Annotated in this window: 218 protein-coding genes, 7 tRNA genes, 3 rRNA genes and 1 pseudogene (2 of these 229 only partly in view); 148 read left to right on the plus strand and 81 right to left on the minus strand. The window is 65.0% G+C overall.

Features of this window, described 5'->3' with window-relative positions; all coding sequences use genetic code 11:
- From nirQ to ACM0M4_RS02850, 6 genes are all read left to right on the plus strand, one after another.
- Positions 1-250: the end of a transcriptional regulator NirQ gene (nirQ, locus tag ACM0M4_RS02825; protein WP_003113240.1), read on the plus strand. It extends 533 nt beyond the left edge of the window; 250 of the gene's 783 nt are visible here — the last part of the coding sequence; its start codon lies beyond the left edge, outside the window; its stop codon occupies positions 248-250.
- A gap of 34 nt (positions 251-284) precedes the next feature.
- Complete coding sequence (locus ACM0M4_RS02830) at positions 285-812, plus strand: cytochrome c oxidase subunit 3 (RefSeq protein ID WP_003118864.1); 528 nt, start codon at positions 285-287, stop codon at positions 810-812.
- 7 nt (positions 813-819) lie between these two features.
- Positions 820-1,077 (plus strand): cytochrome C oxidase subunit IV family protein, encoded by a 258-nt coding sequence (locus ACM0M4_RS02835; protein WP_003113239.1) that lies wholly within the window; start codon positions 820-822, stop codon positions 1,075-1,077.
- A gap of 89 nt (positions 1,078-1,166) precedes the next feature.
- Positions 1,167-1,607 (plus strand): nitric oxide reductase subunit NorC, encoded by a 441-nt coding sequence (gene norC / locus ACM0M4_RS02840; RefSeq protein WP_003084881.1) that lies wholly within the window; start codon positions 1,167-1,169, stop codon positions 1,605-1,607.
- Positions 1,607-3,004: a nitric-oxide reductase subunit NorB gene (gene norB, locus ACM0M4_RS02845; protein WP_003084883.1), complete on the plus strand. Its 1,398-nt coding sequence runs from the start codon at positions 1,607-1,609 to the stop codon at positions 3,002-3,004. The genes norC and norB overlap by 1 nt, the downstream gene beginning before the upstream one ends.
- A 1-nt stretch (position 3,005) precedes the next feature.
- Positions 3,006-4,844 carry a nitric oxide reductase activation protein NorD gene (locus ACM0M4_RS02850; RefSeq protein WP_014602419.1) on the plus strand — a complete coding sequence of 613 codons (1,839 nt, stop codon included), beginning with the start codon at positions 3,006-3,008 and terminating at the stop codon, positions 4,842-4,844.
- Positions 4,845-4,850: 6 nt separating this feature from the next.
- Here ACM0M4_RS02850 and ACM0M4_RS02855 read toward each other — a convergent pair whose 3' ends face one another.
- From ACM0M4_RS02855 to ACM0M4_RS02865, 3 genes are all read right to left on the minus strand, one after another.
- The gene (locus ACM0M4_RS02855) at positions 4,851-5,045 is read right to left on the minus strand and encodes a protein DnrP (RefSeq protein WP_115288949.1); all 195 of its coding nucleotides are present in this window, start codon (positions 5,043-5,045) and stop codon (positions 4,851-4,853) included.
- An 83-nt stretch (positions 5,046-5,128) separates the two neighbouring features.
- The gene (gene dnr, locus ACM0M4_RS02860; RefSeq protein ID WP_003084891.1) at positions 5,129-5,812 is read right to left on the minus strand and encodes a transcriptional regulator Dnr; all 684 of its coding nucleotides are present in this window, start codon (positions 5,810-5,812) and stop codon (positions 5,129-5,131) included.
- Between the two features lie 353 nt (positions 5,813-6,165).
- A complete protein-coding gene (locus ACM0M4_RS02865) occupies positions 6,166-7,044 on the minus strand; it encodes a LysR family transcriptional regulator (RefSeq protein WP_003084893.1) in 879 nt (292 codons plus the stop codon).
- Between the two features lie 101 nt (positions 7,045-7,145).
- On the opposite strand from ACM0M4_RS02865, the gene ACM0M4_RS02870 reads away from it, so the two are divergent.
- From ACM0M4_RS02870 to ACM0M4_RS02885, 4 genes are read left to right on the plus strand one after another with little or no spacing between them, the layout of a single operon-like run.
- Complete coding sequence (locus tag ACM0M4_RS02870) at positions 7,146-7,847, plus strand: MOSC domain-containing protein (RefSeq protein ID WP_003084895.1); 702 nt, start codon at positions 7,146-7,148, stop codon at positions 7,845-7,847.
- A complete protein-coding gene (locus ACM0M4_RS02875) occupies positions 7,844-8,080 on the plus strand; it encodes a hypothetical protein (RefSeq protein ID WP_003101561.1) in 237 nt (78 codons plus the stop codon). The genes ACM0M4_RS02870 and ACM0M4_RS02875 overlap by 4 nt, the downstream gene beginning before the upstream one ends.
- Positions 8,073-9,254 carry an aspartate aminotransferase family protein gene (locus tag ACM0M4_RS02880; RefSeq protein WP_115288950.1) on the plus strand — a complete coding sequence of 394 codons (1,182 nt, stop codon included), beginning with the start codon at positions 8,073-8,075 and terminating at the stop codon, positions 9,252-9,254. The genes ACM0M4_RS02875 and ACM0M4_RS02880 overlap by 8 nt, the downstream gene beginning before the upstream one ends.
- Positions 9,254-9,970, plus strand: coding sequence for a type 1 glutamine amidotransferase (locus ACM0M4_RS02885; RefSeq protein WP_003084901.1), 717 nt, complete (start codon positions 9,254-9,256; stop codon positions 9,968-9,970). Before ACM0M4_RS02880 ends, ACM0M4_RS02885 begins: the two co-directional genes overlap by 1 nt.
- A 74-nt stretch (positions 9,971-10,044) precedes the next feature.
- Here the strand turns inward: ACM0M4_RS02885 and ACM0M4_RS02890 are convergent, their stop codons facing one another.
- Complete coding sequence (locus tag ACM0M4_RS02890; RefSeq protein ID WP_003084903.1) at positions 10,045-10,308, minus strand: hypothetical protein; 264 nt, start codon at positions 10,306-10,308, stop codon at positions 10,045-10,047.
- A 285-nt stretch (positions 10,309-10,593) separates the two neighbouring features.
- Between ACM0M4_RS02890 and ACM0M4_RS02895 the strand changes: the two genes are divergently transcribed.
- The 3 genes from ACM0M4_RS02895 to ACM0M4_RS02905 all read left to right on the plus strand — a co-directional run bounded on the left by ACM0M4_RS02895 (position 10,594) and on the right by ACM0M4_RS02905 (position 14,283).
- The gene (locus ACM0M4_RS02895; RefSeq protein ID WP_003084906.1) at positions 10,594-12,084 is read left to right on the plus strand and encodes a helix-turn-helix transcriptional regulator; all 1,491 of its coding nucleotides are present in this window, start codon (positions 10,594-10,596) and stop codon (positions 12,082-12,084) included.
- Between the two features lie 337 nt (positions 12,085-12,421).
- Positions 12,422-13,711: an NAD(P)/FAD-dependent oxidoreductase gene (locus tag ACM0M4_RS02900; RefSeq protein WP_003101571.1), complete on the plus strand. Its 1,290-nt coding sequence runs from the start codon at positions 12,422-12,424 to the stop codon at positions 13,709-13,711.
- A gap of 17 nt (positions 13,712-13,728) precedes the next feature.
- Positions 13,729-14,283, plus strand: coding sequence for a helix-turn-helix domain-containing protein (locus tag ACM0M4_RS02905; RefSeq protein WP_003101576.1), 555 nt, complete (start codon positions 13,729-13,731; stop codon positions 14,281-14,283).
- 110 nt (positions 14,284-14,393) lie between these two features.
- On the opposite strand, the gene ACM0M4_RS02910 is transcribed toward ACM0M4_RS02905, so the two are convergent.
- The 3 genes from ACM0M4_RS02910 to ACM0M4_RS02920 all read right to left on the minus strand — a co-directional run bounded on the left by ACM0M4_RS02910 (position 14,394) and on the right by ACM0M4_RS02920 (position 16,628).
- A complete protein-coding gene (locus tag ACM0M4_RS02910) occupies positions 14,394-15,419 on the minus strand; it encodes a TPM domain-containing protein (protein WP_004352197.1) in 1,026 nt (341 codons plus the stop codon).
- 3 nt (positions 15,420-15,422) lie between these two features.
- Positions 15,423-16,031 carry a LemA family protein gene (locus ACM0M4_RS02915; RefSeq protein WP_003084923.1) on the minus strand — a complete coding sequence of 203 codons (609 nt, stop codon included), beginning with the start codon at positions 16,029-16,031 and terminating at the stop codon, positions 15,423-15,425.
- 87 nt (positions 16,032-16,118) lie between these two features.
- Entirely contained in the window at positions 16,119-16,628 is a 510-nt protein-coding gene (locus ACM0M4_RS02920) for a disulfide bond formation protein B (RefSeq protein ID WP_003113232.1), read from the minus strand.
- 228 nt (positions 16,629-16,856) lie between these two features.
- On the opposite strand from ACM0M4_RS02920, the gene ACM0M4_RS02925 reads away from it, so the two are divergent.
- The 3 genes from ACM0M4_RS02925 (at position 16,857) to ACM0M4_RS02935 (ending at position 18,714) form a co-directional block, all read left to right on the plus strand.
- On the plus strand, positions 16,857-17,687 hold the full coding sequence (locus ACM0M4_RS02925) for a DMT family transporter (RefSeq protein ID WP_003101583.1): 831 nt from the start codon (positions 16,857-16,859) through the stop codon (positions 17,685-17,687).
- A 69-nt stretch (positions 17,688-17,756) separates the two neighbouring features.
- Complete coding sequence (locus ACM0M4_RS02930; RefSeq protein WP_003101585.1) at positions 17,757-18,143, plus strand: MAPEG family protein; 387 nt, start codon at positions 17,757-17,759, stop codon at positions 18,141-18,143.
- 112 nt (positions 18,144-18,255) lie between these two features.
- Entirely contained in the window at positions 18,256-18,714 is a 459-nt protein-coding gene (locus ACM0M4_RS02935; RefSeq protein ID WP_003110213.1) for a c-type cytochrome, read from the plus strand.
- A 106-nt stretch (positions 18,715-18,820) separates the two neighbouring features.
- On the opposite strand, the gene ACM0M4_RS02940 is transcribed toward ACM0M4_RS02935, so the two are convergent.
- Positions 18,821-19,240: a DUF1090 domain-containing protein gene (locus ACM0M4_RS02940; protein ID WP_003101589.1), complete on the minus strand. Its 420-nt coding sequence runs from the start codon at positions 19,238-19,240 to the stop codon at positions 18,821-18,823.
- A 249-nt stretch (positions 19,241-19,489) separates the two neighbouring features.
- Here ACM0M4_RS02940 and ACM0M4_RS02945 point away from each other — a divergent pair, with 249 nt between their 5' ends.
- Positions 19,490-20,458, plus strand: a complete 969-nt coding sequence (locus ACM0M4_RS02945) for an alpha/beta hydrolase family esterase (protein WP_221345480.1) — start codon at positions 19,490-19,492, stop codon at positions 20,456-20,458.
- Positions 20,459-20,461: 3 nt separating this feature from the next.
- On the opposite strand, the gene ACM0M4_RS02950 is transcribed toward ACM0M4_RS02945, so the two are convergent.
- A complete protein-coding gene (locus ACM0M4_RS02950) occupies positions 20,462-21,205 on the minus strand; it encodes a metallophosphoesterase family protein (protein WP_003160861.1) in 744 nt (247 codons plus the stop codon).
- A 204-nt stretch (positions 21,206-21,409) separates the two neighbouring features.
- On the opposite strand from ACM0M4_RS02950, the gene ACM0M4_RS02955 reads away from it, so the two are divergent.
- A complete protein-coding gene (locus ACM0M4_RS02955) occupies positions 21,410-22,714 on the plus strand; it encodes a ferredoxin reductase family protein (protein WP_054375853.1) in 1,305 nt (434 codons plus the stop codon).
- Between the two features lie 55 nt (positions 22,715-22,769).
- On the opposite strand, the gene metK is transcribed toward ACM0M4_RS02955, so the two are convergent.
- Together metK and ACM0M4_RS02965 are read right to left on the minus strand one after the other, a co-directional pair.
- Positions 22,770-23,960 carry a methionine adenosyltransferase gene (gene metK, locus ACM0M4_RS02960; protein ID WP_003084948.1) on the minus strand — a complete coding sequence of 397 codons (1,191 nt, stop codon included), beginning with the start codon at positions 23,958-23,960 and terminating at the stop codon, positions 22,770-22,772.
- Between the two features lie 15 nt (positions 23,961-23,975).
- Positions 23,976-24,977 carry an ArsR/SmtB family transcription factor gene (locus ACM0M4_RS02965; protein WP_003113231.1) on the minus strand — a complete coding sequence of 334 codons (1,002 nt, stop codon included), beginning with the start codon at positions 24,975-24,977 and terminating at the stop codon, positions 23,976-23,978.
- A 246-nt stretch (positions 24,978-25,223) separates the two neighbouring features.
- Between ACM0M4_RS02965 and tkt the strand changes: the two genes are divergently transcribed.
- Both tkt and ACM0M4_RS02975 read left to right on the plus strand, forming a co-directional pair.
- Positions 25,224-27,221 carry a transketolase gene (gene tkt / locus ACM0M4_RS02970; RefSeq protein WP_003101598.1) on the plus strand — a complete coding sequence of 666 codons (1,998 nt, stop codon included), beginning with the start codon at positions 25,224-25,226 and terminating at the stop codon, positions 27,219-27,221.
- The gene (locus ACM0M4_RS02975; RefSeq protein WP_003101600.1) at positions 27,221-28,285 is read left to right on the plus strand and encodes a hypothetical protein; all 1,065 of its coding nucleotides are present in this window, start codon (positions 27,221-27,223) and stop codon (positions 28,283-28,285) included. The genes tkt and ACM0M4_RS02975 overlap by 1 nt, the downstream gene beginning before the upstream one ends.
- Here ACM0M4_RS02975 and otnI read toward each other — a convergent pair.
- On the minus strand, positions 28,266-29,063 hold the full coding sequence (otnI, locus tag ACM0M4_RS02980) for a 2-oxo-tetronate isomerase (RefSeq protein WP_003113230.1): 798 nt from the start codon (positions 29,061-29,063) through the stop codon (positions 28,266-28,268). The genes ACM0M4_RS02975 and otnI overlap by 20 nt on opposite strands.
- A 214-nt stretch (positions 29,064-29,277) precedes the next feature.
- On the opposite strand from otnI, the gene epd reads away from it, so the two are divergent.
- From epd to ACM0M4_RS03010, 6 genes are all read left to right on the plus strand, one after another.
- Positions 29,278-30,339, plus strand: coding sequence for an erythrose-4-phosphate dehydrogenase (epd, locus tag ACM0M4_RS02985; protein ID WP_003084958.1), 1,062 nt, complete (start codon positions 29,278-29,280; stop codon positions 30,337-30,339).
- Between the two features lie 5 nt (positions 30,340-30,344).
- Entirely contained in the window at positions 30,345-31,508 is a 1,164-nt protein-coding gene (locus ACM0M4_RS02990; protein WP_003084960.1) for a phosphoglycerate kinase, read from the plus strand.
- A gap of 72 nt (positions 31,509-31,580) precedes the next feature.
- A complete protein-coding gene (locus ACM0M4_RS02995) occupies positions 31,581-31,781 on the plus strand; it encodes a hypothetical protein (RefSeq protein ID WP_003084961.1) in 201 nt (66 codons plus the stop codon).
- A gap of 159 nt (positions 31,782-31,940) precedes the next feature.
- Positions 31,941-32,282, plus strand: a complete 342-nt coding sequence (locus ACM0M4_RS03000; protein ID WP_033970016.1) for an MliC family protein — start codon at positions 31,941-31,943, stop codon at positions 32,280-32,282.
- A 119-nt stretch (positions 32,283-32,401) separates the two neighbouring features.
- Positions 32,402-33,466, plus strand: coding sequence for a class II fructose-bisphosphate aldolase (gene fba / locus ACM0M4_RS03005; protein ID WP_003084964.1), 1,065 nt, complete (start codon positions 32,402-32,404; stop codon positions 33,464-33,466).
- A 65-nt stretch (positions 33,467-33,531) separates the two neighbouring features.
- Positions 33,532-34,014 carry a hypothetical protein gene (locus tag ACM0M4_RS03010; RefSeq protein ID WP_003101605.1) on the plus strand — a complete coding sequence of 161 codons (483 nt, stop codon included), beginning with the start codon at positions 33,532-33,534 and terminating at the stop codon, positions 34,012-34,014.
- A 1-nt stretch (position 34,015) separates the two neighbouring features.
- Here the strand turns inward: ACM0M4_RS03010 and ACM0M4_RS03015 are convergent, their stop codons facing one another.
- Entirely contained in the window at positions 34,016-34,441 is a 426-nt protein-coding gene (locus ACM0M4_RS03015) for a YybH family protein (RefSeq protein ID WP_003101606.1), read from the minus strand.
- A gap of 229 nt (positions 34,442-34,670) precedes the next feature.
- On the opposite strand from ACM0M4_RS03015, the gene ACM0M4_RS03020 reads away from it, so the two are divergent.
- Positions 34,671-35,438: a class I SAM-dependent methyltransferase gene (locus ACM0M4_RS03020; protein WP_003084969.1), complete on the plus strand. Its 768-nt coding sequence runs from the start codon at positions 34,671-34,673 to the stop codon at positions 35,436-35,438.
- Here the strand turns inward: ACM0M4_RS03020 and ACM0M4_RS03025 are convergent.
- Entirely contained in the window at positions 35,435-36,613 is a 1,179-nt protein-coding gene (locus tag ACM0M4_RS03025; protein ID WP_003101608.1) for an NAD(P)/FAD-dependent oxidoreductase, read from the minus strand. The genes ACM0M4_RS03020 and ACM0M4_RS03025 overlap by 4 nt on opposite strands.
- Positions 36,614-36,725: 112 nt before the next feature.
- Between ACM0M4_RS03025 and ACM0M4_RS03030 the strand changes: the two genes are divergently transcribed.
- Entirely contained in the window at positions 36,726-37,214 is a 489-nt protein-coding gene (locus tag ACM0M4_RS03030) for a M48 metallopeptidase family protein (RefSeq protein ID WP_003084971.1), read from the plus strand.
- Between the two features lie 7 nt (positions 37,215-37,221).
- Here ACM0M4_RS03030 and ACM0M4_RS03035 read toward each other — a convergent pair whose 3' ends face one another.
- From ACM0M4_RS03035 to ACM0M4_RS03045, 3 genes are all read right to left on the minus strand, one after another.
- A complete protein-coding gene (locus ACM0M4_RS03035) occupies positions 37,222-37,917 on the minus strand; it encodes an HAD family hydrolase (protein ID WP_003084972.1) in 696 nt (231 codons plus the stop codon).
- Between the two features lie 128 nt (positions 37,918-38,045).
- Complete coding sequence (locus tag ACM0M4_RS03040) at positions 38,046-38,399, minus strand: DUF805 domain-containing protein (RefSeq protein WP_003084974.1); 354 nt, start codon at positions 38,397-38,399, stop codon at positions 38,046-38,048.
- Between the two features lie 177 nt (positions 38,400-38,576).
- On the minus strand, positions 38,577-39,488 hold the full coding sequence (locus ACM0M4_RS03045) for an AraC family transcriptional regulator (RefSeq protein WP_003117946.1): 912 nt from the start codon (positions 39,486-39,488) through the stop codon (positions 38,577-38,579).
- Between the two features lie 117 nt (positions 39,489-39,605).
- On the opposite strand from ACM0M4_RS03045, the gene ACM0M4_RS03050 reads away from it, so the two are divergent.
- A complete protein-coding gene (locus tag ACM0M4_RS03050) occupies positions 39,606-39,944 on the plus strand; it encodes a carboxymuconolactone decarboxylase family protein (protein ID WP_003084980.1) in 339 nt (112 codons plus the stop codon).
- Here the strand turns inward: ACM0M4_RS03050 and ACM0M4_RS03055 are convergent.
- Positions 39,934-40,449 (minus strand): hypothetical protein, encoded by a 516-nt coding sequence (locus ACM0M4_RS03055; protein ID WP_003117947.1) that lies wholly within the window; start codon positions 40,447-40,449, stop codon positions 39,934-39,936. The two genes, ACM0M4_RS03050 and ACM0M4_RS03055, sit on opposite strands and share 11 nt — an antisense overlap.
- Positions 40,450-40,636: 187 nt before the next feature.
- Here ACM0M4_RS03055 and ACM0M4_RS03060 point away from each other — a divergent pair, with 187 nt between their 5' ends.
- On the plus strand, positions 40,637-40,795 hold the full coding sequence (locus tag ACM0M4_RS03060; RefSeq protein WP_003084988.1) for a YqaE/Pmp3 family membrane protein: 159 nt from the start codon (positions 40,637-40,639) through the stop codon (positions 40,793-40,795).
- Between the two features lie 9 nt (positions 40,796-40,804).
- Here the strand turns inward: ACM0M4_RS03060 and ACM0M4_RS03065 are convergent, their stop codons facing one another.
- From ACM0M4_RS03065 to impA, 5 genes are all read right to left on the minus strand, one after another.
- On the minus strand, positions 40,805-41,263 hold the full coding sequence (locus ACM0M4_RS03065; protein WP_049304444.1) for a DUF6985 domain-containing protein: 459 nt from the start codon (positions 41,261-41,263) through the stop codon (positions 40,805-40,807).
- Between the two features lie 15 nt (positions 41,264-41,278).
- A complete protein-coding gene (locus ACM0M4_RS03070; RefSeq protein WP_003099612.1) occupies positions 41,279-41,749 on the minus strand; it encodes a hypothetical protein in 471 nt (156 codons plus the stop codon).
- A gap of 13 nt (positions 41,750-41,762) precedes the next feature.
- On the minus strand, positions 41,763-42,110 hold the full coding sequence (locus tag ACM0M4_RS03075; RefSeq protein WP_003113222.1) for an SMI1/KNR4 family protein: 348 nt from the start codon (positions 42,108-42,110) through the stop codon (positions 41,763-41,765).
- Positions 42,100-42,714, minus strand: a complete 615-nt coding sequence (locus ACM0M4_RS03080) for a DMP19 family protein (protein ID WP_054375852.1) — start codon at positions 42,712-42,714, stop codon at positions 42,100-42,102. The genes ACM0M4_RS03075 and ACM0M4_RS03080 overlap by 11 nt, the downstream gene beginning before the upstream one ends.
- Before the next feature lie 190 nt (positions 42,715-42,904).
- Positions 42,905-45,676, minus strand: a complete 2,772-nt coding sequence (gene impA / locus ACM0M4_RS03085; protein ID WP_079456257.1) for an ImpA family metalloprotease — start codon at positions 45,674-45,676, stop codon at positions 42,905-42,907.
- 99 nt (positions 45,677-45,775) lie between these two features.
- Between impA and ACM0M4_RS03090 the strand changes: the two genes are divergently transcribed.
- Positions 45,776-45,919 carry a hypothetical protein gene (locus ACM0M4_RS03090; RefSeq protein WP_152959728.1) on the plus strand — a complete coding sequence of 48 codons (144 nt, stop codon included), beginning with the start codon at positions 45,776-45,778 and terminating at the stop codon, positions 45,917-45,919.
- Between the two features lie 452 nt (positions 45,920-46,371).
- Positions 46,372-46,524, plus strand: a pseudogene (locus ACM0M4_RS03095) (helix-turn-helix transcriptional regulator); the annotation flags it as partial.
- 182 nt (positions 46,525-46,706) lie between these two features.
- On the opposite strand, the gene qatD reads toward ACM0M4_RS03095, so the two are convergent.
- The 13 genes from qatD to rpsU all read right to left on the minus strand — a co-directional run bounded on the left by qatD (position 46,707) and on the right by rpsU (position 62,672).
- The gene (gene qatD, locus ACM0M4_RS03100; RefSeq protein WP_071543164.1) at positions 46,707-47,420 is read right to left on the minus strand and encodes a Qat anti-phage system TatD family nuclease QatD; all 714 of its coding nucleotides are present in this window, start codon (positions 47,418-47,420) and stop codon (positions 46,707-46,709) included.
- Positions 47,421-47,428: 8 nt separating this feature from the next.
- Positions 47,429-48,748 (minus strand): Qat anti-phage system QueC-like protein QatC, encoded by a 1,320-nt coding sequence (gene qatC / locus ACM0M4_RS03105; protein WP_170835767.1) that lies wholly within the window; start codon positions 48,746-48,748, stop codon positions 47,429-47,431.
- On the minus strand, positions 48,730-49,482 hold the full coding sequence (locus ACM0M4_RS03110; protein WP_024928364.1) for a hypothetical protein: 753 nt from the start codon (positions 49,480-49,482) through the stop codon (positions 48,730-48,732). Before ACM0M4_RS03110 ends, qatC begins: the two co-directional genes overlap by 19 nt.
- Positions 49,482-51,266, minus strand: coding sequence for a KAP family P-loop NTPase fold protein (locus tag ACM0M4_RS03115; RefSeq protein ID WP_079456258.1), 1,785 nt, complete (start codon positions 51,264-51,266; stop codon positions 49,482-49,484). Before ACM0M4_RS03115 ends, ACM0M4_RS03110 begins: the two co-directional genes overlap by 1 nt.
- Positions 51,267-51,376: 110 nt before the next feature.
- Entirely contained in the window at positions 51,377-52,147 is a 771-nt protein-coding gene (locus ACM0M4_RS03120) for a nuclease-related domain-containing protein (protein WP_024928365.1), read from the minus strand.
- 170 nt (positions 52,148-52,317) lie between these two features.
- On the minus strand, positions 52,318-53,439 hold the full coding sequence (locus tag ACM0M4_RS03125; RefSeq protein ID WP_024928366.1) for a Fic family protein: 1,122 nt from the start codon (positions 53,437-53,439) through the stop codon (positions 52,318-52,320).
- 261 nt (positions 53,440-53,700) lie between these two features.
- Entirely contained in the window at positions 53,701-53,838 is a 138-nt protein-coding gene (locus tag ACM0M4_RS03130; RefSeq protein ID WP_024928367.1) for a hypothetical protein, read from the minus strand.
- A gap of 152 nt (positions 53,839-53,990) precedes the next feature.
- Positions 53,991-54,067: transfer RNA gene (locus tag ACM0M4_RS03135), tRNA-Ile, on the minus strand.
- A 16-nt stretch (positions 54,068-54,083) separates the two neighbouring features.
- On the minus strand, positions 54,084-57,821 hold the full coding sequence (locus ACM0M4_RS03140; RefSeq protein ID WP_054375851.1) for an EAL domain-containing protein: 3,738 nt from the start codon (positions 57,819-57,821) through the stop codon (positions 54,084-54,086).
- Positions 57,822-57,927: 106 nt separating this feature from the next.
- On the minus strand, positions 57,928-59,781 hold the full coding sequence (gene rpoD / locus ACM0M4_RS03145; protein ID WP_003085035.1) for an RNA polymerase sigma factor RpoD: 1,854 nt from the start codon (positions 59,779-59,781) through the stop codon (positions 57,928-57,930).
- Between the two features lie 79 nt (positions 59,782-59,860).
- Positions 59,861-61,855 carry a DNA primase gene (dnaG, locus tag ACM0M4_RS03150; protein WP_003121834.1) on the minus strand — a complete coding sequence of 665 codons (1,995 nt, stop codon included), beginning with the start codon at positions 61,853-61,855 and terminating at the stop codon, positions 59,861-59,863.
- Between the two features lie 82 nt (positions 61,856-61,937).
- A complete protein-coding gene (locus ACM0M4_RS03155; protein ID WP_003085042.1) occupies positions 61,938-62,387 on the minus strand; it encodes a GatB/YqeY domain-containing protein in 450 nt (149 codons plus the stop codon).
- Between the two features lie 69 nt (positions 62,388-62,456).
- On the minus strand, positions 62,457-62,672 hold the full coding sequence (rpsU, locus tag ACM0M4_RS03160) for a 30S ribosomal protein S21 (protein ID WP_003085057.1): 216 nt from the start codon (positions 62,670-62,672) through the stop codon (positions 62,457-62,459).
- Positions 62,673-62,872: 200 nt separating this feature from the next.
- Here rpsU and tsaD point away from each other — a divergent pair, with 200 nt between their 5' ends.
- Entirely contained in the window at positions 62,873-63,898 is a 1,026-nt protein-coding gene (tsaD, locus tag ACM0M4_RS03165; RefSeq protein ID WP_003099590.1) for a tRNA (adenosine(37)-N6)-threonylcarbamoyltransferase complex transferase subunit TsaD, read from the plus strand.
- A 78-nt stretch (positions 63,899-63,976) separates the two neighbouring features.
- Here the strand turns inward: tsaD and plsY are convergent, their stop codons facing one another.
- On the minus strand, positions 63,977-64,546 hold the full coding sequence (plsY, locus tag ACM0M4_RS03170; RefSeq protein ID WP_003085061.1) for a glycerol-3-phosphate 1-O-acyltransferase PlsY: 570 nt from the start codon (positions 64,544-64,546) through the stop codon (positions 63,977-63,979).
- Positions 64,547-64,629: 83 nt separating this feature from the next.
- On the opposite strand from plsY, the gene folB reads away from it, so the two are divergent.
- Together folB and folK are read left to right on the plus strand one after the other, a co-directional pair.
- Positions 64,630-64,983, plus strand: a complete 354-nt coding sequence (folB, locus tag ACM0M4_RS03175; protein ID WP_003099587.1) for a dihydroneopterin aldolase — start codon at positions 64,630-64,632, stop codon at positions 64,981-64,983.
- Complete coding sequence (gene folK, locus ACM0M4_RS03180) at positions 64,974-65,516, plus strand: 2-amino-4-hydroxy-6-hydroxymethyldihydropteridine diphosphokinase (protein ID WP_054375850.1); 543 nt, start codon at positions 64,974-64,976, stop codon at positions 65,514-65,516. The genes folB and folK overlap by 10 nt, the downstream gene beginning before the upstream one ends.
- On the opposite strand, the gene ACM0M4_RS03185 is transcribed toward folK, so the two are convergent.
- From ACM0M4_RS03185 to lptD, 12 genes are all read right to left on the minus strand, one after another.
- Entirely contained in the window at positions 65,489-66,721 is a 1,233-nt protein-coding gene (locus ACM0M4_RS03185) for a multifunctional CCA addition/repair protein (protein WP_003099584.1), read from the minus strand. The genes folK and ACM0M4_RS03185 overlap by 28 nt on opposite strands.
- Positions 66,722-66,764: 43 nt before the next feature.
- Positions 66,765-67,271 carry a hypothetical protein gene (locus tag ACM0M4_RS03190; protein ID WP_221345481.1) on the minus strand — a complete coding sequence of 169 codons (507 nt, stop codon included), beginning with the start codon at positions 67,269-67,271 and terminating at the stop codon, positions 66,765-66,767.
- A 94-nt stretch (positions 67,272-67,365) separates the two neighbouring features.
- A complete protein-coding gene (locus ACM0M4_RS03195; protein WP_003099581.1) occupies positions 67,366-68,919 on the minus strand; it encodes a SpoVR family protein in 1,554 nt (517 codons plus the stop codon).
- A complete protein-coding gene (locus ACM0M4_RS03200) occupies positions 68,916-70,187 on the minus strand; it encodes a YeaH/YhbH family protein (RefSeq protein WP_003099579.1) in 1,272 nt (423 codons plus the stop codon). Before ACM0M4_RS03200 ends, ACM0M4_RS03195 begins: the two co-directional genes overlap by 4 nt.
- Positions 70,188-70,287: 100 nt before the next feature.
- Entirely contained in the window at positions 70,288-72,210 is a 1,923-nt protein-coding gene (locus tag ACM0M4_RS03205; protein ID WP_003085078.1) for a PrkA family serine protein kinase, read from the minus strand.
- A gap of 278 nt (positions 72,211-72,488) precedes the next feature.
- Positions 72,489-72,821: a thiosulfate sulfurtransferase GlpE gene (glpE, locus tag ACM0M4_RS03210; RefSeq protein WP_003099577.1), complete on the minus strand. Its 333-nt coding sequence runs from the start codon at positions 72,819-72,821 to the stop codon at positions 72,489-72,491.
- 43 nt (positions 72,822-72,864) lie between these two features.
- Positions 72,865-73,716 carry a symmetrical bis(5'-nucleosyl)-tetraphosphatase gene (locus ACM0M4_RS03215; protein ID WP_003113213.1) on the minus strand — a complete coding sequence of 284 codons (852 nt, stop codon included), beginning with the start codon at positions 73,714-73,716 and terminating at the stop codon, positions 72,865-72,867.
- A complete protein-coding gene (gene apaG / locus ACM0M4_RS03220; protein ID WP_003085085.1) occupies positions 73,716-74,096 on the minus strand; it encodes a Co2+/Mg2+ efflux protein ApaG in 381 nt (126 codons plus the stop codon). The genes ACM0M4_RS03215 and apaG overlap by 1 nt, the downstream gene beginning before the upstream one ends.
- A 36-nt stretch (positions 74,097-74,132) precedes the next feature.
- Positions 74,133-74,939 carry a 16S rRNA (adenine(1518)-N(6)/adenine(1519)-N(6))-dimethyltransferase RsmA gene (gene rsmA, locus ACM0M4_RS03225; RefSeq protein WP_003161932.1) on the minus strand — a complete coding sequence of 269 codons (807 nt, stop codon included), beginning with the start codon at positions 74,937-74,939 and terminating at the stop codon, positions 74,133-74,135.
- A 115-nt stretch (positions 74,940-75,054) separates the two neighbouring features.
- Positions 75,055-76,041 (minus strand): 4-hydroxythreonine-4-phosphate dehydrogenase PdxA, encoded by a 987-nt coding sequence (gene pdxA / locus ACM0M4_RS03230; protein ID WP_054375849.1) that lies wholly within the window; start codon positions 76,039-76,041, stop codon positions 75,055-75,057.
- Positions 76,038-77,330, minus strand: coding sequence for a peptidylprolyl isomerase (locus ACM0M4_RS03235; RefSeq protein ID WP_003109024.1), 1,293 nt, complete (start codon positions 77,328-77,330; stop codon positions 76,038-76,040). The genes pdxA and ACM0M4_RS03235 overlap by 4 nt, the downstream gene beginning before the upstream one ends.
- Positions 77,311-80,112 carry an LPS-assembly protein LptD gene (gene lptD / locus ACM0M4_RS03240; RefSeq protein ID WP_034007354.1) on the minus strand — a complete coding sequence of 934 codons (2,802 nt, stop codon included), beginning with the start codon at positions 80,110-80,112 and terminating at the stop codon, positions 77,311-77,313. The genes ACM0M4_RS03235 and lptD overlap by 20 nt, the downstream gene beginning before the upstream one ends.
- A gap of 126 nt (positions 80,113-80,238) precedes the next feature.
- On the opposite strand from lptD, the gene ACM0M4_RS03245 reads away from it, so the two are divergent.
- The 3 genes from ACM0M4_RS03245 to ACM0M4_RS03255 are packed head-to-tail and all read left to right on the plus strand — an operon-like array spanning position 80,239 to position 82,686.
- Complete coding sequence (locus ACM0M4_RS03245) at positions 80,239-81,255, plus strand: aminoglycoside phosphotransferase family protein (RefSeq protein ID WP_054375848.1); 1,017 nt, start codon at positions 80,239-80,241, stop codon at positions 81,253-81,255.
- Positions 81,252-81,926 (plus strand): N-acetylmuramate alpha-1-phosphate uridylyltransferase MurU, encoded by a 675-nt coding sequence (gene murU, locus ACM0M4_RS03250; protein ID WP_003099549.1) that lies wholly within the window; start codon positions 81,252-81,254, stop codon positions 81,924-81,926. Before ACM0M4_RS03245 ends, murU begins: the two co-directional genes overlap by 4 nt.
- A gap of 1 nt (position 81,927) precedes the next feature.
- Complete coding sequence (locus tag ACM0M4_RS03255) at positions 81,928-82,686, plus strand: DnaJ domain-containing protein (protein WP_003099547.1); 759 nt, start codon at positions 81,928-81,930, stop codon at positions 82,684-82,686.
- On the opposite strand, the gene ACM0M4_RS03260 is transcribed toward ACM0M4_RS03255, so the two are convergent.
- Positions 82,687-83,748, minus strand: a complete 1,062-nt coding sequence (locus tag ACM0M4_RS03260) for an alpha/beta hydrolase family protein (protein WP_003117961.1) — start codon at positions 83,746-83,748, stop codon at positions 82,687-82,689. It lies immediately after the preceding gene.
- Positions 83,749-83,899: 151 nt separating this feature from the next.
- Here ACM0M4_RS03260 and ACM0M4_RS03265 point away from each other — a divergent pair, with 151 nt between their 5' ends.
- The 10 genes from ACM0M4_RS03265 to trpE all read left to right on the plus strand — a co-directional run bounded on the left by ACM0M4_RS03265 (position 83,900) and on the right by trpE (position 96,044).
- Positions 83,900-86,293 carry a PAS domain-containing sensor histidine kinase gene (locus ACM0M4_RS03265; protein ID WP_221345482.1) on the plus strand — a complete coding sequence of 798 codons (2,394 nt, stop codon included), beginning with the start codon at positions 83,900-83,902 and terminating at the stop codon, positions 86,291-86,293.
- Between the two features lie 45 nt (positions 86,294-86,338).
- Positions 86,339-86,971 carry a response regulator gene (locus ACM0M4_RS03270; RefSeq protein WP_003085103.1) on the plus strand — a complete coding sequence of 211 codons (633 nt, stop codon included), beginning with the start codon at positions 86,339-86,341 and terminating at the stop codon, positions 86,969-86,971.
- A 128-nt stretch (positions 86,972-87,099) separates the two neighbouring features.
- Positions 87,100-88,134: a polyamine ABC transporter substrate-binding protein gene (locus ACM0M4_RS03275; protein WP_003085106.1), complete on the plus strand. Its 1,035-nt coding sequence runs from the start codon at positions 87,100-87,102 to the stop codon at positions 88,132-88,134.
- 233 nt (positions 88,135-88,367) lie between these two features.
- On the plus strand, positions 88,368-89,477 hold the full coding sequence (locus ACM0M4_RS03280; protein ID WP_003085109.1) for an ABC transporter ATP-binding protein: 1,110 nt from the start codon (positions 88,368-88,370) through the stop codon (positions 89,475-89,477).
- 55 nt (positions 89,478-89,532) lie between these two features.
- Complete coding sequence (locus ACM0M4_RS03285) at positions 89,533-90,579, plus strand: ABC transporter substrate-binding protein (protein ID WP_003099539.1); 1,047 nt, start codon at positions 89,533-89,535, stop codon at positions 90,577-90,579.
- Between the two features lie 114 nt (positions 90,580-90,693).
- Positions 90,694-91,941: an ABC transporter permease gene (locus tag ACM0M4_RS03290; protein ID WP_003109044.1), complete on the plus strand. Its 1,248-nt coding sequence runs from the start codon at positions 90,694-90,696 to the stop codon at positions 91,939-91,941.
- 105 nt (positions 91,942-92,046) lie between these two features.
- Positions 92,047-92,877 (plus strand): ABC transporter permease, encoded by an 831-nt coding sequence (locus ACM0M4_RS03295; protein WP_003099535.1) that lies wholly within the window; start codon positions 92,047-92,049, stop codon positions 92,875-92,877.
- 123 nt (positions 92,878-93,000) lie between these two features.
- Positions 93,001-93,675: a ribulose-phosphate 3-epimerase gene (gene rpe / locus ACM0M4_RS03300; RefSeq protein WP_003085122.1), complete on the plus strand. Its 675-nt coding sequence runs from the start codon at positions 93,001-93,003 to the stop codon at positions 93,673-93,675.
- Positions 93,675-94,493, plus strand: a complete 819-nt coding sequence (locus ACM0M4_RS03305; RefSeq protein WP_003099532.1) for a phosphoglycolate phosphatase — start codon at positions 93,675-93,677, stop codon at positions 94,491-94,493. The genes rpe and ACM0M4_RS03305 overlap by 1 nt, the downstream gene beginning before the upstream one ends.
- 72 nt (positions 94,494-94,565) lie before the next feature.
- Positions 94,566-96,044 (plus strand): anthranilate synthase component I, encoded by a 1,479-nt coding sequence (trpE, locus tag ACM0M4_RS03310; RefSeq protein ID WP_003142794.1) that lies wholly within the window; start codon positions 94,566-94,568, stop codon positions 96,042-96,044.
- A gap of 185 nt (positions 96,045-96,229) precedes the next feature.
- Here the strand turns inward: trpE and prtN are convergent, their stop codons facing one another.
- From prtN to ACM0M4_RS03325, 3 genes are all read right to left on the minus strand, one after another.
- The gene (gene prtN, locus ACM0M4_RS03315; protein WP_003085128.1) at positions 96,230-96,544 is read right to left on the minus strand and encodes a pyocin genes transcriptional regulator PrtN; all 315 of its coding nucleotides are present in this window, start codon (positions 96,542-96,544) and stop codon (positions 96,230-96,232) included.
- 99 nt (positions 96,545-96,643) lie between these two features.
- On the minus strand, positions 96,644-97,414 hold the full coding sequence (prtR, locus tag ACM0M4_RS03320) for a transcriptional regulator PrtR (protein ID WP_003085129.1): 771 nt from the start codon (positions 97,412-97,414) through the stop codon (positions 96,644-96,646).
- A gap of 84 nt (positions 97,415-97,498) precedes the next feature.
- Positions 97,499-97,669, minus strand: coding sequence for a hypothetical protein (locus ACM0M4_RS03325; protein ID WP_016252929.1), 171 nt, complete (start codon positions 97,667-97,669; stop codon positions 97,499-97,501).
- A 202-nt stretch (positions 97,670-97,871) separates the two neighbouring features.
- Between ACM0M4_RS03325 and ACM0M4_RS03330 the strand changes: the two genes are divergently transcribed.
- The 23 genes from ACM0M4_RS03330 to trpC all read left to right on the plus strand — a co-directional run bounded on the left by ACM0M4_RS03330 (position 97,872) and on the right by trpC (position 115,537).
- On the plus strand, positions 97,872-98,072 hold the full coding sequence (locus tag ACM0M4_RS03330; protein ID WP_003085132.1) for a TraR/DksA C4-type zinc finger protein: 201 nt from the start codon (positions 97,872-97,874) through the stop codon (positions 98,070-98,072).
- Between the two features lie 47 nt (positions 98,073-98,119).
- The gene (locus tag ACM0M4_RS03335) at positions 98,120-98,479 is read left to right on the plus strand and encodes a hypothetical protein (protein ID WP_003085135.1); all 360 of its coding nucleotides are present in this window, start codon (positions 98,120-98,122) and stop codon (positions 98,477-98,479) included.
- Between the two features lie 458 nt (positions 98,480-98,937).
- Positions 98,938-99,291: a phage holin family protein gene (locus ACM0M4_RS03340; RefSeq protein ID WP_003101619.1), complete on the plus strand. Its 354-nt coding sequence runs from the start codon at positions 98,938-98,940 to the stop codon at positions 99,289-99,291.
- A 21-nt stretch (positions 99,292-99,312) separates the two neighbouring features.
- A complete protein-coding gene (locus ACM0M4_RS03345; protein WP_054375845.1) occupies positions 99,313-99,828 on the plus strand; it encodes a hypothetical protein in 516 nt (171 codons plus the stop codon).
- On the plus strand, positions 99,825-100,382 hold the full coding sequence (locus tag ACM0M4_RS03350; protein ID WP_003121844.1) for a phage baseplate assembly protein V: 558 nt from the start codon (positions 99,825-99,827) through the stop codon (positions 100,380-100,382). The genes ACM0M4_RS03345 and ACM0M4_RS03350 overlap by 4 nt, the downstream gene beginning before the upstream one ends.
- A gap of 152 nt (positions 100,383-100,534) precedes the next feature.
- Positions 100,535-100,861: a GPW/gp25 family protein gene (locus tag ACM0M4_RS03355; RefSeq protein ID WP_003085143.1), complete on the plus strand. Its 327-nt coding sequence runs from the start codon at positions 100,535-100,537 to the stop codon at positions 100,859-100,861.
- On the plus strand, positions 100,858-101,745 hold the full coding sequence (locus ACM0M4_RS03360; RefSeq protein WP_003085151.1) for a baseplate assembly protein: 888 nt from the start codon (positions 100,858-100,860) through the stop codon (positions 101,743-101,745). Before ACM0M4_RS03355 ends, ACM0M4_RS03360 begins: the two co-directional genes overlap by 4 nt.
- A complete protein-coding gene (locus ACM0M4_RS03365) occupies positions 101,738-102,271 on the plus strand; it encodes a phage tail protein I (protein WP_003137385.1) in 534 nt (177 codons plus the stop codon). The genes ACM0M4_RS03360 and ACM0M4_RS03365 overlap by 8 nt, the downstream gene beginning before the upstream one ends.
- Before the next feature lies 1 nt (position 102,272).
- Positions 102,273-104,381, plus strand: a complete 2,109-nt coding sequence (locus tag ACM0M4_RS03370; protein WP_015502281.1) for a phage tail-collar fiber domain-containing protein — start codon at positions 102,273-102,275, stop codon at positions 104,379-104,381.
- An 8-nt stretch (positions 104,382-104,389) separates the two neighbouring features.
- Positions 104,390-104,830: a tail fiber assembly protein gene (locus tag ACM0M4_RS03375; protein ID WP_003085172.1), complete on the plus strand. Its 441-nt coding sequence runs from the start codon at positions 104,390-104,392 to the stop codon at positions 104,828-104,830.
- A 42-nt stretch (positions 104,831-104,872) separates the two neighbouring features.
- Entirely contained in the window at positions 104,873-106,033 is a 1,161-nt protein-coding gene (locus ACM0M4_RS03380; RefSeq protein WP_054375844.1) for a phage tail sheath subtilisin-like domain-containing protein, read from the plus strand.
- A gap of 12 nt (positions 106,034-106,045) precedes the next feature.
- Positions 106,046-106,549, plus strand: coding sequence for a phage major tail tube protein (locus tag ACM0M4_RS03385; protein ID WP_003085175.1), 504 nt, complete (start codon positions 106,046-106,048; stop codon positions 106,547-106,549).
- A 14-nt stretch (positions 106,550-106,563) separates the two neighbouring features.
- Positions 106,564-106,908, plus strand: coding sequence for a phage tail assembly protein (locus ACM0M4_RS03390; protein WP_003085178.1), 345 nt, complete (start codon positions 106,564-106,566; stop codon positions 106,906-106,908).
- 169 nt (positions 106,909-107,077) lie between these two features.
- Positions 107,078-109,315, plus strand: a complete 2,238-nt coding sequence (locus tag ACM0M4_RS03395) for a phage tail tape measure protein (protein WP_054375843.1) — start codon at positions 107,078-107,080, stop codon at positions 109,313-109,315.
- A 9-nt stretch (positions 109,316-109,324) separates the two neighbouring features.
- Positions 109,325-110,197: a phage tail protein gene (locus ACM0M4_RS03400; protein WP_003085182.1), complete on the plus strand. Its 873-nt coding sequence runs from the start codon at positions 109,325-109,327 to the stop codon at positions 110,195-110,197.
- The gene (locus ACM0M4_RS03405; RefSeq protein WP_054375842.1) at positions 110,172-110,378 is read left to right on the plus strand and encodes a tail protein X; all 207 of its coding nucleotides are present in this window, start codon (positions 110,172-110,174) and stop codon (positions 110,376-110,378) included. Before ACM0M4_RS03400 ends, ACM0M4_RS03405 begins: the two co-directional genes overlap by 26 nt.
- Positions 110,379-110,435: 57 nt before the next feature.
- Complete coding sequence (locus tag ACM0M4_RS03410; RefSeq protein WP_021263054.1) at positions 110,436-111,425, plus strand: phage late control D family protein; 990 nt, start codon at positions 110,436-110,438, stop codon at positions 111,423-111,425.
- A gap of 32 nt (positions 111,426-111,457) precedes the next feature.
- Positions 111,458-112,087 (plus strand): glycoside hydrolase family 19 protein, encoded by a 630-nt coding sequence (locus ACM0M4_RS03415; protein ID WP_003113192.1) that lies wholly within the window; start codon positions 111,458-111,460, stop codon positions 112,085-112,087.
- Positions 112,084-112,446 (plus strand): hypothetical protein, encoded by a 363-nt coding sequence (locus ACM0M4_RS03420; protein ID WP_014602438.1) that lies wholly within the window; start codon positions 112,084-112,086, stop codon positions 112,444-112,446. The genes ACM0M4_RS03415 and ACM0M4_RS03420 overlap by 4 nt, the downstream gene beginning before the upstream one ends.
- The gene (locus ACM0M4_RS03425; protein ID WP_023464274.1) at positions 112,443-112,700 is read left to right on the plus strand and encodes a hypothetical protein; all 258 of its coding nucleotides are present in this window, start codon (positions 112,443-112,445) and stop codon (positions 112,698-112,700) included. The genes ACM0M4_RS03420 and ACM0M4_RS03425 overlap by 4 nt, the downstream gene beginning before the upstream one ends.
- 347 nt (positions 112,701-113,047) lie before the next feature.
- Entirely contained in the window at positions 113,048-113,653 is a 606-nt protein-coding gene (locus tag ACM0M4_RS03430; RefSeq protein WP_003113175.1) for an aminodeoxychorismate/anthranilate synthase component II, read from the plus strand.
- Position 113,654: 1 nt separating this feature from the next.
- Positions 113,655-114,704, plus strand: coding sequence for an anthranilate phosphoribosyltransferase (trpD, locus tag ACM0M4_RS03435; RefSeq protein WP_054375841.1), 1,050 nt, complete (start codon positions 113,655-113,657; stop codon positions 114,702-114,704).
- Positions 114,701-115,537, plus strand: coding sequence for an indole-3-glycerol phosphate synthase TrpC (gene trpC, locus ACM0M4_RS03440; RefSeq protein ID WP_003085205.1), 837 nt, complete (start codon positions 114,701-114,703; stop codon positions 115,535-115,537). Before trpD ends, trpC begins: the two co-directional genes overlap by 4 nt.
- A 60-nt stretch (positions 115,538-115,597) precedes the next feature.
- Here trpC and crp read toward each other — a convergent pair whose 3' ends face one another.
- Entirely contained in the window at positions 115,598-116,242 is a 645-nt protein-coding gene (gene crp, locus ACM0M4_RS03445) for a cAMP-activated global transcriptional regulator CRP (RefSeq protein WP_003085214.1), read from the minus strand.
- 271 nt (positions 116,243-116,513) lie between these two features.
- On the opposite strand from crp, the gene ACM0M4_RS03450 reads away from it, so the two are divergent.
- Both ACM0M4_RS03450 and speD read left to right on the plus strand, forming a co-directional pair.
- Complete coding sequence (locus tag ACM0M4_RS03450) at positions 116,514-116,936, plus strand: OsmC family protein (RefSeq protein WP_003085219.1); 423 nt, start codon at positions 116,514-116,516, stop codon at positions 116,934-116,936.
- A 319-nt stretch (positions 116,937-117,255) separates the two neighbouring features.
- On the plus strand, positions 117,256-118,050 hold the full coding sequence (gene speD / locus ACM0M4_RS03455) for an adenosylmethionine decarboxylase (RefSeq protein ID WP_003101641.1): 795 nt from the start codon (positions 117,256-117,258) through the stop codon (positions 118,048-118,050).
- A gap of 54 nt (positions 118,051-118,104) precedes the next feature.
- Here speD and coq7 read toward each other — a convergent pair whose 3' ends face one another.
- Both coq7 and ACM0M4_RS03465 read right to left on the minus strand, forming a co-directional pair.
- Positions 118,105-118,752 carry a 2-polyprenyl-3-methyl-6-methoxy-1,4-benzoquinone monooxygenase gene (gene coq7 / locus ACM0M4_RS03460; RefSeq protein WP_003085224.1) on the minus strand — a complete coding sequence of 216 codons (648 nt, stop codon included), beginning with the start codon at positions 118,750-118,752 and terminating at the stop codon, positions 118,105-118,107.
- Between the two features lie 99 nt (positions 118,753-118,851).
- Entirely contained in the window at positions 118,852-119,190 is a 339-nt protein-coding gene (locus ACM0M4_RS03465; protein ID WP_003085225.1) for a histidine triad nucleotide-binding protein, read from the minus strand.
- A gap of 78 nt (positions 119,191-119,268) precedes the next feature.
- Between ACM0M4_RS03465 and ACM0M4_RS03470 the strand changes: the two genes are divergently transcribed.
- Positions 119,269-120,750, plus strand: coding sequence for an AAA family ATPase (locus ACM0M4_RS03470; protein ID WP_003117981.1), 1,482 nt, complete (start codon positions 119,269-119,271; stop codon positions 120,748-120,750).
- 39 nt (positions 120,751-120,789) lie between these two features.
- On the opposite strand, the gene ACM0M4_RS03475 is transcribed toward ACM0M4_RS03470, so the two are convergent.
- The 4 genes from ACM0M4_RS03475 to hemJ all read right to left on the minus strand — a co-directional run bounded on the left by ACM0M4_RS03475 (position 120,790) and on the right by hemJ (position 124,256).
- Positions 120,790-121,590: an SDR family NAD(P)-dependent oxidoreductase gene (locus ACM0M4_RS03475; RefSeq protein ID WP_003113172.1), complete on the minus strand. Its 801-nt coding sequence runs from the start codon at positions 121,588-121,590 to the stop codon at positions 120,790-120,792.
- Positions 121,591-121,650: 60 nt separating this feature from the next.
- Entirely contained in the window at positions 121,651-122,727 is a 1,077-nt protein-coding gene (locus tag ACM0M4_RS03480; RefSeq protein WP_014602443.1) for a DUF805 domain-containing protein, read from the minus strand.
- A gap of 121 nt (positions 122,728-122,848) precedes the next feature.
- Positions 122,849-123,817: an NAD(P)H-dependent flavin oxidoreductase gene (locus tag ACM0M4_RS03485; protein WP_014602444.1), complete on the minus strand. Its 969-nt coding sequence runs from the start codon at positions 123,815-123,817 to the stop codon at positions 122,849-122,851.
- Between the two features lie 16 nt (positions 123,818-123,833).
- Positions 123,834-124,256, minus strand: a complete 423-nt coding sequence (gene hemJ / locus ACM0M4_RS03490) for a protoporphyrinogen oxidase HemJ (RefSeq protein ID WP_003085245.1) — start codon at positions 124,254-124,256, stop codon at positions 123,834-123,836.
- 290 nt (positions 124,257-124,546) lie between these two features.
- On the opposite strand from hemJ, the gene argC reads away from it, so the two are divergent.
- From argC to erpA, 4 genes are all read left to right on the plus strand, one after another.
- Positions 124,547-125,581, plus strand: a complete 1,035-nt coding sequence (gene argC, locus ACM0M4_RS03495) for an N-acetyl-gamma-glutamyl-phosphate reductase (protein WP_003113169.1) — start codon at positions 124,547-124,549, stop codon at positions 125,579-125,581.
- Positions 125,581-126,300 carry a DUF6776 family protein gene (locus ACM0M4_RS03500; protein ID WP_003085249.1) on the plus strand — a complete coding sequence of 240 codons (720 nt, stop codon included), beginning with the start codon at positions 125,581-125,583 and terminating at the stop codon, positions 126,298-126,300. Before argC ends, ACM0M4_RS03500 begins: the two co-directional genes overlap by 1 nt.
- A complete protein-coding gene (locus ACM0M4_RS03505; RefSeq protein ID WP_003120826.1) occupies positions 126,301-126,723 on the plus strand; it encodes a bactofilin family protein in 423 nt (140 codons plus the stop codon).
- 77 nt (positions 126,724-126,800) lie between these two features.
- Entirely contained in the window at positions 126,801-127,151 is a 351-nt protein-coding gene (erpA, locus tag ACM0M4_RS03510) for an iron-sulfur cluster insertion protein ErpA (protein WP_003085254.1), read from the plus strand.
- A gap of 53 nt (positions 127,152-127,204) precedes the next feature.
- On the opposite strand, the gene ACM0M4_RS03515 is transcribed toward erpA, so the two are convergent.
- On the minus strand, positions 127,205-128,296 hold the full coding sequence (locus ACM0M4_RS03515) for an anhydro-N-acetylmuramic acid kinase (RefSeq protein WP_016852420.1): 1,092 nt from the start codon (positions 128,294-128,296) through the stop codon (positions 127,205-127,207).
- Positions 128,297-128,298: 2 nt separating this feature from the next.
- Positions 128,299-129,738, minus strand: coding sequence for a peptidoglycan DD-metalloendopeptidase family protein (locus tag ACM0M4_RS03520; RefSeq protein WP_003117985.1), 1,440 nt, complete (start codon positions 129,736-129,738; stop codon positions 128,299-128,301).
- Between the two features lie 188 nt (positions 129,739-129,926).
- Here ACM0M4_RS03520 and tyrS point away from each other — a divergent pair, with 188 nt between their 5' ends.
- The 56 genes from tyrS to bfr all read left to right on the plus strand — a co-directional run bounded on the left by tyrS (position 129,927) and on the right by bfr (position 173,734).
- Positions 129,927-131,126 carry a tyrosine--tRNA ligase gene (gene tyrS, locus ACM0M4_RS03525; protein WP_003101660.1) on the plus strand — a complete coding sequence of 400 codons (1,200 nt, stop codon included), beginning with the start codon at positions 129,927-129,929 and terminating at the stop codon, positions 131,124-131,126.
- 540 nt (positions 131,127-131,666) lie between these two features.
- Positions 131,667-133,202, plus strand: a 16S ribosomal RNA gene (locus ACM0M4_RS03530).
- 64 nt (positions 133,203-133,266) lie between these two features.
- Positions 133,267-133,343, plus strand: a tRNA-Ile gene (locus ACM0M4_RS03535).
- Between the two features lie 28 nt (positions 133,344-133,371).
- Positions 133,372-133,447, plus strand: a tRNA-Ala gene (locus ACM0M4_RS03540).
- Between the two features lie 226 nt (positions 133,448-133,673).
- Positions 133,674-136,564, plus strand: a 23S ribosomal RNA gene (locus ACM0M4_RS03545).
- A gap of 143 nt (positions 136,565-136,707) precedes the next feature.
- Positions 136,708-136,823, plus strand: a 5S ribosomal RNA gene (gene rrf, locus ACM0M4_RS03550).
- Together the 16S, 23S and 5S rRNA genes with 2 tRNA genes alongside form the textbook arrangement of a ribosomal RNA operon.
- A gap of 161 nt (positions 136,824-136,984) precedes the next feature.
- Positions 136,985-137,923: a bifunctional biotin--[acetyl-CoA-carboxylase] ligase/biotin operon repressor BirA gene (birA, locus tag ACM0M4_RS03555; RefSeq protein WP_003117986.1), complete on the plus strand. Its 939-nt coding sequence runs from the start codon at positions 136,985-136,987 to the stop codon at positions 137,921-137,923.
- Entirely contained in the window at positions 137,920-138,666 is a 747-nt protein-coding gene (locus ACM0M4_RS03560) for a pantothenate kinase (RefSeq protein ID WP_003093768.1), read from the plus strand. Before birA ends, ACM0M4_RS03560 begins: the two co-directional genes overlap by 4 nt.
- An 8-nt stretch (positions 138,667-138,674) precedes the next feature.
- A complete protein-coding gene (locus ACM0M4_RS03565; protein ID WP_221345483.1) occupies positions 138,675-139,379 on the plus strand; it encodes an SPOR domain-containing protein in 705 nt (234 codons plus the stop codon).
- Between the two features lie 147 nt (positions 139,380-139,526).
- Positions 139,527-139,611: transfer RNA gene (locus ACM0M4_RS03570), tRNA-Tyr, on the plus strand.
- 26 nt (positions 139,612-139,637) lie between these two features.
- A tRNA-Gly gene (locus tag ACM0M4_RS03575) sits at positions 139,638-139,711 on the plus strand.
- A gap of 19 nt (positions 139,712-139,730) precedes the next feature.
- A tRNA-Thr gene (locus ACM0M4_RS03580) sits at positions 139,731-139,806 on the plus strand.
- Between the two features lie 84 nt (positions 139,807-139,890).
- On the plus strand, positions 139,891-141,084 hold the full coding sequence (gene tuf / locus ACM0M4_RS03585; protein ID WP_003115146.1) for an elongation factor Tu: 1,194 nt from the start codon (positions 139,891-139,893) through the stop codon (positions 141,082-141,084).
- 55 nt (positions 141,085-141,139) lie between these two features.
- A tRNA-Trp gene (locus ACM0M4_RS03590) sits at positions 141,140-141,215 on the plus strand.
- Between the two features lie 45 nt (positions 141,216-141,260).
- Positions 141,261-141,629 (plus strand): preprotein translocase subunit SecE, encoded by a 369-nt coding sequence (gene secE, locus ACM0M4_RS03595; protein ID WP_003108030.1) that lies wholly within the window; start codon positions 141,261-141,263, stop codon positions 141,627-141,629.
- A gap of 9 nt (positions 141,630-141,638) precedes the next feature.
- The gene (gene nusG / locus ACM0M4_RS03600) at positions 141,639-142,172 is read left to right on the plus strand and encodes a transcription termination/antitermination protein NusG (RefSeq protein WP_003108028.1); all 534 of its coding nucleotides are present in this window, start codon (positions 141,639-141,641) and stop codon (positions 142,170-142,172) included.
- 116 nt (positions 142,173-142,288) lie between these two features.
- A complete protein-coding gene (gene rplK, locus ACM0M4_RS03605) occupies positions 142,289-142,720 on the plus strand; it encodes a 50S ribosomal protein L11 (RefSeq protein ID WP_003093751.1) in 432 nt (143 codons plus the stop codon).
- The gene (rplA, locus tag ACM0M4_RS03610) at positions 142,720-143,415 is read left to right on the plus strand and encodes a 50S ribosomal protein L1 (protein WP_003093749.1); all 696 of its coding nucleotides are present in this window, start codon (positions 142,720-142,722) and stop codon (positions 143,413-143,415) included. The genes rplK and rplA overlap by 1 nt, the downstream gene beginning before the upstream one ends.
- 198 nt (positions 143,416-143,613) lie before the next feature.
- Positions 143,614-144,114, plus strand: a complete 501-nt coding sequence (gene rplJ, locus ACM0M4_RS03615) for a 50S ribosomal protein L10 (RefSeq protein WP_003093748.1) — start codon at positions 143,614-143,616, stop codon at positions 144,112-144,114.
- 78 nt (positions 144,115-144,192) lie between these two features.
- Positions 144,193-144,561 carry a 50S ribosomal protein L7/L12 gene (rplL, locus tag ACM0M4_RS03620; protein WP_003093747.1) on the plus strand — a complete coding sequence of 123 codons (369 nt, stop codon included), beginning with the start codon at positions 144,193-144,195 and terminating at the stop codon, positions 144,559-144,561.
- Between the two features lie 221 nt (positions 144,562-144,782).
- Positions 144,783-148,856, plus strand: a complete 4,074-nt coding sequence (gene rpoB / locus ACM0M4_RS03625; RefSeq protein ID WP_003093746.1) for a DNA-directed RNA polymerase subunit beta — start codon at positions 144,783-144,785, stop codon at positions 148,854-148,856.
- 65 nt (positions 148,857-148,921) lie between these two features.
- Positions 148,922-153,121, plus strand: coding sequence for a DNA-directed RNA polymerase subunit beta' (gene rpoC / locus ACM0M4_RS03630; protein WP_003093745.1), 4,200 nt, complete (start codon positions 148,922-148,924; stop codon positions 153,119-153,121).
- A 151-nt stretch (positions 153,122-153,272) separates the two neighbouring features.
- A complete protein-coding gene (gene rpsL, locus ACM0M4_RS03635) occupies positions 153,273-153,644 on the plus strand; it encodes a 30S ribosomal protein S12 (RefSeq protein ID WP_003093744.1) in 372 nt (123 codons plus the stop codon).
- A 99-nt stretch (positions 153,645-153,743) separates the two neighbouring features.
- On the plus strand, positions 153,744-154,214 hold the full coding sequence (rpsG, locus tag ACM0M4_RS03640) for a 30S ribosomal protein S7 (protein WP_003093742.1): 471 nt from the start codon (positions 153,744-153,746) through the stop codon (positions 154,212-154,214).
- A gap of 30 nt (positions 154,215-154,244) precedes the next feature.
- Entirely contained in the window at positions 154,245-156,365 is a 2,121-nt protein-coding gene (gene fusA / locus ACM0M4_RS03645; protein ID WP_003093741.1) for an elongation factor G, read from the plus strand.
- Between the two features lie 30 nt (positions 156,366-156,395).
- A complete protein-coding gene (tuf, locus tag ACM0M4_RS03650) occupies positions 156,396-157,589 on the plus strand; it encodes an elongation factor Tu (RefSeq protein WP_003115146.1) in 1,194 nt (397 codons plus the stop codon).
- Positions 157,590-157,745: 156 nt separating this feature from the next.
- Positions 157,746-158,057: a 30S ribosomal protein S10 gene (gene rpsJ / locus ACM0M4_RS03655; protein ID WP_003103876.1), complete on the plus strand. Its 312-nt coding sequence runs from the start codon at positions 157,746-157,748 to the stop codon at positions 158,055-158,057.
- An 82-nt stretch (positions 158,058-158,139) separates the two neighbouring features.
- Positions 158,140-158,775 (plus strand): 50S ribosomal protein L3, encoded by a 636-nt coding sequence (gene rplC / locus ACM0M4_RS03660; RefSeq protein ID WP_003103877.1) that lies wholly within the window; start codon positions 158,140-158,142, stop codon positions 158,773-158,775.
- A gap of 13 nt (positions 158,776-158,788) precedes the next feature.
- Positions 158,789-159,391, plus strand: coding sequence for a 50S ribosomal protein L4 (rplD, locus tag ACM0M4_RS03665; protein WP_003093737.1), 603 nt, complete (start codon positions 158,789-158,791; stop codon positions 159,389-159,391).
- Entirely contained in the window at positions 159,388-159,687 is a 300-nt protein-coding gene (gene rplW, locus ACM0M4_RS03670; RefSeq protein WP_003093736.1) for a 50S ribosomal protein L23, read from the plus strand. The genes rplD and rplW overlap by 4 nt, the downstream gene beginning before the upstream one ends.
- A gap of 11 nt (positions 159,688-159,698) precedes the next feature.
- Positions 159,699-160,520, plus strand: coding sequence for a 50S ribosomal protein L2 (gene rplB / locus ACM0M4_RS03675; RefSeq protein ID WP_003103878.1), 822 nt, complete (start codon positions 159,699-159,701; stop codon positions 160,518-160,520).
- A 16-nt stretch (positions 160,521-160,536) separates the two neighbouring features.
- Positions 160,537-160,812 carry a 30S ribosomal protein S19 gene (rpsS, locus tag ACM0M4_RS03680; RefSeq protein WP_003093734.1) on the plus strand — a complete coding sequence of 92 codons (276 nt, stop codon included), beginning with the start codon at positions 160,537-160,539 and terminating at the stop codon, positions 160,810-160,812.
- A 12-nt stretch (positions 160,813-160,824) separates the two neighbouring features.
- The gene (gene rplV / locus ACM0M4_RS03685; protein WP_003103908.1) at positions 160,825-161,157 is read left to right on the plus strand and encodes a 50S ribosomal protein L22; all 333 of its coding nucleotides are present in this window, start codon (positions 160,825-160,827) and stop codon (positions 161,155-161,157) included.
- Positions 161,158-161,169: 12 nt separating this feature from the next.
- A complete protein-coding gene (gene rpsC / locus ACM0M4_RS03690) occupies positions 161,170-161,856 on the plus strand; it encodes a 30S ribosomal protein S3 (RefSeq protein ID WP_003093727.1) in 687 nt (228 codons plus the stop codon).
- An 11-nt stretch (positions 161,857-161,867) separates the two neighbouring features.
- On the plus strand, positions 161,868-162,281 hold the full coding sequence (rplP, locus tag ACM0M4_RS03695) for a 50S ribosomal protein L16 (protein ID WP_003093723.1): 414 nt from the start codon (positions 161,868-161,870) through the stop codon (positions 162,279-162,281).
- Positions 162,281-162,472 carry a 50S ribosomal protein L29 gene (gene rpmC, locus ACM0M4_RS03700; protein ID WP_003093720.1) on the plus strand — a complete coding sequence of 64 codons (192 nt, stop codon included), beginning with the start codon at positions 162,281-162,283 and terminating at the stop codon, positions 162,470-162,472. The genes rplP and rpmC overlap by 1 nt, the downstream gene beginning before the upstream one ends.
- A gap of 2 nt (positions 162,473-162,474) precedes the next feature.
- Positions 162,475-162,741: a 30S ribosomal protein S17 gene (gene rpsQ, locus ACM0M4_RS03705; protein ID WP_003093717.1), complete on the plus strand. Its 267-nt coding sequence runs from the start codon at positions 162,475-162,477 to the stop codon at positions 162,739-162,741.
- 23 nt (positions 162,742-162,764) lie between these two features.
- Entirely contained in the window at positions 162,765-163,133 is a 369-nt protein-coding gene (gene rplN / locus ACM0M4_RS03710; protein ID WP_003093714.1) for a 50S ribosomal protein L14, read from the plus strand.
- 12 nt (positions 163,134-163,145) lie between these two features.
- A complete protein-coding gene (gene rplX, locus ACM0M4_RS03715; protein WP_003093711.1) occupies positions 163,146-163,460 on the plus strand; it encodes a 50S ribosomal protein L24 in 315 nt (104 codons plus the stop codon).
- 19 nt (positions 163,461-163,479) lie between these two features.
- Complete coding sequence (gene rplE / locus ACM0M4_RS03720) at positions 163,480-164,019, plus strand: 50S ribosomal protein L5 (RefSeq protein WP_003093703.1); 540 nt, start codon at positions 163,480-163,482, stop codon at positions 164,017-164,019.
- A 13-nt stretch (positions 164,020-164,032) separates the two neighbouring features.
- Entirely contained in the window at positions 164,033-164,338 is a 306-nt protein-coding gene (gene rpsN, locus ACM0M4_RS03725) for a 30S ribosomal protein S14 (protein ID WP_003093701.1), read from the plus strand.
- Positions 164,339-164,527: 189 nt separating this feature from the next.
- Positions 164,528-164,920: a 30S ribosomal protein S8 gene (gene rpsH / locus ACM0M4_RS03730; protein WP_003093700.1), complete on the plus strand. Its 393-nt coding sequence runs from the start codon at positions 164,528-164,530 to the stop codon at positions 164,918-164,920.
- A gap of 11 nt (positions 164,921-164,931) precedes the next feature.
- Positions 164,932-165,465, plus strand: coding sequence for a 50S ribosomal protein L6 (rplF, locus tag ACM0M4_RS03735; protein WP_003093699.1), 534 nt, complete (start codon positions 164,932-164,934; stop codon positions 165,463-165,465).
- Positions 165,466-165,475: 10 nt separating this feature from the next.
- Positions 165,476-165,826 carry a 50S ribosomal protein L18 gene (gene rplR / locus ACM0M4_RS03740; protein ID WP_003093698.1) on the plus strand — a complete coding sequence of 117 codons (351 nt, stop codon included), beginning with the start codon at positions 165,476-165,478 and terminating at the stop codon, positions 165,824-165,826.
- A 3-nt stretch (positions 165,827-165,829) separates the two neighbouring features.
- Positions 165,830-166,330 (plus strand): 30S ribosomal protein S5, encoded by a 501-nt coding sequence (rpsE, locus tag ACM0M4_RS03745; protein WP_003093697.1) that lies wholly within the window; start codon positions 165,830-165,832, stop codon positions 166,328-166,330.
- Between the two features lie 2 nt (positions 166,331-166,332).
- A complete protein-coding gene (gene rpmD, locus ACM0M4_RS03750) occupies positions 166,333-166,509 on the plus strand; it encodes a 50S ribosomal protein L30 (protein WP_003093696.1) in 177 nt (58 codons plus the stop codon).
- Positions 166,510-166,512: 3 nt separating this feature from the next.
- Positions 166,513-166,947, plus strand: coding sequence for a 50S ribosomal protein L15 (rplO, locus tag ACM0M4_RS03755; RefSeq protein WP_015502295.1), 435 nt, complete (start codon positions 166,513-166,515; stop codon positions 166,945-166,947).
- Positions 166,948-168,276 carry a preprotein translocase subunit SecY gene (secY, locus tag ACM0M4_RS03760; RefSeq protein WP_003093694.1) on the plus strand — a complete coding sequence of 443 codons (1,329 nt, stop codon included), beginning with the start codon at positions 166,948-166,950 and terminating at the stop codon, positions 168,274-168,276.
- A 28-nt stretch (positions 168,277-168,304) separates the two neighbouring features.
- Positions 168,305-168,421: a 50S ribosomal protein L36 gene (gene rpmJ / locus ACM0M4_RS03765; RefSeq protein ID WP_003093693.1), complete on the plus strand. Its 117-nt coding sequence runs from the start codon at positions 168,305-168,307 to the stop codon at positions 168,419-168,421.
- 130 nt (positions 168,422-168,551) lie between these two features.
- The gene (rpsM, locus tag ACM0M4_RS03770) at positions 168,552-168,908 is read left to right on the plus strand and encodes a 30S ribosomal protein S13 (RefSeq protein WP_003093692.1); all 357 of its coding nucleotides are present in this window, start codon (positions 168,552-168,554) and stop codon (positions 168,906-168,908) included.
- An 18-nt stretch (positions 168,909-168,926) separates the two neighbouring features.
- On the plus strand, positions 168,927-169,316 hold the full coding sequence (gene rpsK / locus ACM0M4_RS03775) for a 30S ribosomal protein S11 (RefSeq protein WP_003093689.1): 390 nt from the start codon (positions 168,927-168,929) through the stop codon (positions 169,314-169,316).
- A gap of 16 nt (positions 169,317-169,332) precedes the next feature.
- Positions 169,333-169,953, plus strand: a complete 621-nt coding sequence (gene rpsD, locus ACM0M4_RS03780; protein ID WP_003093678.1) for a 30S ribosomal protein S4 — start codon at positions 169,333-169,335, stop codon at positions 169,951-169,953.
- 22 nt (positions 169,954-169,975) lie between these two features.
- A complete protein-coding gene (locus ACM0M4_RS03785; protein WP_003093675.1) occupies positions 169,976-170,977 on the plus strand; it encodes a DNA-directed RNA polymerase subunit alpha in 1,002 nt (333 codons plus the stop codon).
- 43 nt (positions 170,978-171,020) lie between these two features.
- On the plus strand, positions 171,021-171,410 hold the full coding sequence (gene rplQ / locus ACM0M4_RS03790) for a 50S ribosomal protein L17 (protein WP_003093672.1): 390 nt from the start codon (positions 171,021-171,023) through the stop codon (positions 171,408-171,410).
- Between the two features lie 280 nt (positions 171,411-171,690).
- The gene (katA, locus tag ACM0M4_RS03795) at positions 171,691-173,139 is read left to right on the plus strand and encodes a catalase KatA (RefSeq protein ID WP_003103909.1); all 1,449 of its coding nucleotides are present in this window, start codon (positions 171,691-171,693) and stop codon (positions 173,137-173,139) included.
- 130 nt (positions 173,140-173,269) lie between these two features.
- Positions 173,270-173,734 (plus strand): bacterioferritin, encoded by a 465-nt coding sequence (gene bfr / locus ACM0M4_RS03800; protein ID WP_003093668.1) that lies wholly within the window; start codon positions 173,270-173,272, stop codon positions 173,732-173,734.
- 70 nt (positions 173,735-173,804) lie between these two features.
- Here the strand turns inward: bfr and uvrA are convergent, their stop codons facing one another.
- Positions 173,805-176,642 (minus strand): excinuclease ABC subunit UvrA, encoded by a 2,838-nt coding sequence (gene uvrA / locus ACM0M4_RS03805; RefSeq protein ID WP_003093663.1) that lies wholly within the window; start codon positions 176,640-176,642, stop codon positions 173,805-173,807.
- A gap of 213 nt (positions 176,643-176,855) precedes the next feature.
- On the opposite strand from uvrA, the gene ACM0M4_RS03810 reads away from it, so the two are divergent.
- Together ACM0M4_RS03810 and ssb are read left to right on the plus strand one after the other, a co-directional pair.
- A complete protein-coding gene (locus tag ACM0M4_RS03810; protein ID WP_003103910.1) occupies positions 176,856-178,244 on the plus strand; it encodes an MFS transporter in 1,389 nt (462 codons plus the stop codon).
- A gap of 16 nt (positions 178,245-178,260) precedes the next feature.
- Complete coding sequence (gene ssb, locus ACM0M4_RS03815) at positions 178,261-178,758, plus strand: single-stranded DNA-binding protein (RefSeq protein WP_003114685.1); 498 nt, start codon at positions 178,261-178,263, stop codon at positions 178,756-178,758.
- Positions 178,759-178,846: 88 nt separating this feature from the next.
- Here the strand turns inward: ssb and pchA are convergent, their stop codons facing one another.
- Genes pchA through pchD form a run of 4 tightly spaced genes read right to left on the minus strand, consistent with a single transcriptional unit; the run spans position 178,847 to position 182,974 of the window.
- Positions 178,847-180,277, minus strand: coding sequence for an isochorismate synthase PchA (gene pchA / locus ACM0M4_RS03820; RefSeq protein ID WP_221345484.1), 1,431 nt, complete (start codon positions 180,275-180,277; stop codon positions 178,847-178,849).
- A complete protein-coding gene (gene pchB / locus ACM0M4_RS03825; RefSeq protein ID WP_003106950.1) occupies positions 180,274-180,579 on the minus strand; it encodes an isochorismate lyase PchB in 306 nt (101 codons plus the stop codon). The genes pchA and pchB overlap by 4 nt, the downstream gene beginning before the upstream one ends.
- Entirely contained in the window at positions 180,579-181,334 is a 756-nt protein-coding gene (gene pchC / locus ACM0M4_RS03830; RefSeq protein WP_019395825.1) for a pyochelin biosynthesis editing thioesterase PchC, read from the minus strand. Before pchC ends, pchB begins: the two co-directional genes overlap by 1 nt.
- Positions 181,331-182,974 (minus strand): pyochelin biosynthesis salicyl-AMP ligase PchD, encoded by a 1,644-nt coding sequence (gene pchD / locus ACM0M4_RS03835; RefSeq protein WP_019371421.1) that lies wholly within the window; start codon positions 182,972-182,974, stop codon positions 181,331-181,333. Before pchD ends, pchC begins: the two co-directional genes overlap by 4 nt.
- A gap of 228 nt (positions 182,975-183,202) precedes the next feature.
- Here pchD and pchR point away from each other — a divergent pair, with 228 nt between their 5' ends.
- The 10 genes from pchR (at position 183,203) to ACM0M4_RS03885 (ending at position 203,784) form a co-directional block, all read left to right on the plus strand.
- The gene (pchR, locus tag ACM0M4_RS03840) at positions 183,203-184,093 is read left to right on the plus strand and encodes a pyochelin biosynthesis transcriptional regulator PchR (RefSeq protein ID WP_003106955.1); all 891 of its coding nucleotides are present in this window, start codon (positions 183,203-183,205) and stop codon (positions 184,091-184,093) included.
- Between the two features lie 193 nt (positions 184,094-184,286).
- Complete coding sequence (gene pchE, locus ACM0M4_RS03845) at positions 184,287-188,603, plus strand: pyochelin non-ribosomal peptide synthetase PchE (RefSeq protein ID WP_003123946.1); 4,317 nt, start codon at positions 184,287-184,289, stop codon at positions 188,601-188,603.
- On the plus strand, positions 188,600-194,029 hold the full coding sequence (pchF, locus tag ACM0M4_RS03850) for a pyochelin non-ribosomal peptide synthetase PchF (protein ID WP_221345485.1): 5,430 nt from the start codon (positions 188,600-188,602) through the stop codon (positions 194,027-194,029). The genes pchE and pchF overlap by 4 nt, the downstream gene beginning before the upstream one ends.
- Positions 194,026-195,075 (plus strand): pyochelin biosynthesis thiazoline reductase PchG, encoded by a 1,050-nt coding sequence (gene pchG / locus ACM0M4_RS03855; protein WP_054375756.1) that lies wholly within the window; start codon positions 194,026-194,028, stop codon positions 195,073-195,075. The genes pchF and pchG overlap by 4 nt, the downstream gene beginning before the upstream one ends.
- Positions 195,072-196,784: an ABC transporter ATP-binding protein PchH gene (gene pchH, locus ACM0M4_RS03860; RefSeq protein ID WP_054375757.1), complete on the plus strand. Its 1,713-nt coding sequence runs from the start codon at positions 195,072-195,074 to the stop codon at positions 196,782-196,784. The genes pchG and pchH overlap by 4 nt, the downstream gene beginning before the upstream one ends.
- Positions 196,781-198,505, plus strand: coding sequence for an ABC transporter ATP-binding protein PchI (pchI, locus tag ACM0M4_RS03865; protein ID WP_023120192.1), 1,725 nt, complete (start codon positions 196,781-196,783; stop codon positions 198,503-198,505). Before pchH ends, pchI begins: the two co-directional genes overlap by 4 nt.
- Positions 198,506-198,596: 91 nt before the next feature.
- Entirely contained in the window at positions 198,597-200,759 is a 2,163-nt protein-coding gene (gene fptA, locus ACM0M4_RS03870; RefSeq protein WP_003111969.1) for a Fe(3+)-pyochelin receptor FptA, read from the plus strand.
- Positions 200,759-201,040, plus strand: coding sequence for a protein FptB (locus ACM0M4_RS03875; protein ID WP_003107348.1), 282 nt, complete (start codon positions 200,759-200,761; stop codon positions 201,038-201,040). Before fptA ends, ACM0M4_RS03875 begins: the two co-directional genes overlap by 1 nt.
- 1 nt (position 201,041) lies before the next feature.
- Positions 201,042-202,547 carry a PepSY-associated TM helix domain-containing protein gene (locus ACM0M4_RS03880; RefSeq protein ID WP_003115084.1) on the plus strand — a complete coding sequence of 502 codons (1,506 nt, stop codon included), beginning with the start codon at positions 201,042-201,044 and terminating at the stop codon, positions 202,545-202,547.
- Positions 202,540-203,784: an MFS transporter gene (locus tag ACM0M4_RS03885; protein WP_115288956.1), complete on the plus strand. Its 1,245-nt coding sequence runs from the start codon at positions 202,540-202,542 to the stop codon at positions 203,782-203,784. Before ACM0M4_RS03880 ends, ACM0M4_RS03885 begins: the two co-directional genes overlap by 8 nt.
- A 104-nt stretch (positions 203,785-203,888) precedes the next feature.
- On the opposite strand, the gene phzM (ACM0M4_RS03890) is transcribed toward ACM0M4_RS03885, so the two are convergent.
- The 8 genes from phzM (ACM0M4_RS03890) to phzA form a co-directional block, all read right to left on the minus strand.
- Complete coding sequence (gene phzM, locus ACM0M4_RS03890; protein ID WP_003115086.1) at positions 203,889-205,097, minus strand: pyocyanin biosynthetic protein PhzM; 1,209 nt, start codon at positions 205,095-205,097, stop codon at positions 203,889-203,891.
- Positions 205,098-205,334: 237 nt separating this feature from the next.
- Complete coding sequence (gene phzG, locus ACM0M4_RS03895; RefSeq protein ID WP_003112073.1) at positions 205,335-205,979, minus strand: phenazine biosynthesis FMN-dependent oxidase PhzG; 645 nt, start codon at positions 205,977-205,979, stop codon at positions 205,335-205,337.
- A gap of 25 nt (positions 205,980-206,004) precedes the next feature.
- The gene (gene phzF / locus ACM0M4_RS03900) at positions 206,005-206,841 is read right to left on the minus strand and encodes a phenazine biosynthesis protein PhzF (protein WP_003093628.1); all 837 of its coding nucleotides are present in this window, start codon (positions 206,839-206,841) and stop codon (positions 206,005-206,007) included.
- A 13-nt stretch (positions 206,842-206,854) separates the two neighbouring features.
- Complete coding sequence (gene phzE / locus ACM0M4_RS03905) at positions 206,855-208,738, minus strand: phenazine biosynthesis protein PhzE (protein ID WP_003118954.1); 1,884 nt, start codon at positions 208,736-208,738, stop codon at positions 206,855-206,857.
- Positions 208,735-209,358 (minus strand): phenazine biosynthesis protein PhzD, encoded by a 624-nt coding sequence (gene phzD, locus ACM0M4_RS03910; protein WP_031670797.1) that lies wholly within the window; start codon positions 209,356-209,358, stop codon positions 208,735-208,737. The genes phzE and phzD overlap by 4 nt, the downstream gene beginning before the upstream one ends.
- Positions 209,355-210,572 (minus strand): phenazine biosynthesis protein PhzC, encoded by a 1,218-nt coding sequence (phzC, locus tag ACM0M4_RS03915; RefSeq protein WP_003093621.1) that lies wholly within the window; start codon positions 210,570-210,572, stop codon positions 209,355-209,357. The genes phzD and phzC overlap by 4 nt, the downstream gene beginning before the upstream one ends.
- Before the next feature lie 35 nt (positions 210,573-210,607).
- Complete coding sequence (phzB, locus tag ACM0M4_RS03920; RefSeq protein WP_003123955.1) at positions 210,608-211,096, minus strand: phenazine biosynthesis protein PhzB; 489 nt, start codon at positions 211,094-211,096, stop codon at positions 210,608-210,610.
- Between the two features lie 29 nt (positions 211,097-211,125).
- Positions 211,126-211,614, minus strand: coding sequence for a phenazine biosynthesis protein PhzA (gene phzA / locus ACM0M4_RS03925; protein ID WP_003114729.1), 489 nt, complete (start codon positions 211,612-211,614; stop codon positions 211,126-211,128).
- A 696-nt stretch (positions 211,615-212,310) separates the two neighbouring features.
- Between phzA and phzM (ACM0M4_RS03930) the strand changes: the two genes are divergently transcribed.
- Positions 212,311-213,315 (plus strand): phenazine-1-carboxylate N-methyltransferase PhzM, encoded by a 1,005-nt coding sequence (gene phzM, locus ACM0M4_RS03930; protein ID WP_034081757.1) that lies wholly within the window; start codon positions 212,311-212,313, stop codon positions 213,313-213,315.
- Between the two features lie 10 nt (positions 213,316-213,325).
- Here phzM (ACM0M4_RS03930) and opmD read toward each other — a convergent pair whose 3' ends face one another.
- The 6 genes from opmD to nmoR all read right to left on the minus strand — a co-directional run bounded on the left by opmD (position 213,326) and on the right by nmoR (position 222,205).
- The gene (gene opmD / locus ACM0M4_RS03935; RefSeq protein ID WP_003104727.1) at positions 213,326-214,789 is read right to left on the minus strand and encodes a multidrug efflux transporter outer membrane subunit OpmD; all 1,464 of its coding nucleotides are present in this window, start codon (positions 214,787-214,789) and stop codon (positions 213,326-213,328) included.
- Positions 214,786-217,875, minus strand: a complete 3,090-nt coding sequence (gene mexI, locus ACM0M4_RS03940) for a multidrug efflux RND transporter permease MexI (protein ID WP_003114727.1) — start codon at positions 217,873-217,875, stop codon at positions 214,786-214,788. Before mexI ends, opmD begins: the two co-directional genes overlap by 4 nt.
- A gap of 12 nt (positions 217,876-217,887) precedes the next feature.
- Positions 217,888-219,000 carry a multidrug efflux RND transporter periplasmic adaptor MexH gene (mexH, locus tag ACM0M4_RS03945; RefSeq protein ID WP_003104731.1) on the minus strand — a complete coding sequence of 371 codons (1,113 nt, stop codon included), beginning with the start codon at positions 218,998-219,000 and terminating at the stop codon, positions 217,888-217,890.
- A 7-nt stretch (positions 219,001-219,007) separates the two neighbouring features.
- Positions 219,008-219,454, minus strand: a complete 447-nt coding sequence (mexG, locus tag ACM0M4_RS03950; RefSeq protein WP_003093607.1) for a multidrug efflux RND transporter inhibitory subunit MexG — start codon at positions 219,452-219,454, stop codon at positions 219,008-219,010.
- A gap of 650 nt (positions 219,455-220,104) precedes the next feature.
- Positions 220,105-221,271 (minus strand): gluconolactonase PpgL, encoded by a 1,167-nt coding sequence (gene ppgL, locus ACM0M4_RS03955; RefSeq protein ID WP_003114725.1) that lies wholly within the window; start codon positions 221,269-221,271, stop codon positions 220,105-220,107.
- 79 nt (positions 221,272-221,350) lie between these two features.
- Positions 221,351-222,205 (minus strand): LysR family transcriptional regulator NmoR, encoded by an 855-nt coding sequence (gene nmoR, locus ACM0M4_RS03960; protein WP_003104733.1) that lies wholly within the window; start codon positions 222,203-222,205, stop codon positions 221,351-221,353.
- A gap of 107 nt (positions 222,206-222,312) precedes the next feature.
- Here nmoR and nmoA point away from each other — a divergent pair, with 107 nt between their 5' ends.
- Positions 222,313-223,218 carry the 5' portion of a nitronate monooxygenase gene (gene nmoA / locus ACM0M4_RS03965; RefSeq protein WP_003104734.1) on the plus strand. It continues 150 nt past the right edge of the window, so only the first 906 of its 1,056 coding nucleotides appear in the window; its start codon is at positions 222,313-222,315; its stop codon lies beyond the right edge, outside the window.

A 223,218-nucleotide genomic window follows, 5' to 3' on the forward strand; every position in this document is an offset into this window, starting at 1 on the left:
GGTCGGCGAGAGCGGTTGTGCCGAGACCCTGGCGCAGCGCCTGGTGCAGTTGGGCCAGGCGCTGCGGCGGCTGGAGCAGCACGACCTGGAGGAAGTCGCCTCGACCCGCCTGCTGATCTTCGCCGCGCGCCTCATCGGCGACGGCATGGACCCGCGCGAGGCGTGCCGGGTGGCGCTGGCCGAACCGCTCTCGGACGACCCGGCGACGGTGGCGGCGCTGATGGACATCGTCGATCTCCATGTCGCCTGATACCGTCGAGCGGCGCCTGCCCGGCGACCTGGCGATGTGGTTCTTCATCCTCGCCGAACTCAGCGTGTTCAGCCTGCTGCTGCTGGCGTTCGCCGGCGCCCAGGCCTGGCAGCCGGAGCTGTTCCGTGCCGGCCGGGAGCAACTGGATAGCCGCTGGGGCCTGTTGCTGACCGTGGCCCTGCTCAGCTCCGGCTGGCTCGCCGCGCTGGCGGTGCATGCGGTGCGCCGCGGACGGCCGCGCCAGGCGAGCGGCTGGTTGCTGGCGGCGCTGCTGCTGGCGCTGGTCTACGTCGGCCTGAAGCTGCACGAGTACGGGCGGCTCGCCGATCTCGGCCTGGACATCGAGCACGACACTTTCTTCACCCTCTACTGGTGCCTGACCGGCTTCCATTTCCTCCACGTCCTGCTCGGCCTGCTGATCCTCGGCTGGCTGGCGCAGGCCTGCTGGCGCCGGTGTTATACGCCGCAGGCTTGCTCGGGACTGGAGTCGGGAGTGCTCTACTGGCACATGGTCGACCTGGTCTGGGTGCTGCTGTTCCCGCTGGTCTACGTCCTGCAATGAGGTGCCGATGCGAACCCTGACCCTCTGCTGGCTGGCGTTGCTGGCGCTGGCCGTGACCGGTGTGCTGCTGGGCGGCGCCGGCGACTCTCCCTGGCTGCTGGCGGCGGTGCTGGCCTGCGCGGTGGCCAAGGGTTGGCTGATCGGCGAGCGCTTCATGGAGCTGGCCCATGCCCCGGCGCTATGGCGCCGCCTGCTGCTGGCCTGGCCGCTGCTGATGGCCCTGGCGGTGGGCGCTGCGCTGTACCTGGCGCGGATGAATAACTGAGTAAATCGTTCGGGAATCTTGATTGCCATCAAGCGGGTTCGCCGCCGCCGCTTCCTAGAATCGCCGCACCACCCATTCCAGGAGGCCGCATGTCCGAGACCTTTACCAAAGGCATGGCCAGGAACATCTATTTCGGCGGGAGTGTGTTCTTCATCCTGCTGTTCCTGGCCCTGACCTACCACACCGAGAAGACCCTGCCCGAGCGCACCAACGAGGCCGCGATGAGCGCCGCGGTGGTGCGCGGCAAGCTGGTCTGGGAGCAGAACAACTGCGTCGGCTGCCACACCCTGCTCGGCGAGGGCGCCTACTTCGCGCCGGAGCTGGGCAACGTGGTCGGACGCCGTGGCGGCGAGGAGGGCTTCAACACCTTCCTCCAGGCCTGGATGAAGATCCAGCCGCTGAACGTGCCGGGCCGCCGCGCCATGCCGCAGTTCCATCTCAGCGAGGGCCAGGTCGACGACCTGGCCGAGTTCCTCAAGTGGAGCTCGAAGATCGATACCAACCAATGGCCGCCGAACAAGGAGGGTTGATGATGTCGCCCAATGGCTCCCTGAAATTCGCCTCGCAGGCGGTCGCCAAACCCTACTTCGTGTTCGCCCTGATCCTCTTCGTCGGGCAGATCCTGTTCGGCCTGATCATGGGCCTGCAGTACGTGGTCGGCGACTTCCTGTTCCCGGCGATCCCCTTCAACGTCGCGCGCATGGTGCACACCAACCTGCTGATCGTCTGGCTGCTGTTCGGCTTCATGGGCGCTGCCTACTACCTGGTGCCGGAGGAGAGCGACTGCGAGCTGTACAGCCCGAAGCTGGCCTGGATCCTGTTCTGGGTATTCGCCGCCGCCGGCGTGCTGACCATCCTCGGCTACCTGCTGGTGCCCTACGCCGGCCTGGCCAGGCTCACCGGCAACGAACTGTGGCCGACCATGGGCCGCGAGTTCCTCGAACAGCCGACCATCAGCAAGGCGGGCATCGTGATCGTCGCCCTGGGCTTCCTGTTCAACGTCGGCATGACCGTGCTGCGCGGGCGCAAGACCGCCATCAGCATGGTCCTGATGACCGGCCTGATCGGCCTCGCCCTGCTGTTCCTGTTCTCCTTCTACAACCCGGAAAACCTCACCCGCGACAAGTTCTACTGGTGGTGGGTGGTGCACCTGTGGGTGGAAGGCGTGTGGGAACTGATCATGGGTGCGATCCTCGCCTTCGTGCTGGTGAAGATCACCGGGGTCGACCGCGAGGTGATCGAGAAGTGGCTCTACGTGATCATCGCCATGGCGCTGATCAGCGGCATCATCGGCACCGGCCACCACTACTTCTGGATCGGCGTGCCCGGCTACTGGCTGTGGCTCGGCTCGGTATTCTCGGCGCTGGAGCCGCTGCCGTTCTTCGCCATGGTGCTGTTCGCCTTCAACACCATCAACCGCCGCCGCCGCGACTATCCGAACCGCGCGGTCGCGCTGTGGGCCATGGGCACCACGGTGATGGCCTTCCTCGGCGCGGGAGTGTGGGGCTTCATGCATACCCTGGCGCCGGTCAACTACTACACCCACGGCACCCAGCTCACCGCCGCCCACGGCCACATGGCCTTCTATGGCGCCTACGCGATGATCGTAATGACCATCATCTCCTACGCCATGCCGCGCCTGCGCGGGATCGGCGAGGCGATGGACAACCGCTCGCAGGTCCTGGAGATGTGGGGCTTCTGGCTGATGACCGTGGCGATGGTGTTCATCACCCTGTTCCTCTCCGCGGCCGGGGTGCTGCAGGTCTGGCTGCAACGGATGCCGGCGGACGGCGCGGCGATGACCTTCATGGCCACCCAGGACCAGCTGGCGATCTTCTACTGGCTGCGCGAAGGCGCCGGGGTGGTGTTCCTCATCGGCCTGGTCGCCTACCTGCTGAGCTTCCGGCGCGGCAAGGCGGCCGCCTGAGATGGCCTTCGCCGTCGAGCTGGAGGAATGGGTCGGCGCCCACTGGCACCGCTTCATCACCCGCCATGCCAGCGGCGAGTTCGAGGCGGCGCGGGTGACCCTGGAGAGCATGCGGCGTCCGCTCGGCATGCTCTTCCGGGCGCTCGGCGGCGCACCGGGGGTAGCCCTCGAGGCGACCCCGGCGCGCCGCCTGCTGCTACGCCGCACCTGGTTGCAGCGGGTCGCCGGGACCTGCGAGCAGGCCCCGGTGTCCTGGTTCAACGGCGACAGCCTGCGCCTGCCGGAATCCCTCGCGGTCTATCCGCAGGCCGAGCTGAACCGCGAACTGTATCGCTGGCTGGCGCTGCTGGCGGCCAGCGCCGGGCCGCTGCGGCACTGGGCCCAGGACAACCAGCGCTGGGCGCGGCAGTTGCTCGATGCCTATCCGGCGCTGCGCCCGCGCTACGCCCGGCTGGTCGCCGCGCATCTGCGCCAGCGCCCGTCGCTGGACGATTGCCCGGCGGCAGACGCCGAACTGGAAATCGCCCTGCGCCGCGCGCTTGCCGAGCCGGGCAGCGTCGAGCGCTTCCCGCGAGTCGAGCGGGCGCCCTGGCCGGTGCCGCTGTGGCTGTATCCCGGCGAGCGCTGGACGCCTTCCGCCAGCCCGGAGGACGGCGAGGAAGCGGCCGCCGGCGCCGGCAAGCGCCAGGTCGCCCGCAGCGGAGCGCGCAAGCGCGCCGAGCGCGTCGAGGAGCGCGACAGCGAGCGCAACCTGCTGCTGTTCCGCCTGGAAAGCCTGCTCAGTTGGTCGGAGCACCTGGCCCTGGACCGCTGTAGCGACGACGAGGACGACCCGGACGGCGCGCGCGTCGCCGAAGACCTCGACTACCTGTCGCTGTCGCGCCAGCGCACGCAGAAGGGCGGCGGCCTGCGCCTGGATCTCGACCTGCCGGCCGCCGACTACGATGACCTGCCGCTCGGCCCCGGGCTGAAGCTGCCCGAGTGGGACTATCGGCAGCAGCGCCTGCTGAGCGACCACGTGCTGCTGCAACCGATGCGGCCGCGCGGCGCGACCAGCGCCAGCCTGCCGGCGCACCTGGAGAAGACCGCGCTGCATCTGCGCCGCCAGTTCGCCTGCCTGCGCGACGGCCGCCAACGCCTGCGCCAGCAGCCGCAAGGCGACGAGATCGACCTCGATGCCTGGCTCGACTTCCAGGTCGAGCGGCGCCGCGGCGGTTCCACCCAGCCAGGCCTGTTCCTCGAACAGCGGCCGCGCCGGCGCGACCTCGCCTGCCTGTTGCTGGCGGACCTGTCGATGTCCACCGAAGCCTACCTCGACGACCAGCGGCGAGTGATCGACAGCATCGTCGACAGCCTGCTGCTGTTCGGCGAGGCGTTGCAGGCGCTGGGCGACCCCTTCGCGCTGTACGGGTTTTCCTCGGTGCGCCGGCAGCAGGTGCGCTGGCAGGTGCTGAAGGACTTCGACGAAGGCTACGGCGGCGAGGTCCGCGGTCGCGTGCTGGCGCTCTCGCCGGGCTACTACACGCGGATGGGCGCGGCGATCCGCCGGGCCAGCCAGGTGCTCGGCGGGCAGCCGCAGAAGCGTCGCCTGCTGTTGCTGTTGAGCGACGGCAAGCCCAACGACCTGGACCGCTACGAGGGCCGCTACGGCATCGAGGACACCCGCCAGGCGGTGATCGAGGCGCGCAGCCAGGGACTGGTGCCCTTCTGCATCACCATCGACAAGGAGGCGGCGGACTACCTGCCCTACCTGTTCGGCGCCGACGGCTTCGCGCTGGTCGAGCGCGCCGGGCAGTTGCCCGAGCGCCTGCTCCAGCTCTATCGGCGCCTGCGCCGCTGAGATGCCTCAGGGAGCATCGCGCGGCAACCAGAGCAGCATGCCCAGGCAGAACAGCGCCAGCCCGACGCAGAACCAGGCGAAGCGCCGCTGCCGGCGACCCTGGAGCTGGCGCTGGGAAGCGCTGGGCAGCGGCATGCCGCACTGTTCGCAGGCGCTTTCCGCGCCTTCGGTTTCATGGAGGCAATACAGGCATTGGCGCATGGGCGTTCTCGCGGGCTCGACTCCGCCAGCTTGCCGGTGGACGGGCCGTGGCGCGCTTGACCGCGATCAAGCGGCGGCGCTGCTCACTCGAAGCACTCCAGGCGTTCGCGGTCGAGGATGCTGATTTCGCGGCCGTCGAGGCGGATGATGCCCTCGTCGCCGAGGCGGTGCATGATTCGCGAGAAGGTTTCCGGCTGGATCGACAGGTGACCGGCCACCAGTTGCTTGGCCACCGGGATTTCCACCCGGCAGTTCTCCCCCGGCGCGTGGGCGGCGAGGGTCAGCAGGTAGCGCACCACGCGGTGGGTGGCGTTCTTCAGGGAAAGCGTCTCGATCTCGTCGATGCGCTGGTGCAGGCGGGTGCTGAGCTTGGCCAGCAGGGCCAGGGCCAACGGGGTGTTGTCCTGCAACTGGCGCAGGTAGGCCTTGTTGGAGAAACGGAACAGCTGGCTGGGCACCACGGCCTGGGCGGTGGCCACGTAGTTCGGGGTGTCCATGAACATCATCGCCTCGGCGAAGGTGTTGCGTTCGTTGGTCACTTCGAGAATCTTCTCCTGGCCTTCCGGGGTCAGCCGGTAGATCTTCACGCAGCCGGAAATCAGGTAGTAGAAGGCGTGCGCCGGCTCGCCCTGGCGGAACACGTAGGCGCCCTTGTCGAGGTTGACCAGGTCGCTGCTGGCGAGCAGTTCCTGGAGCTGGACGGGAGAAAGCGGTTCGAACAGGTGGTGGCTTTGCAGCAACTGCTGGTGGACGCGCTGGAATTCCATGCTGGGAAGGCTCGCGATGATGAGGGGACTGGCCACTGTAGCGGGCCCGGCGCAGATCATCTTGACGCACGGCAAGCTCCCGGCGGCTGGGTGTTGCCGTCGGTCCGGCGAGCGGAACTATTACAGCGTGTAAGCCAAGGCTTACAAACGGCGGTGGTTTTGGCTGCTTTCTCCCCCTCGCGGAGATGCGTAATCTTCAAACCGTCAGGACATTGCGCAGGAAGCGCCAAAGACAATACGGAAACTCAGGGAATCCACCATGGATGGTGGCGTAGCACGGATGTCAGGATAGAGGTCTGCAAAACCCCGCCCAAAAGGCGGGGTTTTTTATTGCCCGAGGAAAACCGCGTCGCTCAGACCACGCCTTCCAGCAGCGAGCGCAGCAGCTCGACGCTGGCGTGCTGGCGTTGCGCGTCGCGGTAGACCAGGCCGACCTTCAGCGGGATGCGCGGTTCGCTGAGCGGTTTCCACAGCAGCCGCTGGTTCGAGTGCATCTGCCGTGCCTTGCCCGGTAGAACGGTGGCGAAGCGGGTCTGCGGCAGGCTGTCGAGAATCCCGCTCATGTGGTTCAGTTCCGCCTGCACCCGCGGCCGCCGGCCGATCGCGGCGAGTTGCTCCTGCCAGATCTGGCGCGCACGGAACTCCTCGCCGAGCAGCAGCATCGGCAACTCCGCGGCCTGGGCCAGGGACACCTTCCTGAATTCCTTCAACGGGTGTTCCTCGGGGATCACCAGCTGCAATTCGTCCTCGTACAGCTCGACGCTGTGCAGGCCCGGCTGGCGCGGCGGCAGGAAACCGATGCCGATGTCCAGGTTGCCGGTGAGCAGGCGCCGCTCGATGTCGATTCCCGACAGTTCGTAGATCTGCACCCGCAGGTGCGGCTGCGCGGCATGCAGGCGTTCGACCATGTACGGCACCAGGCTGGCGTTGACCGTCTGCAGCACGCCGATCGCCAGGCTGCGCGGGGTCTGCCCGCGGAATACGCGCATCGCCTCGCGGGCCCTTTCCAATCCCTCCAGCAGCGGTACCGCATGGTTGTACAGGGTGTGGGCGGCGACGGTCGGCAGCAGGCGCTTGCCGCTGCGCTGGAACAGCGAGACGTCGAGGTTCTGCTCCAACTGGCGGATCTGCTGCGAGAGGGCCGGTTGCGACAGGGCCAGGCGTTCGGCGGCGCGGCCGACGTGGCCTTCCTCGTAGAGCGCGACGAAATAGCGGAGTTGGCGAAAATCCATAAGCTGTTCTTATCGATGAAACTGGAAAATCGAAATGGAGTGGGTCCCGCGTGAGGCAATAGTCTAGCTGCATTGGCGGTACATCGGGTGGTCGCGGAGCAATGGAGCAGATAGTCGTAAACGGTGTTTTCATAGGTAAAGTCGAAGAAACCTGGGGCGGATTGGTCAGCGCGATCGACAAGCTGCCGGTCGAGCAGGAGTTCTGGCTGGGCCACGATGGCCTGCCCGGCGACGAACAGGCCGACATCCGCCACCACGGCGGCCTCGAGCGCGCTCTTCATCACTATCCCGCCGAGCACTACCGCTACTGGCGCAAGCGCCACCCGCTGAACCGCTGGCAACTGCCGGCGTTCGGCGAGAACATCTCGACCTACGGCATCACCGAAGCCGAGGTCTGCATCGGCGACCAGTTCCATTGGGGCGATGCCCTGCTGGAAGTCAGCCAGCCGCGTTCGCCCTGCTATCGCCAGGGCCAGCGCTGGAATCTTCCCGAGCTGCCCGACGAATTGCAGAGCGGCGGCCGCTGCGGCTGGTTCTATCGGGTCCTGCGCAGCGGCATGGTGACTCCCGGGGACGAGCTGAAGCTGGTCCAGCGGCATTACCCTGAACTGACCGTCGCCCGCCTGTTGCAGTGGTATTTCGGCGATCCCCTGGAGCCTCTCGGGTTGCGCCAGATGATGGCCTGCGACGCGCTATCCCAGCGTTGGCGCAAGACAGCGGCGAAACGCCTGTCCAGCGGCGTGGTGGAAGACTGGGGGCCGCGCCTGCGCGGACCGTCGGATTACCGGGAGCATGCCTCTTGAGCGACTACCTGATCACCCTGAGCCAGTCCGGCCGGCTGTTGGCCAGCATGACGGTGAGCGCCGCGCGCTTTGCCGAGGTGCGCGAGCTGATGCGCCAGCGCTTCCCCGCCGGCGACGGCTTCGAACTGCGCATCGAAACGCGCCGGGAAAGCCGCCGGCTGCTGGAACAGGGGCCGCAGGGCGTGCGCTTGCTGGCGGTGGAGTACATGACCGAGGAACTGAAAGATGGCTGATGCGCTGGATAGCCTGCGCCTGATGCGCACCCAGGAACGGCCCGAACAGGTGTTCGTCCGTGGCCAGGGCTCGTGGCTGTGGGACAGCGACGGACGCGCCTTCCTCGACTTTACCCAGGGCCTGGCGGTGAACTGCCTTGGCCACAGTCCCAGCGTGCTGGTCCAGGCCCTGGCCCGGCAGGCGCGGGAGCTGGTCAGCGCAGGCCCCGGCCTGCTCAACCGGCCGGTGCTGGCATTGGCGCAGCGCCTGTGCCTGGCGACCGGCAGCGACCAGGCCTACTTCCTCACCAGCGGCGCCGAGGCCAACGAAGCGGCCATCGCCCTGGCGCGCAAGTGGGGCCGCCTGCATCGCGGCGGCGCGCAACGGATCGTCAGAACTGTCAACAGCATCCATGGACGCACCCCGGGCACCCTGACGGCTTGTGGCAAGCCGGCGCAGCATGGCCTGGAGGGATTCGCCAGGGTGCCGTTCAACGACCTCGACGCGATGGCTGCGGCCATCGACGAAGAGACGGTGGCGGTGATGCTGGAGCCGGTGCAGGGCGATGCCGGGGTGATCCCGGCGACCCTCGACTACCTGCGTGGCATCGAGCGGCTGTGCCGACAGCGTGGCGTCCTGTTGATACTCGACGAGGTGCAGACCGGCATCGGCCGCTGCGGCGCGCTGCTGGCGGAGGAACTGTACGGGGTACGCGCCGACATCGTTACCCTCGGCAAGGGCCTCGGCGCCGGGGTGCCGCTGTCGGCGCTGCTGGCGCGTGGCAACGCCTGCTGCTTCGAACCGGGCGACCAGCTTGGCACCCACCACGGCAACGCGTTGATGACCGCTGCCGGGCTGGCGGTACTGAATACCGTGCTGGAGCCGGGTTTCCTGGAGCAGGTGCGCGAGCAGGGCACCCACCTGCGCGATGGCCTGGCCCGTGTCGCGCGTCGCTATGGGCATGGTCCGCTGCGCGGCCAGGGACTGTTCTGGGGGCTGCCGCTGATCGGCCAGCGCGCGCCGGCGGTGGTTCGCGCGGCGTTCGGCGAAGGCCTGCTGATCAACGCGCCGCAGCCGCACTGCCTGCGTTTTTCCCCGGCGCTGACGGTGAGCCGGGCCAACGTCGACGAAATGCTGCGGCGACTGGAACGGGCCCTGGCCCGTGTCGCCAACCGACACGAGGAGGTGGCCTGATGCGCGCCCTGGTATTGCAACACGTTCCCTTCGAAGGCAGCGCGCGGATCGGCGACTGGATCGGCCGCCACTGTGAGCACGAGCACGTCTGCTACCTCTACGCCGACGCCCACCTGCCTGCGCTGGACAGCTTCGACCTGCTGGTGGTGATGGGCGGGCCGATGAGCGTCCACGACGAAGCGCAATATCCCTGGCTGGTGGCGGAGAAGCGTTTGATCCGCGCGGCGCTGGATGCCGGCAAGAAGGTCCTCGGCATCTGCCTCGGCGCGCAGCTGCTGGCCCAGGCGCTGGGGGCTGCGGTACGCCCGGGACGCCAGGCGGAGATCGGCTGGTGGCCGCTGCACAGGTACAGCCAGGCGCTGGGCTCGCCGCTGGGCGAGCGCCTGCCGGAACGGCTGATGGCGTTCCACTGGCACGGCGAGACCTTCGACCTGCCAGCCGGCAGCGTGCCGCTCTATGGTTCGGCTGCCTGCGCCAACCAGGGCTTCATCTGGAACGAGCAGGCTATCGGCCTGCAATGTCACCTGGAAAGCACCGCGGAGAGCATCGAGGCGCTGCTCGATGCCTGCCCGCAGGACCTGCAACGGGAAGGGGCGGTGCAGAGCGCCGGGAGGATCCGCCAGGGTGTCGCGCATTGCCGCGAGGTGGCGCCGGTGCTGTTCCTGTTGCTCGATTACCTGGCGCATCGGCCGGCGGAGATCGCACGCCGGGCCTGATCGCCAGAAAGATTCCTCTGTCCTCGCATGCGCCTCCGGACGTCGTTTTGGTCCTGTGGGGCGCTTTTTTTATTCTAGGCTGCGTGCTTTCCCAACCAGGGCTCCAGTAGTGCCAGGTCGCGACGCAGGCTTTCGGCGAACAGGTGCAGGCGGGTGGGGTTGTCCAGCTCGCCGGGCTGGATGCCGACGAAGGTGAAGGTTTCGTCGTGCTCTCGGGCGGCGACATTGATACTGACGGTGCCGTCGTAGTGCATCCGGCACTGGCAGTCGTAGCCTTCCAGCGCCTGGTTCAGGCTGCGCTGGATCTCGCCGAGATCGGGGTGCTTGTTCTTGCTCATCGCGTCGCTCATGCAAGGGGATGGGGCTTTCTTCTCGTGCAGGGCGAGTCGGGTGGATGCGTCGACGACCTCGGGACCGAGGGGCGGCGTAGCCTCCCGGCCGGCGCGGCGTCTGGGCTTCCCGCCCGGACATTGCTTCCTGTATCGCCAGGGTAGGGGTGCCTCCGCTATCGTTTCGCGATGCAAATGCACTAGCACCGCTAGTGCAATCGTCACGCGTGCGCGGTCAGGGCGGGCGGGCATCCTTGCTGCCCCCGGAAAATCGCTCCATCCAAGAGGAACAGCATGAACGACCAGGTACTGCGTACCCAGACCGACCGCCGCCAGTTGCAGCAGATCATCGCCGGTCTTACCGAAGGGGTGATCCTGATCGAGCCGGACCAGCGCATCCTCTGGGCCAACGAGGCGGCCCTGGCGATGCACGGCGTCGATTCGCTGGAAGGCCTGGGCGCCGATACCGGCGAGTATCGCGAGCGCTTTCGCCTGCGCTACCGCAACAATCATCCGCTGCAGGAGGGGCAGTACCCGGCCGAGCGCCTGGTGGCTGGCGAGTGCTTCAGCGACGTGGTGGTGGAAGTGTTTCCCGCCGCCGACGAGGACACCCGCTGGGTGCACCGCGTGCGCGGGCTGGTGCTGACCACCCCCGAGGACAAGCCCGACTGCCTGGTGCTGATCCTCCACGACGCCACCGAGTGGGCCAGCGCCGAGCAGCGCTTCGAGAAGACCTTCAATGCCAACCCGGCGCCGGCGGTGATCTGCCGGCTCAGCGACTACCGCTACGTGAAGGTCAATGTCGGTTTCCTGGAAATGACCGGCTATGCCCGCGACCAGGTGATCGGCCGTTCGGTGTACGAGCTGGACGTACTCGACCAGGCCGAGCGCCGCGAACTGGCGGTGGAGCGTCTGGGCGCCGGCGAGACCATCCCGCAGATGGAGGCGAGCCTGCGGGTGGCGGAGGGCGGGCGCAAGTGCGTGGTGGTCGCCGGGCAGCCGATAGAGGTCGGCGAGGAGGCCTGCATGCTCTTCACTTTCACCGATCTCGAACCGCGGAAGAAGGCCGAGGAGGCCCTGCGCAAGAGCGAGGAGCGCTTCGCCAAGGCCTTCCGCATGGCACCGGTGCCGAGCCTGGTGCTGTACGGCGACGACCTGCAGGCGCTGGACATCAACCAGGCCTTCAGCGAAACCTTCGGCTACCAGGCCGAGGAACTGCTCGGCGAGTCCACCGTCGCCTGCGGGCTGTGGCAGGACGGCGGCGCCGAGCGCCTGGGCGAGCTGCTGGCGCAGAGCGGCAGCGTGCGCAACGTCCAGCTGCGCCTGCAGCACAAGGATCGCAACGGCCTGGACTGCCTGGTCTCGGCCGAGGCGGTGAGCCTCAACGAGCAGGACTGCGTGCTGGTGGCCTTGCTGGACATCAGCGACCGGCGGCGCACCGAAATGGAGCTGGTGCACGCCATCGAGACGGTGATGCAGGACGCTTCCTGGTTCAGCCGCACCCTGATCGAAAAGCTCGCCAACGTGCGCCGCGCCAACGCGCCGGGCACCGGCGCCGAACTGGCCGACCTGACTGCGCGCGAGCGCGAGGTGTTCGACCTCATCTGCCAGGGCCTGGCGGACAAGGAGATCGCCAAGGAACTGGGCCTGGCGCCGAACACCGTGCGCAACCACGTGGCGACCATCTACGCCAAGCTCGATGTCCACAGCCGTGGCGAGGCCATCGTCTGGGCACGCGAACGCGGATTCGCGCCGGAGCCGCGCAACGGCAACGGGCGCAAATAAACGAAGAGGGTACGAATGCACCAGGGTGGCTGGTGTATTCGTACCTGTCGCCCGCTCCCGTCGGCGCCGACACTGGCGCAGCACGCCCGGCATGCCCCCGCCCGTGGTCGTGCACCTTTTCTCCGCGGCGCGAGCCGCGCCGTCCGCACGTCTGTTCCCTTCGCCAGTTTCGCTCTGGCGGGGGGCTTCCCGCCTCCTTTCGAATATTTGCCCCTCTGCCTCTGCTGGTGCGCGACGGCATCCTGCCGGCCGTTTGCGAATGCTCGGGACTGGTGTCGTGAAATTTTAAGTGTTATTTTTCATGAAAAATAACCAATATAATTTCACGGAGGTCGCGATGTTCCTGCAATCCAACGAGCATGTCGGCACTTACTACGCCGCCGTCAATCCCGAACTGATCCAGCCGCGCCAGGCCCTGGAGGGTGACCTCGACTGCGAGGTGCTGGTGGTCGGCGCCGGTTTCAGCGGCTTGCACACGGCGCTGCGGCTGGTCGAAGGCGGACGCCAGGTATGCGTCATCGAAGCCAGCCGGATCGCCTGGGCGGCCTCCGGGCGCAACGGTGGGCAGGCGCTGCCCGGCTGGTCCAGCGACCTGCCGCCGCTGGAGGCCGACCTCGGCTACGAAGGCGCACGCCGTCTCTGGGACGGCATGCTCTGGGCGGCCGGCGAGATGCGCGAGTTGCCGCAGCGACATGGCTTCGACTGCGACTACCGGGTCGGCCACCTATGGACGGCGATCCTGCCGCGCCGGGTCGGCCTGCTCTACGACTGGCAGGCCGAGGCCAACCGTCGCTGGGGCTACGAGGGGCTACGCTTCGTGGCGAAGGACGAGTTGCCCGAATGGATCGCCAGCGAGCGCTACCTTGCCGGTCTCTACGATCCCCACGCCGCACACCTGAATCCGCTCAAGCTGGCGTTCGGCCTGGCCGCCGCCATCGAGCGCGCCGGCGGGCGTATCCACGAGCGGACCCGGGCCCTGAACTATCGCGAGGAGGGCGACGGCTACCGGGTCCGTACCGAGCACGGCGAGATCCGCTGCGCGGCGCTGGTGCTGGCCTGCAACGCCTACATCGACGGGCTGGACAGCGAGCTGTCGCAACGGATGCTGCCGGTGGGCACCTATCAGGTCGCCACTGAGCCGCTCGGCGAGGAACGGGCGAAGTCGTTGCTGCCGCGCAACTGCTGCGTGACCGACAACCAGTTCGTCCTCGACTACTTCCGCCTGACCCCGGACCACCGCCTGCTGTTCGGCGGCGGCTGCACCTACCTGGGCGGCATGCCCAGCGACATCCGCGCCGCCACCCGGCCCTATCTCGAAAGGGTGTTCCCGCAGTTGCGCGGGGTGGCGCTGGAGTACGCCTGGGGCGGGCATATCGACTGCAGCATGCGGCGTACCCCGGACATCGGCCGGCAGGGCAACCGCTACTGGCTGCAAGGCTACTCCGGCCACGGCGTGCTGCCGAGTCTGGCGGCGGCCAGGGCGGTCAGCGACGCGCTGCTCGGCGACGACGAGACCCTGGCGCTATACCAGCGCCTGCGCAATCCGAAGTTTCCCGGCGGCCAGCGCTTCGCCGCGCCGCTGGAAGCCCTGGGCAAAGCGTATTACCGTTTGCGCGACCTGTTCTGAGAGGGCCCGGAGCCGAGATGAGCGAAGTAGCCGACGACCTGGCGGAGATCGCCAGCCTGGTGCGCGAATTGCGCAAGCGCAAGGGCATCACCCTGCAGGCACTGGCCGACGGCATTCGCCGTTCGGTGGGCTTCGTCTCCCAGGTCGAGCGCGGCCTTTCGCGGCCGGCGGTGGACGACCTGGTCGCCATCAGCCAGGTGCTCGGGGTGCCGGCGACCTACTTCTTCTGCTCGCCGAAGATCCAGGCCTCGCCCTGGGTGACCCGCCCGGGCGAGCGTCGGACCCTGGCCTACGCTCGTGGCGCCAGCGACAACCTGGTATCGCCGCGTCTCGGCGGCGCCTTCTTCATGCTCGAAACCTGCCTTGAAGCGGGTGCCGACAGCGGCGAGCGCGACCTGCTGGACAGCTCGGAGCAGGGCGGCTACGTGCTCGAAGGCGAGCTGACCCTGTGGCTGGAGGACGAGGAGCTGCGCCTGCAGGCCGGCGACGGTTTCCAGATTCCCAGCCATATGCGCAGCCGCTACGCCAACCGCAGCCAGGCGCCGGTCAGGGTGCTCTGGGTATACGCCTGACGAAGCGCGTTACCCGGTCGTTTGCCGGATAGCGGCGAAGACTTCCGGCATCGGCGAGAACCGTCGCCGACCGATGAAAAAAGCCCGAGGCACAGGCCTCGGGCTTTTCGTCACCAGCGTCCGGAGGCGCCGCCGCCGCCGCTGGAGCCGCCGCCACCGCGGAAGATGCTGCCACCGCCGCTGCCGCCTCCCCCACCGCCGCCGCGACTATTGAGGATGGCGCTGAGGATGGCCATCAGCACTTCGCCGGGAAGCAGGAACAGGGCGTAGATGAACAGGGTCGGCGCCAGTACGCCGAGACTGTCGTCCGCCGCGCGGTCGACGTTCTGCCACAGGCCCATGCTCAACAGCCAGGCCAGGCCGGCGACCGCCGCGCTGCAAAGCAGGAAGCGGCCGATGCTGCGCCGCCGCATCCACTGCAACGGCAGCAGGCGTCCGAGTAGGGCCACGGCGAGCAGGACCGCCACATAGACACCGAGGTAGACCGGGTTGCCCCAGAGCTGTCCGCTCAGGCCGCTCTTCTTTTTCGGCTCCGGCGGGGCGCTGTCATACACCTCACCCTCGTCGACCGGTGGCGGCAGGGCCCGCGGCGGCGTGGCCTCGGGAACCGCCGGCAAGGCGTCGACGGGAGCGCTGGCGGTAGCGCTTTCCGGGTTCTTCTCGGCATCGATCAGTTGCACCAGGCTGTCCACGCCGGCCTGGATTCCGCCATAGAAATTGCCCTGGCGGAACTGCGGCGTGATCCGCTCGCTGATGATCCGTCCGGCCTGGACGTCGGTGATGGCCCCTTCCAGGCCGTAGCCGACCTCGATGCGCAGGGTGCGGTCGTTCTTCGCCACCAGCAGCAGGACGCCGTCGTCGACCTTCTTCTGGCCCAGCTTCCATTTCTCGAAGGTACGCACCGCGTACTCCTCGATGGAATCGTCGCCGGTGGTCGGGACCAGCAGCACCGCGAGCTGCGCGCCGCTCTTGGCTTCCAGGGCGGCGAGCTGTTGCTCCAGGTGCTGGCGCTGGTCGCCGGAAAGGGTCGCGGTGAGGTCGGTGACCCGCGCCGTCAACGCGGGTATCGGTGGCACATCGGCCCAGGCGACCAGGCTGGCGAGCAGCAGCCCGGCGCCCAGTAGCAGCCGGCGCATGGCTTACTGCGCCGGTTGCGGGTTGCCGAAATCGACTTTCGGCGCGGTGGAGATGGCCGCTTCGTTTTCCACGCTGAAGTTCGCCTTGGGCTTGTAGCCGAACAGCTTGGCGGTGATCACGCCGGGGAACTGGCGCAGCAGCACGTTGTATTCCTGTACCGACTTGACGTAGCGGCCGCGAGCGACGGCGATGCGGTTCTCGGTGCCTTCCAGTTGGGTCAGCAGGTCCTTGAACAAGCCATCGGCCTTCAGTTGCGGGTAGTTCTCGGTGACTACCAGCAGGCGCGAAAGCGCCGAGCTCAGTTCGCCCTGGGCCTTCTGGAAGCGCTGCACGGCCTGCTCGTCGTCCAGTTGGTCGGCGTTCAGTTGCACGCTGCCGACCTTGGCCCGGGCCTCGGTGACCTGGGTCAGGACCGACGCCTCATGGGAGGCATAGCCCTTCACCGTGCTGACCAGGTTGGGCACCAGGTCGGCGCGCCGCTGGTACTGGTTGAGCACTTCCGACCAGGCGGCTTTCACCTGTTCGTCGCCGGCCTGCATGGCGTTGTAGCCGCAGCCGCTGAGCAGCAGGGCGAGGACGGGAAGGAGGGCATTTCTGAGGAATCGAGGCATGGTGGTACTCATCCGGGTTGAGAAAGCTCGATTGTAGACCAGCCAATGGCCAGCACGTTCCTTGTGCCGGCACGGATATCGGCGCTGTCAGGCGGTGCGGCGGCCGAACGCCAGCTTGGCCGCCAGGACCAGCAGGCAGAACACGAACAGCGCCAGCGACCAGACCGCCATGGACTGGCCGAGCAGGGTCCAGACCACTTCGCCGCACAGCCCCTCGGGCTGGAAGACCTGCGGCAGCCAGGTATCCAGCGGTATCCATTCGGGGAAGCCCATGAACATCTTGCAACTGCCCATGCCCTGGGCAGCCAGTTTCTCTTCCGCGACCAGCGACCAGGCGTGGTAGATCCCGCCCAGGCTGGCGGCGAGCATGCCCAGCGCGGCGATGCCGCCGGCGATCCGCGAACGCGGGGCGAGGCTGCCGACGATCCCGGCGAGCACCAGGCCGAGCACGTCCAGGCGGATGAAGATGCATAGCGAGCAGGGCGCGAAGCCGCGCACGTGCTGGAGGTAGAGGACGAAAGCGAGGATCAGCAGGCCGCCGATGGCGACCGCGGGCCAGAACAAGCGATTGTCGAGGGGCTTGAGGAGAGCGCTCAAGGCAGGGATTCCTGTGTCGTTGATAAGGGAGGCCGGGCCGGCACTGTGCGGCGCTGGCCGATGGTAGTCCATCAGGATTGTCCGAAGATTAAGCCGTTTGACGTAACGATGTCTGCTGCATGTTTCTCCGCTTTCGTAGGAGCTTTCAGGGAAAAACGCCGCAACGAGGCGAGCATTTGGAGCCTCCGCCGGGATAGACTATCCTGGTCTATACCAATAAGGCCCGTCATGCTAGCCACCAGCCTGGTGCTATGCGCCGCCGTTCTCCACGCCACCTGGAACACCCTGGTCAAGTTCAGCAGCGACCGCTTGCTGGTGGTCGCCTGCATGGACGTGGTCGGCGTGCTCTGCGCCATCCTGCTGTTGCCCTTCGTCAGCCTGCCGCCGGCCGAAGTCTGGCCCTGGCTGCTCGGCGCCACCGTCCTGCAACTGCTCTACCGGGTACTGTTGATCGAGGCCTACAAGGTCGGCGACCTGGGCCTGGTCTATCCGCTGATGCGCGGGCTGTCGCCGCTGGTGGTGCTGGGCCTGACCCTGGCGTTCGGCGGCGAGCAGCTCAGCGGCCGGCAGATCCTCGGCATCCTGTTGATCCCCTTCGGCATGCTTTGCCTGCTCTGGGGCGGCGGCGGTTCGCGGCTGCCCTGGCGGACCCTGCCGGTGGTGCTGCTGATCGGCCTGTGCATCGGCGGCTACACCTGGAGCGACGGCAACGCCTTGAAGCGCTGGCCGTTGGCGCTTGACTACCTGGTCTGGCTGACGCTGCTTTCCGGCCTGCCGTTCCCGCTGATCGCCGTTGGCGCGCGAACCCGCGCCTTCGCCCGCTTCTGGGCGCTGGAGTGGAAGCTCGGCCTGGCGGTCGGGGTCTGCGTGCTGGCCAGCTACGGCCTGGTGCTGTGGGCCATGCAGCTGGGGTCGATCGCCGAAGCGGCAGCGTTGCGCGAGACCAGCGTGCTGCTGGCGGTGCTGTTCGGCATGCGCTTCCTCAACGAGCCGTTCGGACTGCCACGCCTGCTGGCGTGCGGCCTGGTGCTGGCCGGAATGCTGCTGATGAAGCTCTGAAGGGGCTGTGCCTTTACAGAACGAGCGGCGCCAGCTTGAGTTGCAGTTCCACAACTACAAGGAACTGCCATGACCATCGCTTTCTGGTGCGTGCTGATCGCGATCTTCCTGCCTTACGTCTGTACCTCCATCGCCAAGTTCGGCGGGGAGGGCTACGGCGGTCGGGCCAACGCCGACCCGCGGGCGTTCCTCGGTTCGCTCGAAGGCTTTCGCCGGCGTGCCAACAACGCCCAGTTGAACGCTTTCGAAGTGACCCCGGCGTTCGCCGCGGCGGTGATCATCGCCCATCTGGTCGGCAACGCTTCGCAGGCGACCCTGGATAGCCTGGCCATTGCCTGGATCACCAGTCGCCTGCTCTACGTCATCTGCTACCTCGCCGACTGGGGGCCGTTGCGCTCGCTGGTCTGGTTCGTCGGCATGCTGCTCATCGCCGCGTTCTTCGTGGTTTCCGCCTGAGCAGCCCGCTGCGGCCTATGGCCGCAGTGCGGGCGCGCGGCTCTGGATCAATCGGCGGTGGCGGCGGATAATCCGCGGCTTCCGTGATCGACCCTGAAAAAAGAGCCTTGCCATGAAGCTGAAGTCCCTGCTCGTCGTGCTGCTGGCCGGCGTCGCCCTGAGCGGCTGTCACCGTATGGATCCCAATTCGCCCGAGGCCAAGCGCCAGGCGATCTTCAAGGAAATGCTACGGACCAGCGAGGACATGGGCGGGATGCTCCGCGGACGTCTGCCCTTCGACGCGGAGAAGTTCCGTGCCGGATCGGCGAAGTTGCACCAACTGGCCGACCAGCCCTGGCAGTACTTCCCCAGTCCCAAGGCCGGCGAGGAGGGCGAGGACACCCGCGCCAAGGACGAGGTCTGGCAGCGCCAGCAGGAGTTCAAGGCCGCCACCCAGGTCTTCATCGACGCGATGAACCGTCTCCAGGACAACACCCGCCAGGCCACGCCGACCCCGGATGGCGTGCGCAAGGACTTCGCCGCGGTGGAAGACGCCTGCGAAGCCTGCCACAAGAAATTCCGCGCGCTCTGAGGCCGGACCGGGCGTCATACGCCGTGCCTGGAAGGCGCGAGGGGTAGGGCGAATGAGCGCTGGCGCTCATTCGCCGTTGCGGCAGCGCTGGGCGGCACCTGGTGTCCTACTGCGCCTGGGCCTGTTCCAGGCCTTTCTTGGCCTCTTCCAGTTCGGCGCGGGCCTCGGCCAGCTTGGCCTTGCGTTTCTCGATCTTCTCCGGATCGCCCTTGCCCATGGCCTTGCGCAAATCCTTCTCGCGTTCGCTGACCTCGCGCTCGCTGTCGATCACCTTCTGCTTGTTCTCCCTCAGCAGGCCGGCTTCGGTGCAGTGTTCCTTGACCTCGGAGAGGGCCTTTTCCAAGCCGGCCACCTGGCCTTCGTTGGCGAACGAGCGGGCCGTTTCCAGCTTCGCCTCGATGGCGGCCTGCTTGGCGGCGCAACCGCTGAGTGGGGCGCCTTTGGCGGCGCCCGGCTGGGCGGCAGAGAGCGGCAGGGCGACGGCGAGCAGCAGCCCGGCCAGCGGCAGTGAAGGACGAATGGACATCGGTTGGCTCCTTGATCGAACGGCCGGTGCGGTTGCCGGACGACGGCTCGGCCGAGCGTCCTGGCAGGCGGATGAGGCAGGCGGCAGCCGGCGTGACAAAGGCGCAAGTGTGCCAGCAAACGGCACGGTTGTGGTTGTCCGGGAGCAAAGTACGCCGCCCCGGGGTCTCTGGAGAAGGGCCATGGTTCGGGCATTCCGGCACAACCCGGCCTAACGTTGTCCGAAGACACCGAGAACGGGAGAACCGCGATGCGTACGCTGATCCGCCTGGTTCGCACGCTTATCCTGCTGCTGGTCCTGGCGCTGCTCGCCGGCGCCTGGTGGTGGTTGCAGGACGAGGCCCTGCGCCCCCCCGCGCTGGCCGGCCACAGCGAGGACTCGAGTCTGAAGGTCGCAGGCCTGCGCCGGCATTACCTGCTCTACGTGCCGCCGGGCGTGTCCGAGGGAGCGCCGTTGCTGGTGGTGCTGCACGGCTCATGGGGCGACGGCGCGCAGATGCGCCGCATCAGCGGCTACGGCTTCGACCGGCTGGCGGCGCAAGAAGGTTTCCTGGTGGCCTACCCGGACGGCTTCGAGGGCCACTGGAACGATTGCCGCAAGGTCGCCAGCTATTCGGCGCGGCTGCGTGACGTCGATGACGTGGCTTTCCTCCGCGCGCTGGTGGCGCGGCTGGCCCAGGAATACCGCGTCGATTCGCAGCGGGTATATGTCGCCGGCTACTCCAATGGCGGCCAGATGGCTTTCCGCCTGGCCGCCGAAGCGCCGGGGTTGCCGGCGGCGATCGCAGCGGTGGCGGCGAGCCTGCCGACCACGGGGAACGATGCCTGTCGGCCGGTCGAGCGGCCGACCGCGGCGTTGCTGATCAACGGCACGCGCGATCCGATCAATCCCTATCTCGGCGGCAAGGTCAGCCTGTTCGGCTTCGGCGACCGGGGCGCGGTACGCTCGACCCTGGACTCGGCACGCTGGTGGGCCGGCCTGAACGGCATCGCAGCGCCGCCGGACGTGGCGCCGCTGACCCGTCCCGGCCCGGTCTGGACCGAGCGCCAGCGCTGGCAGGAAGACGGCCATCCGCCGGTGGAGCTGCTCAGCGTGCATGGCGGCGGCCACGTGCTGGCGCAGCCGGACTATCGCTTCCCGCGGATTCTCGGCAAGAGCGACCCGGAACTGGACGCGCCAGTGGAAATCTGGCGCTTCTTCAGCCAGTTGCCGCGCTGAGGCTCAGACCTCGAAGACGAATTCCGGACGGAACCCGCCTCTCTCGTGGGGATAGCCGCCCGGATTGGCCAGCACCCGTGCCCGGCCGATGCGGTAGTCGAGGGCGTCGTGGACGTGACCGTGCAGCCAGTAGTCGGCCTGCGCCACCAGTTCGTCGAGGTTGGAAGCGAAGGCTGGCGACAGTGGGTTGCCGACGAACTGCGGCGGGATCGACAGCGCACTGGGCGCGTGGTGGCTGACCACCAGCGTCGGGCCGTCGTGGGGCCGCGCCAGCTGTCCGGCGAGCCAGTCGCGCGAGGCCTGGTGCAGGGCGATGCTCTGCTCGGGGGTGAAGTCGCCACCGAACCAGTCGATGCAGCTGAAGTCCGGCATCGATTGCAGGGCCAGCTCATGGGCGGGTGCATAGCCGTCCGCGCCATAGAGCTGGAAGTCGGTCCACAGGGTGGCGCCGAGGAAGCGCGCCGGGCCGATCCGCACTTCGTCGTTTTCCAGGAAGTGGATCTCCAGCGCCCGGGCGATATTGCGCATCGCCTGGGTCAGGTCGGTCATTTCCGAGGAGTAGAACTCATGGTTGCCGGCGACGTAGACGATCTCGCTGTCGGCGAAGGTCTCGCGGGCCCAGTGCAGGCCTTCCAGGTGGCTGTGGATATCGCCGGCCAGCACCACCACGTCGGCCTCGACCTCTGGCAGTTGGCGTCGCCCGTCGAAATGTTCGTGGTGGAGGTCGGACAGCAGGCGGATCTTCATGGCACGGCTCGGCGGTAGGCGCGGCGGACCAGCATAGCTCCGCCCACCCCGGGGTTGAAGGCCGACAACGATTGACGCAGGTCATGGCTGTGCGGGAAAACCTCGCTGGCCTCGCTAATTCCCCCATGAAGTTAAGGGACAATTAAGACTGGACGCGCAGGGTTCATTCCAGCGATTCGCGCGTTCTGTCGGGGAGTGGTGCCAATGAAACTGTTATGGGGAGTTCTCGCCGCCGCGCTGGCGGCCTGGGGCCTGACGCTGGCCGTCGATCCGCCGGCGAGCCTGGACATCTGGGTGGTGCGCAAGCAGGCGATCCTGCTTACCGGGGTAGTGTCCTTCGCCCTGATGACGTTGATCATGCTGCTGGCGGTGCGTCCGGTCTGGCTGGAGAAGCCGCTGGACGGGCTCGACCGCATGTACCGCCTGCACAAGTGGGCGGGCATCCTGGCCATCGTCCTCGGCCTGTTGCACTACCTGCTGGAGTTGGCCGGCCCCTGGCTGGCGGGTGTCGTCGGCAAACCGGTGAAAGGCCCGCGGGTGGAAACCTTCCTCGATGTCTTCCGTGGCTCGGCCAAGGAGTTGGGTGAATGGTCGGCGTGGATTCTCGGCGGGATGCTGCTGGTCACTCTCTGGCAGCGCTTCCCGTATCACCTCTGGCGTTATGTGCACAAGGCGTTGGCCCTGGTCTACCTGGTACTGGCCTTCCATTCCGTGGTGCTCGCCCCGGCCAGCTACTGGAGCCAGCCGGCCGGCTGGCTGGTGGCGGCCTGCGCACTGCTCGGTTCGGCCTGCGCACTGTTGTCTCTGAGCGGGCGGATCGGTCGCACGCGTCGCCATGCGGGCGTGGTCACCGCCGTCGAGCGGCACGGCGAAAGCCTGCTCGAGGTGACCTGCCGGCTGCAGGGCGACTGGTCGCACAGGGCCGGGCAGTTCGCCTTTCTCACCTGCGACCGCCTGGAGGGTGCCCATCCGTTCACCATCGCCAGCGCCGACCGCGGCTGCGGCGAGGTGCGCTTCAGCATCAAGGCGTTGGGCGACTACACCCGGCGCCTGCAGGACAACCTGGAGGTCGGCGCCAGGGTCGAGGTGGAGGGGCCATACGGCTGCTTCGACTTCCGCCGTGGCCTGGCCGGGCGGCAGGTCTGGGTCGCCGCCGGGATCGGCGTGACGCCGTTCATCGCCTGGCTGGAGTCGCTGCAGGCCGCGCCGGAAAGCGCGCCATCGGTGGAGCTGCACTATTGCGTGCGCAATTCCCAGGAAGCGCTGTTCGCCGGGCGCTTGCGCGAGCTTTGCGAACACCTGCCCAGCGTGACCCTGCACATCCGCTATAGCGACGAGCAGGGCAAGCCGCAGGCGGCGCAACTGGGCGTGCTGAAGAGCGCCGAAGGACGCTGGCCGAGCGTCTGGTTCTGCGGTCCGCAGGGGCTGGCCGACAGCCTGCGCCGCGATCTGCGCCGGCAGGGCATGCCGCTGCGGCTGTTCCACCAGGAAGCCTTCCGCATGCGCTGAGCCTGCCGGAAACGAAAAAGCCCCGCCGAAGCGGGGCTTTTTATCGCGCGGTCGCTCAGAGGCCGGCGGCGTCGCGCAGGAGAGCGGCCTTGTCGGTCTTCTCCCAGGTGAACGCGGTGAAGGTATCGCCGTCCACGGTCAGCTCGAACGGATGACGACCGAAGTGGCCGTAGGCCGCGGTCGGCTGGTACATCGGGTGGAGCAGGTCGAGCATCTTGGTGATCGCGTACGGGCGCAGGTCGAAGTGCTCGCGGACCAGTTGCACGATCTTCTCGTCGCTGACCTTGCCGGTGCCGAAGGTGTTGATCGAGATCGAGGTCGGCTGGGCCACGCCGATGGCGTAGGAAACCTGGATCTCGCAACGCTCGGCGAGGCCGGCGGCGACGATGTTCTTCGCCACGTAGCGGCCGGCGTAGGCGGCGGAGCGGTCGACCTTGGACGGGTCCTTGCCGGAGAACGCGCCGCCGCCGTGGCGGGCCATGCCGCCGTAGGAGTCGACGATGATCTTGCGTCCGGTCAGGCCGCAGTCGCCGACCGGGCCGCCGATCACGAAGTTGCCGGTCGGGTTGATGTGGAACTGGGTGTCCTTGTGCAGCAGCTCGGCCGGCAGCACCTGCTTGATGATCAGCTCCATCACGCCGTCGCGCAGGTCGTTATAGGAGACTTCCGGGTTGTGCTGGGTGGACAGCACCACCGCATCGATGCCGACCACCTTGCCGCCTTCGTAGCGGCAGGTCACCTGGGACTTGGCGTCCGGGCGCAGCCATGGCAGCAGGCCGGACTTGCGCGCCTCGGCCTGGCGCTCGACCAGGCGGTGGGAGAAGCAGATCGGCGCCGGCATCAGCACGTCGGTCTCGTTGCTGGCGTAGCCGAACATCAGGCCCTGGTCGCCGGCGCCCTGGTCTTCCGGCTTGGCCCGGTCGACGCCCTGGTTGATGTCCACCGACTGCTTGCCGATGATGTTCAGCACGCCGCAGGTGGCACCATCGAAGCCGACGTCGGAGCTGTCGTAGCCGATGTCGATGATGACCTTGCGCACCAGCTCTTCCAGGTCGACCCAGGCGGAGGTGGTGACTTCACCGGCGATGATCGCCACGCCGGTCTTGACCAGGGTTTCGCATGCCACGCGAGCGTACTTGTCCTTGGCGATGATGGCGTCCAGCACCGCGTCGGAGATCTGGTCCGCGATCTTGTCCGGATGGCCTTCGGACACGGACTCGGAGGTGAAAACGGAATATTCGCTCATCAATCGGTTCCTACATTACCGGTGGGTGAGGCGGCTTTCGGATGCATCCCTGGCGAAGTGCCGGACCTGGATCTGGAAGCCATTGCGTAAACCAATGTAAAGACTCTCGCCGGGCGTGAGCCCTGCGGCGTCGGCCCACTGGGCCAGGTCCTCCTGTTCGAAACCCAACCAGAGGTCGCCGCAGGCCTCCCTGGCCCAGCCCTGGTTGTGCCGGCACAAGTCCGTCACCAGCAGGCTGCCGCCCGGATGGACCAGGCGGGCCAACTGTTTCAGCGCCTCCGCCGGCGCGGCGAAGTGGTGCAGGACCATGTTCAGCACCACGCAATCGGCCGGTTCGGCGGCGTCCTGCAGGGCATCGGCCAATTCCAGGCGGACGTTGCCCAATCCTTCTTCCTTGCAGCGCTGGCGCGCCAGTTCCAGCATCGCCGCGCTGTTGTCCAGCGCCGTGACCTGGCGGAAACGCCTGGCGAGTTCCGGCAGGAATCCGCCGTCCCCCGGGCCGACCTCCAGCGCCGTGGCGCCGGGGGCGAAGGCCAGTGCGTCGAGCAAGGCCAACACGCTCTCACGGTATTGCGGCAGTCCTGCGATCAGGTCCTGCTGGGCCTGGAACTTGTCCGCCGCGCGGGCGAAGAAGTCCTGGCTGACCGCCGCGCGCTGGGCGTGCACGGCATCGATCCGCGCCCGCACGTCGTCGGGTAGCGCCCGTTCGTCCACTTCCTCCAGCAGCGCCGCGTGCAGCGCGCCGCCGGTGCGTTCGGCCAGGGGCAGCGAACGTCGGTAGAAGATCGCGTTGCCCTCGCGGCGCGTCGCCACCAGCCCGGCCTGGGCCAGCACCTTGAGGTGGTGGCTCATGCCCGACTGGCCGATGGCGAAGATCTGCGCCAGCTCCAGCACGCCGAACGAATCGTTGGCCAGGGCGCGCAACACATTCAGTCGCAGCGAGTCGCCAGCCGCCTTGCACAGCGCGGCGAGCGGGTCGTAGTCGTCTGGTCGTATCGAAGGCACGCGAAGGCTCATGGAGGCGCAGTCTAGTACCGGGTCCGAACCCCGGCAATGCCTGTATCAAAAATTTTTGATATTGATGACGGGTGGCCGTCGCGCAATTGCAATCCGGCTGCGCCAGGCTTCTGGCAAAACCGGTCGGCAGCGACATACTGTCCCCCTGCCGATCTGTCATTGCCCCTTGGGCCTTCGGTGGGCGAAAATGGCGCCCTTTTTTTCACTCCTGGTCTTCCGACCAGCAACCCCCGTAGGAGAATTGCGATGCCCAGCCGTCGTGAGCGAGCCAATGCCATCCGTGCACTGAGCATGGATGCCGTGCAGAAAGCCAACAGCGGCCACCCGGGCGCCCCGATGGGCATGGCCGATATCGCCGAGGTCCTCTGGCGCGACTACATGCAGCACAACCCGAGCAACCCGCAGTGGGCCAACCGCGACCGCTTCGTGCTGTCCAACGGCCACGGCTCGATGCTGATCTACTCCCTGCTGCACCTCACCGGGTACGACCTCGGCATCGAGGACCTGAAGAACTTCCGCCAGCTCAACTCGCGCACCCCGGGCCACCCGGAGTACGGCTACACCGCCGGCGTCGAGACCACCACCGGTCCGCTCGGCCAGGGCATCGCCAATGCGGTGGGCATGGCGCTGGCGGAGAAGGTCCTGGCCGCCCAGTTCAACCGCGACGGCCACGCGGTGGTCGACCACTACACCTACGCCTTCCTCGGCGACGGCTGCATGATGGAAGGCATTTCCCATGAGGTCGCCTCGCTGGCCGGCACCCTGCGCCTGAACAAGCTGATCGCCTTCTACGACGACAACGGCATTTCCATCGACGGCGAGGTCCACGGCTGGTTCACCGACGACACCCCGAAGCGCTTCGAGGCCTATGGCTGGCAAGTGATCCGCAACGTCGACGGGCATGACGCCGACGAGATCAAGACCGCCATCGATACCGCGCGCAAGAGCGACCAGCCGACCCTGATCTGCTGCAAGACCGTGATCGGTTTCGGCTCGCCGAACAAGCAGGGCAAGGAAGAGTGCCACGGCGCGCCGCTGGGCGCCGACGAGATCGCCGCGACCCGCGCCGCGCTGGGCTGGGAGCACGCTCCGTTCGAGATCCCGGCGCAGATCTACGCCGAGTGGGACGCCAAGGAATCCGGCGCCGCCCAGGAAGCCGAGTGGAACAAGCGTTTCGCCGCCTACCAGGCTGCCCATCCGGAACTGGCCGCCGAATTGCTGCGCCGCCTGAAGGGCGAGCTGCCGGCCGACTTCGCCGAGAAGGCCGCGGCCTACGTCGCCGATGTTGCCAACAAGGGTGAGACCATCGCCAGCCGCAAGGCCAGCCAGAACGCGCTGAACGCCTTCGGCCCGTTGCTGCCGGAGCTGCTCGGCGGTTCCGCCGACCTGGCCGGCTCCAACCTGACCCTGTGGAAGGGCTGCAAGGGCGTCAGCGCCGACGACGCCGCCGGCAACTACGTGTTCTACGGCGTGCGCGAATTCGGCATGAGCGCGATCATGAATGGCGTCGCCCTGCACGGCGGTTTCATTCCCTACGGTGCGACCTTCCTGATCTTCATGGAATACGCGCGCAACGCCGTGCGCATGTCCGCACTGATGAAGCAGCGTGTGCTCTACGTGTTCACCCACGACTCCATCGGCCTCGGCGAGGACGGCCCGACCCACCAGCCGATCGAACAACTGGCCAGCCTGCGCCTGACCCCGAACCTGGACACCTGGCGCCCGGCCGACGCGGTCGAGTCGGCGGTGGCCTGGAAGCATGCCATCGAGCGCGCCGACGGTCCGTCCGCGCTGATCTTCTCCCGCCAGAACCTGCCGCACCAGGCGCGCGACGTCGCCCAGGTGGCCGACATCGCCCGCGGCGGCTACGTGCTGAAGGACTGCGAAGGCGAGCCGGAACTGATCCTGATCGCCACCGGTTCGGAAGTCGGCCTGGCCGTGCAGGCCTACGACAAGCTCAGCGAGCAGGGCCGCAAGGTCCGTGTGGTATCGATGCCATGCACCAGCGTCTACGAGCAGCAGGACGAGTCCTACAAGCAGTCCGTGCTGCCGGTGGAAGTCGGCGCGCGCATCGCCATCGAGGCCGCCCATGCCGACTACTGGTACAAGTACGTCGGTCTCGACGGGCGCATCATCGGCATGACCAGCTTCGGCGAGTCGGCGCCGGCCCCGGCGCTGTTCGAGCACTTCGGCTTCACCCTGGACAACGTCCTGGCGGTGGCCGAGGAGCTGCTGGAAGACTGATGCACACGCTCTACTGGCGGGACCTCGAAAGCCCCGCCAATGGCGAATGGCTGGGCCTCGCGGTCCAGGTGGAGGGCGCCCATCGGGCGCCCTCTTTCCTTCATCTGCAATCCGGCGGCCAGGCCCGCATTCGCCTGATGCGTGGCGATCAGCCGCTGCTCTGGGCCACCCAGTTGCCGTACCACGATGGCATCTGGCTGGTGAAGAGCCTGGTCGCGGCGAGCCCGGCGCAGGCCAGCGTGCCGCCCATCGACTCGCCGACCCTGGAAGCGTTGCGCGGCCTGCGCGGCGAGGCCCGCTACAAGGCCTGGAGCCGCTATTTCGTCGAGACCCTGCGTACCAGCCCGGGCAGTTGCCTGGAGGCCGGGCGCTGGTTGCTGCGCCTGTCGCTCGCCGAGCAGGTGCCCGCCTGGCAGCCACCGCAGAGCCACGATCCGCGCGAACGGGTGCTGGAACGCTGGCGCTACCGCAGCGTCGGGCGCGACGCACTGTTGCCGGACTGGCGCTTCTACAGCCTGGAGAAGGTCCTCGACGACGACTGGGTGCAGTGGCTCGACTGGTGGGGGCGCGACAACGACGCCCTGATCGCCCTGCGCCGGGTCGAGGATGACGAGGGGCGGGTCAAGTGGTGGCGCAAGAAGGCCCGCGAAGGCGAGCTGCCGCCGGTGCTGGCGCTGCGCCTGAACTGCCTGGATGCCTGCGTGATCCTCGATGGCCACTGCCGGCTGCGCGCCGGCCTGCTGGAGAACGTCGCGCCGGAGATCCTGGTGCTCTGTGCCTACGACGAGCAGCCGATGCCGGTGGATACGGCGCAGCGCGAACGGGTGCTGCAATCGCTGGCGCAGCGGGTCGACGCGCCGGTGCGCCGTGGACGCCGGCCGCTGGATAGCGAACAGCTCAACCAGGTGCTGCTGCGCCTGTTCGACGACCGTCCCTGGCCGCGAGTGCTGACCCGTGCCCGCGCGGTGCTGAAGGAAGAACAGTGGTGCGCGGAAGTGCGCGACTGGCTGGCCGCCCGCGAGCGTCTGGACGCGCTGGAGCCGATCATCCGTCGCGTCGAGTAGCGCGCCAGCGCCGCAGCCATTCCAGGCCTGCCGAGGTGTCGCCGCGCGGACGGTACTCGCAGCCGATCCAGCCCTGGTAGCCGAGCCGGTCGAGTAGCTCGAACAGGTAGGGGTAGTTCACTTCGTTGTCGTCATCCGGCTCGTGGCGGTCGGGTACCCCGGCGATCTGGACGTGGCCGATATTGCCGATGTCGCGACGCAGGGTGGTGGCCAGGTCGCCCTCGACGATCTGGCAGTGGTAGCAGTCGAACTGTACCTGCAGGTTGTCCGCGCCGACCTCGCGGCAGATGGCCTGGGCGTCGTCCTGGCGGGTGAGGAAGAAGCCCGGCATGTCGCGGTTGTTGATCGGCTCTATGAGCACCGTCAGCCCGGCGCCGGCGGCCTCGCGGGCGGCATGGGCGAGGTTGTCGAGGTAGGTCTCGCGGTGGCGGATGCGGTCGGCGCCGGCCGGTAGCAGTCCGGCCATGACATGGATGTGGCGGTTGCCGAGGACCTGGGCATAGTCGATGGCCTGGGCGATGGCGCGGCGGAATTCGGCCTCGCGCCCCGGCAGGCTGGCCAGGCCGCGCTCGCCCTTGTCCCAGTCGCCGGGTGCGGCATTGAACAGCACCTGGCGCAGGCCGTGGTCGTCCAGCCGGGCCTTCAGTTCGGCCGCAGGGTAGGCATAGGGGAACAGGTACTCCACGCCCTCGAAGCCGTCCGCGGCGGCGGCGGCGAAGCGTTCGAGGAAGTCGTGGCGGGGGTAGAGCATGCTGAGGTTGGCGGCGAAGCGGGGCATCTGGCGCTCCTGGCGGTCGGTGGATGCGGGCGAGCCTTGCACAACGGAACGCGGTCGCGCCAGCCAGGTGTCGCATGAATCGTTTCAGCGCCTGCACGCGAGCCGTCGCCGCGGCGCACGCCGCGCCGCGCGGGTCGCGGACGGTTCCCAGGCGGGCCCATCCCCCGCATAATTGGCGCCTTTCACTGGCCCCTTGCCGGAGCTATCCCTGCCGATGTCCACCCCGCCTTTTCGCGTCGCGCTCAATGGCTATGGCCGTATCGGCCGCTGCGTCCTGCGCGCGCTGCACGAGCGCCCGGAGCAACTGGGCTTCGAGATCGTCGCGCTGAACGACCTGGCCGACCAGGCCAGCGTCGAGTACCTGACCCGCTTCGACTCCACCCATGGCCGCTTTCCCGGCGAAGTGAAGGTCGACGGCGACTGCCTGCACATCAACGGCGATTGCGTGAAGGTGCTGCGTAGCCCGACTCCGGAGGCCATCGACTGGCAGGCGCTGCGGGTCGACCTGGTGCTGGAGTGCTCCGGCCAGTACACCAACCGCGCCCAGGCCGAGCGTTTCCTCCGCGCCGGCGCGCCGCGGGTGCTGTTCTCGCAGCCGATGGCGAGCGAGGCGGACATCGACGCCACCATCGTCTATGGGGTCAACCAGCAGGACCTCAGCGGCCGCGAAACGCTGGTCTCCAACGCCTCCTGCACGACCAATTGCGGGGTGCCGCTGCTCAAGCTGCTGAACGAGGCGATCGGCCTGGAATACGTGTCGATCACCACCATCCACTCGGCGATGAACGACCAGCCGGTGATCGACGCCTACCACCATGAGGACCTGCGCCGTACCCGTTCGGCGTTCCAGTCGGTGATCCCGGTGTCCACCGGTCTGGCGCGCGGCATCGAACGCCTGTTGCCGGAACTTGCCGGGCGCATCCAGGCCAAAGCCATACGCGTGCCCACGGTGAACGTCTCGGCGCTGGACATCACCCTGCAGACTTCCCGCGACACCTCCGCCGCCGAGATCAACCGGGTGCTTCGCGAGGCTGCCGAAAGCGGCCCGCTGCGCGGACTGCTGGCTTATACCGAGCTGCCGCACGCCAGTTGCGATTTCAACCACGACCCCCATTCGGCCATCGTCGATGGCAGCCAGACCCGCGTTTCCGGGCCTCGCCTGGTCAACTTGCTGGCCTGGTTCGACAACGAATGGGGATTCGCCAACCGTATGCTCGACGTCGCCGGACACTACCTGCGCGCCGCCGTGCCTGATCAACAAGTACCCAAGGACTGATTGTCATGACCGTGTTGAAGATGACTGACCTCGACCTCAAAGGTAAGCGCGTGCTGATCCGCGAGGACCTCAACGTGCCCGTGAAGGACGGCCAGGTGCAGAGCGATGCACGGATCAAGGCCGCCCTGCCGACCCTCAAGCTGGCCCTGGAGAAGGGCGCGGCGGTGATGGTCTGCTCGCACCTGGGCCGTCCGACCGAGGGCGAGTTCTCCGCCGAGAACAGCCTGAAGCCGGTGGCCGAGTACCTGTCCAAGGCCCTGGGCCGCGAAGTGCCGCTGCTGGCCGACTACCTCGACGGCGTCGAGGTCAAGGCGGGCGACCTGGTGCTGTTCGAGAACGTGCGCTTCAACAAGGGCGAGAAGAAGAACGCTGACGAGCTGGCGCAGAAGTACGCCGCACTGTGCGACGTGTTCGTGATGGATGCCTTCGGTACCGCCCACCGCGCCGAGGGGTCGACCCACGGCGTGGCCAGGTTCGCCAAGGTCGCCGCCGCCGGCCCGCTGCTGGCCGCCGAACTGGACGCGCTGGGCAAGGCGCTGGGCAACCCGGCGCGGCCGATGGCGGCGATCGTCGCCGGCTCCAAGGTTTCCACCAAGCTCGACGTGCTGAACAGCCTGGCCGGCATCTGCGACCAACTGATCGTCGGCGGCGGCATCGCCAACACCTTCCTCGCCGCGGCCGGACACAAGGTCGGCAAGTCGCTGTACGAGGCCGACCTGGTCGAGACCGCCAAGGCCATCGCCGCCAAGGTCAAGGTGCCGCTGCCGGTGGACGTGGTGGTGGCCAAGGAATTCGCCGAGAGCGCCGTGGCGACCGTCAAGGCCATCGCCGAGGTCGCCGACGACGACATGATCCTCGACATCGGCCCGCAGACCGCCGCGCAGTTCGCCGAGCTGCTGAAGACCTCGAAGACCATCCTGTGGAACGGTCCGGTCGGGGTGTTCGAGTTCGACCAGTTCGGCGAGGGCACCCGTACCTTGGCCAACGCCATCGCCGATAGCGCGGCGTTCTCCATCGCCGGCGGCGGCGATACCCTGGCGGCGATCGACAAGTACGGCATCGCCGAGCGGATCTCCTATATTTCCACCGGTGGCGGCGCGTTCCTCGAGTTCGTCGAGGGCAAGGTCCTGCCGGCCGTGGAAATCCTGGAGCAGCGCGCCAAGGGCTGACGCAGACGGGGCAAACCATTCGCCGTCCTCGGGGGTCACACCTTTGAGGACGACGAAAAAAGGAGGTGCCCCATGCGTTCCGTAACCTTGCCACTCCTGATGTTCTGCCTGGGCCTGGCCGCCTGTAGCGGCGATGGCGGTCGACGCCCGAGCACCTGCGAGGTGATCAGTCCGCCGGACGTGATGGTGCCGACCGAGCAGAACCGCCAGCGGGTCGAGCAGCAGAGCAGCGGCGATCCGACCGCCGGACAAAAGCCGGTGGAATGCCCGTAGTGCTTTTCTGCCAGTTTCTACGGAAAGGGCTGGGGATTCGCCAGCGTACGCAGTAGCATTGCGCCTTTCCTGTGACAGGCAAGGCCAGCCGGCCGCCGCGCGGGCCGCTTGCGGCCCGGCGAGGTGCGGCGGAGCGTTCCGCACGGATGGAGGATGGACATGAACTACTCGCGTATCGCCCTGTTCGGCGGCTTCGCCGCCGCGGCGCTGCTGGCCGGCTGCTCCGGCTCCTCGGGCAAGCCCGGTGGCAAGGACTGGACCCGCTGGACCTGCGACAGCAAGGCGGTGATCGAATGGCGCTATATCGACGGCAGCAAGAACATCGTCGACCTGCGCCTGAAGGACGAGGACGACGTGGTCCACCATCTGGAGCAGGAACCTGCGGCCGTCGGCGCTTTCTATAGCGACGGACGCCTGGGCTTCCACCTGGAGAACGACGAAGGCCTGGTGTACTGGGTCGAAACCGACGACCTCATCGGTCGCGGTTGCAAGGCGCGCTGAGTCGCGCCGGCAGGGGCGCGGCGCCGCGACCGCTCCTCGCAAGGAACTTGAACCGGGCCTGCCCCTGCGGCAGGCTTCTGAATCACTGAACGACCCCGCGATTGGGAGATACGAGAACCATGGCACTCATCAGCATGCGCCAGATGCTGGATCACGCCGCCGAATTCGGCTACGGCGTGCCGGCCTTCAACGTCAACAACCTCGAGCAGATGCGCGCCATCATGGAAGCGGCCGACAAGACCGATTCGCCCGTGATCGTCCAGGCTTCCGCCGGTGCTCGCAAATACGCCGGCGCGCCCTTCCTGCGCCACCTGATCCTCGCCGCGATCGAAGAATTCCCGCACATCCCGGTGGTCATGCACCAGGATCACGGCACCAGTCCCGACGTCTGCCAGCGTTCCATCCAGCTGGGCTTCAGCTCGGTGATGATGGACGGCTCCCTGCGTGAAGACGGCAAGACCCCTGCCGACTACGACTACAACGTCCGCGTGACCCAGCAGACCGTGGCGTTCGCCCATGCCTGCGGCGTGTCCGTGGAAGGCGAGCTGGGCTGCCTGGGTTCCCTGGAAACCGGCATGGCCGGCGAGGAAGACGGCGTCGGCGCGGAAGGCGTGCTGGACCACAGCCAGTTGCTGACCGATCCGGAAGAAGCCGCCGACTTCGTGAAGAAGACCAAGGTCGACGCCCTGGCCATCGCCATCGGCACCAGCCACGGCGCCTACAAGTTCACCAAGCCGCCGACCGGGGACACCCTGTCGATCCAGCGCATCAAGGAAATCCACGCGCGCATCCCGGACACCCACCTGGTGATGCACGGCTCTTCCTCGGTACCGCAGGACTGGCTGGCGATCATCAACGAGTACGGCGGCGAGATCAAAGAGACCTACGGCGTGCCGGTCGAGGAAATCGTCGAGGGCATCAAGTACGGCGTGCGCAAGGTGAACATCGACACCGACCTGCGCCTGGCCTCCACCGGTGCCATCCGCCGCTTCCTGGCGCAGAACCCGAGCGAGTTCGACCCGCGCAAGTACTTCTCCAAGACCGTCGAGGCCATGCGCGACATCTGCATCGCTCGCTACGAAGCCTTCGGCACCGCCGGCAACGCTTCCAAGATCAAGCCGATCTCCCTGGAAGGCATGTTCCAGCGCTACGCTCGCGGCGAGCTGGATCCGAAGGTCAACTAAGCGCCTTCGTTCGAACGGGAGCCCCGCTGGTCGGGGCTCTTGCACATCCGCCCCGGGGAAATCCGATGCGCCGCTGGCTCCTGACCCTGCCGTTCCTGCTGCTGGCCGGTTGCGCTGGCCTGCACGCGCCGTCCCGCGACGTCGAGGAGGCCGCGTCGCCGAGCGTAGCGCGCGATCCCGCCGACCCGCAGGATTGCCTGGCGCGCAGCGACTGCACGACCAAGACTTCGCGCACCCTGCTGTTCGTCTTCGACTATGCAGAGGCCGGCGGCGAACTGGTGGTGCGCGACGGGCGCCAACTGGAAACCCCGCCGGCGCCGCAACGCTCCACCTGGCCGGCGTTGCGCATCCAGCTGGCCGAGCCGGTCAACGGTCGCTTCGAGTTCGAGAGCCCCTGCCTGCGCAAGAGCGGCAAGGGCTGCCGCTACAGCCAGGCTACGCTGCTGAAGGTCTACCGCAGCTACCTGGTCGGCAAGCCCTGCTCGCTGCTCAGCCCTCGCGCAGTGAAACGCTGCGTCGACCCGGCGGCGACCGCCGCGCGGCGCTGAGTCAGGGCTGCAGGTCGAACAGCGCCTTGCCGTCCATGTCGAACGGCGCCGAGAAATGCTCGTGGATCACCTTCCAGCCGTCGCCGTGCTTGCGGTAGCCGGCGCTGACCCGCATCCACGAGGAGTGCGGCTGGCCGTCCGGGCCGGTGCCGCCGCAGTGGCAGAGGTAGTGGGCGAAGGCGACCTGCGGGTCGGCATGGATCTGCAGTTCGGCGATATCGAAGGTCATCGGTCCTTTGCACATCTCGGTGCAGGCCTGCCAGTGCTTCTGGTAGGCGTCGCGCCCCTTGAATTGCAATTGCAGGATGGCGTCGAAGGCGACGATGTCCTCCGCGTAGTACGAGACGATGCGCGGAACATCGCTGGCGCGGACGGCGGCTCGCCAGTCTTCGATCAATTGGCGGATGGCGCTGACTTCGCTGCTCATGGCTGACTCCTGGTTGTGGCGGGGGACGCCGGCGTGTGCCGGGATGCTTTTACCCTGGTCGTCGGGTGGGCCTTCGGATCGACAATAGCCTCTTCCCCGAGAGGTCCACGAAGCCCCTGACCAATGGCTGCGAGCCACGCTGCGCAAGGCTTTGAACCGTTCGTCTGGAATTCGGAGGAAAACCGCTGTGCTATACCTCGGGCTTTCCCTGCCGCCCAGGAGGTCCCTCATGTCGTCCGTACACAGCGCCGCCCAGCAAGGTTTCAGCGCCGAGGCCCAGCGTTACGCCCAGGGCCGGCCCGAGTACCCGGAAGCGCTCTCCGACTGGCTGCGCGATGCCCTTGGCCTGCGTCCGCAGACCGTCGCGGTGGACCTCGGCGCCGGCACCGGCAAGTTCACCCGCCTGCTGGCCCGTACCGGCGCGCGGGTGGTCGCGGTGGAACCGGTGGATGCGATGCGCGCCCAGCTTGCCGAAGCCTTGCCGCAGGTCCAGGCGCTGGCCGGTAGCGCCCAGTCGATTCCGCTGGCCAACGGCTTCGCCGACGCCCTGGTGTGCGCACAGGCCTTCCATTGGTTCGCCACCGTGGAGGCGCTGGAGGAAATGCGCCGCGTGCTGACGGCGGAAGGCAGGCTGGGGCTGGTGTGGAACGTGCGTGACGAGTCGCTGGATTGGGTCGCCGAGATCACCCGCATCATCACCCCCTACGAAGGCGATGCGCCGCGTTTCTACAAGGGCGACTGGCGTCGGCCGTTCGAGCGCGCGCCCTTCGGACCGCTGCGCTTGTCCACCTTCGCCTACGAGCATGTCGGCCCGCCGGAGCAGGTGATCGTCTCGCGCTTCCTTTCGGTGAGCTTCATCGCCGCCTTGCCGGAGACGGAAAAGAACGCCGTGGCGGCGCAATTGCGCGAGCTGGTCGCCAGCCATCCGGCGCTCAAGGGGAAGGAGCAGGTAGCGCTGCCCTATCGCACTGAGGCCTATCTGGCCGAGGCGCGCTAGGCGTACTGCCCCGCCGCATAACCCGAGGCCCAGGCCCACTGGAAGTTGAAGCCGCCGAGGTGGCCGCTGACGTCCAGTACTTCGCCGACGAAATACAGCCCCGGCGAGCGCTGCGACTCCATGGTCTTCGACGACACTTCGTCGGTGCTCACCCCGCCCAGGGTCACTTCCGCGGTGCGGTAGCCCTCGGTGCCCGAGGGCGTGACCCGCCAGGCCGAAAGCTGCCCGGCGATACCCGCCAGTTCGGTCGGGGTGTACTGCTTCATCGGCTTGGAGACGAACCAGCGGTCGGCCAGCAGTCCGGCGAGCTTCTTGGTGAACAGCTCGGCGAGCAGGGTCTTCAGCTCGCTGTTGGGACGCTCGCGCTGTTGCTGCGCCAGCCATTCGCTGGCGTCGTGGTCCGGCAGCAGGTCGATTTCCAGGGTATCGCCCGGTTGCCAGTAGGAGGAAATCTGCAACATCGCCGGGCCGCTGAGGCCGCGATGGGTGAACAGCAGGTTCTCGCGGAACACTTGGCCGTTGCAGCTCACCCGGCAATCCACGGAGGTGCCGGAAAGCTCGGCGCACAGCTCCTTCAACTGGTCGGTGATGGTGAACGGCACCAGCCCGGCGCGGGTCGGCAGCACCTCGTGGCCGAACTGGCGCGCCACCTGGTAGCCGAAACCGCTGGCGCCGAGGGTCGGGATCGACAGGCCGCCGCTAGCGATCACCAGCGACTCGCAGCGCATCTCGCCGGCGCTGGTACGCAGGTGGTAGCCGGCGTCGTCGCGGGCGATCTCTTCGATCGAGGTGTCCAGCAGGATTTCCGCTCCGGCCTCGGCGCATTCGCGCAGCAGCATCTCGAGGATGTCGCTGGACTTGTTGTCGCAGAACAGCTGGCCGAGTTTCTTCTCGTGGTACGGCACCTGGTGCTTGGCCACCAGGCCGATGAAGTCCCACTGGGTGTAGCGGGCCAGCGCCGACTTGCAGAAGTGCGGATTGCGCGAAAGGAAGTTGGCCGGCTCGGTGTACAGGTTGGTGAAATTGCAGCGCCCGCCGCCGGACATGAGGATCTTCTTGCCGGCCTTGTTGGCGTGGTCGAGCACCCGTACGCGGCGCCCGCGTCCGGCCGCCGTCATCGCACACATCAGCCCGGCCGCCCCGGCGCCAACGATCAGCACATCTGTACTTGCCACTGTCCCACTCCGCTCATCGGAAACGGCGCGCATCTTACCCGAAGCGGCGGTCGGCCGCCGGAGCTCCCGACGCGGTACACTGGGCGTTTTCCGCGAACCGCCGGACCCGTGCATGATCCCCCTCAAGTACCTCCAGGCCTATCCCGCATCGCTGCAGGACCAGGTCCGCCAGCTGATCGCCGAGAACCGCCTGGGCGAGTACCTCGAGCGCCGCTACCCGGGGCGTCACGATGTGCAGAGCGACAAGGCGCTGTACGCCTACACCATGAACCTCAAGCAGGAACACCTGCGCAACGCGCCGGGCCTGGACAAGGTGCTCTACGACAACAAGCTCGACGTGGTCCAGCGCGCCCTCGGCCTGCACACCGCGATCTCGCGGGTGCAGGGCGGCAAGCTCAAGGCGAAGAAGGAAATCCGCGTGGCTTCCCTGTTCAAGGACGCCGCCCCGGAGTTCCTGCGGATGATCGTCGTCCACGAACTCGCCCACCTGAAGGAAAGCGAGCACAACAAGGCGTTCTACCAGCTCTGCCAGTACATGCTGCCGGACTATCACCAGCTGGAGTTCGACCTGCGGGTGTACCTGACCTGGAAGAGTCTCTGACGCCCGGTTACGGCGTTCCCAGCGCCACTCGGCTCTCGCGGCGCAGGCGCGCCACGGTCTCCGGCAGTTCGCGCATGTGCTCGACGATGGCGATGGCGCCCAGCTCGCGCAGTACCTCTGCGTGCCCGGCGGGAATGTGCCCGGCGCCGACGAAGCCGATCACCCGCATCCCCGCGGCGAGGGCGGCGCGGGTGCCGGTGCTGCTGTCTTCCACCACCAGGCAACGCTCGGGGGCGACGCCGAGCAGGCTGGCGGCGTGCAGGTAGACGTCGGGTGCGGGCTTGGGCAGGGCGACCATATCGGCGCTGGCCAGGCGTTCGCCGATCAGTTCGCTGAGCCCGGCGCGCGCCAGCGAGCGCTCCAGGCTGTGGCGGCGGCTGTTGGAGGCCACCGCGACGGGCAGGTCCAGGGCCAGCAGCGCCTCGCGTGCGCCGGGAATGGGTTGGACCTGGGCGACCATCTCCTCGCTGCGCTGGCGCACCTCGCGGTTGAAGCTGTCGGGGATGCGCAGGCCGAAGTGCTTCTCGACGCGATCGAGGATGTCGCGGCTGGTCAGGCCGAAGGTGCCTTCCAGCAGGCGCTGCAGCTCCTCCAGCGGCGCGTAGGCGCTGAGCGCCTCGTACATCACGCGCTCGGCGATGACCTCGCTGTCGACCAGGACGCCGTCGCAGTCGGAAATCAGTGCGTCGATGGGATGGGGCATGGGCTACCTCGCTGCGGGCGTTGGCGCAGGGCGCCGGAGTGGGAGCGAGGCATTCTAACCCCGGTCAGGGGCGGGAAGGGAAACAGGGAGAGGGAGAACGCCGGGCCGTGCGGCCCGGCGGGAAGGAATCAGGCGATGCCTTTCGGGTTCTGGCCGTACTGGTTCTGGCCGGCGTCGCTGTCCTTGGCCAGCAGGTAGATCAGGTACAGGCCGACGATCGGGATCAGCGCGATCAGCATCCACCAGCCGCTCTTGTTGATGTCGTGCAGACGCCGGGCGGTGACGCCCAGGGCCGGCAGCAGCACGGCGAGCGAGTAGAGATTGGCGATCGGCAGGAGCTTTTCACTGATCAGGCCGAGCACGACGCTCAGCGCGACGGAGATGATGATGTTCACCAGGGTGAACATCCAGTATTCCTTGCGACGGGCACGCCCGTTGAAGTCGAAGTAGTGTTCCTTCACGCATTTCAGAAACCATTCCATGTTTGCCTCCTGGGCGTACTGGTAAAGCGGGAAAGTGGGTGCCGCGACAAGTACCCCCGCGCCTCCTTGCCGGGAAAGCACAGTGTAGCCGTACTGTCAGTGAATTCGTACAGGATGTTGCGAAAATCATTCACATTGCATAGCAGCGGATCGCCGAAATGTGCGCCGGTAGCGCTTTCAGCGAGCGGGGTCGGCCTGGCGGCGGAAACGGCCGGGCGATTCGCCGAAGGCCTGGCGGAAATTGCGGGAAAACGCTGCCTCCGACTGGTAGCCGGTCTCGGCGGCGATATCCAGCAGGCTCTTCTGCGTTTGCCGCAGCAGGCCGCGAGCCTTCTCCATGCGGATGCGGGTCAGCAGGTTCCACGGCGAGGTCCCGCCGAGGGCGGAGAAGGCGCGGACGAAACTGGCCCGCGACATCGCCGCCTGCTGGGCAAGCTGTTCCAGGGTCCAGGCATGCTCCGGGCGTTCCAGCATGGCCCGCAGGGCTCGTCCCAGGCGGGCGTCGCCCAGCAGGCCGAACAGGCCGTCGCCCAGCGGTTGGCGGTCCAGGTAGGCGCGCAGGGCCAGGGCGAACAGCGCGGTGGCCAGCGCGTCGATGATCGAGCGGGCGCCGCTGCGGGTGCTCTCGGCTTCCTCGCGCATCAACCCGATCAGCGCGCGCAGGGGCTGCTGGGTCGACTCGTCCATATGCACCAGCAGGCGCTCGGGGAGCGCGCCGAACAGGCTGGCACCGGCGTGATAGCGGTAGCTGCCGCAAAGCATGTCGAGGGCCTCGCCGGGGCCGTTCAACTGGTACAGCGGGATGCTGCCGCGGTGCTCTACGGTGGGTTCGCAGGGTTGCGCCGGGCTGTCGCTGCGCAGGAGGTGCGGGGTGCCACGTGGCAACAGGATCAGGTCGCCGGGATGCAGGTCGAGGCGACCGCCATCGAGGAATTCGCAATAGCAGGTGCCGGCCATGACGATATGGAAGGTCGCCTCGCCGGGCACCGCTTGCGGGTGCTCCAGCGCCCAGCTGCCCTGTAGCTGGCAGCGCTGGTCGAGGCGGCCCTGCAGGTTGGCGAGCTGGATGAGCCGGTCGAGTGGGTCCATGGGATGAGCCGATCAGGTCGAAAGTAGAGACGCATGGGCAGGCGGCGCGGTCCAGACTGGTCGAGACTGGTAACCCGACGCGCCACTCCCGGCGCGAAAGCAACGGAGAATATCACCATGCTGAACAACTGGACCGAGTTCGTCCCCGCCGTGAAAAAAGCCTTCGGTGCCCTGGGCAAGCAACACCCGAAGATGCTCGCCGCCTATGGCGCGCTGGAGGAAGCCAGCGCCGAGGGCGCCCTGGATGCCAAGACCCGCGAACTGATCTCCATCGCCGTGGCCATTACCACCCGTTGCGACGGTTGCATCGGCGTGCACACCGAGGCCGCGCTGAAGGCCGGCGCCAGCGAGGCGGAAATCGCCCAGACCCTGGCTACCGCCATCTCCCTGAATGCCGGCGCCGCCTATGTCTATTCGCTGCGCGCGCTGGAAGCCTACGACCAGTTCAAAAAGTGAGGCCGTACAGGCGCTGCAGGTAGAACAGCAACCCCAGCCAGGCCACCAGGGCCAGCCAGCCCAGCCCCAGCAGGCCCTTGCGCAGCAGCGTCGAGGGCCTGCCGTGGAGCAGGTCGACCAGGCTCAGCACGCCGCCGAGCAGCAGCAGGCCGAGCAGCGCCTGGGTGTACTGGGCGAAACTCGGCGACAACGCCTCGTCGCCGTGGGCGGCATAGTTGTACAGGTTCCAGGCGCAGATCAGCGTCGCCGGCAGCAGCGCCAGCAGCGCGCCGAGCCAGCGCCCGCGGACATGCAGGAGGAAGCCCGCGAGCAGGCCGACCAGCCCGGTACCCAGCGGTAGCAGCGCCAGGCCCTGGCTGAGGTAGACCAGGTCGACGCCGTCGGCGAGCGCCATCGGGGTGACGAAACGGTAGCTGCCGCTGGCGCAGAGCAGCACCGAAAGCAGCAACAGGGCGTAGCCCGGCAGGTACGGCCAGAAGGCGGGACGCGGGGGCAGGTCGGACATGGATGTTCCTTGCGGGTTGTCCGCTCGCATGAGCGTAGGCTCAAGCGTACCGCTGCGCGTGACAGGCGGCGAGTACCGTTGCGGTTGAACCCTCCGCGAATGGCGGGAGTCAGTCATAGGGTGACGCGAAAAAACGCCGGCTCACGCGCCGGACACCGTATCGACCCTGGACCAAGGAGTTCCGTTCATGGACCTGATCCGCATCCTCATCGCCATCCTCCTGCCGCCGCTGGGCGTGTTCCTGCAAGTCGGCTTCGGCGGCGCCTTCTGGCTGAACATCCTGCTCACCCTGCTCGGCTACATCCCGGGCATCGTCCACGCGGTGTACATCATCGCCAAGCGTTGAGGCCCCTGCTCAGGCGTAGTTCCATGGTTCCTTCACGGTGAAGTCCCGCCACGGGTCTTCGCCGTGGAAGGGGCCGACATAGAGCACCTCGCCGTCCCGGACGATCCATTCCATACCGTGTTCGCGGTCCCATTCGCAGTTCAGCGACAGGTGGATCACCGCTTCGTCGCCCTGTTCCGGGTCGGGCACGATCAGCTCGCCCGGCTCGATCCGTTCCAGCACCGCGTGCGCCGGCGCGACTTCCTCCGCAGACTCGCCCAGCCGCTCCAGGCACGCGGCGCGGTAGCGCAGGCTGGCGGCACAAAGCCGCTCGACCACGGCGTCATCCAGTTCGTCGAGGGCTCGGGCGCAGCGCCAGGCGTAGGCGTCGTCGGCCTCGTTCTCGATGAACAGGCTGATGTAGCGCCGGTACAGGCGCCAATACACTTCGCCCATGTTCGCATCGTCCAGGTTGCGGATCAGTTCCATGCGTGGTCTCCCTGTTCAGCAGCGTTCGGTGAGGGCGATGCCACGGCCGTCGCCGAAGCCATCGTGTACGTGCAGCCATAGCGGGATCGGCCAGGCCCAGCCGCCGGCCTTCCACCAGCACTCGGCGAACCAGGCTTGCAGCGTATCGGCGAGCAGGTCGACGCCGCCGAAGCCGTCGGCGAAATAGGCTTCGTCGAAATCCGGGGCATGTCCCAGGCCGAGCGCCAGGTCCAGCGCCTTGCCGGGAAACAGGCGCGGGTCGCTGGCGTCCACCCGGTTGCTGGCGCCATTCAGGTACAACCACGCTTCCGCTGCGTCGCGTCCGTCCTCGCCGAGGAACAGTTGGATCTCGCCGTCGCGCAGTCCTTCCTCCAGGGGTTGCCGGAGCAGCTCGCGCAGGCGCTGGATCACGCCCGGCGCGGCGCGTTGCAGGTCGCGGCGGTAGCGCTCGCGGAATTGTTCGGGGCTGAGGCCGAAAGGAATCATGGGCGTTTCTCCGTCATTCGGGCAGGCAGGGCCCGGCTTCCAGCCAGGCCTCCAGGCTGGGTGCCAGGGGTTCGAAGCAGTCCGGCGTCATCGCGCCATGGTCGACCAGGAACAGCGCCTGCCGGTGATCGTCCAGGGCCATCACCACGGCGCGGCCGCCGCTGTCGTCGCCTATGGCCAGGTAGCCGGGGCAGTAGAGAGAGGTTTCGAAGGCCCGGTTGCGTTCCAGCAACTCGTCGGCGGCGTAGAGCAGCAGGCCCGGCTCGACGAGGCGGCCGCCGTGCTGCTCCAGAGCGGCGACGAAGGCAGCCGGCAGCGGTCGTCCGAGCCAGGCCTCTAGGGCATCCAATTCAGGCTTCATCGGGCTCGTCCAGGGCGAACAATGCATGGTGGCGGGCATGGGCCAGCAGGCGTTCGCCCAGCGCGTCGGCCAGGGCGTAGAAGCGCGTGTCCAGCGCATCCAGGGCCGCTTCGCAGTCGCGGTCGGGTTCATCGGCCCAGGTCGGCATGCGCAATTGGCGTTCGGCCTGGGAGACTGGCACCGGACCGTCGCCGAACAGCAGGGCGGCGGCTCGCTCCAGCAGGGTCAGGGCGTCCTCCGCCTCCAATTCGCGAAGACCCGCGCGCGCCGCCTGGTACTGGTCGCCGGAGGAGTTGCCGAAGTACTGGTCGAAGCCGCCGTTGTGCACTTCGCCGCTGAGCACGCTCACTGCGTAGTAGCTCCGTTCGGCCGGCGACAGCCCGGCGAATCCCTCGCGGCCATCGTAGACGCGATTCACCAGCGCGCTCCAGTACAGCGCCTGCGGACTCGCCAGGTAGCGCCGTCGCTCCGCGTGGAAGCGCTTGCCATCCTCGATGTTCTGCCGGTAGCCGCCCTTGCAGGGCATGCACAGTCCGTCGTTCCTCGCCGCCGTGGTTGGGAGGATGAGATGGCCGCAGGCGCGGCAGGGAAGGCGGTCGGTCATGAGCGGTCCTTGCTGGTGGAAGGGGCTCATTATTGCGCAGGATCGTTCAGCTTGAACGACAGTTTGGCTTGCCAGCCTGGCACGGCATTGCCCGCTGGCATGGCCGACCCTCTCTCCCTTCGGGGAGAGGGGCATGAGGACCGGCGCGGAGCGAGAAGCATCACCCCGCGCCAGCCCCCTCAGCTACGACTCACGGAAACGGCCACGCCGGCGACCCCTGGCTCATGTCCAGAAGCTTCACCGTGCTGTATTCGTTGGTCCGGTTGTTGGCATAGAAGAACGCCGGCTGCTCGGCGAAACCGTAGGCCGCCACCTGCGCCTGCGCGGCTGCCGAGGTACGGATGCCCCATAGCGCGAAGGTTGGTCGCTGGTCGCGCTGGGTCAGCCAGGACAGGCCGAGCAACAGGTTGTCGTTGCCGTCCGTGCTGCTGGCATCGCCGCTGTTTCCCGGGCGCTGGGCGTAGGTGCCGTAGCCGAGAGCGGCCTTGCTGGCGTCCCAGTCGGACTTGTCCACCTGGCGCTGGTGCAGGTAGAGCAGGGTCCAGATGTCCCAACCCTGCAGCGGATCGTTCTTCAGGTCGGCCCAGTAGTGCACCCACTGGGTATAGAAGGCCATCCGCTCGCCATTCAGCGCGTAGGTGCCCGGGTCTTCCCACAGACGCTTGTATACGCCTGCCAGCGGATCGGACTCGGCGCGCCCGGCGACGATCAGATTGTAGGCGTTGCGGTAGTTGACCCGCGTATCGTCGAGGTTCTGCCCGAACTCGCGGAGCACGCGCCAGTCCTTGTGCAACGGGAATATCTGGTTGGAGATTTCGCCCGAGCGCCCGCCGTAGACCTTCAGTCGATTCACTTGCAGGTTGTGGCCCAGCTCATGGCTTTCGCCCCAGCCACGCGGGTTCAGGCCCCAGGTCTGGTCGTAGGGGTTGCCGCTGCAACCGCCGCCGCACTGGGCGTACTGGTCGACGTTGATGTGCTGGGTGCCGGGCAGCTTGTGCAGGGTCTCGCTGTCGCAGTCCCAGCCGCGCACCGCGCATTCCTGCTGGATTGCCGGAGTCTTCGCCTGGTTGGGAATGGCGAAGCCGGCCAGGGTGTAGGCGTCGTCGATGAACACCTCGTTCAACTCACGGATGAAGCGCTGGACGTCGCCGCCATAGTCCTTGTCGATCGAGCCACGGACCTTCTCCACCTTGGCGTGGACCTCCACCGAGCCGCTGCGGATCTCCAGCCAGTCGGCCTTGTCGGCGTCCAGCGCCTGGATGAAGTCGGCAATCGCCTGGCTGCTGTCCTCGCCTGGCTGGATGTCGAGGAACGGCTGGCTGGCCGCGCCGGTTACCTTGACGGTTACCGTCTGACCCGGCGTGGCGCCGCTGTAGACCAGTTGCAACAGGCCGCCGTAGGGCGATACCAGCGCCACCGACTGGTTTGCCTGGAGCTTGATGTCCGGGCTCTTGAGGAAGCGCGGGCGGTCATACTGGCGGGTATTCCACAGCCGCGTCGAGCCGATGCGCTGGGTGTTCAGGCCGACCGCCAGGCTGGCCTGGCCAGCGTCTTCGATGCGAATGCTCAGGCGCTTGCCCGGCGCCGCCATGCGGCCGATGGCGGTGAAGCCCTGGGCCGACGGCAAGGTGAGGGTCAGGGTTTCCTCCGAGCCCGATACCGGCATCGACTGTTGGCGCTGGCCGGCGTAGCTGCCCAGTTCCTTCTGCGCCGCGCCGGCCTCGCGCACGTAGCCGACGATGGCGTCGGCGACGAAGGTTTCCTGGAAGCGCGCCGTGTCGGCGGCCTTGTCCATCGGGTAGCGGATGTTCTGCCGCACCGCGTCGGCCCACAGCAGCCAGAGCCGCAGCGAGGTGGTGCCGGGCAGGGCGAAGAGGTTCTGCGCCTTCTGGTTGTAGGCGTCGAGGGCGCCTTTCAATACATCGACGCGCTTGCTGAAGTCGCTCAGTCCCGGCACGTCGTCGCAGGTGGTGCGTCCGACGTAGGAGGTGCATTTCGACCAGTCGTAGTCCGTGCGCCAGCTACCGTCGACGATCTGCTGCACCAGCGCCGGATCCTGGCCATAGGCGCCGCCCAGCTCGACCGAACGCGCCCGGGTGCGGCTGGATAGCACCCTGTCCTTGTCCCAGTAGTTGCCGCCGTAGGGGCCTTCCTGCAGGCCCAGGCCGGCGAGGATCTGCTGGCCGGTGCTGCTCTGGTTCCAGCCATTGGTGTGCACGAAGAGGATCGGCAGCCCAGCCTGTAGCCGTGCGCGCACCGTGGCGCTCAGGCTAGCGGCGCTGGCGCCGTTGCCCAGTACCAGTAATTTGCTGGCGCTGGCGCAACTGGCGTCGGTCAGCGCGTTGCAGGCGGCGTCCGCCGGTTGCAGGCCGGCGCTCTTCAGGCCGTTGAGGGTGGCGGTCTTGTCCACCCCGACCACGCTGACCTTGAAGTCCTTCGCAGTGGCCGCGCCCGGGTCGCCGTTCACCAGCCACTGCACCGCCCGCTTCAGCAGCGGCGCGTGGGCGGCATTGGTCCCGCTCAGCTGGGTGAGCACGTTGGTGCCGTAGGCCAGGCCGCGGCCGCCGGCCTCCAGGCTCAGGCTGGCGAGCACGCGGCCCTTGTCGCCGATGAGGAAGGGCAGGGTGTTGTCCGGGTTGGCTGGCACTATCCATTGGCTGGAGGCGCCGGGGTCGTAAGCTTGGCTGAGGTTCTGGTAGAGACCGTCGAGCAACTGCGTGCGGGTCTGGCGGATGCGCTCGACCTGCTGCTGCAGGCGCAGGGCGACCAGGTGGCTGTCGGTCAGTTGCGAGGAATCCCCGCTGACCAGTGCCGCATCGAGGATTTCTTCCTGGGTGGCCGCTTGGGCGGACAGCGCGCCCGCCAGGCAGAAACCGGCCAGCAACGCTCGGTGGCGTGGGATGGGTGAGCGACTCATGTTCTCTCCTTGCAGTGAGGGAAATGCAGTGGTGGACAGGCTCACAACTGGCGCTATCGGCCCGTGGAGGGCGGCATATTGTTATGGGGGCGCCGGGTATCGCATCGAACAGGGAATGGGCCTCGGACAATGCCGGAAATACGCATGGGCGATCCGCTGCATCGAACGAGTCAAGGCGAGAGGAGCATGTTGGGAAAGGCGGAAAAACTATCTGTTCTGGTTGTTTTTGAACTGCGTCTGATTATTTTGATTTTATTTTTACCGATTGTTCGAAGCGCTCTGGAGTAGGCGCTCCAGCGTTTCCTGTGACGAAACGATCCAGACTTTGGTTAGGGTCTTGGAAAATACCGAGGATGTATTTCCAGAGCTGTCGATAGTGTTGGAAGTTGCAGTTTCATGAAGGTTTGGGTGCTTCGAAGTTACCGCGTTGGCGATGGAGTCGATATCGTCCGGTAGTGCCTTCGGAAGTGCCTGATAAGTGCCTTCCCACGCTCAGGCGGCGAGCAGAGCGCCACGTCCATCGGATTCCGCTCCGCCAGCGCCAGTTCGCCTTCGCCGAAACTTGCGCTGCTGCCGCCGACCCCCTGCGATTGATCGCGCAGTGGGTGGCGATTGACACCGAAGCCTGTGACCTGCAGCACGGCTCGCCGGTGCAACGGTAGAGACCTATCGGCAGGTTTTGATTTCTCCAGTGGTTCAGCATACGTTACATGAAACATAAATTGTTTCGTATACAGAACATGGACTATTCCCTTATCGCACTGCGACTCGGCGAGCAGCTTCGGCAGCGCCGTCTGAATCGGGGGCTGACGCAGGTCGCGCTCGCTTCCTTGGCGGGCATCACCCGGCAAAAGGTCATCGCCATCGAGAAAGGCGGCCTCTCGGTGGGAATGGGGGGTGAGCAAATTTAGCGAAAACTATAGAAGCTGGGTACTGTACAGCCAGCGTACTGTTCTCTGTGCCGCGAGGAACTCAGGCTTGGCGCTCTACCCCCCCCCGCTCCGGTAGACATCCCCGGCCTATGTGCTAAGCCTGTTGAAGTGAACAATAGGTGCAGTTGATGCTCGGCATAAAATCAATAAGATAAGATGGACTTTAAGTTTTCTCTTAGGATTATGCTTGTGTGTGCACTCGATTGGTTCCACATAGATGAAAGTATGTTTACTGCTATATCGCATTGCCAAGGCATCAAGGGATTACCTTTATACTTGGCGAATGGGCCGTCTGTCTCTGTCAAAATTTTGTTCTGTGGCATCATCGAGACGAGCTCGACTCCTTTCTTAGTGCTTAACATTCCTGGGCCAACTGAGAACCAGCAGCCAATATCTATTGCTTTTTTCAATTGACTCTTTGTTCCTGTAAACCAGTGCAGTATCGGCACTCCATCTATACCTGTAAGCTCATCTAATACAGCTGCCGCACTTGCTCGGCTGTGTATCGTCATGATCCGCCCGCCAGCTTGATTTACAGAGTTGAGTATGTGTCGAAATACTTTCAGCTGAATCTCCCAATGTTCTTTGAAGCCACTCCCCCCATCAAGGCCTATCTCCCCTACATACTTCGTATTCGGGAGCAGTGCATCGAATAACGCTAGCTCTTGGTGTCGTTGGTGCGAAATTTGTGGGTGGAGGCCTAGCGCTGTTTGTATCCGCGGACTTCCCTCTGCAAGACGACAGGTTCCTTCCCACGCTTTGGGTGTGGTTGTAACCGAAAGTACGTATGTTCCTCTCTGCCTGCATTCCTCAGCCACTTTAAATGGGTCTGGATACAGATCAAGGTGGCAATGCATGTCTATGTTCACAGGACTCCCTCGGATTTCAGGAGGGCTTCAACCTCATTAAGTCCATTCAGAAAGACATTCTGGAAGTCTTTGTACGCTGCTACAGGAATGGGGCCGCTATCTGCAATCCATGGTCCGGCCTTTCGGATTGCTTTCTGTGTGACTGCAATGCACAAAGCTAAAAGGTCATCTCTACGGTCAACCTCACTCAGGACGTCAGCTAACGCATCAAAGGCGTATTCAACATTATCGTTGACTCCTCCGGCATGAAGAGCAGCGCGACGAATAATGCAGGGCACGCATACGCCACACTGCTGATTAGACCGCTTCCAATGGCTACATGAGATCGTGCTATTTACGATACCTGCCAGCAACTTTTTGTTTTTGCATTCTGCGACCATCTGACCTTTGGTTTTGAATTGGTAAAGGTTGATTATTCTGCAAGGGATATCCGACGCGTCGAAAATACGTTGAATACTTTCTATAAAGTGTGGGTGGGTGGTTCGAGTGCTCAGCGTTCCGATTCGGCGTGGCGTCAGTGGCGCATTCAATGAAATAAACCCGTTCTCTGGTACGAATAGATCTATCTTCTCTTGCTGGGAAACAGCTTGTACAGCACAGGCGCCGACAGCTGCAAATGCAAGAAAGTTGAGACTACGGGTCCGCATCGTGATGTCCGTTTCCCCCGTATACAAATGAGGATCTGCGTTGACCTCAAAGCGAGAATATCGTCCTTTAAATGCAAGAGCAATCTTATCTTGGTACGTTTTGTCCCCCTTATAAGCATGACTTACCAGTAGCGGAGCGCGGCCTTTCTCCATCAGATCAATTGCGCCAATCGCTGAATCCAATCCGCCTGAAAAAAGACATACAGAGTCAAGTCCTTTGAGATTCACCAGTTGGAATCGGTCTTTCTGTCGATAAGGTATTGGAGGAGGGTAGCCACCTTCTTGGAACTCAAATTCCCACATGTCGCCACTCAGGAAGTGGAGTGCATCCTCTAAATCCTTTTGCAGTGGTAACCATCGAGCCGGTTCCCAGAGAGGGAGCTGTATGTTGAATCGGCGTGTCCAACCATCTTCAGCATCGGTCCGCCGGACAAAGGTGTCCGCAGCCGTCACTGAAAGTGCGATTGTTAGAAAGTCCATAACCTGGCTTGGAACTTGTATCCCTAGGCGTTGCATCCTATCGAGAACTGGATTCCCGATTGTGGATATGTCACCTCTAGTCTTTCCACTGATTCCATAAAGTTGAACGGGTAATAGCGTGTCACTGGCAGAAGGTAGGTGTTTAGTATTGTGATGGAACACTAACTGTGTCACTGGTAGGCCTCCCATTCTGCCCACGCATCAATAATGGCCTGGCGTTCAATTTGGGCCATTTGCTTCCGGCTAATAGCTCTTACATTACTGGTGAGCTTAGGGGCCATTTTTTTGTCGACTACAACTTTTATCAGTTCTCGTAGCTCCGTTTCTGCCCGTATTGCTTGGGCAGTGGTTTCCGCCTTGTTCCAGGCTTTATCTGAATCCATCACCATCTGTAGAAAGATGCTCTCGGACAGGTATCCAATCATGACGTTTACTATTACTTCGTCAGAGATGCATTGGGGGTCGAAAGTTTCCACGCCATCCAGCGCTTCAACTAAAGCATGGTTCATTGCTGCACGGATTTTCTCCGAGTCACCATCTTCGGTTGTCAATGCTTGAGATATGGAGGAAATCGCTAGCTCGCAGGGCAGACCGGCTAGACTCCCAAGATCAATACTTATCTCGCCTGTGCCAGCAGGCAGTCCTGCCAGTGCTCCGAAGAGGCCTGCCCCTGCCTGAGTGACGCTGCCCATTCTTCTGGCTGCAGCTCCGCCGCCGCCGCTAGCCTTTCGAGCATAGTGTCCGATAGCTTTTCTAAAGTCATCTCGATTGCCGCTGGATACAGCACTACCTAAAGATTTTCGAAAAGGCGCGAAGCGTGCCGCTTCTGGAGGTGGTAATGGCTGTTGTGGTTGGTCATCTGCCCAAGCCGGTACCAGTGGTGAACCACCTCCCGGGCCTGTACTCGATTGCGAGGTTCCCATTAAACGTCCCTATGCCATTGTTCTTCTTTCAAAGCTGTGGCCATCCACGGTGGGTATTTGCCACCCAAGTCCAAGTCCTGAATATATCGAACTAGTATCTTGGCAGCATCTTCCGAATGACGAGCCAGTAAGCATGCTCCGGCAAATCCTTTTGGTTGCCGAGTCCAATCAGATATCTGTCTGAGGTGGCTAATAACTCCTTCCATTACCGGTATCTGATCTTCTAGTGGGAGCGTGTCGAATATTTTTTCTGCAGTTGGTGAGCTTGTGTTCTTGGTATTTACCAATGCATCAAGTGCTTCTCTTCCAGCTGGGGAGAGGCCCACCACATAAGCACCGATGGGCATTGTTTCCCGAGATAGATAAATCGCAGCTCTTAAGTCGACTCCGCTAAGACGAGGCTCAAGTTGAGCCCAGTCACTAATAAATGATTTGGTGGTGGGGTTATCTGTCCATGTTTTTGGGGCGTATTCGGGTATCCGGCCACCGTTTTCTTCCAGCTGCTTGAGCAGGGTAGGCGTTCCCTGCTCAGCATCTACTAGGCGGTAAAAATCAGCCGTTGCCTTCACCCCCACGCAGCGTTCAAATATAACTAATTTAGTTATAATTGCTTCGTCTAGAGGCATGGAGCGGCGTTTAGCAATTTGTGATCGCATTTTTACGACGTTTAATAGTCGTTTAACTATTCTGGGATTTCCGTGGATGATAGGGGAGTTGGCGAGTACCGGTGCAATACGATCTGCACGAGAAAATGCCCTGGCTAAGTCGCCGTCTTCTGATTCTCCAGTCAGTATCAGAGCGTCTTGTCGTGTAATGGGATCGTCTTTCCAAGACTGTTGCAGCGCTTCTTCCAAGCCGCTTCGAAGCTTTTCAAGCTTGTCGGTGGGCAGGCGGTGGTCAATGGCGTATAACATAAATAGGTAAGAGCGAATCTCTCGAACGCCAGCTTTGGGCACTCGAATGGGAACTTGAATTAGCTTGTCCAGATAATCGATCTGGTGCCGGTCAGAGGCCCCTTTGAAATAGTCAGCCACTGATGATCGAATCATTTCTTCATCGGCTGCAATTACAAAGGCTGTATTTGTCAGAAATAGGAACAGCCGAATTGCTTCAAGAGTATGGATGGCGTTGGTGGGTAGGCAGCGATCGAGATTATCGATAACAACCACCAGTGGCTTACCGAGTTCATCTAGTATCTGTCCATACTCTGTCCGGAAAGCGTTAATTTGCTGGGGAGGGCTTTTGTTTTTCTTAGGCCTCAGCAGGCCGCCAGCCTGCTCTTTCGCTTCTTTAGCTATATTCCCAAGGCTTTCGTACTCCTCCTGATCTTGAATGCCGTTAGTGGCATTCTCCAGCGCGCCAACTCCTCTGGCGATAAGGCCTCCGGTGGGAACTCCGGCAAACAGGGCAGCTCCCTCTGCTAGTAAGCCCATTACGCGGAATCCATCGACACGTGCGAGAAGCTTTTTGGTTTTTGTGGCCAGGCTTGCATTTCCATCTGCGGCATGGGTCAAGGCAGTAGCTATAACCTCAAGGAGAGCTGCTCGGGCATCGTCGTACCCTTGGTAGAGCCAGGCATCAAACTTAATGACGATCCAGTCTTTATCATCCTGTTCAAGCTTCTCCTCAATTAGCTTCAAAAGAGAGGATTTGCCGGCACCCCAGTTACCGAAAACTCCAACAGAGACCGGTAACATGCCTTCTGTTGTGAGGATGTCGACTGCGATTTGCGAGACCTCCCCAAAATTAAGGTAGTCCTTATCAGATTCGGTATCTGACCACATGTCGATGTTCCCTCCCCTAGCTATCCTGTAAACGAGATTTTTTCTATCTCTTCAACGAGTGGTTGTTGCTAGCCGGCAACATGCCGGGATTATCAATCTTCCCCAGCGTTTCAAATATTCTGCATCGTTCTACACTTGGGAAATGCTGAACATCCCCAAAACTGCTGCCCTGCTTTCGCCCCTGATTTCACGGTACGGATTAGTAGCGCGCTGCCGCATTTCGGACATCGCCGCTCTGCTGCCGGATCACTCCGTCGCTTGAGGTTCTGTACATGCTCGAGATGGGTGGCGAGGGTCGGCGCGCGGCGGCCGGTTTGCAGGGATTGCAGCATGGCGCCGACTTCAGCCTCGCTGAATACCGCCTGCTGGAATGACTGGATATAGCGAATAAAGCCAATGCCCTGGGTGACGTTGGCTGGCACTTCGGTTTTGAAGGTGCTGCCGCCGACGAAAGTGATCACCGAATGCAGGTGCTCGGGGTTAACGCCAAGGGTGGCTTCCAGGGCTTTGAGGTGCTTGTAGTTCTGTCGCAGCGGGTTCTGGAATTTGAACGTGCGCTTGTAGAGCTTCTGCGTCCACTGCGCTTGCTTCTCGCTGCCGAAAATCCAGCCGCTCATGTTCTTCGTTTCCAGCACGAAGATGCCGTAGGGGGAGAGGAATACGTGGTCGATCTGTGTCGTGCCGTCCGGCGTGTTCAGGGTGACGTTGTGCAGGCGGCGGTAGGTTTGCCTGTCCAGTTGCCAATGGGCGAACAGTCGCACCAGCAGTTCACCGACCTGCCCCTTGGCCCAAGGCGATTTGAGCAGGCCGATCAGCAGGGCTGCCGGGATAAACCAGGTCAGCATGCCCCAGACCTGGACGACTATCGGGCTGTAATCCATTTTCTTCCTTGAGCCGAGCTGCTTAATGGAGAGGCGAGCAGGTGTGCCGAAATCCAGATGCCTGGCACTTAGCCGATAATGGCCAATTGCTTTCGAGTACTCAAGGGGATCGCGACCATTGTTCTATGGCGCGATGACGCATCAAGGGCTGATGAGCCCGGTGCAGGAGCTCAGCGTGCTATCTGGTAACGGGTGCTACGCCCTCCGCCGGGCAGTCGCTCGATGCAGCCCTTTTCCAGCAGGTCGCTCAAGTGACGGGTCGCGGTGGCTTTGGATACCTTGGCCACGGCTTGGTATTGAGCGGCACTGATTCCGTCCTCGAAACCCCTTTCGCCGCCATCGAGCAGGCGGTTAAGCACTTTGATCTGCTCCGCCGATAGCGTTTGGCTGCGGTGTGCCTGCCAGAAGCGCGCCTTGACCAGCACGCGGTCTATACGGGCAAGGGCTTGCTCCAGGCTCTTGAGCAAGGTTTCGAGAAACCACTGCAGCCACTTGGTGATATCCAGCCCGCCTTTCTGACTGGCTTCTAGGATGCGGTAATAGCCGGCGCGGTCGTCGAGGATGCTCGCAGACATGGCGTAGAAGCGAATGGCTTGCTGCTCGCCCTGAGCCAATGCCAGATCGGTGATAGCGCGGGTGAGGCGACCGTTGCCGTCGTCGAAGGGGTGCAGGGTCACGAACCAGAAATGGGCGATACCGGCGCGCAGAAACGGGTCGAGGCTGGCATCGCTGCGGCTGCTTTCGAACCAGGCGAGAAAGTCCGCCAGTTGCGCTTCCAACCCTGCGCGGGGAGGGGCTTCGAAATATACGGTAGGGTGGTCTATCCGACCCGAAACTACCTGCATGGGCTCTTCGCCGCGCAGTGCGCCGATGTGTAGTGGTCGAGCCAGAAGTTGGTCATCGGTGGGGAATAACCAACTGTGCCAGGTGAACAGTCGCTGTTCGTCTAGCGGCTCTTGATGTGCGTGGGTGGCATCGAGCAGCAGTTCCGCCAGGCCTTCGGAGCGAGAGGTGGTTCGACCTTCTTCGTGCAATCCCAGTCGCCGTGCCAATGATGAGCGCACCGAACCGACATTCAGTTGCTCTCCCTCAATGGCTGAAGAGGTGACGATGTTCTGCAGCATGGCATCCAGGCTGCTCTGCACTTCGGTGTCACTCCCCACGGCACCGAGCATTCCTAACAAACGACCCTGAGCCTGGCTACAGGAGCGCAGCAGTGGTGCAAGCGCTTCGGCTTGCCAGTTGAACTGCGGCCAGTCGGGCTGCTGCCAGATCCAGAGTGGGTCGTTCATAAGGGATGTTCATCTTGAGCCGATTAGAGAGCCTATTCGGCTCATTTTGTGAGCCGATAATGCCAACTATTCGGCTCACTGTCTAATTCTCAAGCTGGGTTGATAGCTTGATGAGCATGCCTGTTCAGGGTGGCTGAGTCAGCTAAAGCGCCTGTTTCAGCACGTCAAAAACCTTGTGGACAGAGGTCGGCCGTACCCCTTGGGCATCGATAAAATTTGATGCAGGGACATGTAGCTCTCGGGCTACAAAATGGGGGCAGGTCACATGCACTCGGAGCCGCTGTGCTGGATGTACACGCCGCGTACCATCTCGTCTTCGGTGCGGCGTGCCCAGTCTTCGGCGTCGCGCTTGGTGCGGAAGGTTTTTCCGTTGGTCGGCCAGTCCGTTTTGCGGACCACGGGAAGGGGGACGATTGTTGCCATCAGATAAGGACTCCAAAGGCAGACTGGCGAACCAGTACTGTACCGATTTTGTACCTTTTGGCCATGGAGCCGTTTATGAGGCCACTACCCTAGAAAGCGCAAAGCCGCGCAGTGCGCGGCTTTGAAGGTGGTGGGCCCACACGGACTCGAACCGTGGACCAAAGGATTATGAGTCCTCTGCTCTAACCGACTGAGCTATAGGCCCCCAGAAGGTCGGCGGATTATACCGGCGCTTCTCGGGGAGCGCCAATCGGCTGGCGCGGTTTGAGGAATTTGCTGGCGAACAGCTCGGCGGGCAGCGGCGGGCTGAGGACGAAGCCCTGGATCTGCTCGCAGCCTTCGTGGGTGAGGAAGCTCTGCTGGCCTTCGGTTTCCACGCCTTCGGCGATCACCGTGAGCTGCATGCTGCGGCCGAGGGCGATGATGGCGCGGGTGATGGCGGCATCGTGGGGATCGTCGGGGAGGCCGCGGATGAACGACTTGTCGATCTTCAGGATGTCCAGCGGCAGGCGCTTGAGGTAGCTGAGCGAGGAGTAGCCGGTGCCGAAGTCGTCGATCGCCAGCTGTACGCCGAGGCGTTTGAGGCCGTGGAGGACGGCGAGGGCCTCCTCGGTCTGATTCATGATGAAGCTCTCGGTGATTTCCAGTTGCAGCCGCGACGGTTCCAGGCCGGACTGCTCCAGCAGTTGCTCGAGGCGTTCGATCAGTTGCGGCTGGCCGAGCTGGGCGCCGGCGAGGTTGACCGACAGCGGGCCGAACGGCGCGTGCAGCTTTTGCCATTCGCCCATCTGCTGGCAGGCGTGTTCCAGCACCCAGTCGCCGAGGGGCAGGATCAGGCCGCAATCCTCGGCGAGGGGGATGAAGCGCTCCGGGGAAATTTCCCCGAACAGCGGATGGTACCAGCGCACCAGTGCCTCGGCGCCGACCAGCAAGCCGCTCTCCAGGCTCAGCTTGGGTTGGTAGTAGAGCTGCAACTCGTCGCGCTCGAGGGCGCGGCGCAGTTCGGTTTCCAGCGCCATGCGCTCGGTGGCCAGGTAGGTCAGTTCGCGGGTGTAGTACTCGATGCGGCTGCGGCCCCGCGACTTGGCGCGGTACATGGCGGCGTCGGCGTTCTTCACCAGGGTCGGGGCGTCGTCGCCGTCCTTGGGGAACAGGGCGATGCCGACGCTGGCGCTGACGAAGAATTCATGACCGTCGGCCTGGAACGGCGCGGTGAAGGCATTCAGCAGCTTGCGCGCGACGTGCTCGGCGTCGCTTTCCTGGTGCAGGCCTGGGAGCAGGATGATGAATTCGTCGCCCCCCAGGCGGGCCACGGTATCGACGTCGCGCAACTGGTCGCGCAGGCGTTCGGCGATGGCCTTGAGCAGCAGGTCGCCGATGGGATGGCCGAGGCTGTCGTTGATGTGCTTGAAGCGGTCCAGGTCGATGAACAGCACGGCGCCGGGACGACTCTCTTCGCGGGCCTCGTCGAGGGCGTGATTGAGCCGGCTCTCGAACAGCAGGCGATTGGGCAGGCCGGTGAGCGGATCGTGGTGGGCCTGGTAGTCGAGCCGGGCCTGGGCGTACTTGAGGGTGGAGATATCGGCGAAGACGCCGACGAAGTGGGTGATCTCGCCCTGCGGATTGTGTACCGCGCTGATGGTCAGCCATTCGGGGTACAGCTCGCCGGTCTTGCGTCGGTTCCAGATCTCGCCCTGCCAGTGCCCGTCGCGTTCCAGCTGGTTCCACATGGCCAGGTAGAAGCTGGAGTCGTGTTGTCCGGAGGAGAGCAGGCTGGGCGAGCGTCCCAGCGCCTCCTGCTCGCTGTAGCCGGTGATCTCGCTGAAGGCGCGGTTGACCGCGGTGATGCGTTGGCGGGTATCGGTGATCATCACGCCTTCGGCGGTGCTTTCGAAGACGGTGGCGGCCTGCTGCAGCTTCTCCTGCATGAGCTGGCGCTCGGTGATATCGCGGGCGATGGTCAGCACGCAGTCCTCGCCATCGATGCTGATCCGGTGGGCGGACATCTCGCACTGGCGGATGCCACCGTTGCGGTCCCGTACAGGGGCGGTGAAGCCCTGGGTCAGGGTGTGGTGGCGTACCAGCGAGATCAGGCGCTTGCGGTCCTCGGTGTCGACCCACAGGCCGAGTTCGAGCGTGGAGCGGGAGATGACCTCGTCGCGGCGGTAGCCGGTGAGACGGGTGAAGCCTTCGTTCACGTCGATCAGCGTGCCGTCTTCGAGGCGGCTGATCAGCAGACCGTCGGGGTAGGCATGGAAGGCGTTGGCGAACTTCTCCTCGGAGATCCGCAGCAGTTCCTGGGTCTCCACCAGGTGGGTGATGTCGCGGATCACTACCACCAGCGCCGGGGTCTGGTCGAGGGCCACGTGCTGGGCGCTGAGCAGCGCGCTGAAGGTACTGCCATTGCGGCGCCGCAGGGGCACCTCGAGGTTGGTCAGGTTGCCGTGGCCGAGCTTTTCCAGGACCTGCGGGCCCAGGCCGGGGAGTGCCCAGATGCCCAGCTCGGTGGCGGTCTTGCCGATGGCGTCGTCGGCGGCGATGCCGATCTGCTGCTCGAAGGTGCTGTTCACCGCGAGGAAGCGGCCGTCGGCGCCGTTGGCCAGTACCACCATGTCCGGGCAGTGGTGGAACACCGAAGCGAACTTCTGTTCGGACAGGCGCATGGCCTGCTCGGTGAGCTTGGCCTCGGTGATGTCGATCATCAGACCGCGCAGGAGCAGGTCCCGGCCTTGCGTGATCGGGGTGACCAGATCGCGAATCCAGACTACCCGGCCGTCGGCGGCGAGCATCCGGTAGTCGAAGCTGTGGTCGCGTCCGGCCTGGCTTTCGCTCATGCAGTAGTGGATGGCGTACTCGGCGTCCATGGGGTGCAGGGTCCGCTGCCAGAAGCCCGGCTGCAGCCATTCGCCAAGGGGATAGCCGAGCAGGCGTTCGGCGTGGGGCGAGACGTAGGTGAAGCGGTTCTCCTCGAGGCGCATTTCCCAGGCGATGGCATTCAGGCTTTCCACCAGTCCTCGGTAGTGCTGTTCGCTGTCGCGCAGTTCGCGCTCCAATTGCCGCCGGCGATTCACCTCGCGGCGCAGGCGGCGGTTCATGGCCAGCAGTATGGCGACCGAGACCAGGATCAGCAGGACGATGGGAAGACCGTAGGTCGCCATCTCGCGCCAGGCCGGACGTCGGTCGAGCAGGCCGCCGACCCAGGGGGCCTGGAGTCGCTCGATCTCCTCGGCGCTGAGGTCGGCGAGGACCTTGTCGACGATCCCGGCGAGGATCGGTTGTCCGCGCGGCACGGCCATCGCCAGTTGGTAGCGGTATGGCGTCTCGCCGCTGATCTCCAGGCCGTTGAGCTTGAGCTGGCGGAGGTTCCATACGCTGGAGGCGAAGTCGCCGACGAAGGCGTCGGCCTGGCCGGTGGCCAGCGCCTGCAGGGCTGCCGCTACCGAAGGCAGCGGCAGCAGGGTGAGGTCGGGATGCTGGGCGATCAGCAGTTCGTGAGGAGCATAGTGGTCGACCACCGCGACCTTGAGCCCGTAGAGCTCGTCGATGCGCTTCGGCATCGTGCCGTTCTTGCGTGCCAGGATGATGATCGGGAAGTCCAGGTAGGGCCGGGTGAAGCTCAGGTACTCCTGGCGCTCCGGGGTAGCCATGATGCCGGGCAGCAGGTCCAGCCGACCGTCCTTGGCCTGCTCCAGGACCTGCGTCCAGGTCTTCGGTTCGACAGGCGTCAGGCTGACGCCCAGGCGTTCCTGCAGTAGGCTGACGTAGCCGGCGGCGAGTCCCTGGTAGCGGCCCTGTTCGTCGCGGTATTCGAATGGCGGCCAGGAGGTGTCCACGCCCAGGCGGATGCTCGGGTGCTCGGCCAGCCAGGCCCGTTCCTCGGGCGTGAGCGTGAGGGTGCCGGCCAGCCCCGGCCAGCAGCAGGCCAGACACAGGAGAAGCACGGCCTGCAGACGCTGCATGAGGCGGTCTCGCGGTGGACGGGAATATAAGCGGAAGTGTAGACGCCGGGCGGCGGGGCAAGCGGCAAAGAAAAACCCCCGGTTTTTCAGGCCGGGGGTTCGTTCGTCACTCGTCGAGGAAGGAGCGCAGGTGCTCGCTTCGCGACGGATGGCGCAGCTTGCGCAGCGCCTTGGCTTCGATCTGGCGGATCCGCTCGCGGGTCACATCGAACTGCTTGCCGACTTCCTCGAGGGTGTGGTCGGTGTTCATGTCGATGCCGAAGCGCATGCGCAGCACCTTGGCTTCCCGGGCAGTGAGGCCGGCGAGGACTTCGCGGGTGGATTCCTTGAGGCTCTCGCTGGTCGCCATCTCGATCGGCGACTGCATGGTGGAGTCCTCGATGAAATCGCCCAGGTGCGAATCTTCGTCGTCACCGATCGGGGTTTCCATGGAGATCGGCTCTTTGGCGATCTTCAGTACCTTGCGGATCTTGTCCTCAGGCATGTCCATGCGCTCGCCAAGCTCTTCCGGGGTGGGCTCGCGACCCATTTCCTGGAGCATCTGGCGGGAGATGCGGTTGAGCTTGTTGATCGTCTCGATCATGTGCACCGGGATGCGGATGGTGCGTGCCTGGTCGGCGATCGAACGGGTGATCGCCTGGCGAATCCACCAGGTGGCGTAGGTGGAGAACTTGTAGCCACGACGGTATTCGAACTTGTCCACCGCCTTCATCAGGCCGATGTTGCCTTCCTGGATCAGGTCGAGGAATTGCAGGCCGCGGTTGGTGTACTTCTTGGCGATGGAAATCACCAGGCGCAGGTTGGCCTCGACCATTTCCTTCTTCGCCCGGCGAGCCTTGGCTTCGCCGATCGACATCGCGCGGTTGATTTCCTTGATCTCGGCGACGGTCAGCTCGACCTCGCTTTCCAGGGCCGCCAGCTTCTGCTGGTTGCGCAGGATGTCGTCGCGCAGGCGCTCGATGGCCTCGGCGTACTTCGGCTTGCTCTTCAGGACGCTGTCGACCCACTTCTCGTCGGTCTCGTGGTTCGGGAACAGGCGCAGGAAGTCGGCACGCGGCATGCGCGCGTCACGCACGCAGAGTTGCATGATGGCGCGTTCCTGGGCGCGCACGCCTTCCAGGGCGGAGCGCACGCGGGCGACCAGGGCGTCGAACTGCTTGGGCACCAGCTTGATCGGCATGAACAGCTCGGCCAGGCCGGTGAGTTCGGCGGTGGCCTGCTTGCTGCCGCGACCGTGCTTCTTCAGGGCCTTCTTGGCCTTGTCGAGCTGCTCGGAGACCGCGGTGAAACGCAGGCGGGCTTCTTCCGGATCCGGACCGCCGTCGCCTTCGTCGTCGCTGTCGCTGCTGTCGTCGCTTTCTTCTTCCTCGTCGTCCTTCTCTTTCGAGTCGGCGGAATCGTCCTTCAGGTTGACCGGCTCCACCTCTTCGGCGGGCAGGCTGCCGTCATCGGGATCGATATAGCCGCTGAGGACGTCGGAGAGGCGACCGCCTTCGGCGACGATGCGATTGTAGTCGGCCAGGATGCTGTCCACCGTGCCCGGGAACTGGGCGATGGCGCTCATCACTTCGCGGATGCCTTCCTCGATGCGCTTGGCGATTTCGATCTCGCCTTCGCGGGTCAGCAGTTCCACGGTACCCATTTCACGCATGTACATGCGCACCGGGTCGGTGGTGCGACCGATGTCGCTTTCCACCGCGGCGAGGGCCGCTGCGGCTTCTTCCGCTGCGGCTTCGTCGGTATCCGCCTCGGCCAGCAACAGGGCATCCGCATCCGGGGCTGTCTCGAATACGTTGATCCCCATGTCGTTGATCATGCGGATGATGTCTTCCACCTGTTCCGGATCGGAAATATCCTCCGGCAGGTGGTCGTTGACCTCCGCGTAAGTCAGGTATCCCTGCTCACGGCCTCGGGCGATCAACTCTTTCAGACGAGATTGCTGTTGCGCTTTTCCGGACATAACACCCTATCCACTGAAGGTCTTGGCGGGCAAAAAATAAGCAGAGGATTATACCTGATGCCTGGGCTGAGGCGCCAGTTCAGCTCTGGGAAGGCGATGAAGCGGCAACACTGTAGTGCTCTCTGAGCAAGGCTTTCTCTTCATCGGTCAGTTCACTGTAGCTCTTCTGCATGACGCTGCGTAAACGCTCCTCCCGCTCGCCGAAACGCTGGCTCTCGGAGAGTTTAGTAATGGTGTCGAAGAACTGCTTTTCAAGGTTCTCCTGGACGATCAGCCACTCCTTCTCGCCCAGGGCCTGCAGCAGGCGGCCCTGGGGCGTGCCGTGCCAGCGCGCGATGAGTTGCATCGAGCTCTGCCGCGGGTTCTTCTGCAGGGCTTCCAGCAGGGACACCAGCAACTGGGCGTAGGTATCCTGCTCCCTGGCGAGGGTGCCCGCATCGTCGACCTTCAAGGCCAGCTGCGGATGATGCAGCAAGGTGCGCAGGGCGTTGAGGGTGGTGGACTCCACGCTGACCGGCGTTCGTTGCGGAGCCTTGAAGTCGCCGCGGCCGCCTTTGTCCCACTTCTTCTTGCCATCCCACTTCTTGCCGTCCCAGGGCTTCTTGTCCTTGTTCCAGCTCTTGCGCGGTTGCGCCTCGCCATAGCCTGGCGCAGCGTCGAACGGCGCATGGGAGGGCTCGTTCTCGTAGTAGGCGCTGGCGGCGAAATAGTCGTCGCCGTCCAAGACGCCGCTCGCTCCGTGGTCCATGGACGACGGTGGCGGGCTGTGGTGCGCCAGTTGTCCGATGTTTTCGCCGGACAGGCCGGTGATTTCCGACAGACGTTGCCGCATCAGCAGGCGCAGGTTGTTCCCGGGAATCTTCTCCAGCAGCGGCGCGGCGAGGGTCGCCAGGTGGGCCTTGCCTTCCAGGGTGGCGGGGTCGGCCTCCAGCATCAGTTGCTGGAAGAAGTACTCCGCCAGCGGCTGGGCCTGCTGGGTGATGCGTGCGCGGAAGGCATCCTCGCCCTCGGCGCGTACCAGGCTGTCCGGGTCCTCCCCCTCGGGGAGGAACAGGAAGCGCACGCGCTTGCCGTCCTGCAGGTTCGGCAGCACCGACTCCAGGGCGCGCCAGGCCGCCTTGCGGCCGGCCTGGTCGCCGTCGAAACAGAACAGGATGCTCGGTACCAGGCGGAACAGGCGCTTGATGTGTTCCTCGCTGGTCGCCGTGCCGAGGGTCGCCACCGCGTTGCGGATGCCTTGCTGGGCCAGGGCGATGACATCCATGTAGCCCTCGACCACCATGATCTCGTCGAGGTCGCGATTCTTCTGCCGGGCTTCGTAGAGTCCGTAGAGTTCCTGCCCCTTGTGGAAGACCGGAGTCTCCGGGGAGTTCAGGTACTTCGGCTTGTCGTCGCCGAGCACCCGGCCGCCGAAGGCGATGATCCGCCCGCGGCTGTCGCGGATCGGGAACATCACGCGATCGCGGAAGCGGTCGTAGCGCTTGCCGGTGTCGCTGTTCTCCACCAGCAGGCCGGCGTCGAGCATGGCCTTGAGTTGCAGGTTGTCGCCACCCAGGTGCTTGAGCAGGTTGTCCCAGCCGGGCGGGGCGAAACCGAGGCCGAAGTCGCGGGCGATCTCGCCGGTCAGGCCGCGGCCCTTCAGGTAGTTCACCGCGGCCTTGCGCGCCGGGTGGCTTTTCAGCGCCTGCTTGTAGAACTCGGCGGCGGCGCTGAGCAGCGGGTAGAGCGGCGAGTCGGTCGGCTGGCGCGGCGTGTGCCCGCGTCCGCCGCGTTCCTCGCGCGGCACGTCCATGCCGGCGCGCTTGGCCAGTTCCTCGACCGCCTGGGGGAACTCCAGCTGGTCGTGGTCCATGACGAAGCCGAGCGCGTTGCCGCCGGCGCCGCAGCCGAAGCAGTAGTAGAACTGCTTGTCCGGGCTGACGGTGAACGAGGGAGTCTTTTCCTTGTGGAACGGGCAGCAGGCGCTGTAGTTCTTGCCGGTTTTCTTCAGCTGGATGCGCGAACTCACCACCTCGACGATGTCGGTGCGGTTCAGCAGGTCATCGATGAAGCTTTGCGGTATCAGGCCGGCCATGGTGTTCTCGAAAACGACGGCGCGTGGGCGCAGAGCGGCAGCATAGCAATTATCGCCGGGCCGATCAGGCCGGCGCGGTGTTTCAGGAGGAGAGGCGCGCCTTCAGGCGCTGGCTGACCTGTGCCATGTCGACGCGACCCTGGACCTGCGGTCGCAGCAGGTTCATCGCCTTGCCCATGTCCTGCGGACCCTGGGCGCCGCTGTCGACGATGCTGCGCTCGATCAGGGCGTCGATCTCATGGTCGTCCAGGGGCTTGGGCATGAAGTCCTGGAGCACGAGGATCTCGGCGGCCTCGACCTCGGCGAGGTCCTGGCGGCCGGCGTCGCTGAACTGGCGCTGGGCGTCGCGGCGCTGCTTGATCATCCGGTCTAGGATCAGCAGGGCTCGGGCGTCATCCACCTCGATGCGTTCGTCGACTTCGACGCGCTTGATGTCCGCGAGGGCCAGGCGCAACGTGGTCAGCCGCGGCTTGTCCTGGGCGCGCATGGCGACCTTGACGGCGTCGAGGAGGCGGGATTTGATTTCGCTCATGGCGGAAAGCCGAAAGCCCGGCCGAGGCCGGGCTGAGGCACGATCACTGACGCGTGGGCGTCGAGTGGATCAGTACAGGCGCTCGCGACGGCGCTGTTCGCGCTGTACTTTCTTCGCGTGGCGCTTCACTGCGGCAGCGGCCTTGCGCTTGCGCTCGGCAGTGGGCTTCTCGTAGAACTCGCGGCTGCGAACTTCAGCCAGTACACCTGCTTTTTCGCAGGAGCGCTTGAAACGACGCAGGGCTACGTCGAAGGGTTCGTTCTCTTTTACTTTGACGGCTGGCATCCAGGTCGTACCTTCACTGATTACCGGGGGTTGAACGTACTCCGGCAAGGTGGCGCGGATACGTCGGTTTTCAAGGGTTGCGGATATTAACGGTTCGGCCGGAGGAATGCAAAGCCTCCGATCGAAAAACACTGGTCTGGCGCAAAGCCGCCGATTATCATGCGCGGCTTCGTATTTGCCAAGCTCTAAGGCTCAAGCCCATGCGCGTGCTGGGACTGGAAACGTCCTGCGACGAAACCGGCGTCGCCCTTTACGACAGCGAACGCGGCCTGCTGGCCGACGCGCTGTTCAGTCAGATCGACCTCCATCGCGTCTACGGCGGCGTCGTGCCCGAGCTGGCCTCGCGCGACCACGTCAAGCGCATGCTGCCGCTGATCCGCCAGGTGCTCGACGAGTCCGGCTGCACGCCGGCGGATATCGACGCGATCGCCTATACCGCCGGTCCCGGCCTGGTCGGCGCCCTGCTGGTGGGGGCTTCCTGTGCCCAGGCGATGGCCTTCGCCTGGGGCGTGCCGGCGGTCGGCGTGCACCACATGGAAGGGCACCTGCTGGCGCCGATGCTGGAAGAGCAGCCACCGCGGTTCCCGTTCGTCGCCTTGCTGGTTTCCGGCGGTCACACCCAGTTGGTGCGGGTGGACGGCATCGGTCGCTACCAGTTGCTTGGCGAATCGATGGACGACGCCGCCGGCGAAGCCTTCGACAAGACCGCCAAGCTGATCGGCCTGGGCTATCCCGGCGGTCCGGAAATCGCCCGCCTGGCGGAGCTCGGCACTCCTGGCCGCTTCGTGTTCCCGCGGCCGATGACCGATCGCCCCGGCCTGGACTTCAGCTTCAGCGGGCTCAAGACCTTTACCCTGAACACCTGGCAGCGTTGCGTCGAGGCCGGCGACGACAGCGAGCAGACCCGCTGTGACATCGCCCTGGCGTTCCAGACCGCGGTGGTCGAGACCCTGCTGATCAAGTGCCGTCGCGCCTTGAAGCAGACCGGCCTGAAGAACCTGGTGATCGCCGGCGGCGTCAGCGCCAACCAGGCGCTGCGCAGCGGCCTGGAAAAGATGCTCGGCGAAATGAAGGGGCAGGTGTTCTACGCCCGCCCGCGCTTCTGCACCGACAATGGCGCGATGATCGCCTACGCCGGCTGCCAGCGCCTGCTCGCCGGCCAGCATGACGGCCCGGCGATCAGCGTCCAGCCGCGCTGGCCGATGGAGTCGCTGCCGGCGGTCTGAGTGGCCGCCAGGTCGCAGTCAGGCAGGTGTCGATGACGTAGCTGGGCCAGACTGCATGAAGTTTTTTCCTTTTATGGATTAGAAATGCCGTTCGCGGCCGGCGAACAGATCGCGTAAGTTGGCGCGGTGCCGCCAGACGATCAGGCCGGTCAGCACGGTCATCGGCAGCAGCGCTCCGGGCTGCTGCCAGGCCAGCAACGGCAGGGTCAGCGGGGTGGCCACCAGCGAGGCGAGCGAGCTGGTGCGCGACAGCTTGAAGGTCAGCAGCCAGGCCGCCGCGGCCAGCAGTACGGCCGGCGGATAGAGGCCGAGGAGCATGCCCGCGGCGGTGGCGACACCCTTGCCGCCGCGGAAGTTGAAGTACAGCGGGTACAGGTGGCCGATCACGGCGGCGATGCCGACCCAGGCCTCCTCCATCACGCCGAGCCCCAGCCAGCGGGCGACCAGCACCGGCAGCAGGCCTTTGCCGACGTCGCCGAGCAGGGTCAGGATGGCGAGTTTCTTCCCGGCGACGCGCAGCATGTTGGTCGCGCCGGGGTTGCCGGAACCGCTGGCGCGCGGGTCCTGGGTGCCGAACCAGCGGCTGAGCAGGACGGCGAAGGAGAGGGAACCGAGCAGGTAGGCGAGGATCGCCAGTAGCCAGACCATGGATTCCACCGAGGACGAGGATGTCCTCGATTCTAACGGGGCGGCGCACGCTTGTCGTGGCATCCCTTGGAGCGGGTAGCGAAGTGGACAGAGTTTTTATCGAAGGCTTGGAGGTCGATACCGTCATCGGCGTGTACGACTGGGAGCGCGGCATCCGTCAGTGCCTGCGCCTGGACCTGACCCTGGGCTGGGACAACCGTCCGGCCGCTGCGGGCGATGATCTCGCCCTGGCGCTGGACTATGCCGCGTTGTCCGAGCGGGTGCAGGAATTCGCCCGGGAATCGCATTTCCAGTTGGTGGAAACCTTCGCCGAGCGCCTCGCCGAGGTACTGATGGGCGAGCGCGGCATTCCCTGGCTGCGCATCCGCGTGACCAAGCCCGGCGCGGTGCCGGCGGCCCGTGGCGTTGGCGTGGAGATCGAACGCGGATGTCGCTGATCCCGGTCTACCTCGGCCTCGGCAGCAATGTCGAGCGTGAGCGCCATCTGCATGCCGGCCTCGATGCGCTGGCCGCTTTCCTTCATGACCTGCGTTGTTCGCCGGTATTCGAGAGCGAGCCGGTGGGTATCAAGAGCGGGCCGTTCTTCAACCTGGTGGTGTCTGCCCGCACCGATCTGCCGCTGGCCGAACTGAGCCTGCGACTCAAGCACATCGAGGCCGACAATGGCCGCTATGCGCCAGAGCGCAAGGGACTGCCGCTGGATATCGACGTGCTGTTCTACGGCGACCTGCTGGGCGATTTCGATGGCCTGGTGCTGCCGCGCGCCGAAGTGCTGAAGAACGCTTTCGTGCTCTGGCCCTTGTCCGAGCTGGCGCCGAACCTGGAGCATCCGGTCGCCCGCCAGCCGCTGGGCGATCTCTGGCGCGAGGCGAGGATCCAGCAGAAGCTCTGGCCGGCGCCATTCGAATGGCGTGGCCAGGCGTTGACTCCCGAAGCGCTGCTTCAGGCCTTTCCGCGTTCTTCCTTGTAGGCCTTGAGTGCGGCGAGGCGCGCACGCTTCAGCGCCTCGCCCAGTTCCGCGCCCTTCAAGCCCTTTTCCACCAGCGGCTTCACGCTGACTGCCCGCGCTGCCTGCGCCGCGCCGAGCAGGTAGGCGGCCTGCGGATAGTCCCGCTGTTCCAGGCCGAGGCGGCCGCGCGCGTCCATCTCGCTGGCGGCGACGAACTCCTCGAAACGCTGCGGGCGGCGATACACGTCGAAGCTCTGCAACAGCTCCAGCAGTGTATTCGGGCGCAGCTCCAGCGCCCGATGGGCGTGGGTGTGGTACTCGCCCACCAGGCGCGCCAGTTCCTGGCAGTCGCGCGGCACCCTGAAGCGCTGGTTCACCGCATCGATCAACGGCACGCCGCGAGCCTCGTGGGCGATATGGCGGGGCCAGTCCGCTTCGCTGGTGAGTCCCTTGCCCAGGTCGTGCAGCAGGCAGGCCCAGCGTACGCTGAGCGGCTGCCGGTGGCGGGCGCATTGCTGCAATACCGACAGGACATGGACGCCGGTATCGATTTCCGGATGGTGGGCCGCCGGCTGCGGTACGCCGAATAGCGCCTCGACTTCCGGGATCAGTTCGGCCAGGGCGCCGCAGTCGTGCAAGACCTGGATGAAGACCTCGGGGTTGGGTTCCATCAGGGCTCGGGAAATTTCCTTCCAACTGCGCTCCGGGGTCAACGCCTGCAACTCGCCGGATTCCGCCAGTTGGCGCATCAGGGCGAGGGTTTCGGCGGCGACCCGGAAGCCCAGGCCGGCGTAGCGGGCGGCGAAGCGCGCTACGCGCAGGACCCGCAGGGGATCCTCGGCGAACGCCGGGGAAACGTGGCGCAGCAGGCGCGCCTCGAGGTCGGCCTGGCCGCCGTAGGGGTCTATTACCCGGCCCTGTTCGTCCTCGGCCATGGCGTTGATGGTCAGGTCACGGCGAGTCAGGTCTTCCTCCAGGGTCACCTCGGGGCTGGCATGGAAGGTGAAGCCGCCGTAGCCGCGCCCGCTCTTTCGCTCGGTGCGCGCCAGGGCGTATTCCTCGCCGCTCTGCGGATGAAGGAAGACCGGGAAGTCGGCGCCCACCGGGCGGTAGCCGCGGGCGAGCATCTCGTCGCTGCTGGCACCGACCACCACCCAGTCGATATCGGTGACCGGACGGCCGAGAAGGCGATCGCGCACGGCGCCGCCGACCTTGTAAATCTGCATGGGAATCCTCCGCGTGATAGGCGGAAGTCTACCCCAGGGTGTCCTAGCGGGCGCGTGGAAGCTGCCGGAGCAGGGCGCCGACCGCCAGTTCGAGCTGCTCCGGATTGGCCCTGGCGGGGCTGAGGCCGGTGCTTACCATACCTTCCCAGAGAACGCGCTCCTCCAGGTCGACCAGGCGCACGCGCAATGTCCCGGTTTCGTCGCGCAGGCGGTGGATCGCCAGATAAGGCCCCATGCCGGAGGTGGGCGGAAGGTCGGGGCGGAATTCCAGCGGTGCGTCGCGTAGCGCCAGCCAGTAGTAGACGCGGAATTGCGGGGTGGCGCTCTCGTGGTAGCCGTGGGCCGCCAGTCCCTGGCGCAGCTCTGCGTTTATCAGCGGATAGCGGTTGCGGTAGGGAAGGGCGTCGACCGCCTGTTCCGGCGGCATCAACTGGAAACCTTGCAGGCCGGGCAGTCCGGCGCTGCCCGGATGGGTCACCCGGGCGCTGGGGATGTGGCTGGCGCAGGTGGGCAGAACGAGGCAGAGCAGGACGATAGCGAACAGGCGCATGGCGGCTCCCGTGGACGGCCGGCTTCTTGTTCTGCTGTGGGCGGCCCCGACCGTGCCGGCATGCTGGCCGGCGGTCGGGGCGGACGTCAACCGATCAAATGGGCGGGATGATCAGGTCCAGGCGCGGGTAGCCTTCCTCGCCCTCGCTGGCGCCCTTGGGCGGCATGTGGTGGGTCTGCACGAGCTGGTCGCCCTGCAGGGTCTCCAGGTGGATATCGAAGCCCCACAAGCGATGCAGGTGCTTGAGCACGTCGGCGGTGGAGTCGCTCAGCGGCTGGCGGTCGAACTGCTGGTGGCGCAGGGTCAGCGAGCGGTCGCCGCGACGGTCGACGTTCCAGATCTGGATGTTCGGCTCGCGGTTGCCGAGGTTGTACTGCGCCGCCAGGGTCTCGCGGATGGTGCGGTAGCCGGCTTCGTCGTGGATCGCCGCGACCAGCAGGTCGTCCTTCTGGTCGTCGTCGAGAATGCTGAACAGCTTCAGGTCGCGAATCACCTTGGGCGAGAGGAACTGCAGGATGAAGCTTTCGTCCTTGAAGCTCTTCATGGCGAACTTCAGCGTGGCCAGCCAGTCGCTGCCGGCGATATCCGGGAACCAGCGGCGGTCCTCGTCGGTAGGTTCCTCGCAGATGCGGCGGATGTCGCGGTACATGGCGAAGCCCAGGGCGTAGGGGTTGATGCCGCTGTAATAGGGGCTGTCGAAGGACGGCTGGTAGACCACGCTGGTGTGGTATTGCAGGAACTCCATCATGAAGCCGTCGTTGACCAGGCCTTCGTCGTAGAGGTCGTTGAGCAGCGTGTAGTGCCAGAAGGTCGCCCAGCCTTCGTTCATCACCTGGGTCTGGCGTTGCGGGTAGAAATACTGGGCGATCTTGCGCACGATGCGGATCACCTCGCGCTGCCAGGGCTCCAGAAGCGGCGCGTTCTTCTCGATGAAGTAGAGGATGTTCTCCTGCGGCTCGCTCGGATAGCGCGCCATGGATTGTTCCTTGTCCTTGCCGCCGACGCGCGGGATGGTCCGCCAGAGGTCGTTGACCTGGCGCTGGATCAGTTCCTCGCGCTCCTTCTGCCGCTGCCGCTCCTCTTCCGCGGAAATCGGGTAGGGACGCTTGTAGCGGTCGACACCGTAGTTCATCAGGGCGTGGCAGGAGTCGAGCAGGTCTTCCACCGCGTCGATCCCGTAGCGCTCCTCGCACTGCATGATGTACTGCTTGGCGAACACCAGGTAATCGATGATTGAACTGGCATCGGTCCAGGTGCGGAACAGGTAGTTGCCCTTGAAGAAACTGTTGTGCCCGTAGCAGGCGTGGGCGATCACCAGCGCCTGCATGCACTGGGTGTTTTCCTCCATCAGGTAGGCGATGCAGGGATCGGAGTTGATCACGATCTCGTAGGCCAGGCCCATCTGGCCACGCTTGTAGTTCTTTTCCGTACTGAGGAAGTGCTTGCCGTAGGACCAGTGGTTATAGCCGATCGGCATGCCCACCGAGGCGTAGGCGTCCATCATCTGCTCGGCGGTGATCACCTCGATCTGGTTCGGATAGGTATCCAGGGCATAGCGCTCGGCGATCCTGCTGATTTCCCGGTCGTACTGCTGGATCAGCTCGAAGGTCCATTCCGAGCCGGTGGCGATGGGCTGGCGCTTGCTCATGCGACGAGCCTCCTCTGGAACAGCTCGCGGAACACCGGGTAGATGTCCGATGCCGAGACGATCTGCTGCTGGGCGAAGCTGTCTTCGAAGGCTTCGCGCACGCGCTCGTACTCGAACCACAGGGCCTGGTGTTCGCGCGGGGTGATCTCGACGTAGGTGTAGTACTGGACGAACGGCATGATCTGCTTGAGGAGGATGTCCCGGCACACCGGCGAGTCGTCGTTCCAGTTGTCGCCGTCCGAGGCCTGGGCGGCGTAGATGTTCCACTCATGGGTCGGATAACGCTCGGCCATGATCTCCTGCATCATCTTCAGCGCGCTGGAGACGATGGTGCCGCCGGTCTCGCGGGAGTAGAAGAACTCCTCCTCGTCGACCTCGCGGGCGCTGGTGTGGTGGCGGATGAACACCACTTCGATCTTCTCGTAGTTCCGCTTGAGGAACAGGTAGAGCAGGATGAAGAAGCGCTTGGCGATGTCCTTGGTCGCCTGGGTCATCGAGCCGGAGACGTCCATCAGGCAGAACATCACCGCCTTGGAGGTGGGGTTGGGCTGCTTGACCAGCAGGTTGTACTTGAGATCGAAGGTATCGAGGAACGGCACCCGGTCGATGCGCGCGCGGAGCTTGGCGATTTCCAGCTCGAGTTCCTGGATATCGCCGAGGTTGTCCGGCTCTTCGCGCTTGATCCGCTCCAGTTCCTTCAGCGCCGCGCGCAGCTTGGCCCGGCTGCCGCCGGACAGCGCGATGCGCCGCGCATGGGCCGAGCGCAGGGTGCGGACGATGTTGATGCGCGACGGGTTGCCGTCGTTGCTGATGCCGGCGCGGACGGTCTTGAAGGTGTCGGTGCCGGTGATGTGGCGCTTGACCAGGTTGGGCAGCTCCAGGTCCTCGAACATGAAGTCGAGGAATTCCTCCTGGGTGATCTGGAAGACGAAGTCGTCCATGCCTTCGCCGCTGTTGCTGGCCTTGCCGCCGCCGCGGCCGCCCCCGCCGCCGGATGGGCGGGCGATGTGCTCGCCGGCGGTGAATTCCTTGTTGCCGGGGTGGACGACGGTCTGCCGCCCGCCGCGGCCATGGTGCAGCACCGGTTCGTCGATATCGCGCCCGGGAATGCTGATCTGCTCGCCGTGCTCCATGTCGGTAATGGAGCGCCGGCTGACGGCCTCCTCGACGGCCTTCTTGATGTGTTCACGGTAGCGCCTCAGGAAGCGCTGGCGGTTCACCGTGCTCTTGTTCTTGCCGTTCAGACGCCGGTCGATGACGTAGCTCATGAATGCTCCTCAGGGCCTGTGGCGCCCCGCCGGAGCGGAGGCGCCGAGGTCCGAATGCGACGGCGACCGGTACGGTCGCAGCGACCGTACCGATGGCAGACTACTGCGACTTGCGAACCCGCAGGTACCATTCCGACAGCAGGCGGACCTGCTTCTCGGTGTAGCCGCGCTCGACCATGCGTTTGACGAAGTCGTTGTGCTTCTGCTGGTCCTCCTTGCTGGCCTTGGCGTTGAAGCTGATGACCGGAAGCAGGTCCTCGGTGTTGGAGAACATCTTCTTCTCGATCACTACGCGCAGCTTCTCGTAGGACAGCCAGCTCGGGTTCTTGCCGTTGTTGCCGGCGCGGGCGCGCAGCACGAAGTTGACGATCTCGTTGCGGAAGTCCTTCGGGTTGCTGATGCCCGCGGGTTTCTCGATCTTCTCCAGTTCCTCGTTGAGGGCGGCGCGGTTGAGGATCTCGCCGGTTTCCGGGTCGCGGTATTCCTGGTCCTGGATCCAGAAGTCGGCGTACAGCACATAGCGGTCGAAGATGTTCTGACCGTATTCGCTGTAGGACTCCAGGTAGGCGGTCTGGATTTCCTTGCCGATGAACTCGACGTAGCGCGGCGCCAGGTATTCCTTGATGAAGCGCAGGTAGCGCTCGCGGGTTTCCGGCTGGAACTGTTCCTGCTCGATCTGCTGTTCGAGGACGTAGAGCAGGTGCACCGGGTTGGCCGCTACCTCGTGCGGGTCGAAGTTGAATACCTTGGAGAGGATCTTGAAGGCGAAGCGGGTGGAAAGCCCGGCCATGCCTTCGTCGACCCCGGCCGAGTCGCGGTATTCCTGGATCGACTTGGCCTTGGGATCGGTATCTTTCAGGTTTTCGCCGTCATATACCCGCATCTTCGAGTAGATATTCGAGTTTTCCGGCTCTTTCAGCCTCGACAGCACGGAGAACTGCGAGAGCATCTTCAGGGTGTCCGGCGCGCAGTGGGCATGCGCCAGCGAGCTGTTGACCAGCAACTTGTCGTAGATCTTGATCTCGTCCGCCACGCGCAGGCAGTACGGCACCTTGACGATGTAGATGCGGTCGATGAAGGCCTCGTTGTTTTTGTTGTTGCGGAAGCTGTGCCATTCCGACTCGTTGGAGTGAGCCAGGATGATGCCGCTGTAGGGCAGGGCGCCGAGGCCTTCGGTGCTGTTGTAGTTGCCTTCCTGGGTCGCGGTCAGCAGCGGGTGCAGGACCTTGATCGGGGCCTTGAACATCTCGACGAATTCCATCAGGCCCTGGTTGGCCCGGCAGAGGGCGCCCGAATAGCTGTAGGCGTCCGCGTCGTTCTGCGGGTATTCCTCCAGCTTGCGGATGTCGACCTTGCCGACCAGCGCGGATATATCCTGGTTGTTCTCGTCGCCGGGTTCGGTCTTGGCGATGGCGATCTGGTTGAGGATCGAGGGGTACAGCTTGACCACGCGGAACTGGCTGATGTCGCCGCCGAACTCGTTGAGGCGCTTGGTTGCCCAGGGCGACATGATCGAGCGCAGGTAGCGCCTCGGGATGCCGTAGTCCTCCTCGAGGATGGCGCCGTCTTCGTCGGGGTTGAACAAGCCCAGCGGCGACTCGAAGACCGGCGAGCCCTTGATCGCGTAGAAGGGCACCTTCTCCATCAGTTGCTTGAGTTTTTCCGCCAGGGAGGATTTACCGCCGCCGACCGGGCCGAGCAGGTAAAGGATCTGCTTCTTCTCCTCCAGGCCCTGGGCCGCGTGGCGGAAGAACGCGACGATCTGGTCGATGCATTCCTCCATGCCGTGGAAGTCGGCGAACGCCGGGTAGCGGCGAATCACCTTGTTGGAGAAGATCCGCGACAGCCTGGAGTCCACCGAGGTGTCCAGCAACTCCGGCTCGCCGATCGCCATCAGCAGGCGCTCGGCGGCGGAGGCATAGGCTGTCTTGTCTTGCTTGCAGAGGTCGAGATATTCCTGGAGGGAATATTCCTCTTGGCGGGTCGCTTCGAAGCGTTCCTGGAAGTGACTGAAAATGCTCATGACGTCTCCTCGCTCGATGCAGTGAGCCGGCGCGGGATCGGTCGTGCGGGTGCGGGGGGGCCGCCAGCCAGGCCGGCGAGAATCCCCCAGACTCCGTCGCTGCACGGTGCTTCCCTTTCCGCCAGCGCTCCTAACGGTCACAGCCGATGGCCCGGAAGCCGGTGTGCCGGCTCTCCCCTGTTTTGGATGGCCTGAGGAAAAGAATAGTTCGTTCTGGACGGAGTAAAGGAAGAAAGGCGAGAGAAGTTACAGTTTTTTTGGCGGGGTAGCGGCGCGGCCTACTCCGCTTCGCCGCTGCTGGTATCCGCGGGATAGACGCTGCGCCATAGCTCGAAGCCGCCGTCGAGGCTGTAGACGTCGCTGAAGCCCTGCTGGATGAAATAGGCGGCGGCGCTCTGGCTGGAGTTGCCGTGGTAGCAGACCACCACCAGCGGAGCGTCGAGGTCGGCGGCGGCGATGAAGTCCGCCACCGAGTGGTTGTCGATGTGCCGCGAGCCGCTGATATGGCCGACAGCGAAGCTCTGCGGGTCGCGGATGTCGACCACCTGGGCGCCGTTTTCACGGAGCTGGCGGGCCTGTTCGGGGGCGATGCGCTGGAAGGTGTCGCTCATGTCGGGGTACCTGTGTACAGGGCGTCCACCGGACGCCGGGGATTCATGCGGGCGTGGCGGCGGGTCTGGCCGGCGCGCGCTGTTCGGCGCAATCGCAGCTCAGGCGTTCGCCGCTGTCGACGTTCAGCAGGGTCATCCGCGCGCCCCAGACGCAGCCGGTGTCCAGGGCGAACAGGCCGGGCTCGTCGCAGTGGCCTTCGAGGGCCGCCCAGTGGCCGAAGATGATCTTCTCGCCGCGGGTCTTGCGCGAAGGGAAGCTGAACCAGGGGGCGTAGCCGGGCGGCGCGGTGTCGAGGCCTTCCTTGCTCTTCAGGTCGAGCTTGCCATCTTCGGTGCAGAAACGCATGCGGGTGAAGTAGTTGGTGATCACCCTCAGGCGGTCGATGCCATGCAGCTTCTTGTCCCACTTGGCCGGTTCGTTGCCGTACATGCCGTCGAGGAACAGCGGCAGGCGCTGGTCGTCGCGCAATGCTTGCTCCACCTCGGCTGCGCGCAGGCGGGCTTTTTCCAGGCTCCACTGCGGGGGGATGCCGGCATGCACCAGGGCGACCTTGCGTTGTTCGTCGTAGTGCAGCAGCGGCAGGCGACGCAGCCAGTCGAGCAGTGGCTCGCGGTCCGGCGCCTCGAGGATTTCCCGCAGCGTGTCGGACTTCTTCAGGCGCTCGGACTTGTGCGCCACCGCCAGCAGGTGCAGGTCGTGGTTGCCCAGAACGCTGACCACCGACTCGCGCATGGCATAGAGGAAGCGCAGCGTCTCCAGGGACTGCGGGCCGCGGTTGACCAGGTCGCCGACCAGCCACAGGCGGTCCTTGGCCGGGTCGAAGGCGACGCGCTCCAGCAGGCATTTCAGGGGATCCAGGCAACCCTGCAGGTCGCCTACCGCGTAGACCGCCATCAGTGCAGCGCTCCCGGTACGGCCAGGCGAAACACCGGGATCGCGGCGTCGAAGGCGATTCCGTCGCTGCCGAGCATCTGGTAGCTGCCGCGCATGCTGCCGACCCGGGTCGCCAGCACCGTGCCGCTGGTGTAGGTGTGTTGCGCGCCGGGGGCGATCAGCGGTTGCTCGCCGACCACGCCGGCGCCGCGAACTTCCTGGGTACGGCCGTCGCCGTCGGTGATGATCCAGTGGCGCGACAGCAGTTGGGCCGGAACCTCGCCCTGGTTCTCGATGGTCACCGTGTAGGCGAAGGCGAAACGGTTCTGCTCTGGGGCGGACTGTTCCGGAAGGTAGCGGGTGTCGACCCTGACGTTGACCTGGTGCTGGGTATCGCTCATACGGCTTGCCTGATTCCTGACGAGTGTCTCACCAGACTAACGATTGCCTGGCAGCTCGGCCAGCCGGTTGGCCAGGCGGACGAATGCGGCCAGGTCGAGTTGTTCGGGACGGAGGGTCGGATCGACCTCTGCGGCCTCGATGTCCTCGACGCTCAGGAGAGGCTTGAGGGTATTGCGCAGGGTCTTGCGGCGCTGGTTGAAGGCCTCGCGGACCACCCGCTCGAGCAGTTTCGGATCGCGTGCCGGATGGGGCGGCTCGGCGAAGGGGGTGAGACGGACGATGGCCGAGTCGACCTTGGGCGGCGGGTTGAACGCGCCGGGGCCGACGTTGAACAGGTGCTCCACCCGACAGTGATACTGGACCATGATCGAAAGCCGGCCCCAGTCCCCGCCGCCCGGCGTGGCCGCCAGGCGCTCGACCACTTCCTTCTGCAGCATGAAGTGCATGTCCTCGATCACCGGCGCGTACTCCAGCAGATGGAAGATCAGTGGCGTGGAGATGTTGTAGGGCAGGTTGCCGACCACTCGCAGCTTCTCGCCGCTCTCCACCAGCGAGGCGAAATCGAACTTGAGGGCGTCGCCCTGGTGCAGGCTGAAGCGCGACTCGAGGCCGAATTTCAGCTTCAACAGGGGGATCAGGTCCTGGTCGAGCTCGATCACGTCCAGGCGTGCGCCGCTGCCCAGCAGTCCCTCGGTCAGGGCGCCCTGGCCCGGGCCGATCTCCAGCAGGCGCTGACCCTCGCGGGCATGGATGGCACGGAGGATGCGGTGAATCACCCCGGCATCGTGCAGGAAGTTCTGGCCGAAGCGCTTGCGCGCGCGGTGTTGGTAAAGCTCGGACATTGGAAACGGTTCCAGGCTGCGGGCCCCAGGCCAAGGCGGGAGGCGCGGATGCGAAAGGGCGCCATTTTAACAGCGAAGCGTCGGGCCGGCAGGGCTAAACGATGGCCGACCGCCGTCAGCAGCGGCTGGCCGCCATCTGGTAGGCGGTTTCCAGGGCGACCTGCAGGCTGCCGCTATCGATGCGGCCGCTTCCGGCCAGGTCGAGCGCGGTACCGTGGTCGACAGAGGTGCGGATGATCGGCAGGCCGAGGGTCACGTTCACGGCGGCACCGAAGCCCTTGTACTTGAGCACGGGGAGACCCTGGTCGTGGTACATCGCCAGCACCGCGTCGCAATGCTCCAGGTGCTTGGGAGTGAACAGGGTGTCGGCCGGCAGCGGGCCGACCAGGTCGAGGCCTTCGCCACGCAGGCGCTCGAGGCAGGGTTCGATCACCTCGATCTCTTCCCGGCCCAGGTGACCGCCTTCGCCGGCGTGCGGGTTGAGTCCGCAGACCAGGATGCGCGGATGGGCGATGCCGAACTTGTCGCGCAGGTCGGCGTGGAGGATGCGCGCGACCCGGGACAGGCGCTCGTCGCTAATGGCGTCGGCGACCTCGCGCAGCGGCAGGTGGGTGGTCGCCAGGGCAACGCGCAGGCCACGAGTGGCCAGCATCATCACCACCTGGGCGGTGTGGGTGAGGTCGGCGAGGAATTCGGTATGGCCGGAAAAGGGGATGCCGGCTTCGTTGATCACGCCCTTGTGCACCGGTGCGGTGATCATCCCGGCGAAGTGCCCGTCGAGGCAGCCCTGGCCGGCGCGGGTCAGGGTTTCCAGGACGTAGGCGGCGTTGGCTCGGTCCAATTGCCCGGGCCGGACCGGGGCGGCCAGGGGCGTATCCCATACGTACAGTTGGCCGGCTTTGGCCGGTCGCTCTGGCCAGGCGGCCGGGGAAACGTCCTTAAGGTCGATCGCCAGGCCCAGTTGGCCGGCGCGCTCTTGCAGGAGCGTGCGGTTGGCGATGGCGATCAGGGGGTGGGGCTGGGCGGAGCGGGCGAGCAGCAGGCACAGATCGGGTCCGATACCTGCCGGCTCGCCTGGAGTGAGCGCGAAGCGCAGGCTCACTGCTTGATTTCCACGTAGGCCTCGTCGCGGATCTGCCGCAGCCAGGCTTGCAGTTCCTCGTCGTACTTGCGGTTGCGCAGTACGCTTACCGCCTGCTGCTCGCGGAACTTCTCGCTGCTGTCGGTGGCGCGACGGCCGAGGACCTGCAGGATGTGCCAGCCGAACTGCGAGCGGAACGGCTTGGACAGCTCGCCCTGCGGGGTATCGTTCATCACCTGACGGAACTCGGGCACCAGGGCTTCCGGATCGATCCAGTTCAGGTCGCCGCCGTTGAGGGCGGAACCCGGATCTTCGGAGAAGCTCTTCGCCAGTTCGCCGAAGTCTTCCCCGGACTGGATGCGCTCGTACAGCTTCTGCGCCAGCTTCTCGGTCTCCGCTTCGCTGCGGATTTCGCTGGGCTTGAGCAGGATATGGCGGACATGCACCTCGTCACGGACCATCTTGCTGCCGCCGCGCTTCTCTTCCAGCTTGAGGATGATGAAGCCGCCGGGGGTGCGGACAGGCTCGGTGACGTCGCCGACGGCCAGGGAGCCGATCATGCTGTCGAACGGCTGCGGCAACTGGGCAGCCTTGCGCCAGCCGATCTCGCCGCCTTCCAGGGCGTTGTCGCCGGCCGAGCGGGAAATCGCCAGTTGGCCGAAGTCGGCGCCCTGCTTGAGCTGCTGGTAGAGCTCCTGGGCCTGCCTTGCGGCGGCCTGGATCACGTCCGAGGACGCGGCTTCCGGCACCGGGATCAGGATATTGGCCAGGCGGTACTCTTCGGAAAGCTGGATCTTGCCCATGTCCGAGGCAAGGAAGTTCTTCACCTCCTGCTCGCTGACCTGGATGCGCTCGGCGACCCGGCGCTGACGCACACGGCTGATCACCATCTCGCGACGGACTTGCTCGCGGGCGTCGGCGTAGGACAGGCCGTCGCGGGTGAGGGCGGCCTGGAACTGCTCCAGGCTCATGCCGTTGCGCTGGGCGATGGTGCCCATCGCCTGGTTCAGCTCCTCGTCGGAGATACGGATGCCGGAGCGGTCGCCGATCTGCTGCTGGATGTTCTCGATGATCAGGCGTTCCAGCACCTGCTGGGTCAGCACGTGCTCGGGCGGCAGCGGCGCGCCGCGCTTGAGCAGCGTCTGGTGCACTTCACGCAGGCGCTGGTCGAGCTGGCTCTGCATGATCACATCGTTGTCGACGATGGCGACGACCCGGTCCAGTGGTACCACTTCGGCATGCGCGAAGGAGCAAAGGAGTGCTGCGCCCAATGCAAGGGGGCGCAGCCGGTTACATAGCTTGATCTTCACGTTGACGATAACCTTGGATGCCTTTGTCGAGGAACATTTCCGTCTTGTTGCCTACGATGCCGCCGAGGCCCTTCAGGACGATCTGCAGGAAGATGCCGCGGTCGGCCTTCTCGCTCTGCACGAGGAAGGCGTCATCGTCCACATCCAGCCAGTAGCGGTTGATCAGGCGCAGCTTCCAGCAGCAGCTGTCGTATTCGAAGCCGCCGAAGGCCTCGAGTGTGCGGTTCTTGTTGTAGTCGTACTGCCAGCGGGCGAGCACGGACCACTGCGGCACCAGCGGCCAGATGACCGAGAAGTCGTGCTGCTTGATGATGTCGTTTTCGCGACCATATTCGAAGCGCCCGGTGGAGCTGTTGAAGCGACGGGAGTCTTCGCGATAGCGATAGCCCGCATTGACGACCTTGTTCGGATTGTTTTCCGGTTGGTAGTGGAACATTGCACTGCCGGACTCGGTGCGGCTGGTGTTTGGGTTCCAATTGAAATCGGAAGTGACATTCCAGTCACGATTGAAGCGGTACAGACCGGCCAGGGCATAAGGTGACCGCCAACTGTCGGTGTCTGGTCTCTTTACTTCTGGCAGAGCTGGATCTTCCAGCCTCTTTTGTTCCAAGAGATCCAGATCTTTTTCGCTCAGGCCTGGCAACTGGACTCGGCGATCACGGAAGTAGTAGATCTGGCCGGCACTCAGTGTGGCACGTTCAAAACCGTTCGATTCGATGAAGCGAGTCGTCACGCCCAAGGACAGCTGGTTGGCGTCGCCGATGCGGTCGCGGCCTGAGAAGCGGTTCTCACGCCATAGCGAGTCGTAGCTGAATGACGGTTCGCTGGTGTCGAAGACCGGGATATTTTCCTGGTTCTTGTATGGCACGTACAGGTACATGGCGCGAGGTTCCAGGGTCTGGCGGAACTTGGTGCCTGCGAAGCTGGTGTCCCGGTCGAAGTACAGGCCGCTGTCAATCTTGACCAGTGGTAGCGAGCGGTCCTGATTGCTATCGAAGGTTTCCTGATAGACGTTGAGGGAGTTCTTGCCCTTGCTGTCCAGATCCAGATCATATTTGGTGTAGAGATACTTCAGCGTCGGCGTCAGGTACCCCCAACTACGGGTCATCGGCAGGCTGACGCCAGGCTCAAGATGCATGCGGTCGCCGGTGGCACGGGCCAGGCCTTCCAGATAAGCGTCTGGGCGCTGTCCACGGATGCTGCCGTCATCGTTGAAGTAGACATTCTCGTCGAGGTCGCGGTCGAAGCGAACGAACTCGGTGGAGTAATCCAGTTTCAGGCCGCCCGGGTTATAGGGAAGGAAGCCGTTGAAGGTGATCTGCGGCAGGCGATCATAGGGCGTAATATCAGTGGTGGTCGCCAACTGATACGACTGTGCGTTCAGGCGTGCTGTGAAGGTATCGCCACGATAGGTTAGGGCTCCCTGCTGGTTGACGTAAGTAGTACTGCCCACCTGCAGGTCACTGTTCAGGTCCTGAAAGTAGTAGGGATCGCTGATCCGCGTGTAGTCGACCTCGGCCAGCCAGCGCGAATCGAGGCCGGTGGTGTTCTTGAGGCCGTACAGCCAGCGGTCCTTGCTGTAGTCCGGGAAGTTCTCGCGGTGGTCGTCCTTGTCGTTCAGGTAGGCGGCCGTCACCATCCCTTCGCTGCTGTGGGTCAGGTAGCGGAACTCGCCTTCCAGCATCATGCCGCGCTTGGCCATGTAGCGCGGGTACAACGTGGCGTCGTAGTTCGGCGCCAGGTTGAAGTAGTACGGGGTGACCAGGGTGAAGCCGGTGTCGCTGGTGCTGCTGAAGCTCGGCGGCAGGAAGCCGGACTGGCGGCGGTCGTCGATCGGGAAATAGATGTACGGGGTGTAGAACACCGGGAAATCTTTGACCCGCAGGGTCGCGTTGGTCGCGGTGCCGAAGCCGGTGGCCGGGTTCAGCTTGACGTTGTTGCCCTTCAGGGTCCAGGCGTTGCTGCTCGGTTCGCAGCGGGTGTAGGTGCCATCCTTGAGCATGATGATGGCGTTCTCGCTGCGCTTGGCGTAGAGCGCGCTGCCGCGGGCATGGGCCTTGTGGATCACGTACTCGGCGTTGTCGACCTGGGCCTCGCCGTTGTCCAGCTGGACCTGGGCGTGGTCGCCGACCACCAGCATGCCCTTGTCGCGCAGCTTGACGTTGCCGACCAGTTCGCCGCGGTTTTCCAGCTGGTGCAGGTTGGCCTCGTCGCCTTCCACCTGCATGCTGCCCTGGCGCAGGACCACGTCACCGGCGAGGGTGGCGATCTGTTTTTCCTGCTCGTAGCGCGAAGCCTTGGCGGATACGTAGGTCGGGCTCTCGTCGCTGGGCGCGCCGTCATCCATGCCCGGACGGACCGGCTCGATGTAGGAGCCGCCGCAATAGGGGCCGATTTCCGCCAACTGGGCGGCGGTCAGTTTTTCCCGAGGAATCCAGTCGAGGTGCGAGTAGTCCGCGCTGCGGGACTTCAGCGCGCGACCGCCGGACTCGGTGACCAGGCGCTGGGTCGGCTCTGCCTCGACGGTTTCGCCTCCGCTGCCGGATACGCTGCTGCCCGCCGCGGCGGTGCTGACCGAGGTCGCGGTATGCGCCGGGCGCGGTGGCAGGTTGGCATTGGCGTTCTGCAGCGGGGAGCAATCCCAGCCGCCGGTGGCCGACACCTTGCAGTCGAACTGATCGGCGGCCTGTACAGTCAATGCTGCGACCGGCTGCAGAGCCAGCAGGCTGCCGGTGACCAGCAGGGGAAACTTTCTTCGAAACACGAGGGATTTCACTGCCATCTTGTTAATCCGGGCTTCCTGCGCGCCATCGGCCCGGTGGGCCGCACGCCTCTCGATGGGCTGAAAAAGATGCTGGATAATAAAGCATGACCTGCGCAACGGCTAGGGCCGTGGAGAACCCCGTAAATGTCTGATGATGCCCGTTTCCAGCAGCTGAATCGCTGGTTGGACTCTTGTTTGCCCGAGTTGTTCGTTGCCGAAGGTTGGGGGGAAGTGCCCCCCGCCGAACTGATCCCGGCCAGTAGCGACGCCAGCTTCCGTCGTTATTTCCGCTGGCAGGGAGGGGACCGCAGCCTGGTGGTGATGGACGCGCCGCCGCCCCAGGAAGACTGCCGACCGTTCGTCAAGGTCGCCGGACTGCTCGCCGGAGCCGGCGTGCATGTGCCGAGGATTCTCGCCCAGGACCTGGAGAACGGTTTCCTGCTGCTCAGTGACCTGGGCCGGCAGACCTACCTCGACGTGCTTCATCCCGGGAATGCCGACGAGCTGTTCGAACCGGCCCTGGATGCGCTGATCGCCTTCCAGAAGGTCGATGTCGCCGGTGTCCTGCCTGCCTACGACGAAGGGGTGCTGCGCCGCGAGCTGCAGCTGTTCCCCGACTGGTACCTGGCCCGTCACCTGGGCGTGGAGCTGGAGGGCGAGACGCTGGCCCGCTGGCAGCGGATCTGCGACCTGCTGGTACGCAGCGCGCTGGAGCAGCCGCGGGTGTTCGTCCATCGCGACTATATGCCGCGCAACCTGATGCTCAGCGAGCCCAACCCGGGCGTCCTCGACTTCCAGGACGCCCTGCACGGCCCGGTCACCTACGATGTCACCTGCCTGTACAAGGACGCCTTCGTCAGTTGGCCGGAGCCGCGCGTGCATGCCGCGCTGAGTCGTTACTGGAAGAAGGCGACCTGGGCCGGCATCCCGCTGCCACCAAGCTTCGAGGACTTCCTCCGCGCCAGCGACCTGATGGGCGTGCAGCGGCACCTGAAGGTGATTGGCATCTTCGCCCGCATCTGTCACCGCGACGGCAAGCCGCGCTACCTGGGTGACGTGCCGCGCTTCTTCCGTTATCTGGAAACCGCCGTGGCACGCCGTCCCGAGCTGGCCGAACTGGGCGAGCTGCTGGCCTCGCTGCCGCAGGGAGCCGAGGCATGAAGGCGATGATCCTCGCCGCCGGGCGTGGCGAGCGCATGCGGCCGACCACCCTGCACACGCCCAAGCCGCTGATCGAGGCCGCCGGCGTGCCATTGATCGAGCGTCAGTTGCTGGCGCTGCGCCAGGCCGGAGTCGACGACTGGGTGATCAACCATGCCTGGCTTGGCGAGCAGATCGAGGCCTATCTCGGCGACGGTTCGCGCCTGGGCGGGCGGATCGCCTATTCCCCGGAGGGTGAACCGCTGGAAACCGGTGGCGGAATCTTCCGCGCCCTGCCATTGCTCGGCGAGCAGCCGTTCCTGTTGCTCAACGGCGATGTCTGGAGCGACTTCGACTACTCTCGGCTGCATCTTGCCGACGGCGACCTGGCGCATCTGGTGCTGGTCGACAACCCGGCGCACCATCCCGCCGGCGATTTCCACCTGGATGCCGGCGGACGGGTGGGCGAGACCCGCGAAGCGGGCGGCAACCTTACCTACAGCGGGATCGCCGTACTGCATCCCGCGCTGTTCGAGGGCTGCCAGCCGGGCGCCTTCAAGCTGGCGCCGCTATTGCGCAAGGCCATCGCCGCGGGGCGGGTCAGCGGCGAACACCATCGTGGGCAGTGGGTCGACGTCGGTACCCACGAGCGCCTGGCGGAAGTCGAGCGATTGCTGGCGGAGCACGCCTGAGATGCTCTGGCCCGCTACGCTGATCGGAGCCGGAGCCGGCTGGGCCCTGGCCAGCATCCCCGGCGCCCTGCTCGGCGGCCTGCTGGGGCAACTGCTGGACCGCAGGTTGCGCCTGGAGTCCTGGCGCGGCCTGCTGGCGCGCTTGCGCGGGCGGGCGGTGAACGATGAGGACGACCTGCTGTTTCAGTTGCTCGGCTATCTGGCCAAGAGCGGCGGGCGGGTGGAGGAGATGCATATCCGCCAGGCGCGCGAGGAGATGGCGTTGCGCAAGCTCGATAGGCGAGCCCAGCGGCGTGCCATCGCGTCCTTCGGCAAGGGCAAGGCCGGCATCGCCCATCTGCAGGCGGAGGTCGCGCGTCTGAAGGGCGAACGTGCGGAGGCAGTATTGCTCGCCTGCTGGCGGATGGCCTGGGCTGGCGGCGTGCTCAGCCAGTCGGCGCGACAACTGGTGTTGCAATGGGGGCGCTGGCTGGGTTGGTCGGCGGAGCGAACGGAACGCTTGTCGGCGCGGGTCATGCCGAAGCGGACGCGCGCTGTCGCCCGGGATAGCTACCGTGAGGCCCTGCTGCTGCTCGGCGTGGAGGCCGGAAGCGAGCCGGCGCTGATCAAACGCGCCTATCGCAAGCTGATCAGCCAGCACCATCCGGACAAACTGGCGGGAGCCGGCGCCAGCGTCGAGCGCGTGCGTGCGGCTACCGAGAAAACCCGTGAATTGCAGGCGGCCTACGCCCTGGTCCGAGAGCGTGAGGGGTTTCGCTGATCACTCCGCAGGTTTCTGCGCATCGGCCTGCAGGTGAAGGCTGAGCCAGCCGCGGATTCGTCGGTACAGTTGCTCCTGCTCCGCCTTGGGGTCGGCCGGTAGCGCCTGCATCGCGATTTGTACGTAGGCCGGGTGTTTCTGCCGCTTGCCGGCCTGCATGCGCAGCCTGGCCGCCTCGCGGTCGGCGCGGGCGTCGCGGTAATAGAAGTCGCCGGTCGCCAGTTTCAGCTTCGGCACCATATCTTCCAGCGCCGGGCGAAAATCGCGCGGTACCTCCGCGGCAACCAGCAGCAGGTTGTGGATTTCCGCAGGCTCCTTCTCCGCCAGGTAGCGTGCCGCCCAATAGGCGCCCGTGCCATGACCGAGCAGGACGACGCTTTTCGGTTCGTGCTGCAGGGCCAGGTCGATGCTCGCCTGCAGGCGCGCCATGACCCGTTCGGCGTGCGCCTTGCGCTGCTCGACCGGATCGATGGCTGGGGGAGGGGCCTGGTCCTCGCTCTGCGCCGGTTCGCCGCTGCCGGCTTCGGCGGTGCTTTCCGGCGCCGGCGCGTTGCCGCTTTCGCCTTTCACGTCAGGCTTGCTTGCGCTGTCCGCGGCGCTGGCGTCCTTGTCGGCGCTGGCGCTGGCGGCGGATTCCGCAGGGCGGGTAACCGGCGCGGTGCTCTGCGGGTCGGGCAGGGCCAGGCTCAGGGTCTGCCAGCCGGCATCCGGCAGTTTGCGCCTTAGCGGGCCGATGGCTTGCGGCCAGTCCGGACTTTCGCCATCACCGGGAACCAGGATCACTACACCTTCGGCCTCGGCGGTGTTGGCTGGCAACCAGAGGGTGAGGAAGCTTTCGTCGCCGGCCTTGAGGATCTGCTGGCCGTCCTCCGGCAACTGGCGCTCCAGCCCCTTGGCCTCGTCCTGGCTGCGCTCGCTGACCGCCGGGCGTTCCACGGGGGCCGGCGGCTGGTCCTTGGCGGCCTCCTCTTCGGCTTGAACGAAAGCCGGCGGCAGGAAAGCGGCGGCCAATAGCAGCGGCAGCAGGACGGAGGGCTTCGGCAGTAGAGAGAAGGCCGGCATTGGAAATTCCCGATAGACAATTCAGAAGGCAGCCTAAACCCAGAGCACTTCTTTGTCAGGCCGAGCCTTCGCATGGTTCGCCGGTCGCGCTCGCGGTAAGGTATGCCCGCTTTTCCTTCCGTTGCGGTGTATTCCGTGGAGTGTCGCCGGCATGTTGCGTCGTTGCTGTCTGCTCTTCTGCTGTCTGCTGTTGAGCCTGCCCGTGCGAGCGGAGGAGTCGGTCGCCTTGCCGCTGACGGCGGAGCTACGGACCTGGCTGGCGGAGCATCGGGAATTGCGCGTCGGGGTGGTCACCGAAGCGCCCTATGCCCAGTACGACCGCCGCCTGCAACAGTACTCCGGGGCCAACGTGGAGCTGATGGGCTGGCTGGCCACGGCAATGCAGGTGACCTTGCGGTGGCAGGGCTATCCCGACCAGGCGGCGCTCGACGATGCCCTGCGCGCTGGGCGCGTGGATATCGCTCCCGGCCTCAGCCAGACCCCAGCCGGGCTGCGCTTGTGGCTGTTCTCCGATCCCTACCTGCGGGTTTCCCGGCTGGTGGTGGGGAAGCCCGATGGCAGCGGCAGCGTCGAATTGGAGCAACTGGAGCGCGATACCCGGGTTGCCGTGCGGGCCGGCAGTTCGGTAGCTGACTACCTCAGCAGCACCTATAGCGGCCTGCAGTGGGTGTCGGCCGATTCCGAACGCGAGGTGCTGCGCGCCGTGCTCGCCGGACAGGCACGCTACGCGGTGATCGACGAAGCGCAACTCAGCCGCCTGACCCGCGAACCGGAGTTCGCCGAGCTAGCGGTGGTTGGCGATATCGGCTACCCGCAGCTGCTGCGGGTGGCGACCCGTCGCGACTGGCCGGAACTGGCGATGGTGGTCGACCAGGCGTTGCGCTCGCTGCCGCGCAAGTCCCTGGACCAGTTGCACGAGCGCTGGTTGCAACCCAAGTATCCGCGCCTCGGCGAGTCGCCGGGGTTCTGGCAGAACCTGTCGATCCTCCTCGGCCTGCTGCTGGCCGGCGCGCTGGCGGCGGTGTTCCTCCAGCGGCGCCAGCAGCATGCGCTGGAAGCCCGGCTGTACGGCGCCCGCCGCGACCTGGAGCTGCGCCAGGCGGCCGAGGAGGCGCTGCGCCTGACCCAGTTCTCCATCGACAACAGCACCCTGGGCATCCTCTGGGTCAACTGGGACAGCCGCGTACGCTACGCCAACCGCGCCGCCGAACAGATGCTCGGCCATGCCGACGGTCAACTCGTGGACCGTCCGCTGGCCGACTTCGAGCCCGGCCTGGACATGGACCGCTGGTTGAATCTTTGGCGTCGTGCGCGCAATAGCGAGGAGGGCCCGCTCAGCTTCGAGACCCGCTGCCTGCGCGCCGACGGCAGTTGGCTGCCGGCCGACGTCTCGCTTAGCTTCCTGCGCTTCGGCACGTCCGAGTATCTGGTGGTGTTCCTCAGCGACGTCACCGAGCGCCGCCGTGCCCGCGAGGCATTGCAGGAAAGCGAGGCGCGGATGAAGGGCATCGCCTCCAACGTGCCGGGCATGGTCTTCCGCCTGGAGCGCCCGCGGGCCGGCGCGTTTTCCGACTTCGCCTATATCAGCGAGGGCAGCGAGGCGCTGGTCGGCTACAGCGCTCGCGAACTGATCGAAAGCGGCCGCGGCATTCGTGGCCTGGTCCATCCCGACGACCGCGAGCGCTACTGGTCGAGCCAGATGGCTGCCCTCGACGAGAATCGCGACTGGCATTGGCAGGGCCGCATCCTCACCCGCCAGGGCGAATTGCGCTGGGCCGACATCAAGGCTTCGGCGCGCTGTTTCGAGGATGGTCGTGCGGTCTGGGACGGGGTGGTCTGGGACATCACCGCGAACAAGCAGATCGAACTCGAACTCGGCGAGTCGCGCGCCCAGCTCCGCGAGCTGTCGGCGCACCTGGAGTCGGTGCGGGAGGAGGAGAAGGCGCGTATCGCCCGCGAGGTCCATGATGAGCTGGGCCAGGTGCTGACGGTGCTGAAGCTGGAAACCTCGATGTGCGAGCTGGCCTATGCCGATGCCCAGGAGGGCCTGCGCGAACGCCTGGGCAACATGAAAAAGCTGATCGCCCAGTTGTTCCAGCTGGTGCGCGACGTGGCTACCGCACTGCGCCCGCCGATCCTCGACGCCGGAATCGGCTCGGCGGTGGAGTGGCAGGCGCGGCGCTTCGAGGCGCGCACGCAGATTCCCTGCCTGGTGGAGGTGCCGGAGAACTCGCCGCAGTTGGTCGACGCCAAGGCTATCGGCCTGTTCCGCATCCTCCAGGAGGCGTTGACCAATGTCATGCGGCATGCCGAGGCGCATACTGTGCAACTGCGTCTGCTGCGCGAGGGCGACGAGCTGTGCCTGAGCGTCAGCGACGACGGTCGCGGGTTCGATGTTGCCACGGTGGGGCGTGGCAGTTCCTTCGGCCTGGTCGGCATGCGCGAGCGGGTGCTGATGATGGGCGGTACGCTGGACATCGACAGTGCCCCCGGCGAGGGCACCACGCTCAGCGTGAGGATTCCGCTGGGCGTCGCGGGCCCGTGACAAGAACAACCGCCGGCAAGGCGGAACAGCGTGAGGCAGCAAAGAGTGGTGATCCGAGTCCTGGTCGCTGAAGACCACACGATCGTCAGGGAAGGCATCAAGCAACTGATTGGCATGGCCAAGGACCTGCAGGTGGTCGGCGAGGCCACCAATGGCGAGCAGTTGCTGGAAACCCTGCGCGGAACGCCTTGCGAGGTGGTCCTGCTGGATATCTCCATGCCCGGCGTCAATGGCCTCGAGGCGATTCCGCGGATTCGCGCGCTGAACGAGCCGCCGGCGATCCTGGTGTTGTCGATGCACGACGAGGCGCAGATGGCCGCCCGCGCCCTGAAGATAGGTGCTGCCGGCTATGCCACCAAGGACAGCGATCCGGCATTGCTGCTCACCGCGATCCGCAGGGTCGCCGGCGGCGGACGCTACATCGACCCGGACCTTGCCGATCGGATGGTCTTCGAGGTCGGCCTGACCGATTCGCGTCCGCCCCATGCGCTGCTCTCCGAGCGCGAGTTCTCGGTGTTCGAGCGGCTGGTGCAGGGCGCCAACGTCAACGAGATCGCCCAGCAACTGGCGGTCAGCAACAAGACCATCAGTACCCACAAGGCACGCCTGATGCAGAAGCTCAACGCGCATTCGGTAGCCGACCTGGTGCGCTACGCGATGGAGCACCGCCTGCTCTGACAGGGGCGTTCGCCCAGGTTTTGCTCGCGGCTTGTGCGCCAGGTCCGGTTTTCGCGATCTGCTGTCTACCTGGCTTCCGCGCGGCAGGGAATGATGCTTGCCGGCCAACACGATAAGGAGAAGAAACGATGTTGCCAGCCATGAGGACGGGCCTGTTGTGCGCCCTTCTCGGAGTTACCGCGCCCGCCTGGGCGGAATACGTGACCGTGATTTCCTTCGGCGGCGCCAACAAGGAAGCCCAGGAAACCGCGTTCTACAAACCCTTCAAGAGCGCCACCGGCAATCGCGTGGTGCATGGCTCCTACAATGGCGACCTGGCCAAGCTCAAGCGCATGGTGGAGATCAGCCACGTCTCCTGGGACGTGGTGGAAGTCGAGGCGCCGGAGCTGGCGCGCGGTTGCGAGGAAGGTCTGTTCGAGAAGCTGGACATGGCGAAGGTCGGCGATCCCGCGGATTTCGTTCCCGGCGCGGTGCAGCCCTGCGGAGTCGGCATCTTCGTCTGGACCACGCTGCTTGCCTACAACCCCGGCAAGGTTGCGGGCAGCCCGCAGGGCTGGGCGGATTTCTGGGACGTGAAGAAGTTTCCCGGCAAGCGCGGCCTGCGCTGGGGCGCCAAGTACAGCCTGGAGTTCGCCCTGATGGCCGATGGCGTGGCGCCGAAGGACGTCTACCAGACGCTGGCGACGCCCGCCGGCGTCGAGCGGGCATTCCGCAAGCTCGACGAGCTGAAGCCCTATATCCATTGGTGGAAGTCCGGGCAGGACCCTGTGCGCGACCTGGCCGATGGCACGGTGGTGATGAGTTCGGCCTATAACGGGCGGATCGCCGCGGCGCAGGCCGAGAAGCAGCGCCTGGCAATGGTCTGGAGCGGCGGCGTCTACGATTTCGACTTCTGGGCGCTGCCGGTCGGGGTTTGGAAGAAGCAGTTGGCCGAGGAGTTCATCCGTTTCGCCAGCCAGCCGGAGCAGCAGAAGGCTTTCGCCGAGAACATCGCCTACGGCCCGGCCAACCGCAAGGCGGTAGGCCTGCTCGATCCGCAAGTGGCTGCCAACCTGCCGACCGCGCCGCAGAACATGCAGAACGCGGTGGGTATGAACGTGGCCTTCTGGGCGGAGCACGGCGAGGCCCTGGAGCAGCGTTTCCAGAACTGGGCCAAGCGCTGAGGAGGCCGTTGCGCGCCAGCCGGAGAGCGCTGGCGCGCAAACCTTTGCTCTTCTCGAAAGCCCCTTCCCAGAGCGGTTCGGCCCATTCCGGGATGCATCTTTTTTGTAGGGCGATTCCTACAAAGAGCTTTCCTTTCCCCTGATAGAAAACTCTCTTGCCGGCCGATTTGCGTCCTGCGCCGGGTTCTCTAGGCTGTTCGCACAGCATCCATAAAACGAACAAAGGTGCGGTTATGGCCGAGACTCAAGGCGGCGATGTGCTGGTCAGCTTCCGTGGCGTGCAGAAAAGCTACGACGGCGAGACCCTCATCGTGAAGGATCTCAACCTGGACATTCGCAAGGGCGAATTCCTCACCCTGCTCGGCCCCTCCGGGTCCGGCAAGACTACCAGCCTGATGATGCTGGCCGGTTTCGAAACCCCCACCGCCGGCGAAATCCTCCTGGCCGGTCGCTCGATCAACAATGTCCCTCCGCACAAGCGCGACATCGGCATGGTGTTCCAGAACTATGCGCTGTTCCCGCACATGACCGTGGCCGAGAACCTGGCCTTTCCCCTCAGCGTCCGCGGCATGAGCAAGACCGACGTGAAGGAAAGGGTCAAGCGCGCGTTGTCGATGGTCCAGCTCGACGCCTTCGCCGGGCGTTATCCGGCGCAGCTTTCCGGTGGCCAGCAGCAGCGCGTGGCGCTGGCCCGCGCGCTGGTCTTCGAGCCGCAACTGGTGCTGATGGACGAGCCCCTGGGAGCGCTGGACAAGCAACTTCGCGAGCACATGCAGATGGAAATCAAGCATCTGCACCAGCGCCTCGGCGTCACCGTGGTCTACGTCACCCACGACCAGGGCGAGGCGCTGACCATGTCCGACCGGGTGGCGGTGTTCCACCAGGGCGAAATCCAGCAGATCGAGCCGCCGCGCAATCTCTACGAGCAGCCGCGCAACACCTTCGTGGCCAACTTCATCGGCGAGAACAACCGTCTATCCGGGCAGCTTCTCAGTTGCGACGGCGAGCGCTGCGTGGTCGGGCTGCCGCGCGGCGAGAAGGTCGAGGCGCTGGCGGTCAACGTCGGCCAGCCGGGCGAGCCGGTGACCTTGTCGATCCGCCCCGAGCGGGTGCGCCTGAACGGTGCCAGCGAGTCTTGCGTCAACCGTTTCTCCGGCCGCGTGGCCGAATTCGTCTACCTGGGCGACCACGTGCGTGTGCGCCTGGAGGTCTGCGGCCGCGACGACTTCTTCGTCAAGCAGCCGATCGCCGAGCTGGACCCGACGCTGAGCGTCGGTGATGTGGTTCCGCTGGGCTGGCAGGTCGAGCATGTGAGGGCGCTCGACCCTCTGCCGGCGGCGTGAGCGCCGGCAGTCCCGAACCGTACCGAAGCAACCCTGCACTGTGGAGAGAACAATAATGTCGAAATCCCTGAAAGCGGCCAGCCTGAAGTTCGCCACCCTGGCGGCCGGCCTGGCATGCGCGGCCCAGGCCATGGCGGTGGACCTGACCGTGGTGTCCTTCGGCGGGGCCAACAAGAGCGCCCAGATCAAGGCGTTCTACGAGCCCTACCAGAAAGCCACCGGCAACAGGATCGTCGCCGGCGAATACAACGGCGAGATGGCCAAGGTCAAGGCCATGGTCGATACCAACAGCGTGTCCTGGGACCTGGTGGAAGTGGAGTCGCCGGAGCTGTCGCGCGGCTGCGACGAAGGCCTGTTCGAGGAACTCGACCCGGCGCAGTTCGGCAAGACCGAGGACTTCGTGCCCGGCGCCATCCAACCGTGCGGCGTGGGTTTCTTCGTCTGGTCCACGGTGCTCGCCTACAACGCCGACAAGCTGAAAAGCGCGCCGACCAGTTGGGCGGACTTCTGGGACATCAAGAAATTCCCCGGCAAGCGCGGCCTGCGCAAGGGCGCCAAGTACACCCTCGAATTCGCCCTGATGGCCGATGGCGTGGCGCCGAAGGACGTCTACGGCGTGCTCGCCACCAAGGAAGGCCAGGATCGTGCCTTCAAGAAGCTCGACGAGATCAAGTCGAGCATCCAGTGGTGGGAGGCGGGCGCCCAGCCGCCGCAGTACCTGGCTTCCGGCGATGTGGTGATGAGTTCTGCCTACAACGGTCGGATCGCCGCGGTGCAGAAGGAAAGCAACCTGAAGGTGGTATGGAACGGCGGCATTTACGATTTCGACGCCTGGGCCATCCCGAAGGGGGCGAAGAAACGGGAAGAGACCCTGAAGTTCATCGCCTTCTCGGTGCAGCCCCAGCAGCAGAAGACTTACTCGGAAAACATCGCCTACGGTCCGGCCAACAAGCAGGCGGTGCCGCTGCTGGACAAGGCCCTGCTGAAGGACATGCCGACCACTCCGGAAAACATCCAGAACCAGGTGGCAATGGACGTGACCTTCTGGGCCGACTACGGCGAACAACTGGAACAGCGCTTCAACGCCTGGGCGGCCAGGTAATCCTCGCCTGACCCTCCAGAGAGGGCCGGAGGGGCCGCCGCGCGGCGGCTCCTCCTACCGTTCCACACTTTCCAGGGTCGCCCCCGACGGCCCGCTTTTTTTCCGGAGTTCGCTATGGCCACAGCTGTGCCCATGTCCCAGGCCGCCGGCAGCACCCTCAAGCAACGCCTGGCGCGCGCCGAGCGGATGAACCGCCTGAAGTCCCAGGCGCTGATCCTGCCCCTGCTGGCCTTCCTGGTCCTGACCTTCCTGGTGCCGATCGCCGCCCTGCTCTACAAGAGCGTGTCCAACCCGGAAGTGGTTCGCTCGTTGCCGCTGACGGTAGAAGCCATCTCCGCCTGGGACGGCAAGTCGCTGCCGGCCGACGCCGTCTACAAGGCGCTCAGCCAGGATCTCGCCGAGGCTCGTCGCAACCAGACCATCGGCGATCTCTCCAAGCGCCTGAACATGGAACTGGCCGGTTATCGCAGCCTGATGGCGAAGACCGCGCGCAAGCTGCCGTTCAAGGAGGAGCCCGCTTCCTACAAGGACGCCATGGAGCAGCTCGACGAGCGCTGGGGCGACCCCGCCTACTGGCAGGTGATCCGCCGCAACGCCAGCAGCTATACGCCCTATTACCTGCTCGCAGCCCTCGACCACCGGATCGACGATCTCGGCGAAGTGGCGCGCGCCACCCCGGACCAGGCCATCTACCTGGACATCTTCGCCCGCACCTTCTGGATGGGTGCGGTGATCACCGTCATCTGCCTGCTGCTGGCCTACCCGCTGGCCTACCTGCTGGCCAACCTGCCGACGCGCAAGAGCAACCTGCTGATGATCCTGGTCCTGCTGCCGTTCTGGACCTCGATCCTGGTACGTGTCGCTGCTTGGATCGTCCTGCTGCAATCGGGTGGCCTGATCAACGGCGCGCTGCTCAAGCTTGGCCTGATCGACCAGCCGCTGCAACTGGTGTTCAACCGCACCGGCGTATACATCGCGATGGTGCACATCATGCTGCCGTTCATGATCCTGCCGATCTACAGCGTGATGAAAGGCATTTCGCCGAGCTACATGCGCGCCGCGATTTCCCTCGGCTGCCACCCGTTCGCCAGCTTCTGGCGGGTGTATTTCCCACAGACCGTCGCGGGCGTCGGCGCCGGTTGCCTGCTGGTGTTCATCCTGTCCATCGGCTACTACATCACCCCGGCGCTGCTGGGCAGCCCGAACGACCAGATGGTCAGCTACTTCGTCGCCTTCTATACCAACAGCACCATCAACTGGGGCATGGCCACCGCCCTCGGCGGCCTGCTGCTGCTCGCTACCCTGGTGCTCTACGTCGTCTACAGCTGGCTGGTGGGCGCCAGCCGCCTGCGCCTGGGATAGAGGGCCTTCCGAGAAGGCCAACCGATTCCCCTCTGCCTTCGGAAAAAAGGTTGCCCGGAGGGCGGGGAGAGGGGGATCCGCACGAAACACATTGGAGAGCGAGTCATGCTGAGTCCCTACATGTCCCCGGTCGAGCGCCTGTGGTTCTACTCCCTGCGCATCCTCTGCGGCCTGGTACTGCTGTTCCTGGTACTGCCGGTGCTGGTCATCGTGCCGCTGTCGTTCAACTCCGGCACCTTCCTGGTCTACCCGCTGCAAGGGTTCTCCCTGCGCTGGTACGCCGACTTCTTCCAGTCCGCCGAGTGGATGCGCTCGTTGACCAACAGCATGATCGTCGCTCCGGCGGCGACCCTGCTGGCGATGGTCTTCGGCACTCTGGCGGCGATCGGCCTGACCCGCGGCGAGTTCCGCGGCAAGGCACTGGTGATGAGCCTGATGATTTCGCCGATGGTGGTGCCGGTGGTGATCATCGGCGTGGCCAGCTACCTGTTCTTCGCTCCGCTGGGGCTCGGCAACAGCTACCTGTCGCTGATCGTGGTGCATGCGGTGCTCGGCGTGCCGTTCGTGATCATCACCGTCTCCGCGACCCTGCAGGGGTTCAACTACAACCTGGTGCGCGCCGCCGCCAGCCTCGGCGCGCCGCCGCTGACCACCTTCTTCCGGGTGACCCTGCCGCTGATCGCTCCGGGAGTGATTTCCGGCGCGCTGTTCGCCTTCGCCACCTCGTTCGACGAAGTGGTAGTGACCCTCTTCCTCGCCGGTCCCGAGCAGGCCACCCTGCCGCGGCAGATGTTCAGCGGCATTCGCGAGAACCTGAGCCCCACCATTGCCGCCGCGGCGACCCTGCTGATCGGTTTCTCCGTACTGCTGTTGCTGACCCTGGAATGGCTGCGCGGGCGCAGCGAGAAGATGCGTACCGCACAACCCGGCGGCTGAGGCGCAGGGCGCGCCCGGCTTGGTCCGGGCGTCGGCCGCTGCGGCGAAAAGTCGTCATTTTCACCGCCAAAAACCGATAACGGCTACAATGCGCGCCTTCCGTGATCCCCTTTGAGGTGCGCCATGCAACCCTTCGCCATCGCTCCGTCGATCCTTTCCGCCGATTTCGCCCGCCTGGGCGAGGACGTGGACAAGGTGCTCGCCGCCGGTGCCGACATCGTTCACTTCGACGTGATGGACAACCACTACGTGCCGAACCTGACCATCGGCCCGATGGTCTGCTCGGCGCTGCGCAAGTACGGCGTGAGCGCGCCGATCGACGTGCACCTGATGGTATCCCCGGTGGATCGCATCATCGGCGACTTCATCGAAGCTGGCGCCACCTACATCACCTTCCATCCGGAAGCTTCCCAGCACATCGACCGTTCCCTGCAACTGATCCGCGACGGCGGTTGCAAGGCGGGCCTGGTGTTCAACCCGGCCACTCCGCTGGAGGTGCTGAAGTACGTGATGGACAAGGTCGACATGGTCCTGCTGATGAGCGTCAACCCCGGCTTCGGCGGGCAGAAATTCATCCCCGGTACCCTCGACAAGTTGCGCGAGGCACGCGCCCTGATCGATGCCTCCGGTCGCGAGATCCGCCTGGAGATCGATGGCGGCGTCAACGTCAAGAACATCCGTGAGATCGCCGCGGCGGGCGCCGATACCTTCGTCGCCGGCTCGGCCATCTTCAACGCCCCGGACTACGCCGAGGTCATCCGCGCCATGCATGCCGAACTGGCCCAGGCGCACCAGTAATGAGCGCTGCGGAGCCGTTCTTCGCCACGCGCCTGCCGCGTCTGGTGATGTTCGACCTGGATGGCACGCTGGTCGATTCCGTTCCCGACCTCACCGCCGCGGTCGACAGCATGCTCGCCAGCCTCGGGCGGCCGCCGGCGGGCATCGAGAAGGTCCGCCAGTGGATCGGTAACGGCGCACGCGTCCTGGTGCGTCGCGCCCTGGCCGGAAGCATCGAGCACGACGGCATCGGTGAGGAGGAAACCGAAGCCGCGCTGGCGTTGTTCATGGAGGCCTATGCCGACAGTCATGCGCTCACCGAGGTCTACCCCGGCGTCGTCGACACCCTCAAGTGGCTCAAGCGCAACGGCGTGGAAATGGCGCTGATCACCAACAAGCCGGAGCGCTTCGTCGCTCCGCTGCTGGATGAGATGAAGCTGGGTCGCTATTTTCGCTGGATCATCGGCGGTGACACCCTGCCGCAGCAGAAGCCCGACCCGGCGGCGCTGCTGTTCGTGATGAAGATGGCCGGCATCGAGCCCGAAGATGCGTTGTTCGTCGGTGACTCGCGCAACGACGTGCTCGCCGCCAAAGCTGCCGGCGTGCGCTGCGCGGCGCTGACCTATGGCTACAACCACGGCCGGCCGATCGCCGAGGAAGCGCCCACCCTGGTCATCGACAACCTGCGCGACCTGCTGCCTTGCGCCGACCAGGCCGCTGAGATAGTGTTGCCGGACGACTCCCTTTCCCCCTCCGACCAGCGAGATCAAGCCGTGGCGGTCAGCAAACTCTGGATGAAGGTCATCAAGGCCCTGGCGCGTTGGCGCTGGCGCGCCTGACATCATCCTCCGCCGGATAGCCGGCGCGCGTTTGCACCCTGTTGACCGTTCTCTCCTCCGATGAGGCTGATCATGAATCGCGAAGAATTCCTGCGGCTGGCCGCCGATGGCTACAACCGCATCCCGCTGTCCTTCGAGACCCTTGCCGACTTCGACACGCCGCTGTCGATCTACCTGAAGCTGGCCGACGCGCCGAACTCCTACCTGCTGGAGTCGGTGCAGGGCGGCGAGAAATGGGGGCGCTATTCGATCATCGGCCTGCCGTGTCGCACGGTGCTGCGGGTCTACGACCATCAAGTGCGGATCAGCATCGATGGCATGGAAACCGAGCGCTTCGATTGCGCCGACCCGCTGGCTTTCGTCGAGGAGTTCAAGGCGCGCTACCAGGTGCCCACCGTGCCCGGCTTGCCACGTTTCGATGGAGGCCTGGTCGGCTATTTCGGTTACGACTGCGTGCGCTACGTGGAAAAACGCCTGGCCACCTGTCCGAACCCGGACCCGCTGGGCAACCCGGATATCCTGTTGATGGTGTCCGATGCCGTAGTGGTATTCGACAACCTGGCCGGGAAGATCCACGCCATCGTCCTCGCCGATCCCTCCGAGGAAAATGCCTACGAGCGCGGCCAGGCACGTCTGGAGGAGCTGCTGGAGCGTCTGCGCCAGCCGATCACCCCGCGTCGCGGCCTCGACCTCGAGGCGACCCAGGGCCGGGAGCCGGCGTTTCGTGCCAGCTTCACCCGCGAGGACTATGAAAACGCGGTAGGAAGGATCAAGGACTACATCCTGGCCGGCGACTGCATGCAGGTGGTGCCGTCGCAGCGCATGTCCATCGAGTTCAAGGCGGCGCCCATCGACCTGTACCGCGCGCTGCGCTGTTTCAATCCGACGCCCTACATGTACTTCTTCAACTTCGGCGACTTCCATGTCGTGGGCAGCTCGCCGGAGGTGCTGGTACGGGTCGAGGATGGCCTGGTGACGGTGCGCCCGATCGCCGGTACCCGTCCGCGCGGGATCAACGAAGAGGCCGACCTGGCGCTGGAGCAGGATCTGCTGTCGGACGCCAAGGAGATCGCCGAGCACCTGATGCTGATCGACCTGGGGCGCAACGACGTGGGGCGGGTGTCCGACATCGGCGCGGTGAAGGTCACCGAAAAAATGGTGATCGAACGTTACTCCAACGTCATGCACATCGTGTCCAACGTCACCGGGCAATTGCGCGAGGGGCTCAGCGCGATGGACGCGCTGCGGGCGATCCTGCCGGCGGGTACGCTGTCCGGCGCGCCGAAGATCCGCGCCATGGAGATCATCGACGAGCTGGAGCCGGTCAAGCGTGGAGTCTACGGCGGCGCGGTCGGCTACCTGGCATGGAACGGCAACATGGACACCGCCATTGCCATCCGCACCGCGGTGATCAAGAACGGTGAACTCCACGTGCAGGCCGGCGGCGGTATCGTTGCCGACTCGGTGCCGGCGCTGGAGTGGGAAGAAACCATCAACAAGCGCCGGGCGATGTTCCGCGCCGTGGCGCTGGCCGAGCAGAGCGTCGAGTAAGACGGCGCGAGGCGGAAGAAAAGAAGGCGGATGGCGTTTGCGCCATCCGCCTTTTTATGCCCGGCTGGACCCTCGCATTGGCTTCGCCCTACGCGGAACCGCTTTCGTAGGGCGAATATCGCGACGCGATATCCGCCAGGCGGAGCATGGTGTCGCTCCCTACGATGCTGGCAACGGCGGGCCGCTCAGGATGCGATGCTGTCCGCGCCTGGCTGTGCTCGACGGGCGCTTCCGGCTTGGTTCGCGCGCTGGTCGACGTAGGCGGCGAGGTGATCGAGGGCCACGAACTGCATGGCCTTGTGGCTATCGTCGAGGGTCGTCACTGGCAGGGCGATCCGCCCGCATGCCAGGGCCTTGCTGAAGTTTTCCTTGTTCAGGTTGCGAAACCAGCGTTCGCGGACCTGCTCCAGCGGCACCAGGACGTCGCCGAAGATGCGGTAGACCAATTCCACGGTTTCCTGGCGTGGAATCGGAGTGGTAGGGGCGATGGTTGGCTGCACGGTATTCCCTCCTGCGGCTACGCGTCGTTGAAGGAAATATAGCTCAGGTTGTTTTTCTGTGCAATAGCTGGAGTTGTAGTGCGGGCGAGCGCCAGGCGCTCACCGCACCAGGGACGGGGCGCGCCGGTGGCGTACGGTGGACCACCAGAAGACCCAGCCGATCATGCTGATCTGGCGGCTGCGCATGTCCTCCGGCGAGTACTCCTCGTCCGGGTATTCCTCGCGGTTGAAGCTGCGCAGCCGAATGCCGCCGCCGGGCAGGCGATAGACGAACTTCACCCGCAGCATGCCGTCATGTTCGAGGGCGTAGATCTCGCCATCGGTGATATGGGTGGTGGCGGTGTCCACGCCGATGGTGGAGCCATCCATGATCAGCGGTTCCATGCTGTTGCCGGTGAGTTGGGCGCAGATCGCCGCCGACGGATCGACGCCCGAGGCACGCAGCGTGGCATAGGAAAAACGCAGCTTGCGCCCCTCTATCTCGCGTACCGCAGTGCGTCCGGCGCCGGCGGACATCTCCACTTCCTTGTACAGCGGCAGTTCCACTTCGTCTTCGTCCAGCGGTGTGTCGCTGTCCCACGGATGCAGCGGTTCCAGCACCAATGGGCTGCCATCGGCCACGGACACGGCACTGCGCGCGGCTGGAGTGCCTTCGCCGGTCTGCAGCCAGACCGGCGAAACGCCCAGGGCCGCCGCGATCTCGATCAGCTTGCGGGTGCTCTGGGCCTTGCCCGAGGTCAGCTTGTGAATGGTGTTCTGCGAAACCCCTGCCGCTTCGGCGAGGGTTTCCTGCTTCAGGTTGCGCATCGCCATGGCCTGCTTGAGGCGAGCGGCGAAGCTGTCGGGCGGGATCTGGGTGCTCTTGTCCATGCTCGGCAATCTACAGACCGATGAATTTTCTGTAAAGAGCCTAGGTGTTGACGATAAATAGCTTTGGTTGTAATTTCTCTTCCGTCAGAAAGCGGAAGGGGTGAGTTCCACAACTTCCCACCCGCCTTTCAGAGATTTCACATGGGTGCAGGGACGCACCCGGTTGTCGGCGACCGACGATGCAGGTGCCGACTGCTTGGGTGCCGGGGCCATGGGAAAGCGCTCCGGCACCTGGAGGGCCGGAGCGCCGTCCATGCAGACGCTCCGTCCCGCTCATTCATTCTGTCGCCGACCTGCTTCAGGTACGGCGGCGTCGTACAGGGAGTCATTGCCATGTCGCGAGATACGCACTCGCCATTTCCGCGCAGAGGAACGCAGGTCGCCGAACCGGCGCCGCGCATCTGTCATGTTCCATCCATTCGGCCGTCGGGCGTCGGGCACGCCAGGGAGGCTTTCCATGGCTGACCTTGCCGATCACGCCAACGAACTGGTCCTGGCTCGCCTCGACGGCCTCCTGGCGGCGCGCCCGGCGCTGGCCATCCGCGAGTCCGCGGAAGACTGCGAGGACTGCGGCGAGCCCATTCCCCAGGCGCGCCGCCGGGCGGCACCGGGTTGCAGTCGCTGCATCGACTGCCAGGACCGCCACGAGCGCCGTTGAACCGACCTCATGCCGAGCCCTCGCGGGCAGTGAAAGGAGACACGACCGTGATCAAAGCCATCGATGAAATGCTCAAGCTCTGGGCCGAGGAAATGCACGCGCCAGGCAGCAACGGAGGCGGCTACGCCGGCGGCAACCTGATCGCCATGCTGATCGCCAGCAAGGGCGAGGTGGTCCGCGGCCACCGTGGCAGCCGGGTGATCCTCGACCGTGTGGCGGAGGTCGATCGTCTGGTAAATCGCCTACCCGAGGAACTGAAGACCGTGGTGGTGGAGCACTATCTCAATCGCGACAGCTTCCCCGAGCAGAAGTACCGTCACTGCGGTTGCAGCCGCAACACCTTCTATCTGCGCCTGCATGTGGCGCACCAGGGTATCCAGGACGGCCTGCTGCGACGGGCGGCCTGAGTTCCTGGACCGGATCCCGGTCCCCCCTGGAATTTTCCAACCGGCCTTCGGGCCGGTTTTTTTATGCCTGTCGCCCATGGAGGCGGCGAGCCCCATGCACAGCAGCGGACCCTGCACGGTAGAGGCGGGGTCGGGCTGGCGTAGCCATCCTTTTCGTCAGTCGATGCCGGGCTTTTCCATATCGGAAGTGGGTATGCGCTTGCCCGGATGCCTGGCGAAGGTTTCCAGGGCGGTATATCACCCTCATATCGTGGTGCGTCTCCCTCCTATTGCGGTGGATTGTCGAGAAGGCATTGCCGGGCTGGGAATCGGGCGGTAAAAAGTAGTCATTCTTGTAAAGGTGCGTCCCCAGGGAGGCACTCGTGAAGCACCGGAACCCGGCCCTGGCGCCGGGTTTTTTATTGCCCGGGAAAACGTTCGTGCGGACGTTCCCGGCGCTGCCTGCCAAGGAGGGACCCATGGGCAACGAACCGCAGACACTGACGGAAATGCCGCTCTGGGTACTGATCCTGCTCGCCGCGCTGGGCGGCGTCAGCGGCGAGATGTGGCGTGCCGACAAGGCCGGTCTCGGCGGCTGGGCCTTGTTGCGGCGCCTGGCGCTGCGCTCCGGCGCGTCGATCGTCTGCGGCGTGGCGGTGATGCTGCTGGCGTTGGCTTGCGGCGCCGCGCTGCTGTTCGCCGCGGCGCTGGGCAGCCTGACCGCCGCGGCCGGCGCGGAGATCGCCGTCGGTCTCTACGAACGCTGGGCCGCCCGGCGCCTGGGGGTTTGCGAGCTGCCCGAGGAACAGTCGGACGACCGTGGTCCGCATTGAAACTGATCGAAGGAGTCAACCATGCCTGAACAGGCTGTTACGCTCGAGGCTCTGTACGCGGCCATCGAGCAGGTACTGCGTGAGCGTCTGCCGGAGGCGCAGTTGATCGGCTTCTGGCCAGGCGTGCCGGAAAATACCCCGGCGGTTTCCCTGGAAATGGCCGAGCTGCTGCCCGAGCGCGATCCCGGTACCGGCGAGAGCGCCCTGCTGTGCCGCCTGCAGGCGCGGATAATGGTGCCGCCTGATGGCGATCGCCAGGCGGTATCCATTGCTTGCGGAATCGTTCGGACATTGCGCGAGCAGACCTGGAACCTGTCTCTGGAACCGGCGCGCTTCGTACGCTCGGCCGTCGACGGCAGTCGCGAGGAGCTGAAGAGCCTGCGTGTCTGGCTGGTCGAGTGGACGCAGTCGCTGCGTCTCGGAGACCCGGAGTGGGCCTGGGAGGACCAGCCGCCGGGCAGCCTGATGCTGGGCTTCGACCCGCAGACCGGCCCCGGCCATGAGCCGGACTACTTCGCTCCGGAGGCGTTGGCATGAGCTATGTCAGTGCGGAGCATGACCGCATGCTCGCCGCGATGATCCTGCCCTGCGTGGTGGTCGCCGTGGACCTGGCAGCGGCGCGGGTACGGGTGCGCTCCGGCGACTGGACCAGCGGCTGGCTGCGCTGGCACTCCCTGGCAGCCGGCAAGGTTCGCCACTGGCGTGCGCCGAGCATAGGCGAACAGGGGATACTGCTCAGCCCGTCGGGCGGAGTGTCAATGGGTACCTTTATTCCCGGTCTGTACGGCGATGCGGGCACGGCGCCGGACAACAGCGCCAGCAGTGAGACCTGGCGTTTCGACGACGGCGCCTCGTTGAGTTACGACTGGGCTGCGCATCGCTACCGCGTCGAGCTGCCCAGCGGCACCGTGGAAGTGAGGGTCGGCGCCAGCGAGGTGCGGGTCAGCGACGGGGCGGTCAGTCTCAAGGCGCCGAAGATCAGCCTGGAAGGACCGGTGGAGATCGCCGGGACACTGACGGTCAGCGGAGACATCCTCGGCGGCGGCTCGATCATCGACACCGCCGGCAACAGCAACCACCACACCCATTGAACATACGACGGGGCTGCCGAAGGGCGGTCCGTCGAACATTCAACCGGCCCGCGCGAGCGGGCCTTTTCGTTTGCGGAGTTCGCCATGGGCAACACTCACAGCCATTCGGAGCCAGGCGCGGCCTGTCTCTGCCGGAGCGGGAGGGCAGGGCGATGATCGGGATGGATCGCCGTAGCGGGCTGCCCCTGTCCGGCCTGGCTCATCTTAAACAGTCCGTCGAGGACATCCTGACCACCCCGTTGGGCAGCAGGCGCATGCGCCCCGAGTACGGCAGCAAGCTGCGGCGGATGGTCGACATGCCGGTGAGCGAAGGCTGGAAAAGCGCCGTGCAGGCCGAGGTAGCCCGTTCCCTGGGGCGCTGGGAACCGCGCATCGCATTGTCTGCCGTGCGAGTCGTCGCAGTCGTCGATGGCCGCGTGGATCTGCTCCTGAGCGGCGTGTTCGAGGGCGAGAACATCAATATGGAGGTCTCGGCGTGATCATCGATCTTTCCCAGTTGCCGGAGCCAGAGGTTATCGAAAACCTCGATTTCGAGACGATTTACCAGGAGCTGTTGGGTGACTTCCGCGAAGCCATGGCTGGCGAATGGACAGCGGAGGTGGAGTCCGATCCGGTTCTCAAGCTTCTGCAACTGGCGGCCTATCGAGAACTGCTGCTGCGGGCGCGGATCAACGATGCGGCGCGGGCGGTGATGCTGGCATACGCCAGCGGTGCCGATCTCGACCAGATCGGTGCCGGCTTCAATGTGCAGCGTTTGCTGATCAGGCCCGCTCAGCCCGAGGCGGTACCGCCGGTGGAGGCGCAATACGAGAGCGACAAGTCGCTGCGCAATCGCATCCAGCTCGCGTTCGAGCAGCTATCCGTCGCAGGACCGCGGAACGCCTATATAGCCCATGCGCTGGGCGCGGATGGAAGGGTGGCGGATGCCTCTGCGACCAGTCCGGCGCCCTGCGAAGTGCTGATCAGCGTGCTCGGGGTGGAAGGCAACGGGCAGGCACCGGAAGCGGTGTTGCAGGCAGTGCGCCTGGCGCTGAACGCGGAGGACGTGCGTCCTGTCGCGGATCGGGTAACGGTGCGCTCGGCAGGAATCGTTCCCTATCAGGTCAAGGCGCAGCTCTACCTGTTTCCCGGTCCCGAGGCGGAACTGATCCGTGCCGCCGCCGAGGCTTCGCTGCGCGACTACATTTCCGCCCAGCGCCGCCTGGGCCGCGACATCCGGCGTTCGGCCCTGTTCGCCACCCTGCATGTCGAAGGCGTGCAGCGCGTCGAACTGCAGGAGCCTGCGGCCGACGTGGTCCTGGATGAAACCCAGGCGGCCTATTGCACGGGGTACGCGATCACCTTGGGAGGCGTCGATGAGTAGCCGACTGCTGCCGCCAAACAGGAGTTCACTGGAACGCTCTCTGGGTGATGTATTGCCTGCCGAACTGCCGGTGCCGCTTCGTGAGCTTAACGATCCGGCACGCTGTGAGGCGGCCTTGTTGCCCTACCTGGCCTGGACGCGCTCGGTGGACCGCTGGGACCCGGACTGGAGCGACGAGGCCAAGCGCAATGCGGTAGCGACGTCCTTCGTCCTGCACCAGCGCAAAGGCACGCTGACCGCGTTGCGCCAAGTGGTCGAGCCGATCGGTGCGCTGAGCGAGGTCACCGAATGGTGGCAGCGAAGCCCGACCGGCGTGCCGGGGACCTTCGAGATCACCGTGGACGTCAGCGACCGTGGCATCGACGAAGGCACCGTACTGGAGCTGGAGCGCTTGCTCGATGACGTCCGCCCGGTGAGCCGACACCTGACCCGCCTGGACCTGCGCATCACCCCGGTAATCCGGTCCCGTCACGGACTGGCCGTGACCGACGGCGACACCCTGGAAATCTTCCCCTGGAAACAGTGACATGACGACCAATACTCCGAAATACGGTGGCCTGCTCACCGACATAGGTGCCGCTGCGCTGGCTGCGGCCAGCGCAGCAGGCAAGAAATGGCAGCCGACTCATATGCTGATCGGCGATGCTGGCGGCGCACCGGGTGCTACTCCGGATCCGATACCCGCAGCCACGCAGACGAAACTGATCAACCAGCGCTACCGGGCGCAGCTCAATCGCTTGTTCGTGTCGGACAAGAACATCAATACTCTGGTTGCCGAGGTGGTGCTACCAGTTGAGGTAGGTGGCTTCTGGATCCGCGAGATCGGCCTGCAGGATGCCGACGGCAAGTTCGTCGCGGTATCCAACTGCCCGCCCAGCTACAAGGCAGCAATGGAAAGTGGCAGTGCGCGGACCCAGACCATTCGGGTGAACATCGCGCTCTCCGGCCTGGAGAATGTCCAGTTGCTGATCGACAACGGCATCATCTACGCCACTCAGGACTGGGTGAAGGAAAAGGTCGCTGCCGATTTCAAGGGCCGCAAGATCCTGGCTGGCAATGGCCTGGTCGGTGGGGGCGATCTTTCTGCCGACCGCAGCATTGGCCTGGCGCCTTCCGGCGTGACGGCGGGCAGCTATCGCTCGGTCACGGTGAACGCCAACGGGGTGGTCACCCAGGGCAGCAATCCGAGCACCCTGGCCGGCTATGCGATCGGAGATGCCTATACCAAGGCCGATACCGACGGAAAACTGGCGCAGAAAGCGAACAAGGCCACCACCCTGGCCGGCTATGGCATCACCGATGCGCTGCGAGTCGATGGCAACGCCGTGTCATCCAGCAGGCTGGCCGCACCGCGTAGCCTGGCAGCCAGTGGCGATGCCTCCTGGTCGGTGACCTTCGACGGCAGTGCCAATGTTTCTGCGCCGCTGAGTCTTTCCGCTACCGGTGTGGCAGCGGGCAGCTATCCGAAGGTGACCGTGGATACGAAGGGAAGGGTGACTGCTGGAATGGCGCTGGCGGCGACGGACATTCCCGGGCTGGATGCTTCGAAGTTGGTCAGCGGGGTGCTGGCCGAGCAGCGTTTGCCGGTATTCGCGCGCGGGTTGGCTACTGCTGTCTCGACCACTAGCGATCCGAACACCGCGACCGTGCCGTTGATGCTGACCAATCATGCGAACGGACCTGTTGCCGGACGGTACTTCTACATCCAGTCGATGTTCTATCCGGATCAGAACGGCAATGCTTCGCAGATTGCAACGAGCTACAACGCTACATCCGAGATGTATGTACGGGTGTCCTACGCGGCCAACCCTAGCGCCCGGGACTGGCTGCCCTGGAAGCGCTGCGACATAGGTGGTTCGTTCAGCAAGGAGGCGGACGGGGCCTTGGGCGGTGCGGTCAATCTCAACTCGCTGATCACGTCGGGATGGTGGTACCAGACGGCCAATGCACAGGCCGAAAGTGGGGCGAACTACCCGGTCCCCCGGGCCGGCTTGCTTCAAGTGCATAATGCAGGCACCAATTTCATCTACCAGACATACCAGGTTTATGACGGTGAAGGGTTCTATTTTCGTTGCCGCTACACCAACACCTGGTATCCATGGCGGCGTGTATGGCATGGAGCGGACTTCAATCCGAACGACTATCTGCTGAAAAGTGGCTTTACGTGGGCCGCCCTGCCAGGAAAGCCAGCGACCTTTCCGCCTACTGGCCACAACCACGACGCCGCCCAGATCACGTCGGGCATCCTGCCTCTGGCGCGCGGCGGTCTTGGTTCGAATACGGCAGCGGGGGCGCGCAACAATATCGGGGCTGGGGTTCCCGCGACGGCGAACCGATCGCTGAATGGCTGGTGGAAGGATAACGATACAGGACTCATCGTGCAGTGGATGACAGTGAGTGTCGGCGATCATCCGGGTGGAATCGTCAACCGCTCGCTGACCTTTCCGATCGCGTTTCCCACTACCTGCCTGCACGTGGTGCCGAGCGTCAAGGAACTGGGGCGGCCGGCGACGTCGGCATCGACCGTCACCCTCGCAGATGTCAGCGTCAGCACCACGGGGTGTGTGATTGTCGCTACCGAGTATCACGGTGCGGTCCAGAACTATGCGATCAGGCTTGTGGCCATTGGCTGTTGAGGTGACCCATGATTTTTTTCCATGCCGCCACTGGCGGTTTCTATTCGAAGGATGTCCACGGCGACCGCATGCCCATCGACGCGCGGATGTATCCCCTCGAGGAAGCTGAATACCTGGCGCTGTTGGTAGCCCAGAGCGAGGGCAAGCAGATCGTCGCCGACGCCGCCGGCCGTCCGTTCTGTATCGACCCGCCGGCCCCGGCAGAAGAGGTCCTGGCCCACCGTGAGCGCATCTGGCGCGATCGCCAGTTGACGCTTACTGATGGCCCCATCGCCCGTCACCGGGATGAGCTCGACCTGGGCAAGATTACGACCCTGAACCAGGCGCAACTGCTCGAACTCACGCTGTACCGCGCCAGCCTTCGAGACTGGCCGGCATCCGCGGCGTTTCCTGATTTAGGCGCAAGACCCGAGCCGCCGCTGTGGCTCGAACCGCTCATCACCCCCTGAACCCCGCCCCGTGCGGGGTTTTTCATTAATGGAGATCTACCTATGAGTTTCTTCCACGGCGTTACGGTAACCAACGTCGATATCGGTGCGCGCACCATCGCGCTGCCGGCCAGCTCCGTCATCGGCCTCTGCGATGTGTTCACGCCGGGGGCGCAGGCAAGCGCCAAGCCCAACGTTCCGGTGCTGCTCACCAGCAAGAAGGACGCCGCCGCGGCGTTCGGCATCGGCTCGTCTATCTACCTGGCCTGCGACGCCATCTATAACCGTGCCCAGGCCGTGATCGTGGCGGTGGGCGTGGAAGCCGCGGAGACTCCCGAGGCCCAGGCCAGCGCCGTCATAGGTGGTGTCAGCGCCGCCGGCGAGCGCACCGGACTTCAGGCTCTGCTAGACGGCAAGAGCCGCTTCAATGCTCAGCCGCGTCTACTAGTTGCGCCGGGTCATTCGGCCCAGCAAGCGGTGGCCACCGCCATGGACGGGCTGGCCGAGAAACTGCGGGCCATCGCCATTCTCGATGGCCCCAATAGCACCGACGAGGCGGCCGTCGCCTACGCCAAGAACTTCGGCAGCAAGCGCCTGTTCATGGTCGACCCGGGCGTGCAGGTTTGGGACAGCGCCACCAATGCCGCACGCAAGGCCCCGGCTTCGGCCTACGCCGCCGGCCTGTTCGCCTGGACCGACGCCGAGTACGGCTTCTGGTCGTCGCCGTCGAACAAGGAGATCAAGGGCATCACCGGCACCAGCCGTCCGGTGGAGTTCCTCGACGGTGATGAGACCTGTCGCGCCAACCTGCTCAACAACGCCAATATCGCCACGATCATTCGCGACGATGGCTATCGCCTGTGGGGCAATCGCACCTTGTCCAGCGACAGCAAGTGGGCTTTCGTCACCCGCGTTCGGACCATGGACCTGGTGATGGATGCGATCCTCGCCGGGCACAAGTGGGCGGTGGACCGCGGCATCACCAAGACCTACGTGAAGGATGTCACCGAGGGCCTGCGCGCCTTCATGCGCGATCTGAAGAACCAGGGCGCGGTGATCAACTTCGAGGTCTATGCCGACCCAGACCTGAACAGCGCCAGCCAGCTGGCCCAGGGCAAGGTGTACTGGAACATCCGCTTCACCGATGTGCCGCCTGCCGAGAACCCCAATTTCCGTGTCGAGGTGACCGATCAGTGGCTCACCGAAGTTCTGGATGTCGCCTAAGGAGCGCCCGTGATGATTCCGCAAACCCTGACCAATACCAACCTGTTCATCGACGGCGTGAGCTTCGCCGGTGACGTGCCATCCCTGACCCTGCCCAAGCTGGCTGTGAAGACCGAGCAATACCGTGCCGGCGGCATGGATGCGCCGGTATCCATCGACATGGGCCTGGAGGCGATGGAGGCCAAGTTCTCCACCAACGGTGCCCGCCGAGAAGCACTGAATTTCTTCGGCCTGGCCGACCAGAGCGCTTTCAATGGCGTGTTCCGCGGCTCCTTCAAGGGCCAGAAGGGCGCCAGCGTGCCAGTGGTGGCTACCCTGCGCGGCCTGCTCAAGGAGGTCGACCCGGGCGACTGGAAGGCCGGCGAGAAAGCCGAGTTCAAGTACGCCGTTGCGGTCAGCTACTACAAGCTGGAAGTCGATGGCCGCGAGGTCTACGAGATCGATCCGGTCAACGGTGTCCGCGCGATCAACGGTGTCGACCAGTTGGCCGGCATGCGCAACGACCTCGGCCTGTAAGAGGAGCTCCGGACATGACCCAAGAGAATCGACTGCCGGGCTGGCTGACGCTGGATGCTGACGCCGCCCTCGTTCGTCTCTCGCGTCCGGCACAGTGCAACGGGGTCAGCGTCGACACGCTGACCCTGCGTGCACCCACCGTGCGTGATATCCGCCTGGCCGGCAAGGTGGCCGGCGACGATGCCGAGGAGCGCGAACTGCAACTGTTCGCCTCGCTGGCGCAGGTCAGCCGCCAGGACCTGGAGGGGCTGAAGCTGAGCGACTACCAGCGGCTGCAAGGCGCCTACTTTCGCCTGGTGCAAGACGACACGGACGACACCTTCGCGTATGCGTCAACTGGCGAGGCGCCTGGCCATTGAGCTGGGCTTCCAGGCCAGCGAACTGGAGCGCATGACCCTGGGCGACCTGCTCTGGTGGCTCGCCGAGGGCGAGGAGTGAGCGACGGCGCCGTCCGCCAGGCGAGCGGCGCCCGCGCTACTTCAGTAGGTCCGCGGAGGCGGACATCGATAACAGACGAGACGAACCGTCATGAGTAAAGACATGGACCTGGTGGTCTCCATCGGCGGCATCGCCGACCCCTCCTTGGGCAAGGCATTCGAGACCGTCAAGGCACGGCTCGACAGTCTCCAGGAACGTTCCCGCCAGGCGTCCAGCCTGAGAGATGTGCTGGGAGACGCCATACGCCTGGAGCGAGAACTCGCCGATATGCGCAAGGTCGGGGACCGCGGCGTTGCTGAGCATGCCCGGCAGCTTGGCGAACGCCAGGAGCAACTGAAGCGACTCGGCATCGAGGCCAGGGCCGCGGGCGATGCCTACGCTCGACTGGGCGAGATGCAGCGTGGCCTGGATATGCAGGTCCGCGGCCTGCAACGGCTGGAGCAGGCCAGCCAGGCAATGCCATTGGCTAGCGCATTTTCCGGACTGGTCGTGGAAGCCAGCAAGACGGCTGCCGGTTATCAAGCGCGGTTGCGCGACCTGGCGATCCGCAACGGCCTGGACGCCGGCCGGGAGCCAGCCTTGGCATCCCTGATCCAGGACAGTGCAAGCCAGAGCGGCCTGGGACGCACGGCGACGCTGGACATGCTGGAGCACTTGAACGCCACCGGCATGGGGTTCGCCGCCGCGCAAATGAATCTGGGACTGGCGGGCCGCTTCGGCTTTGGCCAAGGGATTGCTTCAGCCGAGGCTGCGGGGCTGGTTCGAGCGTTGCAACTGGCCCAGGGTTCGGACTCGCCAGAGCAATTGTCCGCCTCCCTCGACCGCCTGGTCGTCCTGGGTAAAGGCAGAGTCGGCAGTGAGGCCCTGGCGCGTCGCCTGCCTGCCTTGTTGTCAGCGCTGGGCAATGCGGGAGAGGCCACGGCCGGCGATGTCGGTGCACTGGGTGCCTTGCTGGAGATTCAGGCAAAGAACACCACGCCAGACAAAGCGGACGTGCGGATGAAGGCCTGGCTGGAGTTCGTCGGCAGCGGCAGCTTGAAACGCGCTTATGGCCAGGACTACGACCGGGACCTGGAAGCGCTGCGCAAGGACGGAGCGAGTCTGCTGGAGGCCAACCTGGAGCTGGCTGCGCGCTATCGGGATAAGGGCGGCAAGCTCAGCGCCGGCGTGGCGTCGCCGGCGCTTGAAGCCTATCGAGCGTCGCGCGGCGAGTTCCAGGGCTTGCTCGAATCCCAGCAGTCTTCCGTAGGCTCTTCGGAGCGCGATGCGCAGCGTCGCAAGGGGATGTCCCAGGAGCTGTGGAAGGCTTCCAGCGACAGTTGGGAGAGGGCGCAGACCGCTTTGGGCAGCGCCCTGAATCCATATCTGGACAACCTGGCCAAGGGGAGCAAGGCACTCGGCGAGTCGACTGCGGAGCTGCTCGAAGCCTATCCGCGGACGACGGCCGGTCTTACCGCCGCCGCAGGTGCGGTGTTATCCGGGTATCTCGCCTACAAGGGAGGGCGCGGCGCTATCGACGTGCTGCGTGGCGGTCGGCTCGGTCGGCGAGGGACCGCTGCCGTCGGCGACCTGATCGAACGGGGTGCAGGCCGGGTATCGGGTGGTAGCGAAATACAGCGCGTGTTCGTTACCAACTGGCCGGTGCCGGGAGGCGACTCTACGCTGGAGTCCGCGAGGAGGCCGGCACAACGAAAGCGCGGTCAAACACCACGCAGGAAGAGAGGCAAGGGCGGTGGGGTGAAGGCCCGCTCCCTTCCATCCCTTGGCTTCTCGGCCGGAGGAGGCTTGGGGGCGATGGCAGGAAAGCTGCCGCGCCTGTCGCGTTTGCCCATACGCAACGCGCCGCTGCAAGTGGCCTCGTCGTTGATCGATGTTGCTGAGGTTTACTCCAGCGACCTGTCGGAGAGCGAAAAGACCATCGCCTATGGCGAGGCCGGTGGCTCCCTGGCTGGTTCCCTGGCTGGCGCCGCTCTGGGAGCGAGCATCGGCTCGGTGGTGCCGGTGGTCGGTACGCTGATCGGTGGATTGGTTGGCGGCGCTATCGGCGCCTGGGGCGGTAGCGAACTGGGGGGGCGTCTGGGACGCAGTCTGGCTGGCGATCCGCCGGCGGACTCGGACAACAAGCCGGCGGTGCCCGCACCACAGGCCGAGCCCGTCGCGGCTGCGCCCAACTGGACCTTCGCGCCGCAGATCAACCTGACGGTGCAAGGCAACGTACACGAGCCGCAGCGCCTGGCCGACGAGTTGCTGCCCTACCTGCAACGCATGCTTGTCGACTTCGCCGACGAGCGGCAGCGGCGCAGCCTCTACGATCCGGCGATGGTCTAAGGAGTCCCCATGGCATATCTGGAACAATTGCAGGCCGGCCTGAGGTACCTGGGTCGCGCCGGCGAGTCCGGACGCAAGAGTCTGGACAAGGTGGTCGCTCCGGTGAACGGCGCGATCAGCGAGATCCGCGGCGCAGCCGCGGAGCTGGAGAACCTGCCCGGCGTATCGCCGGAAATGGCTGCCCGGCTGCAGCGTGCCATGCGCGGCATCGGCCAGGCGCAGGGCAAGGTGAACCGCGTGGTCTCCACCTATGACCGGGCGAGCCGGGCGTTGCTTGGTATCGACGAACGCCTGGATGCGCTGAAGGTGCAGGTGAACAGTGCCGCGCAGGCGGTCGGCAAGGTCGCTGGCGACATCAGTCCGACGCTGGCGGGGGTGCTGCCGTCGTGGCTGCTGGCACCCTCGGCGACGCCCCCGAGCGAGGCCGCAGCGCCCTTGCCGCACCTGCTGGTACTGCAGCCGCTGACCGCCAATGCCCAACCGTTCTACTTCAACCTGAATACTGCCGCCTTCGACGCCCTGCAGCGCAACAGTGCCTACAACTGGAGCGGGCAGGTGCGCCTGGGTCGGCGGCCGGCGCTGCAGAGCGTCGGCATGGGCGAGGAGAGCATCCTGCTCAAGGGTGCGGTATTCCCGCTGCGTCGACAGGTAGGTAACCAGGAAAAGGTCGTCGGTCTGGAGCAGCTCGAAGCGCTGCGCCGGTTGGCGGAGCGGCGTGAGCCGCTGATCCTGAGCAGCGGCTACGGCGAGGTGCAGATGGGCCTCTGGTGTCTGGTGCGGATCAGCGAGAACCAGAGCGCCCTGCTGGGCAACGGCGCTCCCCGCAAACAAACCTTCGACCTGGAGTTCAAGCGCTATGGCGACGACCTGCCGAACCGCTGACGGCGACATGCTGGACAGCCTCTGCTACCACGTCTATGGCCATCTGTTGGGCTGCGTCGAGGCGACCCTCGACGCCAATCCCGGGCTGGCCGATGGGCAGCAGCCATTCCGCGCCGGCTTGCTGATCAGTTTCCCTGACATGCCGGTGGTCAATGTCGAACAGGTGCGCCTGTGGGATTGATCGACCGCTCACCCGCAACCCCGCCTTGGCGGGGTTTTTCTTTTCTGGAGAAACCAGGTGCAACCGAGTTTCCGTATCGTTGCCGACGGCACCGACGTCACCCAGCGGCTGAATGACCGCCTGCTCAAGCTGACCTTGCTGGACAAGCCGGGCATGGAGTCCGACAGCCTGACCTTGAGGCTCGACGATCGCGATGGACAGTTGGCCTTACCCAGGCGCGGTGCGGTGCTGGAGGTTCATCTCGGCTATGCCGGCGAGCCACTGATGCGCATGGGACGCTTTACCGTGGACACCTTGCAGTGGGCTGGTCCGCCGGACTGCCTGACCGTCACTGCCAAGGCCGGCGACATGCGCGGCAGTGGCAAGACGATACGCAGCGGCGGCTGGGAGGGCACTACCCTGGCTCAGGTCTGCCGCGATGTTGGCGCACGCAACGGCTGGCGCGTGGAGTGTCCGTTGCAGGTGGCGATCGCCCGGGTCGACCAGGTCAATGAGTCCGACTACCACTTCGTCACCCGTCTGGCGCGCCAGTACGACTGCACCGCCAAGCTGGCCGAGGGCATGCTCATGGTGCTGCCGCGACAGAGCGGGCAGAGCGCCACGGGGCGTCGGATCGAACCTTTGGTGTTGGGCCGTGCTGACGTCGGTAGCTTCGACGTTACCTTCGACGACCGCAGCCTGATGAGAACGGTGAAGACCCGCTACCAATTGCCCGGCAGCGGCGAGGTCAAGAGCGTCGAGCTGAAGAACCCGAAGGCACCGGCTACGGCTATGGGCGAGCATGTCGACCGGCACCTCTATACCAGCCGTGGAGAGGCCGAGCAGGCGGCGAAGGCTCGCCTGGCGAGCTTCAGCCGCTCCAGCGCCAGTGTGCGCCTGGAACTGCCAGGGCGTGGCGACCTGTTCGCCGAGCGCAGCCTGCTGCTCCAAGGCTTCAAGGCGGGAATCGACGGCGAGTTCCTGATCGACTCGGTGGAGCACACCTACAGCTCCAGCGGATGGACCACTGTCGTGCAATGCAACGGCGGCCGAGGCGGCAAGGGGTGACGCCTGAAACCCATCGGAGTGCAGGAGGATCGATGAAACTGACCGAGCAGCAATTGCTGCGCATTTTTCCCAACGCCCGCCTCGTCGCGGGCGTTTTCGTTGTGGCGTTGCAACGGGCCATGGACGAGAGGGAGATCGACACACCGGCGCGGCGTGCCGCGTTTCTCGCCCAGGTCGGCCACGAAAGCAGCCAGTTGACCCGGCTGGTGGAGAACCTCAACTACAGTGCCCAAGGCTTGGCGGCGACCTGGCCGGGCCGCTATCTCGGCCCCGACGGGCAGCCCAACGCGTTGGCCTTGCGGCTGGCGCGCAATCCGCAGGCGATTGCCGACAACACCTACGCCACGCGCAACGGCAATGGCGACGAAGCGTCCGGCGATGGCTGGCGCTTTCGCGGGCGTGGCTTGCTACAAATCACCGGGCGTGCCAACTACCGGTTGGTCGGCGAGGCCCTCGGCGAGCCGCTGGAAGCCGAGCCCTGGCGCCTGGAGCAGCCCGTGCCGGCGGCCCGCAGCGCCGCCTGGTGGTGGGCCGGTCACGGGCTCAACGAGCTGGCCGACCGCGGCGAGTTCGCTGCCATCACCCGCCGCATCAACGGCGGCCTGAATGGCCAGGCGGAGCGCCTGGCGTTGTGGCAGCGGGCCAGGGCGGTGCTGTCATGAGCCGGCTCGCTCTGCTCCTGCCGGCCGTGTTGCTGGTCCTGCTGGCCGGCGCCTTGCTCGGCGGCGGCCTGGTTGCCCGCCATTATCGTCCGCAACTGGAGGAGGCCCTGGGCCAGCTCACTGCCAGCCGCGTCGCCAGCGGCCAGCTCGAGGCTTTGCTCGATGAGCAGCAGCGCGCGCTGGCGGCGGTGCGGGCGAGCGCCGAGAGGCGCGCGAAGGATGCCGAGCAGGCACTCGGCGAGGCCAGGGCGCAAGCCGCGGAGCAGTATGCCGCGGCCGTGCGTCTGCTCCAGGAACCCGACTTTGGCACGGACTGCCAGGCGGCAGGTGCGGCGATCGACCGGGAGCTGGGACTATGACTCGTCTCCTGCTGGGGCTTTGTCTGCTTTTCGCGGGCTGCGCAGCCTCGCCGACGACACCTCGCCCCGTGCGCGTCGAGGTTCCCCTGATAGTGCCCTGCCGTGTACCTGACGTGCGCCCGCCGAGCTGGGCCGGCGCCACGCTGAAGGCCGGCGATTCGCTGCAGGCCAAGGTTCGCGCATTGCTCGCCGAGCGCCGCCAGCGGCAGGGCTACGAACTCGAATTGCAGGCGGCGTTGCGTGCCTGCCGCTAAACCTTTCGGCCGATCCTCTCGGATCGGCCTTTCTTCCGACATCCCGCTGTTGCACCCATCCTCCCCACTGGGCTATGTTCCCCAACATGGCTCCGTGAGACCGCTATCGTGATCCACCTCAGCAGCATCATCACCTCCCTCATCAAGGCATTCGCCCGTTGGCGCTGGCGCGCCTGACTTCTTCTTCGCCGGCCTGGCCGGTCACGTCTCCCTGCGTACCCCGTTTTCCACAGGCATAATGCCGACGATCCACTCCCCCTTCCTCCGCGAGCGCGCCGGGAAACGGGTGTGGCGAAAGCCGGGTGATGCGATTCGCATAGGAATGAAATCAAGAGGTTACAGCCAGCATGCTGCTGATGATCGATAACTACGACTCCTTCACCTACAACCTGGTGCAGTACTTCGGCGAGCTCAAGGCCGAGGTCAAGGTGGTGCGTAACGACGAACTGAGCGTGGAACAGATCGAGGCCCTGGCGCCCGAGCGCATCGTCCTTTCCCCCGGTCCCTGCACCCCCAACGAGGCCGGCGTCTCGCTGGCCGTTATCGAGCGCTTCGCCGGCAAGCTGCCGCTGCTCGGTGTCTGCCTTGGCCATCAGAGCATCGGCCAGGCCTTCGGCGGCGAAGTGGTGCGGGCGCGGCAGGTGATGCACGGCAAGACCAGCCCGATCCACCACAAGGACCTCGGCGTGTTCGCCGGCCTGGCCAATCCCCTGACGGTGACGCGCTACCACTCGCTGGTGGTGAAGCGAGAGAGCCTGCCGGAGTGCCTGGAGGTCACCGCCTGGACCCAACATGCCGACGGATCGCTCGACGAGATCATGGGCGTACGCCACAAGACCCTGAATGTCGAGGGCGTGCAGTTCCATCCCGAGTCCATCCTCACCGAGCAGGGCCACGAGTTGCTGGCCAACTTCCTCCGCCAGCAGGGCGGCGTGCGTGGGGAGGGTAACTGAGATGGATATCAAGGGAGCCCTCAATCGCATCGTCAACCAGCTCGACCTGACCACCGAGGAAATGCAGGCGGTCATGCGCCAGATCATGACCGGGCAGTGCACCGACGCGCAGATCGGCGCTTTCCTGATGGGCATGCGGATGAAGAGCGAAACCATCGACGAGATCGTCGGCGCGGTGGCGGTGATGCGCGAACTGGCCGACGGCGTGCAGTTGCCTACGCTGAAGCATGTGGTCGACGTGGTCGGCACCGGCGGCGATGGCGCGAACATCTTCAACGTGTCCTCGGCGGCGTCCTTCGTGGTCGCTGCCGCTGGCGGCAAGGTCGCCAAGCACGGTAACCGCGCGATCTCCGGCAAGAGCGGCAGCGCCGACTTGCTGGAAGCCGCCGGCATCTACCTGGAACTGACCTCCGAACAGGTGGCGCGTTGCATCGACACCGTCGGCGTCGGGTTCATGTTCGCCCAGGTCCACCACAAGGCGATGAAGTACGCCGCCGGTCCGCGCCGCGAGCTGGGCTTGCGGACTCTGTTCAACATGCTTGGCCCACTGACCAACCCGGCGGGAGTCAGGCACCAGGTGGTCGGGGTGTTCACCCAGGAACTGTGCAAGCCGCTGGCTGAAGTGCTCAAGCGTCTCGGCAGCGAGCATGTGCTGGTGGTGCATTCGCGCGACGGGCTGGACGAGTTCAGTCTGGCCGCGGCGACCCACATTGCCGAGTTGAAGGACGGCGAGGTACGCGAGTACGAAGTGCGTCCCGAGGACTTCGGGATCAAGAGCCAGACCCTGATGGGGCTGGAGGTCGACAGTCCGCAGGCCTCGCTGGAACTGATCCGCGACGCTTTGGGGCGGCGCAAGACCGAGGCTGGGCAGAAGGCCGCCGAGCTGATCGTGATGAATGCCGGCCCGGCACTGTACGCTGCCGATCTGGCGACCAGCCTGCACGAGGGCATTCAACTCGCCCACGATGCCCTGCACACCGGGCTGGCACGGGAGAAGATGGACGAACTGGTGGCCTTCACCGCCGTTTACAGAGAGGAGAACGCACAGTGAGTGTGCCGACGGTTCTGCAGAAGATCCTCGCCCGCAAGGCCGAGGAGGTCGCCGAGCGCCGTGCGCGCGTCAACCTGGCCGAGGTCGAGCGGCTGGCGCGTAGCGCCGATGCGCCGCGCGGCTTCGCCAATGCCCTGCTGGAGCGGGCCAAGCGCAAGGAGCCGGCAGTGATCGCCGAGATCAAGAAGGCATCGCCGAGCAAGGGCGTGCTGCGCGAACACTTCGTCCCGGCGGAGATAGCCCGCAGCTACGAGGCGGGTGGCGCGGCGTGCCTGTCGGTGCTCACCGACGTGGACTTCTTCCAGGGCGCCGATGCCTATCTGAAGGAAGCGCGGGCAGCCTGTGCGCTGCCGGTGATCCGCAAGGACTTCATGATCGATCCGTACCAGATCGTCGAGGCGCGGGCGATCGGTGCCGACTGCATCCTGCTGATCGTCTCGGCGCTGGACGACGTGCTGATGGCCGAACTGGCGGCGACTGCCAAGTCGGTCGGTCTCGACGTACTGGTCGAAGTGCATGACGGCACCGAGCTGGAACGTGCGCTGAAGACCCTGGACACGCCGTTGGTGGGCATCAACAACCGCAACCTGCACACCTTCGAGGTGAGCCTGGAAACCACCCTCGACCTGTTGCCGGAAATTCCCCGCGACCGCCTGGTGGTCACCGAGAGCGGTATTCTCAACCGGGCCGACGTGGAGCTGATGGAAGTCAGCGAGGTCTACGCCTTCCTGGTTGGCGAGGCGTTCATGCGGGCCGACGATCCTGGCCTGGAGTTGAAGCGCCTGTTCTTCCAGGAGCGTGGCGGCGTGGTGCTGGGCGCCGATCCTGACTGATCGCGCTGTCGAATCCCATGAAAAAGGCCGGTTGCGACCGGCCTTTTTCATGGGTGCTGTTCAGCGGGTGCCGAAGACCACCATGGTCTTTCCTTTCACATGCACCAGGCCCTGCTCCTCCAGGCTCTTCAGCACGCGTCCGACCATTTCCCGCGAGCAGCCGACGATCCGGCCGATCTCCTGGCGGGTGATCTTGATCTGCATGCCGTCCGGGTGGGTCATGGCGTCCGGTTGCTGGCACAGGTCCAGCAAGGTGCGGGCGACGCGTCCGGTGACGTCGAGGAAGGCCAGGTCGCCCACCTTGCGGGTGGTCTTGCGCAGGCGGTCGGCCATCTGGCTGCCGAGGGTGTAGAGGATCTCCGAGTCCTGCTGCGACAGTTCGCGGAACTTCGCATAGCTGATCTCGGCGACTTCGCATTCCACCTTGGCGCGAACCCAGGCGCTGCGTTCCTGTTCGCTGCCTTCCTTTTCGAACAATCCCAGCTCGCCGAAGAAATCACCGCTGTTGAGGTAGCCGATGATCATTTCGCGGCCGTCGTCGTCCTCGATGAGGATGGTGACCGAACCCTTGATGATGAAGAACAGCGTTTCGCAGCGATCGCCGGCATAGATGATGGTGCTCTTTGCGGTGTAGCGGCGGCGGTGACAGTGTGCGAGCAGCTTGTCTAGGTGTTTGAGTTTGGGTGTGTGGGTAATAGCTACCATGCCCGAGTCCCGAAAGAATAAAGAATATGCCTGACGTACAAGGCGATGTTTTTTTGAGTTCTTATGGAGAGACCTGCCAGGGCCCGGGAGCTCAGCGGAGAGCTCCCCCCAACCGGGCAGATCAGGAAGTGTGCCAGTAAACCGCGTCCAGCTTAACAGACGGACCATGAAGGTCGATGTGATTTTGCGACGCAGCTATCAGGACTGTGATCCCGTACTGTCCTTGGGCCCTGTGCTAAGCTGGCGCCCTTTGCCGGCGGGAGTCTGAACGATGAAAGCGCGTATCCAGTGGGCGGGCGAGGCGATGTTCCTCGGCGAGTCCGGTAGCGGCCACGTGGTGGTCATGGACGGTCCGCCGGACCATGGCGGACGCAACCTCGGGGTGCGCCCTATGGAGATGGTCCTGATCGGCCTCGGCGGCTGCACCAACTTCGATGTGGTCAGCATCCTGAAGAAGGCGCGCCAGCCGGTGGAGAGCTGCGAAGCCTTCCTCGAGGCCGAAAGGGCCGACGAGGAGCCCAAGGTGTTCACGAAGATCCACGTGCACTTCGTGGTCAAGGGCCGCGGTCTCAAGGAGGCCCAGGTCAAGCGCGCGGTGGAGCTGTCGGCGGAGAAATACTGCTCGGCGTCGATCATGCTCGGTCGCGGCGGGGTGGAGATCACCCACGACTACGAGATCGTCGAACTCGGCTGAGACGACATCCGGTCATCATAAAAGGGGCGCAAACTCTGGCGGAGGCTTGATTGGCTCTGCATAATGCGCCCCTTTTTTCGTGCCGCGCGATTCCGTCGGGCGGCCGTTCAGTTCGGAAGATTCTTCCGCTCTGATAGACGTTTCCCGAGCCATCCCGGTCGGGTGACCAATGGCGCCAGCCGGCGCCCGTGCAACTCAACAAACCACAATCGCCATCGCGAAGAGGTGTTAACCGTCCTACGCAGGTGCGTCGTTCGCATCTGACGGGCATGCCCCAACCCTGCGGCAGAGCCGCAAGCAACCGAGAGAGTTCCCCACGGTGAAAAGCAAACTCAAGCTCCACGGGTTCAACAACCTGACGAAGACCTTGAGCTTCAACATCTACGACATCTGCTACGCCGAGACGCCCGAAGACCTCCAGGCCTACGTGCAGTACATCGACGAAGAGTATGACGCGGAGCGTCTGACGCAGATTCTTACCGATGTTGTCGACATCATCGGCGCCAATATCCTGAACATCGCGCGTCAGGACTACGACCCCCAGGGCGCCAGCGTGACCATCCTGATCTCCGAGCAGCCGGTCACTCCGACCGACAGCCAGATCGAAGAGTCCCCGGGCCCGCTGCCGGACACCATCCTGGCGCACCTGGACAAGAGCCACATCACCGTGCATACCTACCCGGAAATCCATCCGGTGGACGGCATCGCGACCTTCCGCGTGGACATCGACGTTTCCACCTGCGGAGTGATCTCCCCGCTGAAGGCCCTGAACTACCTGATCCACCAGTTCGACTCGGACATCGTCACGGTCGACTATCGGGTCCGCGGCTTCACCCGCGACATCGAGGGGCGCAAGCATTTCATCGACCACGAGATCAACTCGATCCAGAACTATCTCTCCGACGACACGCGCGAGGCCTACCAGATGACCGACGTGAACGTGTACCAGGAGAACCTGTTCCACACCAAGATGCTGCTCAAGGACTTCGAACTGGAGAACTACCTGTTCGGCGACGCTACCCGGACGCTCTCGGCGGAACAGCGTGAGCAGGTCACGGAACGGCTCAAGCACGAAATGCTGGAGATCTTCTACGCGCGCAACATGCCGCGCTGATCGCACACGAGAAAGAAAAAGCCCGCTTCGAGCGGGCTTTTTCATGCGTGCGATTCAGATGCGGTAGGTGCTCTTGGTCATCACCTTCGCCAGCAGGCTCATGCCCAGCTTCACCGGTGCCGGGAAGCGCAGGCCGCCGGCGGCCAGGGCGTTGCTCGAATGCTGTTCCTCGTCGATACGCATCTGCTCGAGGATGGCACGGGATTTCCGATCCTCCTGGGGAATCTGCGCCAGGTGTTCGTCCAGATGCTTGCACACCTGGTCTTCGGTGGCGGCGACGAAGCCCAGGCTGACCCGGTCGCTGACCAGCCCGGCGGCGGCACCGACGCCGAAGGACAGGCCGTAGAAGATCGGATTGAGGACGCTGGGACGGCTGCCCAACTGGCGGATGCGTTGCTCGCACCAGGCCAGGTGGTCGATCTCCTCCTCGGCGGCTTCCTCCATCGCCTCGCGGACCTCGGGCAGCTTGGCGGTCAGCGACTGGCCCTGGTACAGCGCCTGGGCGCAGACCTCGCCGGTGTGGTTGATGCGCATCAGGCCGGCGATATGGCGGGTGTCTTCCTCGCTCAGTTCGCCATCGGGTTCCACGATGGCCGGCGACGGTCGCGCCGGCTGGCCGCTGAACGGCAGCAGGGTGCGCAGGGCGGAGTCGGCCTGCAGCAGGAAACGGTCGATGGGCGAATAGTGGCGGTCGGCGGACATGGCGCACCTCCGGAAACGAAAGATCGCACCAGTTTACCGGAAGTGCGCTGATAGCAGGATGTTGCGGACGGGCTGCGATGTCGCAGCGCCAGCAGGGACTCAGCCCGGCGGCCAGTGCATCTGGCGTTGACCCAGCACGTGCATGTGGATGTGGTGCACGGTCTGCCCGCCAAGGTCGTTGCAGTTCATCACCACACGGAAGCCTTCCTCGCAGCCCTGCTCCCGGGCCAGGCGCTGGGCGGTGAAGAGGATATGGCCTGCCAGCGGCCGGTCTGCCTCGGTCAGGTGCTCGAGGGTGGGAATGTGCCTTTTCGGGATGACCAGGAAGTGCACCGGCGCCTGCGGGCCGATATCGTGAAACGCGACAACTTCCTCGTCTTCGTAGAACTTGCGCGCGGGAACTTCCCCCGCCACGATCTTGCAGAACAGACAGTCCATGGGCGATTCCTCCGGCCTCGGGTGCTTTCCCGAGTGTAGCGGTGCCCGTCGCGACCGCCCAAGCGTGAAGGAGCCGCAGTGAAGAACGACATACACGACCTCGGCCTGGTCCTGGATTCCCGGGTCAAGCTGATCCTGATCGAGTCCTGGGACGAGCCGAAGGTGATGGAAACCCTCACCGGCCTGGCGGTCAGGCGCGGCCTTGGCCTGTATGCCTGGTCGGTGACCGAGGGCGTGCAGCGCCTGGGCTTCGGCGGCGAGCCGCTGGGCGGGGAGGAGAGCCGCGACCCGGTCGCGGCGTTGCGCTTGATCAAGCACGATCAGCAGGCGAATCTCTACGTGCTCTGCGACCTGCATCCTTTCCTTGGCGACAGCCCGACCCTGGTGCGCCTGCTCAAGGAAATCGCCATGGCCGAAGGCAATCATCGACCGACCGTGGTGCTGGTGTCCCATGCGCTGAAGCTGCCGGCCGAGGTGCAGCGCTTCGCCGCGCGGTTCTCGCTGTCCCTGCCCAGCGAGGACGAACTGCTCGGCATCGTCCGCGAGGAAGCGACGCGCTGGAGCGAGCGCAACCGTGGTGCCCGCGTGCGCACCGACAACCGGACCCTGCAGCAGGTGGTGAAGAACCTGCGCGGGCTCAGCCATGCCGAGGCGCGACTGCTGGCGCGCAACGTGATCTGCAACGATGGAGCGATCACCCAGGAGGACCTGCCCGAGCTGAACCGCACCAAGTTCCAGCTACTCGACCTGGAGGGCGTGCTGAGCTTCGAGTACGACACCGCGCGCTTCGCCGAGGTCGGCGGGCTTGCCGCGCTCAAGCGCTGGCTCGGCGAGCGTCAGTCGGCGTTCCTCGCCGGCACGCCTGGCGACCAGCCGAAGGGCATGATGCTGGTCGGCGTACAGGGCGCCGGCAAGAGCCTGGCGGCCAAGGCGGTGGCCGGCCTCTGGGGCTTGCCGTTGCTGCGTCTGGATTTCGCCTGTCTCTACAACAAGTACTTCGGCGAAACCGAGCGCAACCTGCGCGAGGCGCTGCGCCTGGCCGAACAGATGGCGCCCTGCGTGCTGTGGATGGATGAAGTGGAGAAGGGCATTTCTGGTGGCGACCAGGACAACGGCGTCAGTCAGCGCGTGCTGGGTACCCTGCTGACCTGGATGGCCGAGCGCGAGGCGCCGGTCTTCATGGTCGCCACCGCGAACGCTATCGACCGCCTGCCGCCCGAACTGATCCGCAAGGGACGCTTCGACGAATTGTTCTTCGTCGACCTGCCGACGCCGGAGGTTCGCGCCGAGATCTTCCGCATCCACCTGCAACGCCGCGAGCTGGAGCCGGCACAGTTCGACCTCCATCTGCTGGCGGCTGCCAGCGAGGGTTTCAGCGGGGCGGAGATCGAGCAGGCGGTGGTGGCGGCACTGTACGCCGGGCAGGCGCGACAGCAGGCGGTGGATCAGGATCTGTTGCTCAGGGAACTGGCGCGAACCTCGCCGCTGTCGGTGCTGATGGCGGAAAAGCTCGCCGCGCTGCGGACCTGGGCCAAGGGGCGGGCGGTACCGGCAGACTGAGCCAACGGCGAACCTTGCCGCCCTGCGAGGAGAGGCCGGTCAACCCCGTGGGGCGGAGGGTACCGCCGAGGCGTTGATCCGCGCGGCGAGTCGGCGCACCAGCCAGCGTGGCGCCAGGCGTGGGCTCAGCGCCAGCAGGCGATTGCGCCAACCGGGGACGATCAGGGCGCGGTTCTTGTCCAGCCCGCGCAGGGCCAGCAGCGCGACTTCCTCCGGGGTCATCATCAGCTTGCTCCGGTCGAGCCTGCCGAGCCGCATCCCGGCTTCCCGGAAGAATGCCGTGCGGGTTGGCCCAGGGCACAGCACCGAGACCTTGACGCCGCGCTCTTTCAGTTCTTCCCGCAAGCCTTCCGAGAAGTGCAGGACGTAGGCCTTGCTGGCGTAGTAGTTGCTCATCCAGGCGCCGGGCTGGAAGGCGGCCACCGAGGCGATATTGAGTATCTGGCCCCCGCCCTGTGCCGCCATGCGGGCGCCGAGGGAGTGGCAAAGGCGGGCCAGGGCCAGGATGTTGAGTTCGATCAGCTCCTGTTCCCGCGCCCATTCCTGGTCGATGAAGGGGCCGGAGGTACCGATCCCGGCATTGTTAACCAGCAGGTCGATCTGTCGTTCGCCCTGTTCCAGTTCGTGCAACAACCCTGACAGTTGCAGCGGCTCGGAAAGATCGCAGGTGCGGAACAGCACTTCCACGCCGAAACGCTGCGCCAGCTCATAGGCGATGCTCTCCAGCGCGTCGCGCTGGCGCGCCACCAGGATCAGGGCGCGACCGCGCCGGGCCAGGGCTTCGGCTAGGGCCAGGCCGATACCGCTGGAAGCGCCGGTGATCAGGGCATAACGGGGCATTCGAGACTTCTCCGAAACGGACGGGGAATTGGACCCCGCCCGTCGCGAGGGGTTGCGTGGCTACTGTTGGTCGTCGTCTTCCATGGCCTCTGCCGCCGCCGTGGCGGCTTCATCGGCTTCGGCCGCCGCTGCGGCGGCCTGCTCGTCGGTGGTGTACGGGTCGGCTGGAGCGCTGGCGCCGCCGTCATAGTTCGCTCGCTCCAGGTAACCCTGGTAGGACGGCAGGGCGATGGCGGCGATGATACCGACTATCGGCAGCAGGATGATCAGACTGGCCAGGACTTTCACCCCAGTGCTGTTCGCCGGCGGCGGCGGACCGTAGCGGTTGGCGCCGGTGCTGCCGGGCAGGACCAGCATCAGGATGCCGAACACGCTGCCGACGAAGGGGACGAAGTTGAGCAGCCAGAGCCAGCCCGACCAGCCGAGGTCATGCAGGCGCTGCACGCCGATCATCACGGCGATGACGATGAAGGCGATCGAGGCCAGGGCGGTGACGGCCACGCCGACGGTTTCGCCGAGCAGGAAGCCCAGGCCCATGATGACCAGGAAGCACAGCGTCATCGCCATCGACCAGCCGAGATAGCGCAGGCGTCCGATCCGGCCGTTGGTGGTGAACACGTTCAGCTCGCCGAACTCGGGGAGGGTGTCGCCGACCTGGGCGCTGGGCGGTGTGTAGGGAGACGCGCCCGCGGCCGCGGAGGCCGCAGGCGCGGCGTTTTCGCCGAGCTGCGCCTGGCGTGCCAGGTACTTCTCGATGATGATGCCGCAAGCCGAACATTCCGCTCCGCTGGGCTGTTCATGGCCGCATTTCGGGCAGGTCATGGGAGGCAGGTCTTGCGCCGGGGTTTCCTCCGCGACCTGGGGGTTGTGATCGGGCGTTTCCACCAGGCTCAGGCTGGCCACCAGGTCGACTTCCTTGTAGGCATTGGCGCCGGCCTGGCGCAAGGCGGTCAGGTAACGCTCCGCCTCGGCCTCTGGAAGTTCGCGTTTCAGCACCACCGGGCGACCGCCGAAGAGGGCGTCGATCTTGCCCGGTTCGCTCTTGAACAGGCGGGCGAGATTGTCCTTCACGGTTTCGAGCGATGCGTCGGGCATCAGCTCGCCGGAGAAGACGATCTTGAAGCGTTGGTCGGTCATGCAGGCATCCTTGTCAGCTGGGGTGAGAGAAATGCAGCCGACAGCCTAATCGGCGGCCTTGGCGCCCACAAGCGCGAGATGAGAACTCCCGCACAAGCCGGGGCGCCGTGACCCGGCGGTTTCAGCGCGGCCAGCGGTTGGCCAGGCGATCCATGTTCCGCAGGGCGGCGCGATATTCCTGGTCGAGGCGGGCGACCAACTCGTCGACGCCGGGCAAGTCGTCTATGTTGCCCGCGCCCTGGCCGGCGGACCACACGGTCTTCCAGGCCTTGGCCTCGTCGTTCACCGGCTTGAGTTTCTCGCCGTAGTTCATGTCTGCCTTGTCGGTTAGGCGCTTCAGATCGTAGCCGGCGGCCTCCAGGCTTTGCCGCATGAAGCTGGCCGGTACGCCGGACACCGCCGGGGTGTGCACGATGTCGGCGGCGCGTGCCTCCAGGATCATCTGCTTGTAGGCGTCGGAGGCATTGCTCTCGCGGGTGGCGATGAAGCGAGTGCCGAGATAGGCCAGGTCGGCGCCGAGCATCTGTGCGGCGAGAATCTCGTGGCCGTGGTTGATGCAGCCGGCCAACAGCAGGGTCTTGTCGAAGAACTGGCGGATTTCCGCGACCAGCGCGAAAGGGCTCCAGGTCCCGGCGTGCCCGCCCGCGCCGGCCGCCACCGCGATCAGGCCGTCGACCCCGGCCTCGGCGGCTTTTTCGGCGTGGCGGCGGGTGGTGACGTCGTGGAACACCAGGCCGCCGTAGCTATGCACAGCGTCTACCACTTCGCGCACTGCGCCGAGGCTGGTGATGACGATCGGTACGCGGTGCTCGACGCAGATCCGCAGGTCGGCCTGCAACCGCGGATTGGTGTTGTGGACGATCAGGTTCACCGCATAGGGCGCGGGATTGTCCAGCGCCTGCAGGCCGGCCCCGATTTCCTCCAGCCAACCCTCGAAGCCGCTGCTCTCGCGCTGGTTGAGCGCCGGGAAGCTGCCGACGATGCCGCTGCGGCAGCAGGCCAGCACCAACTGCGGGTTGGATACCAGGAACATTGGCGCGGCCACCATCGGCAGTCGCAGGCGTTGGTCGAGCAGGGCGGGCAAGGACATGGACAGGACTCCTGGGTCAGAAAGGTTTGAGCACCACCAGTAGGACGATCAGCAGCAGGAACAGTACAGGCACTTCGTTGAACCAGCGGTAGAACACATGGCTGCGCCCCGGCTCGCCGCGGGCGAAGCGCTTGAGCATGGCGCCGCAGGCGTGGTGGTAGCCGATCAGCAGGACCACCAGGGTCAGCTTGGCGTGCAGCCAGCCTTGGCTCAGCCAGCCGGGGGTGAGATAGAGCATCCAGAGGCCAAGGACCAGGGTGGCGAGCATCGAGGGCATCATGATCCCTCGGTAGAGCTTGCGCTCCATGACGCAGAAGCGTTCCCGGCTGGTCTGGTCCTCGCTCATGGCGTGGTAGACGAACAGGCGCGGCAGGTAGAACAGGCCGGCGAACCAGCAGACCACGGCGATGATATGGAAGGCTTTGAGCCACAGGTACATCAGGACATCCTCTTGATCACGGTGCCCCGATAGTAGAGGGATGGCTGGAACGCGTCACCCTGGCGGCTTGCCGCTGTCTGATTTGCCGGCAGATATGGCCGCATAACAGGTAGGAACATTCGGATAGGGCCTCGCAGCAATTTCTGCCCGACGACCCCGGGGGCTAGACTGCCGACCGAAGGGCCGAACCGGTCGCAAAGCCGGACGCCCAGCGCTGTTCATGCCGGCGCTCGGCTCTTATCATTGGCCTCTTTTGGCTAGCTTGCCTCAGCGCGCGGAGTGATGGACAGATGATCAAGGTCGGCATCGTTGGCGGTACGGGTTATACGGGCGTGGAACTGCTGCGCCTGCTGGCGCAGCATCCGCAGGCCCGGGTGGAAGTGATCACTTCGCGTTCCGAGGCGGGGGTGAAGGTCGCCGACATGTACCCGAACCTGCGAGGTCATTATGACGACCTGCAGTTCAGCGTGCCGGACGCGCAGCGCCTCGGCGCCTGCGACGTGGTGTTCTTCGCCACGCCGCACGGCGTGGCGCACGCGCTGGCTGGCGAACTGCTGGACGCCGGGACCCGGGTCATCGATCTGTCCGCTGACTTCCGCCTGGCGGACGCCGAGGAGTGGGCGCGCTGGTACGGCCAGCCGCATGGCGCTCCGGCGCTGCTCGACGAGGCTGTCTACGGCCTGCCGGAAGTGAACCGCGAGAAGATCCGCCAGGCCCGCCTGATCGCCGTGCCGGGTTGCTACCCGACCGCGACCCAACTGGGCCTGATCCCGCTGCTGGAGGCCGGCCTGGCCGACGCCTCGCGGCTGATCGCCGATTGCAAGTCCGGGGTCAGCGGCGCCGGTCGGGGCGCCAAGGTTGGCTCGCTGTTCTGCGAGGCGGGCGAAAGCATGATGGCCTACGCGGTCAAGGGGCATCGGCATCTCCCGGAAATCAGCCAGGGCCTGCGTCGGGCCTCCGGCGGCGACGTCGGGCTGACGTTCGTACCGCACCTGACGCCAATGATCCGCGGTATCCATGCAACCCTCTATGCCCATGTCGCGGATCGCTCGGTCGACCTCCAGGCGCTGTTCGAGAAGCGCTACGCCGACGAACCCTTCGTCGACGTGATGCCGGCCGGCAGCCATCCGGAGACCCGCAGCGTGCGTGGCGCCAATGTCTGCCGAATCGCCGTGCATCGCCCCCAGGGCGGCGACCTGGTGGTGGTGCTGTCGGTGATCGACAACCTGGTCAAGGGCGCCTCGGGTCAGGCGCTCCAGAACATGAACATCCTGTTCGGGCTGGACGAGCGCCTGGGCCTCTCGCATGCGGCCCTGCTCCCCTGATGTCCGGCTGGGAACTCCAGTTCCGTGATCCACGGCGGGCCTGGCTGGTCCGCCTCGGGGTGGGTGCGCTGCTGCTGGCGGTTCCGCTGGCGTTTCTCGGCGGTCGCTGGTCGACTGGGGCGGACGCCGCTCGCAGCGAGGCCGATGCGCAACGCCAGGAAACCCTGATCGGCGAGCAGAAGGCCGAGCTGGAGCGCCTGCGTACCGAAATCGAGGTGTTGCGCAGCGGAGAACGTCTCAGCCAGCAGGCCACCGAACAGAGCCGGCAGACCATCAAGCTGCTTGAGGACCAGGTGTTCAAGCAGCAACAGGACATCGCGTTCTACAAGGGGGTCGTCGCGCCGGCCAGCAAGGCGGATGCGCTGGAAATCCGTGCCTTTGAGGTGCAGGGCACGGACGACCCGCAGCGCTTCCGCTATAAGGTGATGCTCAGCCGCCTGGGCAGGGACGACCGCAAGCTGGATGGGCGGCTGAAAGTCCGCATCAGCGGCAAGCTGGCGCGCAAGGACGCTACCTACGACCTCGAACAGCTCTCGCCGGAACTGGGCAAGACAGGGCTGTCGATTTCCCTCCGGCATTTCCAGTCGATCCCAGAAGGGGGGCGTTTCGCCGAGCTGGAGCTGCCGAAGAACTTCATCCCGAAGCTGATCGACGTACGTGCGGAGCTGAATGGCCAGTCCAAACCGCTACAGCGCCGTTTCGATTGGCCGAAGCAGTGAGTGAGCATTATGTGGAGCAAGAACAAAGGCCGGGCCGACGTCCAGCGTTTCACCGGGCAGACCAGCCTGATCGCCAGCGGCGCCGAACTGGTCGGTGACATGAACCTCAAGGGCGCGGTGCAGATCGACGGCACCGTCCGCGGAGCGTTGCAGGCGCACGAAGGGCTGGTGCGGGTCAGCGCCGGCGGTCGTGTCGACGGCGAAATCCGGGCCCCCCATGTGATCATCGACGGTCAGGTGGATGGCGACATCCATGCCATCGAACGCCTGGAGCTGGGGGCCCAGGCCCGGGTGAAGGGCAATCTTCACTATGGGCTGATCGAAACCGCCATGGGGGCCCAGATCGAGGGCCGCCTGTGCCCGATGACCGAGGCCAGTCCGCGCCCGCTGGAACTGCCTGCCAGCGTGGAAACTGTGGATTAGTTGACCATTTTTCTGGGACAAGAGGATAATGGGCGCAATGTTGTAACGCACGGCCTCAAGCCGGGAGATTCGGAAACATGAGCATCGAGACCTTCACCCCTACGCCCCTGCTCTTTACCCCAGGCGCAGCCAACAAGGTGAAGACGTTGATTGACGAAGAGGGCAATCCTCGCCTGAAACTGCGTGTATTCGTCACCGGCGGCGGTTGCTCGGGCTTCCAGTATGGCTTCACCTTCGACGAAGATATCGCCGATGACGATACCGTGATCGAGCGCGATGGCGTGGGCCTGGTGGTGGACCCGATGAGCTTCCAGTACCTGGCGGGCTCGGAAGTCGACTACCAGGAAGGCCTGGAAGGTTCGAGGTTCGTCATCAAGAACCCGAACGCCGCCACGACTTGCGGTTGCGGACAGTCGTTCTCGATCTGACGTCGATGGGGTCGCTACGAAAACGCCGCGCTTATATGCGCGGCGTTTTCGTTTCAGGCGGGATACAGCGCGCCCAGAGTCCTGGGACCGAGCGCACCGGTCACATCAGGGCAGTTGCCGGGCAGGCGCTCGAGAAACCGATGGGCTAGCCAGGCGAATGCCATGCCCTCCATCCAGGCAGGGGGAATGCCGTATTCGTCGGTACTGGCGACCCGAGCTTCGGGCATCAGCATGGCCAGGCGCTTCATCAGCGCCGTATTGAAGGCGCCGCCGCCGCATACCAGCACCTCTTCGCAGTCCGGCTGGGCGTCCAGCAGCGATTCGCTGATGCTGCGCGCGCTCAGCTCCAGCAGGGTTGCCTGGATATCCGCTGCCGGCAAGGCAGGGTGACGAGCCAGGTGCTCCTGCAGCCAGGGCAGGTTGAAGCGCTCGCGCCCGGTACTCTTGGGGCCACGCGCGGCGAAGAATTCATCCGCCAGCAGGCTTGCCAGCAGTGCGTGGTTCACCTGGCCGCTGGCGGCCCACGCACCGTCCCGGTCGAAATGTTCGCCGCGCTGGTGATGAATCCAGGCGTCCATCAGCACGTTGCCCGGGCCGCAGTCGAAGCCGCGTACCGGCTTTCCGGGACTGAGCAGCGAAACGTTGCTGAAGCCACCGATGTTCAGGACCGCCCTGGAGGCGTCACCATCGCCAAACAGCGCCTGATGGAAGGCCGGTACCAGCGGGGCGCCCTGGCCGCCGGCTGCGACGTCGCGGCGGCGGAAGTCGGCGACGACATCGATGCCGGTCAGCTCCGCCAGCAGGGCGGGGTTGCCGATCTGCACCGTGAAGTGGCGAGCGGGTTCATGCCGGATGGTTTGACCGTGACTGCCGATGGCACGGACTCCGTCGGGGCTCATCTGCTGCTGGAGCAGCAGTTCGCGCACGCCCTGTGCTGCAAGGGCGACCCAGCGTTGCTCGACTTCGGCGGCGCGGGCGATTTCATCGGGACCGGGGACGCACAGGGCGAGGATGTCTTCGCGCAGCCCGGCCGGCATGGGTAGGTAATGGGAAGCGAGCAAGGTGGTGCGATCACCTTGCTCGATCAGGACGATGTCCATGCCGTCCAGGCTGGTTCCGGACATCAACCCCAGGTAGCGCGGCACGATCAGCGCTGCTTGTTCAGGGCCAGGAGGGTTTTCTTCTCCTGATCCATGCGCGCGATCATCGGCTGGGTCTGCGCCATGAAGCGCTTGCGATCTGCGCCACCGAGCGGGTCCGCCATGGGCAGCTTGGCACTCAGCGGATCGACGTGACGGCCATTGATCTGGAACTCGTAGTGCAGGTGCGGGCCGGTGGCCAGGCCCGTCATGCCCACGTAACCGATGATCTGGCCCTGCTTCACGCTGGTACCGGCGCGGATACCCTTGGCGAAGCGGCTCATGTGTCCGTAGATGGTCCGATAGCGCTGGCCGTGCTGGATCACCACGGCGTTGCCGTAGCCCCCCTTGCGTCCGGCTTCGAGGATCTTGCCGTCTCCGGTGGCCTTGATCGGTGTGCCGATGGGGGCAGCGTAGTCGACGCCCTTGTGCGCGCGGATCTTGTTCAGGATCGGGTGGCGGCGGCCCAGGGAGAAGCGCGAGCTGATGCGGGCGAAATCCACCGGCGTACGGATGAATGCCTTGCGCATGCTGGAGCCGTCGGCGCGGTAGTAGCTGGTATTGCCCTGCTTGTTGGTGTAACGCACGGCGGTGTAGGTCTTGCCGCGGTTGACGAAGCGGGCGGCGAGGATATTGCCGGTCGCCACTTGCTTGCCGTTGACCTTGTGTTGTTCGTAGATCACGTCGAACTCGTCGCCTTCACGCAGATCGAGGGCGAAGTCGATGTCGTAGCCGAAGATATTCGACAGCGACGTGACCAGGTTATAGGGCAGGCCGGCGTTACGACCGGCAACGAACAGCGAGCTGGTGATACGGCCATGGGCATAGGCGGTATGCAGGTCTATCTGGGCCTTCTCGCGTTTGAAGGAGTAGCCCTTGTCGGTCTTGTCCAGGCCGATGGTCTCGAGTTCGCTCTGCTTGACTCGCAGCGCCTGCAGCTCTCCTTTGGGGTCGAGCTTGAGCTTGACCTCCTGGCCGACCTTCAGATGGGTGAAGCGCTTGGCATCCTTGCTGCTGGTCAGCATGTCGTGCATGGCCGAGGTGGAAAGGCCTGCCTTGGTGAATACGGTCGACAGCGTATCGCCACTGGCGACGGTGATGGTCTTCCACTCGGGATCGACGGGCTTGGTGTCGGCATCGGCTACAGATGTGCCCGGTTTGTCCGAGTCTTGCTCGGCGGTGTTGTCGTCGGAGGCGCCTTCTACCTGAGCGAAAGGCGTGCCTTCGTCGCTGGAATTGGTGACCGATTGCGGCAGGAGGTCGTCTTTCTCCTGAAGGAGGCGATCGGTGTTGCTTTCAAGCTCCAGATTGAGCGTGGTCCTCTTGGCCTCGACTTCGCTCGAGGGGAACACCAGTAGTGCCAAACTGAGGAGCGCTGCAACACCGCTGGCGGCCAACAAGTGGCTTTTCGGGTAATACGGCGGCGCTTTCTGATCGGATTGCGTCATGGCGTGATTGGTGTTTTTGGATTGTGAATAAATAACTGCCTAAAATATAACCAAAATCTCCTTGAATCAAGCCAAAAGTCGCGTCTGGCCTGGCTCCGTCCCCCTGACGGTCGGCAAAATTTGTTTTTAGTCTGCGATCTTGTATGGTTGGTTCCCTTTCGATTTTGGCAATTGGGCAGAACCTGTAAATGAAGTCGGTTGAAGAGCAGCTGGCGCTGATCCAGCGCGGTGCAGACGAGATCCTGGTAGAGGCGGAACTGGTGGCCAAGCTGAAGCGTGGCCAGCCCTTGCGGATCAAGGCCGGCTTCGACCCGACCGCTCCCGATCTGCATCTTGGCCATACCGTGCTTATTAATAAGCTGCGCCAGTTCCAGGACCTGGGGCATCAGGTGATCTTCCTCATCGGCGACTTCACTGGGATGATTGGTGACCCCAGTGGGAAAAGTGTTACCCGTCCTCCCCTGACGCGCGAGCAGGTTCTGGAGAATGCGGAGACGTACAAGTCCCAGGTCTTCAAGATCCTCGACCCGGCCAAGACCGAAGTAGCCTTCAATTCCACCTGGATGGACCAACTGACCCCGGCTGACTTCATTCGTCTTGCCTCTCAGTACACCGTTGCGCGGATGCTGGAGCGTGATGACTTTAGCAAGCGCTATGCCAGCAATCAGCCCATCGCTATCCATGAGTTCCTCTATCCGCTGGTCCAGGGCTATGACTCCGTCGCGCTGAAGGCGGACGTCGAGTTGGGTGGCACCGACCAGAAGTTCAACCTGCTGATGGGGCGCGAGCTGCAGCGTGCCTATGGCCAGGAGGCCCAGGTGATCCTGACCATGCCGTTGCTGGAAGGGCTGGATGGCGTGAAGAAGATGTCCAAGTCGCTGGGCAACTATATTGGTATCCAGGAAGCGCCGGGTGTCATGTACAGCAAGCTGGTCTCCATTCCTGACACGCTGATGTGGCGTTACTTCGAACTGCTCAGCTTCCGTTCCCTGGATGAGATCGATAGCTTCCGCAAGGACGTCGAGGCGGGCGCCAACCCGCGTGACATCAAGATCAAGCTGGCCGAGGAGATCGTCGCCCGCTTCCATGGCGAGGAGGCGGCGGCGAGCGCACACAAGTCGGCCGGCAATCGCCTGAAGGATGGCGAGCTGCCGGAAGACCTGCCGGAGATCGAGCTGTCGTCCCCCGAGGATATGCCCGTTGCCTCTGTCCTTAATAAGGCGGGGTTGGTGAAGAATGCGGCTGCGGCTCGCGATCTCCTGGGTGCCGGCAGCGTCAAGGTGGATGGGCAGGTCGTCGACCGCACCTTCATGCTGGCGCTGGGTGAGACCCGTGTGTTCCAGGCAGGGAAGAAGGCTTTCGCGCGCATCACGCTGAAAGCTGAATAATTCTTTCAAATAAGTGTTGACGCCAGTTTCTATCTCCCTATAATGCGCACCACTCCCGGCGACGACGAAGAGTAAATGCTTGAAAATCAAGGGTTTACGGATTCTCTTCCAGGGGGTGGTGAAGCGCTCCGGCAGGTTGTTCGCCGCAGCGGTTCGGTCCCGAAAGGGGGTCGAAACGAAGCTTCATCGAGGTGCTTGACAGCGAATTTGAACGCTGTAGAATGCGCCTCCCGCTGATTGGAAGATAGTTTGAAGGTCGGCGCAAGCGGTTGAGTAGAAAAGAAAATTTTCGAAAATAACGCTTGACGGAACGAGAGGTTGCTGTAGAATGCGCGGCCTCGGTTGAGACGAAAGCCTTGGCCAACTGCTCTTTAACAAGTCGAATCAAGCAATTCGTGTGGGTGCTTGTGATGTAAGACTGGTGATCGCAAGATTATCAGCAGCGCAAGTAACACTCGTGAATTCGAGAGTTTTATCTCTTTTTAAGAGAATGCGATTGCTGAGCCAAGTTTAGGGTTTTCTCAAAACCCAAGCAGTATTGAACTGAAGAGTTTGATCATGGCTCAGATTGAACGCTGGCGGCAGGCCTAACACATGCAAGTCGAGCGGATGAAGGGAGCTTGCTCCTGGATTCAGCGGCGGACGGGTGAGTAATGCCTAGGAATCTGCCTGGTAGTGGGGGATAACGTCCGGAAACGGGCGCTAATACCGCATACGTCCTGAGGGAGAAAGTGGGGGATCTTCGGACCTCACGCTATCAGATGAGCCTAGGTCGGATTAGCTAGTTGGTGGGGTAAAGGCCTACCAAGGCGACGATCCGTAACTGGTCTGAGAGGATGATCAGTCACACTGGAACTGAGACACGGTCCAGACTCCTACGGGAGGCAGCAGTGGGGAATATTGGACAATGGGCGAAAGCCTGATCCAGCCATGCCGCGTGTGTGAAGAAGGTCTTCGGATTGTAAAGCACTTTAAGTTGGGAGGAAGGGCAGTAAGTTAATACCTTGCTGTTTTGACGTTACCAACAGAATAAGCACCGGCTAACTTCGTGCCAGCAGCCGCGGTAATACGAAGGGTGCAAGCGTTAATCGGAATTACTGGGCGTAAAGCGCGCGTAGGTGGTTCAGCAAGTTGGATGTGAAATCCCCGGGCTCAACCTGGGAACTGCATCCAAAACTACTGAGCTAGAGTACGGTAGAGGGTGGTGGAATTTCCTGTGTAGCGGTGAAATGCGTAGATATAGGAAGGAACACCAGTGGCGAAGGCGACCACCTGGACTGATACTGACACTGAGGTGCGAAAGCGTGGGGAGCAAACAGGATTAGATACCCTGGTAGTCCACGCCGTAAACGATGTCGACTAGCCGTTGGGATCCTTGAGATCTTAGTGGCGCAGCTAACGCGATAAGTCGACCGCCTGGGGAGTACGGCCGCAAGGTTAAAACTCAAATGAATTGACGGGGGCCCGCACAAGCGGTGGAGCATGTGGTTTAATTCGAAGCAACGCGAAGAACCTTACCTGGCCTTGACATGCTGAGAACTTTCCAGAGATGGATTGGTGCCTTCGGGAACTCAGACACAGGTGCTGCATGGCTGTCGTCAGCTCGTGTCGTGAGATGTTGGGTTAAGTCCCGTAACGAGCGCAACCCTTGTCCTTAGTTACCAGCACCTCGGGTGGGCACTCTAAGGAGACTGCCGGTGACAAACCGGAGGAAGGTGGGGATGACGTCAAGTCATCATGGCCCTTACGGCCAGGGCTACACACGTGCTACAATGGTCGGTACAAAGGGTTGCCAAGCCGCGAGGTGGAGCTAATCCCATAAAACCGATCGTAGTCCGGATCGCAGTCTGCAACTCGACTGCGTGAAGTCGGAATCGCTAGTAATCGTGAATCAGAATGTCACGGTGAATACGTTCCCGGGCCTTGTACACACCGCCCGTCACACCATGGGAGTGGGTTGCTCCAGAAGTAGCTAGTCTAACCGCAAGGGGGACGGTTACCACGGAGTGATTCATGACTGGGGTGAAGTCGTAACAAGGTAGCCGTAGGGGAACCTGCGGCTGGATCACCTCCTTAATCGAAGATCTCAGCTTCTTCATAAGCTCCCACACGAATTGCTTGATTCACTGGTTAGACGATTGGGTCTGTAGCTCAGTTGGTTAGAGCGCACCCCTGATAAGGGTGAGGTCGGCAGTTCGAATCTGCCCAGACCCACCAATTGTTGGTGTGCTGCGTGATCCGATACGGGGCCATAGCTCAGCTGGGAGAGCGCCTGCTTTGCACGCAGGAGGTCAGGAGTTCGATCCTCCTTGGCTCCACCATCTAAAACAATCGTCGAAAGCTCAGAAATGAATGTTCGTGGATGAACATTGATTTCTGGTCTTTGCACCAGAACTGTTCTTTAAAAATTCGGGTATGTGATAGAAGTAAGACTGAATGATCTCTTTCACTGGTGATCATTCAAGTCAAGGTAAAATTTGCGAGTTCAAGCGCGAATTTTCGGCGAATGTCGTCTTCACAGTATAACCAGATTGCTTGGGGTTATATGGTCAAGTGAAGAAGCGCATACGGTGGATGCCTTGGCAGTCAGAGGCGATGAAAGACGTGGTAGCCTGCGAAAAGCTTCGGGGAGTCGGCAAACAGACTTTGATCCGGAGATCTCTGAATGGGGGAACCCACCTAGGATAACCTAGGTATCTTGTACTGAATCCATAGGTGCAAGAGGCGAACCAGGGGAACTGAAACATCTAAGTACCCTGAGGAAAAGAAATCAACCGAGATTCCCTTAGTAGTGGCGAGCGAACGGGGATTAGCCCTTAAGCTTCATTGATTTTAGCGGAACGCTCTGGAAAGTGCGGCCATAGTGGGTGATAGCCCCGTACGCGAAAGGATCTTTGAAGTGAAATCGAGTAGGACGGAGCACGAGAAACTTTGTCTGAACATGGGGGGACCATCCTCCAAGGCTAAATACTACTGACTGACCGATAGTGAACCAGTACCGTGAGGGAAAGGCGAAAAGAACCCCGGAGAGGGGAGTGAAATAGAACCTGAAACCGTATGCGTACAAGCAGTGGGAGCCTACTTGTTAGGTGACTGCGTACCTTTTGTATAATGGGTCAGCGACTTATATTCAGTGGCAAGCTTAACCGTATAGGGTAGGCGTAGCGAAAGCGAGTCTTAATAGGGCGTTTAGTCGCTGGGTATAGACCCGAAACCGGGCGATCTATCCATGAGCAGGTTGAAGGTTAGGTAACACTGACTGGAGGACCGAACCCACTCCCGTTGAAAAGGTAGGGGATGACTTGTGGATCGGAGTGAAAGGCTAATCAAGCTCGGAGATAGCTGGTTCTCCTCGAAAGCTATTTAGGTAGCGCCTCATGTATCACTCTGGGGGGTAGAGCACTGTTTCGGCTAGGGGGTCATCCCGACTTACCAAACCGATGCAAACTCCGAATACCCAGAAGTGCCGAGCATGGGAGACACACGGCGGGTGCTAACGTCCGTCGTGAAAAGGGAAACAACCCAGACCGCCAGCTAAGGTCCCAAAGTTGTGGTTAAGTGGTAAACGATGTGGGAAGGCTTAGACAGCTAGGAGGTTGGCTTAGAAGCAGCCATCCTTTAAAGAAAGCGTAATAGCTCACTAGTCGAGTCGGCCTGCGCGGAAGATGTAACGGGGCTCAAACCACACACCGAAGCTGCGGGTGTCACGTAAGTGACGCGGTAGAGGAGCGTTCTGTAAGCCTGTGAAGGTGAGTTGAGAAGCTTGCTGGAGGTATCAGAAGTGCGAATGCTGACATGAGTAACGACAATGGGTGTGAAAAACACCCACGCCGAAAGACCAAGGGTTCCTGCGCAACGTTAATCGACGCAGGGTTAGTCGGTTCCTAAGGCGAGGCTGAAAAGCGTAGTCGATGGGAAACAGGTTAATATTCCTGTACTTCTGGTTACTGCGATGGAGGGACGGAGAAGGCTAGGCCAGCTTGGCGTTGGTTGTCCAAGTTTAAGGTGGTAGGCTGAAATCTTAGGTAAATCCGGGGTTTCAAGGCCGAGAGCTGATGACGAGTCGTCTTTTAGATGACGAAGTGGTTGATGCCATGCTTCCAAGAAAAGCTTCTAAGCTTCAGGTAACCAGGAACCGTACCCCAAACCGACACAGGTGGTCGGGTAGAGAATACCAAGGCGCTTGAGAGAACTCGGGTGAAGGAACTAGGCAAAATGGCACCGTAACTTCGGGAGAAGGTGCGCCGGCTAGGGTGAAGGATTTACTCCGTAAGCTCTGGCTGGTCGAAGATACCAGGCCGCTGCGACTGTTTATTAAAAACACAGCACTCTGCAAACACGAAAGTGGACGTATAGGGTGTGACGCCTGCCCGGTGCCGGAAGGTTAATTGATGGGGTTAGCGCAAGCGAAGCTCTTGATCGAAGCCCCGGTAAACGGCGGCCGTAACTATAACGGTCCTAAGGTAGCGAAATTCCTTGTCGGGTAAGTTCCGACCTGCACGAATGGCGTAACGATGGCGGCGCTGTCTCCACCCGAGACTCAGTGAAATTGAAATCGCTGTGAAGATGCAGTGTATCCGCGGCTAGACGGAAAGACCCCGTGAACCTTTACTGTAGCTTTGCACTGGACTTTGAGCCTGCTTGTGTAGGATAGGTGGGAGGCTTTGAAGCGTGGACGCCAGTTCGCGTGGAGCCATCCTTGAAATACCACCCTGGCATGCTTGAGGTTCTAACTCTGGTCCGTGATCCGGATCGAGGACAGTGTATGGTGGGCAGTTTGACTGGGGCGGTCTCCTCCTAAAGAGTAACGGAGGAGTACGAAGGTGCGCTCAGACCGGTCGGAAATCGGTCGCAGAGTATAAAGGCAAAAGCGCGCTTGACTGCGAGACAGACACGTCGAGCAGGTACGAAAGTAGGTCTTAGTGATCCGGTGGTTCTGTATGGAAGGGCCATCGCTCAACGGATAAAAGGTACTCCGGGGATAACAGGCTGATACCGCCCAAGAGTTCATATCGACGGCGGTGTTTGGCACCTCGATGTCGGCTCATCACATCCTGGGGCTGAAGCCGGTCCCAAGGGTATGGCTGTTCGCCATTTAAAGTGGTACGCGAGCTGGGTTTAGAACGTCGTGAGACAGTTCGGTCCCTATCTGCCGTGGACGTTTGAGATTTGAGAGGGGCTGCTCCTAGTACGAGAGGACCGGAGTGGACGAACCTCTGGTGTTCCGGTTGTCACGCCAGTGGCATTGCCGGGTAGCTATGTTCGGAAAAGATAACCGCTGAAAGCATCTAAGCGGGAAACTTGCCTCAAGATGAGATCTCACTGGGAACTTGATTCCCCTGAAGGGCCGTCGAAGACTACGACGTTGATAGGCTGGGTGTGTAAGCGTTGTGAGGCGTTGAGCTAACCAGTACTAATTGCCCGTGAGGCTTGACCATATAACACCCAAACAATCTGACGATTGTGTGTTGTAAGGTGAAGTCGACGAACCGAAAGTTCGCATGAACCGCAAACACCTTGAAATCACATACCTGAATCCGGATAGACGTAAGCCCAAGCGAACGGATATCCAACCGAATTGCTTGACGATCATAGAGCGTTGGAACCACCTGATCCCTTCCCGAACTCAGAAGTGAAACGACGCATCGCCGATGGTAGTGTGGGGTCTCCCCATGTGAGAGTAGGTCATCGTCAAGCTCCTATCCCAAAACCCCTGGTCAGCGATGACCAGGGGTTTTGCTTTTGCGCGCGGAAAAGTCTGCGAAAATCCGGGGAAAAGGCAGCTATACGGCAGGGCTTTTCGTAGGCAAAGCGCAAGTGCCTCTATATGATGCGTGCCTGGCTAGTGTGGGGCGTCTATGCAGACCTTGCTGAAACTACTTCAAGACGGGCGATTCCACTCCGGTGAGGAGTTGGGGGCAGTACTGGGCATCAGTCGCAGTGCAGTCTGGAAACGCTTGCAGCACCTGGAGGCTGAACATGGCCTGCAGTTCCACAAGGTGCGTGGCCGGGGGTACCGTCTGGCGAGTCCCCTCAGTCTCCTGGATCCGCGGAAGATCGACAGCCTCTGGCCTGTCGAGATCATGCCCACCGTCGATTCGACCAATAGCGAGGCCATGCGTAGGCTCGCGGCTGGAGCCTCGACACCTTTCGTTATCGTCGCCGAGCAGCAGACTGCCGGGCGTGGACGTCGCGGCCGAGCCTGGGTCAGTCCCTATGGAGAGAACCTCTATTATTCTCTGGCCATTACTGTCAGGGGGGGCGCTCGGGAGCTCGAAGGGTTGAGCCTGGTTGTCGGTCTCGCGGTGCTCCGGGCCCTGGAGTCTTTGGGCGTCCGGGACGCCGGGTTGAAGTGGCCGAACGACCTTCTGCAGGGAGGCAAGAAGATCGCCGGAATTCTCCTGGAGCTGAGTGGCGACCCCGCGGATCTGTGTCATGTCGTTATCGGCATAGGGATCAACGTCAACATGAAGACCGCCACTGATATCGGCCAGCCTTGGACCTCCCTGCGCGAAGCGCTGGGGGAGCTGGTGGATCGTTCGCGGCTGCTTTCTGCTCTCAATCGGCAGTTGGCCGATTATCTCGATAGGCATTCGCGCGAAGGCTTTGCTGCAAGTCGCGAGGAGTGGGAGTCCTGCAATCTCTGGCAGGGTGCCCAGGTCATTCTCTCGACTGCTCTGAGTTCCATCGAGGGTCGTGTGCTGGGTGTCGATAGCCGAGGAGCGCTGCGCCTCGAGGTGGATGGCGTGGAGCAGGGGTTCAGTGGAGGGGAGCTTAGTTTGAGGTTGCGTCAATGATTCTTGAGCTCGACTGTGGAAACTCGCTGATCAAGTGGCGGGTCATCGAGGGGGCGGCGCGGTCGGTCGCCGGTGGCCTTGCGGAGTCCGATGATGCCCTGGTCGAACAGTTAACGTCGCAGCAAGCGCTGCCAGTGCGAGCCTGTCGCCTGGTGAGCGTTCGCAGCGAGCAGGAAACCTCGCAACTGGTCGCACGGTTGGAGCAGCTGTTCCCGGTTTCGGCGCTGGTTGCATCATCCGGCAAGCAGTTGGCGGGTGTGCGCAACGGCTATCTCGATTACCAGCGCCTGGGGCTCGACCGCTGGCTGGCCCTCGTCGCGGCTCATCATCTGGCTAAGAAGGCCTGCCTGGTCATCGATCTGGGGACCGCGGTCACCTCTGACCTGGTCGCGGCGGATGGAGTGCATCTGGGGGGCTACATATGCCCGGGCATGACCCTGATGAGAAGCCAGTTGCGCACCCATACCCGACGTATCCGCTACGACGATGCAGAGGCCCGTCGGGCGCTTGCCAGTCTCCAGCCAGGGCAGGCCACGGCCGAGGCGGTTGAGCGGGGTTGTCTGCTCATGCTCAGGGGGTTCGTTCGTGAGCAGTACGCCATGGCGTGCGAGCTGCTCGGTCCGGATTGTGAAATATTCCTGACGGGTGGGGATGCCGAACTGGTTCGCGACGAACTGGCTGGCGCCCGGATCATGCCGGACCTGGTTTTCGTAGGGCTGGCACTGGCTTGCCCGATTGAGTGAGAGGATCTATGCGCTGGTTCTTCCTGTTTCTCCTGGCCCTGAACGTCTTCTACTACGTCTGGCACCAGCAGCAATCCCCGCTACGGGCCAAGGAAATCGCACCGCTGGAACTCTATAAGGATGGGCAGAAGAACATTCTGCTGTTGGCCGAGAGCAACCTTGCTTCCAGGGCGCGCTCGGAATCGCAGGTGCCGGCGCCGAGTGTGCCTCCGGCTGCCGAAGAGTCGATCGCATCCGAGTCGGCCTGTCTCTATCTTGGCGGAGGCGGTGAGGTGGCGGATGCCCGAAGGTTGCAGCAGCGCCTGCTGGGCCTGGATATCGAGGCGGAGGTCGAGGCCCGTGGGGAGATGAGCGTCGATTACTGGGTCTATCTTCCTCCGCTAGCCTCGCGGGAGGCTGCGCTTCGTCAGTTGAAGGAGCTTCAGGCGCGCAATATCGACAGCTACCTGATTGGCGAGGGAGTGCTGGCCAATGGCATTTCTTTGGGGATGTTTTCCGCGCGGGATTCGGCTGAAAGTGCGCAGGTGCGTCTCAAGACGGCAGGTTACGAGGCGGAGCTGAAGGAATTGCCCCGCGGGCAGCGTGATTTCTGGGTAAGGGTGGCCCCCGGCAGCCGGCGCCTGGTGGATGAGCAACTGCTCCAGGAGCTGGCTCGGGACTTCAAGGGATTGCAGCATCAAATAATGTCGTGCAAAGGTGTTGCATCCCCCTGATGGTTTGCATAGAATGGCGCCCGCTTCGCAGGGGGAAGGCTGAAAGACTCCTACCATGAAGTTGCTGTTGAAACCTAAGTTCAGGTTTTTTAAGAGAAAACTCTTGACAGCAAGGTGGCAGACGTAGAGAATGCCGCCCACCAGTTTGGAGGGATTCCCGAGTGGCCAAAGGGATCAGACTGTAAATCTGACGTCATAGACTTCGAAGGTTCGAATCCTTCTCCCTCCACCAGTTTAAAAGCGTGAGCTTCGGGCTCCGCGGGTATAGTTCAGTGGTAGAACCTCAGCCTTCCAAGCTGATGATGCGGGTTCGATTCCCGCTACCCGCTCCAGTCAAGTTGCTTGTGTTTCGCTCATGTAGCTCAGTTGGTAGAGCACACCCTTGGTAAGGGTGAGGTCAGCGGTTCAAATCCGCTCATGAGCTCCATTTATCCAGGGGCAGATATGAAAATATCTGCCCTTGTTCTAATGGTAGCGTGATCCGCTCAATTCCTTGAAGGGGATGGTCTCCATGGCTAAAGAAAAATTTGAACGGAACAAGCCGCACGTCAACGTCGGCACCATCGGTCACGTTGACCATGGCAAGACCACTCTGACCGCTGCACTGACCAAGGTCTGCTCCGACACCTGGGGTGGTTCCGCTCGTGCTTTCGATCAGATCGACAACGCGCCGGAAGAAAAGGCCCGCGGTATCACCATCAACACCTCGCACGTTGAATACGATTCCGCTGTTCGTCACTACGCCCACGTTGACTGCCCCGGTCACGCCGACTACGTGAAGAACATGATCACCGGTGCTGCCCAGATGGACGGCGCGATCCTGGTTTGCTCGGCTGCCGACGGCCCCATGCCGCAGACCCGCGAGCACATCCTGCTGTCCCGCCAGGTAGGCGTTCCCTACATCGTCGTGTTCCTGAACAAGGCCGACATGGTCGACGACGCCGAGCTGCTGGAACTGGTCGAGATGGAAGTTCGCGATCTGCTGAACACCTACGACTTCCCGGGCGACGACACTCCGATCATCATCGGTTCCGCGCTGATGGCGCTGGAAGGCAAGGATGACAATGGCATCGGCGTAAGCGCCGTGCAGAAGCTGGTAGAGACCCTGGACTCCTACATTCCGGAGCCGGTTCGTGCCATCGACCAGCCGTTCCTGATGCCGATCGAAGACGTGTTCTCGATCTCCGGCCGCGGTACCGTGGTAACCGGTCGTGTAGAGCGCGGCATCATCAAGGTCCAGGAAGAAGTGGAAATCGTCGGCATCAAGGCGACCACCAAGACCACCTGCACCGGCGTTGAAATGTTCCGCAAGCTGCTCGACGAAGGTCGTGCTGGTGAGAACGTTGGTATCCTGCTGCGCGGCACCAAGCGTGAAGACGTAGAGCGTGGCCAGGTTCTGGCCAAGCCGGGCACCATCAAGCCGCACACCAAGTTCGAGTGCGAAGTGTACGTGCTGTCCAAGGAAGAAGGTGGTCGTCACACCCCGTTCTTCAAGGGCTACCGTCCGCAGTTCTACTTCCGTACCACTGACGTGACCGGTAACTGCGAGCTGCCGGAAGGCGTAGAGATGGTAATGCCGGGCGACAACATCAAGATGGTTGTCACCCTGATCGCTCCGATCGCCATGGAAGATGGCCTGCGCTTCGCCATCCGCGAAGGCGGCCGTACCGTTGGTGCTGGCGTGGTTGCCAAGATCATCGAATAATATCGGTTGATCTTCCCCTCTCAGGCCGGCATAATGGTCGGCCTGATTTTGCTTCAGGCCAGTAGCTCAATTGGCAGAGCGGCGGTCTCCAAAACCGCAGGTTGGGGGTTCGATTCCCTCCTGGCCTGCCAGATTTCCCAAGTAAATCTGGCTTTTCTTCACGAGATTCCTAGCAGATGAATGCCAAGGCAGAAGCCAAAGAATCACGTTTTGATCTCTTGAAATGGCTCTTGGTTGCCGTTCTGGTTGTGGTTGCCGTTGTGGGCAATCAGTACTTTTCGGCTCAACCAATCCTGTATCGCGTTCTCGGTATTCTCGTTCTGGCGGTGATCGCTGCCTTCCTGGCTCTGCAAACGGCCAAGGGGCAGGCCTTCTTTAGTCTTGCTAAGGAAGCGCGCGTCGAGATTCGCAAGGTCGTATGGCCGAGTCGTCAAGAAACAACTCAGACCACGCTGATCGTGGTCGCGGTAGTGCTGGTAATGGCGCTGCTGCTGTGGGGGCTCGATTCCCTGCTGGGTTGGTTGGTTTCCATGATTGTAGGTTAAGGGTGCGCCGTGGCTAAGCGTTGGTACGTTGTGCATGCATACTCGGGCTACGAGAAGCATGTCATGCGCTCGCTGATCGAGCGTGTCAAGCTTGCTGGCATGGAAGAAGAGTTCGGCGAGATTCTGGTTCCCACCGAAGAAGTGGTGGAGATGCGGAACGGCCAGAAGCGCAAGAGCGAGCGCAAATTCTTCCCTGGCTATGTGCTGGTTCAGATGGAAATGAACGAAGGTACCTGGCACCTGGTGAAGGATACCCCGCGTGTCATGGGCTTCATCGGCGGGACTGCCGACAAGCCGGCTCCGATCACCGATCGTGAGGCTGATGCAATCCTGCGTCGCGTGGCCGATAGCGGCGACAAGCCCAAGCCGAAGACCCTGTTCGAGCCGGGCGAGACCGTTCGTGTCATCGATGGTCCTTTCGCCGACTTCAATGGTGTCGTCGAAGAAGTTAACTACGAGAAGAGCCGGATCCAAGTGGCCGTGCTCATCTTTGGCCGCTCTACCCCGGTGGAGCTGGAGTTCAGTCAGGTCGAAAAGGTCTAGCTGAAAACGCATCCCTCACCCCGCAGCCCAAGGCTGCGGGGTTTTGTCGTCACTGGGATAAACGCGAAAGCAACCGGGGAGCCTTCAGGCGCTTGTACCCGAATTTGGAGTAGCAAATGGCTAAGAAAATCCAGGCTTATATCAAGCTGCAAGTAAAGGCCGGTCAGGCCAACCCGTCGCCGCCGGTCGGCCCTGCCCTGGGTCAGCACGGCGTGAACATCATGGAATTCTGCAAGGCGTTCAACGCCAAGACCCAAGGCCAAGAGCCGGGCCTGCCGACTCCTGTGATCATCACCGTTTACAGCGACCGTAGCTTCACCTTCGAAACCAAGAGCACCCCGGCTGCCGTCCTGCTGAAAAAAGCAGCTGGCATCACCAGCGGCTCCGCTCGTCCGAACTCCCAGAAAGTCGGCACCGTTACCCGTGCCCAGCTGGAAGAGATCGCCAAGACCAAGCAGGCTGACCTGACCGCTGCTGATCTGGACGCTGCTGTACGTACCATCGCTGGCTCCGCGCGCAGCATGGGCCTGAACGTGGAGGGTGTGTAATGGCTAAGCTGACCAAGCGCCAGAAGGCGATTGCCGAGAAAGTAGTTGCCGGCAAGCAGTACAGCTTCGAAGAGGCCGCCAAGCTGCTGGCCGAGCTGTCCACCATCAAGTTCAAGGAGTCCGTGGACGTTGCCGTGAACCTCGGCGTCGATCCGCGTAAATCCGACCAGGTCGTTCGTGGCGCCACCGTCCTGCCGAACGGCACCGGCAAGAGCGTCCGCGTTGCCGTCTTCACCCAGGGTCCGGCTGCCGAAGCCGCTCTGGCTGCCGGCGCCGACAAGGTGGGCATGGACGAACTGGCTGCCGAAATGAAAGGCGGCGACCTGAACTACGACGTCGTCATCGCTTCCCCGGATGCTATGCGTGTCGTCGGCCAGCTGGGCCAGATCCTCGGCCCGCGTGGTCTGATGCCGAACCCGAAAGTCGGCACCGTGACTCCGGACGTCGCTACCGCCGTGAAGAATGCCAAGGCTGGTCAGGTACGTTTCCGTACCGACAAGAACGGCATCATCCACAGCTCCGTCGGTAAGGTCGATTTCGAGCCGGCCAAGCTGCAGCAGAACGTTGAAGCGCTGCTGGCCGACCTGAAGCGCCTGAAGCCGTCCTCGTCGAAAGGCGTGTACGTCAAGCGCGTGACCCTGAGCACCACCATGGGTCCGGGCCTGCAGATCGACCTGGCTTCCCTGGAAGCCTAAGTGAAATCGTGCAGCGGGTTCTGCCCGCTGCACAGGTATTGGGGTCCCTGCCTGGCGGGGGCTATCCAAGACCGTAGGTGGCGCAAGCCTTAAACCACAAGCCTACGCAGATGGTGCTCCCGATTCGGTTACCGAATCAGACACCAAAACGACGTCCGGCCCCGGCTGGACGAAACGGTAACATCCAGGAGTAAACCCGTGGCAATTAAACTCGAAGACAAGAAGGCCATCGTCGCTGAAGTCAACGAGGCTGCCAAAGCTGCCCTGTCCGCTGTCGTGGCCGATGCCCGTGGCGTGACCGTAGGCGCCATGACCGGACTCCGTAAAGAGGCCCGCGAAGCTGGTGTGTACGTGAAAGTCGTACGTAACACCCTGCTCAAGCGCGCCGTTGAAGGCACCCAGTTCGACGTGCTCAACGACGTGTTCAAAGGCCCGACCCTGATCGCTTTCTCCAACGAACATCCGGGCGCTGCCGCTCGTATCTTCCGTGAGTTCGCCAAGGGTCAGGACAAGTTCGAGATCAAGGCGGCTGCCTTCGAGGGTCAGTTCCTCGCAGCCAATCAGATCGACGTACTGGCAAGCCTGCCGACCTACGACGAAGCCGTATCGCAGCTGATGAGCGTGATTCAGGGCGCTACCAGCAAGCTGGCTCGTACTCTGGCGGCCATTCGCGACCAGAAAGAAGCTGCTGCCGCCTAAGTCGGCTCGCAAGCGCTTTCAATCTTATTTGTTTAATACGATGGCCGCAGGCCGTCCCCCAATACAGGAATTAGAGTCATGGCTCTGACCAACGAAGACATCATCAACGCCGTATCCGAAATGTCCGTCATGCAAGTGGTCGAACTGATCAAGGCGATGGAAGAGAAGTTCGGCGTTACCGCTGCTGCCGCTACCGTTGCCGCTGCTGGCCCGGCTGCTGCCGCTGCCGAAGAGCAGACCGAGTTCACCATCGTCCTGGCCGAAGCTGGCGACAAGAAAGTGAACGTGATCAAGGTCGTTCGCGAACTGACCGGTCTGGGTCTGAAAGAAGCCAAGGCTGTCGTAGACGGCGCTCCGGGCGTGGTGAAGGAAGGCGCTTCGAAAGAAGAAGCCGAAGCCGCCAAGAAAGCCCTGGAAGAAGCAGGCGCCAAAGTCGAGCTCAAGTAAGCGACGACCTTGCGTCTACAGCCCGAGCGTCAAGCGAAAGGCTGATGGCTGGTGGCTTTTGCCACCGGCCTTTTTCCGTTCTGGGTGGACTCGCCTCGGGCGTTCCACCCAAGACGTGAAAGTGCCCCGAGTGGGCAATGCAGGCCAAGGGGTCTGCAAGATTTTCCGGCTGCTCCCGTCGGAGACGCCAAACAAGCAGGTGACCAAGCTGGGGAACGCTGATGGCTTACTCATACACTGAGAAAAAACGTATCCGCAAGGACTTTAGCAAGTTGCCGGACGTCATGGATGTGCCGTATTTGCTGGCCATCCAGCTGGATTCCTATCGCGAATTCCTGCAGGCTGGCGCAACCAAGGAGCAGTTCCGCGATATCGGTCTGCACGCGGCCTTCAAGTCCGTTTTCCCGATTATCAGCTATTCCGGCAATGCTGCCCTGGAATACGTCGGCTACCGTCTGGGTGAGCCGGCATTCGATGTCAAGGAGTGCGTGCTGCGCGGCGTGACCTTCGCCGTACCGCTGCGCGTGAAAGTTCGCCTGATCATCTTCGACCGCGAGTCGTCGAACAAGGCGATCAAGGACATCAAGGAACAAGAAGTCTACATGGGGGAAATCCCCCTGATGACCGAGAACGGTACCTTCATCATCAACGGTACCGAGCGTGTCATCGTCTCCCAGCTGCACCGTTCCCCGGGCGTGTTCTTCGACCACGACCGTGGCAAGACCCACAGCTCCGGCAAGCTGCTGTACTCCGCGCGGATCATTCCTTACCGCGGTTCCTGGCTGGACTTCGAGTTCGATCCGAAGGACTGCGTGTTCGTCCGTATCGACCGTCGCCGCAAGCTGCCGGCCTCGGTACTGCTGCGCGCGCTCGGCTACAGCACCGAAGAGATCCTCAACGCCTTCTACGCGACCAACGTCTTCCACATCAAGGGCGAGACCCTGAATCTGGAACTGGTCCCGCAGCGCCTGCGCGGTGAAGTCGCGAGCATCGACATCAAGGATGGCAGCGGCAAGGTGATCGTGGAGCAGGGGCGTCGTATCACTGCCCGCCACATCAACCAGCTGGAAAAGGCTGGCGTGAGCCAGCTGGAAGTGCCGTTCGACTACCTGATCGGCCGTACCATCGCCAAGGCGATCGTGCATCCGGCTACCGGCGAGATCATCGCCGAGTGCAACACCGAGCTGACCCTCGACCTCCTGGCCAAGGTGGCCAAGGCCCAGGTCGTGCGCATCGAGACCCTGTACACCAACGACATCGACTGCGGTCCGTTCATCTCCGACACCCTGAAGATCGACAACACCAGCAACCAGCTGGAAGCCCTGGTCGAGATCTACCGGATGATGCGTCCGGGCGAGCCGCCGACCAAGGAAGCTGCCGAGACCCTGTTCGGCAACCTGTTCTTCAGCGCCGAGCGTTACGACCTGTCGGCCGTAGGCCGGATGAAGTTCAACCGCCGTATCGGTCGTACCGAGATCGAAGGTCCGGGCGTCCTGAGCAAGGAAGACATCATCGATGTGCTCAAGACCCTCGTCGACATCCGTAACGGCAAGGGCATCGTCGATGACATCGACCACCTGGGCAACCGTCGCGTCCGTTGCGTCGGCGAAATGGCCGAAAACCAGTTCCGCGTGGGCCTGGTGCGTGTCGAGCGCGCGGTCAAGGAACGCCTGTCCATGGCCGAAAGCGAAGGCCTGATGCCGCAGGACCTGATCAACGCCAAGCCGGTGGCTGCCGCGATCAAGGAGTTCTTCGGTTCGAGCCAGCTGTCGCAGTTCATGGACCAGAACAACCCGCTTTCCGAGATCACCCACAAGCGCCGCGTCTCCGCGCTCGGCCCGGGCGGTCTGACCCGTGAGCGTGCGGGCTTCGAGGTTCGTGACGTACACCCGACCCACTACGGCCGCGTGTGCCCGATCGAAACCCCTGAAGGTCCGAACATCGGTCTGATCAACTCCCTGGCGACCTACGCCCGCACCAACAAGTACGGCTTCCTCGAGAGCCCGTACCGCGTGGTCAAGGACAGCCTGGTAACCGACGAGATCGTGTTCCTGTCGGCGATCGAAGAAGCCGACCACGTCATCGCCCAGGCTTCGGCGACCCTCAACGAGAAGGGTCAACTGGTGGACGAGCTGGTGGCCGTGCGTCACCTGAACGAATTCACCGTGAAGGCGCCGGAAGACGTGACCCTGATGGATGTTTCGCCGAAGCAGGTCGTTTCCGTCGCTGCCTCGCTGATTCCGTTCCTCGAGCACGACGACGCCAACCGCGCACTCATGGGCTCGAACATGCAGCGTCAGGCCGTGCCGACCCTGCGTGCCGACAAGCCGCTGGTGGGTACCGGCATGGAGCGCAACGTGGCGCGCGACTCCGGCGTCTGCGTCGTGGCTCGCCGTGGCGGTGTGATCGACTCGGTCGATGCCAGCCGTGTCGTGGTTCGAGTGGCGGATGACGAAGTCGAGACCGGCGAAGCGGGTGTCGACATCTACAACCTGACCAAGTACACCCGTTCCAACCAGAACACCTGCATCAACCAGCGTCCGCTGGTGAGCAAGGGTGACGTGGTCGCGCGCGGCGACATCCTGGCCGACGGTCCGTCCACCGACATGGGCGAACTGGCCCTGGGCCAGAACATGCGCGTAGCGTTCATGCCCTGGAACGGCTTCAACTTCGAAGACTCCATCTGCCTGTCCGAGCGCGTGGTCCAGGAAGATCGTTTCACCACGATCCACATCCAGGAACTGACCTGCGTCGCTCGTGACACCAAGCTCGGCCCAGAGGAAATCACCGCGGACATCCCGAACGTGGGCGAGGCCGCGCTGAACAAGCTGGACGAAGCCGGTATCGTCTACGTCGGCGCCGAAGTGCAGGCCGGCGACATCCTGGTCGGCAAGGTCACTCCGAAAGGCGAGACCCAGCTGACTCCGGAAGAGAAGCTGCTGCGCGCGATCTTCGGTGAGAAGGCGTCCGACGTGAAGGACACCTCCCTGCGTGTGCCGACCGGCACCAAGGGTACCGTCATCGACGTTCAGGTCTTCACCCGCGACGGCGTCGAGCGCGATTCCCGCGCGCTGTCCATCGAGAAGATGCAACTCGACCAGATCCGCAAGGACCTGAACGAAGAGTTCCGCATCGTCGAAGGCGCGACCTTCGAGCGTCTGCGTGCCGCCCTGGTCGGTGCCAAGGCTGAAGGTGGCCCGGCGCTGAAGAAGGGCACGGAGATCACCGACGACTACCTCGACGGTCTCGAGCGCGGCCAGTGGTTCAAGCTGCGCATGGCCGACGACGCCCTGAACGAACAGCTGGAGAAGGCCCAGGCCTACATCAGCGATCGTCGCCAGCTCCTGGACGACAAGTTCGAGGACAAGAAGCGCAAGCTGCAGCAGGGCGACGACCTGGCTCCGGGCGTGCTGAAGATCGTCAAGGTCTACCTGGCGATCAAGCGTCGCATCCAGCCGGGCGACAAGATGGCCGGCCGTCACGGTAACAAGGGTGTGGTCTCGGTGATCATGCCGGTGGAAGACATGCCGCACGATGCCAACGGCACCCCGGTCGACATCGTCCTCAACCCGCTGGGCGTACCGTCGCGTATGAACGTCGGTCAGATCCTCGAAACCCACCTGGGCCTCGCGGCCAAGGGGCTGGGCGAGAAGATCAACCGCATGCTCGAAGAGCAGCGCAAGGTCGCCGAACTGCGTAAGTTCCTGCACGAGATCTACAACGAGATCGGCGGTCGCGAGGAAAACCTCGACGAGCTGGGCGACAACGAGATCCTCGCGCTGGCCAAGAACCTGCGCGGTGGCGTACCGATGGCGACCCCGGTGTTCGATGGCGCCAAGGAACGCGAGATCAAGGCCATGCTGAAGCTGGCCGACCTGCCGGAAAGCGGCCAGATGCGTCTGTTCGACGGCCGTACCGGCAACCAGTTCGAGCGTCCGACCACCGTCGGCTACATGTACATGCTCAAGCTGAACCACCTGGTGGACGACAAGATGCACGCCCGTTCCACCGGCTCGTACAGCCTGGTTACCCAGCAGCCGCTGGGTGGTAAGGCACAGTTCGGTGGTCAGCGCTTCGGTGAGATGGAGGTGTGGGCGCTGGAAGCCTATGGCGCGGCGTACACCCTGCAGGAAATGCTGACGGTCAAGTCGGACGACGTGAACGGCCGGACCAAGATGTACAAGAACATCGTGGACGGCGATCACCGCATGGAGGCCGGCATGCCCGAGTCCTTCAACGTTCTGATCAAAGAGATCCGTTCGCTCGGCATCGACATCGAACTGGAAACCGAATAACACGTGACGCTAGACGGTGCGGCTGGTCAAGGCCGGTCGCACCGGGTCCGTGAGGAGGAAAGGCCTTGAAAGACTTGCTTAATCTGTTGAAAAACCAGGGTCAAATCGAAGAGTTCGATGCCATCCGTATTGGCCTGGCTTCGCCCGAGATGATTCGTTCCTGGTCTTTCGGCGAAGTTAAAAAGCCGGAAACCATCAACTACCGTACCTTCAAGCCGGAGCGCGACGGCCTGTTCTGCGCCAAGATCTTCGGCCCGGTGAAGGATTACGAGTGCCTGTGCGGCAAGTACAAGCGCCTCAAGCACCGCGGTGTGATCTGCGAGAAGTGCGGCGTGGAAGTCGCCCTGGCCAAGGTGCGCCGCGAGCGCATGGGCCACATCGAGCTGGCTTCGCCGGTTGCCCACATCTGGTTCCTGAAGTCGCTGCCGTCCCGTATCGGCCTGCTGCTGGACATGACCCTGCGCGATATCGAGCGCGTGCTCTATTTCGAGAGCTACGTGGTGATCGATCCGGGCATGACCACCCTGGAAAAGGGCCAGCTGCTGAACGACGAGCAATACTTCGAGGCCCTCGAAGAGTTCGGTGACGATTTCGATGCTCGCATGGGCGCCGAAGCCGTTCACGAACTGCTCAACGCCATCGACCTGGAGCACGAGATCGGCCGCCTGCGCGAAGAGATTCCGCAGACCAACTCGGAAACCAAGATCAAGAAGCTGTCCAAGCGCCTGAAGCTGATGGAAGCCTTCCAGGGCTCCGGCAACAAGCCTGAGTGGATGGTCCTGACCGTCCTGCCGGTGCTGCCGCCGGACCTGCGTCCGCTGGTTCCGCTGGATGGCGGTCGCTTCGCGACTTCCGACCTGAACGACCTGTATCGTCGGGTGATCAACCGTAACAACCGTCTGAAGCGCCTGCTCGACCTGGCTGCTCCGGACATCATCGTGCGCAACGAAAAGCGCATGCTGCAGGAAGCCGTCGACGCCCTGCTCGACAACGGCCGTCGCGGTCGCGCCATCACCGGCTCGAACAAGCGTCCGCTGAAGTCGCTGGCCGACATGATCAAGGGCAAGCAAGGTCGCTTCCGTCAGAACCTGCTCGGCAAGCGCGTGGACTACTCCGGTCGTTCCGTGATCACCGTGGGCCCGACCCTGCGCCTGCACCAGTGCGGTCTGCCGAAGAAGATGGCCCTGGAGCTGTTCAAGCCGTTCATTTTCGGCAAGCTGGAAGGTCGTGGTATGGCCACCACCATCAAGGCCGCCAAGAAAATGGTCGAGCGCGAGCTGCCCGAGGTCTGGGACGTTCTCGCCGAAGTCATCCGCGAGCATCCGGTTCTCCTGAACCGTGCGCCGACCCTGCACCGTCTGGGCATCCAGGCGTTCGAGCCGGTCCTCATCGAAGGCAAGGCGATCCAGCTGCACCCGCTGGTCTGCGCCGCGTACAACGCCGACTTCGACGGTGACCAGATGGCCGTCCACGTTCCGCTGACCCTCGAGGCCCAGCTGGAAGCGCGCGCGCTGATGATGTCCACCAACAACATCCTGTCGCCCGCCAACGGCGAGCCGATCATCGTTCCGTCGCAGGACGTGGTAATGGGTCTGTACTACATGACCCGTGAAGCGATCAACGCGAAGGGCGAGGGCATGGCCTTCGCCGACCTGCAAGAAGTCGACCGCGCCTACCGCAGCGGCCAGGCGTCCCTGCACGCTCGCGTAAAAGTGCGCATCAACGAAAAGATCAAGGGTGAAGACGGCCAACTGACCGCCAATACCCGTATCGTCGACACCACCGTCGGCCGCGCGCTGCTGTTCCAGGTCGTTCCGGCCGGCCTGCCGTTCGACGTGGTCAACCAGTCGATGAAGAAGAAGGCGATCTCCAAGCTGATCAACCACTGCTATCGCGTGGTGGGTCTGAAGGACACCGTCATCTTCGCCGACCAGCTGATGTACACCGGTTTCGCCTACTCGACCATTTCCGGCGTGTCCATCGGCGTCAACGACTTCGTCATCCCGGACGAGAAGGCGCGGATCATCAACGCCGCCACCGACGAAGTGAAGGAGATCGAGAGCCAGTACGCCTCCGGCCTGGTAACCCAGGGCGAGAAGTACAACAAGGTGATCGACCTGTGGTCGAAGGCCAACGACGAAGTGTCCAAGGCGATGATGGCCAACCTCTCGAAAGAGAAGGTCGTCGATCGCGAGGGCAAGGAAGTCGACCAGGAGTCCTTCAACTCCATGTACATGATGGCTGACTCGGGTGCGCGGGGCTCCGCGGCCCAGATCCGTCAGCTGGCAGGTATGCGCGGCCTGATGGCCAAGCCGGACGGCTCGATCATCGAGACCCCGATCACCGCGAACTTCCGGGAAGGCCTGAACGTACTCCAGTACTTCATCTCCACCCACGGTGCTCGTAAGGGTCTGGCGGATACCGCGCTGAAGACCGCGAACTCCGGTTACCTGACCCGTCGTCTGGTCGACGTGGCCCAGGATCTGGTAGTGACCGAGATCGATTGCGGTACCGAGCACGGCCTGCTGATGTCGCCGCACATCGAAGGCGGCGACGTGGTCGAACCGCTCGGCGAGCGCGTGCTCGGCCGTGTGATCGCGCGCGACGTGTTCAAGCCGGGCAGCGACGAGGTCATCGTGCCGGCCGGCACCCTGATCGACGAGAAGTGGGTCGACTTCCTCGAAGTGATGAGCGTCGACGAAGTGGTGGTGCGTTCCCCGATCACCTGCGAAACCCGTCATGGCATCTGCGCCATGTGCTACGGCCGCGACCTGGCCCGTGGCCATCGCGTCAACATCGGCGAGGCGGTCGGTGTCATCGCTGCCCAGTCCATCGGTGAGCCGGGCACCCAGCTGACCATGCGTACCTTCCACATCGGCGGTGCGGCCAGCCGGACCTCCGCGGCCGACAACGTCCAGGTGAAGAACGGCGGCACCATCCGCCTGCACAACCTGAAGCATGTGGTTCGTGCCGACGGCGCGCTGGTCGCGGTTTCCCGTTCCGGCGAACTGGCGGTTGCCGACGACTTCGGTCGCGAGCGCGAGCGCTACAAGCTGCCGTACGGTGCGGTGATCTCGGTCAAGGAAGGTGACAAGGTCGACCCGGGCGCTATCGTCGCCAAGTGGGACCCGCACACCCACCCGATCGTCACCGAGGTGGACGGTACCGTGGCCTTCGTGGGCATGGAAGAGGGCATCACCGTCAAGCGTCAGACCGACGAACTGACCGGCCTGACCAACATCGAAGTGATGGATCCGAAGGACCGTCCGGCTGCCGGCAAGGACATCCGTCCGGCCGTGAAGCTGATCGATGCCGCGGGCAAGGACCTGCTGCTGCCGGGTACCGACGTACCGGCGCAGTACTTCCTGCCGGCCAACGCCCTGGTCAACCTGACCGACGGCGCCAAGGTGAGCATCGGTGACGTTGTCGCGCGTATCCCGCAGGAAACCTCGAAGACCCGTGACATCACCGGTGGTCTGCCGCGCGTTGCCGACCTGTTCGAGGCTCGTCGTCCGAAAGAGCCTTCGATCCTGGCGGAAATCAGCGGCACCATCTCCTTCGGCAAGGAGACCAAGGGCAAGCGCCGTCTGGTCATCACGCCGAACGATGGCAGCGATCCGTACGAGGAGCTGATTCCGAAGTGGCGTCACCTGAACGTGTTCGAAGGCGAACAGGTGAACCGCGGCGAAGTCATCTCCGACGGTCCGAGCAACCCGCACGACATCCTGCGCCTGCTGGGCGTGAGCTCGCTGGCGAAGTACATCGTCAACGAGATCCAGGACGTCTACCGTCTGCAGGGCGTGAAGATCAACGACAAGCACATCGAGACCATCCTGCGTCAAATGCTGCGCAAGGTCGAAGTCAGCGAGTCCGGCGACTCCAGCTTCATCAAAGGCGACCAGGTGGAACTCACCCAGGTGCTGGAAGAGAACGAACAGCTCGGTACCGAGGACAAGTTCCCGGCCAAGTACGAGCGCGTTCTGCTGGGTATCACCAAGGCTTCCCTGTCGACCGAGTCGTTCATTTCCGCGGCGTCGTTCCAGGAGACCACCCGCGTCCTCACCGAGGCGGCGGTCACCGGCAAGCGCGACTTCCTGCGTGGTCTGAAAGAGAACGTGGTCGTGGGTCGCCTGATCCCGGCCGGTACCGGTCTGGCTTACCACAGCGAGCGCAAGCGTCAGCGCGACCTCGGCAAGCCGCAGCGTGTGAGTGCCAGCGAGGCGGAAGCCGCACTGACCGAAGCGCTGAACTCGAGCGGTAACTAAGCATCAACGACAAGCCCCGGCTATCCCGATAGCCGGGGCTTTGTCTTGACGGTGTACAAGAACCTCTTTACTATTTTGTACCCCGAAAATTGGCAGGGCGCATGCTCTGTCATTTCGTTTGTGTGTCGTAAGACAATCAGTGGAGCTATAGATGGCAACTATCAACCAGCTGGTGCGTAAGCCGCGCAAGCGCATGGTCGACAAGAGCGACGTGCCTGCGCTGCAGAACTGCCCGCAACGTCGTGGCGTATGCACCCGCGTATACACCACCACGCCGAAAAAGCCGAACTCGGCACTGCGTAAGGTATGCCGTGTACGTCTGACCAACGGTTTCGAGGTTTCCTCGTACATCGGTGGTGAAGGTCACAACCTGCAAGAGCACAGCGTAGTGCTGATCCGTGGCGGTCGTGTAAAGGACCTTCCGGGTGTGCGTTACCACACCGTGCGCGGTTCGCTGGACACCTCGGGTGTCAAAGACCGTAAGCAGGGTCGTTCGAAGTACGGCGCCAAGCGTCCGAAGTAATAGCGTTTTTATATTTATCTGAGTCGATAAGAGTAAGGTCGGGCGTAACTTGACTGTTATGGTCCCGGGCTAACCTGAAGACCGTTTGAGGGCTTATCAATGCCAAGACGTCGTGTAGCGGCCAAGCGTGAAGTGCTGGCTGATCCGAAATACGGAAGCCAGATCCTGGCCAAGTTCATGAACCACGTGATGGAAAGCGGCAAGAAAGCCGTTGCCGAGCGTATCGTTTACGGTGCGCTGGACAAGGTGAAGGAACGCGGCAAGGCCGATCCCCTGGAAACCTTCGAAAAAGCTCTCGATGCCATCGCTCCGCTGGTCGAAGTGAAGTCCCGCCGCGTAGGTGGTGCGACTTACCAGGTTCCGGTCGAAGTCCGTCCGTCCCGTCGTAATGCCCTGGCCATGCGTTGGCTGGTGGACTTCGCCCGCAAGCGTGGCGAGAAGTCCATGGCTCTGCGCCTGGCTGGCGAGCTGCTGGATGCCGCTGAAGGCAAGGGCGCAGCAGTCAAGAAGCGTGAAGACGTGCACCGTATGGCAGAGGCCAACAAGGCCTTCTCGCACTACCGGTTCTAATCGCGCTGCCCAACCCCCGAGGACCTTATTGTGGCCCGTACTACACCCATCAACCGCTACCGTAATATCGGTATCTGTGCCCACGTTGACGCGGGCAAGACCACCACCACGGAGCGGGTTCTGTTCTATACCGGCGTCAACCACAAGCTGGGCGAAGTGCATGACGGCGCTGCGACCACCGACTGGATGGTGCAGGAGCAGGAGCGCGGTATCACCATTACCTCCGCTGCCGTTACCACCTTCTGGAAGGGCTCGCGCGGTCAGTACGACAACTATCGCGTAAACGTCATCGACACTCCCGGCCACGTAGACTTCACCATCGAGGTGGAGCGTTCCCTGCGTGTACTGGACGGCGCTGTCGTGGTGTTCTGTGGCACCTCCGGCGTAGAGCCGCAGTCGGAAACCGTATGGCGTCAGGCCAACAAGTACGGCGTACCGCGCATCGTCTACGTCAACAAGATGGACCGCCAGGGCGCGAACTTCCTACGCGTCGTCGAGCAGATCAAGAAGCGCCTGGGTCATACCCCGGTTCCGGTCCAGCTCGCCATCGGCGCTGAAGAGAACTTCGTCGGTCAGGTCGACCTGATCAAGATGAAGGCCATCTACTGGAACGATGACGACAAGGGCATGACCTACCGCGAGGAAGAAATTCCTGCGGAGCTCAAGGACCTGGCCGAAGAGTGGCGTTCCAGCATGGTCGAGGCTGCGGCCGAAGCCAACGAAGAGCTGATGAACAAGTACCTCGAAGAGGGCGAGCTCTCCGAAGCCGAGATCAAGGAAGGCCTGCGTCTGCGCACCCTGGCGTGCGAGATCGTTCCGGCCGTCTGCGGTTCCTCGTTCAAGAACAAGGGCGTTCCGCTGGTTCTCGATGCCGTCATCGACTACCTCCCGGCTCCGACCGAGATCCCTGCGATCAAGGGCGTCAGCCCGGACGACGAGACCGTCGAAGACGAGCGTCATGCCGACGACAACGAACCGTTCTCGTCCCTGGCGTTCAAGATCGCTACCGACCCGTTCGTCGGTACCCTGACCTTCGCCCGCGTTTACTCCGGCGTCCTGAGTTCCGGCGACTCCGTCCTGAACTCGGTGAAAGGCAAGAAAGAGCGCGTCGGTCGGATGGTGCAGATGCACGCCAACCAGCGTGAAGAGATCAAGGAAGTGCGCGCAGGCGACATCGCTGCCCTGATCGGCATGAAGGACGTCACCACCGGTGACACCCTGTGCTCGATCGAGAAGCCGATCATCCTCGAGCGCATGGACTTCCCCGAGCCGGTAATCTCGGTCGCTGTAGAGCCGAAGACCAAGGCTGACCAGGAGAAGATGGGTATCGCCCTCGGCAAGCTGGCCCAGGAAGACCCGTCGTTCCGTGTCAAGACCGACGAAGAGTCCGGTCAGACCATCATCTCCGGCATGGGCGAGCTGCACCTGGACATCATCGTCGACCGCATGAAGCGCGAGTTCGGCGTCGAGGCCAACATCGGCAAGCCGCAGGTTGCCTACCGTGAGACCATCACCAAGGACAACGTGGAGATCGAAGGCAAGTTCGTTCGCCAGTCCGGTGGTCGCGGTCAGTTCGGTCATTGCTGGATCCGTTTCTCGGCCGCGGACGTGGACGAGAAGGGCAACATCACCGAAGGCCTGGTGTTCGAGAACGAAGTCGTGGGCGGTGTGGTTCCGAAGGAATACATCCCGGCGATCCAGAAGGGTATCGAAGAGCAGATGAAGAACGGCGTCGTTGCCGGCTATCCGCTCATCGGCCTGAAGGCTACCGTTTTCGATGGTTCCTACCATGACGTCGACTCCAACGAGATGGCGTTCAAGATCGCTGCTTCCATGGCGACCAAGCAGTTGGCCCAGAAGGGCGGCGGCAAGGTGCTCGAGCCGATCATGAAGGTAGAGGTGGTGACTCCTGAGGACTACATGGGTGACGTGATGGGCGACCTGAACCGTCGTCGTGGTCTGATTCAGGGGATGGAGGACACGGTTTCCGGTAAGGTTATTCGTGCCGAGGTTCCGCTGGGTGAGATGTTCGGTTATGCGACCGACGTGCGTTCCATGTCCCAGGGTCGCGCGAGCTACTCCATGGAATTCTCCAAATACGCCGAAGCTCCGTCGAACATCGTCGAAGCGCTGGTTAAAAAACAAGGTTGATTCAGCCCTTTAAGTAAGAGGTTTACTGTCGTGGCTAAGGAAAAATTCGAACGTAACAAACCGCACGTCAACGTCGGCACCATCGGTCACGTTGACCATGGCAAGACCACTCTGACCGCTGCACTGACCAAGGTCTGCTCCGATACCTGGGGTGGTTCCGCTCGTGCTTTCGATCAGATCGACAACGCGCCGGAAGAAAAGGCCCGCGGTATCACCATCAACACCTCGCACGTTGAATACGATTCCGCTGTTCGTCACTACGCCCACGTTGACTGCCCCGGTCACGCCGACTACGTGAAGAACATGATCACCGGTGCTGCCCAGATGGACGGCGCGATCCTGGTTTGCTCGGCTGCCGACGGCCCCATGCCGCAGACCCGCGAGCACATCCTGCTGTCCCGCCAGGTAGGCGTTCCCTACATCGTCGTGTTCCTGAACAAGGCCGACATGGTCGACGACGCCGAGCTGCTGGAACTGGTCGAGATGGAAGTTCGCGATCTGCTGAACACCTACGACTTCCCGGGCGACGACACTCCGATCATCATCGGTTCCGCGCTGATGGCGCTGGAAGGCAAGGATGACAACGGCATCGGCGTAAGCGCCGTGCAGAAGCTGGTAGAGACCCTGGACTCCTACATTCCGGAGCCGGTTCGTGCCATCGACCAGCCGTTCCTGATGCCGATCGAAGACGTGTTCTCGATCTCCGGCCGCGGTACCGTGGTAACCGGTCGTGTAGAGCGCGGCATCATCAAGGTCCAGGAAGAAGTGGAAATCGTCGGCATCAAGGCGACCACCAAGACCACCTGCACCGGCGTTGAAATGTTCCGCAAGCTGCTCGACGAAGGTCGTGCTGGTGAGAACGTTGGTATCCTGCTGCGTGGCACCAAGCGTGAAGACGTAGAGCGTGGCCAGGTACTGGCCAAGCCGGGCACCATCAAACCGCACACCAAGTTCGAGTGCGAAGTGTACGTGCTGTCCAAGGAAGAAGGTGGTCGTCACACCCCGTTCTTCAAGGGCTACCGTCCGCAGTTCTACTTCCGTACCACCGACGTGACCGGTAACTGCGAACTGCCGGAAGGCGTAGAGATGGTAATGCCGGGCGACAACATCAAGATGGTTGTCACCCTGATCGCTCCGATCGCCATGGAAGATGGCCTGCGCTTCGCGATCCGCGAAGGCGGCCGTACCGTTGGCGCCGGCGTGGTTGCCAAGATCATCGAGTAATCGCTGATCCTGCCATCAGAAAAGGGGCCCTCCGGGGCCCCTTTTTTCGTTCGTTGGTTAAATATTGACACCCTGTGGGGGCATCCGTACAATTGCGCCTCCTTTTAACGGGCGTAGTCCGTCCGTTGGGAATGGTAAATTGGAGTCTGAGGTCAAATGCAAAACCAACAAATCCGGATTCGGTTGAAGGCTTTTGACCATCGCCTGATCGATCAATCAACCCAGGAAATCGTGGAAACCGCGAAACGTACTGGTGCTCAGGTGCGTGGTCCAATCCCTCTGCCGACCCGCAAGGAACGTTTCACCGTGCTGATCTCTCCGCACGTCAACAAAGATGCGCGTGATCAGTACGAAATTCGTACACATAAGCGTGTACTGGACATCGTCCAGCCGACGGATAAAACCGTCGATGCGCTGATGAAGCTCGATCTTGCTGCAGGCGTTGAAGTACAGATCAGCCTCGGCTAATGCCTTCGGCATTGGTCGTGTAACGCTCTGAAATGGGCGGCCATAGCGGGTGAAAGCCCCGTACACTCAAGAGGTTTACAACATGACAATTGGTGTTGTCGGTCGTAAATGCGGCATGACCCGCATTTTCACCGAGGAAGGTGTCTCTATTCCGGTTACGGTCATCGAGGTCGAGCCGAATCGCGTCACCCAGTTCAAGACTGAAGAAACCGATGGCTACCGTGCAGTGCAAGTCACCGCCGGCGAGCGTCGTGCTTCTCGCGTTACCAAAGCGCAAGCTGGTCACTTTGCCAAGGCGAATGTCGCCGCCGGTCGCGGCGTGTGGGAATTCCGTCTGGGCGAAGAGCAGTATGCCGCTGGTGACCAGATCACTGTCGATCTGTTCCAGGCAGGCCAGATGGTAGACGTTACCGGCGAGTCCAAGGGTAAGGGCTTCGCGGGCACCATCAAGCGCTGGAACTTCCGTGGTCAGGATAACACCCACGGTAACTCCGTTTCCCACCGCGTCCCGGGTTCCATCGGCCAGTGCCAGACTCCTGGTCGAGTGTTCAAGGGCAAGAAAATGTCCGGTCATCTGGGTGCGGAGCGGGTAACCGTTCAATCCCTGGAGATCGTGCGCGTCGATGCTGAACGCAATCTGCTGCTGGTCAAGGGTGCCGTTCCCGGCGCTACCGGCGGTGATGTGATCGTGCGTCCGGCAGCCAAGGCTCGCGGTTAAGGGGGAAGCTGAGATGCAATTGAATGTGAACGGCGCTCAGGCTATCGAAGTCTCCGAGCGTACCTTTGGTGGCGAATTCAACGAGACCCTGGTGCACCAGGCAGTCGTGGCCTACATGGCTGGCGGCCGTCAGGGCAGCAAGGCGCAGAAGACTCGCTCCGAAGTCTCTGGTGGTGGCAAGAAGCCGTGGCGTCAGAAGGGCACCGGTCGTGCTCGCGCTGGCACCATCCGTAGCCCCATCTGGCGTGGGGGCGGCACCACTTTCGCCGCTAAACCGCGTAGCCACGAACAGAAGCTGAACAAGAAGATGTACCGCGCAGCACTGCGCTCCATCCTTGCCGAGCTCGTTCGTCTGGACCGTCTGGTCGTCGTTGCCGACTTCGCTGTCGATGCACCGAAAACCAAGGGCCTGGTTGCCAAGCTGGACACCCTGGGTCTGAAAGACGTGCTGATCGTGACCGATGGTGTCGACGAGAACCTGTACCTCGCTGCGCGCAACCTGGCGCACGTCGATGTACGTGATGTCCAAGGTTCCGACCCCGTCAGCCTGATCGCCTACGACAAGGTGCTGGTCACCGTGTCCGCCGTGAAGAAGTTCGAGGAGCTGCTGGGATGAACCAGGAACGCGTATTCAAAGTGCTGCTTGGTCCGCACATCTCCGAGAAAGCCACGGGTCTCGCGGACGGCAAGAGCCAATTCGTTTTCAAGGTTGCCACCGATGCAACCAAGCTGGAAATCAAGAAGGCCGTAGAAAGCCTGTTCAGCGTGAAGGTACAGCGCGTCACTACTCTGAACGTCAAGGGTAAGACCAAGCGCACCGCTCGCGGTCTGGGCAAGCGTAACGACTGGAAAAAAGCGTACATCGCTCTCCAGCCGGGCCAAGATCTCGATTTCGCCACCAGCGCTGAGTAAAGGGGTGCATCATGGCAATCGTTAAGTGCAAACCGACTTCCGCTGGTCGTCGCTTTGTCGTCAAGGTGGTGAATCAGGAGCTGCACAAAGGCGCTCCCTACGCACCGCTGCTGGAAAAGAAATCCAAGTCTGGCGGCCGTAACAACAACGGTCGTATCACCACCCGTCATATCGGTGGTGGTCACAAGCAGCACTACCGTCTGGTCGACTTCCGTCGCAACAAGGATGGCATCCCTGCCATCGTTGAGCGCGTCGAATACGATCCGAACCGCACTGCACACATCGCTCTGCTGAAGTATGCAGACGGCGAGCGTCGCTACATCATCGCCCCCAAGGGCGTTGCTGCAGGTGACCAGCTGATCTCCGGTATCGGTGCGCCGATCAAGGCAGGCAACAGCATGCCTCTGCGCAACATCCCGGTGGGTAGCACTGTTCATGGTATCGAGCTGAAGCCGGGTAAAGGCGCTCAGATCGCTCGCTCCGCTGGCGCTTCCGCCCAGCTGGTCGCGCGTGAAGGTGCGTACGTAACCCTGCGTCTGCGCTCCGGTGAAATGCGTAAAGTCCTGGCTGAGTGCCGTGCGACCCTGGGTGAAGTCTCGAACTCCGAGCACAGCCTGCGTTCGCTGGGTAAAGCCGGTGCTACGCGCTGGCGTGGTGTTCGCCCGACCGTTCGCGGCGTGGCGATGAACCCGGTCGACCACCCGCATGGTGGTGGTGAAGGCCGTACCTCTGCTGGTCGTCATCCGGTATCGCCGTGGGGTCTTCAGACCAAGGGTAAGAAGACTCGCTCGAACAAGCGTACCGATAACATGATCGTCCGCCGCCGCAAGTAAATAGAGGGATACCACAGTGCCACGTTCACTGAAAAAAGGTCCGTTTATCGATCTTCACCTGTTGAAGAAGGTCGAAGTCGCGGTGGAAAAGAACGACCGCAAGCCGATCAAGACCTGGTCGCGTCGTTCGATGATTCTGCCGCATATGGTTGGTCTGACCATCGCCGTGCACAACGGCCGTCAACACGTACCGGTTCTCGTCAACGAGGACATGGTCGGCCACAAACTGGGCGAGTTCGCCGCTACCCGCACCTACCGCGGGCATGCTGCGGACAAGAAAGCCAAGCGTTAAGGGGTAAGGAAGATGGAAGTAGCCGCTAAGCTGTCGGGCGCTCGTATCTCCGCCCAGAAAGCCCGCTTGGTCGCCGACCAGATCCGCGGGAAGAAGGTGGGCGAAGCGCTCAACCTCCTGGCTTTCAGCAGTAAGAAAGCCGCCGAGATCATGAAGAAAGTGCTGGAGTCGGCCGTTGCCAACGCTGAGCACAACGAAGGCGCCGATGTGGATGACCTGAAGGTCTCCACCGTCTTCGTCAACGAAGGTCGTTCGCTCAAGCGCATCATGCCGCGTGCCAAAGGCCGTGCTGATCGCATCGTGAAGCGGTCTTGCCATATCACGGTCAAGGTTGCGGACAAGTAACGGAGTCGACAGATGGGTCAGAAAGTACATCCCAATGGCATTCGCCTGGGTATCGTCAAGGAGCACACCTCCGTTTGGTACGCAGACCGCAAGAACTATGCGGATTACCTGTTTGCCGACCTGAAGGTGCGTGAGTACCTCCAAGACAAACTAAAAAGCGCGTCCGTAAGCCGTATCGATATTCATCGTCCGGCTCAAACCGCACGCATCACCATCCACACCGCTCGTCCCGGCATCGTGATCGGCAAGAAAGGTGAAGATGTTGAGAAACTGCGCCAGGACCTGACCAAGCAAATGGGTGTGCCCGTGCACATCAACATCGAGGAAATCCGCAAGCCGGAACTCGATGCCATGCTGGTTGCGCAGAGCGTAGCCCAGCAGCTGGAGCGTCGCGTAATGTTCCGTCGCGCCATGAAGCGCGCCGTACAGAACGCCATGCGCATTGGTGCCAAGGGCATCAAGATTCAGGTCAGCGGTCGTCTGGGTGGGGCTGAAATCGCCCGTACCGAATGGTATCGCGAAGGTCGTGTGCCCCTGCACACCCTGCGCGCCGATATCGACTATGCCACCTACGAAGCGCACACCACTTACGGTGTGATCGGTGTCAAGGTTTGGATCTTCAAGGGCGAGGTCATCGGTGGCCGCCAGGAAGAGCTGAAGCCGGTAGCACCCGCTCCTCGTAAAAAAGCTGCTAGGTAAGGAGTACGCAAATGCTGCAACCCAAGCGTACGAAGTTCCGCAAACAAATGACCGGCCACAACCGTGGTCTGGCTCATCGTGGTAGTAAGGTCAGCTTCGGTGAGTACGCACTGAAGGCCACTAGCCGTGGCCGCCTTACTGCTCGTCAGATCGAGTCCGCGCGTCGTGCGCTGACCCGTCACGTGAAGCGTGGCGGCAAGATCTGGATCCGCGTATTCCCTGACAAGCCTGTCACCAAGAAGCCCCTCGAAGTTCGTATGGGTAAAGGTAAGGGTGGGGTCGAGTACTGGGTAGCCCAGATCCAGCCGGGCAAGGTCCTGTACGAGATCGAGGGTGTTTCCGAAGAGCTGGCGCGTGAGGCTTTCGCCCTGGCTGCTGCAAAGCTGCCCCTCGCCACCTCCTTTGTTAAGCGGACGGTGATGTGATGAAAGCGAATGAACTTCGTGAAAAATCCGTTGAGCAGCTGAACGAGCAACTGCTCGGCCTGCTGCGCGACCAGTTCAATCTGCGCATGCAGAAAGCAACTGGCCAGTTGGGGCAGTCTCACCTGCTCTCGCAGGTTAAGCGCGACATCGCTCGCGTTAAAACTGTGCTCAATCAGCAAGCAGGTAAGTGATCATGGCTGAAGCTCAGAAAACCGTCCGTACGCTGACCGGCCGCGTCGTCAGCGACAAAATGGACAAGACCGTCACCGTACTGATCGAGCGTCGCGTCAAGCACCCGATCTACGGCAAATACGTCAAGCGTTCGACCAAACTGCACGCACACGACGAATCCAATCAGTGCCGCATTGGTGACCTGGTCACCATTCGCGAAACCCGTCCGCTGGCCAAGACCAAGGCCTGGACCCTGGTTGATATCGTTGAACGCGCGGTGGAAGTCTAAGGACTAGGGGTCGGAGAAATTATATGATTCAGACTCAATCCATGCTCGATGTCGCTGACAACAGCGGCGCGCGTCGTGTGATGTGCATCAAGGTGCTCGGCGGTTCCCACCGCCGTTACGCCGGCATCGGCGACATCATCAAGGTCACCGTCAAGGAAGCGATTCCGCGCGGCAAAGTGAAGAAGGGCCAGGTCATGACTGCCGTGGTCGTTCGCACCAAGCACGGCGTACGTCGTACCGACGGTTCCATCATCCGCTTCGACGGCAACGCCGCCGTCCTGCTGAACAACAAGCAGGAGCCGATCGGCACCCGTATCTTTGGGCCAGTGACTCGTGAACTCCGTACCGAGAAGTTCATGAAGATCGTCTCGCTCGCCCCCGAAGTGCTGTAAGGAGTAGCCGTCATGCAAAAGATTCGTCGTGACGACGAAGTAATCGTCATTGCCGGCAAGGACAAGGGCAAGCGTGGCAAGGTGCTGAAGGTTCTCGCTGACGACCGTCTGGTCGTCGGCGGGGTGAACCTGATCAAGCGCCACACCAAGCCCAATCCGATGCTCGGTCAACAGGGCGGTATCGTCGAGAAGGAGGCGCCTCTGCACGTCTCCAACGTCGCCATCTTCAATACTGAAACCAGCAAGGCTGACCGCGTTGGCTTCAAGGTAGAAGACGGTAAGAAAATTCGTGTCTTCAAGTCGACCCAGAAACCGGTTCAGGCTTGAGGCTGCTAGGTAGATCACCATGGCACGATTGAAAGAAATTTATCGGAAGGAAATCGCGCCCAAGCTGAAAGAAGAGCTTCAGCTGGCGAACGTGATGGAAGTTCCGCGCGTTACCAAAATCACCCTGAACATGGGTCTTGGCGAGGCGGTCGGTGACAAGAAGATCATCGAGAACGCCGTAGCCGATCTGGAAAAGATCACTGGTCAGAAGCCGGTCGTGACTTACGCTCGTAAGTCCATCGCAGGCTTCAAGATCCGTGAAGGCTGGCCGATCGGCGTCAAGGTCACCCTGCGTAGCGACCGGATGTACGAGTTCCTGGATCGTCTGCTGTCCATCTCCCTGCCGCGCGTGCGTGACTTCCGCGGCCTGAATGCCAAGTCCTTCGATGGTCGCGGCAACTACAGCATGGGCGTGAAAGAGCAGATCATCTTCCCGGAAATCGATTACGACAAGATCGATGCGCTGCGTGGCCTGGACATCACCCTGACCACCACCGCTCGTACGGATGACGAAGGTCGCGCCCTGCTGCGTGCTTTCAAATTCCCGTTCCGTAACTGATTGGAGTAGGAACATGGCTAAAGAGAGCATGAAGAACCGCGAGCTGAAGCGTCAGCTGACGGTAGCCAAGTACGCCAAGAAGCGTGCCGAGCTGAAAGCGATCATCGCTAATCCGAACTCCTCTGCGGAAGAGCGTTGGAATGCCCAGGTCGCCCTGCAGAAGCAACCGCGTGACGCCAGCGCCAGCCGCCTGCGTAACCGTTGCCGCCTGACCGGTCGTCCGCACGGCTTCTACCGCAAGTTCGGCCTGAGCCGTAACAAGCTGCGCGAAGCCGCCATGCGCGGCGACGTACCGGGTCTGGTGAAAGCCAGCTGGTAATCGCAGCGAACGGTGTCGCCAGTCGGCACCGTTGATCGCGACATCGAATCAAGCCCCTCATGGGGCTTGATTCGTTTTGGCGTGATCTCTAGAATACCCGGCTCCCCTGAGCCTGGGTTTGTTTCGCCTGGCGTTTATGGGCGAATTGAAGTTGAAGGCTTATTCTTTTGTATCAGGAGCGTTAAGCCCATGAGTATGCAGGACCCGTTAGCAGACATGCTAACTCGCATCCGTAATGCCCAGATGGCTGAAAAGACCGTCGTAAGCATGCCGTCCTCGAAACTGAAAGCGGCGGTAGCCAAAGTCCTGAAGGACGAAGGCTATATTGCGGATTTCCAGATCAGCTCGGAAGTAAAACCCCAGCTGTCCATCGAACTGAAGTACTTCGAAGGCAAGCCTGTCATCGAAGAGGTCAAGCGCATCAGCCGTCCTGGCCTGCGTCAGTACAAATCCGTTGAGCAACTGCCGAAAGTTCGTGGCGGCCTCGGTGTGTCGATCGTCTCCACCAACAAAGGTGTGATGACCGATCGTGCTGCCCGTGCTGCTGGTGTTGGCGGCGAAGTGCTCTGCACTGTGTTCTAAGGGGAATCAGCATGTCTCGCGTTGCTAAGAACCCCGTCAAGCTGCCTGCCGGCGTTGAAATCAAACTGGCTGGTCAGCAACTGTCCATCAAGGGCGCCAAAGGTGCTCTGGAGCTCAAGGTCCATCCTTCGGTCGAAGTGATCCAGGACAGCGGTGAGCTGCGTTTTGCTGCGCGTAACGGCGACCAGCAGACTCGCGCCATGGCTGGTACCACCCGTGCTCTGGTGAACAACATGGTAGTCGGCGTCAGCCAGGGCTTCGAGCGCAAGCTCCAGCTGGTCGGCGTTGGTTACAAAGCGCAGGCCAAGGGCCAAGTGCTGTCCCTGTCCCTCGGCTTCTCCCATCCGGTTGATTACGAACTGCCGGCCGGCATCGTCGCTGAGACCCCCAGCCAGACCGATATCCTGATCAAGGGTATCGACAAGCAGCTGGTCGGTCAGGTTGCTGCCGAAATTCGCGACTTCCGTCCGCCGGAGCCTTACAAAGGCAAGGGCGTGCGTTACGCCGACGAAGTCGTCCGTCGTAAAGAAGCCAAGAAGAAGTAGGGCATAGCAAATGAGCGTCAAGAAAGAAACCCGTCTGCGTCGCGCTCGCAAGGCACGCCTGAAGATGCGCGAGCTGGAAACCGTACGCCTCTGCGTGTACCGCTCTTCCCAGCACATTTACGCCCAGGTCATTGCGGCCGACGGCGGCAAGGTCCTGGCCAGCGCCTCGACCCTGGACAAAGACCTGCGCGAAGGTGCCACCGGCAACATCGATGCAGCCAAGAAAGTTGGTCAACTGGTCGCCGAGCGCGCCAAAGCGGCCGGCGTCACCCAGGTGGCGTTCGATCGTTCTGGCTTCAAGTACCACGGCCGTGTGAAAGCGCTGGCTGATGCCGCTCGTGAAGGCGGACTGGAGTTCTAAGTTATGGCAAACAACGAGCAAAAGCGCGACGAAGGCTACATCGAGAAGCTGGTTCAGGTTAACCGCGTCGCCAAAACCGTAAAAGGTGGCCGTATCTTCGCTTTCACCGCACTGACCGTGGTGGGTGATGGCAAGGGTCGCGTTGGTTTCGGTCGTGGCAAGGCGCGTGAAGTGCCGGCCGCCATCCAGAAAGCAATGGAAGCCGCTCGCCGCAACATGATCCAAGTCGATCTGAACGGCACCACCCTGCAGTATCCGACCAAGTCCGCCCATGGCGCCTCCAAGGTGTACATGCAGCCGGCTTCGGAAGGTACCGGCATCATCGCCGGCGGCGCCATGCGTGCCGTTCTGGAAGTGGCTGGTGTGCAGAACGTCCTGGCCAAGTGCTATGGCTCCACCAATCCGGTGAACGTGGTTTACGCCACCTTCAAGGGCCTGAAGAACATGCAGGCTCCGGAAGCAGTAGCGGCCAAGCGTGGCAAGAGCGTCGAGGAGATTCTCTAACCATGGCAACTGTCAAAGTCACTCTGGTCAAGAGCCTGAACGGCCGTCTGGCCAACCACAAGGCTTGCGTCAAGGGTCTCGGCCTGCGTCGCATCAATCATACCGTCGAAGTTCAGGACACTCCTGAGAACCGCGGCATGATCAACAAGGCCTACTACCTGCTGCGTGTGGAGGGTTAATCCATGCAACTGAACGATCTGCGTTCCGCGCCGGGTGCCCGTCGCGAAAAGCACCGTCCGGGCCGTGGCATCGGTAGCGGTCTGGGCAAGACCGGTGGCCGTGGTCACAAAGGTCTGACCTCCCGCTCCGGTGGCAAGGTCGCTCCGGGCTTCGAGGGTGGTCAACAGCCTCTGCACCGTCGCCTGCCGAAGTTCGGCTTCGTTTCCCTGAAGGCCATGGATCGTGCTGAAGTACGCACCTCCGAACTGGCCAAGGTCGAAGGCGACGTCGTCAGCCTGCAGACCCTGAAGGATGCCAACCTGATCAACCAGCACGTACAGCGCGTCAAAGTCATGCTGTCCGGCGAAGTTGGTCGTGCGGTCACCCTGAAAGGTATCGCCGCCACCAAGGGTGCGCGTGCGGCTATCGAAGCAGTTGGCGGTAAATTCGAGGACTAAATGGCTAAGCAAGGTGCTCTCTCTGCGCTAAGCAACGGCGGTCTGTCCGAGCTCTGGGCACGTCTGCGTTTCCTGTTCCTGGCGATCATCGTCTATCGGATCGGCGCGCACATCCCAGTTCCGGGCATCAACCCCGATCGCTTGGCGGCACTGTTCCGGCAGAACGAGGGGACCATTCTTAGCCTCTTCAACATGTTTTCCGGCGGCGCGCTGGAGCGCATGAGTATCTTTGCACTGGGGATCATGCCGTACATCTCGGCATCGATCATCATGCAGCTCATGACCGCTATCAGCCCGCAGCTGGAGCAGTTGAAGAAAGAGGGTGAGTCTGGGCGTCGCAAGATCAGCCAGTACACCCGCTACGGTACTGTAGTCCTGGCACTGGTCCAGGCCATCGGCATGTCCGTTGGCCTGGGCAGCCAGGGCGTAGCCTTCTCCAACGACTTCGGCTTCTACTTCGTGGCTGTCACCACCTTCGTGGCTGGTGCCATGTTCATGATGTGGCTGGGCGAGCAGATCACCGAGCGCGGTGTCGGCAACGGCATCTCGATGTTGATCTTCGCTGGTATCGTTGCAGGCCTGCCGCGCGCCATCGGTCAGTCTTTCGAGTCTGCCCGTCAAGGTGACATCAACATCTTCGCCCTGATCGGCGTCGGCCTGCTGGCCGTGGCGATCATCGCGTTCGTGGTGTTCATCGAGCGTGGCCAGCGTCGCATCGCGGTGCATTACGCCAAGCGCCAGCAAGGCCGCAAGGTGTTTGCAGCGCAGACCAGCCATCTGCCGTTGAAGGTGAACATGGCGGGTGTGATTCCCGCGATTTTCGCCAGCAGTATCCTGCTGTTCCCGGCGTCCCTGGGCTCCTGGTTCGGTCAGTCGGAAGGCTTGGGTTGGTTGCAGGACGTCGCGCAAGCGATCGCTCCGGGGCAGCCGCTGAACATCTTGCTGTTCACTGCAGGGATCGTTTTCTTCTGCTTCTTCTATACAGCGCTGATGTTCAACCCGAAGGACGTGGCGGAGAACCTCAAGAAGTCCGGTGCATTTATTCCGGGCATCCGTCCGGGCGAACAGTCCGCTCGCTACATCGATGGCGTGCTGACCCGTTTGACCATGTTCGGTGCTCTGTACATGACGGCTGTCTGCCTGCTGCCCCAGTTCCTGGTGGTTGCGGCGCACGTGCCGTTCTATCTTGGCGGGACCTCGCTGTTGATCGTGGTCGTGGTTGTCATGGACTTTATGGCCCAGGTGCAATCTCACCTCGTTTCTCACCAGTATGAATCCCTGATGAAGAAAGCCAACCTGAAGGGCTACGGCAGCGGCATGCTGCGCTGATAGACCCGTAAGGTTCGAGGAGTTGGTGATGAAAGTTCGTGCATCGGTCAAGAAGCTGTGCCGTAACTGCAAAATCATCCGTCGCGATGGCATCGTGCGGGTGATCTGCAGCGCGGAACCGCGTCACAAGCAGCGCCAAGGCTGATTGTGATCCACGCGTGATAACCCGGCAGCTAGTGTGCTGCCGGGTTGATTATTTGCTATTACAGCGCTAATATCCGCGCCCTTTCTTGGCTTCCTGGGCGCAGGGTAGCTGTCAATTGGAGTTTTTCTGAATGGCCCGTATTGCAGGCGTCAACATTCCGGATAACAAGCACACTGTTATCTCGCTGACCTACATCTATGGTGTTGGTCGCACTACTGCTCAGAGCATCTGCGCAGCCACCGGCGTAAACCCGGCTGCCAAGATCAAGGACCTGAGCGACGAGCAGATCGATCAGCTGCGTAACGAAGTCGCGAAGATCACCACCGAAGGTGATCTGCGTCGCGAAATCAACATGAACATCAAGCGTCTGATGGACCTCGGTTGCTACCGCGGTCTGCGTCATCGTCGCGGTCTGCCGGTTCGCGGTCAGCGTACCAAGACCAACGCGCGTACCCGCAAGGGCCCGCGTAAGCCGATCCGCAAGTAATCGCGTAGGAATCTAGTCATGGCAAAACCTGCTGCTCGTCCCCGTAAGAAAGTCAAAAAGACAGTGGTCGATGGGATCGCCCACATCCACGCGTCTTTCAACAACACCATCGTGACCATCACCGACCGTCAGGGCAACGCACTGTCCTGGGCGACCTCCGGTGGTTCCGGTTTCCGCGGCTCGCGTAAGAGCACCCCGTTCGCTGCCCAGGTAGCGGCCGAGCGTGCCGGCCAGGCTGCCCTGGAATACGGTCTGAAGAACCTGGACGTCAACGTCAAGGGCCCGGGCCCGGGCCGCGAGTCCGCCGTTCGCGCTCTGAATGCTTGCGGCTACAAGATCGCCAGCATCACCGACGTAACCCCGATCCCGCATAACGGCTGCCGTCCGCCGAAAAAGCGTCGCGTGTAATAGGAGACAGTGAGAAATGGCTCGTTACATTGGTCCCAAGTGCAAACTGTCTCGCCGTGAAGGCACCGACCTGTTCCTGAAGAGCGGCGCCCGCGCCCTCGACTCGAAGTGCAAGGCTGAAAACGTTCCTGGCCAGCATGGCCAGCGTCGTGGCCGTCTGTCCGACTACGGTCTGCAGCTGCGTGAAAAGCAGAAAGTACGTCGCATCTACGGCGTGCTGGAGCGTCAGTTCCGCGGTTACTACCAGGAAGCTTCCCGTCGCAAGGGTTCTACCGGTGAGAACCTGCTGCAACTGCTCGAGTGCCGCCTGGACAACGTCGTATACCGCATGGGCTTCGGTTCCACTCGTTCGGAATCCCGCCAGCTGGTATCCCACAAGGCCATCACCGTCAACGGTCAGACCGTCAACATCCCTTCCTACCAAGTGAAGGCCGGTGACGTCGTAGCTGTTCGCGAAAAATCGAAGAACCAGCTGCGTATCGCTCAGGCTCTGGAACTCTGTGGCCAGCGCGGTCGCGTCGAGTGGGTCGAAGTCGACCTCGACAAGAAGGCTGGTACCTTCAAGAGTGCTCCGGCTCGCAGCGACCTGTCCGCTGATATCAACGAAAACCTGATTGTCGAGCTCTACTCCAAGTAAGGGCTAGAAAATAGGTGCATCCATGCAGAGTTCGGTAAATGAGTTCCTGACCCCCCGCCACATCGATGTGCAGGTGGTCAGTCAAACCCGCGCCAAGATCACGCTCGAGCCTCTCGAGCGTGGTTTTGGTCACACCCTGGGCAACGCGCTGCGTCGCATCCTGTTGTCCTCCATGCCTGGCTGCGCAGTGGTCGAGGCCGAGATCGACGGCGTACTCCACGAGTACTCGGCGATCGAAGGTGTGCAGGAAGATGTAATCGAGATCCTGCTGAACCTGAAAGGTCTGGCCATCAAGCTGCACGGTCGTGATGAAGTGACGCTGACCCTGGCTAAGAAGGGCTCGGGTGTTGTGACTGCTGCCGATATTCAGCTGGATCACGATGTTGAGATCATCAACGGTGACCACGTTATCGCCAACCTGGCAGACAACGGCGCGCTGAACATGAAGCTGAAGGTAGCTCGTGGCCGTGGCTACGAGCCTGCCGATGCACGTCAGAGCGACGAAGACGAAAGCCGCAGCATCGGCCGTCTGCAGCTCGACGCATCGTTCAGCCCGGTCCGTCGTGTCTCCTACGTGGTGGAAAACGCCCGTGTCGAGCAGCGCACCAACCTGGACAAACTGGTCCTGGACCTGGAAACCAACGGCACCCTGGATCCCGAAGAGGCTATCCGTCGCGCCGCTACCATCCTGCAACAGCAGCTGGCAGCGTTCGTGGACCTCAAGGGCGACAGCGAACCCGTCGTTGAAGAGCAGGAAGACGAGATCGATCCGATCCTCCTGCGCCCGGTCGATGACCTGGAACTGACCGTACGTTCGGCCAACTGCCTGAAGGCGGAAAACATCTACTACATCGGTGACCTGATCCAGCGCACCGAAGTGGAGCTGTTGAAAACGCCGAACCTGGGCAAGAAGTCCCTGACCGAAATCAAGGACGTTCTGGCTTCCCGTGGTCTGTCCCTCGGTATGCGCCTCGATAACTGGCCGCCGGCAAGTCTTAAGAAAGACGACAAGGCCACTGCCTGATCGTCGTAACTACCGAACGTAAAGTTTGGAAAGGAATTGAACCATGCGCCATCGTAAAAGTGGTCGTCACCTGAGCCGCACCAGCGCGCACCGCAAGGCTATGTTCCAGAACATGGCGGTGTCGCTGTTCGAACACGAACTGATCAAAACCACCCTGCCCAAGGCCAAGGAACTGCGTCGCGTTGCCGAGCCGCTGATCACCCTGGCCAAGGAAGACAGCGTCGCCAACCGTCGCCTGGCTTTCGACCGTACCCGTTCGAAAGCTGCCGTTGGCAAGCTGTTCAACGACCTGGGCAAGCGCTACGCCAACCGTCCGGGCGGCTACCTGCGCATCCTGAAGTGCGGTTTCCGCGCTGGCGACAACGCCCCCATGGCGTACGTCGAGCTGGTTGATCGTCCTGTCGGCGGTGAAGTCGTAGAAGCTGCCGAATAAGGCATCTGCTGCACAAGAAACCGGGCCCAGGCCCGGTTTTTTATTACCTGCCTTAAAGTTTTTATCTATCGGCTCGCTGTCTTTAATAAATTGGATTGTGGGAGGGCTGTCATTCATCCTTAACCTGCTTTTACGAAAAGCTACGTTCGGATAAGCGAGATCAATGCAAAGGGCGCTTGGTTCAGCCGACAGGTTGTCCTCCGCCAATCCCTGGTCCACGCTGATGATTTCCGTGTAGCCGCTTCGCTTCATAGCACGTTAGCCGTTGAGGAGAGAGTAAATGGAAGAGAAGACCCGCCTGACCACTGCCGCTGGCGCACCGGTGGTCGATAACCAGAACGTGCAGACCGCCGGTCCGCGTGGCCCGATGTTGCTGCAGGACGTGTGGTTCCTCGAGAAGCTCGCCCACTTCGATCGCGAAGTGATCCCCGAGCGACGCATGCATGCGAAAGGCTCCGCGGCCTACGGCACCTTCACCGTCACCCATGACATCACCCCCTACACCCGGGCGAAGATCTTCTCCCAGGTCGGCAAGAAGACCGATATGTTCCTGCGCTTCTCCACCGTCGCCGGTGAGCGTGGCGCGGCGGATGCCGAGCGAGACATCCGCGGCTTCTCCATGCGTTTCTACACCGAGCAGGGCAACTGGGACCTGGTCGGCAACAACACCCCGGTGTTCTATCTGCGCGACCCGCTCAAGTTCCCCGATCTCAACCACGTGGTGAAGCGTGACCCGCGCACCAACCTGCGCAATGCGACCTTCAAGTGGGACTTTTTCTCTCACCTCCCCGAGTCGCTGCATCAGTTGACCATCGACTTCAGCGACCGCGGCCTGCCGAAGAGCTATCGGCACATCCATGGTTTCGGCAGCCATACCTTCAGCTTCATCAATGCGAACAACGAGCGCTTCTGGGTCAAGTTCCACTTCAAGACCCAACAGGGCATCGAGAACCTGACCAACGCCGAGGCCGCCGAAGTGATCGCCCAGGACCGCGAGAGTTCGCAGCGCGACTTGTACGAGAGCATCGAGAAAGGCGACTTCCCGCGCTGGAAGATGTACGTGCAGATCATGCCCGAGAAGGAAGCGGCCACCTATCGCTACAACCCGTTCGACCTGACCAAGGTCTGGCCCCACGGCGACTACCCGTTGATCGAAGTGGGCTTCTTCGAGCTGAACCGTAACCCGGACAACTACTTCGCCGAGGTCGAGCAGGCCGCTTTCACGCCGGCCAACGTGGTGCCCGGTATCGGTTTCTCGCCGGACAAGATGCTCCAGGGCCGTCTGTTCTCCTACGGCGACGCCCATCGCTATCGCCTGGGCGTCAACCACCACCAGATCCCGGTGAACGCCGCGCGTTGCCCGCACCAGGTCTACCACCGCGACGGCGGCATGCGGGTGGACGGCAACAACGCCCATCAGCGCGTCACCTACGAGCCGAACAGCTTCAACCAGTGGCAGGAGCAGCCTGACTTCTCCGAGCCGCCGCTGAGCCTGGAGGGCGCGGCGGACCACTGGAACCACCGGGTGGACGACGACTACTACAGCCAGCCCGCCGCGCTGTTCCATCTGTTCACTGACGAGCAGAAGCAGCGGCTGTTCGCCAACATCGCCGAAGACATCCGCGATGTACCGGAACAGATCCAGCGTCGCCAGATCGGCCTGTTCCTCAAGGTCGATCCGGCCTACGGCAAAGGCGTCGCCGACGCCCTCGGCCTGAAGCTGGACTGATGGCCTGATGAGGCCCCCGGCCCCCTTCCTAGGAAGGGGGCTTTTTTATCTGCATTGGCTTGACCCGGATCAGGCGGAGCCGGGAGCATATGCGGCTAGATTCCTAGTTTTCTCCAGGGAGAGCCCCCCGATGCAAGGCCATCCGGAAGTCATCGATTACCTCAACACGCTGCTGACCGGCGAGCTGGCCGCGCGCGACCAGTACTTCATCCACTCGCGCATGTACGAGGACTGGGGCTTCAGCAAGCTCTACGAGCGCCTCAACCACGAGATGGAGGAGGAGACCCAGCACGCCGACGCCCTGCTGCGCCGTATCCTCCTGCTCGAAGGTACGCCGCGCATGCGTCCCGACGATATCCACCCGGGCACCACGGTGCCGGAGATGCTCGAGGCCGACCTCAAGCTCGAGCGCCATGTCCGCGCCGCGCTGGCCAAGGGCATCGCCCTCTGCGAGCAGCATAAGGACTTCGTCAGCCGCGACATCCTCAAGGCCCAGTTGGCCGACACCGAGGAAGACCACGCCTACTGGTTGGAGCAACAGCTTGGCCTGATCGCCAGGATGGGCCTGGAGAACTACCTGCAGTCGCAGATCTGACCCTACCCGCGGATACGAAAAAGCCCCTGCGCCTCACGGCCGCAGGGGCTTTTTCATGAGCGCCCGGCAATCAGGCGCGATCGCGTTCCAGCAACGGCTTGAGGAAGTGGCCGGTGTGCGACTGGGGCATCTCGGCCACCTGCTCTGGCGTGCCGTTGGCGATGATCTGGCCACCCTTGGAGCCGCCCTCGGGGCCGAGGTCGACCAGCCAGTCGGCGGTCTTGATCACGTCCAGGTTGTGCTCGATCACCACCACGGTGTTGCCGTGGTCGCGCAGGCGGTGGAGCACGTCGAGCAGTTGCTGGATGTCGGCGAAATGCAGGCCGGTGGTCGGTTCGTCGAGGATGTACAGGGTCTTGCCGGTATCGCGCTTGGACAGCTCGCGGGACAGCTTGACCCGCTGCGCCTCGCCGCCCGAGAGGGTGGTCGCGCTCTGGCCCAGCTTGATGTAGGACAGGCCGACGTCCATCAGCGTCTGCAGCTTGCGCGCCAGGGCGGGGACGGCGTCGAAGAACTCGCGGGCTTCCTCGATGGTCATCTCCAGCACCTCGTGGATGCTCTTGCCCTTGTAGCGGATCTCCAGGGTCTCGCGGTTGTAGCGCTTGCCCTTGCAGACATCGCAGGGAACGTAGATATCCGGCAGGAAGTGCATCTCCACCTTGATCACGCCGTCGCCCTGGCAGGCCTCGCAACGGCCGCCCTTGACGTTGAACGAGAAGCGGCCGGGACCGTAGCCGCGCGAGCGGGCCTCCGGCACGCCGGAAAACAGTTCGCGGATCGGCGTGAACAGGCCGGTATAGGTCGCCGGGTTGGAGCGCGGGGTACGACCGATCGGGCTCTGGTCGATGTCGACCACCTTGTCCAGGTGCTGCAGGCCGTCGAACGAGTCGTACGGCGCCACTTCCAGGGTAGTCGCGCCGTTCAGCGCGGTGGCGGTGATCGGGAACAGGGTGTTGTTGATCAGCGTCGACTTGCCGGAGCCCGAGACCCCGGTGATGCAGGTGAACAGGCCGACCGGGATTTCCAGGTTGACGTTCTGCAGGTTGTTGCCGCGGGCGCCTTTCAGCTTCAGCAGCTTCTTCTTGTCGCGCGGGGTGCGCTTGGCCGGAACCGCGATTTTCTTGCGCCCGGAAAGGTACTTGCCGGTCAGCGAGTCGGGGTGGTTCATCACCTGGTCGGGCGTACCTTCCGCCACTACCTGGCCGCCGTGCACGCCGGCGCCCGGACCGATGTCGACGACGTAGTCGGCGAGTCGGATCGCGTCCTCGTCGTGCTCGACCACGATCACCGTGTTGCCGAGGTTGCGCAGGTGGGTGAGGGTGCCGAGCAGGCGCTCGTTGTCGCGTTGGTGCAGGCCGATCGAGGGTTCGTCGAGGATGTACATCACTCCCACCAGGCCGGCGCCGATCTGGCTGGCCAGGCGGATGCGCTGGGCTTCGCCGCCGGACAGGGTGTCGGCGCTGCGGTCGAGGGTCAGGTAGTCGAGGCCGACGTTGACCAGGAATTGCAGGCGGTCGCGGATTTCCTTGAGGATCTTCGCCGCGATCTCGCCACGGCGGCCGGTCAGGCTGAGTCCGGCGGCATACTCGCAGGCTTCGCCGACCGGCATCGCGGTGATCGCCGGCAGCGTCCGGTCGCCGACCCACACATGCCGCGCCTCGCGGCGCAGGCGGGTACCGTGGCAATCCGGGCAGGGCTGGGTGCTGAGGAACTTGGCCAGCTCCTCGCGGACCGTGGCCGACTCGGTCTCGCGGTAGCGCCGCTCAAGGTTCGGCAGGATGCCTTCGAAGGGGTGCGAACGCTTGACGATGTCGCCGCGGTCGTTGAGATAGCGGAAGTCGACGTTTTCCCGGCCGGAGCCGTAGAGCACCACCTTCTGGTGTTCGGCGCCGAGTTCGTCGAAGGGTTCTTCCAGGCTGAAGCCGTAATGCTGGGCCAGCGAACCGAGCATCTGGAAGTAATAGACGTTGCGCCGGTCCCAGCCGCGGATCGCGCCCTCGGCCAGGGTCAACTCGCCGTTGACCACCCGGCGCGCGTCGAAGAATTGCTTCACGCCGAGGCCGTCGCAGGTCGGACAGGCGCCGGCCGGGTTGTTGAAGGAGAACAGCTTGGGTTCCAGCTCGCTGATAGAGTGGCCGCAGACCGGGCAGGCGAAGCGCGCCGAGAAGATGATCTCCTCGACATCCTCGTCCTCGTCCATCGGTGCTACCAGGGCGATACCGTCGGCCAGGGACAGGGCGGTCTCGAACGACTCGGCCAGGCGTTGCTGGAGGTCCGCGCGAACCTTGAAGCGGTCCACCACCACATCGATGCTGTGCTTCTTCTGCTTATCCAGCTTCGGCACTTCGTCGAGTTCGTAGAGCTTGCCGTCGACCCGGGCGCGGACGAAGCCCTGCGCGCGCATCTCGTCGAACACCGCCAGGTGCTCGCCCTTGCGCTCGCGGATCACCGGCGCCAGCAGCATCAGCTTGCTGCCTTCCGGCAGGGCCAGGACCTGGTCGACCATCTGGCTGACGGTCTGCGCCTCCAGCGGGATGTCGTGGTCCGGGCAGCGCGGGGTACCGACGCGGGCATAAAGCAGGCGCAGGTAGTCGTAGATCTCGGTGATCGTACCCACGGTGGAGCGTGGGTTGTGGGAAGTGGACTTCTGTTCGATGGAAATCGCCGGCGACAGCCCTTCGATGGTGTCCACGTCCGGCTTCTCCATCATCGACAGGAACTGCCGGGCGTAGGCCGAGAGGGATTCCACGTAGCGCCGCTGGCCTTCCGCATAGAGCGTGTCGAAAGCCAGGGAAGACTTGCCGGAACCGGAAAGACCGGTGATCACGATCAGTTTGTCGCGTGGCAGTGTGAGGTCGACGTTCTTCAGGTTGTGGGTACGCGCCCCACGAATCAGGATCTTATCCACAGCGGCCTCGCATGGCGGGCGAAAACCGCTGATTATACGGCTGGCCGCTAGCGCGCGGCAAAGTGGCGCGCCTGTGCCGCGAGGGGGCGGACTGGTAGAATGCGCGGCATTTTTCCGGCGCGGGCATTGCCCCGGCCGCCCAGGAGCGGGCGGCGGCGCCATCGGCAGGGGCATGAGGCCTTGCCCTGCAGCGGTTTCTTCCATGAGGGTGTTATGCACGACTCACATACTGAGCGGATGAGCGGTACCGAAACGCGAGCGGCCGTCGGGCTGTCACTGGTATTCGCCTTCCGCATGCTCGGCATGTTCATGGTCCTGCCGGTGCTGGCCACCTACGGCCAGGACCTGGCCGGCGCGACCCCGGCGCTGATCGGCCTGGCCATCGGCGCCTATGGCCTGACCCAGGCGATCCTGCAGATTCCCTTCGGGACCATTTCCGACCGCATCGGCCGGCGCCCGGTGATCGTCGTCGGGCTGCTGATCTTCGCCGCCGGCGCGGCCCTCGCGGCCAATGCCGACTCCATCTGGGGGGTGATCGCCGGCCGCGTCCTGCAGGGCGCCGGGGCGATCTCGGCGGCGGTGATGGCGCTGCTCTCCGACCTCACCCGCGAGCAGCACCGGACCAAGGCGATGGCGATGATCGGCATGAGCATCGGCGTCTCCTTCGCCGTGGCCATGGTGCTCGGCCCGGTGCTGACCCATCTGTTCGGCCTGCATGGGCTGTTCTGGTTCACCGCCGGGATGGCGCTGGTCGGCCTGCTGCTGATCCTGTTCTTCGTCCCGCAGCCGGACCACATGACCCAGCACCGCGAATCCAGCGTGGCGCGCCAGGCCCTGCTGCCGACCCTGAAGCACGGCGACCTGCTGCGCCTGGACGCCGGCATCCTGATCCTCCACGCCATCCTCATGGCCAGCTTCGTCGCCTTGCCGCTGGCACTGGTGCACGAGGGGGGCCTGCCCAAGGAGCAGCACTGGTGGGTCTACCTGACCGCGCTGCTGGTCGGTTTCTTCGGCATGGTGCCGTTCATCATCTACGCCGAGAAGAAGCGTCGCATGAAGCGCGTGCTGACCGGCGCGGTGGCGACCCTGCTGGCCTGCGAACTGTTCTTCCTGGTCTTCGGTCACAGCCTGGCCATGCTGGTGGTCGGCACGGTGGTGTTCTTCACTGCCTTCAACCTGCTCGAAGCCTCGCTGCCGTCGCTGGTCAGCAAGGTCTCGCCGGCCGGCGGCAAGGGCACGGCGATGGGGGTGTATTCCACCAGCCAGTTCCTCGGCGCGGCGCTGGGCGGCATCCTCGGCGGCTGGATGTTCCAGCACGGCGGGCTGAGCATGGTGTTCATCGGATGCGCGGTGCTCGCTGCCCTCTGGCTGGCGATTGCTGTTACCATGCGCGAACCGCCTTATGTGACCAGCATTCGCCTGCCGCTCGCGCCCGCCGCGCTGCAGGACGCGGTGCTGGTCCAGCGATTCAGGGCGTTGCCCGGTGTGGCAGACGCCGTGGTGGTGGCCGAGGAGGCCGCCGCCTATGTCAAAGTGGATACCCAACAAGTGGATCGCACCGCCCTCGAGCGCCTGGCCCAGGCCGCGCCGGGCGGATGCTGAACCTTAGGAGAACGTCATGGCCCGTGGGGTTAACAAAGTCATTCTGGTTGGTAACGTCGGTGGTGACCCGGAAACCCGCTACATGCCCAACGGCAATGCGGTGACCAACATCACCCTCGCCACCAGCGAGAGCTGGAAGGACAAGCAGACCGGCCAGCAACAGGAGCGCACCGAATGGCACCGCGTGGTGTTCTTCGGCCGCCTGGCGGAGATCGCCGGCGAGTACCTGCGCAAGGGTTCCCAGGTCTACGTCGAAGGCAGCCTGCGCACCCGCAAGTGGCAGGGCCAGGACGGTCAGGATCGCTACACCACCGAGATCGTGGTCGACATCAACGGCAACATGCAGTTGCTCGGCGGCCGCCCCTCCGGCGACGATTCGCAGCGCGCCCCGCGCGAGCCCATGCAGCGCCCGCAGCAGGCCCCGCAGCAGCAGTCGCGTCCGGCCCCGCAGCAGCAACCGGCGCCGCAACCGGCCCAGGACTACGACAGCTTCGACGACGACATTCCGTTCTAAGCGACGCCCTTGCGGCGCGGCCCGTCCGCGCCACGGGCAGACCTTCGAAGCCCCCCTGCCGCCCTCGGGCCGCAGGGGGTCTTCGTTTTCAGGCGACGCCGCGCTGCAAGGGCACTTCGTCCAGGCCGCCTATGGCGGATAGAGCTTCCCGCATGGCACTGAGCTTAAGGCAGGTTTCGCGATACTCGTGGGCCGGTTCCGAATCGCCTACCAGACCGCAGCCGGCGAACAGGTAGCCCCGGCCCGGCGTGAGCAGGGCCGAGCGCAGCGCCACCAGGAAATCGCCGTTGCCTTCGCCGTCGAGCCAGCCCAGCGGCGCGGCGTACCAGCCGCGGTCCATCCCTTCGTGCTGGCGGATGTAGTCCAGCGCCGCGCTGCGTGGGTAGCCGCCCACCGCGGGGGTCGGATGCAGCGCCTGCAGCAGCCGCAGGATGCCGCCTGCGTCAGCGAGGCGGGCGCGGATCGGCGTGTTCAGGTGCTGGACTCGCGCCAGTCGTTTCAGACCGGGCGCATCGGGGATTTCCAGCACCTCGCTGAAGGGTTCCAGGGCCGTACGGATCGCCTCCACCACCAACTGGTGTTCGTGCCTGTCCTTGGCGCTGTCCAGCAGGGCCTGTCCGAGCCGCGCATCTTCCTGGGCATCGCCGCCGCGGGCGATGGTCCCGGCCAGGGCATGGGTGAGTGCCTCGCCGGCGCGAATGCGGACCAGGCGTTCCGGGGAGGCGCCGAGGAAGCAGGCGTTGCCGCGGCGACAGGCGAACAGCTGGGCGTCGGCATGTTGCAGACGCAGGTGTTCGATGACCTGCCACGGCTCGATGTCGCCGAGAGGCCGGGCCTGGGTGCGGGCCAGCACGACCTTGCCGAAGCGTCCCTGGCGGACACTGCTTACCGCGTCGCTCACCTTGGCTTCCCATTGCCTGCGCTCCTGCGCCGAAGCGTCGCCCTGCGCGCCAGCGGTCGGCCCCGAGGGCCGGCGTCTGGCCGGCTGCCTCAGGCGCAGTAGCGCCGAGCAGTGGTAGGCGGCCAGGGCCAGGGCATCTTCGCCGGGCTTGGCCAGGTGTTGGCAGAGTACCCGGTAGCGTTCGCCCTCGCGCAGCACGGTGATGCCGGCGAGCATCAGGCTGGCATCGGCGAAGGCTTGCCAGTGTTCCTCGCGCGGGCCGCGTGGATCGAAGCGGAATCCGCCGCACAGGCGCGGCGCCAGCGGGCCCTCGACCACGGCGTCGGCGCAGAGCAATTGCCAGTTTTCCTCGATCCGGGCGAAGCGCTGTTCGCCGTGGCCTTGCAGCTCCAGGGCGCTGCCCCAGGCGAAGAACGCCAGCTCGGGCTGTTCCCAGTACAGGCAGGGCGTTTGCCGGTCGTCCCAGGCACCGAATACCTGCAGCGGGTCCAATGGGGCGATCTCGAACGATGCCGCCACCAGCACCGGACGATCGAGCGCCTGCGCCTGGCCGATGGCGCGCTCGAAGGTGCCGCGCAAGGCGTGCAGGCACTGGCTCAGGGGCGCCAGCCGGCTCATGCGGCACCCCGTGTCTGGCGCCAGTACTTGATCTGCTCGGCGATGTACCAGTGGATGATCTGCGCGAACAGTCCCTCGACGAAGGGCGCGTCGAGTCCGTTTTCCTCGGCCCAGCGGGCGCGCTCGGGGAGCATCGCGGCGACCCGCTCGGGCGCCGGAATCGCCGCCTCGCTGGCCTTGAAGCGCGACGCCGCCTTGACGTAGTCCATGCGGCGGCCGAGGGCCTGGACGATATCCAGGTCGATCCGGTCGATGGCCTCGCGGATGTCCGCCAGGCCGGTGCAGTCTTCGGGAGTTTTCATCATGCAACCTCTCGGGAAAGGGCGTCGGGATGTGCGAGGCGGTGCAGCAGGTGCTCGATCACCGCGTCGCGCCCCTCGCTCAGGTAGAAGTGGCCGCCAGGAAAGCGCCGCAGCCTGGCGGGAGTCCGGCTGGCGTCGCTCCAGGCCTGCGCCTCGGCGGCGCTGACTTCCTCGTCGTGCTCGCCGAGGAGGACGTCGAGGGCGCAGGCCAGGGCGATGGGCTGCGCCCGTCGGTAGGTCTCGATCGCCTGGTAGTCGGCGCGCAGGATCGGCAGGAACAGCGCGCGCAGGTCGGCGTCCTCGAGTAGCTCGCTGGCGCCACCCTGGCGGCGGACGTCCTCCAGCAGCGCCGCCTCGTCGCCGCGGTGCAACGCGCCGCCGCGTTGCCGGTGCGGTGCCGGATGGGCGGAGACGAACAGGTGGCGCAGCGGCGCGCCGGCGCTTTCCAGGCGCAGGGCGGTTTCGTAGGCCAGCGCCGCGCCGAGACTGTGGCCGAACAGCGCCAGGGGCGCGTCGGCGAAATCGCGCAGGGCGAGGGCGGCGCCGTCGGCGAGGTCCTCCAGGCGGGTGGCCGGCGCCTCGTTGAAGCGGTCCTCGCGACCCGGGTACTGCAGGGCAAGCAGGTCGATGTCTGGTGGCAGGCGTTCGCTCCAGCTACGGAAGAAGCTGGCGCTTCCGCCTGCATGGGGGAAGCAGGCCAGGCGCAGGCGCGGCATCGGCGTCAGGCGGAACGGCCGGACCCAGGCGGCGCTCATGCGCGGGCCTCCAGCTCGCGGCGCAGGCGCTCGCGCAGGTCCTTCTTGCTGATCTTGCCGATGCCGGTCTGGGGGAAGGCCGGGACCAGCTCGATGCGGTCCGGCACCTTGAACGCGGCCAGCCCGCAGGCGTGCAGGTATTGCTTCAGCTTCAGCGCCGAGGGCGCCGGTTGGCGCGGGATGACGAAGGCGCAGGTGCGCTCGCCGAGCAGGCTGTCGGGCATCGCCACGACGGTGGCGTCGTGCACCTGCGGATGGGCTATCAGCAGGTTCTCCACCTCTTCCGCGGCGATCTTCTCGCCGCCGCGGTTGATCTGGTCCTTGTCGCGGCCCTCCACCACCAGGTAGCCGTCCTTGTCGCGGCTGACCCGGTCGCCGGTGCGGTAGAAGCCGTCCGCGCTGAAGGCCTTGGCGTTGTGTTCGGGCAGGCGGTAGTAGCCGCGGATGGTGTAGGGACCGCGCACGGTCAGTTCGCCCACCTCGCCGGGGCCGACCTCGCGGCCCTCGGCGTCGACCACCCGCACTTCGTCGTCCGGCGACAGCGGCCGACCCTGGGTATGCAGCACGCGTTCGGGCGGATCGTCCAGGCGGGTGTAGCAGATCAGCCCCTCGGCCATTCCCAGCACCTGTTGCAACTGGCAGCCGAGCACCGGTTCGACGCGTTGCGCGGCACTGCTGCCGAGCCTGGAGCCGCCGACCTGGAGCAGACGCAGGCTGGATAGATCGGCGCGGCGGCTTTCCTGGGCATCCAGCCAGAGCATCGCCAGCGGCGGTACCAGGGCGGTGTGGGTGACCCGTTCACGGGCGATCAGGGCGAAGCAATGCTCGGGATCGGCGCGCTGGCTGACCACCACGCGGCCGCCGGCCAGCAGCGTGCCGATCACTCCGGGGCAGCAGAGAGTGAAGTTGTGCGCCATCGGCAAGCCGGTGAGGTACACCGTGTGCTCGTCGAAGCCGCAGACCTCGGCGCTGGCGCGGACGTTGTAGAGATACTCGCGATGACGCCGGGGAATCAGCTTCGGCGTGCCGGTGGTGCCGCCGGACAACTGGAAGCAGGCGATATCCTCGGCGCGGGCGGCGCAGTCTTCCAGCGCGTCGGCCTGGTACAGCGGTGCCAGCGCTTGCAGCGGCGCCTCGGCCTCGCCGTGGATCAGCGCCATCCGGCAGGCGCCGCTGGCGAGCAGCTCACGGGCCATCGGCCGTGGGTCGAAGCCGTCGATCCGTTCGGCGCCGATGTAGGCCTTGGCCTCGGCGAAGCGACAGAAACCGCTGATCTCATGCTGGCGATGGGCGGGGAGGGCGAGCACCGGGCGTACGCCGAGCTGGAACAGGGCGAAGCAGGTCTCGACGAAGGCGATGCCGTTGGGCAGGTGCAGCACTACCGTGTCGCCATGTGCGAGGCCGGCCTGGCGCAGTCCGGCTGCCAGGCGGCGGCAGCGCTGGAGCAGGTCGGCATAGCTGAGCCGCTGGTCGTCGTCGCAGAGCGCGATCCGCCGCGGATGGCGCGCGGCGCTGGTGGCCAGGGCTTCGGCGAAGCTCTGGTCCTGCCAGTGGCCGGCGTCGAGATAGCGGCGGACGAAGGCGGCGGGCCAGTCGGGGGCGTCGTCGACGGCCGATGGGGTGACGGGCGAGGAAGTCATGCGATCTCCGTGGATGCGGTCGATTGCCATTGCTGGGAAATGAGATTTATTATCATTGGCGGGCGGCAGGGACCGCGCAAGCCCGCGCCTTTCGATTGCGGGGCTTTTTCATTCGCTGCAGGGGCGGAGTGCAGGGCGCTTTGTCCATCTCCGCTAAAAAGTCCCCTGCCCCCACGTATCCAGGAAGGCGTCGCCGCGTCGGCAGCGCCCGGGCTACAGGAAAACCTGATGACCATCACCATCATTGCTCCGCCACAGGCCGATGCCGCCGCGCCGGCACCGGGCAACCGGCCCGGCGTCGCGCACATCGATCCGAACATGAAGCTGGTGACCGGAACCTTCTGTTCGGCCAGCGAGGACTGGTTCGAGGAACCGCTGGAGCGCGGCCTGCGCCTGATCCTCGTGCAGAGCGGCCAGTTGCGCTGCCGGATTCCCGGCCAGCCCGAGCACCTCATCGAGGGGCCGAGCCTGTGCACCATCGCCAACGATGGCGACTTCACCTCGGCGCAGATCTACGGCACCGACAAGCCGTTGCGCTACACCATCGTCCAGCTCGGCGTCGAAGCCCTGGACAGCCGCCTCGGCTGGCTGCCCGAGCAACTGATACGCCGCCCCGGCGGCGATCCGCGAATCATGAGCTGCCCGGCGCCGCGGGCGATGCAGGCGTTGGCCTCGCAGATCGCCACCTGCCAGATGCTCGGTCCGACCCGCGATCTCTACCTCGGCGGCAAGGCCCTGGAGTTGGCCGCGCTCAGCGCACAGTTCCTTTCCGGCGAGGGGCGCCCCGTCGAGGAGCCGCGCATCACCTGCTCGGAGGTCGAGCGCATCCACGCCGCCCGCGACCTGCTGGTCGGCGCCTTGCAGGAGCCGCCGTCGCTGGACACGCTGGCCAGCCGCGTGGGCATGAACCCGCGCAAGCTGACCGCCGGCTTTCGCAAGGTGTTCGGCGCCAGCGTATTCGGCTACCTGCAGGAATACCGCCTGCGCGAGGCGCACCGGATGCTCTGCGACGAAGAGGCGAACGTCTCCACGGTGGCCTACCGGGTGGGCTACAGCCCGGCGCATTTCTCCATCGCTTTCCGCAAGCGCTACGGCATCTCCCCCAGCGAGATCCGCTGAGTCTCCGCGACGACCCCCGACCCGGCCACGGGAGGGGTGTCGCCGCTGCGGGATGACGCTGCATCTAACGAAACAGTCCGGCTGTCTAAAGCATTGCCGGCCAGGCCTCCCAGGCAAGTGAGATAAGGTCGCATTTGATAATCGTTGCCAGGAACTGGCAACCGACCTCAGATGCTTGCCCTAGGGAGCCCCCATGGATCTGCCCCCCGATTCCCGTACCGCCCTGCGCGACTGGCTGACCGAGCAGCTCGCCGACCTGCTCGGTGAACCGCTTGCCGACGTGCGCGCCCTGGCGGACGACGACGACCTGCTGGGCTGCGGCCTCGACTCGATCCGCCTGATGTACCTGCAGGAACGCCTGCGCGCGCGTGGCTCGACGCTGGACTTCGCCCAGTTGGCGCAGCGCCCCTGCCTGGGGGCCTGGCTCGACCTGCTGGCCTGCGCGGACCGGCTGTCCGCCCCGGCAACGGTCGCGCTGCCGACGGCGCAGGATCGCGATCAGCCGTTCGAGCTGTCTTCCGTGCAGCAGGCCTACTGGCTGGGACGTGGCGCCGGCGAGGTGCTGGGCAACGTCAGCTGCCATGCCTTCCTGGAATTCCGCGCGCGGGATGTCGACCCGCAGCGCCTGGCCGCGGCGGCGGAGTGCGTGCGTCAACGCCACCCGATGTTGCGGGCGCGCTTCCTCGACGGTCGCCAGCAGATCCTTCCGACGCCGCCGCTGTCCTGCTTCGACCTGCAGGACTGGCGCACCTTGCAGGTGGACGAGGCCGAGCGCGACTGGCAGGCGCTGCGCGACTGGCGCGCCCATGAATGCCTGGCGGTGGAGCGCGGCCAGGTGTTCCTGCTCGGGCTGGTGCGCATGCCGGGCGGCGAGGATCGCCTCTGGCTGAGTCTCGACCTGCTTGCCGCCGATGTCGAAAGCCTGCGCCTGCTGCTGGCCGAACTGGGCGTTGCCTACCTGGCGCCGGAGCGCCTGGCGGAGCCGCCGGCGCTGCATTTCGCCGACTACCTGGCGCACCGTGCGGCGCAACGCGCCGAGGCCGCGGCGCGGGCCCGCGACTACTGGCTGGAACGCCTGCCGCGCTTGCCGGACGCGCCGGCCCTGCCGTTGGCCTGCGCGCCGGAAAGCATCCGCCAGCCGCGCACCCGGCGCCTGGCATTCCAGCTTTCCGCCGGCGAGAGCCGGCGCCTGGAGCGTCTTGCCGCGCAGCATGGCGTGACCTTGTCCAGCGTGTTCGGCTGCGCCTTCGCGCTGGTCCTGGCGCGCTGGAGCGAAAGCGCGGAATTTCTCCTCAACGTGCCGTTGTTCGATCGGCATGCCGACGACCCGCGTATCGGCGAGGTGATCGCCGACTTCACCACCCTGTTGCTGCTGGAGTGCCGGATGCAGGCCGGGGTGTCCTTCGCCGAGGCGGTGAAGAGCTTCCAGCGCAACCTCCACGGAGCCATCGACCACGCCGCATTCCCCGCCCTGGAGGTGCTCCGCGAGGCGCGCCGGCAGGGCCAGCCACGCTCGGCGCCGGTGGTGTTCGCCAGCAACCTGGGCGAGGAGGGCTTCGTCCCGGCGGCCTTCCGCGACGCTTTCGGCGATCTCCACGACATGCTCTCGCAGACCCCGCAGGTCTGGCTCGACCACCAGCTCTACCGGGTGGGCGACGGTATCCTGCTGGCCTGGGACAGCGTCGTCGGCCTGTTCCCCGAAGGCCTGCCGGAAACCATGTTCGAAGCCTACGTGGGGCTGCTCCAGCGTCTCTGCGACAGCGCCTGGGAGCAGCCCGCCGATCTGCCGTTGCCCTGGGCGCAGCAGGCGCGCCGGGCCCTGCTCAACGGCCAGCCGGCATGCGCCACGGCGCGCACCCTGCATCGCGACTTCTTCCTTCGCGCCGCCGAGGCGCCGGATGCCGACGCGCTGCTCTATCGCGACCAACGTGTCACCCGCGGCGAACTGGCCGAGCGTGCGCTGCGCATCGCCGGCGGCCTGCGCGAAGCCGGGGTGCGCCCTGGCGACGCGGTCGAGGTCAGCCTGCCGCGCGGACCGCAGCAGGTCGCGGCGGTATTCGGCGTGCTCGCCGCAGGCGCCTGCTACGTGCCGCTGGACATCGACCAGCCGCCCGCACGGCGGCGCCTGATCGAAGAGGCCGCCGGGGTATGCCTGGCGATCACCGAGGAGGACGATCCGCAGGCCTTGCCGCCGCGCCTGGATGTCCAGCGCCTGCTGCGCGGCCCGGCGCTGGCCGCCCCCGTGCCGCTGGCGCCGCAGGCGAGTGCCTATGTGATCTACACCTCGGGCTCCACCGGGGTGCCCAAGGGCGTCGAGGTCAGCCACGCGGCGGCGATCAATACCATCGACGCGCTGCTCGACCTGCTGCGGGTGAACGCATCGGATCGCTTGCTGGCGGTCTCCGCGCTGGACTTCGATCTGTCGGTCTTCGACCTGTTCGGCGGCCTCGGCGCCGGTGCCAGCCTGGTCCTGCCGGCCCAGGAACAGGCGCGCGATGCCGCTGCCTGGGCGGAGGCTATCCAGCGGCATGCGGTGAGCCTGTGGAACTCGGCGCCGGCCTTGCTGGAGATGGCCCTCAGCCTGCCGGCGAGCCAGGCCGACTATCGCAGTCTGCGGGCGGTGCTGCTGTCCGGCGACTGGGTGGCCCTGGACCTGCCCGGCCGCCTGCGCCCACGTTGTGCCGAAGGCTGCCGCCTGCATGTGCTGGGTGGCGCTACCGAAGCGGGCATCTGGTCGAACCTGCAGAGCGTCGATACGGTGCCGCCGCACTGGCGTTCGATTCCCTACGGCCGGCCATTGCCGGGACAGGCCTACCGGGTGGTCGACACCCACGGGCGCGACGTGCCGGACCTGGTGGTCGGCGAGCTGTGGATCGGCGGCGCCAGCCTGGCCCGCGGCTATCGCAACGATCCCGAACTCAGCGCCCGGCGCTTCGTCCACGATGCCCAGGGCCGCTGGTATCGCACCGGCGATCGCGGTCGCTACTGGGGCGACGGTACCCTGGAATTCCTCGGTCGGGTCGACCAGCAGGTGAAAGTGCGCGGCCAGCGCATCGAGTTGGGCGAGGTGGAGGCCGCGCTGTGCGCCCAGGCTGGCGTGGAGAGCGCCTGCGCGGCGGTGCTCGGCGGTGGCGTGGCGAGCCTCGGCGCGGTGCTGGTACCGCGCCTGGCGCCACGGGCCGAAGGCTCCATGGAACTACCGGCCGCACAGCCCTTCGCCGGCCTGGCAGAGGCCGAGGCGGTACTCACCCGGGAAATCCTCGGCGCGCTGCTGGAGGCGCCGCTGGAGCTAGACGACGGTTTGCGCCGGCGCTGGCTGGACTGGCTAGCGGACTCCGCCGCCAGCGCGCTGCCGTCGCTCGACGAGGCGTTGCGCCGGCTCGGCTGGCAGGCCGCGGGGCTGACCGCGATGGGCAACGCTCTGCGCGGCCTGCTCGCCGGCGAACAGGCGCCGGCCGCGCTGCTCCTCGATCCCTGGCTGGCGCCGCAGGCGGTGGCCGCGCGCCTGCCGGACGGCCGCGAGGCCCTGGCGCGCCTGCTCGAAGCGCTGCCGACGCCGGCTGCCGGCGAACGCCTGCGGGTGGCGGTGCTGGATACCCGCGCCGGGCTCTGGCTCGACCAGGGCATGGCCTCGCTGTTGCGCCCGGGGCTGGAACTGACCCTCTTCGAACGCAGCCGCGTCCTCCTCGACGCCGCCGCCACCCGCTTGCCGGAACGGATCGTGGTGCAGGCGCTGGACGACGGCCTGCTACCTGCCGAGCACCTCGGTCGCTACGACCGGGTGATCAGCTTCGCCGCGCTGCACGCCTACGAGGCCAGCCGCGAAGGCCTGGCGCTGGCGGCGGCGCTGCTGCGCCCGCAGGGCCGCCTGTTGCTGGTGGACCTGCTATGCGAGTCGCCACTGGCGCTGCTCGGTGCGGCCTTGCTCGACGACCGGCCGCTGCGCCTGGCGGAGTTGCCGAGCCTGTTGGCCGATCTCGCCGCTGCGGGACTGGCGCCGCGTTGCCTGTGGCGCAGCGAACGGCTCGCCCTGGTCGAGGCGCTGGCGCCGGGACTCGGGCTCGACGCCGCCGCGCTCCAGGCCGGCCTGGAGCAACGCCTGCCCCAGGCGATGCGGCCCGAACGCCTGTGGTGCCTGCCAAGCCTGCCGTTGAACGGCAATGGCAAGGTCGATCGTCGCCGCCTGGCCGAGAGCATGACCCGCGCACTCGGCGAGTGTCGTCACGAGCCCTCGGCGGAGGAGCCGCTGGAAGCCCATGAGCAAGCGCTGGCCGAGTGCTGGGAAGCGGTTCTCAAACGCCCGGTGCGTCGTCGCGAGGCGAGCTTCTTCAGCCTCGGCGGCGACAGCCTGCTGGCGACCCGCCTGCTGGCCGGCATACGTGAGCGTTTCGGCGTACGCCTGGGCATGGCCGACTTCTATCGCCAGCCGACCCTGGCCGGTCTTGCCCGCCACTTGCAGGCGCAGACCGTCGAAATCGAGGAAACCCAACTGGAAGAGGGCGTGCTATGAGCCTCGGCGAACTGCTGGAAACCTGCCGCAGCCGGCGCATCGAACTCTGGAGCGAGGCGGGCCGCCTGCGCTATCGCGCCCCCCAGGGCGCCCTCGACGCCGGCCTCGCCGAGCGCCTGCGGGCCGAGCGCGAGGCCCTGCTGGAACACCTGGAAGGCGGCCCTGGCTGGCGCGCCGAACCCGACCTGGCCCACCAGCGCTTCCCATTGACCCCGGTGCAGGCCGCCTACGTGCTGGGCCGCCAGGCGGCCTTCGACTACGGCGGTAACGCCTGCCAGCTGTACGCCGAGTACGACTGGCCGGTCGACACCGATCCGGCGCGCCTGGAGGCGGCCTGGAACGCCATGGTCGAGCGCCACCCGATGCTGCGCGCGGTGATCGAGGACAACGCCTGGCAGCGCGTGCTGCCCGAGGTGCCCTGGCAGCGGCTGACCGTGCATGCCTGCGCGGGGCTCGACGAGGCCGCTTTCCAGGCGCACCTGGAGCGGGTCCGCGAACGCCTCGGCCACGCCTGCGCGGCGCTCGACCAGTGGCCGGTCCTGCGCCCCGAGCTGAGTATCGGCCGGGATGCCTGCGTACTGCACTGCTCGGTGGATTTCACCCTGGTCGACTACGCCAGCCTGCAATTGCTGCTTGGCGAATGGCGCCGCCGCTATCTCGATCCGCAATGGACGGCGGAACCGCTGGAGGCGACCTTCCGCGACTATGTCGGCGTCGAGCAGCGCCGACGCCAGTCGCCAGCCTGGCAGCGCGACCGCGACTGGTGGCTGGCGCGTCTCGACGCGCTACCGGGGCGTCCCGACCTGCCGCTGCGGGCGCAGCCGGACACCCGGTCCACGCGCTTCCGGCACTTCCACGCGCGCCTCGACGAGGCCGCCTGGCAGGCGCTCGGCGCGCGCGCCGGCGAACACGGCCTGAGCGCTGCCGGCGTGGCCCTGGCGGCCTTCGCCGAGACCATCGGTCGCTGGAGCCAGGCACCGGCGTTCTGTCTCAACCTGACGGTACTCAACCGGCCGCCGCTGCATCCGCAGCTGGCGCAGGTGCTCGGTGACTTCACCGCGCTCAGCCTGCTGGCGGTGGACAGCCGCCACGGCGACAGTTTCGTCGAGCGTGCTCGACGCATCGGCGAGCAGATGTTCGACGACCTCGACCACCCGACCTTCAGCGGCGTCGACCTGCTGCGCGAACTGGCGCGCCGGCGCGGTCGCGGCGCCGACCTGATGCCGGTGGTGTTCACCAGTGGTATCGGCAGCGTGCAGCGCCTGCTCGGCGATGGCGAGGCGCCGCGCGCGCCACGCTACATGATCAGCCAGACCCCGCAGGTCTGGCTGGACTGCCAGGTCACCGACCAGTTCGGCGGCCTGGAGATCGGCTGGGACGTACGCCTCGGGTTGTTCCCCGAGGGCCAGGCGGAAGCCATGTTCGACGACTTCGTCGGGCTGCTCCGGCGCCTGGCGCAGAGCCCGCGCGCCTGGACCGACGGCGATGCCACGGAACCCGTCGAGGCGCCGCCGCAGGCGTTGCCCGGTAGTGCCCGGAGCATCGCCGCCGGTTTCGCCGAGCGTGCCCTGCTGACCCCCGACGCCACGGTGATCCACGATGCCGCCGGCAGCTACAGCTACCGCCAGGTCGCCCAGCACGCCAGCGCCCTGCGCCGCGTCCTGGAAGCGCACGGCGCGGGCCGTGGCCGGCGGGTCGCGGTGATGCTGCCGAAAAGCGCCGCGCAATTGGTCGCGGTGATCGGCATCCTCCAGGCCGGTGCGGCCTATGTGCCGGTGGACATCCGCCAGCCGCCGCTGCGGCGCCAGGCGATCCTCGCCAGCGCCGAAGTGGTCGCGCTGGTCTGCCTGGAAAGCGATGTCCCGGACGTCGGCTGCGCCTGCGTGGCCATCGACCGGCTGGCCGCCGACAGCGCCTGGCCGCCACCGCCCGCGGCGGAGGTGGCGGCGGACGACCTCGCCTACGTGATCTACACCTCCGGCTCCACCGGCACGCCCAAGGGCGTGATGCTCAGCCATGCAGCGGTGAGCAACACGCTGCTCGACATCAACCAGCGCTACGGCGTCGACGCCAACGACCGCGTCCTCGGCCTCGCCGAGCTGAGCTTCGACCTCTCGGTCTACGACTTCTTCGGCGCCACCGCGATGGGGGCCCAGGTGGTCCTGCCGGACCCGGCGCGCGGCAGCGATCCTTCGCATTGGGCGGAACTGCTGGAACGCCACGCCATCACCCTGTGGAACTCGGTGCCGGCCCAGGGCCAGATGCTCATCGATTACCTGGAGAGCGAGCCGCAACGCCACCTGCCGGGACCGCGCTGCGTGCTCTGGTCCGGTGACTGGATTCCGGTCAGCCTGCCGACCCGCTGGTGGCGGCGCTGGCCGGACAGCGCGCTGTTCAGCCTGGGCGGCGCCACCGAGGCGGCGATCTGGTCGATCGAGCAGCCGATCCGCCCGCAGCACACCGAGCTGGCCAGCATCCCTTATGGCCGCGCCCTGCGCGGGCAGAGCGTGGAAGTCCTGGATGCCCGCGGGCGGCGCTGCCCGCCGGGCGTGCGCGGCGAGATCCATATCGGCGGGGTGGGCCTGGCGCTCGGCTACGCCGGCGATCCGCAGCGCACCGCCGAACGCTTCGTCCGTCATCCCGATGGCCGTCGCCTGTATCGCACCGGCGACCTCGGCCGCTACCTGGCCGACGGCAGCATCGAGTTCCTCGGTCGCGAGGACGACCAGGTGAAGATTCGCGGCCACCGCATCGAACTGGCCGAGCTGGACGCCGCGCTGTGCGCCCATCCGCAGGTCAACCTGGCGGCCACCGTGGTGCTCGGCGAGACCCACGAGCGCAGCCTGGCCAGCTTCGTCACCCTGCATGCGCCGGCGGAGGCTGGCGAGGATCCGCGTACGGCGCTCGACGCGGTGCGCCAGCGGGCGGCCCAGGCCTTGCGCCGCGACTGGGGCAGCGAGGAGGGCATCGCCGCGGCGGTGGCCGCACTCGACCGTGCCTGCCTCGCCTCGTTGGCCGCCTGGCTGGCCGGCAGCGGTCTGTTCGCCAGTGCGACGCCGCTGGACTTCGCCACCCTGTGCCAGCGCCTGGGTATCGCCGAGGCGCGCCAGCGCCTGGTGCGCCACTGGTTGCGCCAGCTGGAGGAGGGCGGCTACCTGCGCGCCGAGGGCGAGGGCTGGCTGGGCTGCGCCGAGCGTCCCGCGCAGAGTCCGGAGGACGCCTGGACGGCGTTCGCCGGCTGCGCGCCGGCGGCGCTCTGGCCGGCCGAGCTGGTCGCCTACCTGCGTGACAGCGCGCAATCCCTCGGCGAGCAACTGGCCGGGCGGATCAGCCCGGCGGCGCTGATGTTCCCGCAGGGCTCGGCGCGCATCGCCGAGGCCATGTACAGCCAGGGCCTGCATGCCCAGGCGCTGCACGAGGCGATGGCCGAGGCCATCGCCGCCATCGTCGAGCGCCAGCCGCAACGGCGCTGGCGCCTGCTGGAGCTTGGCGCCGGCACCGCCGCCGCCAGCCGCGCGGTGATCGCCCGGTTGGCGCCGCTGGTGCAGCGAGGGGCGGAGGTGGACTACCTGTTCACCGACGTTTCCAGCTACTTCCTCGCCGCCGCCCGCGAGCGCTTCGCCGACCAGCCGTGGGTACGCTTCGGCCGCTTCGACATGAACGGCGATCTTCTCGACCAGGGCGTGGCGCCGCACTCGGTGGATATCCTGCTCAGCTCCGGGGCCTTGAACAACGCGCTGGACACCCCGGCGCTGCTGGCCGGCCTGCGCGAGTTGCTGAGCGCCGACGCCTGGCTGGTGATCCAGGAACTGACGCGCGAGCACAACGAGATCAGCGTCAGCCAGAGCCTGATGATGGAAAACCCGAGCGACCTCCGCGACGAGCGCCGCCAACTGTTCGTCCACACCGGGCAATGGCTGGAGTGGCTGGCGGCACAGGGTGGCGACCTGGCTTGCGGGGTGGTGCCGCCGGGCAGCGCTCTCGACCTGCTTGGCTACGATGTCCTGCTGGCTCGCTGCAAGACCGACCGCGCCCGCCTGGAGCCGGCCGAGCTGCTGGCCTTCGTCGAAGCGCGGGTGCCGCGCTACATGCTTCCGGCGCAGTTGCGCGTGCTCGAACGCCTGCCGGTCACCGGCAACGGCAAGATCGACCGCAAGGCCCTGACCGGCTTTGCCCGCCAGCCCCAGGCGGACCTTCGGCATGGCGTCGCGCAGGCACCGGCCGACGAACTGGAGAATGCGCTGCTGGCACTCTGGCGGGAGGTGCTGGACAACCCGTCGCTGGGCGTCGAGCAAGACTTCTTCGGGGCTGGCGGCGACTCGCTGTTGATCGCCCAGTTGATCGCCCGTTTGCGCGAACGACTGGAAAGCGCCCGCCGGCATCCGTTCGATCGCCTGCTACGCTGGGCGCTCAGCCAGCCGACGCCGCGCGGCCTGGCCGAACGCCTGCGCAGCGCGCCGGAAGAGGGCCGTGGGCCAGCCCTGGCCGCGGCGCGCGGCGTCGCCCCGGCGCAGGCCGGCATGTCGCGCGCACCGCTCGCCGAGGGCGCGGTGGCGCTCGACCCGCTGGTGCGCCTGGTGCCCGGCGAGGGCGTGCCGCGGGTGCTGGTCCACGAAGGCCTCGGCACGCTGCTGCCGTACCGCCCGCTGCTTCGCGCCCTGGGTGAGGGGCGGCCGTTGCTGGGGCTGGCCGTGCATGACAGCGACGCCTACCTGGCGATCCCCGCCGAGCATCTCAACGCCTGCCTCGGCCGCCGCTACGCCGAGGCGCTCCATGGCGCCGGGCTGCGCGAGGTCGACCTGCTCGGCTACTGCTCCGGCGGGCTGGTCGCCCTGGAGACCGCCAAGTCCCTGATCCAGCGCGGGGTGCGCGTGCGCCAACTGGATATCGTCTCCAGCTACCGGATTCTCTACCGGGTGGACGACGAGCGCCTGCTGTTGTTCAGCTTCGCCGCGACCCTCGGCCTGGATACCGCGGCGCTCGGCTTCCCCGCGCCGGAACGTCTCGGCCAGGCGGTGCAGGCGGCGCTCGCGCAGACACCGAAGCGCCTGGGCGCCGAGGCGCTGGCGGGGCTACCGGGCCTGGCCGATCTCGTCGCCCTGCGCGGCCGCGTGCTACAGGCGGCCAGCGGTAGCGCCGACGCCGCCAGCGTCGAACGCGACACCCTCTACCGGCTGTTCTGTCACTCGGTGCGTGCCAGCCAGGCCGAGGCGCCGGAGCCCTACGTCGGCGCGCTGCGGCTGTTCGTGCCGGACGCCGGCAACCCATTGGTGCCGCGCTACGCCGAGGCCCTGGAGACCCAATGGCGGGCCGCCGCGCTTGGCGCGTGCGGCATCCACGAGGTGCCCGGCGGGCACTTCGACTGCCTGGGCGAAGCCCTGGCGCAATTCTTGTCGAAACCCATGCCAGAGGAGGCGAGCCGATGAGCGACGTCCGTTCCGTGGTGGTCGCCGGTTCCCGGTTCGGCCAGTTCTATGCCGCCGGCGTCGCCGCCGATCCGCGCTTCGTCCTGCGCGGCATCCTTGGCCAGGGCAGCCGGCGTTCGCGGGCGTTGGCCGAGCGCCTCGGGGTGGAGACCTGGTGCGAGGTCGAGGCGTTGCCGGACGATGTCCGCCTGGCCTGCGTCGCGGTCGGCGGCGCGGCACGCGGCGAGCAGGGCCCGGCGCTGGCCGAGGCGCTGATGGCGCGTGGCATCGACGTGCTGATCGAGCATCCGTTGCTGCCGCGCGAATGGCAGGACCTGCTGCGCAGCGCCGAGCGCCTGGGCCGGCGCTGCCTGCTCAACACCTTCTATCCGCAGTTGCCGGCGGTGGCGCGTTTCATCGAGCTGGGCCGCCAGTTGCATCGCCGGCGCGGCATCCGCCACCTGGACGCGGCCTGCGGGGTGCAGGTCGGTTTCGCCACCCTGGACATCCTCGCCGCGTTGCTGGAGGGCGTTGGCCCCTGGTCGCTGGAGTCGCCCTCGAACGACCTGTCGGCGATGCGCGGGCTGTCCCTGGTGTTGGCGGAAGTGCCGTTGAGCCTGCTCGTGCTCAACGAACTGGCGGCCGCCGACGACGGGCGCATGACCTTGTTGCAGCGCGTCAGCCTGACCACCGATCGCGGCACGCTGAGCCTGCTCAGCCCCCATGGCCCGTTGCTGTGGACGCCTGCGGTGGCGGTACCGGCAGGGGATGACGACGGCCTGTTCGCGCTGTTCGACGAGATAGCCGGCGAACCGCTGCCCAGCGCCCAGCTCTGGTATGCCGAACCGTGCAGCTGGGCCCAGGTGCACCAGCGCCTGTGGCCGGCGGCGGCGGCCGAGGCGCTGGCGCTGCTCGCCGACGGCGACGAGGTGCGTCGGCGCAACCAACGCAGCCTGGAGGTCGCCGCCCTGTGGCAGCGGATCGGCGAGTGCCTTGGCTTCCCTGAGGCGCCGCCGGCGTCGCTGGCGCCGGCGAGCCTGGAACAGGTGCTGGAGCAAGCCTCGTGACCCCGGTGCTGTGGCGCCTGCTGCGCACCTATCGCTGGCGGCTGGCGGCGGCCATGGGGTTGCAGGCCCTGGCCGGGCTCTGCTCGCTGTTGCCCTGGATGCTTCTCGCCTGGCTCGCCGAGCCGCTGGCGCGCGGCCAGGCGCAGCCGGCCCTGCTGGCCCTGGTGCTGCTGGCGGTGCTGGCCTGGCTGGGCTGCCAGGCGCTGGCCGCGCACCTGGCCCACCGGGTCGACGCGGACCTCTGCAACGACCTGCGCCTGCGCCTGCTGGCGCACCTGCAACGGCTGCCGCTGGACTGGTTCGGTCGCCAGGGCCCGGACGGCGTGGCGCGCCTCGTGGAGCAGGACGTGCGGGCCCTGCACCAACTGATCGCGCACGCTCCCAACGATCTCAGCAACCTGTTGGTGGTGCCGCTCGTCGCGTTGCTCTGGCTGGCCTGGCTGCACCCCTGGCTGCTGCTGTTCTGCCTGCTGCCGCTGGTGCTGGCCGCCGCCGGCTTCCTGCTGCTGCGCTCGGCGCGCTATCGCGACCTGGTGCTGCGGCGCAACGCCGCGCTGGAAAGGCTCTCGGCGGACTATGGCGAATTCGCCCACAACCTGCTGCTGGCCCGACAGTACCCCGGCGCCGGCATACAACAGGGCGCCGAGGCGTCGGCGGCGGCCTTCGGCGAAGCGTTCGGCGCCTGGGTGAAGCGGGTCGGCCACCTCGCCGCGCTGGTCTACGTGCAGTTGTCGACGCCCTGGCTGCTGGCCTGGGTCCTGCTCGGCGCGCTGGCCCTGGATGCCCTCGGCGTGCCGCTGGCGCTCGGCCAGGCCTGCGCCTTCCTGCTCCTGTTGCGGGCCCTGGCCGCCCCGGTACAGGCGCTCGGCCACGGCGGCGACGCGCTGCTGGGCGCGCGCGCCGCCGCCGAGCGCCTGCAGCAGGTGTTCGACCAGGCGCCGTTGGCCGAGGGCCGCTTGACCCGCGAGCCGGTCGATGGCGCGGTGGCGCTGCACGGCCTGGGCCATGCCTATGAAGGCGTGGAGGTCCTGGCCGATATCGATCTGAAGCTGGAGGATGGCAGCCTGGTGGCCCTGGTCGGTCCCTCGGGCTCCGGCAAGAGCACCCTGCTGCACCTGCTGGCGCGCTACATGGACGCGCAGCGCGGCGAACTGGAGGTTGGCGGCCTGGCACTGAAGGACATGCCCGATGCCGTGCGCCACCGGCATATCGCGCTGGTCGGCCAGCAGGCGGCGGCGCTGGAGATATCCCTGGCCGACAACATCGCCCTGTTCCGCCCCGATGCCGATCTCCAGGAGATTCGCCAGGCGGCCCGTGACGCCTGCCTCGACGAGCGCATCATGGCCCTGCCGCGTGGCTACGACAGCGTGCCGGGACGCGACCTGCAACTGTCCGGCGGCGAACTGCAACGACTGGCCCTGGCCCGTGCGCTGCTATCGCCGGCGCGCCTGTTGCTGCTCGACGAGCCAACCTCGGCGCTGGATCCGCAGACCGCCCGGCAGGTCCTGCGCAACCTGCGCGAGCGTGGCGGCGGCCGGACCCGGGTGATCGTCGCCCATCGTCTGGCCGAAGTCAGCGATGCCGACCTGATCCTGGTGCTGGTCGCTGGCCGTCTGGTCGAACGCGGCGAGCACGCGGCGCTGTTGGCGGCGGACGGCGCCTATGCGCGCTTGTGGCGTGAACAGAACGGCGCGGAGGTGGCGGCATGACCCTGTTCGAACGAATGCGTGCGCTGCCCGAAGACTGCCGTGCCGCGTTGCGCCGGGCGAGCGCCTGGGCGGTCCTGGCGGCGCTGCTGGACGCCGCTTGCGGCGTATTGCTGGTGCCGCTGGTCGAGGCCTGGTTCGCCGAAGGCGCGTTGCCCTGGCGCTGGGTCGCCGCGTTGCTCGGCTTGAGCCTGGCGCAGGCGCTGTTGCAGTACCTGGCCCTGCGTCGCGGTTTCGCCGCCGGCGGCTCGCTGGCGGCTGGACTGGTGCGCAGCCTGGTGGCGCGCTTGCCGCGCCTGGCGCCGCCGGCGCTGCGCCGGGTCGCGCCGGCCGAAGGCCTGCTGCGCGGTCCGGTGATGCAGGCGATGGGCATTCCGGCGCACCTGCTGGGGCCGCTGATCGCCGCATTGGTGACGCCGCTCGGGGTGATCCTCGGGCTGTTCCTGATCGACCCGTCCATCGCCCTCGGCCTGCTCCTTGCCGGTGCCGTCCTCGCTGCGCTGTTGCGCTGGAGCGGGCGGCGCAATCTGGCGGCGGAGGATGCCCGGCTGGCCGCCGAGCGCGACGCTGCACGGCAGTTGCAGGCGTTCGCCGAACGCCAGCCGCTGCTGCGCGCGGCGCAGCGCGAAAGCGTCGCCCGCCAGGGGCTGGAAGAGGCCTTGCGCAGTCTCCACCGCAGCACCCTGGATCTGTTGCGGCGCAGCCTGCCCAGCGGCCTCGGCTTCGCCCTGGCGGTGCAGGCGGCGTTCGCCTTCGCCCTGCTCGGCGGCGCCTGGGCGGTGGAGCGGCAATGGCTGGACGGCGCTCGGCTGGTGGCCGTGCTGGTGCTGCTGGTGCGCTTCATCGAGCCGCTGGCCCAGCTCACCCATCTCGACCAGGCGTTGCGCGGCGCCTGGCAGGCGCTGGATACCCTGCTGCGGGTTTTCGCCCTGGCTCCGCTGCGCAGCCCAGAGCCGGGCGAGCGGCCGCACGACGCCAGCCTGGCGGCCGAGGCCGTGGAATTGCGTCTGGAAGATGGCCGCGCCTTGCTCGAGGACATTTCCCTGAGGCTGGAGCCGGGTTCGCTGAACGTCCTCGTCGGACCCTCCGGGGCCGGCAAGAGCAGCCTGCTGGCGCTGCTCGGGCGGCTCTACGACGCCGACGCCGGGTGTGTCCTGCTGGGTGGCGTGGATATCCGCCGGTTGAGCGAAACGACCCTCGCCGCCAGTCGCAACCTGGTGTTCCAGGACAACGGCCTGTTCCGCGGCAGCGTTGCCTGGAACCTGCGCATGGCGCGAGCGGACGCCGATCTCGAAGCGCTGCGCGAGGCGGCGCGGGCGGTTGGCCTGCTGGAAGAGATCGAGGCCTGGCCGCAGGGCTGGGACAGCGACGTCGGTCCCGGCGGCGCGCTGCTGTCCGGCGGCCAGCGGCAACGCCTGTGCCTGGCTCGCGGGCTGCTCTCGACGGCGCCGTTGCTGCTGCTCGACGAGCCCACCGCCAGCCTCGACGCCGCCAGCGAGGCGCAGGTGCTGCGCAGCCTGCTCGGGTTGCGCGGCCGGCGCACCCTGCTGGTAGTGACCCACCGCCCGGCGCTGGCGCGTCAGGCCGACCAGGTACTGCTGCTGGAGGAGGGGCGCCTGCGCCTCAGCGGACGTCACGCCGATCTGCTCGTCCGGGACGACTGGTATGCCGGTTTCGTCGGGCTGGCGGGCGAGGAAAGTTCCGCGACGGTCGTGGATCGATAGAGAAAGACCGGCAATCGAAAAAGCCCCGGAGACGATTTCTTCATAATGATAAGCATTATCAAATCGTATATCCCCCGAGGCTGTTCGAACGATGAAAACGGAGACGAAGGTGATCAAGGGACGCCAGGGCATCGCCCGCAATCGGCACACCCCGTTGTGCCTGGGGCTGCTGCTGGCGCTGAGTCCGCTGGCCGCGGCCGTGGCCGACGCGCGCAAGGACGGCGAGACGGAACTGCCGGACATGGTGATCAGCGGAGAAAGCACGTCTGCCACCCAGCCGCCGGGGGTGACTACCCTGGGCAAGGTGCCGCTCAAGCCGCGCGAGCTGCCGCAGTCCGCCAGCGTCATCGACCATGAGCGCCTCGAACAGCAGAATCTGTTCAGCCTCGACGAAGCCATGCAGCAGGCCACCGGGGTCACCGTGCAGCCGTTCCAGCTGCTGACCACCGCCTACTACGTGCGCGGCTTCAAGGTCGACTCCTTCGAGCTGGACGGGGTGCCGGCGCTGCTTGGCAATACTGCCAGTTCGCCGCAGGACATGGCGATCTACGAGCGGGTCGAGATCCTTCGCGGCTCCAATGGACTGCTGCATGGCACCGGCAACCCGGCGGCCACCGTCAACCTGGTGCGCAAGCGGCCGCAGCGCGAATTCGCCGCCAGCACTACCCTCAGCGCCGGGCGCTGGGACCGCTACCGCGCCGAGGTCGACGTCGGCGGCCCGCTGAGCGCCAGCGGCAACGTGCGCGGCCGAGCGGTGGCCGCCTACGAGGACCGCGACTACTTCTACGACGTGGCCGACCAGGGCACCCGCCTGCTCTACGGGGTGACCGAGTTCGACCTGAGCCCCGACACCCTGCTCACCGTCGGTGCGCAATACCAGCACATCGACTCGATCACCAACATGGCCGGGGTACCGATGGCCAAGGATGGGTCCAATCTCGGACTGTCCCGCGACACCTACCTCGATGTCGACTGGGACCGCTTCAAGTGGGACACCTACCGCGCCTTCGGCTCCCTCGAACAGCAACTGGGCGGCGGCTGGAAAGGCAAGGTCAGCGCCGAATACCAGGAAGCCGATTCGCGCCTGCGTTACGCCGGCTCCTTCGGCGCCATCGACCCGCAGACCGGCGACGGTGGCCAGCTGATGGGCGCCGCCTACAAGTTCAAGAGCATCCAGCGCAGCCTCGACGCCAACCTCAATGGGCCGGTGCGACTGTTCGGCCTGACCCACGAACTGCTCGGTGGGGTCACCTACGCCCAGGGCGAGACCCGCCAGGACACCGCACGCTTCCTCAACCTGCCGAACACCCCGGTCAATGTCTACCGCTGGGACCCGCACGGCGTGCCGCGCCCGCAGATCGGCCAGTACACTTCGCCGGGCACCACCACCACCACCCAGAAAGGCCTCTATGCCCTGGGCCGGATCAAGCTCGCCGAGCCGCTGACCCTGGTGGTCGGCGGCCGCGAAAGCTGGTGGGACCAGGACACCCCGGCCACCCGCTTCAAGCCCGGTCGCCAGTTCACGCCCTACGGCGGGCTGATCTGGGACTTCGCCAGGGACTGGTCGTGGTATGTCAGCTACGCCGAGGTCTACCAGCCGCAGGCGGATCGCCAGACCTGGAACAGCGAGCCGCTGAGCCCGGTGGAAGGCAAGACCTACGAAACCGGGATCAAGGGCGAACTGGCCGACGGCCGCCTGAACCTGTCGCTGGCGGCGTTCCGCATCGACCTGGAGAACAATCCGCAGGAAGACCCGGACCATCCGGGGCCGCCCAACAATCCGTTCTACATCAGCGGCGGCAAGGTGCGCAGCCAGGGCTTCGAGCTGGAAGGCACTGGCTACCTGACGCCCTACTGGAGTCTCTCGGCCGGCTACACCTACACCAGCACCGAGTACCTCAAGGACAGCCAGAACGACTCGGGGACGCGCTACTCCACCTTCACCCCGAGGCACCTGCTGCGCCTGTGGAGCAACTACGACCTGCCCTGGCAGGATCGGCGCTGGAGCGTCGGCGGCGGACTCCAGGCGCAGAGCGACTACAGCGTCGACTACCGCGGCGTGAGCATGCGCCAGGGCGGCTACGCACTGGTCAACATGCGCCTGGGCTACAAGATCGACGAGCACTGGACGGCGGCGGTCAACGTCAACAACCTGTTCGACCGGACCTACTACCAGAGCCTGTCCAACCCCAACTGGAACAACCGCTACGGCGAACCGCGCAGCTTCAACGTCAGCCTGCGGGGCGCGTTCTGATGCCGCGCCAGTCGGGCTTCGGCTGGGCCTGGCGGGTTCCGCTGGCGCTCGCCGGCAGCCTGGCGGCGGCGACCGCCAGCGGCTATCTGTTGACTCGCGGGCTGCCCCTGGACGACCCGCTCGAGCGTCTCTACGCCGGGCTCTTCGGCGCGCTCGGGGTGGGCTTGTTGCTGCTTGTCGGCGGGTTGCTGGCGCGTGGTCCGGGCAACTTCGCCTGGCGCCTGGGCGGTAGCCTGCTGGTACTGGGCTTGGCGTTGTGGCTGCTGGCGGGGCGCGGTTGAAGTGGCGGCGCGTCCTCTCCTGCTCTCGCTGCACGGTGGCGCCGGCGCGCTGTTCGGCGTGTTGCTGTTCGTGGTGCTGTTCAGTGGCGCCTGGAGTCTTGGCCACGACGACCTGCGCGAGTGGCTGCGGGCCCCGGCGCAGGCGGGAGGAGAAGCCCTTGCGCTGGAGCGCCTGCTCGAACGGGCGGGCGAGGAAGGCGTCGACATCCGCGATGCGACCCTGCTGCTGCCCGCTCCCGGCCATGCCGCCTTCAGCGTCTGCGATGCGCGCCTGGACTGCCGGCTGGACCTCGACCCGGCCAGCGGCCGGGTGCTGCCACCGATGCCGGCGCTGGACCTCCTGCTGAACCTGCACAAGAGCCTGTTCGTCGGCTTCCCCGGGCGGGTGCTGGTCAGCCTGTTCGGCGTATCGCTGTTGCTGCTGTGCCTGGCCGGCGTGCTGCTGCACAGCCGCCGCTGGCGCGACCTGCGGCGTTGGCGGCGGGATCGCGGGCTGCGCCTGGCGCTGTTCGACCTGCATGGCCTGATCGGCATCTGGGGACTGCCCTGGCTGCTGTTGTTCGGTTTCACCGGCGCGCTCAGCGGGCTGGGCGCTCTCGGGACCCTGCTGCTGGCGCCGGTGGCCTACCCGCAGGAACCGAACCGGGTGTTCGTCGAGTTGATGGGACCGCCGCCGCCCGCCGCCGAGGGGCGGCCATTGGCGTCCCGCATCGATCTCGACCGCCTGCTTGCCGGCGATGCCGTGCGGGCGCCCGGCTTCGTCGCCCAGCGTTTGAGCCTCAGTCATGCCGGGGATGTCGCCGGCAGCGTGGAGATCGCCGGTATCCGGCGTGGCCTGCCGAGCACCGCGAACTTCGAGCGGCACCGCTATCGGCTGGCCGACGGCACCCTGCTCGGCGAGCGCAGCTCGGCGCAGCGCGGTTTCTGGCTGCGCGCCTTCATCGCCGTGCAGCCGTTGCATTTCGCCCAGTACCAGTGGCTCGGGCCGGGCTGGTCCGCCGCGTTGCGCGGCCTGCACCTGGCGATGGGCCTCGGCGCCTGCCTGCTCTGCGCCAGCGGCCTGTACCTGTGGCTGCAACGACGCGCCTCGGCGCCGGACGCCCGCGTACGGCTCTTGCAGCGCCTGAGCCAGGGTTTCTGTGCCGGCCTGGTGGCGGCGGCCGCGTTGCTCCTGCTGGGGCTGCAACTCGCCCCCTCGGAGCTACTCGCCGGACCCTGGCCGGGGCGGCTGTTCCTTGTCCTGTGGGCCGCCGCTGGCCTGGCGGCGTTGCTGCTGCCGGGCGACTGGCCGCTGGCGCGCGGATTGCTCGGCGTCGCCGGGCTGGCCTGCCTGGCGGCCGCCGTCGCGCACCTGGCGCCCTGGCTCATGCGCGGCCGGCTGCCGGCCCTGGGCCCCGACCTCACCCTGATCCTCTGCGGCGCGCTGCTCATCCGGCACGCCTGGATGCAGGCGCGCGCCGCCGCGCCACCCGCCCACCCCCGTGTCACCGGAGACCACCATGCTTGAGCTGTACCGCCACCGCCGCCTGGTCATCACCCTGGCGTTGCTCTACCTGTCCCAGGGCATTCCCATCGGCCTGGCCATGGACGCCCTGCCCACCCTCCTGCGCCAGGATGGCGCGCCATTGCAGGCGCTGGCCTTCCTGCCCCTGGTGGGGCTGCCCTGGGTGGTCAAGTTCCTCTGGGCACCCTGGGTCGACAATCACTGGTCGCGCCGTCTCGGCCGGCGGCGTAGCTGGATCCTGCCGATGCAATGCATGGTCCTCGCCTGCCTGCTCGGCCTGGCGACGCTCGGCCTCGGCGTGGCCAGTGCCGGTTGGGCGGTCGGCCTGCTGGCGCTGGCTTCGCTGGCCAGCGCGACCCAGGACATCGCCACCGACGGCATGGCGGCGGAGCACTTCAGCGGCGAGCTGCTGGCCAAGGTCAACGCGGTACAGATCGCCGGGGTGATGATCGGCTTCTTCGGCGGCGGCGCCGGCAGCCTGATCCTCGCCGGGCATTTCGGCCAGCGCACGGCGTTCCTGGTCATGGCCTGCGTGCCGCTGGCAAGCCTGTGCTGCGTGCTCGCCCTGGGGCGCGGCGACCCCCACGAACTCCCCCCGGCACCGGCCGCCAAGGCCAGCCTGCTGCGCTTCCTGCGTCGGCCGCTGGCGCCTTCGCTGCTGGCGCTGGCGCTGCTGTCGGCGATGACCGCGGTATCCGGCTTCGGCCTGTCCAAGCTGTACCTCAGCGATGCCGGCTGGGCCTTGCAGGACATCGGCCGGCTGGGCATGAGCGGTGGCCTGGTCACGGTATTCCTCGGCTGCGGCGGCGGCGCCTGGCTGGTCAGGCGGATCGGCCTGTGGCGCGGTTTCGCCCTTGGCGTGGTGCTCGCCGGTTGTTCGGCGCTGCTCTGGTATCTGCAGGCCGGTCGCTGGTTGGCACTGAGCGAAGGATTGGCGTGGACCTGCGTGCTGATCGGCTCGCTGGCTACCGGCATCACCTCGGTGGCGATCCTCACCGCGGCGATGCGCTTCGCCGGCCAGGGCGACCAGGCCGGCACCGATGTCACCGCGGTGCAGAGCACCCGAGACCTCGGCGAGATGCTGGCGTCTTCGTTCCTGGTCAGCCTCACCGCGCAGATCGGCTATGCCGGCGGTTTCCTCACCGGCAGCGCCCTGGCGGTGCTGGCCCTGCTGCTCGCCCTGCGCCTGCAGGCCGGCGAGGGGCGCGGGGAGTGGAAGGGGCGGGCGGAAGAGGCCTGAGGCGCTGCCGATAGGCGCGCAGCGCCCGGCACCCGCACGGATGCCGCCTCTCCCGCGGACGGGAGAGGCGGGAGAGGGCAGGCGCGGTGGCCTGCCCGGTGTTGCTAGCGTGGCCGTTCCACCTGGTTGCGGTAGCTGCCGGTGATCGCTTCCAGCGCCGCGCTCTTCTCGGTCTTCGGTCGCGAAGCCGCGGCCCATTCCTCTTTTTCCCGTTCTCGGTTGGCCAGGATGATCTTGTTGGCGGTCGGCCGCCGCGCTTCTTCGTATTCGCGCAGGGCTGCGGCCACGTCGGCGTTGCGCGCCAGCGCGGCGGCCAGCTCGATGCCGTCGAGGATTGCTTGCGAAGCGCCGTTGGCGCCCATCGGATACATCAGGTGGGCGGCGTCGCCGAGCAGGGTGATGCGTCCCCGGCCCCAGTGCGGCAGCGGATCGCGGTCTACCATCGGGTACTGCAGGATCAACTGGTTGCGGGTCAGCAGGTCGCGGATGTCGAACCAGCCCAGGTCCCAGTCGGCGAAGAACGGCAGCACGTCCTCCAGGCGCCCGTCGCGGTTCCAGTCGGCCTCGTTGTCGAGCTGGCCGACGGCGGCGCTCGGCACCATGCACACCCAGTTCACCAGCGACTTGCCTTCGGCCGCGTGACGCGCCGAGATCGGATAGGCGACCAGGCGCGACCAGTGCTCGTCGTTGGCGACGATCATGGTCTTGCCGTCGAGGAAGCGGTCGAACTCGGTGACGCCGCGCCACATGGTGATCCCACCGTGGGACAGCGGCCTCTGGTCGGGATGCAGGTGCGCGCGGACCGCCGAATGGATACCGTCGGCGCCGACCAGCACATCGGCACCGAGCGCCTGGGGCTTGCCGTGTCCGTCGCGGGCGCCGATCAGCACGCGGCCGTCGCGCTCCTCGATACGCTCCACGCCGAGACCGGTGCGTACCGCCTGTTGGCCGAGGCGCTCGCGCACCGCGGCGAGCAGGATCATCTGCAGTTCGCCGCGATGGATCGAGTACTGCGGATAGGCGTTGCCGGCTTCCACCCCGCGCGGCTCGGACCATACCGTGGCGCCGCTCTGGTCGATGTAGCGCAGCTCGTGGGTGGGGATGGCGGTGGCCGCCAGCGCCGGGCCGAGGCCCAGTTCGGCAAGGGCCTCGACCGCCGCCGGCTGGATATTGATGCCGACGCCAAGGGGGCGTATCTCGCTGCTGCTTTCCAGCAGCGTGACCTTGCCGATGCCGGCCTGGTGCAGGGCCAGGGCGCAACTGAGGCCGCCGATGCCGGCGCCGGCGATGAGGATATCGATGGGTTCGCTCATGGGTGCTTCCTTTTCTCGAGTGTTCGAATCGATGGGGGTTCGGCTGGGATGGATGACCGTTTACCGCGATGAAACGTCGGCGCAGCGGCGGATAACGCCGGTGGCGTCATTCGCCCTACGAACCGGCTCCGAGGCCGCGGTACGCATGACCGCGTGCGGTTAGATGGGCTCCGAGGCCGCGTAGGGCGAATAACCGCTTGCGGTTATCCGCCATGAAACGCCGGCGCAGCGGTGTCGTCACGGTTGCAGGTAGCGGTGCTTCCAGCCTCCTTCGTCGCGGTCGTAGCGCAGGCGCTCGTGCAGCCGCTCGGTGCCGTTGCCCCAGAACTCCACCGACTCCAGGCACAGTTCGAACAGGCAGTAGCCCGGCGGGCGCGGCAGCGGGCCGTCGGTTTCCGCCAGGCGCCGGGCTTCGGCGCGCAGGGCGTGGATGTCGGCGAGGGTTTCGCTCTGCCGCGAGGCGATCGACATCGGGTGGGTCTGGTACGGGCGGCTCAGCCACTGGGCGTCGGCGCGCTCGTCGGGCAGGCGTTCGGCGCGGCCGTTGAGGATGATCTGCTGGCTGCTCTCGCGCCAGTACAGCACCCCCGAGGCCCAGGGGTTCTGCGCCAGTTCGCGGCCCTTCTGGCTATCGGCGTGGGTGGCGAACACCACCCCGCGCTCGCCCAACTCGGCGATCACCACGATCCGCGTCGACGGCCGGCCCTGCCCGTCGACCGTGGCCAGGGCCAGTGCCCGCGGCTCGCGCACGCCATAGCGGCGGGCGCGTTCCAGCCAGTTGCGCAGCACCTCCATGGGGTTCGCCGGCGGCGCCTCGAACTCCGGGAAAGGGGCTTCGATGGTCCCGGTGAGGGACTCGGAAATGTTCGCGTTGACGCCCATCACGGCGTTCCTCCGTTCTGCCCGTTCACAGGTAGGCGCGGCCTTCGGCGAAGGCCGCGCCGTTGCCCGACACTTCCACCGCCGAGACCCGCTCGCCGGCGCCCTCGGCGCGGGCGTACATGCGCGACGGCCGGCCGATCTCGACGCCCTGGAGGATCTCGATCTGCTGCCCGTAGGGAATCTGCCGGTGGCGCGCCAGGTGGATCGCCAGCGGCCCGGCGGCGGAACCGGTGGCGGCGTCCTCGACCACGCCGTAGGCCGGCGAGAACATGCGGCTGCGCCAGTGCCGCCCGGCGCCGGCGAAGCAGTTCACCGCCAGGTCCGGGAAGTCGCACAGCGCGCGGTGGTCGGGGTGCAGCGCGGACAGCGCGGCGACGCTCTCCAGGCCGACGAACACGTGGCGCGGGCCGTTGCGGTAGACCTCGATGGGAAAGGTCGAGCCCTTCAGGCCGAGGGCGGCGAGAAGCTCGGCCGGGCGGCTGAAGTGCTCCCAGGTGGGGATCGGCTGCTGCATGCTGCAGGCCACCACCTTGCCGTCCTGGCGCTCCAGGGCGAAGGGCACGGTGCCCATCCTGGTCTCCAGGAACAGCCTGTCCTTGTCGGTCTCGGCGCCCAGGGCGATGGCGGTGCCCAGCAGCGGGTGGCCGGCGAACGGCAGTTCGTTGACCGGGGTGAAGATGCGGATGCGCGCGTCGCCGTCCTGTTGCGGGCGGAGCACGAAGGTGCTCTCCGACAGGTTCATCTCCCGCGCCATGCGCTGCATGCGCTCGCCGCTGAGGTCGTCGCAGTCGAAGAACACCGCCACCGGGTTGCCTTGCAGCGGTTCGCTGGCGAAGGCGTCTATCACGACATATCTGTGCATGGGTTCTCCTGGCTCAGGGCCGCCGCTCGACCAGCGCGTGGCGCAGCAGGTCGGCGATGATGCGCGGACCCTCGCGGGTCAGCACCGATTCGGGGTGGAATTGCATGGAGGCGAAGCGCGGCCCGCGCAGGGCATGGACCTCGCCGGTCTCGCGGTCGCGGCTGATCTCGATCGGGCCGACCTCGGGAATCTCGATGCGGTCCTGCAGGGCGCGCGCGGCGAAGGTGTTGTAGAAGCCGACGCGCTCGGCGGCGCCGAACAGGTCGATCTGTTTCTGCACGCCCTGGTTGGGCTCCTGCCGGCGTTGCAGGTCCAGGCCCAGGCACAGGCTCAGCACCTGGTGGCTCAGGCACACGGCGAGGAACGGCCGGCGCTCGCTGAGCAGCGAACGGATGGCCAGGTGCAGGTGGCCGATCTTCGGCTGGCCGATCTCGGTGGGGTTGCCCGGGCCGGGGCCCATGATCACCAGGTCGTAGCCGTCGAACGAGTACGGCTCCTGGAAGCCGCGCACGGTCACCGTCAGGCCCAGCGACTTGAGCTGCTTGGCGATCATCGAGGTGAAGGTGTCCTCGGCATCGACGATCAGCACCTCGCGTCCGGACAGGTCGGCCTGCAACTGCTGGCGCTCGCTGGCGCCGCGCAGCCAGAAGTCGGCGATCGGCGCGTTGCGGCTGGCCAGCGCCGCCACCACGTGCGGGTGCGAGCCCAGGCGCTGCGGCGCCTGGCTCTTCAGCGCGGCGATCAGCCCGGAAGCCTTGGCCCGGCTTTCCGCCGCCTCGCCCAGGGGATCGGAGTGACGCACGATGGTCGAGCCGACGCCGATGCGCAGGCGGCCGTCGCCCTCGATCTCGGCGGTGCGGATCAGGATCGCCGAGTCCAGCGTGCGCCCGCCCTGGCCGTCACCGCCGATCAGCGCCGCCACCCCGCTGTAGTAGCCGCGACCCTGCGGCTCGTAGCGGCGGATCACCCGGCAGGCGCTTTCCAGCGGGCTGCCGGTGACGGTCGGGGCGAACAGCGTCTCGCGCAGCACCTCGCGCACGTCGCGGCTGGTCTGGCCCTCGATGAAGTACTCGGTGTGCGCCAGGTGCGCCATCTCCTTGAGGTAGGGACCGAGCACCCGGCCGCCGTCCTCGCAGATCCGCGCCATCATCTTCAGCTCCTCGTCCACCACCATGTACAGCTCGTCGGCTTCCTTGCGGTTGTCGAGGAATTCCATGACCTCGGCCAGGTTCGGCCCGGCCGGCGGGTAGCGGTAGGTGCCGCTGATCGGGTTCATCACCGCCAGGCCGTCGCGCACGCTGATGTGTCGCTCGGGCGAGGCGCCGACCAGGGTGCGTTCGCCGGTGTGGACGATGAAGGTCCAGTAGGCGCCCTTCTCGCGCAGCAGCAACTGGCGGAAGAAGCTCAGCGCGCTGGCCGTGGCGTAGCCGTCGATGCGCGCCTGGAAGCGCCGCTTGATCACGAAGTTGGCGCCTTCGCCGCGACCGATCTCGTCGGCGATGACCCGCCCGACCACTTCGGCGTAGGCCTCGTCGTCGAGGTCGAAACCTTCCTCGCTCAGTTCCAGCGCCTGGTTCGGCAGCAGCGCCAGGGCCTGCTCCAGCGGCAGCAGCTCCTGCTCCAGGACCTTCAGCGCCAGCAGCGGCGTGCCGTCGTCGAGCGCCTCGAAGCCGCGCTCGGCGATCTGCCGGTAGGGAATCAGCGCCAGCAGGTCATGGCGCGGCAGGCCCGGGCCGGGCTCGTCCAGCGGCAGGTCGGCCAGGCCGTGCAGTTCGAGCGCCTCGCCGCGGATCACGTCGAGCAGGCCCGGGCCATTGCTTTCCGGGCGGTAGAGCAAGGCGAACGGCGCCGGCCGTTCGAGCAGGCGCTGCAACAGCGATGTGGGCAGGGCGTTCATTCCAGCACCTCGTCGGTGGTGACCACCATCGCGCAGCGGCTGGCGGCGTATTCCAGGGCCATGCGGTGGTGCGCCTCGCTGAAGTCGGCGATGGCGTCGGCCACCAGGAACGGCTGGATGTCGTTGGAGTAGGCGTCGACCGTGGAGATCAGCACCCCGACGTGGGCGTATACGCCGCACAGCACCAACTGGTCGCGGCCGGCGGCGCGCATCCGCTGGAGCAGGTCGGAGTGGAAGAAGGCGCTGTAGCGCCACTTGGTCAGCAGCCAGTCGTCCGGCCCCGGCGCCAGCTCCTCGACCACCTCGCGGTCGGCCGGACTGGCGCGCATGCCCGGCCCCCAGAAGTCCTTGAGCAGGCCGCGCTGCTCCTCGGTCATGCTGCCCGGCTGGGCGGTGTAGGCGATCTGCACGCCCTGCTCGAGGCACCAGCGGCGCAGCCGCGCGGCGTTGGCCACCAGTCCGGCGCGCAGGCTCTCGGGCAGCGGGCGCAGGAAGTAGCGCTGCATGTCGTGCACCAGCAGCACCGCGCGCCGCGGCTCCAGGCTCCAGCGCGCCAGGTTGGCCGGCAACTGCTGAGCAGTCGGCAAGGGATAGGCGGTGATTTCGGGAATGCCGCTCATGCCACGGTCTCCAGGGGGAAGGTTGCGCTCGGGATCGCTTCTGCGCCGGACCAGGCCATCACCGCGCTGAGCGCCTGCCAGGGGTTCAGCCGCGGATCGCAGAGGCTGGTGTAGTGCCGGCTGACCTGGTGCAGGCCGCTGGAATCGGCGACGCACTCGGTGACGTCGTCCGGGGTGGTTTCCAGGTGCAGCCCGGCGGCCACGCCGCCGGAGCCGGACACCGCCAGGCGGAACGCCGCCACCTCCTCGGCGATGCTGCGCACCAGGCGGGTCTTGTTGCCGCAGGGCGCGACGATGGTGTTGCCGTGCATCGGGTCGCTCAGCCAGATCACCGGGTGCCCGGCCGCGCGCACCGCCTCCACCAGCGGCGGCAGGCGCTCGCCGACCTTCTGCGCGCCCATCCGCGCGATCAGCGTCAGGCGCCCCGGCTCGCGGCGCGGGTCGAGGCGCTCGCAGAGCGCCAGCAACTGGTCGCGGCCGATCTCCGGGCCGACCTTGCAGGCCACCGGGTTGAGCACCTCGGCCAGCAGCGCCACATGGGCGCCGTCGACCTGGCGGGTGCGCTCGCCGATCCACGGCCAGTGGGTCGAACCGAGGTAGACCCGGCGCTGCTCGTCCTCGCGCAGCATCGACAGCTCGTAGTCGAGCAGCAGCATCTCGTGGCTGGTCCAGACCGGCGAGGCATTCGCCTCCTGCCCGGACGCGGCGTCCCAGCCCAGGTGGCGCATGATGTTGCGCGCCGCCGCATAGCCCTTGAGGATCCGCTGCGGATCGGCCCGGCGCTGCTCGGCATGGGCCTCGCGGCCGTTGACCATGTCGCCGCGATAGACCGGCAGGGTCTGCTCGCCGACCTGCTCGTGCGGCTTGGAACGCGGCTTGGCGTACTGCCCGGCGATGCGCCCGACGCGGATCACCGGCCGCCGGCCGGCCAGGCGCAGGGCGCCGGCCAGCAGTTCCAGCACGGCGGCCTTGCGCGCCACGTTCTCGGCATGGTGGTCGTCCATGTCCTCGGCGCAGTCGCCGCACTGCACCACCAGCGCCTCGCCGCGGGCGACCCGCGCCAGGGTCGCGCGCAGGGCCAGGATGTCGCCGGCGCGGATCAGCGCCGGACTGCCGCGCAGGTACGCCTGCACGTCGCGCAGGCGCGACGGATCGCCCCATTCGGGTTGCTGCAGCGCTTCGCAGCGCCGTACGCGTTGCAATAGATCGTCCATGGTGGGTCCCCCTTCGGCAGGAGATATCGTTTCGATCAAGTGGGAATGCCTTCGCGTTTTATTTCCGGGACCGGAATGCTCAAGGCGCGCAATTGCTGGAAGACGTTCATGAATTCGCGGTTGCGCTTGATCTTGCCGTCTTCAAGTTCGAAGGAATGCAGGAAGTGGTTTTCGTAATAACCTTCGGGATATCCGGGGAAAAGAATCTTGCCGTGACCGTCGCATTCGACCCAGAAATGATTGGGGTCGTCGGTTCCGAATATATTTATGTTGTACCACTCCCAATCGGGAAAGCACTTCAATGACCAGACGGCATGTTCCGCAAGTTTGTCTTTGCCACGAATGACGATGGGCGAGCCGGTATCGGTGGTCCATAAACCGCCACAGCCGTCCTCGACGAAAAGTTCATGGCGGCGCAGGCGATCCTGGCCTTTGGTATTCATGTACTTCTCGACGGTGGCGCGATTCTTTTCGCGAAGTTCGTTGGCATCGGTGAAACCGATTGGATTTGTCGTATCAGGCATCGTCAATGCTCCTTGGCGGTAGATGTCATTCAAGTGGGAATACCGTCACGTTTTATTTGCGGAACGGCTATTCCCAATGCACGCAGTTTCTGTATCGGGTTCATGAACTCGCGATTACGTTTTATCCGGCCGTTCTCGAGTTCGAAGGAATGGATGTAGTGGTTCTCGCAATAGCCCTGCGGATACCCCGGGACCAGCGCCTTGCCGCGCCCGTCGCACTCGACCCAGAAGTGGTTCGGATCCTCGGTCTCGAAGATCCGCACGTTGTGCCACTCCCAGTCGGGGAAGCAGCGCTCGAGCCACTCGGCGAGCCGCCTGAGGCTCTCATGGCCCCGGAAAACCAGGGGTTCGCCGCTTTCCGTGGTCCAGTTGCCGGCGCAGCCGTCCTCGACGAACAGGCTGTGCCGCTGTAACCGTTCGGCCCCCTTCATTGCCATGTAGCGCTCCACCGTGGCGCGATTCAGGCGCCGCAGACGCTCGATGTCGAGGGGTGTTTCCCTGTACCGCTGACCGTTCATGCGCCGCCTCCGAGAGGGCTCTCCAGGTATGCCGGAGAAACTTTTCCCTCGCGGCATCGGTTATTCGCTGGCGCGCAGGAGTTCGTCGCTCGGTAAGGGAGCGATATTCGCTGGGCGCATTGTTTATACGTAGGGTGAAATTTCGCGTTACATATGTTCGCCTGTCGTTTCCAATTTTCGAAAGGCAATAGGAGTTTCATCCCGGGTTTCTTTTGGAAACCTGTCGGTGATGGATTCGCAATGCTTTCGTTAAGGTGCGACAGACGAGGTCGCGAAGACTTTCAGCGTCATTCCGTGAAGTGTTTCAAATAGCCAGCATCCCTGGTCGCTGATGTGGATTGCATAAAACACAGAACGCTCGTACCGGCTCAACTACAAGATCTGGTAGGTGCCAGACAGGGTATGCGGGATTGCTAAGCTGATGCTTCCTGCAATGCCGGAGGTTGTAGCCAAGTTGTAATTTTATTCTTTCGGTACGCAGGAAAAGGCTCTGGAACAGGCAGTTGGAAAGTTCCAGGGTTGTTTCCGCAACGAGATCCAGGGAGCGCTGATCCGGGGGATGAGCGCATTTTTTCTCAAAGTTCCGAATGAACCGGGGTGTTCTGCGGTATTTCTCGCCGAGCGGGCAAGAAGTGCGAAATAGAGCGCTTGGGTACTTCTCGGGTTACGGAAATGTGTAACGAGAGAGAATAAAAGATGAATAATTCGAATCTTGCTGCTGCGCGTAATTTGATACAAGTTGTTACCGGGGAATGGAAGTCCCGTTGCGTCTACGTCGCTACGCGCCTCGGGCTGGCCGATCTGATCGAGAGCGGGATCGACAGCGACGAGACGCTGGCCGCCGCGGTCGGTTCCGATGCCGAGCGCATCCATCGACTGATGCGCCTGCTGGTGGCCTTCGAGATCTTCCAGGGCGATACCCGCGACGGCTACGCCAATACCCCCACCAGCCACCTGCTGAGGGATGTCGAGGGCTCCTTCCGCGACATGGTGCTGTTCTACGGCGAGGAGTTCCACGCCGCCTGGACGCCCGCCTGCGAGGCGCTGCTCAGCGGTACCCCAGGCTTCGAGCTGGCGTTCGGCGAAGACTTCTACAGCTACCTGAAGCGCTGCCCGGATGCCGGCCGGCGCTTCCTGCTGGCGATGAAGGCGAGCAACCTGGCCTTCCACGAGATCCCCAGGCTCCTGGATTTCCGCGGGCGTAGCTTCGTCGACGTCGGTGGCGGTTCCGGCGAATTGACCAAGGCCATCCTGCAGGCCGAGCCCAGCGCCTGGGGCGTGATGCTCGACCGCGAGGGTTCCCTCGGCGTGGCCCGCGACAACCTCTCCAGCCTGTTGGCAGGGGAGCGCGTCAGCCTGGTGGGCGGCGACATGCTGCAAGAGGTGCCGTCCAACGGCGATATCTACCTGCTGTCGCGGATCATCGGCGATCTGGACGAAGCCGCCAGCCTGAGGTTGCTCGGCAATTGCCGCGAGGCGATGGCCGGCGACGGCCGGGTGGTGGTGATCGAGCGGACCATCTCGGCCAGCGAGCCGTCGCCGATGTCGGTGCTCTGGGACGTGCACCTGTTCATGGCCTGCGCTGGCCGTCACCGCACCACCGAGGAGGTGGTCGACCTGCTCGGGCGCGGCGGCTTCGCGGTGGAGCGGATCGTCGACCTGCCGATGGAAACCCGCATGATCGTCGCTGCCAGGGCCTGAATCGGAACTTTCAACGGTTGGCCCCGGCGGTTTCGCCGGCGGCCAGTTGGCCGGCGCCCGGCGCCAGGTCGCCGCTGCCCCAGCCGAGCGCCTTGTAGAGCGCGATGACGTTGACGAACGAGGCGGTCTCCGCCTGCGCCAGTTCCTCGCGGATCTGGTACAGCGCGCGCTGGTTCTCCAGCACCGCCAGGTAGCTGCCGGCGCCGGCGCGGTAGCGTTCGTTGGCGATCTCCAGGGCGTTCGCGCCATGGGTCGCGGACTGGAACAGGGCGACCAGCCGACGCTGGTGTTCGGCCAGTTGGTTGAGCGCGTTGCCGACGTCCTCCTGGGCCAGCAGCAGGGAGCGCTGGTAGCGCGCCAGCGCGGCGTCGGACTGCGCCTCGACGGCGCGCAGGCGGGCCCGCACGTTGCCCAGGCGGAACGCCGGCCAACTGACGCTGGGCGCCAGTTCGAAGGCGCGCGAGGCGCTGCCGAGGTCGCCGCTGCGCAGGGCGAAGAAACCGATGAAGCCGCCCAGGTCGAGGCGCGGATAGAGTTCGGCGGTGGCCGCGCCGACGTCTTCGGTGCTCGCTGCCAGTTGCCGCTCGGCGCTGACTACGTCGGGGCGCTGGAGGATCAGGCGGTCGACGTCGCCCAGCGGCAGGTTCTTCGCCAATGGCGCGGCGGCGCCGCCGTCGAGGATCGGCGCGCCGCTGCCGGGTGCCTCGCCGCGCAGCACGTCGAGGCGATAGCGGGCGCTCTCCAGCGCGGTCGTCAGTGGCGGAATCGCCGCTTCGCTGCGCAGCAGGTTGGCCTGGGCGTTCTCCACGTCCTCCGGCAGGCCGCTGCCCAGTTGCAGGCTGCTGCGGGTCAGCTCCAGGGTGTCGCGCCAACTGCGCACCTGGGCGCGCGCCACGTCCAGCCGGCGCTGGTAGCCCTGGATCTCGAAGTAGGCGCGGGCGGTGTCGGCGGCGATGCTCAGGCGTACCAGCCGGAGGTCGGCGTCGGCCGCTTCGGCGCGGGCCAGGGCGGCGTCGGAAAGTCGGCCGAGGCGGCCGAACAGGTCGATTTCCCACTGCGCGTCGAAGCCGGCGCGGTAGCTCTCCGCCAGGCGCCGGCGCGGCTCGCCGTCGTAGTCCAGCTGTTGTTCGATGCTGCGGCTGTAGCCGGCCTGGCTGGTGACCTGCGGCAACTGGTCGAGCCAGCGGTCGTCGAACAGCGCGCGGGCGCTGCGCAGGTTGGCGCGGGCCTCGCGGATGTCGTGGTTGCGCGCCAGCGCCTGGTCGACCAGGCGCACCAGTTGCGGATCGTCGAAGAAACTCCACCAGGGCGCTTCCCGCCGCTCGCCGGAGAACTCGCCGAGGTGCTCGCTGGCGACGCGTGGCGGCGGCGACTGCGGACGCTGGTAGTCGGGGCCGACGCTGCAGGCGGCCAGGCCGGTGCCGACCGCCAGGGCCAGCGCCAGGCGCGAAAGGTTCGGGTAGGAGCGCTTCATGCCTTGTTCACCAGCAGATCGGCCTCGGCCAGTTGCCGGCTGCGCGGGCTCTTGTCGACTTCCGCGTGGTTGCGCGCCAGCAGGGTATAGACGGTGGGCAGCACGAACAGGGTGAAGAGGGTGCCGACCAGCATCCCGGAGACGATCACCACGCCCAGGCCGAAGCGGCTGGCGGCGCCGGCGCCGCTGGCGAAGAGCAGCGGCACCAGGCCGAAGACCATTGCCGCGGTGGTCATCAGCACCGGCCGCAGGCGGATCTGCGCGGCGCGCAGGATCGCCGCGCGGCGGTCGAGGCGCTCGTGGAGTTGCAGTTCGTTGGCGAACTCGACCATGAGGATGCCGTGCTTGCTGATCAGGCCGATCAGGGTGACCAGGCCGATCTGCGTATAGATGTTCATCGTCGCGTAGCCCAGCGCCAGCGGCAGCAGCGCGCCGCAGATCGACAGCGGCACGGTGATCAGGATGATCAGCGGGTCGGCCAGGCTCTCGTACTGCGCGGCGAGCACCAGGTAGATCACCACCAGGGCGGCGAGGAAGGCGAACACCAGGGTGTTGCCTTCCTGGGTGTATTGCCGCGAGTCGGATTGCCAGTCGTGGCTGAAGCCGGCCGGCAGGCCGCGCGCCACGTCGTCGAGGAAGGCCACCGCCTGGCCCATGGAGACGCCGGGCGCGGGGATCGCCTGGAGGGTCGCGGCGTTCTGCTGGTCGAACTGGATCAGCTTGTTCGGTTCGACCTGAAGCGCCACCCGGACCACCGTCGACAGCGGCACCAGGTTGCCGTCCTGGGTGCGCACGAACTGTCGTGCCAGCGCTTGCGGAGTGAAACGCTGGTCGCGCAGGCTCTGTGGGATCACGTCGTAGGAGCGGCCCTCCATGCCGAAGCGGTTGACGTAATTCTCGCCCACCAGCACCGCCAGCGACTCGCCGATGTCCTGCATGCGGATGCCCAGGCTGTTGGCCTTGGCGCGGTCGATGCGGACCTGGACCACCGGGTTGTTGTAGTCGAGGTCGCTGTCGACCACCACGAACAGCCCGCTCTGCCGGGCCTTCTGCTTGATCTCTTCCATGGTCCGGTAGAGCACCGGATAGTCCTGCGGGCTGCGCAGCACCATCTGCACCGGCAGGCCGCCGGTGGAGCCGGGCAGGGCGGCCAACTGGAAGGCGAAGATGCTGCTGCCCTCGACGTCGCCGACCTTGCCTTGCAGCTCGGACTGGATCGCCGAGGCGTCGCGCTCGCGTTTTTCCCAGGCCGCCAGGTTGATCCCGCCGAAGCTCGCCGCCGGTCCGTCGGTGCCGTTGATGATCCAGGTGCTCACGGTTTCCGGGATGCTGGTGTAGACCTGGTCGAGCTTGCGCGCGAACAGTTCGACATAGTCGAGGTTGGCGTGCTGCGGCGCCTTGATCGCGGTGAGCACCGCGGCCTGGTCCTCGGTCGGCGCCAGTTCGCGCTTGGGCATTGAATACAGCAGCGGCAGGCTGATGCACACCAGCAATGCCAGGCCGCCGGTCAGCCAGCGGTGGCCCAGGGAGAACTCCAGGACCTGCCCGTAGCGCCGCGTCAGGCCGCCGAAGAACCACTCGGCGGCGCGGCCCATGCGCCCCTCGTTCTGGTGTGCCTGGAGCAGCAGCGAACTCATCACCGGCGACAGGGTCAGCGCCACCACCCCGGACACGATCACCGCGCCCGCCAGGGTCAGGGCGAACTCGCGGAACAGCGCGCCGGTGAGGCCGCCCATCAGGCCGATGGGGGTGTACACGGCGGCCAGGGTGATGGTCATGGCGATCACCGGGCCGGCCACTTCGCGGGCGCCGATCAGTGCCGCCGCCACCGGCGACTTGCCTTCCTCGATGTGGCGGTGGACGTTCTCCACCACCACGATGGCGTCGTCCACCACCAGCCCGATGGCCAGCACCATCGCCAGCAGGGTCAGCAGGTTGACGCTGAAGCCGAAGGCCAGCATCAGCGCGGCGGCGCCGAGCATCGACAGGGGAATGGTCGCCACCGGGATCAGCACGCTGCGCAGCGAGCCGAGGCAGAGGTAGATCACCAGCACCACGATCAGCAGCGCTTCCACCAGGGTCCGCACCACCTCGTCGATGGAGGCCTGGATGAAGCGCGAAGTCTCGTAGGCGAGGTCGACGCGGACATCCGGCGGCAGGGTCTTCTGGATCTCCGGCAGCAGCTTGCGGATGCCGTCGACGATCACCAGCGGGTTGCCGGTGGGCGTCGGGAACAACCCCAGGTGCACCGCCGGGTCGCCGTCCATCAGTGCGCTGGTCTCGGTGGCCGCGGCGCCCAGTTCGACGGTACCGACGTCGCGCAGGCGCACCAGGCCGTTGCCATCGTTGCGGATGACCATCTCGCGGAAGTCGTCGACGTTGGTCAGGTCGGTGTTGACCCGCACGTTGGACAGCACGTACTGCCCCTTCACCATCCCCGGCGCCGCCTGGTAGTTGTTGCGGCGGATCGCCTCGGCCACGTCGGAGGCGGTCAGGCCGCGCCCGGCGAGGCGGTCGGCGTCGAGCCAGAGGCGCATGGCCAGGCGCTGGCCGCCAAAGGTCTGGACCTTGGCCACGCCGTCGATGGAAGAGAACATCGGCTCGACCACCCGCGACAGGTAGTCGGTCAACGCCGGGATCGGCAGGGTCTTGCTGGAAAAGCCGACGTAGGCTACCGCGGTGGTCTCGCCGGAAGAGCGTTCGATCACCGAGTCGTAGGCACGCTCGGGCAGCTTGTAGCGCACCGAGTTGACCTTGGCCATGGTCTCGGTCATCGCCTGGGTCGAATCGCGGTTGAGCAGCATGCGGATGGTCACCACGCTACGCCCCTGCACCGAGGTCGAGGAAAGGTAGTCGATGCCCTCCACCGACGACACCGCCTGGGCGATCGGCTGGGTGACGAAGCCTTGCATGAGATCGGCGGAGGCGCCGGGGTACTCGGTGGTGACGGTGATGGTCGAGCTTTCCAGCAGCGGGTACTGGCGGATCGGCAGCTTGCCCAGGGAGAACAGGCCGAGCAGCAGGATCAGCGTGCTGACCACCAGCGCCAGCACCGGCCGGCGGACGAACAGGTCGGTAAAGGTCATCGCGGGGTTCCTTCAGCGGCCTGCGACCGGCACGGGGGGCGCGGCACTGCTCAGGGTGTCTTCCTTGACCGGTTCCACGGCCATCCCGTCGCTCAGGTTGATCTGTCCGGAAGTCACTACCCGGTCGCCCTCGGCGAGGCCCTGGAGGATTTCCACGCGACCGTCCCAGCGCTCGCCGATCCGCACCGAGACGCGCTTGGCGCTGAGCGGCCGGTCGCCGTCCTGGTGGGCGACGAACACGGTGTCGCCGTAGGCGGTGTAGGTGACCGCGGTTTCCGGCACGCTCAGCGACGGCGCGTCGGCTTTGCGCGAGACCCGGATGCTGGCGAACATGCCGGCGGCGAGCAGGCCTTCGGGGTTGTCCAGCAAGGCCTGGACCTGCACCGTGCGCGACTTGCCGATCAGCGGGTCGATGGCGCTGATGCGCGCCGGGAAGCTGCGCCCCGGATAGGCGTCGACCAGGACCTCGAGGGGCTGGCCGAGCTTCAGCTCGGGGCTGGTGCTTTCGTCCAGGGAGAAATTGCTTTTCAGGGTCCGCGCATCCACCAGGCTGGCCACCGGCTCGGCGACGCCGAGGTACTGGCCGAGGTGCACGCGGCGGATGCCGAGCTGGCCGGAGAAGGGCGCGCGGATCGCCTTCTGGTCGATCAGCGCCTGGGTCTGGCGCACCGCGCCGAGCGCCATGTCGCGGGCGGCGACGGCGTTGTCCAGCTGTTCCTGCGAGGCGACGTTGCGCTCTACCAGCTTGCGCGCACGGGCATGGAGGATCTCGGCATTGCGCAACTGCGCCTTGAGACGGATCAGCTCGGCCTGTTCCACCGCGTCGTTGAGTTGCACCAGCAACTGCCCTTGCTGCACCTGCTGGCCCGATTCGAAGGCGATGCGGGTGATCCGTCCTGCCGCTTCGGCGGCCACCTGGACCTGGCGACCGGCCTCCAGCTCGCCGACGCCATCGAAGACGCGCGGCACCACCCGCCGCTCCACCGAGGCGAGGGCGACCTTCACCGGCGGGTAGCCGGCGAAACCGCCGGCGTCTTTCTTCGCCGAGCCGGTGGCGTAGACGGCGATGCCGATAACCGCCGCGCAGATGAGCGCGGCACTGGCGATCAGGACGGGTTTCTGCATGATCGCCTCAGGCCTTCTGGTAGGTGGCGGCCACGGAGACGTCCTGGCGCAGCCGCTGACGTTGCGCGCTGGCGATGGCCGTGGCGATCAGGCCGCCGATCACCGCGATGTGTTCGAGGGCGAAGAACATCGCCAGCTTGGCTTCGACGCCGGTCTTGCTCCAGAAGGTGTGGACGATGAGGATGGTCAGCAGCAGGAACACCGCCAGCGCCCCGGCGCCGAGCCATAGCTTGCGGTCCAGCAGGACCAGCGCGGAGCCGGCCAGCAGGGTCACGGCGGTGGCGATGTTGAACAGCCAGGCCGGCTCCAGGCCGGCGGCGCGCATTTCCTCCAGGCTGGCCTGATAGTCGAACAGCTTCGCCAGTCCCGAGGCGACGAACATCAGGGCCAGGCAGATCCGGGCGGTCAGCCAGAGCCAGTTGCTTTCGAGCGAGTTATCGATGAAGCGCTGCATGGGTCGTTCCTTGTGCTGGTCGCCATCCGGCGCCGCGAAGCGGCCGTGGGGGCGGTTCGTGGTCCTGGGGAAACGGGGCGGTATGACCGCAGCGGGGACTATAAAACCTCAAGTTAAGTTGAGGTCAAGGGCGTCTGTGATTAGCGCTATAGGCCTTGCTGGGCGTGGGTTTAAGGTGGATTCGTTGGTGTCGCGGGACGGTGGGATGAGGGGCTGACGATTGGTCGCGGGGACTATTGGGGGAGGGGCTGGGTGTAGCTTGCGGGCAACCCGTCGCGACGGTTCCCCCTGGAGCGAGACGCCTTCGCGGCATCACTGTCGCTCGACCCGCTGCGCGACGATTCGACCTCCTGCCGGGGCGAGTTAGCTCCCCCATCGTCTGGAGGGCAAGCATGACAAACCTCTACGTGGCGGATCCTGGTTCCGTAGGGCGAATAACCGCTTGCGGTTATCCGCCGGTTCTCCGGGACAGCGGCGGATAACGCCCCTGGCGTTATTCGCCCTACAGGACTTGCCGTATGTGGGCGGAAGCTCCATGCCTGTGGGCCTTGGAGCCAGGGCGGGCTTCGGGTCTGGCTCCGTGGTGCGGATGACCGCTTAGCGCCGATCCGCCGGCCCAGCGGCATATCGGCGGATGGCCGAGCGCAAGGTCACGGCACCGCCACGAAGCGCAGATCGCTCGGCGACCCCACCTCGACGCTTTGCAGCGTCTTGCCCACCTGGCCGCTCTGCGGATCGCGGGCGAACACCCGCAACTGGTCGCTGTTCTGGTTGGCCACGAGGACGAAGCGCCCGCCGGGCGAGAAGGCGAATTCGCGCGGCTCGGTGCCTTCCACCGAGCGCCGTTCGACGAAACGCAACTGGCCGCTGGCCGGGTCGACGGCGAAGGTCACCAGTTGGTTGTCGTCGCCGCGATTGAGCACGCCGAGGAAGCGGCCGTCGGCGGACAGGTGCAGGGCGCCGGCGCCGACTTTGCCCTGGAAGCCGGCAGGCGCCAGGTCGTGGGTCTGCAACTGGCGCAGGCGGCCATTGCCCTCATGGGCGAACACCATCACCTGGCCGCTCAGTTCCAGGGTCAGGTAGGCGAAACGCCCGTCGGCGCTGAAGATCAGATGGCGCGGGCCGCTGCCGGGCGGGGTCGGGACGAATGCCGGATCGGCCGCCTGCAGCGGACGTTCGGCCTGTTCCGGGGCGTAGCGGTAGACGAATACCTTGTCGGCGCCGAGGTCGGGGGCGAACAGGTACTGGCCGTCGGGCGAGGACACCACCGAGTGCACATGACCGGAAACCTGGCGCGGATGCACCTTGCTGGCCTGGTGCGACTCCACCTGCACCACCGGCGCCAGCGAGCCGTCCGCGCGCACCGGCAGTACCGCCACCGAGCCTTCCGGCTGTACCGAGTAGTTGGCGACGAACAGGTAGCGGCCGTCGTGGCTGAGGCTGCTGTAGGTCGGATGATCGGCGAGGGTCTGGACCTGGCTGATCTGTTGCAGGCGGCCGCTGATCGGATCGAAACGGTAGGACGTGGCGCGACCGACGGTATCGCCCTTGCCGCCCCGTCCGTTCTCGTTGACCACGAACAGAGTGCGTTGGTCCGGGGCGAAGGTCAGGTACGAGGGGTTGCTGGTATGGGCCACGCGCAGCGGGCCTTTCACCGAGCCGTCGGCGCCGTCGAAGCGGTAGACCTGGATGCCTTCGCTGGAGCCTTCGGTATAGGTCCCCACCAGCAGGTTGTAGAGGCTGGCGGCCTGGGCCTGGGGCGCCACGCCGGTGAGCGGCGCGAGGGCCAGCAGGCAGAGGGTGGGCAGTCTTCTCATGGGCAACTCCTTGGCTCGCTATTGTTCTGATGGCTCGGGGTTGGACCGGAGCCAGGCCGTTGGGTTCGCCCCTGGCCGCTCAGTCGCCGGCCTGGCCCAGCACGCCGCGCCAGCGTTCGAAGGCGGCGGTCGCGTAGCCTTCGCGCCAGACCAGCCAGGTGTCTACTTCGGCAAGGGGCAGGCTGCGCAGCGGCGGCGTGCCGAGCAGTTGCAGCACCGAGCGCGGCAGCACGCCGACACAGGCGCCGGCGGCGACGCAGGCGAGGATCGCATGGTAGGAGCCGACTTCCTGCACCGTCAGCGGCGTGCCCAGGCTGTCCTCGGCCAGTTGCCGGTAGGTGCAGCCACGGGCGAAGCCGGCCAGGGTGCGCAGGCGCACCTCGGCGACGTCGTGGACCGGCGGGTGTTCGGCCGGCAGGATCATCAGCAGTTCCTCGCGGAACAGCGGCTCGCCGCGCAGGCCGCTGCCATCGAGTTCGCCGGCCCAGCCCGGGCCGGCGGCCACCAGCGCGCAGTCCAGGCGCCGCGCCCGCACCCCATCGAACAACGCGCGACTGGTGCCGGTGGAGACTTCCAGGGCGACCCGCGGACAGGCCTTGTGATAGCTCGCCAGCAGCGCCGGCAGGCGGCTGGCCGCGGTGCTTTCCATGCTGCCCAGGCGCAGGCGCCCGCCGGGCTCGGCGGGATGCATCGACTGACGCGCCTCGTCGGCGAGAGCCAGCAACTGCTCGGCGTAGGCGAGGAATTCGCTGCCGCGTTCGGTCAGGCTCATGCGCTTGCCGTCGCGCAGGAACAGTTCGACGCCCAGGTCCTCCTCGAGCTGGCGGATCCGCGTGGTGACGTTCGACTGCGCTCGCTGCAACTGCTGAGCGGCGCGGGTGACGCTGGCCTCGTGGGCGACCGCGCGGAAGATTTCGAGGGAGGAAAGGTCCATCGATATATCTCTTTATGAGAATGAATTGTTAAAAATATTCTTTTATGAAGATATATTGGTCAAGCGTCGGCCGACGCGGTGTCGTCCGACCGGGAGAGGGAATCGCCATGACTGACCGCTTCACGCGCCTGCTCGGCATCCAGCAGCCGATCATCCAGGCACCCATGCTCGGCGTCTCCACGCCGGCGCTGGCCGCCGCCGTATCCAACGCCGGCGGGCTCGGTTCGATCGCCATCACCGGTAGCGCCGCCGAGAAGGGCCGGGCGCTGATCCGCGAGGTGCGCGGGCTGACCGACAAGCCGTTCAACGTCAACCTGTTCTGCCACCGCCCGGGGCAGGCCGACCCGGCCCGCGAGCGCGCCTGGCTGGACTACCTGAAGCCGCTGTTCGCCGAGTTCGGCGCCGAGCCGCCGGCGCGCCTGAACAACATCTACCTGAGTTTCCTCGAAGACCCGACCCTGCTGCCGATGCTGCTGGAAGAGCGGCCGGCGGCGGTCAGCTTCCATTTCGGCGCGCCGCCCCGCGACCAGGTTCGCGCGTTGCAGGCGGCGGGCATCCGCGTACTGGTCTGTGCCACCACGCCGGAGGAAGCAGCCCTGGTGGAGGCCGCCGGCGCCGATGCGGTGGTCGCCCAGGGCATCGAGGCCGGTGGCCATCGCGGGGTGTTCGAGCCGGAGCGCGGCGACGCCGCCATCGGCACCCTGGCGCTGGTCCGCCTGCTGGCGGCGCGCGGTTCGCTACCGGTGGTGGCTGCCGGCGGGATCATGGACGGACGGGGCATCCGCGCCGCCCTGGAGCTGGGCGCGAGCGCCGTGCAGATGGGCACCGCCTTCGTCCTCTGTCCGGAGTCCTCGGCCAACGCCGCCTACCGCGAGGCGCTGAAGGGGCCGCGCGCGGCGCGCACCGCGCTGACCGTGACCATGTCCGGGCGCAGCGCCCGCGGCCTGCCCAACCGGATGTTCTTCGATGCCGCCGCGCCTGGAGTGCCGCCCTTGCCGGACTATCCGTTCGTC

The organism is Pseudomonas sp. 18-147, from assembly GCF_051048045.1.
Classification (GTDB): domain Bacteria; phylum Pseudomonadota; class Gammaproteobacteria; order Pseudomonadales; family Pseudomonadaceae; genus Pseudomonas; species Pseudomonas aeruginosa.

Bases quoted from the DNA above. Each gene is read 5' to 3' on its own strand.
- ACM0M4_RS02830 (WP_003118864.1), top strand. From the start codon at position 285: ATGTGGTTCTTCATCCTCGCCGAACTCAGCGTGTTCAGCCTGCTGCTG.
- ACM0M4_RS02835 (WP_003113239.1), top strand. From the start codon at position 820: ATGCGAACCCTGACCCTCTGCTGGCTGGCGTTGCTGGCGCTGGCCGTG.
- norC (WP_003084881.1), top strand. From the start codon at position 1,167: ATGTCCGAGACCTTTACCAAAGGCATGGCCAGGAACATCTATTTCGGC.
- norB (WP_003084883.1), top strand. From the start codon at position 1,607: ATGATGTCGCCCAATGGCTCCCTGAAATTCGCCTCGCAGGCGGTCGCC.
- ACM0M4_RS02850 (WP_014602419.1), top strand. From the start codon at position 3,006: ATGGCCTTCGCCGTCGAGCTGGAGGAATGGGTCGGCGCCCACTGGCAC.
- ACM0M4_RS02855 (WP_115288949.1), bottom strand. From the start codon at position 5,045: ATGCGCCAATGCCTGTATTGCCTCCATGAAACCGAAGGCGCGGAAAGC.
- dnr (WP_003084891.1), bottom strand. From the start codon at position 5,812: ATGGAATTCCAGCGCGTCCACCAGCAGTTGCTGCAAAGCCACCACCTG.
- ACM0M4_RS02865 (WP_003084893.1), bottom strand. From the start codon at position 7,044: ATGGATTTTCGCCAACTCCGCTATTTCGTCGCGCTCTACGAGGAAGGC.
- ACM0M4_RS02870 (WP_003084895.1), top strand. From the start codon at position 7,146: ATGGAGCAGATAGTCGTAAACGGTGTTTTCATAGGTAAAGTCGAAGAA.
- ACM0M4_RS02880 (WP_115288950.1), top strand. From the start codon at position 8,073: ATGGCTGATGCGCTGGATAGCCTGCGCCTGATGCGCACCCAGGAACGG.
- ACM0M4_RS02885 (WP_003084901.1), top strand. From the start codon at position 9,254: ATGCGCGCCCTGGTATTGCAACACGTTCCCTTCGAAGGCAGCGCGCGG.
- ACM0M4_RS02890 (WP_003084903.1), bottom strand. From the start codon at position 10,308: ATGAGCAAGAACAAGCACCCCGATCTCGGCGAGATCCAGCGCAGCCTG.
- ACM0M4_RS02895 (WP_003084906.1), top strand. From the start codon at position 10,594: ATGAACGACCAGGTACTGCGTACCCAGACCGACCGCCGCCAGTTGCAG.
- ACM0M4_RS02900 (WP_003101571.1), top strand. From the start codon at position 12,422: ATGTTCCTGCAATCCAACGAGCATGTCGGCACTTACTACGCCGCCGTC.
- ACM0M4_RS02905 (WP_003101576.1), top strand. From the start codon at position 13,729: ATGAGCGAAGTAGCCGACGACCTGGCGGAGATCGCCAGCCTGGTGCGC.
- ACM0M4_RS02910 (WP_004352197.1), bottom strand. From the start codon at position 15,419: ATGCGCCGGCTGCTACTGGGCGCCGGGCTGCTGCTCGCCAGCCTGGTC.
- ACM0M4_RS02915 (WP_003084923.1), bottom strand. From the start codon at position 16,031: ATGCCTCGATTCCTCAGAAATGCCCTCCTTCCCGTCCTCGCCCTGCTG.
- ACM0M4_RS02925 (WP_003101583.1), top strand. From the start codon at position 16,857: ATGCTAGCCACCAGCCTGGTGCTATGCGCCGCCGTTCTCCACGCCACC.
- ACM0M4_RS02930 (WP_003101585.1), top strand. From the start codon at position 17,757: ATGACCATCGCTTTCTGGTGCGTGCTGATCGCGATCTTCCTGCCTTAC.
- ACM0M4_RS02935 (WP_003110213.1), top strand. From the start codon at position 18,256: ATGAAGCTGAAGTCCCTGCTCGTCGTGCTGCTGGCCGGCGTCGCCCTG.
- ACM0M4_RS02940 (WP_003101589.1), bottom strand. From the start codon at position 19,240: ATGTCCATTCGTCCTTCACTGCCGCTGGCCGGGCTGCTGCTCGCCGTC.
- ACM0M4_RS02945 (WP_221345480.1), top strand. From the start codon at position 19,490: ATGCGTACGCTGATCCGCCTGGTTCGCACGCTTATCCTGCTGCTGGTC.
- ACM0M4_RS02950 (WP_003160861.1), bottom strand. From the start codon at position 21,205: ATGAAGATCCGCCTGCTGTCCGACCTCCACCACGAACATTTCGACGGG.
- ACM0M4_RS02955 (WP_054375853.1), top strand. From the start codon at position 21,410: ATGAAACTGTTATGGGGAGTTCTCGCCGCCGCGCTGGCGGCCTGGGGC.
- metK (WP_003084948.1), bottom strand. From the start codon at position 23,960: ATGAGCGAATATTCCGTTTTCACCTCCGAGTCCGTGTCCGAAGGCCAT.
- ACM0M4_RS02965 (WP_003113231.1), bottom strand. From the start codon at position 24,977: ATGAGCCTTCGCGTGCCTTCGATACGACCAGACGACTACGACCCGCTC.
- tkt (WP_003101598.1), top strand. From the start codon at position 25,224: ATGCCCAGCCGTCGTGAGCGAGCCAATGCCATCCGTGCACTGAGCATG.
- ACM0M4_RS02975 (WP_003101600.1), top strand. From the start codon at position 27,221: ATGCACACGCTCTACTGGCGGGACCTCGAAAGCCCCGCCAATGGCGAA.
- otnI (WP_003113230.1), bottom strand. From the start codon at position 29,063: ATGCCCCGCTTCGCCGCCAACCTCAGCATGCTCTACCCCCGCCACGAC.
- epd (WP_003084958.1), top strand. From the start codon at position 29,278: ATGTCCACCCCGCCTTTTCGCGTCGCGCTCAATGGCTATGGCCGTATC.
- ACM0M4_RS02990 (WP_003084960.1), top strand. From the start codon at position 30,345: ATGACCGTGTTGAAGATGACTGACCTCGACCTCAAAGGTAAGCGCGTG.
- ACM0M4_RS02995 (WP_003084961.1), top strand. From the start codon at position 31,581: ATGCGTTCCGTAACCTTGCCACTCCTGATGTTCTGCCTGGGCCTGGCC.
- ACM0M4_RS03000 (WP_033970016.1), top strand. From the start codon at position 31,941: ATGAACTACTCGCGTATCGCCCTGTTCGGCGGCTTCGCCGCCGCGGCG.
- fba (WP_003084964.1), top strand. From the start codon at position 32,402: ATGGCACTCATCAGCATGCGCCAGATGCTGGATCACGCCGCCGAATTC.
- ACM0M4_RS03010 (WP_003101605.1), top strand. From the start codon at position 33,532: ATGCGCCGCTGGCTCCTGACCCTGCCGTTCCTGCTGCTGGCCGGTTGC.
- ACM0M4_RS03015 (WP_003101606.1), bottom strand. From the start codon at position 34,441: ATGAGCAGCGAAGTCAGCGCCATCCGCCAATTGATCGAAGACTGGCGA.
- ACM0M4_RS03020 (WP_003084969.1), top strand. From the start codon at position 34,671: ATGTCGTCCGTACACAGCGCCGCCCAGCAAGGTTTCAGCGCCGAGGCC.
- ACM0M4_RS03030 (WP_003084971.1), top strand. From the start codon at position 36,726: ATGATCCCCCTCAAGTACCTCCAGGCCTATCCCGCATCGCTGCAGGAC.
- ACM0M4_RS03035 (WP_003084972.1), bottom strand. From the start codon at position 37,917: ATGCCCCATCCCATCGACGCACTGATTTCCGACTGCGACGGCGTCCTG.
- ACM0M4_RS03040 (WP_003084974.1), bottom strand. From the start codon at position 38,399: ATGGAATGGTTTCTGAAATGCGTGAAGGAACACTACTTCGACTTCAAC.
- ACM0M4_RS03045 (WP_003117946.1), bottom strand. From the start codon at position 39,488: ATGGACCCACTCGACCGGCTCATCCAGCTCGCCAACCTGCAGGGCCGC.
- ACM0M4_RS03050 (WP_003084980.1), top strand. From the start codon at position 39,606: ATGCTGAACAACTGGACCGAGTTCGTCCCCGCCGTGAAAAAAGCCTTC.
- ACM0M4_RS03055 (WP_003117947.1), bottom strand. From the start codon at position 40,449: ATGTCCGACCTGCCCCCGCGTCCCGCCTTCTGGCCGTACCTGCCGGGC.
- ACM0M4_RS03060 (WP_003084988.1), top strand. From the start codon at position 40,637: ATGGACCTGATCCGCATCCTCATCGCCATCCTCCTGCCGCCGCTGGGC.
- ACM0M4_RS03065 (WP_049304444.1), bottom strand. From the start codon at position 41,263: ATGGAACTGATCCGCAACCTGGACGATGCGAACATGGGCGAAGTGTAT.
- ACM0M4_RS03070 (WP_003099612.1), bottom strand. From the start codon at position 41,749: ATGATTCCTTTCGGCCTCAGCCCCGAACAATTCCGCGAGCGCTACCGC.
- ACM0M4_RS03075 (WP_003113222.1), bottom strand. From the start codon at position 42,110: ATGAAGCCTGAATTGGATGCCCTAGAGGCCTGGCTCGGACGACCGCTG.
- ACM0M4_RS03080 (WP_054375852.1), bottom strand. From the start codon at position 42,714: ATGACCGACCGCCTTCCCTGCCGCGCCTGCGGCCATCTCATCCTCCCA.
- ACM0M4_RS03090 (WP_152959728.1), top strand. From the start codon at position 45,776: ATGGGCGATCCGCTGCATCGAACGAGTCAAGGCGAGAGGAGCATGTTG.
- qatD (WP_071543164.1), bottom strand. From the start codon at position 47,420: ATGCATTGCCACCTTGATCTGTATCCAGACCCATTTAAAGTGGCTGAG.
- qatC (WP_170835767.1), bottom strand. From the start codon at position 48,748: ATGGGAGGCCTACCAGTGACACAGTTAGTGTTCCATCACAATACTAAA.
- ACM0M4_RS03110 (WP_024928364.1), bottom strand. From the start codon at position 49,482: ATGGGAACCTCGCAATCGAGTACAGGCCCGGGAGGTGGTTCACCACTG.
- ACM0M4_RS03115 (WP_079456258.1), bottom strand. From the start codon at position 51,266: ATGTGGTCAGATACCGAATCTGATAAGGACTACCTTAATTTTGGGGAG.
- ACM0M4_RS03120 (WP_024928365.1), bottom strand. From the start codon at position 52,147: ATGGATTACAGCCCGATAGTCGTCCAGGTCTGGGGCATGCTGACCTGG.
- ACM0M4_RS03125 (WP_024928366.1), bottom strand. From the start codon at position 53,439: ATGAACGACCCACTCTGGATCTGGCAGCAGCCCGACTGGCCGCAGTTC.
- ACM0M4_RS03140 (WP_054375851.1), bottom strand. From the start codon at position 57,821: ATGCAGCGTCTGCAGGCCGTGCTTCTCCTGTGTCTGGCCTGCTGCTGG.
- rpoD (WP_003085035.1), bottom strand. From the start codon at position 59,781: ATGTCCGGAAAAGCGCAACAGCAATCTCGTCTGAAAGAGTTGATCGCC.
- dnaG (WP_003121834.1), bottom strand. From the start codon at position 61,855: ATGGCCGGCCTGATACCGCAAAGCTTCATCGATGACCTGCTGAACCGC.
- ACM0M4_RS03155 (WP_003085042.1), bottom strand. From the start codon at position 62,387: ATGAGCGAAATCAAATCCCGCCTCCTCGACGCCGTCAAGGTCGCCATG.
- rpsU (WP_003085057.1), bottom strand. From the start codon at position 62,672: ATGCCAGCCGTCAAAGTAAAAGAGAACGAACCCTTCGACGTAGCCCTG.
- tsaD (WP_003099590.1), top strand. From the start codon at position 62,873: ATGCGCGTGCTGGGACTGGAAACGTCCTGCGACGAAACCGGCGTCGCC.
- plsY (WP_003085061.1), bottom strand. From the start codon at position 64,546: ATGGTCTGGCTACTGGCGATCCTCGCCTACCTGCTCGGTTCCCTCTCC.
- folK (WP_054375850.1), top strand. From the start codon at position 64,974: ATGTCGCTGATCCCGGTCTACCTCGGCCTCGGCAGCAATGTCGAGCGT.
- ACM0M4_RS03185 (WP_003099584.1), bottom strand. From the start codon at position 66,721: ATGCAGATTTACAAGGTCGGCGGCGCCGTGCGCGATCGCCTTCTCGGC.
- ACM0M4_RS03190 (WP_221345481.1), bottom strand. From the start codon at position 67,271: ATGCGCCTGTTCGCTATCGTCCTGCTCTGCCTCGTTCTGCCCACCTGC.
- ACM0M4_RS03195 (WP_003099581.1), bottom strand. From the start codon at position 68,919: ATGAGCAAGCGCCAGCCCATCGCCACCGGCTCGGAATGGACCTTCGAG.
- ACM0M4_RS03200 (WP_003099579.1), bottom strand. From the start codon at position 70,187: ATGAGCTACGTCATCGACCGGCGTCTGAACGGCAAGAACAAGAGCACG.
- ACM0M4_RS03205 (WP_003085078.1), bottom strand. From the start codon at position 72,210: ATGAGCATTTTCAGTCACTTCCAGGAACGCTTCGAAGCGACCCGCCAA.
- glpE (WP_003099577.1), bottom strand. From the start codon at position 72,821: ATGAGCGACACCTTCCAGCGCATCGCCCCCGAACAGGCCCGCCAGCTC.
- ACM0M4_RS03215 (WP_003113213.1), bottom strand. From the start codon at position 73,716: ATGGCGGTCTACGCGGTAGGCGACCTGCAGGGTTGCCTGGATCCCCTG.
- apaG (WP_003085085.1), bottom strand. From the start codon at position 74,096: ATGAGCGATACCCAGCACCAGGTCAACGTCAGGGTCGACACCCGCTAC.
- rsmA (WP_003161932.1), bottom strand. From the start codon at position 74,939: ATGTCCGAGCTTTACCAACACCGCGCGCGCAAGCGCTTCGGCCAGAAC.
- lptD (WP_034007354.1), bottom strand. From the start codon at position 80,112: ATGGCAGTGAAATCCCTCGTGTTTCGAAGAAAGTTTCCCCTGCTGGTC.
- ACM0M4_RS03245 (WP_054375848.1), top strand. From the start codon at position 80,239: ATGTCTGATGATGCCCGTTTCCAGCAGCTGAATCGCTGGTTGGACTCT.
- murU (WP_003099549.1), top strand. From the start codon at position 81,252: ATGAAGGCGATGATCCTCGCCGCCGGGCGTGGCGAGCGCATGCGGCCG.
- ACM0M4_RS03255 (WP_003099547.1), top strand. From the start codon at position 81,928: ATGCTCTGGCCCGCTACGCTGATCGGAGCCGGAGCCGGCTGGGCCCTG.
- ACM0M4_RS03260 (WP_003117961.1), bottom strand. From the start codon at position 83,748: ATGCCGGCCTTCTCTCTACTGCCGAAGCCCTCCGTCCTGCTGCCGCTG.
- ACM0M4_RS03265 (WP_221345482.1), top strand. From the start codon at position 83,900: ATGTTGCGTCGTTGCTGTCTGCTCTTCTGCTGTCTGCTGTTGAGCCTG.
- ACM0M4_RS03275 (WP_003085106.1), top strand. From the start codon at position 87,100: ATGTTGCCAGCCATGAGGACGGGCCTGTTGTGCGCCCTTCTCGGAGTT.
- ACM0M4_RS03280 (WP_003085109.1), top strand. From the start codon at position 88,368: ATGGCCGAGACTCAAGGCGGCGATGTGCTGGTCAGCTTCCGTGGCGTG.
- ACM0M4_RS03285 (WP_003099539.1), top strand. From the start codon at position 89,533: ATGTCGAAATCCCTGAAAGCGGCCAGCCTGAAGTTCGCCACCCTGGCG.
- ACM0M4_RS03290 (WP_003109044.1), top strand. From the start codon at position 90,694: ATGGCCACAGCTGTGCCCATGTCCCAGGCCGCCGGCAGCACCCTCAAG.
- ACM0M4_RS03295 (WP_003099535.1), top strand. From the start codon at position 92,047: ATGCTGAGTCCCTACATGTCCCCGGTCGAGCGCCTGTGGTTCTACTCC.
- rpe (WP_003085122.1), top strand. From the start codon at position 93,001: ATGCAACCCTTCGCCATCGCTCCGTCGATCCTTTCCGCCGATTTCGCC.
- ACM0M4_RS03305 (WP_003099532.1), top strand. From the start codon at position 93,675: ATGAGCGCTGCGGAGCCGTTCTTCGCCACGCGCCTGCCGCGTCTGGTG.
- trpE (WP_003142794.1), top strand. From the start codon at position 94,566: ATGAATCGCGAAGAATTCCTGCGGCTGGCCGCCGATGGCTACAACCGC.
- prtR (WP_003085129.1), bottom strand. From the start codon at position 97,414: ATGGACAAGAGCACCCAGATCCCGCCCGACAGCTTCGCCGCTCGCCTC.
- ACM0M4_RS03325 (WP_016252929.1), bottom strand. From the start codon at position 97,669: ATGGACGGCGCTCCGGCCCTCCAGGTGCCGGAGCGCTTTCCCATGGCC.
- ACM0M4_RS03330 (WP_003085132.1), top strand. From the start codon at position 97,872: ATGGCTGACCTTGCCGATCACGCCAACGAACTGGTCCTGGCTCGCCTC.
- ACM0M4_RS03340 (WP_003101619.1), top strand. From the start codon at position 98,938: ATGGGCAACGAACCGCAGACACTGACGGAAATGCCGCTCTGGGTACTG.
- ACM0M4_RS03345 (WP_054375845.1), top strand. From the start codon at position 99,313: ATGCCTGAACAGGCTGTTACGCTCGAGGCTCTGTACGCGGCCATCGAG.
- ACM0M4_RS03350 (WP_003121844.1), top strand. From the start codon at position 99,825: ATGAGCTATGTCAGTGCGGAGCATGACCGCATGCTCGCCGCGATGATC.
- ACM0M4_RS03355 (WP_003085143.1), top strand. From the start codon at position 100,535: ATGATCGGGATGGATCGCCGTAGCGGGCTGCCCCTGTCCGGCCTGGCT.
- ACM0M4_RS03365 (WP_003137385.1), top strand. From the start codon at position 101,738: ATGAGTAGCCGACTGCTGCCGCCAAACAGGAGTTCACTGGAACGCTCT.
- ACM0M4_RS03370 (WP_015502281.1), top strand. From the start codon at position 102,273: ATGACGACCAATACTCCGAAATACGGTGGCCTGCTCACCGACATAGGT.
- ACM0M4_RS03375 (WP_003085172.1), top strand. From the start codon at position 104,390: ATGATTTTTTTCCATGCCGCCACTGGCGGTTTCTATTCGAAGGATGTC.
- ACM0M4_RS03380 (WP_054375844.1), top strand. From the start codon at position 104,873: ATGAGTTTCTTCCACGGCGTTACGGTAACCAACGTCGATATCGGTGCG.
- ACM0M4_RS03385 (WP_003085175.1), top strand. From the start codon at position 106,046: ATGATTCCGCAAACCCTGACCAATACCAACCTGTTCATCGACGGCGTG.
- ACM0M4_RS03390 (WP_003085178.1), top strand. From the start codon at position 106,564: ATGACCCAAGAGAATCGACTGCCGGGCTGGCTGACGCTGGATGCTGAC.
- ACM0M4_RS03395 (WP_054375843.1), top strand. From the start codon at position 107,078: ATGAGTAAAGACATGGACCTGGTGGTCTCCATCGGCGGCATCGCCGAC.
- ACM0M4_RS03400 (WP_003085182.1), top strand. From the start codon at position 109,325: ATGGCATATCTGGAACAATTGCAGGCCGGCCTGAGGTACCTGGGTCGC.
- ACM0M4_RS03405 (WP_054375842.1), top strand. From the start codon at position 110,172: ATGGCGACGACCTGCCGAACCGCTGACGGCGACATGCTGGACAGCCTC.
- ACM0M4_RS03415 (WP_003113192.1), top strand. From the start codon at position 111,458: ATGAAACTGACCGAGCAGCAATTGCTGCGCATTTTTCCCAACGCCCGC.
- ACM0M4_RS03420 (WP_014602438.1), top strand. From the start codon at position 112,084: ATGAGCCGGCTCGCTCTGCTCCTGCCGGCCGTGTTGCTGGTCCTGCTG.
- ACM0M4_RS03425 (WP_023464274.1), top strand. From the start codon at position 112,443: ATGACTCGTCTCCTGCTGGGGCTTTGTCTGCTTTTCGCGGGCTGCGCA.
- ACM0M4_RS03430 (WP_003113175.1), top strand. From the start codon at position 113,048: ATGCTGCTGATGATCGATAACTACGACTCCTTCACCTACAACCTGGTG.
- trpD (WP_054375841.1), top strand. From the start codon at position 113,655: ATGGATATCAAGGGAGCCCTCAATCGCATCGTCAACCAGCTCGACCTG.
- crp (WP_003085214.1), bottom strand. From the start codon at position 116,242: ATGGTAGCTATTACCCACACACCCAAACTCAAACACCTAGACAAGCTG.
- ACM0M4_RS03450 (WP_003085219.1), top strand. From the start codon at position 116,514: ATGAAAGCGCGTATCCAGTGGGCGGGCGAGGCGATGTTCCTCGGCGAG.
- coq7 (WP_003085224.1), bottom strand. From the start codon at position 118,752: ATGTCCGCCGACCGCCACTATTCGCCCATCGACCGTTTCCTGCTGCAG.
- ACM0M4_RS03465 (WP_003085225.1), bottom strand. From the start codon at position 119,190: ATGGACTGTCTGTTCTGCAAGATCGTGGCGGGGGAAGTTCCCGCGCGC.
- ACM0M4_RS03475 (WP_003113172.1), bottom strand. From the start codon at position 121,590: ATGCCCCGTTATGCCCTGATCACCGGCGCTTCCAGCGGTATCGGCCTG.
- ACM0M4_RS03480 (WP_014602443.1), bottom strand. From the start codon at position 122,727: ATGACCGACCAACGCTTCAAGATCGTCTTCTCCGGCGAGCTGATGCCC.
- ACM0M4_RS03485 (WP_014602444.1), bottom strand. From the start codon at position 123,817: ATGTCCTTGCCCGCCCTGCTCGACCAACGCCTGCGACTGCCGATGGTG.
- hemJ (WP_003085245.1), bottom strand. From the start codon at position 124,256: ATGTACCTGTGGCTCAAAGCCTTCCATATCATCGCCGTGGTCTGCTGG.
- argC (WP_003113169.1), top strand. From the start codon at position 124,547: ATGATCAAGGTCGGCATCGTTGGCGGTACGGGTTATACGGGCGTGGAA.
- ACM0M4_RS03500 (WP_003085249.1), top strand. From the start codon at position 125,581: ATGTCCGGCTGGGAACTCCAGTTCCGTGATCCACGGCGGGCCTGGCTG.
- erpA (WP_003085254.1), top strand. From the start codon at position 126,801: ATGAGCATCGAGACCTTCACCCCTACGCCCCTGCTCTTTACCCCAGGC.
- ACM0M4_RS03520 (WP_003117985.1), bottom strand. From the start codon at position 129,738: ATGACGCAATCCGATCAGAAAGCGCCGCCGTATTACCCGAAAAGCCAC.
- tyrS (WP_003101660.1), top strand. From the start codon at position 129,927: ATGAAGTCGGTTGAAGAGCAGCTGGCGCTGATCCAGCGCGGTGCAGAC.
- birA (WP_003117986.1), top strand. From the start codon at position 136,985: ATGCAGACCTTGCTGAAACTACTTCAAGACGGGCGATTCCACTCCGGT.
- ACM0M4_RS03560 (WP_003093768.1), top strand. From the start codon at position 137,920: ATGATTCTTGAGCTCGACTGTGGAAACTCGCTGATCAAGTGGCGGGTC.
- ACM0M4_RS03565 (WP_221345483.1), top strand. From the start codon at position 138,675: ATGCGCTGGTTCTTCCTGTTTCTCCTGGCCCTGAACGTCTTCTACTAC.
- tuf (WP_003115146.1), top strand. From the start codon at position 139,891: ATGGCTAAAGAAAAATTTGAACGGAACAAGCCGCACGTCAACGTCGGC.
- secE (WP_003108030.1), top strand. From the start codon at position 141,261: ATGAATGCCAAGGCAGAAGCCAAAGAATCACGTTTTGATCTCTTGAAA.
- rplK (WP_003093751.1), top strand. From the start codon at position 142,289: ATGGCTAAGAAAATCCAGGCTTATATCAAGCTGCAAGTAAAGGCCGGT.
- rplA (WP_003093749.1), top strand. From the start codon at position 142,720: ATGGCTAAGCTGACCAAGCGCCAGAAGGCGATTGCCGAGAAAGTAGTT.
- rplL (WP_003093747.1), top strand. From the start codon at position 144,193: ATGGCTCTGACCAACGAAGACATCATCAACGCCGTATCCGAAATGTCC.
- rpoB (WP_003093746.1), top strand. From the start codon at position 144,783: ATGGCTTACTCATACACTGAGAAAAAACGTATCCGCAAGGACTTTAGC.
- rpsL (WP_003093744.1), top strand. From the start codon at position 153,273: ATGGCAACTATCAACCAGCTGGTGCGTAAGCCGCGCAAGCGCATGGTC.
- rpsG (WP_003093742.1), top strand. From the start codon at position 153,744: ATGCCAAGACGTCGTGTAGCGGCCAAGCGTGAAGTGCTGGCTGATCCG.
- rpsJ (WP_003103876.1), top strand. From the start codon at position 157,746: ATGCAAAACCAACAAATCCGGATTCGGTTGAAGGCTTTTGACCATCGC.
- rplC (WP_003103877.1), top strand. From the start codon at position 158,140: ATGACAATTGGTGTTGTCGGTCGTAAATGCGGCATGACCCGCATTTTC.
- rplD (WP_003093737.1), top strand. From the start codon at position 158,789: ATGCAATTGAATGTGAACGGCGCTCAGGCTATCGAAGTCTCCGAGCGT.
- rplW (WP_003093736.1), top strand. From the start codon at position 159,388: ATGAACCAGGAACGCGTATTCAAAGTGCTGCTTGGTCCGCACATCTCC.
- rplB (WP_003103878.1), top strand. From the start codon at position 159,699: ATGGCAATCGTTAAGTGCAAACCGACTTCCGCTGGTCGTCGCTTTGTC.
- rplV (WP_003103908.1), top strand. From the start codon at position 160,825: ATGGAAGTAGCCGCTAAGCTGTCGGGCGCTCGTATCTCCGCCCAGAAA.
- rpsC (WP_003093727.1), top strand. From the start codon at position 161,170: ATGGGTCAGAAAGTACATCCCAATGGCATTCGCCTGGGTATCGTCAAG.
- rplP (WP_003093723.1), top strand. From the start codon at position 161,868: ATGCTGCAACCCAAGCGTACGAAGTTCCGCAAACAAATGACCGGCCAC.
- rpmC (WP_003093720.1), top strand. From the start codon at position 162,281: ATGAAAGCGAATGAACTTCGTGAAAAATCCGTTGAGCAGCTGAACGAG.
- rpsQ (WP_003093717.1), top strand. From the start codon at position 162,475: ATGGCTGAAGCTCAGAAAACCGTCCGTACGCTGACCGGCCGCGTCGTC.
- rplN (WP_003093714.1), top strand. From the start codon at position 162,765: ATGATTCAGACTCAATCCATGCTCGATGTCGCTGACAACAGCGGCGCG.
- rplX (WP_003093711.1), top strand. From the start codon at position 163,146: ATGCAAAAGATTCGTCGTGACGACGAAGTAATCGTCATTGCCGGCAAG.
- rplE (WP_003093703.1), top strand. From the start codon at position 163,480: ATGGCACGATTGAAAGAAATTTATCGGAAGGAAATCGCGCCCAAGCTG.
- rpsN (WP_003093701.1), top strand. From the start codon at position 164,033: ATGGCTAAAGAGAGCATGAAGAACCGCGAGCTGAAGCGTCAGCTGACG.
- rpsH (WP_003093700.1), top strand. From the start codon at position 164,528: ATGAGTATGCAGGACCCGTTAGCAGACATGCTAACTCGCATCCGTAAT.
- rplF (WP_003093699.1), top strand. From the start codon at position 164,932: ATGTCTCGCGTTGCTAAGAACCCCGTCAAGCTGCCTGCCGGCGTTGAA.
- rplR (WP_003093698.1), top strand. From the start codon at position 165,476: ATGAGCGTCAAGAAAGAAACCCGTCTGCGTCGCGCTCGCAAGGCACGC.
- rpsE (WP_003093697.1), top strand. From the start codon at position 165,830: ATGGCAAACAACGAGCAAAAGCGCGACGAAGGCTACATCGAGAAGCTG.
- rpmD (WP_003093696.1), top strand. From the start codon at position 166,333: ATGGCAACTGTCAAAGTCACTCTGGTCAAGAGCCTGAACGGCCGTCTG.
- rplO (WP_015502295.1), top strand. From the start codon at position 166,513: ATGCAACTGAACGATCTGCGTTCCGCGCCGGGTGCCCGTCGCGAAAAG.
- secY (WP_003093694.1), top strand. From the start codon at position 166,948: ATGGCTAAGCAAGGTGCTCTCTCTGCGCTAAGCAACGGCGGTCTGTCC.
- rpmJ (WP_003093693.1), top strand. From the start codon at position 168,305: ATGAAAGTTCGTGCATCGGTCAAGAAGCTGTGCCGTAACTGCAAAATC.
- rpsM (WP_003093692.1), top strand. From the start codon at position 168,552: ATGGCCCGTATTGCAGGCGTCAACATTCCGGATAACAAGCACACTGTT.
- rpsK (WP_003093689.1), top strand. From the start codon at position 168,927: ATGGCAAAACCTGCTGCTCGTCCCCGTAAGAAAGTCAAAAAGACAGTG.
- rpsD (WP_003093678.1), top strand. From the start codon at position 169,333: ATGGCTCGTTACATTGGTCCCAAGTGCAAACTGTCTCGCCGTGAAGGC.
- ACM0M4_RS03785 (WP_003093675.1), top strand. From the start codon at position 169,976: ATGCAGAGTTCGGTAAATGAGTTCCTGACCCCCCGCCACATCGATGTG.
- rplQ (WP_003093672.1), top strand. From the start codon at position 171,021: ATGCGCCATCGTAAAAGTGGTCGTCACCTGAGCCGCACCAGCGCGCAC.
- katA (WP_003103909.1), top strand. From the start codon at position 171,691: ATGGAAGAGAAGACCCGCCTGACCACTGCCGCTGGCGCACCGGTGGTC.
- bfr (WP_003093668.1), top strand. From the start codon at position 173,270: ATGCAAGGCCATCCGGAAGTCATCGATTACCTCAACACGCTGCTGACC.
- ACM0M4_RS03810 (WP_003103910.1), top strand. From the start codon at position 176,856: ATGCACGACTCACATACTGAGCGGATGAGCGGTACCGAAACGCGAGCG.
- ssb (WP_003114685.1), top strand. From the start codon at position 178,261: ATGGCCCGTGGGGTTAACAAAGTCATTCTGGTTGGTAACGTCGGTGGT.
- pchA (WP_221345484.1), bottom strand. From the start codon at position 180,277: ATGAGCCGGCTGGCGCCCCTGAGCCAGTGCCTGCACGCCTTGCGCGGC.
- pchB (WP_003106950.1), bottom strand. From the start codon at position 180,579: ATGAAAACTCCCGAAGACTGCACCGGCCTGGCGGACATCCGCGAGGCC.
- pchC (WP_019395825.1), bottom strand. From the start codon at position 181,334: ATGAGCGCCGCCTGGGTCCGGCCGTTCCGCCTGACGCCGATGCCGCGC.
- pchD (WP_019371421.1), bottom strand. From the start codon at position 182,974: ATGACTTCCTCGCCCGTCACCCCATCGGCCGTCGACGACGCCCCCGAC.
- pchR (WP_003106955.1), top strand. From the start codon at position 183,203: ATGACCATCACCATCATTGCTCCGCCACAGGCCGATGCCGCCGCGCCG.
- pchE (WP_003123946.1), top strand. From the start codon at position 184,287: ATGGATCTGCCCCCCGATTCCCGTACCGCCCTGCGCGACTGGCTGACC.
- pchF (WP_221345485.1), top strand. From the start codon at position 188,600: ATGAGCCTCGGCGAACTGCTGGAAACCTGCCGCAGCCGGCGCATCGAA.
- pchG (WP_054375756.1), top strand. From the start codon at position 194,026: ATGAGCGACGTCCGTTCCGTGGTGGTCGCCGGTTCCCGGTTCGGCCAG.
- pchI (WP_023120192.1), top strand. From the start codon at position 196,781: ATGACCCTGTTCGAACGAATGCGTGCGCTGCCCGAAGACTGCCGTGCC.
- fptA (WP_003111969.1), top strand. From the start codon at position 198,597: ATGAAAACGGAGACGAAGGTGATCAAGGGACGCCAGGGCATCGCCCGC.
- ACM0M4_RS03875 (WP_003107348.1), top strand. From the start codon at position 200,759: ATGCCGCGCCAGTCGGGCTTCGGCTGGGCCTGGCGGGTTCCGCTGGCG.
- ACM0M4_RS03885 (WP_115288956.1), top strand. From the start codon at position 202,540: ATGCTTGAGCTGTACCGCCACCGCCGCCTGGTCATCACCCTGGCGTTG.
- phzM (WP_003115086.1), bottom strand. From the start codon at position 205,097: ATGAGCGAACCCATCGATATCCTCATCGCCGGCGCCGGCATCGGCGGC.
- phzG (WP_003112073.1), bottom strand. From the start codon at position 205,979: ATGGGCGTCAACGCGAACATTTCCGAGTCCCTCACCGGGACCATCGAA.
- phzF (WP_003093628.1), bottom strand. From the start codon at position 206,841: ATGCACAGATATGTCGTGATAGACGCCTTCGCCAGCGAACCGCTGCAA.
- phzE (WP_003118954.1), bottom strand. From the start codon at position 208,738: ATGAACGCCCTGCCCACATCGCTGTTGCAGCGCCTGCTCGAACGGCCG.
- phzD (WP_031670797.1), bottom strand. From the start codon at position 209,358: ATGAGCGGCATTCCCGAAATCACCGCCTATCCCTTGCCGACTGCTCAG.
- phzC (WP_003093621.1), bottom strand. From the start codon at position 210,572: ATGGACGATCTATTGCAACGCGTACGGCGCTGCGAAGCGCTGCAGCAA.
- phzB (WP_003123955.1), bottom strand. From the start codon at position 211,096: ATGCCTGATACGACAAATCCAATCGGTTTCACCGATGCCAACGAACTT.
- phzA (WP_003114729.1), bottom strand. From the start codon at position 211,614: ATGAACGGTCAGCGGTACAGGGAAACACCCCTCGACATCGAGCGTCTG.
- phzM (WP_034081757.1), top strand. From the start codon at position 212,311: ATGAATAATTCGAATCTTGCTGCTGCGCGTAATTTGATACAAGTTGTT.
- opmD (WP_003104727.1), bottom strand. From the start codon at position 214,789: ATGAAGCGCTCCTACCCGAACCTTTCGCGCCTGGCGCTGGCCCTGGCG.
- mexI (WP_003114727.1), bottom strand. From the start codon at position 217,875: ATGACCTTTACCGACCTGTTCGTCCGCCGGCCGGTGCTGGCGCTGGTG.
- mexH (WP_003104731.1), bottom strand. From the start codon at position 219,000: ATGCAGAAACCCGTCCTGATCGCCAGTGCCGCGCTCATCTGCGCGGCG.
- mexG (WP_003093607.1), bottom strand. From the start codon at position 219,454: ATGCAGCGCTTCATCGATAACTCGCTCGAAAGCAACTGGCTCTGGCTG.
- ppgL (WP_003114725.1), bottom strand. From the start codon at position 221,271: ATGAGAAGACTGCCCACCCTCTGCCTGCTGGCCCTCGCGCCGCTCACC.
- nmoR (WP_003104733.1), bottom strand. From the start codon at position 222,205: ATGGACCTTTCCTCCCTCGAAATCTTCCGCGCGGTCGCCCACGAGGCC.